The following is a 224,515-nucleotide window of genomic DNA, read 5'->3' as shown; positions in this document are numbered from 1 at the left end:
GGTCTCGATCCGCCGGCCGTCCTTGAGGATAGCGGCCGTCACGCCCCTCTCATCGTGCTCGACGCGAGCCAGTTCGCCCGTCAGCAGTTCGCCGCCGTGCTTCTGCATGTCGGCGACGATTGCCGAGACATAGCGGTAGGGGTCGGTGATGAAATGGTTCTGCGGCAGCAGCACCGCCTTGAGGATCGCGGGGTTGAGCAGCGGTTCGCGCTCGCGGAGTGCCGCCCCGGTCAGAACCTCGTATTTCAGGCCGTAGCGGTCCATCAATTCGAGATTGTCGCGGCCGTCCTGGAATGCCTTCTCGGTTTCGTAAAGCTGCAGGCAGGTCGCGTCGCTCAGCAGGTCCGGCGCAGCCATCTGGCCGAGCAGGTTCCGGATATCGCCAAGTGCGCGGGTGGCGAGGCTGGCGCCGGCGTCCTCGATTTCGCGGATGCGCCTCGGCCGGCCAGCGGCCAGGAAACGGAGGAACCACGGGAGCATCTTGATGGCATACAGCGGGTCCGCCGTTACCGGCGCCTGCGGATTCACCATCCAAAACGGCAGCTTCTTCCAGGTCGAAGGGCGTGAGGCGGCATCGAAGCCGTTGACCGCAATGCTCGCCATGTTGCCGAAGGACGTGCCACGACCGGGCTCACCTTTGTCGAGCAGGATCACCCTCTCGCCGCGTGCCGCAAGTTCCCGCGCAATGGCAACGCCGGCCAGCCCGGCGCCCACGACGATGATTGGATGCGTTGCCTGCATGTCTTATCCTGCTTTTCGCGCGGCCAGCGCCGGCATGAGATTCTTGAGCCGCCGCAGCTTGAGTTCTTCCGCACGGATCGCTTCGATTGCCGCGTCGCGATCAATCCTGACGAAACGCATGATGGCCCCCGACGGCGCCTGCGCCAGCTTCCACAGATCGGGCTCGATGACATGGGCGAATTTCGGATAGCCGCCGCAGGTATTGGCCTCCGCGAGTTGGATGACCGGCGCCCCGGAAGGCGGCACCTGGATCGTGCCCGGCATGATGCCATGCGACATGAGTTCGAGCTTGGAGGTCAGCGCGAGAGCGGGGCCTTCGAGCCGCATGCCCTGTCGGTTGTTGTCGGCCGAAACGGTGTAATCGGTGGAGAGGAAAATTTCCCGCGCCGCTTCGGTGAAGGCTTCGAACTCCGCGCCCGGCATCACCCGCAACGTCAGCGCTTCGCTCGAGGCCGAACCGCCCAGGCATTCGCGGAAATAGAAGGGATCGGCGCCATGGCCCGCTGGCTCCCTCTTCTCCCCAGCGGGGAGAAGGTGGCGCGAAGCGCCGGGTGAGGGGGTGACCGAAGCCCCCTCATCGCCTCGCATACGCTCGGCACTTCTCCCCGCTGGGGAGAAGAGGGAGCCAGTCGCCAGCGTATCGCCCCGCACCAGAGCACGGCCCTCATGGCCACCAAAGGTGCTCTTGAGATCGGTGGCGCGTGATCCGAGAACCTGGGGGAGATCAATGCCGCCGCCGAGCGCGACATAGGCGCGCGAACCTTCGGATGGCGGGTCGAGCCGGAGTTCGTCACCGACATTGGCCGTCTGCGCCCACCAGGGCGGGATCGGGCTGCCGTTCAGAGTGCCTGGGCAACTTGCGCCGGTCACTGAAAATTTAGCCGGCTCAATGAATTTCATCCGGAATGGGAAGATGGTGATTTCGATTGCCGCCGCGCCCTCATCATTGCCGAGTAGGAGATTGGCGATCCGGAGCGCGGGCCGATCCATTGCACCGCCGCGGCCTATGCCCTGGTCGAGGAAACCCGGTCGGCCGAGGTCCTGTACCGAATTCATCAGGCCCGATGTGAGGATTTCGATCATATCTGGCGCTCCGCGACGAAGCGTATCTGGTCGCCGGGCGCGAACAGCGCGGGACGGGCGCGGTTCGGGTCGAAGAGATCGAGCGGCGTTCGGCCGAGAATGTGCCAGCCGGACGGTGCGGTGATCGGCATGATGCCGGTCTGGCCGCCGCCGATGATGACGGAGCCCTTGGGCACGCCCTGGCGCGGATTGGCAAGACGCGGTGCGGCCAGCGTGGGATCGAGACCGGAGAGATAGACGAAGCCCGGCATCGCGCCGACGGCAGCGACGGAATAGAGCGGCGCCGTGTGGCGCTGGGTCACCTCATCAACGCTCAATGACTTGGCGGACGCGAAATCTTCGAGATCCACGCCATCCGCGCCGCCATAGAATACGGGCACATCGACGATGCGGCCTGTGCTATCGCCTCGTGCAGACGCTTCCCACAGGTCGCGCATCGCCATCTCGACCACATAAGCGTCGAGCATCAGGGGATCGAACACGACCATCAGGTTGTTCATCCCCGGCACCGTTTCGAGCACGCCATGCATGAACTTGAGATCGCGCGCCAGCCGCCAGACCTTCTTCTGCACGGAATCGTCGAACACCGCACCCGCCCCATCCAGCAGGATGGCGCCCGTGCCTTCATGCGATAGACGCAGCTCGGTTTCCCCATGCAACATGTCAGTTTCCATATGGACTCGATATCTGATATATCAGTTCAATGCGCTTGCAAAGACCATGCAAGTTTTTCTCCGGCGAATTGAAGAGCGGCCGAAAGCGGATTAGAGATTGGATCGAAACGAGGTGCAAGTGATGACGCTGACGGTCGATCTGAATTCCGACATGGGCGAGGGTTTTGGTCCTTGGAAAATGGGCGACGATGCGGCGATGCTCGATATCGTCACCTCCGCCAACATCGCCTGCGGCATGCATGCCGGCGACCCCGAGGTCATGGCGAAGACCTTCGGTGAGGCCAAGACTAGGGGCGTCGCGGTCGGGGCGCATCCGGGCTACCCGGATCTCTTCGGCTTCGGGCGCCGCAACATGCCATTCACGATGGGCGAGACCGAGCGGCTGATCGCCTACCAGATCGGCGCCGCCGAGGCGATGGCGGCGTATGCCGGCCATAAGCTGACGTTTGTCAAGCTGCATGGAGCGCTCGGCAATCTCGGTCAGCAGAACAGGGACGTCGCGATGGCCGCGTTGCGAGCGATCAAGGCCGTCAATCCGAAGCTGATCTGCCTGACGATCGCCTTGGGCGAAATGGATAGGCTCGCCGGCGAGATGGGACTGGAGAAGAAGTCCGAGATCTTCGCCGACCGCGCCTATACGGACGAGGGTTTTCTCGTCGATCGCAAGCTGCCCGGCGCGGTGCTGCACGACGCCAATGATATCGCCCGCCGTATCCTTGCCATGCTTGAACAGGGCGGGGTCCTCACGGCATCGGGCAAATTGCTGCCGACGCCCGTCGAATCGATCTGCGTTCATTCCGATACATCAGACGCGGTCGAGATCGCGCGCAAGCTCAGGGCCTCGCTCGAAGCGTCCGGCGTCACCGTCAAATCCTTCGCCGGAGCCTGAACGCATGGATCTGGCCCTGATCGAAAAGCTGATGCGGCTCCTGGAGGCCTCGGACCTGCAGGAACTCGACGTCAATGAAGGCGGCATGCGGATACGGCTCGCCAAGAAGCGCAGCGGCGGTGCAGTTCAGGAGGCCGAGCCGGTCGCGGCGATGCCGCAGCCGCCACGCGATGCGCCGGTCGACGAGCCGACCAGCCATCGCATCATCGCCGGCATGGCAGGCACCTTTTATCGCTCGCCATCGCCGGGTGCGCCGCCATTCGTGACCGAGGGCACGGAAATCCGCGACGGCCAGCAGCTTGCCATCATCGAGGCGATGAAGATGCTCAACCCGGTCGAGGCTGACACGGGCGGCGTGATCGCGCGCATTCTGCTCAAGGATGGCGATTCGGTATCACCGGGCACGGCGCTCTTCGAGGTCGAGCCGAAATGAACGAGGCCCTTCGCCAGACCGTCCTGGACCTGATGAACCGCCACGGCATCGGCGCGCTGGAATATGAGGGGCCGGATGGCAAGCTCATGCTCGATACGGAGCGGGCGGTCCAGGACCACCCCGAAATACTAGCCGACGCGGCTGGCGTGTTTCTTTGGTGGCATCCGGCGGAAAGGGTGGAGCCGACATGGCCGCGTCATGTCCGTCGGGGCGAGATCATCGGTTGGCTGAAAGTGGGGCCGTTGCTCAGGCCCGTCATAGCCAGTGAGGACGCTGTCGTGGCTGGTCCGGCGCTGCCGGACGGATCGTTAGCCGGCTACGGAGATCAGCTATTTTAGAAAGACCACGCCCGCTCTCCTCACAAAGGGGAGGGCAATACGTATGGAACTGTGGGCGGGGCAAGCGGCTTGCTCCCGCTTCTCCCCTTGGGGAGAAGGTGGCGCGTAGCGCCGGATGAGGGGTTGCGCGAAGCGCCATCGACAATTTGGGAACCCCTCATCGCCTCGCATGCGCTCGGCACTTCTCCCCAAGGGGAGAAGAGGGCGTCCGCGGCGACCGGCGGCATTCCATATGCGATTGCCTCCCCTTTGTGGGGAGGGCTCGGGGCGGGGCATTACTTAAATACCCGAACCCGTTTCCGAATCCGGCGCCGCCGCCTCCTCCCGCGCCTTGGCCTTCTTCGACGCCGCCCTGCTCCGCGTGATGCGCACCTTCTTGATGCGGCGGGGGTCGGCGTCGAGAACGTGGAATTCGAAGCCCGGCACGGCCTGGACGACTTCGCCGCGCGCCGGAATCCGGCCGAGTTCGGAGAAGATCAGGCCGCCCAGCGTATCGACTTCCTTGATCTGCTCGGCAATGTCGAAATCGGGGCCGATCGCGGCTGCGATCTCATCGAGGTCGACCCGGGCATCGGCGATGAACACGTCGTCGGCCTGGCGGGTGAACATCGCCTCTTCGTCGTCATGCTCGTCCTCGATGTCGCCGACCAGCATTTCGACGATGTCTTCGAGCGAGGCGAGGCCATCGGTGCCGCCATATTCGTCGATCACCAGCGCCATCTGGATGCGCTCGGCCTGCATCTTGACCATCAGTTCGGAGGCCAGCATCGAGGGCGGCACGAAGAGCACCGGGCGGAGAATGCCGGCTTCCGCGATCGTCGTGTCGGGATTGACGCGGGAGAGGTCGAAGGGCTTGCTCTTGCTCGCCCTGGGTGCCGCCGTGCCATCCGGCAGCGGCAGTGGCGTGGGCTTGGTCTGGGCGCGGCGCTTGTTGCGGCTTTCCTTGATCATGAATCCGAGCAGGTCGCGGATGTGGACCATGCCCTTGGGATCGTCGAGCGTCTCGTTATAGACAGGCATGCGCGAACGGCCGGTCTCGTGGAACAGCATCATCAGCTCGCCGATCTTGGTATCCTGGTCGATCGCCTCGATCTCCGCGCGCGGCACCATGACATCCTCGACGCGGACCTCGCGAAAGCGCAGGATATTGTTGAGCATCGCCCGCTCGACCGGCGAAAAGCCGATCGCGGCGCTCTCTTCGGTCGCGAGCACGTCAGCGAGATCCTCGCGGAAGCTCGACGCGTTCTGCGGCCTCAGGAGCCGTGCTACCTTTGCCCAGATCGATTGCCTGGGCGCGGTGGTACTGTCACCTTTGGAGGAATTGGTGCCATCCTCGGACGATTTGTGCGCCGATGGCTCTGTTGCCGCATCATGCGACCGTGTCGAATATTCGCTCATTGCCTCAACTGTCGTTGTGGTCATTCCCCGTAGGGATCGGCTAGGCCCATCTCCGCCAGAATGCGGGTCTCCATGCCTTCCATGACCGCCGCTTCCTCATCCGTCATATGATCGTAGCCGAACAGATGAAGGAAGCCATGCACCAGTAGATGGGTTAGATGATCATCAAATGGAATGCCAAGGTCAAGGGCCTCGCGGCGCAATGTTTCCTCGGCCATGATGATATCACCCAGCATCGGCCCCGGCTGACCGCCCGGTGCCAGAGGAAAAGCGGGAAAGGACAAGACGTTGGTCGGCTTGTCCTGGCCGCGCCAGGCCTCGTTGACCGTCCTTATATCGTCGTCACTTGTGAAGACCAGTGAAATCTCGATAGCGCCCTCGGGAAAGGGCTGTCCGGTGTTCGAAGCTAGGAAGCCTGCCGTGTGTTCGAGCACGCGGGCGGCAAAGCTATTGAGCGCATCCTCATCCGGCCAGCCGCCGGATTCGACGCTCAGCTGGATGTCCAGTCTCGTGGCAGTGTCAGACATCACACGTTCGCTTGGGTGGCGATCGTCTTCGCGGCACCATCGGCTTCATAGGCGCGCACGATGCGGGCGACCATCGGGTGGCGCACGACGTCGACATCCCTGAATTTGACGATCGAAACCCCCTCGACGCCATCAAGGATTTCCAGCGCCTCGACGAGCCCGGATTTGACGCCGCGCGGCAGGTCGATCTGGCTCGGGTCGCCGGTCACGATCATGCGGCCGTTCTCGCCCAGACGGGTCAGGAACATCTTCATCTGCATGGCCGTGGTGTTCTGCGCCTCGTCGAGAATGACGGCGGCGTTGGCCAGCGTACGGCCGCGCATGAAGGCCAGCGGCGCGATCTCGATCACCCCGGCGGTGATGGCGCGTTCGACCTTGTCGCCCGGCATCATGTCGTAGAGCGCGTCATAGAGCGGACGGAGATAGGGATCGACTTTCTCTTTCATGTCGCCGGGCAGGAAGCCCAGGCGCTCGCCGGCCTCGACGGCCGGACGCGACAGGATGATGCGATCGACAGCGCCGCGTTCGAGCAGCTGGGCGGCATGCGCCACCGCCAGATAGGTCTTGCCGGTACCGGCCGGGCCAATGCCGAAGACGAGTTCTGAGCGCTCCAGCGCCCGCATATAGACGTCCTGGTTGGGTGTGCGGGCGTGAATGGTTTTCTTGCGCGTGGAAATCTGGCCCATCGAGAGCTTGGCCTTTTTTTCAAGCGCGGGGAAGACGAGCTGGTCGTCGGCCGCCTGGGCCATGCGGATCGCGCCCTCGACGTCGGATGCCTCGATCGGGCTGCCCTTCTGCAGGCGGTCGTAGAGATAATCGAGCGTGCGGCGGGCAAGGTTGGTCGCCCCCAGTTCACCCGAGATCGCCACGGTGTTGCCGCGTGCCCGGGCGTCGATCTTGAGCCGATCTTCGATGAGTTTGAGATTCTGGTCGAACTGGCCGAACAGCTCACTCGCGAGGCGGTTGTTTTCGAAGGTTAGAACAAAGTGATTTGCGTCTGTCCTGCTGGGCTGGCGCTCTTTAGACATCAACTCGGGTCTGTTCAAACCGCCTTGCTCCTTTGTGTCGGCGGGCCGGCGCATCATGCCGTCTCGGCGTGAAGGCTGTTGGTGCCTGCCTTGGTGATTCGCACCTTTATAATGTCACCAATTTTGAGATTGTCATTGCTTTTCATTTCGATGATCACAGGCAAAAGCCAGGGCGACCGGCCCACCATCTGGCCCTCGAAACGGCCCGGTTTCTCGACCAGAACATCGAATGTGCGGTCCGCCATCGACTGCTGGAATGCGGTCTGCTGGCTGAACAGCAGGGCCTGCAGCCGTTCGAGCCGCTCGGCCTTGACCTCTTCCGGCACATGGTCGGGAAGATCGGCGCCGGGGGTGCCGGGACGGGGCGAATATTTGAACGAAAAGGCCTGTGCATAACCCACGGTCTCGACCAGCCGCATCGTGGCTTCGAAGTCTTCGTCGGTCTCGCCGGGAAAGCCGGTGATGAAATCGCCCGAAATCGCCATGTCGGGGCGGACGGAACGGATGCGTTCGATCAGCGCGATATATTCGGCGGCGGTGTGCTTGCGGTTCATCGCCTTGAGGATTCGGTCGGAACCGGCCTGCACCGGCAGGTGCAGATAGGGCATCAGCTTGGGCAAGTCGCGATGCGCCTCGATCAGCCTGTCGTCCATGTCGCGCGGATGACTGGTCGTGTAGCGCAGCCGTTCGATGCCGTCAATTTCGGCGAGATGATAGAGCAGTTCGCCGAGACCCCAGGCGGAGCCATCGGGGCCGTGACCGTGCCAGGCATTCACATTCTGGCCGAGCAAGGTGACTTCCTTGACGCCGGCATCGACCAGCCGGCGGGCTTCGGTCAGAATCTGGGTAAGCGGGCGCGAGACCTCGGAGCCGCGCGTATAAGGCACTACGCAGAAGGTACAGAACTTGTCGCAGCCTTCCTGCACGGTGAGGAAGGCGGTGACGCCGCGCGAGATGGTCTTCTCGCGATTGATCTGCGGCAGGTATTCGAACTTGTCCTCGACGGCATAGTCGGTCTCGACCACCTTCTCGCCACTCTTGGCGCGCTCGAGCGCTTCCGGCAGGCGGTGATAGGTGGTGGGACCGATCACCAGATCGACCACGGGTGCGCGGCGGATGATCTCGCTGCCTTCGGCCTGCGCCACGCAGCCGGCGACGCCGACCATCAGGTCGCGGCCGATCTTGGCGCGAGCGCGCTTCATCTTCTGCAGGCGCCCGAGTTGCGAATAGACCTTCTCGGCGGCCTTCTCGCGGATATGACAGGTGTTGATCAGCACCAGATCGGCGTCTTCGACCGTATCGGTCGGCATATAGCCGCTCTCACCCAGCGAATCCGTCATCCGCTGGCTGTCATAGACATTCATCTGGCAGCCATAGGTCTTGACGAAGACCTTCTTGCTGTTGGCAAGCGGCTGGAGATCCTTGTTGGGCACGTGTTCGTTCATGCCCGGCTCTTTAGAGCATCTTGGGGCTGAACTCAACGGCTGTAGGCAAGGTGCTCACCGCCCCCGCAGACTCTTTTCCAGCATGCCGCGCAACTGCTCCTGCACGAAGGCGCTGACATGCTTGCGGCTCGCCTCCCGCGTGACTTCCACCGTGTCACCGAAGCGGACCTCGACGTCGATTGCACCTGTTCTGAGCACGCCGAGCAGATGCGGCAGCAATTCGACATCGCCGGGCCAGGTCGCGACCGGGCGATGATAGTGGCCCATCGCCATGCCATGGATGCGTGTATAGGTCACCGCGACCGGCTGCACATGCACGATGCCGCCCGGCGCGTGCTGTGCCGCCGAAGTCGCCGCGGCAAACAGCGACGACTTGATCTCCTTGAGCCGGTTGCCGTCGGTGGTAGTGCCCTCAGGGAAAAGGACGACCGTCTCGCCGGCGTTGAGACGCGTGGCCATTTCGTCGGCCTGCTCGCGGGTCTGGCGGCGCTCCTCGCGTTTGATGAAGATCGAGCGCTGCAGCCGCGCCAGCGGCCCGAAGACCGGCCAGTCCCTGACCTCTGCCTTGGCGACGAAGGTTGCATCGACGACTGAGGCGACGACCAGGATGTCGAGCCAGGAGGAATGGTTGGCGGCAATCATCAGCGGCCGGCGCTGTTCAGGCCCGCCATGGACATGCACCTTGACGCCGATCGCCCAGAGTGCGGCCTTGTGCCAAAGACGCGGCAGGCGGCTACGCCAGGGCAGTTCCAGCCAGAGGAAGACAAGATGGATAGGCAGGAGGACGAGCGTGGTGATCAGGACGGCGGCAATGGCGAGGCCGATCCTGATCCAGGTGATCACGTCTCATCCTTGACGATGGGAATGCCGTAGAGTTCGAGCCGGTGATCGACCAGCCGGAAACCGTGCTCGCGGGCGATCTTTTCCTGCAGCGCCTCGATCTCGGCAGAATGGAACTCGATAACCTTGCCGCTCTTGAGGTCGATGAGGTGGTCGTGGTGCTCTTCCGGAACCGTTTCGTAGCGCGAGCGGCCCTCGCGGAAATCGTGCCGCTCGATAATGCCGGCATCCTCGAACAGTTTTACGGTGCGATAGACAGTGGCTATGGAAATCTTCGAATCGATCGCCGAAGAGCGGCGATGCAGTTCCTCGACGTCTGGATGGTCGGACGAATCCTGGAGAATCTGCGCGATAACGCGGCGCTGCTCGGTCATGCGGAGGCCGCGCTCGGCGCAAAGTTCAATCAGCGTGCGCGTTATATCCGCCATCGATGGCTCCCCGGGCGTCCAACTCAATGAGGCGCTCTAACGGAGATCAAGCCTCATGACAAGCGCCGTGGACTTCTGGCCCTCGCCCGCGGCGTAATAGCCCTTGCGTTCGGCCACCTTGCGGAAGCCGAGCTTGCGATAAAGGTTGAGCGCGGCGACGTTGCCGTCGTCCACTTCGAGGAACATGCTTTCGGCGCCGCGGTCGCGGGTCTCGCGAAGGGCTGCCAGCATCAGCCGCCAGCCCAGGCCCTGACGTGGATATTTGTTGGAGACGGCGACAGTGAGGATTTCCGCTTCGCCTGCCGCTTCGCGGGCAAGCACGAAACCGCCAAGTCCTGAAATGCCGTTATTCGGCCGCGCGGTATATCCAAAGACCGTGGACTGGCTCATCAGGGAATGGAATTCGCCGTCGCCCCAACCTTGATAGAAACGCTCGGCATGCAGCAGGGAAAGATCGTGGCAATCGTCGAAGCCGGCCGGGAAAATATCAAACTCGGCCTTTCGGGTGAAGAAGCTTTCGAGCAGCGAGACCGGGTTCATCGGAACGTCCATCAAAGTACTTTACTGCATACTGCCTTCGAAAGATTGAGAATTTTTGAACCTTTACGCAAATCACACATGCTTGATCGCAAAACCGACCTGCGGCTTGGCGCCGGCGCCACGGATATAGACCGGGCTTGCCTTTGTATCGTCGGGTAAACGCGCGCCGATCCGGCCGATGCGATCAAGCGGATAGGCATCGGCGTCATGGGCCACACCGTCGAGGGCGGCCGCGCCTGAGCCCGCCAGGATGCCGTCGAAGCGGGCGACGATGGCGCGGACATCATCATAGGTATAGGCCCCGGGCTCGGTCAGCGCCTCGCCATCGGGGGCAAAGACCTGGGCGAATATTTCGTCGCGTCTAGCATCGATCGAGGCAACGACCGGGGCGGGCGGGCCGATCTCCAGAACCTGCTCGGCGACGACCTCAAGCGTCGTGACGCCGACAGCGGGAATGCCGAGCGACAGCGCAAGACCGCGTGCCGCAGCCACACCCACCCGGATGCCGGTGAACGAGCCGGGGCCGACCGTCACCGCGATCCGTGTCATCTGCTGCAGTGTCATGCCGGCCTGGGTCAGCACTTCGTCGATCATCGGGATCAGCCGCTCGGCGTGGCCCTTGCCCAGCGTTTCGGAGATCGATGCGATCAACGCGTTCGAACCGGCATCATAAATGCCGGCCGCGCACACAGGCCCTGACGTGTCGATGACGAGGATCATGGGAAAATGAAACCGCCGTTAGACGGCTTCGACTTCCCGGACCTCGGGAATGAAGTGGTGCAACAGGTTCTGGACACCGTGCTTCAGCGTGGCGGTCGAGGACGGGCAGCCGGCGCAAGAGCCCTTCATGTTGAGGAACACGGTGCCGTCGCGATAGCCCTTGAAGGTGATATCGCCGCCGTCCTGCGCAACCGCCGGGCGGACGCGGGTTTCGAGCAGTTCCTTGATCGTCGCGACAAGCGTCTCGTCGCCCGGCTCGAAGAATTCGCCCTGGGCATCGATATCGTCCTGGTCGTGTGCGGAGCCCATGATCGGCGCACCCGACATGTAGTGTTCCATGATCGCGCCGAGGATGGCGGGCTTCAGATGCGCCCAATCGGCGCCGTCCTTGCTGACGGTCACGAAATCATAGCCGAAGAAGACGCCGGTCACGCCGCGAATGCCAAACAGTTGCTCGGCCAGCGGCGATGCAGCCGCGTCGTCCACATTGCGGAAATCGGCGGTGCCGTCTTCGAGCACGATCTTGCCCGGCAGGAACTTCAGGGTCTGCGGGTTCGGCGTGGCTTCGGTCTGAATGAACATCGGTCGCTCCAAGTGCTGCTCACGGGTCAAGGCCGGAGAACGTCAGGTTTGTACTTTAGAATTATTCCAATAAATATGCTCTTTGCGCGCATCGTGCAAGGCATATCATGCTCGTTGGCGGCAAAAACAAGTATGTTTTTGTCAGGAATAATCCCGGGGCAAGTCTCAGGCGAGCGCGTCGATTTCTTCCTCGGTCAGCGTATCGGGGACGATCGTGACCGGGATCGGGAAGGGCGTGCCGCGTCCGGCGACTGATGTCACCAGCGGGCCGGGACCCTCCTTGCCGCTCGAAGCTGCAAGCACCAGGATTGCGATATCGCGATCCTCCTCGATCAATTGCAGAATCTGGTCGGTCGCCTTGCCTTCGCGGATGATCAGTTCGGGCTCATGGCCGATCTTCTCGCGTACTTCCTGCGCGACCTTAGCCATGATGGCGTCGGCCTCCTCGCGCGCCTCGGCCCGCATGACCTCGGCGACCCCGATCCACTGGTTGAAATCGGCATCCGAGATCACATAGAGCAGCACCAGGCCGCCATTGGAATTCTTGGCGCGCATGCCGGCATAGCGCACCGCATGGGTGCTTTCGGGCGTCTCATCGATGACGGCGAGAAACTTGCGGCGGTGGCCTTCCAGCCGCGACTGACGTGTCGATACCATGTGACGGCTGCCTCCCAGGCCTCTTCAGATCGGCCGGCCCGGCTTGTGACCGAGCCAGCAATATTGGGCTGATCTTTAGCGCAGAAAGCCGATGATGTCTCTGACTTCGTTCATCACGACATCGGCCCGGGCCTGCGCCCTTTCGCCGCCCTTCTTGAGGATGGCGTCGATATGGCTGGTGTCGTCCATCAGCCGCCGCATCTCGCCGGTGATCGGCGAAAGGCTCGATATGGCGAGGTCGACCAGCGCCGGCTTGAAGACGGAAAACTGCTGGCCGCCGAACTCCGAGAGCACCTCGGTCTTGGTCTTGCCGGCGAGTGCGGCATAGATGCCGACGAGGTTGTCGGCTTCCGGCCGGCCCTTGAGGCCTTCGGTCTCCGACGGCAAGCCATCCGGATCGGTCTTGGCCTTGCGGATCTTCTTGGAGATCGCGTCCTCGTCGTCCATCAGGTTGATGCGCGAAAGATCCGACGGATCGGATTTCGACATTTTCTTGGTGCCGTCGCGGAGGCTCATGACGCGGGGCGCCGGGCCATCGATCAACGGCTCGACCATCGGGAAATAGGCATGCACCGGCTCGTTGCCGACGGTGATGTCGATGCCGCGGCCAACCCGTCTGATGCCGTCCTTGAAATCGAGATTGAACTTCATGGCGATATCGCGAGCAAGTTCCAGATGCTGCTTCTGGTCGTCGCCGACGGGAACATGGGTGGCGCGGTAGACGAGAATGTCGGCCGCCATCAGGCTGGGGTAGGCGAGCAGGCCAAGTGAGGCATTCTCGCGGTCCTTGCCGGCCTTGTCCTTGAACTGGGTCATGCGGTTCATCCAGCCGATGCGGGCGACGCAATTGAATATCCAGGCAAGCTCGGCATGCTGCGGCACGGCGGATTGGTTGAAGACGATGTGCTTTTCGGCATCGATGCCGGAGGCGATGAAGGCCGCTGCGATCGAGCGTATCTGACCCGGCAGGTCATCATGGACCAGCTGCGCGGTCAGCGAATGCAGGTCAACGACGCAATAGATGCAGTCCGAACCTTCCTGCAGCGCGACGAATTTCTTGATCGCGCCGAGATAGTTGCCGAGATGAAGATTGCCGGTCGGCTGCACGCCGGAGAATACGAGCTTGTTGAATTCACCCATGGATATGTTCCTCGGTTAGGCTTGTGGAGGGCCTCTGCTGCGCCGCGCGTCCCCTGGACGCGCAAGGAAGCAGCAGCACTTTCGAGTTAGCGGACAATATGATGCTTCGGCTCAGCCCGGAGCATCATATTGTCCGCGGGGCCAAAGGCCCATGTTGCTGACGCGCGGGCTTATGCACCGGGCGAACCGCACAATCAAGTAGCGCTGAACGGCGTTTGAAGTCCTCCGGAAAATGACTCCCGGGACGCCACAATGCGGCGCGCAAAAGCAATTCTCAAAAATGCCGCTTTTAGGATTTTTATGCCCTGCGATGGAACTTTTCGGCGGGCCCGCCAAGCGTTCAAAATAAAACAAGGAATTTGTATTGCGTAAGACCACCTCGCTTGCCCTTGCGGCCCTCATCGCGCTCAGCACCAATGCCACCGTCAATACCGATGCCATGGCCGGCCCGAAGACCCGCCAGACGATGAAGCTGAAACGGCACAAGGTGTCTTATGGCTATGCGCTGCAGCGGGTGAGCGTGAAGGCCGGCTGCTTTCCGGAACAGCTGAACATGGTGCTCGCCCATATCGCGCGAAAGACCGGCGGCCGCCCGATCGTCACATCAGGCCACCGCCACGGCGGCCGGCGCGGGTCGTATCATCGCAAATGCGAGGCGGCGGATATAAGGGTGCCGGGCGTGTCGGTGAGCCGCATCATCGCGGCGGCGAAGACCGCGCCGAACATCGGCGGCATCGGGACATATTGCAACGGGCTGGTGCATGTGGATGTCGGGCCGAAACGGCGCTGGCGGTATTGCTGACTTAAGACCCAAGGGCCCTAAGTCGCGCGCTGAATCATGTCCCAGCGATTGCCGAAGGGATCGCGGAACACAGCCACGGTGCCATAGACCTCATGCCGCGGCTCCTCCTCGAAGATCACGCCCTTCGCCAGATAGGCCTTGTGATCCCGCGCGAAATCATCGGTCGAGAGAAAGAAGCCTACCCGGCCGCCTGTCTGGTTGCCGATCGCGCTTGATTGTTCTTGGCCAACGGCCTTGGCGATGAGAATGCTCGCGCCATTGCCGCCCGGCGGGCGCACCACGACCCAGCGCTTTTCGTCGTCGAGGCCGTTGTCCTCGACCAGTGTGAAGCCGAGTGCACCGCAGTAAAAGGCAATCGCGGCGTCATACTCCGGCACGACAAGGGCGACGAGAAAGAGGGATTGGTTGGTCATGAGGTCAATCCTGTGGTGGCTGGTCTGCTGCCACCGCCGGCGTATCCGCCTTGCGCTTCATATTGCGCCGGAGCATGCCGAGGCTCGCCCCACCGATCGCAAAGGCAACGCCGAAATAGATGACCATGGCGAGACTGATCAACGCGAGCACGGTGAGCACTTCCTCGATCAAGCCGGATTTCGGCGAGATGTAGGGGGCGGCGTAGATCGAGGCATGTTCGAGCACCGCAGCCATCACGCCAGCCGCGATCACCAGCCGCACCAGCCGCCAGACGAAGGCGCGCTCGACTTCGAAATGGCCCCGACGGACGAGCGTCACGAACAGCAATGTCGTGGTGATCCAGCCCGAGACGACTTCCGCCGTGGCGATGCCGCGTTCGGCGAAGAAAGGGAAAAGCGAGAGCGCCAGTGCGCAATTGGCCGCGACCGAGACCATGGTGAAGCGCATCGGTGTCTTGGTGTCTTCACGGGCGAAGAAGCCGGGATTGAGCGCTTTGATCATCACGAAGCCCGGCAGGCCGAGGCCATAGATGGCGAGGATGCCGGCGACCGTGGCTGTCGTTGCCTGGTTGAACGCGCCATGCTCGTAGACCACGCGGATGATCTCGTCCGAAAGCACCCAGATCGCAGCTGCGGCGGGCAGCGTCAGGAATAGCGAAAATTCCAGCGAGCGGTTCTGGATGTTGGAGGCTTCGACATGGTGCCCGGCACGGAGTGCGCGCGACAGTTCCGGCAACAGCACGACGCCGACCGCGATGCCCACCACGCCGAGCGGCAGCTGGTAGATGCGGTCGGCATATTGCAGCGCCGAGATCGCGCCCTCCTTGGTCGAGGCGATCATCTGGCCGATGAGCTGGTTGATCTGCGTGATGCCGCCGGTGATCGCGGCCGGGAACGCCAGCACCAGCAGCCGCTTGACGTTCGGCGTCATGCGCGGCCGCTTGAAACCGATCGACATGCCGGCTGCCCGCACGCCGACGTAAAGCACAGCCATCTGCAACAGACCCGCGACCAACACGCCCCAGGAGAGATACCAGGCGGTCGCGAGCGGATCGGCGCCGGTATAAAGCCCGTAACCGAGGGCCGCGATCATCATGACGTTGAGGAAGATCGGAGCGACTGCTGCGGCGAAATAATGATGCAGCGAATTGAGCATGCCCGACAGCATTGCCGTCAGCGACATGCACATGAGATAGGGGAACATGACGATGGCGAGCTTGACGGTCACCTCGTATTTCTCGCTGCCGGCCTCGAAGCCCGGCGCGATGACGGTGCGTACGATCAGCGGCATGGCGAGTTCCATCACGATCGTGATCAGCAGCAGCACCGTGAACAGGACGCCGAAGACTTCCTCCGAGAAGCGCTTGGCCGCCTCCTTGCCGCCGCCCTCGATCTCCTTGGCGAATAGTGGCACGAAGGCGGCGTTGAAGGCGCCCTCGGCGAAAAGGCGCCGGAAGAGGTTCGGGAACCGGAACGCGGCGTAGAAGGCATCGGCCATCGGCCCGGTACCCAGTGCGGCGGCCATCAGCATTTCGCGCGCGAAGCCGAAGAACCGGCTGCCGAGCGTGGCGCCGCCGACCGTCATGAATTTCCTGACGAGGCTCATGTAGCGGCGCCCAACAAAGATTGAACTTTTGCGTGGAACGGCGATCGAAGATGAGAAAGACCCCGCCCCAACCCCTCCCCACAAGGGGGAGGGGCTAACCTGCGGCACCTCCCGTCCCTCGGCGGCACCATTCCCACATGTTGCAATTGTGCTGTCGGTGTGAGGCGGCGACCCGATGTAGCCCCTCCCCCTTGTGGGGAGGGGTTGGGGCGGGGTCTTGTTTGATTTTTCACGACTGCGGCACCGGCTTTTTCACCGCCACGCCCTTTGGCGTAAGCGGCGTGACGACGCCCGGCGCGACGCGCTTCACATCGGCGCCATCCTCGGCCATCACGGTCTTGAGATGGGTGGCGACCAGTGCCTGACGGTTCTCGTTGTTGAGCTTCTCGCCGGTGAGATCGGTGACGTAGAATGTGTCGATCACCTTCTCGCCGAAGGTGGTGATGCGCGCCGAGGCGATGTCGAGCGAGAGATCGGCCAGCATAGAGGTGATATCCGAGAGCAGGCCGGTCCGGTCGAGGCATTCGATCTCGATGACGGTGAAGCGGTTCGACAGCGAATTGGAGATTGTGACGCTGGGCACGATCGTGAAGGTCTTGTCCTTCTTCTTGTTCTTCGTGCGGGTGGCGATGACCTCGGGCAAGCGGCGTTTGCCGGAAAGCACGTCCTCGATCATCTTCGAGATCGTGCCGGCCCGGCGCAATTCGTCCTCGTCGTCCTTGAACTGGCGGCTGATATGGATCGTATCGAGCGCGCGGCCGAATGCGGTGGTGAAGATCTGCGCATTGGCGATGTTGGCGCCGGCGGCAGCACAGGCGCCTGCCATGATCGCCAGCAGTCGCGGGTGGTCGGGCGCCAGCACGGTGATCTCGGTGATCGCCTGGAACGCATCGGTGCGCACCATCGTGTTGAGCACCTTGCCCTGCTTGTCCGATTTCCGGACGAACGCGGTGTGACGCACCTGGTCCTCCAGTGGCACCGACAGCAGGTAGGGCTGGTAGTGCATGCGCACATAGGCCTTGCGTTCTTCCTCCGGCCAATCCGACAGCGCTTCCATGAGCTTTTCGCGCGCCAGATTGACGCGCTCGTTGCGGCTGACTTCCGAGAAGCCGCCGGCGAGAAGCAGTTCGGTCTCGTAATAGAGAATGCGGAGCAACTGGCCCTTCCAGCCGTTCCACACGCCCGGGCCGACCGCGCGGATGTCGCAGACCGTCAAGATCAAGAGCATCTTCAGGCGCTCAAGAGACTGGACCCGGCTTGAGAAGTCGGAGATCGTCTTCCAGTCGTTGAGGTCGCGCGTCTGCGCCGTCATCGACATGGCGAGGTGCTCCTCGATCAGCCAGGCGACCATTTCGGTCTGCTTCGGGTTGAGACCGAAACGCGGGCAGAGCTTGCGCGCGACGCGGGCGCCGGCGATCGAGTGATCCTCGGCGCGGCCCTTGGCGATGTCGTGCAGCAGCACCGCGACATAGAGCACGGTGCGATCCTCGATCGTCCTGATGAGGTTCGCAGACAGGGGCACATCCTCGATGTCATGGCCCTTCTCGATATTGGAGAGGACTTCGACCGAGCGGATCAGGTGCTCGTCCACCGTATAGTGGTGGTACATCGAGAACTGCATCATCGAGACGATGCGGCCGAATTCCGGAATGAAGCGGCCGAGCACGCCCGCCTCGTTCATCCGGCGAAGAATCAGCGCCGGATCGCGCCGCGACGTGAGGATGGCGATGAAGAGACGGTTTGCCTCCTCGTCGGCGCGCAGGTGGTCATTGATCAGATGCAGCGAGCGGGTAACGCTTTTCAGCGCATCCGGATGGAATTCCAGACCGTTGAGATCGGCGATGTGGAACAGGCGGACCAGATTGACCGGATCGCGCTTGAGCACATCGGGATTGGCGAGCGCCAGCCGGCCCTTGTCTTCGACGAAATCCTGCGTGCCGGCGATCTTGCGCTTGCGGGCGGTGAAGCGCGAGATGACACCGGACAGACCGGGCTGTTCCTTGACCTGCTCGTCCTCCAGCGCCGCGCAGAGAATGCGGGTGAGATCACCGACATTCTTGGCGACCAGGAAGTAGTGCTTCATGAAGCGCTCGACGGCGGAGAGGCCGGGCCGCGTCTGGTAGCCCAGCGCCTCGGCGACTTCGCTCTGATGATCGAAGGACAGGCGATCCTCGGCTTTCCCGGTCAGGAAATGCAGGTGGCAGCGCACCGCCCAGAGAAAATCCTCGGCCTTCTGGAAGGATGCATATTCGGATTTCGAGAGAACGCCCAGCCGGACCAGTTCCGCCGTGTCGCGTACGCGGTAGAAATATTTGGCGATCCAGAACAGCGTATGCAGATCCCGGATGCCGCCCTTGCCTTCCTTGACATTCGGTTCGACGAGATAGCGCGTATTGCCGGAACGATCGTGGCGCGTGTCGCGCTCGGCAAGCTTGGCGGCGATGAAATCGGCACCGGAGGCGCGCACGATTTCCTTGTCGAAACGGCTCGAAAGCTCCAGTTCGAGATTGGCATTGCCGCAGATGAAGCGCGTCTCGAGGATGGCGGTACGGATCGTCATGTCGCTCTTTGCGAGCTGGATGCATTCGTCGATCGTGCGGGTCGCGTGCCCCACCTTGAGCCCCAGGTCCCAGAGGATATAGAGGATGAACTCGATGACCTTCTGGCTGAGTGCCGTCTGCTTACCGGGAAGCAGGAAGAGCAGGTCGATGTCCGAACCGGGCGCCAGCGTCGCGCGGCCGTAGCCGCCGACTGCGGTTATCGCGATGATATCGTGCGGCGCGGGAAAGACGTGGCGAATCGCGAAATCGAACGTGTGGACGATGATCTGGTCTTCGAGCCACGAAATGCGTCGGGCGCATCCCATGCCGGAACCGTCCCGGTTAAGGATTTCACGCGCCCTCGCGCGGCCCTCCTGGCTGACACCCCTGAGATAGGCGAGCAACGCTGCCCGGCGGGCATCCTTGTCGGATTGATGCTCAACGGCGATCGCTTCCATTCCGGCTGCGAACGTCTCGACATCGAGTATATCAGGGTAGGTTTCGTCCGGCTTTTCCACCAGGGCCTTGGTCTGCTGCATGAAATAACAACCTCTCCGGCAACCCGCCGGAACGCCGGGTCTATAGCGCGAACGCAGGTCCGAATACAGGAAATAGTTTGAGTGGGGCTTAACTGGGGCGGGTCTTTGGCGGCAGCGTCCTTAATCACCCTCGCCGGTACATTTCTCCTGCCCGTTCTCGCCAATGCATTGCTCCAGTGCCAGCGAGTTGATCGGTGGCTCCTGCACCTCCGGCTTCGGCGCTTCCTTCACGGACGTGGTGCAATTGGAGAGCGCCGACGCGAGCAGCGCGACCGCGACGACTTTGGCCGCCATAGCAATATGAGGCCTCAAGCAAGGTCTCACCCGGTAGCTCACGCCCGCTTGGCTGTCAGCCCCGCCAACTCCTGCCCCAGATCGGCGATGCGGCCGACGGCCTCGACCAGCGTCTCATCCGGCACGGTCAGCGACAGGCGCAGGAAATCCTTCGCATTCTCGCCGAATGACCCGCCCGGCATCACCGCGACGTGCTTCTCACGCAGCAGCTTGCGGGCGAAAGCTTCGCCGTCGAGGCCGGTGGCCGCGACATCGAGCAGGATGAACATGCCGCCCTCCGGCATCAGCGGCTTGATGACATTGGAGCCGGCCAGGGTATCCGCTGCGAGCTTCGCCCGGCGGCCATAGTTTTCGCGCATGATGCGCGCCGTGTCGAAAGGCTGAGAAACCGCCATCGCCGTCATATCCGAGATGAAAGGCTGGACGCCGAACAACATGGTCTCGGAAACCGGCAGCAGGCGCTCGCAGAACTCGGCCGGGCCGGCCGCCCAGCCGGAGCGGAAGCCCGGCGCGGCGTGCGACTTGGAGATCGAGGCGACGGCAATCGTCCGCTCGGCGAATTCAGGGAAATCGAACGGCGAGTGGAAGTCCGAACCGAAGGTCAGTTCTTCGTAAACTTCATCGCAGAGGATCCAGAGGTCGTGCTTGCGGCAGACCTCACCGATCGCGATCACTTCTTCGCGGTTGAGCACTGCGCCCGAGGGATTGTGCGGGTTGTTGAGCAGCAGCACCCGGCTCTTCGGGGTGATTGCCTTTTCCAGGTCTTCGGCCTGCATGTGGAAGCGGTTTTCCGCGCGCAGCGGCACGGTCCTGATCGTCGCGCCCGTGCTGGCGACCACGCCTTCATACGTTGCGTAGAGCGGATCGCCGACCAGCACCTCGTCGCCGGCTTCGGCAAGACCCAGCATCACCGCGAACAGCGCGGTCTGGGTGCCGGGAAAGCAGAGGATGTTGCTTTCGGTCACGTCGGCGCGGCGCTTGCGATATTTCTCGACCAGTGCCGCGACCACCGGCCGCTCGCCGCGCCCGTCGGAATATTTATAGCGGCCGGCATACATGGCGCGCGCGGCCTCGTCGAGCAGCGCCCGATCCGGCGGCAGGTCGGGTTCGCCGATGGTCAGTTCGATGATCGGAATGCCGGAGGAGGCCATGGCGCGGGCCTGGATGTGCAGCGCCCATTTGCCGGAGCCCAGTCCTGAAAGCCTGTCGGTGATGGATGCATAGCGCATGGCGGTTCCTTTCCGGATTTTCTTCGTTTATTTCTTCTCAGTGAGCGAAATGCCGAGCAGCCGCTCGACGGATGAAAGCGCGACATGGGCGAGTTCGCCCTCGCCGAACATGTCGGCGGCCATCGAGCCTTCGAGCCAGAGCCCGTCCATCAACCCGTTGATGGCGATGGCGAGATAGCGTAGTTCCCCCGGCGCGAGCTTGCGGCCGGTCTCTTCGAGTGCGGCGCCGATATGCGCCTCGAGCTTGTCGCGAAATGCGAGGTAGCCTTCGCGATGGATGGCAGCCAGCGCTTCGTCTACCGTGATCTGCGAGATGAAGGTCGCCCAGAGCGACAGGTTGCGCGGATCGATGATCGGCGGCTTGAAATTCGCAATGACGAAAATCCTGAGCCGGCTGACCGCATCCGTGCCGAGTTCCTCGGCCGCGTCGCTGGCCGTCTCGAACATGGTGTTCATGATCGCCCGATAGGCAGCCTGGAACATCAGTTCCTTGCTGACGAAATAGTGGCGGATCAGGCCCGGCGTCACGCCGGCACGGTCGGCGATCTCGCGCACGGTCGCACCCTGGATCCCGGATTCGGCGATCGCATCCAGCGTCGCGGCGATCAGGTCCTGACGCCGCACCTCTACGCTTTCGTGATGGAAGGACCGCCGCGTCATGTCAGGCTGCCCTGAGCACGGGGCGGGTAAGGCAGGTCGGGCCGCCCTCGCAGGCGATGCAGAGCGCATCGGCCTCGAAGGTCTCGACCACGCAGCCCTCGGCTTCCATCGCAGCCTTGGTCAGCGGGAAGCCATCGACCATGATCACATGCTTGGGCGAGGTCGGCAGGACGTTGAGGTTGAGGCCATTCGAAGTGGCGAATTCCTCGGCCGGCGCGACGATCATGCGGATGCCGCGTTCCTTGAGCAGCAGGTAGAATGCGGCCGGCATCAGCGGCGCATGCACCAGCGCCAGATCGTCGGCTAGCGGCGAGATCACGCTCATCAGGTGCAGACAGGCTTCCTCGCCTTGCCATAGCGGCAGGTCGAAGCAGAGAACGGTAACGCCGAGCGGCTTAAGGATTTCCTGCATCTGTTCAATGCCGGCCTGGTTGGAGCGGACGCCACGGCCGATGGCCAGCGTCTTCGAATCGACCCAGACGCAATCACCGCCTTCGACCGTGCCCGGCGCCTTGATGCGGCCGAGTATCGGAATGCCGGCATCCTTGTAGGCATCCTCGTGCATCTTGCCCTCGGGCACCCGCAGCCGCTTGCCCATGCGCAATATGATCGCACCCTGGTCGGTCATCAGCGAGGGGTCGTGGGTGAACATCGAATCGGCCAGGCCGTCACCCGCATCTTCCATCCACTGGATGACCGCGCCGGACTTTTCCACAAGCGCCGCGAAGTTCGCATACTGCGCGATTGCCCTCTCGCCGTCGAAGGTCGGACCGTAATGCCATTCGGACGCATTGGCCTCAAGCAGGCTTTTGCCGGGGCGGCGCATCAGCACGCGGGCAAGCGGACTGGACATCGCCTGAGAACCGAAGGCGTTCATTATTTTCTCCATGAATGTGGTAACCGGCCGATTGCATCCGGTCCTTGTGACGGAAAGTGGATTATACACTTGAATAATTTAAGAACAAGTGATTTACTGATTTTTAACGCGACGAAAGAGGCCAGTGGCTTTCATCGTAAAAACATAAACTGGGGAACAAGAATGAACACGGATAGATCCAAAATCCGGTATTGGCGGTATTCATGAGTGAGTCGGCGGAAGCGATTCAAGTCGCTGATCTGCATAAAGAATTCGGCCCCCTGGAAGTCCTGAAGGGTGTGTCGCTGACAGCCCGGCAAGGCGATGTGATCGCGATCATCGGCGGTTCCGGTTCGGGCAAATCCACCTTCCTGCGCTGCATCAACATGCTGGAGCTTCCGAGCGCCGGCACGATCACTATTCATGGCGAGACGATCGACATGAAGAAGGATGGCCATGGCGGCTTGATGCCTGCCAACCGCAAGCAGGTTCAGCGCATCCGTTCGCAGCTTGCCATGGTGTTCCAGAACTTCAATCTCTGGCAGCACATGACCGTGATCCAGAACGTCGTCGAGGCGCCGATCCATGTGCTCGGCGTGCCGAAGGACCAGGCCATGGCGCGCGCGGAAACCATCCTCAAGCGGGTCGGGCTTTACGAGAAGCGCGATGTCTATCCCGGCTTCATGTCCGGCGGCCAGCAGCAACGCGCGGCAATTGCCCGGGCGCTCGCCGTGGAGCCGCTTGCCATGCTGTTCGACGAGCCGACCTCGGCACTCGATCCGGAACTGGTGGGCGAGGTTCTGGCCGTCATCGGTGATCTCGCCAAGGAAAAACGCACGATGATCCTCGTCACCCACGAGATGAAATTCGCGCGCAACGTGGCCAGCCACGTCGTCTATCTCCGGCAGGGCATCGTCGAAGAACAGGGACCGCCCGAACAACTGTTCGGCGACCCGCAGTCCGAGCATCTGAAACGCTTCATCAGCTCGGTCCACTAATCAACAAGCCAAACCAGAAACTGGGAGAACAGTATGAAAAACGGTTTGAAAATCGCAGCCCTCGCTCTCGCGATCGGCATCACGGGCGGTGCATCGGCCTATGCCGAACAGGTCAAGGTCGGTTTTGCCGCCGAGCCCTATCCGCCCTTCACCTCGCTCGACGCTTCGGGCAAGTGGGTCGGCTGGGAAGTGGAATTCGCCGAGGCGATCTGCAAGGAAGCCAAGCTCGATTGCGTGATCACCCCCGTTGCCTGGGACGGCATCATCCCGGCGCTGACCACCAAGAAGATCGACATGATCGTCGGCTCGATGTCGATCACCGAGGAACGCCTCAAGACGATCGACTTCTCCGACAAATATTATAACACCCCGACCGGCATCATCGGCCGCAAGGACGACAAGTTCGACGCGACGCCAGAGGGCCTGACGGGCAAGATTCTCGGCGTGCAGGTTTCGACCGTCCATCAGGATTATGCCAACAAGCATTTCGGTTCGACCGCTGCCGAGATCAAGGAGTATCAGACGCAGGACGAGGCAAATCAGGATCTCGCCGCCGGCCGCGTCGATGCTGTTCAGGCCGACGCCCTGGCGCTCGACGCGTTCATCAAGTCGGAAGCCGGCGCGTGCTGCGAACTCAAGGGCAACGTTGCCGAGGACGTCGCCGTTCTCGGTCCCGGCGTCGGCATCGGCCTGCGCAAGGAAGACGGCGCGCTCAAGGAAAAGCTGAATGCCGCAATCAAGGCGATCCGCGCCAACGGCAGCTATGACACGTTCTCGAAGAAGTATTTCGACTTCGACATCTATGGCGGCTGATGCCGGCTGATCCCGGCGCGCGGCATCGGTCGCGCGCCACCTTTTCCTCCAGGCGGCGACATCGTGCATGTATGAAGCCCTGACTTCTGTCTTGAATCTGGATTTTCTGGCCGGTTGGGGCCACACGCTCCTCGATGGCTTCATCAACTCGATGTATATCGCCTTCGGCGGCTATGCCCTCGGCATGGTGATCGGCTTGCTCGGCGCATCGGGCAAGCTCTATGGCGGGGTCGTCACCCGCGATCTGCTGGAAGTCTACACGACAGTTGTCCGCGCTGTGCCCGAACTGGTCCTCATTCTCATCCTCTATTATGCCGGCACCGAGGCGCTGAATGCCGTGCTGATCCGCATCGGCATCGGCCAGGTCGATATCAGCGGCCTTGTCGCCGGTATCGTGGTTATCGGCGTCTGTTTGGGTGCCTATCTGACGGAGGTCATACGCGGCGCGATCAAGGCGGTTCCGAATGGCGAGATAGAGGCGGGGCGCTCCTATGGCATGGGCCCCTTCCAGATCTTCCGCCGCATCATATTTCCCGCCATGCTGCCGCATGCCCTTCCCGGCCTCGGCAACTACTGGCTGACGACAACCAAGGACACAGCGCTGCTCGCGGTCGTCGGCTTCACCGAACTGACGCTGGCCACTCGGCAGGCGGCCGGCGGCACCAAGCACTACATGACCTTCTATCTCACTGCGGGTGCGATCTATCTCGCCGTGTCGATCGTGTCGGGCCTGATCATCAAGATCATCGAAGCGCGCTTCGGCCGCGGCATGGTGAGGCCGGCATGATGAGCGACACCACCACCGCCCACAGTCCAGCTGTTCCCATTGCGCCCAAGCGCATCAACTGGTTCATGCCGCATCGAGTCATAATGATGCTGATTGCCGCCGGGCTCGTCATCCTGGCTGCCACGACGATGCGCTGGGACTGGATTCCGCAGTATCAGAACCAATTACTGGTCGGTATAGGGCGGACGTTGGCACTACTGTTCTCGAGCGTCATCGTCGGCCTCCTCCTCGCCATTCCGCTGGGCTTGGCCCAGGTCACCGGGCCGAAGCCGCTAGGCTGGCTCGCGGCAAGTTTCTGCGGCATCATCCGCGGCACGCCGCTGCTGCTGCAGCTGTGGCTGCTTTACTACGGGCTCGGCTCGATCCTGGCGGCAAACCCTGATTTCCGGAAGGAATATCCCGAGATATTCTATTACATCAGGCAGGCCTGGCCCTACGGCTTCCTGGCGCTGATGCTCTCCTTCGCCGCCTATGAGGGCGAGGTGATGCGTGGCGCCTTCAAGGGCGTGCCGCGTGGCGAGCTCGAGGCTGCAAAATCCTATGGCATGGGACCTTGGACGATGTTCCGCCGCATCTGGCTGCCCCGCGCGCTCCACCGCGCCTTGCCCACCCTGACCGGCGATACGGTGCTGCAGTTGAAATCGACGCCGCTGGTAGCGACGATCACCGTCGTCGATGCCTATGGCGTGATTTCCAAGGTCAGGCAGGCGACCTACCTGACCTATGAACCGCTGCTGCTGCTGGCCTTGATCTACATGATCCTGACCGGCATCATGGTCGTCGCATTCCGCTATTTCGAGAACATGGTTCCGAGCAAGCGTTAGCGGCTGCTTCTCTTAAGTAAGACCCCGCCCCAAACCCCTCCCCACAAGGGGGAGGGACTTAACCCGTGGCACCGCTCTACCCAAATCAACGCTTGCAACAAGTGGAAGCGGTGCAAATTAAGGAAAGAGCGTGCGGCAAGCTAGCCCCTCCCCCTTGTGGGGAGGGGTTGGGGCGGGGTCTTTCTAATTTGAAACTCAGGCCTTCGCCACACCGGGCATCGGCTTCAGCGTGCTCATCAGTGCGCCATAGGGCAGCAGCAGCACGATCGCAAACAGCATCTTCACCGAGAGATCGCCGAGCGCCCAGGAGATCCAGCGTGGCGCATCCGCCGCCATGACGCCGAGGATTGGCGCGTGTTCGATCGCATAGGCGTCGTTTGGCCCGAACACAGAGAAGGCCGGCGCGAACGCGAAGGAGAAGAACATTGCGGTGTCGAGGATCGAGCCGAGCATGGAACCTGCGAGCGGCGCATGCCACCAGCTCTGCCTACGAAGCCGGTTGAACACCGAGATGTCGAGCATCTGGCCGAACAGAAAGGCAAGGCCCGACGCGATCGCAATACGCGGAAGAGAAAGGTACCAGGACAGCGCCACGCCCACGACGAAGCCGCACAGCACGACGAGGCGCGCATACTTGGGCCCGAACTGGCGGTTGGTAAGATCCGTCACCAGGAAGGCGAACGGAAAGGTGAGGGCTCCCCAGGTCAGGAGGTCGGCGAGGTTGATCGCGCCGAGCATGCCCTGCACCGGATACTGCACGAGGATATTGGAAGCGACGACGACAAGCGTCATCAGCATGATGTAGACGAGGGTATAGCGCTGGGTCAGCATTTTTTTATCCTGGGTGATGCCACCAGTTGGAGGAACGACGGGATGGGCGATGTGCCCACGTGAAAATGACAAAAGGCCTGAACGGTCGCCCGGTCAAGCCTTGGGTCGGAAAACCGGATGCCTGAAATCAGGCAGCGACCTTCTTTTCGATCTGGCGCTTCAAGAGGCGTGCGCGGATAGACAGTTCGCTGGCATCAGCCTTGGCGAGGAAGGCATCGAGGCCACCGCGGTGTTCAACCGAACGAAGGGCATGTGCCGAAACGCGCAGGCGGAAACGCTGGCCGAGCGCATCGGAAATCAGCGTCACCTGGCAGAGGTTCGGCAGATAGCGGCGCTTGGACTTGTTGTTCGCATGGCTGACATTGTTTCCAACCAGGACGCCCTTGCCGGTCAGTTCGCAAACACGGGACATGGTATCACCTATTCTCTTAATCTAGCCGGACAAACTGAAAACGGACCCGAAATTCGGGCCCGCGCGCCGCTGGCCTGTTTTTGAAGTTGCGGTTCCATAGTTGGAGCGGCCGGACCTGTCAAGACTATCCTTGGATTTCGAGGAATTTTCTGACAGGGCGGAGCGTTCCTGAGAGAGCCTTCCTATATGTCACGCAGAAAAAACACAAAGAATCCGTAAGTGCGGGTCATTCGTTGCAGGGCGTTATCATGGTCAGAGCTTTTGCCGCTACATTCCTGTCGTTTTGCACGGCTTTCGTGCCGTGGGCGGCAGGGGCGGAGCCGGTTCGGCATCGTGCGGATTTCGACATCCAGCTGGCTGGGCTGCCCTTCGCGCGCGCCAGCTTCAATTCCCGGCGCGATGACAATCTCTATGAGATCCAGGTCAATTTCGAGTCCGCCGGCGTCGGCGAGATGGTTTCGGATTTGACGGCCGAGCTCGTCTCGACGGGGGTGATCGGCGACAGCGGATTGCAGTCCCAGCGCTATTTTCTCCAGTATCGCAAGGGCAAGCGGCATCGGCTGTTCGAGACCGAATTTAGGGATGGCGATGTGGTGTCGACCCGCATCGAGCCCCAGCGCGACCGCTCGCGCCAGAAGAACTGGGTGCCGGTGATGCCGGAGGATCTGAAGGCCGTGACCGATCCCTTGGCGGGGCTCATTCAACCGGGCGGCAGCGATCCCTGCAAGCCGCTGATTCCGGTCTATGATGGCGAAACCAGGCTTGACCTGACCCTGGAGCCTCGACGCGAAGATACGTTCAAGACCGATGGCTTCGATGGCAAGGTCGTGGTCTGCGGCATGCAATACAAGCCGCTCGCGGGCTATCGCAAGGGCAGCGCCGAGGCCGAATTCCTGCGCCGCCTGAAGAGCATGGAAATCTGGTTTGCGAAGACGGAGCGGATGAATGTATATGCTCCGGTGTTTTTCTCCGTCCCGACAAGGTTTGGCACCCTCACCATGAAGGCCACGCATTTCGACGGATAATCCGGCTTCAAGGAGAGCTTTCCGGTGAATATGCGCGCGACCTCGATAGGCTTTTCCGCGATCCTGATGTGGTCGCTGCTGGCATTGTTAACAGCCGCCTCCGGCAAGATGCCGCCGTTCCAGCTCTCGGCGATCTGCTTCGCCATCGGGTCGCTGCCGGGGATCATCCTGTTCATCGCGCGACCCGAGCGGCTGAAACTGCTGAAGCAGCCGGTCGCGGCCTGGGCTACCGGCATTATCGGCCTGTTCGGCTATCATTTCCTCTATTTCACGGCACTCCGGAACGCGCCGCCGGCTGAGGCGGGCATGATCGCCTATCTCTGGCCGCTGTTCATCGTGCTGGGCTCCGCCATGCTGCCGGGCGAACGGCTGCGGGCCGTCCATATCATCGGCGCGCTGATCGGCTTTGCCGGCGCCGCACTGATTCTCTCCGGCCGCGTTGGCGGTTCCGAGCAGTTCACCGACACCCAGCGCTATATGGGTTATGCCGCAGCCTTTGCCTGCGCGATCACCTGGGCGAGCTATTCGCTGCTCAGCCGCCGATTCGGCAATGTGCCGACGGATGCGGTGACCGGTTTCTGCCTGGCGACATCAATCCTCTCGGCGATCAGCCATCTGTTCCTCGAGACGACAGTCTGGCCCACCGCATCGACCGAATGGCTGGCGATCCTGGGTCTCGGGATATTCCCGGTCGGTCTCGCCTTTTACGCCTGGGACTATGGTGTCAAGAAAGGTGACATCCAGCTGCTCGGCGTGGCGAGCTATGCTGCCCCGGTCCTGTCCACGCTTGCTTTGATCGCGGCCGGCTTTGCCGACGCCACATGGCAGGTTCTGCTCGCCTGCGTTCTGGTTCCGGGCGGCGCCCTGTTGGCTGTCTCCGGCACGGTTTTCAAGAAGAAGGCCGCATGACGGAACGGCCGATCTTTCGCTTCGCGCCCAGCCCGAATGGCGAACTGCATCTCGGCCATGCGCTCTCGGCGATCCTCAATTTCGACATGGCAAAAGAAGTGGGAGGCCGCTTCTTGCTGCGTATCGAGGACATCGACCCCGCCCGCTGCCGGCCGGAATATGAAGGGCAGATATATGACGACCTGCGCTGGCTGGGACTCGATTGGGAAGAGCCGGTTCGGCGTCAGTCAGAGCATGTTGCAGAGTATCAGGCGGCGCTCGATCAACTGAAATCACGGGGACTGGTCTATCCGGCCTTCCTCTCTCGCGCCGAAGTGAAGGCACATGTAGGGGATTACGAGCGGAATTGCGGTCGCTGGAAATACGATCCGGATGGTTCGCCGCATTATCCGACCGGCGAGCGGGATCTTGACCCGGTGGAGGCAGAGGCGCGGATCGCGCGCGGGGAGCGGCATATGTGGCGTTTGAATATGGAGAAGGCGCTGGCCCAGATTGGGAATGCCCCTCACCCTAACCCTCTTCCCGTAAGAACGGGGAGAGGGGACGCTGGAAACGTAAGCGGTGCCACAAGTCCCTTCTCCCCGTCGTTACGGGGAGAAGATGCCGGCAGGCAGATGAGGGGCAGCGCCAGAACCCTCACCTGGACCGAAACCAACACTGGCACCCCCCAATCCACCCCCGCCAACCCATCCGTCTGGGGCGATGTCGTGCTGTGCCGCTGGGACGCGCCCTCGAGCTACCATCTCTCTGTCGTGCTCGACGATGCCCTGCAGGGTGTGACCCACGTGGTGCGCGGCATGGACCTGTTCCACGCCACCCATGTCCACCGCCTGCTGCAGGTCCTGTTCGGCCTGCCGGCGCCCACCTACTACCATCATCCGCTGATCAAGGACGAATCAGGCCAGAAGCTCTCGAAAAGCATCGCCTCGACAGGTATCCGCACGCTGCGCGAGGCCGGCGAGACCCCGTCAGGGATCCGTCGCCGGCTCGGACTCCCGATCGCGTGAACCGCGCGCGATGAGGTCACGTACGCGGTATTTCAACAGCGCGGCATTGATCTCGGCGCCGAGAATGAAGATCACCCCGGTCATGTAGAGAAACACCAGCGCGATCATGATCGACGCCAGGCCCGCATAGGTCGCGGCATAATTGGCGAAGCTGCCGATATAGTAGCCGAAGATGAAGGCGCCGCCGATCCAGGCGAGGATGGTCAGCACGATGCCCGGAACGACATCGAGGAACCGCCTTCGCCCCGCCGGCAGGTATAGGTGGCAGACGAGGAGTGCGATAAGCACCGTCGCAAAGGCGCCCCAACTCGACCAGCTATCGACGACGATCAAGAGGTCCGTAGCCCACGGCACCCAGCGCCCGGCATATCTTAGCGCCAGCGGCGCGGCCACCAGGAAAATCGACAGCATGACCAGCGCCATCACCGCCGCCAGCACGTAGCCGAGACTGATTGGCCGGGTGATGTACCACGGCCTCGGCTCCACCACCCGGTAGGCGCGGTTAAGCGAGATGCGCAGCGCTTCCACGCCGTTGGAGGCGAAATAGAAGGCCGCCAGCACCGAGATGGTCAGCAGCCCGCCGCGCGGTATGGTCAATACCTGCGTCACCTCGCGCGCGATCGGATCGGCGATCGTCGCGGGCAGGTTGTCGAAGATCAGGTGGACGGCGGTTTCCGAAAACTGGTCGGCGCCGAGAAAGGTCGCCAGCGTCGTGCCGAAGATCAGGAATGGGAAGATCGCCAGCAGGATCGACAGCGCGACATGGCTCGCCATCGCCCAGCCGTCATCCTCGGTGAAGTGCCAGAATGCGTCGAAGCAGACTTTCCATATGATCCGGAGAAAAAGCGGCATTCCACCTCGCTGGGTCTGTTCATGCATTTAACGCGCTAGCGCGCGCTTTCGTTGAGGCCATTGCGCAGGCAATGCCGAATATGGGAAACAACCACCCAATTGTACAGGAAGCATCGGCAAATGGATCAAAAACCGGCGATCATCGTCACGGGCGCATCAACGGGCATCGGCGCTTACTCAGCCCGGGCGCTCAAACTCGATGGCTGGCGGGTGTTCGCCACCGTCCGGCGTGACGAGGACCGGACCACTCTCGAAGCTGAGGGCATCGAGACCTTTCTGATGGACTATACCGACTCCGCTTCCATCCATGCCCTGGTCGATGAGGTGCTCGCCCGCACTGGCGGCAGGCTCGACGCGCTCTACAACAACGGCGCCTATGGCCAGCCCGGCGCGGTCGAGGACCTCAGGACCGATGTGCTGAGGCTGCAATTCGAGACCAATGTCTTCGGCTGGCACGAGCTGACACGGCGGGTGATCCCGGTCATGCGCGCCCAGGGCCATGGCCGCATCGTCAATTGCTCGTCGATCCTCGGCCTGGTGCCGTTCCGCTGGCGCGGTGCCTATAATGCCTCGAAATTCGCGCTCGAGGGCCTGACCATCACCATGATGATGGAGCTTCGCGGCTCCGGCATCGAAGTGAGCCTGATCGAGCCCGGCCCGATCCGTTCCGAATTCATGGCCAATTGCCTCAAGGCGGTCGAGGCGCATATAGATCTCGAAAATACCGTCCACAAAGTCGAATACGCGCGCCAGCTCAAGCGCCTCCGCGGCGAATTGTCCGGGGCAAAGGGCAAGCTCGGACCGGAAGCGGTCTATGAAGTCCTCAAGCACGCCTTGACGTCGCCGAGGCCCAGGCCCCATTATATAGTCACGAAACCCGCAAAGCGCGGGGTGCTGCTCAAGCGGCTTCTGCCCTCCCGCCTGTTCTACAGGATCATGGGAAGCCTGGGCTGACTATAAGGACCACTGTCATGGGTACCGTAACCTACTTCCTCGCCATCGTGGTGATGTTCGCGGTCGTCGTCGTGCTGATACGCGGCCTGGTGAATATGCTGAAGGGCGGGTCCGGAAACACCTCGAACAAGCTCATGCAGACGCGTGTCATCCTCCAGGCCATCGCGGTTGCGCTCATCATGCTGACGCTCTGGCTGACCGGCGGAGGCCGGCCAGCCTGATAATATTGATGTCTCCCTGGGTGGCGCTGAACGCATGGTAAAGCTCAACAAGATCTACACCCGCACCGGCGACAACGGCACGACGGGCCTCGCCACCGGCCCGCGCCGCTCCAAGAGCGATCTCCGCATCGAATGTTTTGGCGCGGTTGACGAGACCAATGCGACATTGGGCCTCGCCATGCTGCATGTCGGCGCCCATCCGATGCTCGCTGAAATGCTGCCGCGCATCCAGAACGATCTTTTTGATCTTGGCGCCGATCTCGCGACACCGGATACCGGCGAGAAAATGGAGTGGGAACCGCTTCGCATCGTGGCGGCGCAGGCCGAACGCATCGAACACGAGATCGACCTCCTCAACGGCGCACTCAAGCCGCTCAATTCCTTCATCCTACCGGGTGGTTCGCCGTTATCGGCTTATCTCCATCTCGCCCGCACCGTTTCCCGCCGCGCAGAGCGCCTGATGGTGGCGCTGGGCGAACGCGAGGGCGAGATCGTCAGCCCCGAAGCGCTGAAATATGCCAACCGGCTTTCGGATTTCCTGTTCGTGGCCGCGCGGCATGCCAACCGCAAGGGCGAGGCGGATGTGCTGTGGGTGCCAGGGAAGAATAGGTAGCAGTCGTTATCCTCACACCGGCTTCATGAGAAAAAACATCACTGCCTGATACAAGAAAATATTCGCGTAAATGGCAATCACAGGGCCGCACCATAAGATATTCCAGCCTTTGCTCTTTATGAATTTGCAAATGGCAATTACTCCGACACCGTAATTAGCCCAGAATACGATAAAGCCAGCATACATCAAGGCTACGGCACCGCTCCATGCGGCGATCGATACGTAGTCGGAAGCCCAAAGATCGGCTGGCATCTCTGCTCCAACCGTTCCGCGCAGCATTATGCCAAAACGTGCGAGCCAAGCCGATATCCAGAAGAGGACGAGGTGGACTATCAAGGCCCCGATCGCGAACGGTGGAGTTACCTTCTTCGAAATAATCGGCAACAAAGTTCCCCCAAAATCGATAAGCAATCTGTCGTGTAAAGGTGACCAATTCGTCAATGTAGCGACAGCGTTTCGACAACAGCCTCGATCGCTGGCGACCTCTTGTGGGGAAGGGTTGGACAAGGCTACTAATACACGTAACTCGCCGCAGGGGAGATCAAGCCGCAGATGTTCGTGCCGCTCTATGACGTCAATGCGCTGAAACATATCCGCGTCCAGTATGTCACCATCTCCATCATCGTCATCAATGTCGCCATATGGCTGGTGACCGGCTTTGCCGCGACCGACGAGTTCTCGGGTCGTGCCTCGATGGGGCTGGGCTATATCCCGGCGCTGCTGTTCGACAACCGGCAGCTCGATCCCTCGCTCTATCTGATACCCGAGGACTATACCTACATCACCTATGCCTTCCTGCATGGTGATTTCTGGCATATCGCCACCAATATGCTGTTCCTCTGGGTCTTCGGCGACAATGTCGAGGACGCAATGGGACATGTGAAATTCCTGATCTTCTACCTGCTCTGTGCTGCCGCGGCCGCATGGTTCCATGGCTTTCTCGATCCGCATTCGACAGGCCCGCTGATCGGCGCATCAGGCGCGATTTCGGGCGTCGTCGCATCCTATTTCCTGCTTCATCCCAAGGTGCGGATATGGGTGCTGATCCTCTGGCGCATTCCGCTGCCGTTGCCGGCTTTTATCCCGCTGATTTTCTGGATCCTGCAGCAATTCTACATGCTGGTGGTGGACAACGAGGGCAATGTCTCCTGGGCGGCGCATGCCGGCGGCATTCTTTCCGGCCTGGTGCTGACGCCGGTCCTGAAGCGCTGGCGCGTGCCGCTGTTCGATCGCGCCATCGTCAGCCCCAAGGCTGTCGAGCACACAGAAAGTGATCCGGCGACGGTCGAGGCGCCGCAAAAAACTCCACCCCATTGGGGTCGTTAAAATCGATTGAAGCCGCTGCTGGCAATGTTGACCTCGACGGGGCCGCTCTATATTCCGGTTGCGACATCGCCAAATGCTGAATATTCACCGGCCGATGGCGAGAATGGCGCATGACTATGCCGCGCCTAGACAATCAGGAAAGGGCGTAAATAGCGCATTTTCCGCCGGACTCTTGTTAGGGAAGGACCTCCATGAAGATTCTCGTGACCGTGAAGCGGGTTGTTGACTACAACGTCAAGATCCGCGTGAAGCCCGATGGTTCGGGCGTCGAGCTTGCCAACGTGAAGATGTCGATGAATCCGTTCGACGAAATCTCGGTTGAGGAAGCGCTGCGCCTAAAGGAAGCGGGCAAGGCCGAGGAAGTCGTGGTGGTCTCCGTCGGTCCGGCGAAGGCCGAAGAGACGCTGCGTACCGCGCTCGCCATGGGTGCGGATCGCGCCATCCTGGTCGAGACCGACGAACTGGTCGAGCCTCTGGCCGTTGCCAAGATCGTCAAGGGCGTCGCCGAAGCCGAACAGCCCGGCCTCGTCATCGTCGGCAAGCAGGCGATCGATGACGATTCCAACCAGACCGGCCAGATGCTGTCGGCACTGCTCGGCTGGGCCCAGGCGACCTTCGCCTCCAAGGTCGAGATCAATGGCGACAATGCCAACATCACCCGCGAAGTCGATGGCGGTCTGCAGACCATCAACGTCAAGCTGCCGGCCGTGGTCACCTCGGATCTCCGCCTCAACGAGCCGCGTTACGCCTCGCTGCCCAACATCATGAAGGCCAAGAAGAAGCCGCTCGACAAGAAGACGCCCGCCGATTACGGCGTCGATGTCACGCCGCGCCTCAAGGTCGTCAAGACCGAGGAACCCTCGGGCCGCAAGTCCGGCGTCAAGGTCAAGTCGGTCGGCGAGCTGGTTGAAAAGCTCAAGTCCGCCGGCATCATCTGATCCACAACAAGCAAGATAAGGAACAATAACAATGACTATTCTTCTTGTTGCCGATCACGACAACGCTCATCTCTCCGACCAGACCAACAAGGCACTGACCGCCGCCAGCCAGATTGGTGGCGATGTCCACGTGCTGGTCGCGGGCAAGGGCGTCAAATCGGTCGCCGACCAGGCCGCCAAGCTCGCCGGCGTCTCCAAGGTCCTGCTCGCCGAAAGCGACGAATACGGCCATTTTCTGGCCGAGCCGCTGGCTGCGCTGATCGTTGCCATGGCTGCGGGCTATGACACGATCATCACCGCTGCGACCACTTCAGGCAAGAACGTCTTCCCGCGCGTCGCAGCCCTGCTCGACGTGCCGCAGATCTCCGAGATCACCGATGTCGTGTCGGCCGACACGTTCAAGCGCCCGATCTATGCCGGCAACGCCATCCAGACCGTGCAGTCGACCGAAGCCAAGAAGGTTATCACCGTCCGGACCGCGAGCTTCGCATCCGCTGCGGAAGGTGGCTCCGCCACCGTCCAGACGATCGCCGCCGAAGCCAATCCGGGCCTTTCGTCCCATGTCGGCGACGCGCTGTCGTCGTCGGATCGTCCCGAACTGACCTCGGCCAAGATCATCATCTCGGGCGGCCGTGCACTCGGTTCGGCCGAGAAGTTCAAGGAGTTCATCCTGCCGGTCGCCGACAAGCTCGGCGCCGCAGTCGGTGCTTCGCGCGCTGCCGTCGATGCGGGCTACGCTCCCAACGACTGGCAGGTCGGCCAGACCGGCAAGGTGGTCGCACCCGACCTCTATATCGCAGCCGGCATTTCGGGCGCGATCCAGCATCTCGCTGGCATGAAGGATTCCAAGGTCATCGTCGCGATCAACAAGGACGAGGAAGCCCCGATCTTCCAGGTCGCCGACTACGGCCTCGTCGCCGACCTCTTCGAGGCCCTGCCGGAACTCGAAAAGGCGCTTTGAGCCTGATCCGAAGACACACGGACCCCCCGGCAAGGCAGTCCGCCCCGGGGGTTTTGTTTTGCTTCGCCACGCGTCTTCACCATGCCGGATAAGTCATTTCGCAAATGCGAAAAAAGGCTGGAATTGGTCAGGGAAGGGAAGTATCAATAGCTGGGCTTGCGAAATGGCATGCGCGGCATCTATTATCCGGTACTTCAAGCAAAAAAGCACGCCGGGCGTTCGACGGGAAACATGATGGGCAGTGAAATCAAGACGGTTGGCATTATCGGTGCGGGCCAGATGGGCAACGGCATCGCCCAAGTGGCAGCCGCCGCCGGGTACCGCGTGCAGCTATACGACCTCTCGGCGGAGAGGATCGAGACCGCGCTCGCCACTGTCAATGGAAACCTGGCGCGCCAGGTCGCAAGCAGCAAGATCACGGAAGAAGAGCGCAAGGCCGCGCTCGCCCGTATCTCCGGCTCCTCCGACATCAACGACCTGGCTTCGGCCGACCTCGTCATCGAGGCCGCCACCGAGGAAGAGGCGACCAAGCGCAAGATCTATAACCAGGTCTGTCCTGTCCTGAAGCCCGAGGCGATCCTCGCCACCAACACCTCGTCGCTGTCCATCACGCGGCTGGCCTCGGCCACGGACCGGCCCGAGCGGTTCATGGGCATCCATTTCATGAATCCGGTGCCGGTGATGAAGCTGGTCGAGCTCGTGCGCGGCATCGCCACCGACGAGAAGACCTTCACCGCGGCCAAGGAATTCGTCGGTTCGCTGGAAAAGACGATCACCGTCGCCGAGGATTTCCCGGCCTTCATTGTCAACCGCATCCTGCTGCCGATGATCAACGAGGCGATCTATACGCTTTATGAAGGCGTGGGTTCTGTCGATGCGATCGACACCGCGATGAAGCTCGGCGCCAACCATCCGATGGGTCCGCTGCAACTGGCCGATTTCATCGGCCTCGACACCTGCCTGTCGATCATGCAGGTGCTGCATGACGGTCTCGCCGACTCGAAATACCGGCCGTGCCCGCTGCTGGTCAAATATGTCGAGGCCGGCTGGCTGGGTCGCAAATCCGGTCGCGGCTTCTACGATTATCGCGGTGCCGTCCCCGTTCCCACCCGCTGATCTCGGGATATCGAGATGCTTATCAACCCCTTTTTGACGCTTCGGCGTCGAGAGGGGTTTTCTGTTGTTGCGGCTGGCTGAAAAATCATACAATTTCCCTGCCGAGCATTCCGGGAGTGAGACCAGATGGCAAAGAGCGAGACATTCGGCACAGGCCGTAATGGGGAAACCGTGACCCGTGTTTTCCTGAACGGCGGTGGGCTGAGCGCCAAAGTGCTGACCTGGGGCGCGATCATCCAGGATCTCAGGCTCGAAGGCCATGCCGCGCCGCTTGTGCTCGGCCATGAGAACATGCCGAATTATCTCTACCATTCGCCCTATTTCGGCGCCACGCCCGGCCGTGGCTCGAACCGGATCGCCAATGGCCGCTTCACGATCGACGGCCACGAATACCAGCTCGAATGCAACGAGAAGGGTGTGACCCATCTCCATGGCGGCTCTGATGGTATCGCCAACCAGAACTGGGAGATCATCGACCTCGCAGACGATCGCGTGACGCTCAAGGTCGTCGATCCCTCGGGCCGCGCCGGTTATCCCGGAAACTGCACTGTTACCGCGACCTATCAGTTGAAGCCGGGCGGCGTGCTTTCCGCCGTCTATGAGAGCATCACGGATGCGCCGACGATCGCCAATATCTGCCAGCACAGCTATTTCTCACTAACCGACGGCCACGATACATCCGACCACGAGCTGATGATCGCAGCCGATAGCTACCTTCCCACCAATGCGCTGCAGATACCCGAAGGCGGCCCGAAATCCGTCGAGGGCGCGCCCTTCGATTTCCGTGTGATGAAGCCGATCATCCAGGAGGAGAATGGCCAGCGCGTGCTCTACGACCACAATTTCTGCCTGTCGGATGAACGTGTGGAAAAGCGTCATGTCGCGCATGCCAGGAGCCCGAAATCGGGCATAAACCTGCATGTCCACACGACCGAACCCGGTGTCCAATTCTACGCGGCCTTCAAAATGAATGTAGAGGTTCCGGGTTTGGATGGCCTAAGCTACCCACCAGGCGCGGGCTTCTGCCTGGAAACACAGATCTGGCCGGATGCCATCAACCAGCCCGGCTTCCCCAATGCCGTGCTCCGCCCCGGCGAGGTGTTGAGGCAGGAAACGAATTACGTGTTTTCGAAGAGTTGAGGCGGCGTGTTTGCCTAAGCGATGACGGCGGATTATATTGTTGGCAATCAGCCGATGCTGTAGAGGTCTCGCAATGAACGTCTCAGTCAAGGACGCCAAGGAACTACTGGAAGAACTGGTTCGCCGCGCGAAGGCTGGCGAGCATATCGTCGTGACCAGTAATGGCGAGAAAATCGCGGAAGTCGGTGCTGTGACAGATTCCAAGCCTAAGAAGAGCATTTTAGGCGCTTTGAAGGGCAAGACGTGGATGGCGGATGACTTTGACGAGCTTGGACCCGAATGGGATGAATATATGAAATGAGCGAGCGACGCTTTCTCGTCGATACGCATATCCTCATTTGGGCCATGGAAGGAGACGCCAAACTCCCGGGAAAATACCAGCAGATTGTTGCTGATGGATCGCTCATCTATGTGAGCATAGTGTCTCTCTGGGAAATCGCGATCAAGACATCGATTGGAAAGCTTGAAATTCAAGCTGATGTCATCGAGACTTTGCGGGAATATGACATTGAAATTCTGCCGATGACAGTTTCACATATAGAAGCCGTCCGCACCCTCCCGCACCACCACCGCGATCCGTTCGATCGCATGCTCATCGCCCAGGCGATGACCGAGGATTTGAGCCTGCTGACGGTCGATCGCCATTTCGCGCTTTACGGCGTCACGATAGCCTGAACTCGTCCGGGAAACCGTTCAATCGATCCTGCGCCCCTCGGCATCGAAGATATGCAGATGCTGGGGCGGGAAGGCGACCTGGATCTTTGGGCCAGCGGCGAGCATGGCGCGATCGAGCGTGAACAGCTTGAACGGCAGGCCGTGCAACGAGGCATGTACGATGATGCCGAAACCCGTCGGCTCCATGAGTTCGACACTTGCCGTCATCCCCCCTTCTTGGACGACCGTGACATGTTCGGGCCGCACGCCAAGCGTCACCTGCGCATTCGGTTCGATGCCGTTGTTGGTTCGCACCGGAAGAGCGGTGCCGTCCGCAAGCCGGATCGTCGCTTGCTCGCCCGAGAACACGCATTGCGCTTCGAGGAAATTCATCCCCGGCGAGCCGATGAAGCCGGCGACGAACAGATTGGCCGGCCGATCGTAGAGATCGAGCGGCGTGCCGACCTGCTGCACCACGCCGCCATGCATGGCGACGATCCGGTCGGCCAGTGTCATCGCTTCGATCTGGTCGTGGGTCACGTAGATCGATGTCGCCTTGAGGTCGGCATGCAGTTTTTTGATCTCGGCGCGCATCTGTTCGCGTAGTCGCGCGTCGAGATTGGATAGCGGTTCGTCGAACAGGAAGGCTTTTGGCTGTCGCACGATGGCGCGACCCATGGCGACGCGCTGGCGCTGGCCGCCGGACAGTGCCTTCGGCCGGCGCTCCAGCAACGGATCGAGCCCGAGCTTTGTGGAGGCGGCGGCAACGGCGGCAGCGATCTTTTCCTTCGCCTGTTTCCTCAGCCTCAAGCTGTAGCTCATGTTGTTTGCGACATTCATATGCGGATAAAGCGCGTAGGACTGGAACACCATCGCAATGTCGCGGTCCTTCGGCGCGAGATCGTTGACCCGACGGCCGTCGATGCTGATATCGCCGCCGCTGAGCTCTTCGAGCCCCGCGATAATCCTGAGCAGCGTCGACTTGCCGCAGCCCGAAGGCCCGACCAGCACGATGAATTCGCCGTCCCTGATATCGAGATCGACGCCGTGCAGGACATGCACTTTGCCGAAAGACTTCTGGACGTTCTGGATGTTGATGGAAGCCATGGGTTAACCTTTCACGGCGCCGGCCGTGAGGCCTTGGACGAGATAGCGCTGGATGAGCAGGAAGAAGAGGCCGGCCGGAATGAGCGCCATGACCCCCGCCGCCATCATCTGCCCGAAATCGACCGAGAATTTCGACACGAAGGTGAGCAGGCCGACAGGGAAGGTCGCGGCGTCGTTGCCGTTGATCAACATCAGGGCGAAGAGCAATTCACTCCACGCTGCCGTGAAGACGAAGCCCAGTGTCGCGGCGATGCCAGGCAGCGTCAGCGGCAGGATGATTTGGCGGAAGGCAACGAATTGCGTGGCGCCGTCGATCATTGCCGCCTCTTCGAGATCGCGCGGAATGCCGTCGAAGAAGGACTGCATCAGAAAGGTCGCGAAGGGCACGTTGAATGCGGTGTAGACGATGACGAGACCGGTCAGGCTGTTGGTCAGCCCGAGCGGCGACAGGATCTTGAAGATCGGCGCCACCAGCATGACCAGCGGGAACATCTGGGTCAGCAGCATCAGCGCCACGATCCAGTATTTGGCGCGGAAGGAGAAGCGGGACAGTGCATAGCCGGAGAGTGACGCGCAGACCGTCACGGCAACCGCCGTCGATGCCGAGACGATCAGGCTGTTCTTGAAGAAGGTCGGAAAAGCACTGTGCCGCAGCACGAAGGAATAATGCTCCCAGGTCATCTCGGACGGCCACATCCGCACGCCCTCGCTATAGAGCAGCTTGTTCGGCGTCACCGATACCTTGAGCAGCCAGAACAGCGGAAAAAGCGCGAAGACGATATAGACGAGGATCGCCAGTCGGTGCGCAATGGTAGGAATTATGCTGCCTGATCTCATGGTCTCAATCCTTCAACAGCATCTGGCGGAGCAGGATGATCAGCATCGAATAGGCGAGCAGCAGCACCAGCAGCACCAGCGCGATCGCCGAGGCATAGCCGAAATCGAGCGCCCGGAAGGCCTGGGTGAAAATATAGCTCGCGACGATCTGCGTCCGGTCGGCAGGACCACCGGATGTCATCACCACGATCAGGTCGGCGAAGTTCGAGACCCATACGGTGCGGAGGAGCACGGTGATGGCGATCGTCGGCGCCAGGAACGGCAGCGTGATCGAGCGGAACCGCTGGAACCAGCCGGCGCCATCGATCGAAGCCGCCTCGTAGAGGTCGCGCGGGATCGCCTGCAGTGCGGCCAGCAGCGTGATGGCGAAGAAGGGAATGCCCCACCAGACATTCGCGATGATCGGTCCCCACATCGCATAATGCGGGTCGGACAGGATATTGCCCGGCTCGTTCATCAGGCCCATCGCATAGAGCCAGTGCGGAATAGGCCCGATAACAGGATTGAACAGCCATGCCCAGTTGAGGCCGGCGAGAAAGCTCGGCACGGCCCAAGGCAGGAAGACCAGAGCCTGGACCACGCCCCGGCCATGAAACGGCTTGTCGAGCAGCAGCGCAAGGATCAGCCCGAAGATGAATTGCAGGAGGACGGAAGCGCCGGTCCACCAGAGCGTGTTCTTCAGAGCGCCATAGAATGAAGCGTCCTTGGACAGTGTCCGGAAATGATCGAGCCCTATAAAGCCGCCCGAGAAGGGATTGAGCAGCACGATATCGCGGAAGGCATAGGAAATGCCGATAACCAGCGGCACCAGCATGACCCCGGCGATCAGGATCAGTGACGGCGCGCTATAGAGATAGGGCGTCGAACCGTCGGCCAGGCGCTTCAGCCACGGCTTGCGGTCGCGGCGTTCGTCGATCATGTCGGCAGAAATTGTCATCAGCGAAGTGGTTCCGTCATTGATCTGTCTTTGCTGCGTTGTCGAATCGCCGTGGGCCTCGTCTAGGGGAACCCCTCATCCGGCCCTTCGGGCCACCTTCTCCCCAAGGGGAGAAGAGGTAACCAAGCCATTCCCGCTCGCCACGCGATCCGCTGGCTCCAAGGGTGACCCTCTCGTGGGGCGGTACGTCTTGCTTCCGCTTTTCCCCTTGGGGAGAAGGTGGTCGAAGGCCGGATGAGGGGTTCTCTCACATATTATGGCGGCGGCCGGCTACCCCAGCCGCCCGCCGCCGATCTCGCCCTGCTTACTTCTTGGCGAGATGTTTCTGCTGGGCCTTGGTCAGGTAATCGGCCCACTGGTCGGCGAGATCCTTCGGCGAGATTTCGCCAAGGAGAGCCTGCTGCGAGGTCTTGATCGCCAGCGAATCCTTGAAGAAGGCGAATTCTTCGAGGTAGGTCGGCATCACGGTCGGCACCGTGTTCGGATCGGCCAGTTCCTCGAACCAGCCCTTGAACTGGTCACCAGCATAGAAGGGATCCTTCTCGGCGGATTTGAGCGCCGGCAACGCGCCGACGCGCTTGTTCCACTCGATATTGCCTTCCGGGCCTTCGAGGGTGGCGATCAGCTTCCAGGAGAGATCCTTGTCCTTGGTGGTCGAGAACATCGACCAGCCCGCATAACCGATGGTCGGATAGGACTTGCCATCCGGGCCCTTCGGCAGCGGCATGACGCCGAAATCATCCTTGTTCATGCGTTCTGCAATGGCGATCAGCGCGTCCGGATCCTGATCGAGGAAGGCGCAGGTCCCGGAATAGAAGCCGGCGACGATCTCGTTGAAGCCCCAATTGATACTGTCCTTCGGCGCATAGCCCTTCTTGTATAGGTCGACCATCCACTCGAAACCCTTGACCCAGCCTTCGCTGTTCATGGTCGACGTGCCGTCTTCCTTGAAATAAGTGTTGTCGCCTGCCATCGAGGCAGCGAAGATCATCCAGCCGTTGAGACCACCCGGGCCGCCGCGCATGCAGTAGCCGTATTTGCCCGGCAGCTTGGAGATCGCCGCGGAAGCTGCGGTGAATTCCTCGAGTGTCTTCGGCGGCTCCTTCACGCCTGCCTCGGCGAGAAGCTTCTTGTTGTAGAACATCGCACGAAGATAGAAGCCGTATGGCAACATATAGGCCGTATCCTTGACGTCGCGGCCGAGGTCCAGCGCACGCGGGGTCAGGTCGCCGGTATGCTCCCACTTTTCGAGATAGGGCTCGAGGCTTTCGAGCATGCCGTTATTGGCATAGAGCGATAGCCAGGTATCCGGCATTTCCATCACGTCGGGCGTGTCGCCGGCGGAGACCATGGTGGCGAACTTCTGGAAGGCTTCGCCCCACGGCAGCGAGATGATCTCGACCTTGGTGCCGGGATTGGCCGTCTCGAACTTGGCGACGATCGATTTCAGCGTTTCGGTGCGCTCTGGGCTGGTGATCACTTCCACCAGTTTCAGCGTGGTGTCGGCAAGCGCCGTTCCCGCCATCATGGTGGCGAAGAGTGCCGCGGTAATCAGTCTTTTCATGTCCGTTTCTCCCAGTTTCGGTTCTTAGGTTTCACTAAGTCAGGTCGCGGCAGCCATTGCCGCCTCGATATCGCTCCATAGCGCCTCTGTTCCCTCGAGGCCGACATGGAGGCGTACGGACCGCGCATTGATGCCAAAGGCATGCGCGGAATTCGGCTGTGCCTTCTGCTGAAGCACGACCTCGCCCGGTACGATCAGGCTTTCATGTCCGCCCCAGCTGACACCCAGCTTGAAGAGCGAGAGGTGATCGGCGAAGGCACGGATATCGACGCCTTCGCGGAAAATGAAAGAGAACAGGCCCGAAGTGCCGTTCAATCCCGGCGGCAGGCGATTGGCGAGGCCCGGATGGCAGACCTGCTCGACCAGCGCATGATCCTGCAGCCGCCGTGCGATCTCCATGCCGGAGGCTTCGTGTGCTTTCATGCGGATCGGCAGAGTCCGCAGGCCGCGAATGAGCAGCCACGCATCGAACGGCGACATCTTGGCGCCGAGATAGGGATAGGCCTCGGCCTTGATGCGGCCGATCAACTCCTTCGAGCCCGCGACGACGCCCGAAACGACGTCGCTGTGGCCGCCGAGATATTTCGAGGCCGAATGTAGCACCAGATCGACACCCAGCTTGATCGGCTGCTGGAAGATCGGGCTTGCCCAGCTGTTGTCGATCATGGTGATCAGGCCGTGCCGCTTGGCGAGTGCCGCAAGCGCGCCGACATCATGGGCTTCCATCACCCAGCTTGTCGGGCTTTCCATGTAAAACAGCTTGGCACCGGGCAGTGCCCTGGCAACTTCTTCCTCGTCGCGGCCATCGACATAGGTCACTTCGACCTTGAGCTTCTTGAGAATGGTGCCGAACAGGCGGAAGGCATCGGGATAGACGTGGCGGACCGCAACGATGCGATCACCCGGCTCGACGAAGCTCAGAACCGTGGATGAAATCGCTGCCATGCCACTGGCAAAGCCGAGTGCATCCTCCGCGCTTTCGAGCTTGGCCAGCATCTCCTCGAACATCCGGACGGTCGGGTTCAGGCCGCGCGTATAGATCGGCCGCACCTTCTCGCCGCGATAGGAGGAAATCATGTCGTCGTAATCGGAGAAGGTGAAGAGCGACGTCTGGAAGATCGGCGGTACCACGGCCTCCGCATAGTTGCCCTCGTCATGCGCGACGGTGAGCGAGGCAAATTCGAACGGATCCAGCCCGTCATTCATTTCGACATTTCCTTGATATCTTCCTCGACCACGTCGAGAATCTTGAGCGTCTCGCGCCGCGCGGCCTCGGTATCCTGGGCGGCGATCGCGTTGAACAGCGTGCGGTGAAACGGGAACGAGCGTCTTGCGAAATCCACCCGGTCGAAGGGATGGGTCCAGAATCGCTCGAACGCACCACGCATCTGTTCCAGCAATTGCGCGAACAGCGGATTGTGGGTGGCGTCGTAAATGGCGAGATGGAAGGCTAGATCTTCGGGGCCGGACGTGCCCTTGGCGATATGCACCCGCTCCATCTCGTTGAGCTTTTCCTCGATCATGACGAGGTCCTGTGCCGTGCGCCGGCGCGCGGCGACCATGCCGGCCTCGCATTCGATGCCGCGCCGCACTTCCAGTGTCTGGAGCAGCACATCGCGCAGATGCGTCGCATTGAGTGACAACGGCATGTGGATCGTGGCGAGCGAAACGGGCTTGAGCAGGTAGGTGCCGCTGCCCTTGCGGGTTTCCATGACGCCGAGCGCCTGGAAATGACGGATGACCTCGCGGATGGTCGAGCGGCCGACGGCGAGCGCCGACATCAGTTCGCGCTCGGCCGGCAACCGGTCGCCGGCCTTCAGGCTGGCGCTGTCGATATAGGTGGCGAGCGCGTCGATGACCTGCGCCGCCCTGTCGAGCGGCGGCAATGGCACGAATTGCGGCCTGCCGTTTACATCTGCCGTCATCCGGCGATTTCCCCTGTCGACGCCGCTTCTTCAATCGAGCGGCTTTAAATTGGTCTGACATCTTAGCATTTCTCACGAATCGATCCTTGTCAACCAACTCGGGGAAAGAGTCGGGTATCCGCTCGCAACCGGGATGCGATTTCAGCAGGATCGGGATATTAGCCGCGTAAGATCAGGTGGTCTTTGTCGGCCCATTGATGCGCTGGTTGCGCAGCAATTGCTTCATGTTCTCGAAGCGCTGGCCGTGTTCGGCATCGCGGCGCAGACCGACGGCCGAACAGAGGATATCGACGACGACGAGGGCTGCGATACGCGAGATCGTCGGCGTGTAAATGTCGGTATTATCGAGCGTCTCGACCAGGATCGCCACGTCGCAATGATCGAGCAGCGGCGAGCGCGATCCGGAAACCGCGATCACCTTGGCGCCGCCGGCTTGCGCTTCCTTCGCCACTTCGATCATCGCGATCGTGTGGCCGGTATTGGAGAAGATCACCGCGACATCGCCGGGCCGCATCATCGAAGCAGTCATCAGTTGCTGGTGCGTGTCGGCCTGCGCGCCGCAGGGCACGCCGAACAGCGGAAACTTCTGCTGCGCATCGAGCGCCACGATGCCCGAGGCGCCGAGGCCAAAGAATTCTATGCTGCGGGCCTCGCTGAGCAGCGCGATCGCTTCGCCCAGCGCCTTGGTATCGAGATGGCTGCGCGCCCAGTCGAGGCTGGTCATCGTATAGCCGAAGATCTTCTCGACCAGTTCGGCCGTGCTGTCATCCTTCGAAAGCACCGAATGCGTCGCGGTCGTGCCGAGCGCCAGGCTGTGGGCGAGCCGGAGCTTGAATTCCTGGTAGCCGCTGCAGCCGATCGCCACGCAGAAACGGATCACCGTCGGCTCGCTGACATCGGAAAGTGCTGCCGCTTCCGCCAGCGCGGCGTTCAGGATACGACTCGGATCCTCGAGCACGCGGTTGGCAACCTTGCGCTCGGACTTGCGGAGATCAGGCAGCGCCTGCCGCACGATTTCGAGGATGTTCTGCCCGGTGCCGCGGCTGGATATCTCTTCAAATGCCATGTGAGATTTCCTGCCACCGTGGGCTACGCATCGTCAAGACGAAACTCGATGCCGTATCGGGCGCGATGAAGCGTGACGGGTGCTTGCTCCGCCGCGTTGTCGATCTCATCGGGCGTAATCGTGTTGAATGCGAACATCCCGTAGTGATGGGCGATCATCGCGCCGATGCCGCAGCGATCGCAAAGCGCAATCGCCTCGGCAAGCGTCATGTTTCCTGCGAAACCGGATGTTCTCAGTATCTCCGAGCGGCCATTCACCGGCAGCAATGCCAGATCGGGCGCAAAGGCCTTGATCTCCTTGTCCTGCCCATCGAATGAGATCGTATCGCCCGAGTGGAAGATTCTCACATTGCCGAAGCCCAGCCCGTAGCCGAGGAAGCGGTGTCTTCCATTGTCGTCCCGTTCCACGGTTTCGTGCGCGGCGCGCATGACATGGAGTTCGAGATTTCCGATCCTCTTGCGGTCGCCCGCATCGACCTCGATCAACCGGCCGGCATCGACACCGATCCGCTGCTGGGCAAGCTCGTGCGAGGCGGCGGGCACTACGAAATTCAGTCTGGGCAGACGGCTCGCCAGCAAATTCAGCGTCTCGCCATCCATATGATCGGTGTGATGATGCGTGCAGAAAACAAGATCGACCGGCCCGAGCTGATCCGCTGTCAGCGGTGCAGAGGCCATCCTCTGATGCGAAAAAGCAGTATCGCGATATTTGACGGCGAGCGAATCCGAGAGATAGGGATCGATGACGATACGTCGGCCATGTGCATCAATCACGAAGCCCGCCTGTCCGAGCCAGTGGAGCGACACACCATCGCCCGGACCCTTAGCTAGCTTGCCCGCCAACCGTTCGTCAAAGGGGATCGTCCGCAACGTCACCATGGCATCACGCCGTTAGCGCGTGTTGTTTCAGGCCGAGCGATTCCATCAGGTTGAAGACCGCCATCTCGGTCGCGCGGTTGACGCTCTCCTCGGTATAGCCGCCGATATGCGAACTCGCGATCACGTCAGGTCGCGAGGCAAGGCCGGGAAAGAGGGGCGGCTCAGGATCGAACACATCGACGCAATAGGTTTGCAATTGCTTGGCATCGAGCGCCTCGATCAGCGCCGCCTCATCCACCAGCGAGGCACGGGCGGTGTTGACCAGGATAAGGCCCGGCTTCACCGTCGCGAGCATATCGCGATCGACTAGCGCGCCGTCCCGGTTCGGCGGGCAATGCAGCGTCAGGATATCCGCCTCGCGGAAAATCTCCGCGTGCGTCGCCCAGCGGAAGCGCGCCGGATCGATGCCGAGATCGGGACGGGCGGGATCGAAGGCCATGACATGGGCGCCCATCGCCGCCGCCAGCCGCGCAACCGTCCCGCCGACCGCGCCGCAACCGATAATGCCGATCGTGCGGCCGAAGAACTCGATGCCGCGCCTGCGCGGCCAGCCGCCGGTCTTGAGGCCCTGGTCGGTGTAGGGCAGATGGCGCATGGCCGAGAAGATCATGGCGATGGCGAGTTCCGCCACGCCCCGCGCATTGGCGCCATCGGCGGTACGAACCGCGATGCCGCGCGATTTCAACTCGCTGAGCGGCAGGTTGTCGAGGCCGGTGCCGTTGCGGCTGACGACGCGAAGCCGGGACGCCGCAGCGATGACCTTTGGTGATACAGGCTCCACCCCGGCCAGCCAGCCCGTGATATCGGGCACCAGCCTCAGCAATTCCGCTTCGTCCGGCAATTTCCCCGGCGTCGCATAGACGATCTCGACGCCATGGCGGGCCATCTCCTCGACCGCCGGATGCGGCGCCTCGGTCAGCGAGCGCGGCGTGACGAGCACTTTGTGACCCATGGTTCAGCCTTTCGTCACGTCGAGCGCGATCTTCGAGATCGCGTCGAATCCCGGTCCGCTCGGCGGAATGTCGATATGGAAGACTTCAGCTATCACCTGCGTCCAGCCGTGAATGAAATAGACCCAGCCATCCTCGATCTGGAGATTTCTGGCCTTCTCCTGTGCGCGCGCCTGATCGAGAAAGATCAGTTCGCCGCGATAGTTGAGATCCCAGACGACACCGTTTTCGGGAAACACGACAGCATCCGTCAACGGCGAGCCAGGTGCGTCCTTGCCGAGGCCGGTGGCATTGATCACCACCGACCTCGCCTTCAACCCGGCCACGATCGCGTCGTTATCGGCAGCTTGTGGCGCCAGCACATAGTCGACCGGCACGGTCCTGCCCATCGCATCATGAATGCGCTTGATCTCGTCGATACGGTGCTGGCTACGATTGGAGACGACGATGCGCGACGGCCGGTCGCCTGCGCGACGCTTATGCATCATGTGCCATGTCAGCGCGATGGTCGAACCACCCGCGCCGATCGAGAAAAGCTCGGCGCCGATGCGCTCAAAATAGCCATCGGGAAGGAAGGCATCCATGGCAAGGCCCGACGAAATCGGGTCCTTGGCGTGGCAAACCAGCTTGCCGTCGCGCTTGGAAATGCAGCTCGTCTCGTCCATCAGCCGCGCATGCGGATCGATCTCGTCGAACATGTCCCTGCAGGCGTTGAACAGGTCGATCTTGTGGGTGGTCACCAGCGCACCGAGCGACATCGGATCGTCGCGGATGAAGGCGACGGCCTTGCGATAGGCCTCGGGCTCGGCATGCAAGGGGAAATCGATGCCCTTGATGTCAGCATCTTTCAACCCGAGATGATTGGCCCAGGCTGGAAACACCTTCATGATCGAGCTTTTGCCGGTCGTCACGCCGATGAAATAGAGCGTCGGCCGGGTCGCCTTGATATAATCGGTCATCGTGGTTCTCCCCCGTCCCGATCAATCGAGCTTGGTCATGATGCTGTCAACCAGCGCCTGCGGCCGGGGCGTATAGGCCTTGTTGCCGATCGCCTTCCAGCCGCCCTTGCCATCATCGACGATGCGGCTCTTCATGCCGCCGGCCTTGGCGATGATGTCGTAATCCTGGCCGGAATCGGCGGGATAGGCGAAGGTCATGACCAGCGGTTCATGGCCGACATTGACCGAGCGGTGGATCCAGAACGGCGGCACGTAGCACATCGTCTTCGGGCCGATCTCGACCGTGCGGATATCGCCCGCCGGGCTTTCGAGCAGCATGACGCCGAGCCCGCTTTCGCCGTAATACATTTCCGGCCGGTTCGGTCGCGCATGGATATGCCCGCGCGTCATGTAATATTCGTCGCCCACCTTGCCGGGCTCCATGCGGGTGACGCCGATGATGATGTCGCCCGCGTTTGCCGACGGCTTGTAGTCGGTGACTTCATAGGCGACCGCATCGCCGCGCTCGGCGAGAACGGCGGCGAATGCCTCGGCGTCCTCGTAGAGCCCATCGAGATCTCGATATGTTTTTACATAGCGATTGGTGGCGCCTTTCAGCTGTCCGGCTGCGATGTCGACATATCCGATGCCCGGCTCGAACAAAGCCATTGCTATTCTCCTGCAATTCGTTATCGGTAGTTATACTACATATTTGAGATTGATACGCAAGCGACCGAACGCACTAATCTGATCCGATTCGCCTGCTGCAGCGCAAAACGACTGCATTGCAACGCAATATGCGTCACTATTGTGCAAGCAAATCAAAAATGGGAGAAAATAATCGCTTGACGGCATTCCAGAAATGTATTTTAACTACAAAAAGGAGGCCGCATTGCTTCCACGTCATGGAAATCGGAGGAGAAACCCCATGAAAATTACCCTATCAGGATGCGTGCTGGCTGCCGTCATGAGTGTCGGTACGTTCGGTGCCGCACAGGCTGCCGATTGCAAGGTCGGCATTGCGATGTACACGCTCGGCGCTCCCTATTTCGCCGCTCAGGTTGCTGCCGCCGAAGACCAGGCCAAGAAAGCCGGTTGCGAAGTCACCAGCGCCGATGGCCAGAACGACATGGCCAAGCAGATCGCCGACGTCGAAGACATGGTCGCCAAGGGCGTCAACCTCTTGATCCTCAATCCGCGTGATCCGGAAGGCCTCGTGGCCGCTGCCGATGCCGCCTCCGCCGCCGGGGTCAAGGTCGTGGTGATGGATTCCTCGATCAACACGAAAGCCAACGTCGTCACCCAGGTCCGTTCGTCGAACGACCAGAACGGCTACCTTGTCGGCCAGTGGCTTGCCAAGACGATGCAGGGCAAGCCGATGAAGATTATTCTTCTCTCCGGCGACAAGGGCAATGAAGTCGGCCGCGATCGTCGCCTCGGCGTCTTCAAGGGCCTCGTCGAAGGCCAGTTGGTCAATGAAGGCAAGGTCAGCTTCGAAGTCGTCGGCCAGGGTTGGGGCGGTTGGGCCCATGAAGGCGGCCTCGCTGCCATGGAAGACCTGCTGACCGCGCATCCCGACGCCAACGTTGTGCTCGGTGAGAACGACTCCATGGTGCTCGGCGCGATGAAGGCGCTCGAAGCCCAGGGCAAGACCGACGTGCTGGCGCTCGCCGCCGCTGACGGCCAGAAGGAAGCGTACGCCCTGATCAAGGAAGGCAAGTACGGCGCGACCGGCCTCAACGATCCGGATCTCGTGGCCCGTACGGCCGTCGATATCGGCCTCAAGGCCGTGAAAGGCGAACTGCCGGACAACTTCCCGAAGCTCAACCTGACGACGCCTGACGTTATCACGAAGGACAATGTCGGCAAGTATTACCGCGCCGACGCTGTCTTTTGATACTTTCCTCCCGAGACGGCTGTTAAAGTCGTGAAGATGAGACGGCGGGGCCAACCTCCGTCGTCTCATTGCCTTCTGTCCGGAGAGTCGCAGTGACCGAACTCGTCAAACTCAAGTCCATCTCCAAGTCGTTTGGCGGCATCCATGCCCTGAAATCGGTGGATTTCGATGTCCGACCGGGCGAGGTCCATGCCCTGCTCGGCGAGAACGGTGCCGGAAAATCGACCCTGATGCGGGTCCTCGGCGGTGAGATGGCGCCTAGCCATGGCGAAGTCGTCATCGATGGCAAGCCGGTCGTCTTCCGCGATCCCCGGGATGCCCGGGCCCTCGGCATCGTCGTCATCCATCAGGAGCTGGCGCTGGCGCCCGACCTGACCGTGGCGGAGAATATCTTCCTGGGCGAACTGCCCGGCGTCATTTCCCATGCCAGCTTGCGCAAGCGGGCCAAGGAACTCATCGATCGGCTCGGCTTCAAGATCGATCCCGGCCGCATCGCCGGCACGCTCGCCGTCGCCCACCAGCAGGTGGTCGAGATCGCCAAGGCGCTGTCGCAGGATATCAAGATCATCGTCTTCGACGAGCCGACCGCCGTGCTCGCCGCGCAGGATGCGATGAAACTGCATGAGATCATTCGCAGTTTGCGGGATCGGGGCGTGGGCATCGTCTATATCTCGCACCGCCTCGACGAAGTCTTCGACATTGCCGACCGCATGACCGTGATGAAGGACGGGCAGACCGTCGGCACGGTTGCCACCGGCGACGTCAAGATCGACGACATCATCCGCATGATGGTCGGCCGGCCGATCGCGGCCATGTTCCCCGAACGCGGCAAGCGCGTCATCGGCGCGGAAATGCTCAAGGTCGAACACCTCAATGCCGGGCGCATGGTGCGCGATGTCAGCTTTTCCGTCCGATCGGGCGAGATCGTCGGTCTCGGCGGCCTGATCGGCTCGGGCCGTACGGAAGTCGCGCGCGTCATCTTCGGCGCCGATCCGCTGGAAAGCGGCACGATCACGCTCAGGGGCAAGGTGCTCAAGCCGAGATCGCCGAAGGACGCGGTCGAGGCCGGCATCGGCCTCGTCCCCGAGGATCGCAAGCAGCAGGGCGTCATCCTCGACAAGCCGATCCGCGTCAATGCCACCATGGCCAGGATGTCGTCGGTGGTGAACGCTTTCGGCTTCCTCAAGCGGGCCAAGGAACGCGCCGATGTCACCGCACTCGGCAAGAGCCTCAGGCTGAAAGCGTCGAGCGTCGATGCGCCGGTCTCCAGCCTCTCCGGCGGCAACCAGCAGAAGGTCGTGCTGGCCAAGTGGTTCCATGCCGATGGCGATGTCATCATTCTCGATGAGCCGACGCGCGGCGTCGATGTCGGCGCGAAGAGCGAGATCTACGCACTGGTCAACAAGCTCGCCGAGGATGGCAAAGCCGTGCTCGTGATCTCGTCGGAACACCAGGAACTGTTCGGTCTCTGCGACCGCGTGCTCGCCATGGGACAGGGCCAGATCCGGGGCGAACTGACGCCCGAGACATACAGCGAAGAAAACCTGCTGGGCCTGTCCATGACCGGCGGCGCACTAACAGCAAATCAGGGTAGCCAGGCATGACAAGCACGACAGACACCGCCAAGCAGCCGGAAGAAAAGATCAAGGTGGATTATCGTTCGATCATCCAGCGCTTCGGCACACTCGCAATCTTCCTGGTCCTGGTCGTGGTCGCGACCATGTGGTCGGAAAACTTCCTCAGCCGCGGCAATATCCTCAACGTGCTGCGCCAGGTCGCATCGAGCGCCGGCATCATGGCGGTCGGCATGCTGTTCGTCATCCTGACGCGTGGCATCGATCTCTCCGTCGGCTCGGTCATGGCGCTGGGCTCGGTGCTGACCGGATATTTCTGCGCTATTTCAGGCTACGGACCTGTGCCGACCATTCTGATGGTGCTTGCCTGTGGTGCGCTTTGCGGCCTGGTGACCGGAGGCTTCATCGCCTATCTGCGCCTGCCGTCCTTTGTCATGTCGCTGGCGATGATGGCGATCGCGCGTGGTCTGTCGTTGATCATCTCCGAGGGCCGGCCGATACCGCTCGATGAAGCGGGCGCTGCCTTCAGCCGCTTCGGCTCCGGCTTCCTGTTCGGCATCCCGCAGCCGGTGCTGCTGATGTTTGCCGTCTTCATCGTTGCGGGAGTGGTGCTCAATTTCACCCGCTTCGGCCGTATCATCACCGCGATCGGCTCGAATGAGGAAGCGGTGCGCCTCTCAGGTATCGCCGTGCCGCGCTATATCCTCGCCGTCTATATGATCTCCGGCGTGCTGGCCGCCGTCGCCGGCATAATTTCATCGAGCCGTACCGGTGTCGGCTCGGCACAGGTCGGCGTCGGTGCCGAACTCAATGTCATTGCTGCCGTCGTCATCGGTGGCGCGAGCCTCATGGGCGGCAAGGGCGGGGTGATCAACACATTGCTCGGCGCGCTGGTCATGGGCATCATTGCCAATATCATGAATCTCGCCGGCGTGCCGGGCTATCACCAGCAGGTTTACATGGGCGCCATCATCGTCGTTGCCATGCTGCTGCAATACTCGACCGGCTCGTTGAAGCGCTGAGGCCGGAGACGTAGATCCCATGACCTCCGCCCTCACGCTAGCCATCGATGTCGGCACGGGAAGCGTTCGCGCGGCGCTGGTCGATGGTGCGGGCAGGATCGTCACCATCGCCGCGCGCGAGCACGACCAGATCGTTCCGCGCTTCGGTTGGGCCGAACAGCGCCCGGCGGATTGGTGGACGGGCGTGGTGGCAACCATCCGCACCGTGCTGGCCGAAGTGCCTGATGCGAAGAGCCGCATTTCCGTCATCGTCGCCTGCGGTCAGATGCATGGAACCGTGCTGGTCGATGCCGATGGCCGCCTGACACGCGATACCGTGCCGCTGTGGAACGACAAGCGCACGATCGATCTCGTCCGCGATTTTGAACGGGACAATGCGCCCGTAACCTACCTCGCTGAAAGCGGCAATCCGCCGACGCCGGCCTGGCCCGGCTTCAAGCTCGCCTGGCTGCGCGATCACGATCCGGAGGCCTATGCGAGGGCCGCCCATGTCATCATGCCGAAGGATTACATCAATCTCCGGCTGACCGGCGAGATCGCGATGGACGAGGGCGATGCCTCCTGCTCCTTCCTGATGAATCCCGGCACGCGAGCCTGGTCGCCTGAAATGGTCAAGCGCCTCGGCCTTGATCCATCGAAACTTCTGTCGATCCGCAATCCGCTCGAAATCCTCGGGATCATCACCGAAGCTGCGGCAACCGAGACCGGGCTCGCCAGCGGCACGCCGGTGCTGGTGGGCGGCGCGGATTATCCCGTCGCGCTTCTCGGCTCCGGCACATCGCGGCCCGGCCTTGTCTCCGACGTCACCGGCACATCCTGCATCCTGACCCTGATCGCCCGCGCACCGCTGCTCGACCCCGACATCTCCAACGTCGCGACGGTCGAGGGCAATTGGGGTCCATTCGTCCTACTCGAAACCGGCGGTGATGCCATGCGCTGGGCACGCCGCGCGCTGCATGAAGGCAAGGAAAGCTACGACCAGCTTGTCGCCCGCGCCGATGATGCACCCGTGGGTTCCGATGGCCTGTTCTTCCTGCCCTTCCTGACCGGCGAACGGCTCGGCGCCCATCGCAATGCCCGCGCCCAGTTCTTCGGCCTCGGCGCGGCCCACGGCCTGAGCCACCTCAATCGCGCCATTCTCGAAGGCGTGGCCTTTGCCGGCGCCCGGCACTTGAAGATCATGGAGAACGCCACCGGCGAGAGGATCGAACGCGTCATCGCATCCGGCGGCGGCGCCAAGACCGAACTCTGGCTCCGCATCAAGGCCAGCATCTACGGCGTGCCGATCGTGGTGCCCGAGGAGCAGGAATGCGGCATCCTCGGCTGCGCGGCGATGGGTGCGGTTGCAACAGGCGCGATGTCGTCGCTCGATGACGCGATCTCGGCCTATGTCCGCTATGCCGACGAAATCCGGCCCGATCCGGCCTGGCAGGAACGCTACGGCATGATGCAGCCGATTTTCGACAAGCTCTATTTCAACAGCCAGTCGCTCTACGACGATCTCGACGCGCTGGCCGATAAACAATTGCAGGACGGGTGAGGAAAGAATGTATCTCGAATTGTTCAGCCTCAAGGGCAAGACGGCCGTCGTCACGGGTGCCGCGCGCGGCATCGGCTTCGCCACGGCCGATGCGCTCAGCGAAGCCGGCGCCAGGGTCATCATTACAGACATGAACGGCGAGGCGGCGGCGAAAGCAGCCGAAGAACTCCGCGCCAAGGGCCGCTCGGTCGATAGCGAAACGCTCGATGTCGCCGATCCGCGCGCCGTCGAGCGCGTGCATGCGGCGATCGTCGCCAAGCACGGTCGTGTCGATATCCTGATCAACAACGCCGGCATCGCCATTTCCAATCGTCCCGCCGAGACCATGGACGACCCGACTTGGCTCAAGGTCATCGACGTCAACCTCAACGGCCTGTTCTGGTGCTGTCGCACATTCGGCAAGGCGATGCTGGAACAGGGCGGCGGCAATATCGTCAATGTCGGCTCGATGTCGGCCGAGATCGTCAACCGGCCGCAGGAACAGGCGCAATACAATGCCTCCAAGGCCGGCGTGCATCACCTGACGCGCTCGCTCGCCGCCGAATGGGCGACGCGCAATGTCCGCGTCAATGCGGTGGCCCCGACCTATATCGAGACCGAACTGACCCGCTACGTCTATGACGACCCTGAAATGATGAAGCACTGGGTCGGCAATACGCCGATGAACCGGATGGGCCAGCCGCCGGAAGTCGCCGCGGTCATCCTGTTCCTCGCGTCCGACGCGTCGAGCCTGATGACCGGCTCCATCGTGACCGCCGACGGCGGCTACACAGTCTGGTAATGTGAGGAGGATTTGATGAAAGAAATATTGGATACATTCCGCAAGGATCTTTATGCCGGCCAGAAGGTGCTGGTCTCGGGCGCCACCAGCGGCATCGGCCTGGCAATTGCCCAGGGCTTTGCCGGCATGGGCGCGGAGGTCATCGCCACCGGCACATCACAGGCGAAGCTGGACAAGATCAAGAATGATCCGTCTCTCTCCGGCATCCGCTTCGAGCAACTCGATGTGCGTGACCGCGCTGCTATCGACAAGTTCGTGCCGGCGCTCGGCTCGCTCGCCGTGCTGGTCAATGCCGCCGGCATCGTCAAGCCGGATGAGGAGTTCAATGAGGACGCCTATCTCGAAGTGATCGACGTCAACATGAACAGCGCCATGCGGCTGGCCATGGCAGCGCATCCGCTGCTCAAGCAATCCAGGGGCGCGATCATCAACACGGCCTCGATGCTCTCCTATCTCGCCGACGACAGGGTGCCGGCCTATTGCGCCAGCAAGACCGGTATTGTCGGCCTGACGCGGGCTTTGGCGCACAAATTCGGCCCGGATGGCATCCGCGTCAACGCCATCGCGCCCGGCTATCACAAGACCGCAATGACCCAGGACCTGTGGTCGGTGCCGGAATATGCCGGCAAGATCGAACATCGCACGGCCCTCAAGCGCTGGGGCACGGTCGATGACCTCGTCGGAACCTGCCTGTTCCTGGCGTCTCCAGCCGCCCTCTATGTCACCGGCACCACGCTGCCCGTCGATGGCGGCTATGTGAACGGCGGCTGGTAAGCGCGAAACTGCGGCGGCACGGGCGAACTGCGCCCACCCGCCTACAAATGTGAAGTTCATACACGATGGTGCATAAAGGAGTGATCTCCATGGCTAGTGAAAACGCCGGTGGCCGGTCGTTCGGCGGACCGAACAAATACATCCAGCGCGCTGGCGAACTGACGCGGCTCGGCGAACACGTCTCCGGGCTTGGTGATAAGGCATTCCTGCTCGCCGATCCGTTCGTGCTCGATCAGTATGGCTCGACCCTGAAGGAAAGCATGGAGAAGGCGGGCATCGCCTACCAGCTCGAACGCTTCAATGGCGAATGCTCCCAAGGCGAAATCGATCGTGTCACCGCACTGGTGAAATCCTCGGGCGCCAGTGTCGTCGTCGGCATCGGCGGCGGCAAGACAGCCGACACCGCCAAGATGGCGGCCGTCGCAACCGGGGGCCGGATCGTCATCGTCCCGACCATCGCCTCCACCGATGCGCCCTGCAGCGCGATCGCCGTCCGTTACAGCGATGACGGCGTCTATCAGGAGGCGCATTTCCTCGGCCGCAATCCCGATATCGTTGTGGTCGATAGCGCAGTGATCGTCCGCGCGCCGGTGCGCTTTCTCGTGGCCGGCATCGGCGACGCGCTCTCGACCTGGTTCGAGGCCCGGTCCAACCTCGATTCCAATTCGAACAATCTGGTGCGACCCAACATGCTGCCGCCGGCCGCCGGCATTGCCATCGCGCGTGCCTGCCACGACGTGCTGATGCGCGATGCGCTGGCCGCCAAGCTCGCGGCTGAAAAGGGCGCGCTGATATCCGCCGTAGAAAATATCATCGAGGCCAACACGCTTCTCTCCGGCCTCGGCTTCGAAAATTGCGGCGTCTCTGCCGCCCATGGCATCCACGATGGCCTCACGGTGCTCGATGAGACCCATGGCTTCTTCCATGGCGAAAAGGTCGCGTTCGGTGTGCTCTGCCTGCTGATGCTCGAAGGCCGGCCGCTCGCCGAAATCAGCGAGATGACAGCCTTCTGCCGGGCGCTCGGGCTTCCCACCCGGCTTGCCGATCTCAACCTCGGCTCCGCCAGCCGGGCCGATATCGAGCGGGTTGCTGAAGCAGCCCTCGCCGAGGGTTCGCCGACTTGGAAGGTGGCGGTGCCCCTCTCCGTAGCCATCGTCCGCGACGCGATCATCGCCACCGACGCCTTCACCAGCAGCTTCAAGAGCTGAAGAATTTTCTTGCAAGACAGGACCACTCCCATGCGCGCAGCCGTCATGTATTCACCCGGCGACATCCGCCTCGAAGATATCCCGAAGCCCGAACTCAAGCCCGGCCACGTCATGCTCAGGGTCGCTGCCGTCGGCGTCTGCGGGTCCGATATTCCCCGCATGCTGATCAAGGGCGCCCACAAGATGCCAATCGTCTGCGGCCATGAATTCTCCGGCCACATCACCGAGATCGGCGAGGGCGTCGACGGCTTCTCGGTCGGCGAACTGATGGGCGTGCCGCCCATGCTGCCCTGCTACAAATGCGACCAGTGCATGACCGGCAATTTCTCCCGCTGCCGGGATTACGACTATTTCGGCTCGCGCCGGGATGGCGCCTATACAGAATTCGTCGCGGTCCCCGTCAGCAACCTGCTCCGCGCGCCTAAAGGTATGGACCCCCGCGCCACGGCGATGATCGACCCGGCCTCGATCGCGCTGCATGCCATCTGGAAAGCGCCGCCGACCGCCGGCCAGCGCGGCGCGGTCATCGGCTGCGGCCCGATCGGCCTCTTCGCCATCCAGTGGATGAAGCTTATGGGCTGCACGGAAGTCATCGCGATCGATATCTCCGAGGAAAAGCTCGCCCAGGCAAGGGAAGCCGGTGCTGACCAGACCTTCCTTGTCACCGATCAGATTCCGGCCGATCTCAAATGCGATATCATCGTCGAGGCGGCCGGGCACAATTCCTCTATCAATGTTGCCGCCAAGCTTGCAGCACCCGGCGGCCACGTCGTCTTCATTGGCATTCCGGTTGGCGATATCACGCTGGCGAACAAGACCTTCCAGCATTTCCTGCGCCAGGAAGTCTCGCTGCACGGCGCCTGGAACTCGTTCGGCGCGCCCTATCCCGGCAAGCAATGGACGGTGACGCTTGACAGCCTCGCGAGCGGCAGGCTCAAGTGGGAGTTCATGATCACCCATGAGCTTGGCTTGGAGGCGCTGCCGGGAATGTTCGAGAAAATCAAAGATAAGAGCGAATTCTTCTCGAAGATCATGTTCCGGCCGTAAGCCAAGGGAGTCGCATTCGCATGGCCAAACTCCTCGGTCTGGATTTCGGCACCGGCGGCATCCGGGTCGGCGTGTTCGATCTCGAAACGCGCCGAATGCTGGGTGAACGCGAGGAGCAGTACCAGACCGTCTATCCACGCCCCGGCTGGGCCGAGCAATCGCCGCTCGACTGGTGGGACGCGCTGGGTCGGGCCTGCCGCGCGTTGATGCGTGAACTCGGTTCGCCGGAGATCGCAGGCATCTGCGCCGCCACGACCGCATCGACCGTGGTAGCGTGCAAGCGCGACGGCGCGCCTTTGCGCCCCGCGCTGCTCTGGATGGATTGCCGCGCCGCAGACGAAGCCGAACGCAGCAGCCGGTCGAAGAACCCTGTCATGGATTATGTCGGCGGCGCCAATGCTTCGGAATGGCTCATCTCCAAGGCCATGTGGCTGGCCGGTCACGAGCCCGAGGTCTATGCGGACGCGGACATCATCTGCGAATGCCTCGACTATATCAATTTTATGCTGGCCGGCCGCTGGGTCGGCTCGCGCATGAATGCCACCTGTAAATGGAACTACGATTCCATCCGAAAGCGGTTTCCCTCGGAACTCTATGCCGAATTCGGCGTCGAGGGACTTGAGGCAAAGCTGCCGCCCGATATCTTCGCTGTTGGCGCGCCGGTCGAGACGATCAGCGCCATCGCCGCCGAACATCTCGGCCTCGCCAATCGCCCCGTCCTGTCGCAAGGCGGTGTCGACGCCCATATCGGCATGGTGGCGGCCGGAACCATGAAGCCCGGCGAGATGCTGATGATCGGCGGCACCTCCATCGTCCAGCTCTTCCAGCTTGACAGCCAACGGCCGATGGATGGATTCTGGGGCCCATATCCGCATGCGTTGGTCGATGATCACTGGCTGGTCGAAGCCGGCCAGGTCTCGGCCGGGTCGGTGCTGACCTGGTTCGAGAAGAACCTGTTCGAGCTCGACGCGGCAGGCAGTGCTGCGCTTCGGGAGAAAGCGGCCGCCATTCCCGTCGGCGGCACCGGCCTCGTCACGCTCGATTATTTCATGGGCAACCGCACGCCCTATCGCGAGCCGCTGCTGCGCGGCGCCGTCATCGGCCTTTCGCTCGGGCATGACAGGGCGAGCCTCTATCGCTCGGCGATCGAAAGCGTGGCGCTGGCTTCGGCCAATGTGCTGAAGCGCGTACGCGAACTGGAAGTCCCGGTCGAACGCATCGTCTCATCGGGCGGTTATGCCAAGAACCGGCTCTGGCTGCAGGCGACGGTCGATGCCATCGGCATGCCGGTTGAGCTGCCTCGCGAAGCCAATCTCACGATCATAGGCGCGGCGGCCGCAGCGGCAACCGGCGCCGGCCTCGTGCCCGATCTCTTCGCCGCGGCCGATGCCGTGCGGCAGGAAACGACCGTCATCGCGCCCGATCTCGCGGCGCATGAAATCTACAAGCAATTGCTCGGCGAATATCTTGAGGCTACAGAACTGCTCATGCCGCAATCGCGGCGGCTGGCGGCAAGCCAGCTCAGGGGGTAATTCGAATGAAACCCGACCGCATCGAGCGCGATATCCAGTTCCGCAACCTCTCCGCCGAGCAGCGCGAGCAACTGATGATCCAGGTCGCCAAGCGCTACTACCATCTCGACATGACGATGAGCGATCTTTCGACCGAGCTTGGCCTGACTCGCTGGCAGGCCAGCCGGCTGCTGACGGAAGCCAAGGAGACCGGCCTCGTCCGCATCGAGATCGTGCCCCACACGCCGCGCATGCCCGGTCTCGAAAGCCGGCTCGAACGCGCCTTCGGGCTGAAGGAAGCGGTCATCGTTCCCTCGAACTCGGATCAGGATGAAGGCCTTGTGCTCGATGCCGTCGCGCGCGGCGCGGGCCAATATCTCGCGGGCCTCGGCAAGATCCCGGCGATCGGCATTTCCTGGGGCCGGACCATGACCGCTGTCGCGCGCCGCCTGCCGCCCTATTGGAACGAGGGCGTCGAGGTCGTGCTCCTGAATGGCTCGATGAACGTCCGCTCGACCGGCCCGCAGACCAACAATGTCGCGGAACTCTTCGCCAGCGCCGGCCGGGGATCGGCAACGCTTTTGCCCGTGCCGGCCATCTTCGGTCACCCCGCCACCAAGGCCGCGCTCGAACAGGACCCGACCATATCGGCCGTGCTGGATTTTGCCGCAAGCGTGCCGGTCATCTGTTTCGGTATCGGCGCGATGGTGCCGGATTCGGTGCTGATCCAGTCCGGTTATGTGTCGCTGGAGGAGCACGAGCAACTCAGGTTGAAGGGTGCGGTGGGCGATATCCTCAGCCGCTATATCGATGCCGAAGGGCAGATCGTCGATCCGGAACTCGACGCCCGCACCATCGGCATCAGCCTTGAATCCTGCCGCACCCGGAGCCTGTCGATCGGTGTCGCGGCGGGGCTGGCAAAGCGAGATGCGATTCTCTCATGCCTGCGCGCTGGATATGTGAATGTCCTTATCACCGACGAGGTGACGGCACTCGCGCTGCTCGAACCGGCATCATGAACTGACCTCTGTCTCGAAGGGCAGCGCCTCGAAAATCACCATTGCATCTTCGCCCAACGCGCGGTCTTCACCGAGAACGGGCACGAGGCTGCGTATCAACCCATGTGTCTTCGCCGTCCCTTGTCCGCAGCGATGGCCGGGCCGCAGGTCGATCCCCTGAGAGGCCGCCAGCATCTCGCAGGCGATCAGCTGTCGCCAGAGATCGAGCATCTCGGCGCATTTCCGCACCGTGAGCGCCGATTGCGTCGCATGATCCTCGACACCCTCGGATACTGACACGAAGTCGAGCATGACGGGATTGGCCTTGTGGCGGATCTGCGCCATCAGCGCCGTCACCACCTTCTGCATCGGCACGAAGCCGGCCGAAGCGCCGCCGACCGGGGAGAGATAGCGCGGCAGGCCATTGCGCCCTGCGCCGGTGAGCTGGATGAAGCGCGCCGCACTCGCGGCCGCCGCTTGCGCTATCGCAAGGCTCAATGTCTCAAATGCGAGCGACAGCGCCGGCGTGTGGAAATTGCCGGTCGACAGCACGCGCTCCTCGTCAAGGATGACAAGCGGATTGTCGGCCGCCGAATTCAACTCGATCTCGACGATGCCGATGGCCCGTTCGAGCGCATCGGCCAGCGCCGCATGAATGGGCGCCACGCAGCGCAGGCTGAGCGGATCCTGGATCGCGACAGCGCTCTCGAACAGCGAAGAGCCCTGGAGTTGGTCGAGGAGGGCCGCCGCCTCGGTGCCCTGATGTGGTGCCGGTCGCGCCGCCTGGATCGCGGGTGTCAGGATCAGCGGATTGCCACCCAGTGCCTCGAAGCTCAGCGCTGCTGCTTGCCGCTGGGCGGCGAACAGGTCTCTTGCGTCATGAAGCGCCAACGCGCCTTCGCCGACGGACACGGCGGATGCGTTGATCAGCGAGATGCCGTCCTTCGGCTTCAGGCTGGCGGGGGCAAGCCCTGCTCGCTTCAGCGCATCGCTGGCGTCGAGAATCTGCCGCTCGAACTCAGCGCGGCCTTCGCCGATCAGGCAGCGCGCCATGGCCGACAGCATGACGAGATCGCCCGCGCCGATCGAGCCCATCGACGGCATTTGCGGATGGACATGGGCGTTGAGCATCGCGGCAAGCGCCCCGTATGTCTCCGGCGAGATGCCCGAGCCGCCGACGGAAAGCATGGCAAGTCGCGTGGCGATGACCGCCCGCGTCACATCCCTCGGCAGAACCGGCCCCACCGCCACGCCTCGACCCCGGACCAGGTGGCGCTGGAACGCCGCATGATCGCTTTCGACTGATGTTTTCAGGTTGGCGCCAAGGCCGGTATTCATGCCGTAGATCGGCTGTCCGGACGCCGCAGCGGCCTCAAGGATAACTCGCGCCTTCCGCAACCGGTCGAAGACTTCAGGCGCCGTCTCGACCACGGCATCGCCGCGCGCGATATTGACGAGATCCCCGACCGTCACGCCGCTGCCATTGAGCCGCACGGTGCTCATGCGAAGCGCAGCCTCTGGCCGATATTGGCGCTTCTCGCCTTTTCCAGGAGCGCATAACCGAGCGCGATATCGCTGAGCGACAGGCCGCGATGCCAGAACAGGATCGTCTCGTTGTCGCTCTGGCGGCCGGGTTTGAGACCAGCCACGATCTGCCCAAGCTCCGCATGCAGCGTCTGTTCCGAAAGTTTGCCGGCCTCGACATGGGCGCGCAGCGAGCCGAACTTGCCGCCCTTGCACTGGCCCCAGTCGTCCACCACCAATTTGCTCATGATGTCGGTCAGCGAGAGTTCGACAGCGCTCATCGTGCCGTATGGCACGACGAAAGCGCCGGGCTTGATCCATTCAGTCTTCAGCATCGGCGTCGGCTCGTCGAGGCGGGAGGCCTCGACGACGATATCGGCTCCCTCGACGCAATCGCGCCAGTTATCGACGACGGCGATCTTCTTGCCGAGATCGGCTGCAAGCTTGGCGCCGAAGGCATCCCGGCTTTCCGGCCGCCGCGAATGAACGCGGATCTCGTCGAAATCGAAGAGGTGGTCGAGCAGCCGCACATTCCAATAGGCCGTGCCGCGCGCGCCGATATGGCCGAGCACCTTGGAGGATTTCTTCGCCAGGTATTTCGCGCCGAGCGCGGTGATCGCGCCGGTCCGCATGTCGGTGATCACCGTCGCGTCGAGGATCGCCTTCGGCACGCCGGTGCGCGGATCGAACAGATTGAGCACCCCGAATTCCGAGGGATAGCCGTGCTTGTAGTTATCGACGAAATCGCCGACGATCTTGACGCCCGCGAGATTGAGCGGCGCCACATAGCCGCGCAGCACATTGAAATGGCCGTGGAAATCCGGGTTTGGTTCGAGATGCACGCGCGGCTCGATCACCGTCTCGCCCTTGCCCTGCGCACCGAGCGACGTCTCGATCGCGGCGAGGATTTCCGCGTCTGATATGGCGAGCGCCTCGATGTCGAAGGCGTTGAGATAATCGATATAGATCGGGTTCATGCGAGTCTTTCCTATCGCTTGGCCGGCGCGCCCACGCCGAGATTTTCGCGCAGCGTGCGGCCTTCATACTCGGTCCGGAACAGTCCACGCCGCTGGAGTTCAGGGATCACCATGGTCACGTAATCCTCGAGCTCGGACGGAAAGAGCGGCGCCATCACATTGAAACCATCCGCTGCGCCGGCGAGGAACCGCTCCTCCATCGCATCGGCGATCTGGGTCGGCGTGCCGAACACCTGCCAGTGTCCACGGGCACCGGCGAAATTGCGGGCGAGATCGCGGATCGACAGGTTTTCACGTTTTCCCAGATCGACGATCAATTGCTGGCGGCTCTGCATCGCCTGCGTCTGAGGGATGTCCGGCAGCGGCCCGTCGATCGGATAGGCGGAGAGATCGCCGATGCTGAGATAGCTCGCAAGCAGCGCCACGCCCACCGCATCCGGGATGAGTTCCTGCAGCGCCTGGTATTTCGCCCGCGCCTCGCTTTCGGTCGCCGCGACAATCGGTGAAATGCCGGGCAAAATCTTGATGTCGTCCGGCTGCCGCCCATGCCTGGCGAGCCGCTGCTTTACATCAGCGTAATAGGCCTGTGCCTCACCGATCGTCTGGGATGCGGCGAAGACGACATCGGCCGTCCGCGCCGCCAGCTCCTTGCCGACATCGGATGCGCCGGCCTGCACCATGATCGGTCGGCCCTGCGGCGAACGCGGGCTTTCGAGAATACCGTCCACGGTGAAATGCTTGCCCTTGTGCCGAACGGGGTGAAGCTTCGATGGATCGGCGAATTGCCCACCGGCCAGATACGCCCCATCCTCCACGCTGTCCCACAGCGCCAGCGCCGCATCGGCAAATTCCTCCGCCCGCTCGTAGCGTTCGGAATGCGGCCTCAGCCCGCTGCTGGCAAAATTCTCGGCTTCGAGTTCGCTCGCCGATGTCACCAGGTTCCACCCGGCCCGGCCGCCGCTCAGCTGATCGATCGAGGCGAAGGTGCGCGCCAAACCATAGGGCTCGTTATAGGTCGTCGATGCCGTGGCGACGAGGCCGATATGCGATGTGTTGACGGCCAGTGCCGCCAGCAGGCTGAGGGGCTCGAACATGGTCGAACGCGCCGCCTGGCTCGCCATGTCAGGGTTGCGCTCGCGAATCGCAGCCGCATCCTCGACGAACATCATGTCGAACTTGCCGCGCTCGGCAATGCGCGCGAGTTCGATGAAATGCTCGATGCTGGTGCCGGCCGGCGCATAGGCATCCGGATGCCGCCAGGACGAAATGTGATGCCCGCCCGCCATCAGGAAGGCGCCAAGCCTCATCTTGCGATCGCTCATGATGCGCGCTCCAGGATCGAGGGATGGGGCGTACGGGAGAGGCCGAGGCGCTCTCGGAGTGTGCCGCCCGTTGGTGTCCGGAGCAGGCCGCGCTTCTTCAGCTCAGGCAGTATGGTCTCAATGAATGCACCCAAGTCGGCGGCTATGGATGGCATGAGCACAAAGCCATCGATCCCGCGTTCCGCTTCTCGTTCGAAAATATCTGCAACGTCGGCCACCCCGCCGGTGAAGCCGGTGACGCTCTTGATAACGCGCACCTCGGCACGCTCACGCGCCACCTGGGCGATCGGCGCGCCATCAAGCACGAAAATCACATCCGCCAGATGCGCAACCGGCGAATTGCTGATCGCCGCCAACACCGGCTTGCCCTGTGGCGAGCGATTGACGTTCAGCGGCCCGCGAACCGAGAAGTTCGCGCCCTTGTGGTTCAGCACATGCATCTTCTCGGGCACAAAGAACCGTCCCGCCGCCTTGTCGTAGATAAAGCCATCCTCCTCCCAGCTATCCCAGAGCGCGCCGACCAGTTCGACATATTCCCGGTCGCGCGCCTCGTGTGTTCCTGCAACGATCGCCCAGCCGGCGCGGCCGTGGCTGATCCAGTCGAGCGAGGCGAAGCGGCGCGCCAGATTGTAGGGCTCGTGCTGGTGCGTCGCGGCGGTGGCGATCAGGCCGATGCTCCTGGTCTTCGTGGCGAGCGCAGAGGCCAGCATCGTCGGCTCGAACGGCGTCGCGAGCGGCGAAAGCGTATCGACCGGCCGCTCGCCCATACTATCGCCAAGCCAGACGAAATCGAAGCCAGCTTCTTCCGCCAGCGCTACCTGTTTCAGCAAGGCGTCGAAGCCAAGTGCCTCGCGGCTCGCACCCTGCCATGCCACAGGGTCATGCCCGAAGGGCGTCAGGGAAAGACAGAGATGGATCATCGGAAAACCTCCGGCTCACTTCGAAAAGATCGCGCTTCGCGTCAGTCGTCCAGTGGCAGCACCGGTCTCGTCGATCACCGCCAGTTCATCGCTATTGGCCGCGACCATCAGCGACAGCGCATCGCGCAAATTGACGCCGGCCTGTACAGTCGCAGCCGAATGCGACGAAACCCCGGCCTCCATCGCGTCGGCGACCGAAAATAGCCCCAGCCGCTTGATCGCCCGGTCGATGCCGACGAAATCGGCGACGAACTGGTCGACTGGACGCGACAGGATCGCGTCGGGCGTATCATATTGCACGATCTTGCCGGCGCGCATGATGGCGATGCGGTCGCCCAGCCTTATGGCCTCGTCGAGATCGTGGGTGACCAGCACGACGGTCTTCTTTACCCGGCTAAGGATCTGCTTGAATTCGTCCTGCAGCCGGGTCCGGGCGATCGGGTCGATGGCGCCGAAAGGCTCGTCCATCAACAGCACCGGCGGATCAGCCGCGAGTGCGCGGGCCACGCCGATGCGTTGGCGCTGGCCGCCCGAAAGCTGGCGTGGATAGCGGTTGAGGAATTCCTTCGGCTCCAGTCCGACGAGATGCAGCAGTTCCTCGTTACGCTTGGCGATCCTCGCCTTGTCCCAACCCAGCAGGTTGGGCACCGAAGCGATATTCTCGGCGATCGTCATATGCGGAAACAGTCCGACATTCTGGATGACGTAGCCGATATGCCGGCGCAGCTGCACGGGATCGCCCTTGGTGATCTCGGTTTCATTGACGAAGATCTTGCCGCTGGTCGGCTCGATAAGCCGGTTGATCATGCGCATGGTCGTGGTCTTGCCGCAGCCGGATGGGCCGATCAGAGCCACCGTCGAACCTTCGGGCACGACCATCGAGAGATCGTCGACCGAAGCAAAATCGGTGCCCTCGTAGCGCTTGGTCACGTTTTCCATACGGATCATGCGGCGGTTCTTTCTGCAAAGAGGATTTTCTCGGTGCGACCGAGGATGAATTCGGCCGAGAGCGCCAGAAGCGCGATGGGCACGGCGCCGACCAGCAACCGCGACATGTCCATGACGCTGATGCCGGTGGCGATGAAGTCGCCCAAGCCCCCGCCGCCGATGAAGGGCGCGAGCGTCGCACCCGCCAGCACCTGCACCGCCGCCGTCCGCGCGCCGGCGAACATGGCGGGTGCTGCGAGCGGAATGCGGATCCTGCGCAGCACCTCGCCCGTCGTCATGCCCATGCCGACCGCCGCCTCGATCGAATCGGGGTCGACGTCGCGCAGGCCGACATAGGCGTTGAGCAGGATCGGCGGCAGCGCCAGCACGGTCAGCGCCACGATCGAAGGCCAGAGCCCGATGCCGAGGAGCGGCAGCATGATGGCGAGGATCGCGAGACTCGGAACAGTGCGCAAGCCGTTGATCGTGTTGATCACGGCGAAAGCGAGGCCCTTGCGGTTGACGATCAGCACCGCCAGCGGCAGCGCAATGACGAGCGCAATCGCCAGCGAAATGCCCGACATGGTCAGGTGCTGGCCGAGCGCCCTGAGAAACGCAGTCTGGTTGTTGTAGATCCATTCGACGGCGGATGTCAGCATACCGGGCCCCTTACTGCCACCGGACCAGCAGCCGTTCGGCCCGGGTCAGCACAAGGTCGAAGAACACCGCCAGAAGTGCGGTCAGCAGGCCGCCGACCAGGATCTTCTCGGCATATTCCTGGTCGATGCCGATCAGGATGATCGTGCCCAGCCCGCCGCCATCGATGAAGGCGGCGATCGTGGCAATGCCGATCGTGGTGACCAGCGCAATCCGCGATCCCGACAGAATAAGTGGCATCGCCAGCGGCAATTCGATGCGGAACAGCCTCTGCCACTTGCTGTAGCCCATGCCGTCGGCAGCATCGAGCACATCGGGCGACACGCCGCGCAAGCCCGTCACGATGTTGCGCAGCAGGATCAGCAGGCAATAGGACGACAGGCCGACGATCGCCGGTTCCATGCCGAGCCCAAGGAATGGAATGAGCAACGCGAAAAGCGCCAGGCTCGGAATGACGAAAATGATGTTGGAGACGGTCAGCGCCACGGCATAGAGCCTCGGCCGGCGTGCACAGATGATGCCGAGAACCAGCGCGATTGCCAGCCCGATCAGCACCGAAGTCACCGATAGCAGAAGATGCTGCCACACGGCGAGCGCGATTTCGGGAATATGTTTGTGAGCCCAGCGCAATTGGCAAACATCCTGTTGGCACGGGAACATAACCGGCGAGGCTCGTGGAGCCTCGCCCGCATCTTATCGGTCGGATCGATCAGAAACGAAAGATCAGATGCCCTGTTGCTTCAGGAATTCGGCGGCGACGTCGGCCGGCTCTTCCTTGTCGCGCTCGACCTTGGCGTTCATCTCGCGCATGTTGTCGCTGGTCATCAAGGGGCTGACCTTATTGAGCACTTCCGCGATTTTCGGGTTCTTGGCGAGCGCATCCTGGCGGATGACCGGCACGAGGAAATAGGGAGGGAAGAGCGCCTTGTCGTCATCGAGGATCGTCAGCTTGTTCTCGGCGATCTGCCAGTCGGTGGTGAAGCCGTAAGAGACATCGAGATCCTTGTTCATCACCGCGCTATAGCGAATGCCGAGCTTGGCGAAGACCTTGAATTCCTTGAACTCGATGCCATAGACCTTCTTGAGGCCTGGCAGGCCGTCCTTGCGCTCGGAGAAACCGCCTTCGGCGCCGAATACCAGGTCCTTGGAGACCGGGCCGAGATCGGTCAGCGTCTTGAGCTTGTACTTCTCAGCCGTTTCCGGAAGCGTGATGATCGCATAGCCGTTGTTGATCTTGGTCGGCTCAAGCAGGGTCAGCTGCAGGTTCTTCTCGTAATAGTCCTTGACCTCACCATAGATCTTGTCGGCGGAACCCGACAGGTCGCCCTTGACGACGGCGGCCATCGCTGTGCCGGTATATTCCGGGTAGAAATCGATTTCGCCGGTGGTCAGCGCCGTCTGGGCAACCAGCGTGGCGCCGAGATTGAGATGGCGCTCGACTTCGATCCCGGCCTTTTCCAGCGCCTGCGCATAGATTTCGGCGGCGACGAACTGTTCGGTGAAGTTCTTACTGCCGATCTTGACGGCATCGGCAGCAAAGGCGGGAGCGGCGAGCGCCAGACCCAGGACGGTAGCGAAAACGGTGTTCAATTTCATTGGATGCCTCTCAACGTTAGATCCACGGATTTACTACAGCAGGAACATCGGGTGAGCGCGAATAAATCTACCAATTATGTAGATTATGGCGAAAAACAAAACTCCCGATGAGCCAGCATGGGTGAGGTCGTTTCCAAACTCACCATATCTGTGGGTCTATTGTCTAGACATATTCGTGTGACCGGTGTCGATCTCAAGTCTCTGCCATCCGCCGGCCGCCTTCAAGCGGGTCATGGCCTGCTCGCCTCGGCAATATACCGCGGTCAGGCGCTGGCGTCCGCTTCTCGATCTCCATCGGAGTATAGCCTGCCCCCATCAGCCGAGATGGGCCCGCAGCGCCGCCGAAATCTCGTCCAGCACGGTGGCATCCTCGATCGTCGCCGGCATTTTCCATTCCTCGCGGTCGGCGATCTTCTGCATCGTGCCGCGCAGGATTTTGCCAGAGCGCGTCTTCGGCAGCCTCTTGACGCAGATCGCCAGCTTGAAGGCGGCCACCGGCCCGATCTTCTCGCGTACCAGGCCCACGACCTCGCGGCTGACATCGGCGGTCTCGCGCGCGACGCCGGCCTTCAACACCACCAGCCCGACTGGCACCTGGCCCTTGAGATCGTCATGCACGCCGATGACAGCGCATTCCGCGACATCGGCATGGCTGGCTAGAACGTCCTCCATCTGGCCGGTAGAGAGGCGATGGCCGGCACAATTGATGATGTCGTCGGTCCGCGCCATGATGAAGACGTATCCGTCCTCATCGATAAACCCGCCATCTGCGGTCTTGTAGTAGCCCGGAAACTCATCAAGGCAGGCTTTCCGGAAGCGGTCGTCAGCGTTCCAGAAGGTTGCCAGACAGCCCGGAGGAAGCGGCAGCTTGACCACGATATTGCCGAGCTGGCCGCGTTCCACGGGATGGCCGGCATCGTCGAGGATTTCGACCTTGTAGCCCGGCATCGGCACCGACGAAGACCCGTGCTTCACGGGTAGAAGGCCAAGGCCGAGCGGATCGGCTGCAACCGGCCAGCCCGTCTCGGTCTGCCACCAGTGATCGATCACCGGCTTGCCGAGTATCCTTTCGGCCCATTTGAGGCTTTCGGTATCGGCGCGCTCGCCGGCGAGAAACAGTGCCCGTAGCGCGGCGAGATCGTAATTGCCGGCGAGCTTGCCCTCGGGATCCTCGCGCCGCATGGCACGGATCGCGGTGGGGGCGGTGAACATCGCTCTTACGCCATGTTCGCTGATTACCCGCCAGAAGGCTCCGGCATCCGGCGTGCCGACTGGTTTGCCCTCATAGAGGATCGTCGTGTTGCCGTTGAGAAGCGGGCCATAGACGATGTAGGAATGCCCGACCACCCAGCCGATGTCGGATGCCGCCCAATAGACCTCTCCCGGCGCCACGCCGAATATGTTCGGCATCGACCATGCGAGCGCGACCATATGCCCGCCATTGTCGCGCACCACGCCCTTCGGCTGGCCGGTCGTGCCCGACGTGTAGAGGATGTAAAGCGGGTCGGTTGCTTTCATCGGCACGCAGTGCACATGCGCGTTGCGGGCTTTTTGCTCTGCCACGGCGCTGGCGAAATCCACATCACGGCCATCGACGAGTTCGACGGGCCGGATCGCCCGCTGCAACATCAACACCCGCGAGGGCTTGGTCTTGGCCAGATCGATCGCGGCATCCACCAGCGGCTTGTAATCCACGATCCGCCCGGGCTCGATGCCGCAACTGGCCGTGACCATCAGCTTGGCGCTGGAATCGTCGATGCGGGTCGCGAGTTCCGCCGCTGCGAAACCGCCGAACACTACGGAATGAATCGCACCGATGCGGGCGCAGGCGAGCATGGTGAACACCGCCTCGGGCACCATCGGCATGTAGATGATCACCCGGTCGCCTTTCTCGACGCCTAGCGACTGCATGACTGCGGCAATCGCCTCGACTTCCCCAAGGGCCTGCGCATAGCTGTAGGACCGCTTGGTTCCGGTCATGGCGCTGTCGTAGATCAGTGCGGCCTGATCGGCCCGGCCGGCGGCGACGTGGCGATCGAGGCAGTTGTGGCAGGTATTGGTCACCGCATCCGGAAACCAGCGGCCGTAGACCCCGGCCGCGGGATCGAAAATCTGCTTCGGCGGCTCGAACCAGTCGATGGCTTCAGCCGCCTTGCGCCAGAAGCCCTCGGGATCGGCCTGCCAGTCTGCATAGGTCTCGAAATAGCGGCTCATCATCTTGTCCCTCCCAGGCGAAGCTGAAAATCACACACGTTCGATGGCAAGCGCAATACCCTGGCCGCCGCCAATGCACAGCGTGATCAGCGCCGTGCGTCCGGCGGTACGCTTCAGATAGTGCAGCGCCTTGATGGTCAGGATCGCACCGGTGGCGCCGACGGGATGGCCGAGCGCAATCGCCCCGCCATCCGGATTGGTCTTTTCAGGGTCGAATTCCAAGGCGCGGGACACGGCCAGCGCCTGCGCCGCAAAGGCCTCGTTGGATTCGACAACGTCGAAATCGCCGACGCGCAGGCCGGTCTTCTCCAGCAGCGCGCGGACGGCCGGGATCGGGCCGATCCCCATCTCGCCGGGTTCGACGCCGGCATGCGCGTAGCCGATGATGCGGGCGAGCGGCTTGAGGCCGTCGCGCTCCACCCGGCTTCCGCTTGCCAGCACAAGTGCAGCCGCGCCATCGTTGATGCCGGAAGCATTGCCTGCTGTGACCGAGCCATCCTTCTTGAACACGGTGCGCAGCTTGGCAAGTTCTTCGAGTGTCGTATCAGGCTTGTTGTGCTCGTCCGTATCGAAGCTGATCGTATTGCGACCCTTGCTGACCTCGACCGGCAGGATCTGCTCCTTGAAATGACCGGCTGCGATGGCCTTGGCTGCGCGCATCTGGCTCGAATAAGCGAACGCGTCCTGGTCCTCGCGGCTGATATTGTATTTCGCGGCGACATTCTCCGCCGTCACGCCCATGATGCCATTGCCGAACGGGTCGGTGAGAATGCCGGTCAGGACATCCACCACAGTGAAATCGCCCATCTTCTGGCCGAAGCGCGTCGGCTGCATATTGTGCGGCGACCGGCTCATCACCTCCGAACCGCCCGCCACGGCAATCTCCGCATCGCCCAGCATCACGCTTTGCGCCGCCGAGACGATCGCCTGCACGCCGCTGCCGCAGAGGCGATTGACATTCATCGCCGGCACCGATTTCGGAATGCCCGCATCGATCGCAGCCACGCGCGCCAGATAGGCATCGCGCGGCTCCGTGGGAATGACATTGCCGAACACAACATGCCCGACCTGATCGCCCGCGACCGATGCACGGCTGAGAGCCTCTGTCACCACCGCCGCGCCGAGTTTCGTCGGCGTCTCGCCGGCAAGCGCGCCGCCGAACGTACCGATCGCGGTGCGAACGCCCGAAAGGATGAAAACACTCTGTGTCATGGGTCGCCCCTCCAATATCTTGAAATGATCGCCCGGGCCGTCACGTGCCCGATTTGCGCGCGAAGAATGCCGCGATCTCTTTTTGAACCGCCTGGGACCGGCCTGCGATACCCTGCAAATCGCGCTCAAGTCCGAGCTGCTCGTCCATGCCGAAATCGGACGCGGCCGTCACCAGCCGCTTGGTCGCAGCCACCGCATCGGGGTCGAGGCCGGAGAGTTTCGTGGCAATCGTGATCGCCGCGTTCATCAGCAGGTCGTCGTCATGAACTTCCCAGACCAGCCCCCATTCTAGCGCCTTCGCGGCACTGATCCGGTCGCAGAGCAGCATCATCGGCATGGCGCGGGCGCGGCCGATGATCCGCGGCAGGAACAGCGTATTGCCCGCATCCGGCACCAGCGCGATATTGACGAAAGGCTCGTAGAAATACGCGGACTTTGCGACCAGCACGATATCGCCGGCAAGCGCCAGGCCGATCGCAGCACCCGCGCAGGGACCATTGACCGCCGTCACGATAGGCAGTCGGCTCTCCCGCATCGCCTTGATCAACGGATTGAAATGCGTCTCCAGCACATGGTCCAGTGCCGGCACTTCATTGGGCGTGATCTGCGCCAGATCATAGCCGGCGCCGAAGGCACGCCCGTTCCCTGTCAATATGACGGCACGGACATTCGCATCCGCCGATGCCTCCGCCAGCGCCGCGCGCAATTCGTCGGCCGTCTGGTCCCGGAACGCATTGAGGCGCGACGGCCGGTTGATCGTGATCGTCGCGATATGCCCGTTGATATCGAGCGTGACATCCTCATAATCAGCCATTGCGAAGTCTCCACTTGACCTGCGGCAGCCGGTCCGCCCCGAAGAATGGTTCGCCATCGACGAGGAAGAAAGGCGAGCCGATCACCTGGTCGGCGATGGCCTGATCGACGCGAGCGGCAAGCAGTTCCCGCCCACGCGGCGCGCTCATCGCCTCCTCAGCGGTCAGGCTATCGATTCCATGGCGTACTGCAATTTCGATGACATGATCCTTGTTAGCAATATCGCCGTCCTCCTGGAAGAACGACCGGAAAATGCCAAGGCCGAATTGTCGCGCCAATGCTTCATCCTGCTCCGCGATCGTCAGGTAAAGTCGCGTTGCCAGATGCGCCGATGCCGGCAACCGAGAGGGATGGCGGTAGGGCACGCCGAAATAGTCAGCCGAACGCCGCATGTCGGCGACGAGGTAATCCCGTTTTGCCGGCACATCCATCGGCGCCGATATACCGAGTTGCTTGAACACGGCCCATATCAGCACCGGCCGCCATTCGACCGTGCGGCCCGCCTCGCGGGCGATCTCCTCGATGCCATCGAGCGCGAAATACGCGTAGGGCGAGGCGAAATCCATGTAGAAGATGATCGGCGCGGCCATCGTTCCCGCCTCAGAACCGGAAGACGCCGTAGCCCGGATCCCCGAGCGGCGCGTTGAGCGATGCGGAGATCGCGACGCCCAACGCGTTGCGCGTATCGACCGGATCGATAATGCCATCGTCCCAGAGCTCCGACGTCGAATAATAGGACGACAGCTGTTCCTGGTAGGCCTTGCGGGTCGTCTCCCAGAGCTTGTCGATGTCCTCCCGGTTCACGGCGTCACCATTGCGCTTGAGCTGGTTGACCTTGATCTCGGCCAGCGTGTTGGCGGCCTGGTCGCCGCCCATCACGCCGATCTGGTGGTTGGGCCAGGTAAACAGCATCCGGCCATCGAAGGCGCGGCCGCACATGCCGTAATTGCCGGCGCCGAACGAGCCGTTGCACATCACCGTGAATTTCGGCACGCGGCTGCAGGATTGCGCCATGATCATCTTGGCGCCGTCCTTGGTGATGCCCTTGCGCTCGTATTCGCGGCCGATCATGTAGCCGGTGATGTTCTGCAGGAAGACGAGCGGCGTATTGTTCTGATTGCAGAGCTCGATGAAGTGCGCGCCCTTGAGCGAGGAATCGTTGAACAGCACGCCATTGTTGGCGAGTATGCCGACCTTGTAGCCCCAGATATTGGCATAGCCGCAGACAAGCGTGGTGCCATAGTTCGGCTGGTATTCATGGAACCGGCTGCCATCGACGATGCGGGCGATGATCTCGCGCATGTCGAACTGTTTCTTGATGTCGTCGGCGAGGATGCCGTAGATCTCCTGCGGATCGTAGGCCGGCTCCTCCGGCGTCTCGCGCTGGATGTTCCACTTCTCGGCCCGATCCCATTGGGACACGATCTCGCGGCCGATATGGATCGCTTCTTCCTCGGTCGCCGCGGGATAATCGACCGTGCCGGATACGCTCGTATGCATGTCGGCGCCGCCGAGTTCCTCGACCGTGACGTCCTCGCCGGTTGCGGCGCGCACCAGCGGCGGGCCGCCGAGAAACACGGCGCCGGTGCCGCGCACGATCACGCTGTAATCGGAGAGCGCCGGGATGTAGGCGCCGCCCGCCGTACAATGGCCGAAGACCAGCGCCAGTTGCTTGACGCCCATCTTCGACAGGATCGACTGGTTGCGGAAAATCCGCCCGGCCATGTACTTGTCCGGGAAGACCTCCGACTGCAATTGCAGGAAGCCGCCGCCAGAATCGCAGAGATGGATCACCGGCAGCCGGTTCTCGATGGCGATGTCCAGCGCGCGGACGATCTTCTTCGCCGTCAGCGGATACCAGGCGCCGCCCTTGATCGTCGAATCGTCGGCGCGGATCATCACCTCGCGGCCCGAAACGACGCCGATGCCCGCGATGCAGCTGGCCGATGGCGACTCGCCGTCATAAGCCATGTTGGCCGCAAGCGACGAGATCTCGAGAAATGGCGTGCCGGGGTCGAGCAGCTTCTCGATCCGCTGGCGCGGCGTCATCTTACCCTGTTTCTCAAGGCGGTCGAGATCGCGCTGCGGACGGCTGTGCCGCGCCTCTTCCTGCTTCCGCCTGAACTCGGCGACCAGCCCACGGTTATATTCGTCATTCCGGCGGAAGTCGGCGCTTGAGGTGCTGACGTTTGATTGAATGCGTCGCATGTTACTGCCCTTCTCCGGCCACGTCCTCGAAGCGGACGACAACCTCGTCCTTGTCGAAAGTTTCTCCCTCGGCGCGGAGGATCTCGGCGATCACACCATCTCGGGGCGCGGTCAGTGCCGTCTGCAATTTCATGCTCTCGATGGTCAGGATGGTTTCGCCACGCGTCACGCTGTCGCCGACGCTTTTCTGGATCGAAACCACCGATCCCGGCATTGGCGCGCGGATCTGGCTCTGGCTCGACCCGCCGCCCACAGCCTCCGAGCGCGGATCGACCAGCGTCACCTCGATCGTCCGGCCGTCGAAGCGGATGATCTGGCTCTTGGCGGTATGGGCGCGGGCGATGCGGAGCGGCTTGCCGCCGATCTCCAGCGTATGCCGGCCGCTATCGACGCTGCCGGGCTCGTTGACTTCGTGCTCGCGCCCATCGATGCGAATGACCAGATGCGGCCGCCGCCTGACGATCTCGACGATATGCCGTTCGCCTTCAAGATCGAGTTTGAAGGTCATTGTCAGTTTCTCCAGTAGCCGATTGAGGCATGCGGCTCGGGCAGACCGAAGGCGATGTCGCGGAATTCCTTGAAGCCGAGCGCCGCCGCGATCAGCGCCTTGTCGAGCTCCTCGGTGGTGAGCCTGGCCGTCGCGAGTTCGTCGGCATATTGCGGGATGAAGCCCGTATGTAGCTCGCCGGCCACGAATGCCGGATGGCCGATCACCCGGATCAGGTAGTCGGTGTTGGTCTTGACGCCGAGAATTTCCAGATCCTTCAGCGCCTCGATCGTGTTGGCGATTGCCGCGTTGCGATCGGCGCCATGCGCGACGAGCTTCGCCAGCATCGGATCGAAATCCGTCGTCACTTTCTGCCCGCTGTTGAGCGCGTTTTCGAAGCGCAGGTGCGGTCCCTCGGGCACGCCGAGATAATCGACCGAGCCGGTCTCCGGCATGAAATTGCTGTCCGGGTCCTCGGCGCAGATGCGGCATTCGATGGAATGCCCGTTGGCCCGCACCTGATCCTGTGTCACCGGCAGCCCGAAGCCGGCGGCGATCTCGATCTGTGCCTTGACCAGATCGAGCCCGGTGATCATCTCGGTCACGGGATGCTCGACCTGCAGGCGTGTGTTCATCTCGAGGAAGAAGAAGCGACCGTCGGCGCCGAGAATATATTCCACCGTGCCGGCATTCTTGTAGTTCGCGGCAGCTGCGAGGCGCACGGCAGAAGCGCAGATCTCGTCACGAAGGGCGGCCGGAAGGTTGGCCGCCGGCGCTTCCTCGATGATCTTCTGGAACCGCCGCTGCACCGAGCATTCGCGCTCCATCAGATGGATCGCGTTGCCCTTGCCATCGCCGAGCACCTGGACCTCGATATGCCTCGGCTTTTCGACATAGACTTCGGCATAGACGCGGCCGTCTTTGAAATAGCGCTGCGCCTCGCTTGCCGCGATGCGCGCGGCTTCCTTCAGTTGCGACGCCTCGCGCACGATGCTCATGCCTTTGCCGCCGCCGCCTGCCGCAGCCTTGATCAGCAGGGGGAAGCCGATTTTCTCGGCCGCCGCCGCGAAGGCATCGAGATCATCGGTCGGCATCACGGAGGGCGCCACCGGCACGCCGCGTTCCTCGGCGAAATTGCGGGCAGAAATCTTGTCGCCCATCAGGCTGATCGTACCCGCCGAAGGGCCGATGAAGGTTATGCCCGCATCGGCGACCGCCTGGGCAAAGCCGGCATTCTCCGAAAGGAAGCCATACCCGGGATGGATGGCATCGGCGCCGCAGCGAAGTGCCGCCGCGATGATCTGCGGCCCATCGAGATGTGCCGCGACAGGAGAGGCGCCTTCCAACTCTATCGCTTCGGATGCCAGCCGTACATGCTTCGCCCGCTTCTCCACCCGATGATGGATCGCGACCGAAGCAATGCCCAGTTCATCAAGCGTGCGGATGACGCGCACCGCGATCTCGCCGCGATTGGCGATGAGGATTTTCTTGAATGGCAAGGCCCGAGCAGTCATGCTGATACTTTCCGTCCGTTCCGCTGGCGACTGTCCTCAAGCAGGCGGGCCGGCACCGCGACCGGCATGTCCATGAGGATCTGGGCCAGCGCCTTGCCTTGCGGATCGTTGCGCAGCGATGCCACGCCGCCGCCGCCAAGCGCGTTTTCCAACACGAAATTGAAGCCGTTGAGGCCCGGCCACTCGAAGCGCGTGACCTTGCCGCGCAGGATGTGCTTGAAATACTGGGCCACGGCCTGTTCGGTGAGCGCGCGGCGGATCACGGGCACGAACTTCTCGTCTCGCGCGATGATGCCGATATTCGCCGTATCGCCCTTGTCGCCGCTGCGGCCATGGGCGATACGGATCAGCGGCACGTTCGCGACCGCTCCTGCGGGGATTTCGTGAGTCTGAACTGGATGTTCGGCAAGGGCCGCGCTGGCTTCTGCACCGGACTGATAGATTGCAATCACGTGCGTTTCATCAGCGAACAGGATGCGAGCTTCGACATCCGACTTGTCGGTCAGGAACGAGAACAGCCGGATCACCGGCTGCGGTTCCGGCCGCCCGCCGGCAAAACCGGTCAGCCCCTGCGCCATGGCCGTTGCTGCGGGATAGATTTCCCGGCCGAAAATCTGCAATGCGTCCTTCGAGCCATGCCGCACGGCGATGCGAAGAGTAACCTCGCGGGCGTCACCATGGGCGGCCTGCGCGCCATAGCTGAATTCACTGCCGATCACCTCGAAGGCGCTTTCGGTGAAATCCGCAAGGCCCGCCTCCTGCATCAGCCGCGACGAACGCTTCAGGATCGCCCGGCCCACCGCCTCGGCCTTGGCCACGGCCTCGCGGCCGGCGATCATCATGGTTGCGGCGGAGCGATAGCCGTCGGCATAGGTCGCGCAGACCTTGTACGTACTGGTCGGCGCGCGACCCTTGGCGCCCATCACGCGCACCCGGTCCGGACCGCTCGCTGTCAGCGTCACCATCGAGAAATCGCAGGTCACATCAGGCAGCAGGTAGCTCCGGGGATCTCCGACCTCGTAGACGATCTGTTCGGCCACGGTCTCGGGCGTCACCGCACCACCGGTCCCGGCGGGCTTGGTGATCTCGAACGTTCCGTCCGCACGGCATTCGGCGATCGGAAAACCCATCCGGTCCCAGTCTTCGGCGACGTCACGCCAGTCGGTGAGCACGCCGCCGGTGGTCTGCGCCCCGCATTCGATGATGTGGCCGGCAAGGCTGCCGGCAGCGAGCAGGTCGAAATCCTCTTGCCTCCAGCCGAATTCATGGATCAGCGGGCCGAGCACGACGGCCGAATCCACGCAGCGCCCGGTCAGCACGATATCGGCGCCGAGATCGAGCGCGCGGGCGATCGGGAAGGCGCCGAGATAGGCATTGACGCTAGTGAGTTTCCCCGGCATCGGCTCGCCGGAAAACATTTCCGTCACGCCACGCGCCTGGAACTCCCCGGCCCGATCGGTCAGGTCGTCGCCCAGCACCACTGCCACGCTGAGATCAACGCCCAATTCCTTGAACAACGCGACAAGCGCATCGCGGCAGGCCTCGGGATTGACGCCGCCGGCATTGGTCACCACGCGGATTTTCTTCGCCTTGATCTCCGCCGCGAGCGGCTTCATCACCATCGTGACGAAATCCGTCGCATAGCCGAGCTCCGGCTTCCTGGCCTTCATCCGGGTCAGGATCGACATGGTGATCTCGGCGAGATAATCCATGACGAGGTAATCGACGCCGGCTTTCACGAGTTGCTCGGGCCCCTCGGGACTGTCGCCCCAGAAGCCCGCGCCGCAACCGATCTTGACGATGCTCTTCAAGGCTCTACTCCGCCGTCCAGTTGGGTGCACGCTTTTCGTTGAAGGCCGCAAAACCTTCTTTCGCGTCTGCGGTGCGCGCCATGTTGACCAGCATGAACTGCGCATATTCGAGCGCGTGCGCCATGCTCATTTCCCTGACATTGCGAAGCCCCTGCTTGCCGAGCCGGATGCCGGTGGGCGATTTGCCGGTGACGCGATCGAGCAGCCAGTTGGTCTTGGCATCGAGTTCCGCGCCTGGCACCGCGTAATTGATGATGCCTGCCGCTTTGGCCTCCGCGCCCGTGATCGGCTCGCCGGTCAGGCAGAGTTCCATCAGCAGGCGGTTGGGCAGGTTGCGCAGCAGGAAGGGCAGGATCATCATCGGAAACAGGCCGACCTTGACCTCGGAAACGCCGAGCAGCGCATCCTCGCGCGCCACGACGAGATCGCAGGCGCAGAGCAGGCCGAAGCCGCCCGCAAGCGCATGGCCATTGATCCGCCCGATGATCGGCAGCGAGCACCGCTCCATCCGCGTCAGCAGGCCTGCCACATAATGTCTGGGATTGGCCGGATCGATGGTGAAAGGTGTCCCGTCGGCAGCCGGCTGCAGGTCGCCGCCGGCGCAGAATGCCTTTTCACCCGCGCCGGTCAGCACCACGGCGCGGATTTCGCGATTGGCTTCAGCGTCGTCCAGCGCCGATATGATCGCGGACGCCACGCTCTCGTTCAGCGCATTCCGCCGCTCTTCGCGGTCGATTATGATCGACAGGACGGCGCCGTTGCGCTCTGTTCTGACCGGAACCTTCAAGATGATCCTCCAGGACTATAGCCGAAAGCCTCGCTCCGGCTCGACTTTTCGTTTCGGGAGATAATGATTGCAATTCATCAAAGCTGTCAAGGCATGCGTTGAATTTCCATCGTCGGAAGATCAAGAGTTTTGATATTGCGGGAAATTCCTATGAAAACATTGATATTTTTTTAGTTTCTGGTTTCCGGTTTTCGATATTGACGAATTAGATGAAAACGGTTCATTATCGTTACGCAAGCCACCCGAAAGACCGCCAGCGGATTTCGGCGAGCACCGGAAGGCAGGGAGGAACCATGACTGCCAGTCTCAAGAACGATTTCGCCGCATCGGCGTTCGACCTGACGCCCGACCAGCAGGAGATACTGGACCAAGCCGACAAGTTCGCGCACGGCGAGCTCTATCCCCTCTCCGAGCGGATGGATAACGAGGAGTGGTGGCCGGAACATGCCTTTCCCAAGATCGGCGACGCCGGCTATTTCGGCGTCACGGTGCCCGAGGAATATGGCGGCGTCGGGCTCGACCTCGTCTCCGCCGGCCTCGTGCTGCAGGGTTTTTCACGCTGGAACCATGCGATGGCGCTCGCCGTCGTCGCACATGACAATCTCTGCGCCAACAATATCTACCGCAACGGCAACGAGGAGCAGCGGCGCAAATACCTGCCCGGCCTGTGCTCGGGCCGCAAGATCGGTGCGCTGGGCCTGACCGAGCCCGGCGCCGGCTCGGATGCGCTCGGCTCGATGCGTACCACAGCCCGGCGCGACGGCGACCACTATGTGCTGAACGGCTCGAAGATCTACATCACCAACGGTCCTGTCGCCGATGTCCTGCTGGTCTACGCCAAGACCGACAAGGACAGGGGCGCGCATGGAATTTCCGCCTTCATCGTCGAGAAGGATTATCCCGGCTTCAAGGTGGCGCAGAAGCTGATCAAGATGGGCTATCGCGGCAGCCAGACGGCCGAGCTGGTGTTCGAAGATTGCCGCGTGCCGGCCGAAAATCTTGTCGGCGGCGAGAATCGCGGTGTGTCCGTGGTCATGAGCGGTCTCGATCTCGAGCGTGCGATGATTTCGCCGCTCTGCCTCGGTATCGCTGAGCGCGCGCTGGAACTCTCGATCGATTACGCACAGACGCGCCAGCAGTTCGGCAAGCCTATCGGCTCGTTCCAGATGGTCCAATCCATGCTCGCCGAGATGTATGTGCTCGTCGAGACCATGCGCAGCTTCACCTATAAGACGCTTGCCGCCGCAGCACCGCTGGAGATCGGCGAGGGCGGGCGCGGCGATATCCACATGCTGACGGCGGCTTCGGTGATGTATGCCGCCAATTCCGTCAACGCGGTGCTCGACAAGGCGGTCCAGATCCATGGCGGATCGGGCTATATCTGGGAATCGGAGATCAACCGGCTGTTCCGCTCGACCAAGCTTCTGGAGATCGGCGCCGGCACGACGGAGGTCCGCAAGATGATCATTGCGGGCGAGCTCCTGAAAGGAATGAAGCGCAATGGCTGAGAAGGAATTCGGCCTAGACGACGATGCCCTCGCGATCCACCCCACCGTCTATGGCCCGGAGGCATTCAAGGGCAAGATAGTGCTCATATCGGGCGGCGCCGGGGGCATCGGTCGTGCGACCGCCTGGCTGCTCGGCCGCCTCGGCGCCCGGATCATCATTGCCGGCCGCAATGAAGCCAAGCTCGCTTCCGCTGTCGAGGCGATGACCGCGCGCGGGCTGGATGTCACCTCGCAGGTGGTCGAGATCAGGGAACCGGATAGCGTCGCGGCACTCTATGCGGCAATCGCCAAGTCCGGCGGCTTCGATATCCTGATCAACAGCGCGGGCGGACAGTTCCCGCAGGCCGCGATCGATTTCTCGGTCAAGGGCTGGAACACTGTCGTCAATACAAACCTCAACGGCACCTGGCACATGATGCAGGGCGCGGCACGGCATTGGCGCGACACCGGCCGGCCCGGCAGCATCGTCACCATTGTCGTCGTCACCGGCCACGGATTGCATGGCGTGGCGCATACGATTGCCGCGCGCGCCGGCGTCATCGGACTTTCCCGGGCGCTGGCTGTGGAATGGGCCCCGCATAACATTCGGGTCAACTGCATCGCGCCCGGCGTTATCGAAACGCCGGGCTGGAAAGTCTATGACGAAAAGGCGGTCGAGGCCTATCCGAAGTCCAACCCCATGATGCGCAACGGCACGACCTGGGACGTGGCCGAAGCCTGTGCCTATCTCGGCGGCCCGGCGGCGGCCTATGTCACCGGCGAAGTGGTGCATGTCGCGGGCGGCGCCCAATTGTGGGGTGAGACCTGGACGATCGACAAGCCGGATTACTTCAAGGTGTGACGCATCGGGGAACAAGATGAAAGCCATCCTCAGTCGTATCGCCGGTGGTCCGGAGACGCTCACGATCGAGGAGATCGATGAACCGGTTGCCGGTCCCGGCCAGATCGTGGTGTCGGTCGCGGCAGTCGGCGCCAACTTCCCGGATTCATTGATTATCTCCGATCGCTACCAGCATAAGCCGCAGCGCCCGTTCTCGCCCGGCGGCGAGATTTCGGGAGTGGTCTCGGCGGTCGGCGCTGGTGTCGAGGACTTCCAAGTCGGTGACCGTGTACTCGCAATGATCATCTGGGGCGGGCTTGCCGAGAAGGTGGCAGTCGATGCCTGGCGCTGCTCTGGGATACCCGATGCCATGCCTTTCGATGAGGCCGCAGCATTCATCCTGACTTATGGCACGTCCTATCACGCGCTGGTCGATCGTGCGCGATTGCAGCCGGGCGAGACCTTGCTGGTGCTCGGCGCCTCGGGGGGCGTCGGGCTGGCGGCGGTGGAGATCGGAAAAGCGCTTGGCGCGCGGGTCATCGCGGCAGCCTCGACGGACGAGAAGGTGGCGCTCGCGATTGAGCGCGGCGCGGCGGACGGCGTCGTCTACGGGTCAGATCCGGACGACCCGACGGAGCAAAGGGCGCTTGCGGCGAAATTCAAGACCGTCTGCGGCGAAGGTGGATTTGATGTGATCTACGATCCGGTCGGCGGCGGTTATTCGGAGCCTGCCCTGCGCAGCATCGCCTGGCTCGGCCGCTATCTCGTGGTCGGCTTTCCTGCCGGCATCGCCAAGATCCCGCTCAACCTGCCGCTTCTCAAAGGGTGCGATATACTTGGCGTCTTCTGGGGCTCGGCGATGGAACGCGATCCCGTACGGCATTGCACGGCGGTAGAGGAACTCTTCGCGCTTTATGCCGAGGGCAAGGTGCGGCCCACGATTTCGAAACACTACCCGTTCGAAGAAAGCGCGCAGGCCATCATCGACCTCGCCTCCCGCAAGGCGACCGGCAAGCTGGTGATAACCATTCCATGACGGACGCGCCCGCACTTCATGGCAATGATCAGCGGGCGAGCGAGCTCCAGAACGTCCAGCGCTTCTTCCACATCAATGTGAACTGCTCGAATTTCGATGCCTCGCTCGCCTTCTACCAAAGGCTGGGCTTCAAGGTCGTGCTGGAATTCGACGAGGAGATGACCTTTGGCGAGACGGGCCTCGGCCCCATCCTTCGCCTGCCGGATGATTGCGATGGACGCGCGGCACTTCTCGCCCTCGGCGACCAGCCGGGCGCCCTTCGCCTCGACCTGATCGAATGGAAAAACCCCATGGTGAACGATGGGCCAGCTCCGAATCTCGCGCGACAGGGTTTCGGCCGCATTTGCCTGAAAGTGCTCGACACGGACCGACTCCATCACGATCTGGTCGATGCTGGCCACATGCCCTACACGCCGCCGAGTCGGATCCAGCTTGCCGGTTCCGACATCAAGATATTTTGCGTCGATGACCCGGATGGCGTGGTCCTCGAATTCATGGAATTTATCAAGGATTAGCCGATGATCGCCCGCAATGAACCATTGCCCTCCCATGCCGAGACCGAAGCCTATCTCGCAAAGAATGGCTGGTCGATCATCCACATCTCCCCGTTCTCGGACGTCGTGGGGCCAGCCTGGAAGCGCGATGGCGAGCATCGCTTCGCCTTCGTCATGAAGGAGAAACACGACAATTCGCTCGGCCGTGCGCATGGCGGCATGATCATGAGCTTCTGCGACGATGGTCTGGGCGTGACCGCACGCGTGCCGCATCCGGGCAAGCATCTCCTGACCATAAGCTTCGAGTGCAAGTTCATCTCAGGCCCGAAGCTCGGCGAACTTGTGGAGCTTCAGTGCGAGATCGTCAAGGCGACGACCACGCTCTCCTTCGTTCGCGGCACCTGCATGGTCGGCAGCCGGATCGTCGCCGATGCCTCCGGCATCTGGAAGGCCGTCTCACGGCCGTGACCTTCGTCAGTGCACCGCCGCATACATGATCTTGTCCTCGGTCGCCTCCTCCGGCGCGAATTCCTCGACCACGCGGCCGGACCGGCAGACGAGGATCCGGTCCGAAATGTTGAGGATCTCCGGCAGGTAGGACGAGATCACCACGACCGCGAGGCCCTCGTCGGCGAGCTTGTTGATGAACTGGTGGATTTCCGCGATGGCGCCGACATCGACGCCGCGCGTCGGTTCGTCGAAGATGATGATCTTCGGCTTTTGCACCAGTGATTTCGAGATCACCACCTTCTGCTGGTTGCCGCCTGAGAGCTCGATGACGCGCGCGTTGCTGTTGATGGCGCGGATATTGAGCGTCTTCGTCCACTCGTCGGCAAGCGTCTTCATCTCCGTCATGCTGACCACGGCACCCTTGCTCTGGCCCGCCGCGAGCGAACCCATATGCAGGTTCTCGGCGATCGTCATGGTCTCGAAGAAACCCTCGATCTTGCGGTCCTCGGTGACATAGACGATGCCGTCCCGCACCGCCTGCCGCGGCACCCGGTAGCGCACTGCCTTGTCGCGCAGATGGATCTCGCCGCCATTGAAGAAATTGCGCTTCACCACGCCCGCGATGATCTTCGCCGTCTCCGTCCGGCCTGATCCGATCAGCCCGAACATGCCGGTGATCTGCCCGGAATAGATCGAGAACGAGGTGTTCCTGACAATGTTGCCCATAGACAGGTTCTGCACGCTCAGCACCTTGTCGCCCACCTCGCGTGCGCCGCTGCCGCTGTGCTTGCGGTAGAGCGCATTCGAAAGCGAGCGCCCGACCATCGCGCGGATGATCTTGTCGCGGTCGAAGGCGGAGGTTACGTCGCTCGCCACCAGTTCGCCATCGCGCAAGATGGTGATCCGGTCGGCGATGGCGAGCGCCTCCTCGATCGCATGCGAGATGAAGATGATCGACACGCCGCGCTGCTTCAGCCGGGCGATCAGCGCGAAGAAGTGGTGCTTCTCCTCGGGCGTCAGCGACGCCGTGGGCTCGTCGAAAATGATGACCCGGACATTCTTGCGCACCGCGCGCGCGATCTCGACCATCTGCTTGTGAGCGGCGCCGAGGCCGGAGACGATCGCGGTTGGGTTGACATTGAAATTCAGCGACTGGAGGAAGGTCTGCGCCGCGATATTGAGGCCGCGAATGCGGTTGAACAGCTTCTCGTCGCCGAGATAGAGGTTCTGCGCCACGGTCATCGAGGGCACCAGGCTGGTTTCCTGGAACACCATGGCGACGCCGCTGTCGAGCGCCTCGGACGGCGTGTTGAATGTCACCGGCTTGCCGTCGAACAGCATTTCACCCGATGTCGGCTGGGTCACGCCGCACATCATTTTCGTCAGCGTCGATTTGCCTGCGCCGTTCTCGCCGAGGAGAGCATGGACCTCGCCCGGCTGCAGGGTGAAGCTGACCCTGGTTACGGCGGGAACGCTGCGATATTCCTTGGTGACTTCGCGCATTTCGATCAAGTTCTGCATCAGTGCTCTCCCAATTGGTCGCGCGCGACGCTTCTGGCATGGGGATCGAGCAGCAGGATCGCATCGCCACCTTTGCTGGCGACGAGGAGGCCCGCCGGCGTTTCCGCGCATTGGGTCACCCCGTGGCGGGTCCCGTCGGCGCGGCTGTGATAGCCCATGGTTGGACGGAACTGCCTGTCGAGGCGAGCGACCAGCCCATAGGAGCGCGATGGCGCCCAGGGCTTCAGCATGCCGAAATGTTTTTGCGCGCCGCCCTGCAATGGTTCGAGGAAGGTGGCCGATGGCTTCAATGTCGGCGCCGCCCAGTATTCCGGCGGCACTTCCGTCATCATGCGGCGCAGGAATTCCGGCTCGCGCTGGATGAATTCGATGATCTGGTTGCGTGGCGCGAAGATCGCCAGCCAATAGCCGCCATCCGCGGCTGGCGTGATGCGGGCCGGATAGCCCGGCAGGTCGTCGAGAATCGGCGTGAAGGCCGAACCTTCGCCGACGATCACCAGCCGATTGCGCCAGCTTTCGGACGCCACCAGTTTCCCATCAGGCGTCACCACGATGCCATAGGGCCAGGCGAGCTTGTCAGCCACGCGCTTCGCCTCGCCGGTTTTCAGGTTAATGCGCTGCACGGTGCCCGTGGAACCGCGCTGCATCAGGTCGTGCTTCCATTCGTCGGCTGAACGGCTGGTCGAGCCCTGCGTGATTGCCAGCTCCGTCTCCGAGATGAAGGCCATCGCCGTGACGCAACGAATACGTGGCAGCTTGCCGGTCTCGCCAGACTCGATGCGGATTTCACCGTCTGCCAGGGCAACCGCAAGCGCGCCGTTCGGAGACAGCGAGATGGCGGTGATGTCGCTGGCATATTCGTGGGCGACAGTGGTTGTCTTGGCCAATACGTCGAGACTCAGCACCTGCCGTCCAGCGGCAATGAACGTCCTCTTGCCGTTCGTTGCGATGTCATCGGGCGCCGTGATGTCGAGGAGAACAGGCGCTTCCTCCAACAGCCGGTTCGGACGAAGCGCGCCATCCATCGGCGGCACGGTCACGGCGGCTTCGCCGGCGCCGCGGAAATTGTCCCAGGTTCGTTTCAACGCTCCAATCACGCCGGCGTCCCCCAATATTCCCTGAACGAGGTCCAGTTCGGGTCGGCGCCCGCGATTGCGATCCGGCCCACCCGGTTGTTGTAGATGCCCCCCAGATAAAGGTAGCCCTTATGCTCGCGGATCGACGTGATCATCGGATGGTTGTCTCCAGCACGGTCCCACAGCACGTCGAGGATGTTGCCTGATGCATCGAACTTGATCACGCAGCCGGTGTTCATGTTGGGATAGAGCCAGTCGTCGCGACCGACCTTCTGCACCATACGGCGGCGGAAGTCCGGCATGCGCAGCGCCAGATCGAAGACCGGCGAACGCATGCCGCAGAGCGCGCACCAGTAATTACCGTCCGATGAGCGGTTGATATTGTCGGGATAGCCCGGCAGGTTTTCGATGATCACTTCGCTCATGCCCTTCTTGGGGCCGTCGAAATACCAGCGGGTGATCCGGCAGCCCCAGGTCTCGGCGTAAAGCAGCGATTGCCCGTTCTTCTCGACGCAGATGCCGTTCGGAAGCTGCAGGCTCGGCAGGACGGTACGCGAGGAGTCATCTTTGGGATCGTAGCAGATGATGCGGCCGTTGCCGCGCGCTTCCAGCCCGTCGATCACCCAGTCGTACATTTCGTAGCGGATCGTCGCCTCGGAGAAGAACACCCGTCCATCCGGCGCGATATCGAGATCGTCGGCAAGGCGCAGGCGGGAATCGTCGATCACCGACAGGAATGTCCGGTTGGTCTCGTCGGAGAGCTTGGTCACTTCGCCGCTTGGCGAGATCCGGAACAGGCCCATGCCGCCGACGCAGGTGTGAAGATTACCCTCTCTGTCGAATGCCAGGCCGAGCGGATGGCCGCCGATATGCGCAAAGACTTCCGAACGCGTATAGTCGGGCGCAAACAGCCGCATGATATCGCCGTGCCGGCTGCCGCAATACATGTTGTCGTTCAGGTCGAACGTCATGTCCTCCGGGCCGTCGAGCACGCCGAGGCCGATCGCCTGCGCGCCGTGCAGCTTGTCGTTCAGCGCATAGTCCGAGCCGGAGCCCTCGGCCGTGGCCGGCAGCGGCGGCAACTTGAAATAGGTCGGCGAGACATAGGCGCGGGCGAGCAGCTTGTGGCGGTTCTTGAGCCAGCGCACATCGATGGCGACGGCGAGCAGCAATATGCCGCCGAGGATCAGCGAACTGGCGCCGCTGGTCAGGCCCATGCGGATAAGACTGTTCTGCACCAGCAGGATGATGACGGCGCCGAGCATCGCCTTGACCACCGAACCACGGCCGCCGCCCAGGCTGATGCCACCGAGCACAACCGCTGTCAGCATCGTCACTTCAAGCCCTTTTCCGACATCCGTTCCAGCGCTTGACAGCCGTGCCGCGTAAAAGGTCGATGACAACCCGGTCAGCACGCCCGACAGCACATAGGTGATGCAGACCGTGCGTTTGACCTTGATGCCCGCATTGTAGGCCGAGCGGCGCGAACCGCCCACCGCCATCACGTGCCAGCCGAATTTCATGCGCGTGAGAACGATATGACCGGCGATGGCGATGAATACCGCGACGAACAGGCTGGATGGGATGCCGAAAACACTGCCGATGGCCATGAATTCCCAGCTGGCCGAGGCGTTGAAACCGCTGCTGATGACCTGGCCGTAGTCCAGGAGACCCTGCTCCACGACGGCACGAACGATGATCAGCGTGACAAGCGTGGTCAGGAATGCGCGCATGCCGAGATAGCCGATCAGCAGGCCGTTGACGAGCCCGATCAAGCCGCCCAGCAGCATGATGGCAGGAATGCCGATCGCAAGATTGAGTTCCATCGAGTTGATCAGCATCAGCGCCGCAAGATTGCACAGTGCGAATGTCGAGCCGACGGAAAGATCGATGCCGCCCGCCATCATGACGAAGGTGATGCCGATGATTATGATGAGATACTCGCCGTAAATCTGGGCGATGTCGGACAGATTGGATCCGGCCAGCCATCCAGGCAGTTCAATGCTGAAGAACGTCAGCACCGCCGCAAGAAAGACGACCGGTATCAGGGTGTCGATCCAGGTCTTCGCAAGGATTTCGCCGACGACGTGATCGGGAACAAGCCGATAGCGCCAGCGTGTCCAGGTTTCCGAGGCCATGAATAAACTCCGAGGTCAATTAAGAAACGGCCAGCACACTCTCCGATGCTGGCCTGCTTTAAGCATTGCTCTCGTCAGCCGCCGCTGGCCTTCATCTCATCCAGCGACCAGCAGGACGTCGCTGTAAGGTTGTCCTTGGTGATGATTTTCAGCGGGGTATAGAGCGCGAAGGGGGCACTTCCCGGCGCCGGCTTGGTCTCGAGTAGGATTTTCACGGCAGCATTGAGATCCCGTGCCTGGCCTGGAACATCATACGAGATATAGACATCGAAGCCGCCGTTCTCGACATTCTTGCAAGCCGCGTCCCGAGTTCCGCCGCCCGATGACACGAAGTAGATCTGGTCCTGCATGTTGGCTTCCCGGATCGCTGCCGCGGTACCGGTGTCCTGGCCGTCCCATACGCCGAGAATTCCGCAGAGATCGGGATTCTGCTTGAGAATCGTCGACGTGATCGCCTTGGCCTTTGCCGGATCGAAGTCCGCCGACTGCTTGGCGACGATCTGGATTTCCGGATGCTGCGCGAAGACATCGTCGAATGCCATATTGCCGATGACGATCGTCGGCGTTGCTGCCTGGCCGGTCACGATGGCGATCTTGCCGTTCTTGCCGGAATCCTTGCCGCATGCCTTGACGACGGCCTCGGCCTGCTGACGGCCGAGGTCGTACCAGTCGGCGCCAACATAGGCATCGCCATTGGTGATCGACTTCAGATTGACCTGAATGACATTGATGCCTGCCTTCATCGCCTTCGGCACTAGGCGATTGTAGGCCTGCTGGTCGAGCGGATGGAGTATCAGCACATCGGGTTTGTCGGCGATGAAGCCGTTCACCGCCTGAACGCCGGCTTCGACGTTCCAGTTCGGGTCGCGGATGTCAACGGTGTAGCCAAGCGCCTTGGCCTGGTTCTGCATGCCGGCATTCCAGCCTTCGGTCAGGTCGAAACCCATCGATAGAGGCACGAAGGCGACGCGCTTGCCCTTGAGTGCTTCATAATAGGCCTTCGACTGGCCGTCGTCATAAGGGTCGGCCATGACAGGTGAAAGCGATGCTGCAAGCGTAATCGTAGCCGCGAATGCGGTCGTTAAAAGCTTTCTCATGAAAGTCCTCCACTCGTTGAGTTAGCATTGGTGTCATGGGTATCGATCGCTCAGATATCTCCATGTTGGGCAGTCTGTTCGTCACGCGGGTTGAGCAGCGTGTCCACGACGATCGCAGCCAGGAGAATCACGCTCTTCAGGATGTTCTGCATCGTGTAGGTCAGGTTCATGATCGTCATGCCGTTGAGAAGAATGCCGATCAGCAGCGTGCCCACCACGACATTGCGGATGCCGCCCTTTCCTCCCGAAAGACCGATACCGCCGAGCACCACGACGAGAATGACATCGTAGACCATGGTGGAGAGTGCCACGCGCGTGTTCATGCCCGACACCGCGGTGGCCATCACGATCCCGGCGATCAGCGCGATGACCGAGATCAGGACATATTGAACAACCATCATCGGCCGGGTCGGGATACCTGTGATCCGCGCCGTCAGAGGGTTGTCGCCCATGCCGTAAATGAAGCGACCGGGCTTGAGATAGCGCAGGAACAGGTAGGCAAGCAGGCCGATCACCGCGAAGACGATCACCGGCATCGGCACATCAAGCACCCGGCCGCTGCCAAGCAGAAACAACCAGCCGCTGACATCGTCGATATAAACCGCATCGATCGGCACGAGGATCGACTTGCCGAAACCATAGACCACGATGCCCATGGCAAGCGTCGCGAAGATCGCGGGAATTTCGACATAGGCGATCAGGATGCCATTGACGATGCCGACCAGCGCCGCAAAGCCGAGCGCCAGCAGGAAGGCGAGCGATATCGGCATGCCGTTGTTATAAAGCGTCAGCATCCAGGCGACCGACATGCCCATCGTCGAAACCATCGACAGGTCGATGCCGCGCCCGATGATCGCCAGCGCCATGCCGATGCCGAGAATGCCGAGGATCGATACATTCTGGACCAGCGAGAGCAGGTTGGAAGGCTGCCAGAAGCCGTTCAGCGTCACCGAGAAGATGACGAAAAGCACGACGGCGATGGCAAAGACGATCCGCTCCTGATTGAGCTGGTGAAGCATTCCAAGATCCTCCCGGCGAGCGGCTTTTCCTCCCGCCTCTCACAAATGAACTATATTCACTGTTCTCCAAAATTGTCAACGAACAAGCCGTTGAGCGATTGGACTTTTATTGCAGATTTCTCCCTGAAATCCCGTTCATTTTCACTGCATTAGCTCAGCGTGCGTCCACGATAACATAAATGAACGTCACTCATCAAAGGCGCTCATTTGTGGCGAGCCGATTCCCGTCAGAGCGGATAGCCCGCCAGAAGGTCATTCTCGATGCGTTCGATATATTCGGTCATGCCGTAACCCTCTCTGTCGTCCCAGGTGAACCGCGTGAAGCCCTCGGCGATCCGCGAAACGAGAATGTCGTCGCCGGCCTTCCTGCGGTTGCGAAGCGGCGCGAGATTGATGATTTCGGCGCCGATAACAGCCGTCCGCTTTGCCGTGCGGAGCCCGATCTTCACACGCGACGGATCGGCCCTGTCGGTCCAATCGGTCACCACATCCATGTCGACAATTTCCTCATAGGCGCCGTCGACCAGCAGTACGCCTTCGCGGCGCGATGAACCGTTGGCATCCGTGATCTTGAGCAGCATGAAGCCGTCGCCATTGGTGAAATTGCCGATGAACAGCCGGTAGCAATAAATTGCCTGCCAGTAGCGCGGCCCCCAGGAATGGTCGCGCCAGCCACGGCCGTCGATCTCCCAGCGCTCGGCGCCGACTTCGATAAAGCCTTTGGCGCGGCCGTGCTGGTTGAAATGGCCGAGCGAGAAATCGCGCCCATACATGGTCTCGACCTGATCGTTAGCCGGTTCGCCGCCACGGACCGGTGATTCCGCCACATGCACCCAGTGCGCATGGGCGGGCAGGCGCTGGCCGTTGGCAAACAGCGTCTGCGGATCGCGCAACTGGTCGGGATCCTCGGCAATGATCACGTCGCCGCGATAGGTCATGCCGACGCTTTTCAGGGGATCGACGACTTCATAGGTGATCCCGCCAGCCTCGAGCCTGTCGTTCTTCTCGATCCTCGGCCGCTGGAACTGGCAGGCGATGCGGCCATCGGGAAGGTAAAGGCAGACCGAGAGTTCGGCATGGCCCTCGTTCACCCGGTTGCCGAGCCGCATCCAGCCGCCGACGGGGGAGGCGGAGTTGAAGGCGTTGGTATAGACGCTTTCGTTGAAATTGACCGACTGGTCCGGCTGGTGCGGGAACTCGTGCTCCGGGCGCATGATGTACTTGTTCACGTCAAATCTCCCGCTCAGTCCGCCCGCACGATCACGCGCATCGTGCCGCGCTGGATCGTCTCATCCCGGTGATTGAGCACCTCGAACGCATAGGTCGCGAGGTTGCGGCCGGGCTTCGAGGTGGGGCGGACTTCTTCGACCACGACGCGGGAATGAATGGTGTCGCCGAGTTTTACCACGCCCATGAAATCCCAGTTGAGGTTGACCATGCCGATCACCCGCTCGCCGAAGATGCCGGTATGGGTCGAAAGCCCGATCGCCGCCGCCATCGTATGCGGGCCGTGCGCGATCCGCGTACCGTGCTGCGTGGTCTTGGCAAATGTCTCGTCGATATGGATTGGCGTGAAATCGCCCGTCAGGCCGGCGAAGATCGAGATATCGCCTTCCCCGATGGTGCGGGAGGCCGTGGTGACCGTCAATCCGGGTTCGATGGGCCGTGAAATGTTGGACATGGTCGATCCTGCCTTCAGAGGGTTTCGGAATGACGGGCGAGTTCGGCGCGCGCCAGTGCTTCGCGATGGACCTCGTCCGGTCCGTCACCGATCCGGAGGAACCGGGTTTCGGCGAAGGCTTCGGCGAGAAAGAAATCCTGGCTCAACCCGCCGCCGCCATGCGCCTGGATCGCCCGGTCGATGATCTGCCCGGTGGCGGTCGGCACCACGATCTTGGCCACAGCGATATCGTTGCGCGCCGCCTTGTTGCCGAAACGGTCCATCGCCCAGGCGGCCTTCAGCGTCACCAACCGCGCCTGTTCGAGTTCGCAGCGCGACTGGCCGATCACCTGGCGCAACCCGCCCATATCAGCCAGTTTCGAGCCGAAGGCCGTCCGTTTCAGCGCTCGCTGGCACATGATCTCGATCGCCCGTTCGGCGAGCCCGATGAAGCGCATGCAGTGGTGGATGCGGCCCGGCCCAAGCCGGCCCTGCGCGATCTCGAAGCCGCGGCCTTCGCCAAGCAGCATGTTTTCGGCCGGCACCCGCACATTCTCGAACACCACTTCGGCATGGCCGAGCGGCGGATGCTCGTAGCCATAGACACGGAGCGGCCGCTCGACCGTCACACCCGGCGTATCCATCGGCACCAGGATCATTGACTGCTGCTTGTGCTTGGCGGCGCTTGGATCGCTCTTGCCCATCACGATCGCGACCTTGCAGGCCGTATTCATCGCGCCGGTGATCCACCATTTCCGGCCGTTGATCACATAGTCGTCGCCGTCGCGGATGATCGCCGTCTCGATATTGGTGGCATCGGAGGAGGCCACACGCGGCTCGGTCATTGCAAAGCAGGAGCGGATCTCGCCCTCGAGCAGCGGCTTCAGCCAGCGTGCCTTCTGCGCCTCGGTGCCATACATGGAGAAGATCTCCATGTTGCCGACATCGGGCGCGTTGCAATTGAAGATCTCCGGCGCCGCCAGCGACCGGCCCAGTATTTCGCAGAGATGGGTATATTCGTAGTTGGAGAGGCCCTGGCCCTCCGGGCCGTGATTGTAGAACAGGTTCCACAGGCCTTCGGCTCTCGCCTTCTTCTTCAGTTCCGCCGTCAGCGGATGGGGTGTGAAGCGCATTTCGCTGCGTTTGTGCTCGTCGAGGATTTCACGCTCATTGGGATAGACACGCGCCTGCATGAAGGCCGTAAGCTTGTCCTTCAGTGCCGCTGTCTTGTCCGATAGTTCCGCAAACATAGTGTTTCTCCCCCACACGCTCAGCCGCGCTGACCGATCTTTTCACGCTTGACGACGATGCCCGCCTTCTCGCGGTCCCAGGTATCCGGGGTGATGCCTTCGGCCCGCAGCTTGACCTTCTCGATCTTCGCGGTTGGCGTGCGCGGCAGCGCCTCCACCACGCGGACGTATCGCGGCACCATGAAATGGGCCATGCGCGGCCGCAGGAACTCGATGAGCTCGACCGGATCGAACGCCTCGCCGGGCTTGATCGCGATGATCGCCATCACTTCGTCCTCGGCAATGTCGCTCTTGACCGGAATGGCGGCGGCCTCCCGCACGCAGGGGAAAGCCAGAACCTCCGATTCCACCTCGAAGGACGAGATGTTCTCGCCCCGGCGGCGGATCGCGTCTTTCAACCGGTCGACGAAGAAGAAGTCGCCCTCGGCATCTCTACGGAAGCCGTCGCCGGTGTGGAACCAGCCATTGCGCCATGCGGCGGCGGTCGCGATTGGGTCGCCGGCATAGCCATGGTTCATCGCCCATGGGCATTCGGTGCGCACGACGAGTTCGCCGACAGTGCCCACCGGCACTTCGCAGTCGTTCTCGTCGACCAGCCTGATCTCGACGCCGGGTCGCGGCCGGCCGGCGCTGCCGAGCGCCGTCGGGTTCGGCTGCGACACGATCGGCATAGAAATCTCGGTCATGTTGAAATGCGTATGGACTTCGGTGCCGAACCGCTCGTGGAAACGCGGCGCGGTCTCGTTTAATGGCACATAGGTGCAGGTCCTGAGCGGGTGGTTGCGATCATCGGGGCCGGACGGCTGCTTGAGCAGGAAGCCGCCCATCACGCCGAGCAGGATCACGGTGGTGATCTCGCGGCTCCTGATCGTCGGCCAGAAATCCTCGGTCGAGAACGAGTCGACCATGGCAATCGAGCCGCCATGTATCAGCATCGCCGTCACGGGCATCACGCCACCGGAATGGAACATCGGCAGGTTCACCATGTAGCGGTCGTCCTGTGACAGGAATGGCGCGCTTCCGGCCATCGAATAGAGATGCATGTAGGACGACATCACGCCCTTCGAAGGGCCAGTCGTGCCCGAGGTGAAGATGATCGACTGCATGTCCCAGGGCGCGATCGAATGCTCCAACTCCGGCGGCGCTTCGTTGTCCGAAATGAGTGCCTCCGGCCCATGAACGGCGATCCCGTCGATCTCGGTCGGATTTCCGCCGAGGATCACGGCCTCGCGCAAGGTCTTGCGATTGACATCGGCGAGCCGTGGAAAAAGATCGGCATGCGCCACCGCGAGCCGTGCTTCCGATAGCCCCACTACGTGCTCCAGCAACGTGCCGCGATAGGAAAGATTGATCGGCACGAAGACGGCGCCGAGATAATTCAGCCCGAACCACACCCTGAGGCAATCGGCGCTGTTGGGCAGCCACACCATCACGCGCTCGCCCTGTTTCACGCCCAGCGCCCGAAACGCGTTGGCGGTGCGGATCGTGATCAACCGCGCCTCGCGATAGGTCCATTCCTCGCCATCGGCGAAGGTGGCGAAGATCTTGTCGGGCTGCTCCCGCGCCCAGAAATCGAGCATGAATCGCTGGACGCATCTTTCCGGCGCAGGCATCCGCGGATCGAGATGGTGTTCCATGGCTTCCTCCTGCCCAATGGGCATAAACACGCTATGTCAGTCCGCCGCCTTGCCCTTGGCGATCTCCGCAAAAAGCGGTTTTTTTGTCAGTTTCATTTGTTCGGCCGCATCGTCATGCATGTACTTGCGCAGCACTAGCCGTGCGGCGATCGCGCCATCGGATTGCGCAGAGAATGCCCAGCCGACCAGGTCCGATATCTCGCCGTCGAGCCGGTCACGTTCGGCGATGAGGTCACGCGATGAACTGGGCGCGTCTTCGGCCACTTGCGACTTCGCCTTCGCCCCCTGCAGCAACTGCACCTGTTCAATGACCGCATGGCGCGCCTCGACCGCTTTCATCAAGGGTAATCTTTGCCATTCCAGCCGCGGTGCGATGTTGTTGAGCAGGTCGATCACCCCGATCGCCTGGCCGCGTGCATAATCGTCGGTGACATTGGGGATGACATCGATCCTAAGCGTCGCGATGATGCCTTCGACGAGACGGTCGAGCGAGTTGTTCATGCCGCCCGCTCCAGTGCCGTTTCGAGCTGCAGCAGCATGCGCGGCACCTGCGCGCCCATGCCGGCCATCCGCAGGTCATTGAACCCGCGCGCCTCATAGCAATGGGTGGCGCCGAGATGCATCACGGCAAGCTTGAACGTGCCGAACGCTTCCCAGTAGCGCACCGCCGCCGCATCGAGATGGATGCCGGTCAGCGCCTCGTAGCGCTCGTAGAGCTCTTCCCGGGTGAAGAGATGGCACATATAGGGCGACCGGCCCCGCCATGCCTGCAGGCAGATCCACCCGAGATCCTCCAGCGGGTCGCCGAGATGGACCAGTTCCCAGTCGAGGATCGCGGTGATGCGCCCCTCGTGCTCGAGGAAATTGCCGATCCGGTAATCGCCATGAACCACCGATATCCTCGACGCAACGGGCGCATTGTCCCGGAACCAGATTGCCGCCCATTCCAGCATCGGAAAGCGCCGCTCGGACCATTCATGCATGCGCCCGACCCAGTAATCGATCTGGGAATGGGCGGTTTTGGTCGTATCCGTCACGCCCTCGACAGCCATTTCAAGCTTCCGGCGCCAGTCGAAATTGTGCAGCGATGCCAGCGCGCCAAGGAATTGCTCGCCGACACTCACGCGCTCGTCGGCGCCGAAGGCTTCGCCCCCATCCATCGTCCAGGGAATCGGCACATCGCCGGGCACGAGATCGCAGATGAAGAACGGCGCACCGAACGTATCGCGCGCATCCGAGAACCAATGGATCCTTGGCACAGGCACGCCATGGTCCGTGAGATGCTGCAGCGTGATCGACTCCGGCGACGCCTTGTATGGCGAAAAGATGCCATTCGGTGGGCCGACGCGAAGAATGAGATTCTGGATCTTGTTCCCGATCGATAGTTCGAAGCCGTAGGTGACCCAGGAAAAGCCCACCGTGTAGCGACGCAGCGCTCCGACCTCGGCCTTCGCGTCCGCGTTCAGGCGCAGGAATTCGGTCAACCGGGCACGCACGCGCTCGACATCGAACGGGTCGAAGACCGGGACCTCGCAGTTGCCTTCGCCCTTGATCGAAGCCACGCTACCGGACATCACGCGGCCCTCGCCAAGGCGTCGCGATCCTCTGCGATTTCCCCACGGCATGACACGATGCCATAAGAGCCGGCGCCCGAGAGGCGCATGTCGGAACGATGCAATGACTCACTCCCATTCCGTCTCGGGTTCACCCCGAGACTCAAGATCGGTCCGGTCGCCCGGCGATCACTCCCACCCCCACGCTAGGACGAGTCAGAGCGCATGTAAAGAAAAAATGAATCATGAGTCATAATTCATTTTATTGACATCGACATGAGGCCCCGCTAGAGGTTCCTCATGTCAACGACCGCTGAAAACCGGGGCAAGCAGGAGAGCGTCCGCAGGCTCAATCGCGCCGAGAAGTCCGAGGCGACCCGCAATCGCCTGTTCACGGCAGCCATCGGTATTGTCGGCGAATTCGGCTACGCCGGCACATCCGTCGCCCGGATCACCGAGCGCGCCGGTGTCGCCCAGGGCACGTTCTACAACTATTTCGAATCCCGTCAGGATCTCCTCGACCAGCTCTTGCCGTCGATCAGCGTGACCCTGCTTGCCCACGTCAAGGAGAAGGTCGCCGAGGCCGAGGATTCCCCTGTTGCCCGCGAACGCGCGAGGATCACCGGCTTCTTCGAGTTCCTCGAACAGACGCCGCATCTCTTCAAGATCCTGCACGAAGGCGAAATCCAGGCGCCCGAAGGCTTCCGCCGGCATATCGCGCTGCAAACGGTGAGTTTCGAGCGGGCCATGGAGCACGAGTTCGACCAGGGTCATTTGCCCGACATCGCGCGGGACGAAATCCCGGCAATTTCGCAGATCCTGCTCGGCGCCCGCCAATGGCTCAGCACCCGGTTCTGCGTCAAGGACGGCGAGATTATCCAGCCGCCGCCCGAGGTCATCGACACCTATATGAACCTCACCATCCGGGGCATTTTTTCCGGAAAGTCAGCCTGAGACTAACTGTCCATTTTGCCGATCAGGTAGTCCAGCTTGGTCAGCACCTCTTTCATCGGCTCCGTTCGCTCCGGCTCGATGACAAGCCCCCGGTAGACCATGTCGGCGAGCTTGTCAGCCGTGTCGTTCTCATCGAAGTCGCCTTCATTGCGCAGGAAAGCCCAGGTTCGGTGCTCGATGCAGCCATAGATCAGGTCGCGAACGAAGGAAGGCGAGACATCGGTGCGGAACTCGCCGCGTTCGATCGCCTCCTTCACCACCTCGGTCACCCGGTGCGTATAGGATTGGTTGAGGTGAAAGAGCTTGGAATTCCGGTATTCGGGATCGAGCCTGAGTTCCTGCAGCACCAGCCGGGCGAGAGCGGGCTCGCGCTTGATCGACAGCAGGTGGTGATAGATGATGAAGCGCAGCTTGTTCCAGGTGCCCTTGATGCTCGCAAGCTGTTCATCATCCCTGAGCAGCGTCTCTTCGTACCAGTTCTCGACGACCCGGATCAGCAGGTCGCGCTTGTTCTGGAAGAAGCGGTAGATGCTGCCCTCGACGACGCCGGCCTTGAGCGCGATATCGGTGATCGAGGCGTCGGCATAGCCCTTTTCCGAAAACACTTGCCGGGCCGCAGCCATGATATCCTCGATGCGGCGCGTCGCGGGCAGCCGGTTGACCTGACGCCTGGCTCGTTTCTGGCCAGTCACCTCTAGTTTTGCCATTCGCCAAGCGCCCCAATCATTCCGCGGAAACCCGCCGCTTACGTCTGTCCATATTGAACAGTCAAGCGATGAGTTTCAACTGGCGCGCTTCATCGAGAGTTTTAAGCGGGCTTCGGTTTGCGGAGTGCTGCAAGACATGGTCACGGCGCCAGATCGTAATCCGGTCGTTGTAGCTTTAGCGAGACTGCGCGCCGAAGTGCCGGATCATGCGCTCGGCGTCGGGTGCCACGCCTGTGAAGAGTTCGAAGGCACCCACCGCCTGGAACACTGCCATGCCGCCGCCATTGAGAACGCGGCAACCCCGTTCGGCGGCCGCAGTGAGCAGTGCCGTTTCAAGTGGAAAATAGATGATCTCCGCGACCCAGAGGCTCGCTGACAGGAGATCGGGATCGAACGGCGCGCCTGGATGTGAAGCCATGCCGATCGGTGTCGCCTGCGCGATGCCCGACGCGCGTGCCAAAACCGCACCGAGGTCTTTGCCGGCTTCGAAAATGCAATCCGGATGCGCGGGGACCAACCGATTCACGACGGCCGACACGCGCGCAGGATCGACGTCGAATATCGAGAGCTTGGCTGTGCCCATGCGGGCCAGCGCATGCGCCACCGCAACCCCGGCACCGCCGGCGCCGATCAGCACGGCGTGGCTCAGGTCTGCATCCGGCAAACCTCGGCGGAAGCTCTGCTGAAAACCCCACCAGTCCGTGTTGTGACCCCTGCGCGTGCCGTTCTTGAAGGTGATCGTGTTGATCGATTGCAGTATGGCTGCGTCGTCCGAGAGTTCGTCCACATGGGCGATCGCCGCCTGCTTGCAGGGATGGGTGATGTTGAGGCCGGCAAAGCCTTGCGCTTCAGCCTTGGCGATCAGGGAGCCTAGTGCCTCCGGCCCGACACCGAGTAGGTCGAGGTCGATAAGGTCATAGCGATAATCAATGCCGTGCTGGCGGCCTTCCTCCATATGCAGCGCGGGCGTGCGGGACAGGCCGATGCCGCTCCCGATCAAGCCCGCGCGGACCACGCGCGTCATTGTTTTCGCAGATGACTGCAAAGCTCCACCCGGTTCCAGTCATTTGAATGGCGCCGGCAACATTATGTCCGCCGACGCTTTCAAAATGTACGAACTGGTTCGTAATGTCAATTGGCGGATGATTGGGCCTAGCTTAGCCAGATTTCAGATAGGATAGCACCATATCCGAAATGATCAGCCTGTGGCGCGCCTTGAGCGTGCCTTCCATCAGGTCGCGGCTGAAGATGGCGCCGAATGTGTGGCGGTTAGAGACGCGGAAGAAGCAGAGCGCCGAGATCATCTGGTGCAGGTCCACGGGATCGATGCGCCGCCGGAAGGCGCCGTCGCGATAGCCGCGTTCGAGGATACCGGACAGGATCGCGATGATCCCGGAATTGGCTTTCTGCAGCACATCGGTATTCTTCAAATGCTCGGCGCGATGGATATTCTCGATGCTGACGAGCTGGATGAAATCGGGATTGGCATCGTCGTGGTCGAAAGTCGAACCAACAAGCGTCCGCATCGCATCCTCGGGGGAGAGATCCTCGAGCTTGAGCCGCGTCTCCAGCGAGCGGATCTTCTGGTAGGCACGTTCGAGGACGGCTAGATAGAGGCCTTCCTTGCTGCCAAAATAGTAATAGATCATCCGCTTCGAGGTCTTGGTCCGCTCGGCGATCTGGTCGACGCGCGCGCCCGAGAAGCCGGAATTGACGAACTCCTCCGTCGCCACCGCGATGATGTTCTCCTTCGTACCATCGGGATCGTTCTTCCGCGCGACGCGTGTTTCGGCAGTCTGCATTTCCAGGACCTTTTCCCATCCGTTCCGTTTCAGGGCGTAAGCCAAATATCCGATATCGGCAAGTCAGCCCGCCGGCACGCCTTCCGGCCGGATATGGCGTTTCTGGGCGGCGATGCGGAAGATCGCATTCGGCGCGCCATAGCCGCGATAGCCGCGCCGCTCGACGATCTCGAAGAAGAAGCCTTCGCCATAGACCGGGCTGTAGAGCTGGAAATATTCGCCATGCTCGTCCCGATCGTAAAGAATATTGGCGGCGCGCAGGCGTTCGGCGAAGTCCGGCTCCAGCCCGAATCGAGCCTCGACATCATCGTAGTAATTGCGGGTAATCTGGAGCGGCGTGAAGCCGTTGGCCGTAAGGTTTTCCGCGGTCCGGAAGATGTCCGATGTCGAGAAGGCCACATGCTGGATCGAGGAACCGAAGCTTTCCGCGAGAAAATGGCCGGCAAGCGTCTTGCGATTCTCGGCGCCGTTGAGCGTCACGCGAAACGAGCCACTGCCGTTTTCGACCACCTGGCTGCGGACGATGCCGGAGGGATCGATGATATCGACAATGGGCGTCTTCCTGATATCGAGCAGCGAATTGTAGAACAGGACGGTCGTCAGCAGATCTTCGTAACTCACGGTTTGAGCGATGTGGTCGATATGTTCCAGCCCGGCGGATTTGACTGGAGCCTGATCTCCAACGGCCGAGAATTCCCGCGTCCAGACCGATGCGAGCGGGCCGCTGTCGTCGAGGAAATAGCAGATCCCGCCGCCGGGACCATGGATCGCTGGTATCGTCGTTTCGCCTGCGGGTACTGGCTGCATGAACCGCTCCGAACCAAGGGCCGTAGCGCGGTCAACGGCATCCGCCGCATTCTCGACCTCCAGTCCAAAGGCGTAGGCGGATGTGCCGTGAAGGTGGAAAGCCGCACTGGCAAAGCCTTTCTCTTCACTATTGACTACCAGTCTGATCGCGCCCTGCTGGTAGAGATCGACCTTCTTCGACGTGTGCCGGCCCACCCTGCGGAAGCCGAGCGTGTGGAGCATGCTGACAAGTTCCGGGCTTTCTGATTTATCGGCGGTGAATTCGACGAAGGCCACGCCCTTAACCGCCACTCGGTCGGGCATATCAGGAACGGTCAGCGCTGTGTCCGGTTCGGCGCGCTTGACCTGGTCGCCGAGATGAATGAGCGAGCGCCTGCCGTCGGCCGCAATCGCGCGGGTCGAACCGCCGCGGAACTGGTCGTTGAAGATTTCGAGCGAGAGGTAGCCATCGTAACCGGTGGCGGCGACCGCGCGCGTGAACCCGGTCACGTCAAGGTCACCCTCGCCCGGCATGTTGCGGAAATGGCGGCTCCAATAGAGCAGGTCCATGTCGATCAGCGGCGCGTCGGCGAGCTGGACGATGAAGATCTTCTCCTTGGGGATCGAGCGGATCGAATTGACCTCGATCTTGCGGGCGAGCGTGTGGAAACTGTCGAGAATCAGGCCGACATTGGGATGGTCGGCGCGGCGGACGATCTCCCAGGCATCCCGGTGATCGTTGATGTGCCGGCCCCAGGCAAGCGCCTCGTAGCCGACTCTCAAGCCACGTTTCGCCGCACGCTCGCCGAGTTCATGGAAATCCGCGGCGGCGCGGTCCAGCCCGCCGAGCGACACTGGCGAGACGTTGGAGCAGACGAGCACGAGATCTGCTCCCAGTTCCTGCATCACGTCGAACTTACGTTCGGCCCGGTCGAAGGTCCGCCCACGCAGCGGCTCGGGCATGCCCTCGAAATCGCGGAACGGCTGGAAGAGCGTGATCTCCAGGCCGTGGTCTCGCACCATGCGGCCGACATCGCGCGGCGAACTGTCGGAGGCGAGGAGGTCGTTCTCGAATATCTCCACGCCATCGAACCCGGCCTCCGCGATGGCACGCAACTTGGCGTCCAGTTCGCCGCTCATCGTCACGGTCGCGATCGAGGTTTTCATCCCATCCTCCTAATGCCGCAGGTGTCAACAGGGGCTCCTCCGAACCACCGTTGACATAAACGAACTATTTCGTACAATATTTTTCAGTCGCGGAGGAGCGATAATTTTGGCACCGTGAACCATGGTGCAAGGAGGAGGAAACATGACAATCGACCTGACCCGTCGTCATTTCGTCGGAGGCGCCATCGCCGCCTCTGTTTTGCCGCTGCCCGCATTCGCGCAGGACAAGCCCGTGCTCAAGTTTTCGGCCGTCTTTTCGGAGCAGGATATCCGCGCCGAGATGACCAAGATGTTCGGCAAGGAGATCGAGGGCTCGTTCAAGCTCGAGCCCTATTATGGCGGCAATCTTTTCAAACAGGGCACGGAACTCGTCGCACTCCAGCGCGGCAATTTGCAGATGGGCAACATCGCGCCGCAGGATTTTGCCAAGCAGATTCCGGAATGGTCGGTGCTGAGCTCGGCCTATCTGTTCCGCGATGCGGCCCATGTGCAGAAATTCTTCGCCAGCGACCTCGGCGCCGAATATAAAAAGATGGTCGAGGACCAGCTTTCCGTCCGTATTCTAGGCCCGACCTATTTCGGCGCTCGCCAGGTGGGCCTCAAGCCCGACAAGAAGATCACCACGCCGGCCGACATGGCGGGCATCAAGCTGCGCATGCCGGGTGGTGACGCCTGGCAATTCCTCGGCACCGCGCTCGGCGCCAACCCGACAGCGATGGCCTATGCCGAGGTCTATACCGGCCTGCAGACAGGTGCGATCGACGGCCAGGACAATCCGCTGCCCAACGTCAAGAACATGAAGTTCTACGAAGTCATGTCGCAGATCGTGCTCACCTCGCACCTGATCGGCTACGACCTTCTCACCGTATCGAGCAAGGTCTGGGGCGAGATGAGCGCGGAACAGCAGACCGCATTCCAGGCCGCCGCCGACAAGGCGATGACCTGGAGCCAGGACGAACACATCAAGCAGGAAGGCACGCTGATCGAGGAGTTCAAGAAGGCCGGCCTCAACATCTACGAACCCGATGTCGCCGCCTTCCGGACTTTCGCGCGCGAAAAATATGCCGGCTCCGAACTGTCCAAATCCTGGGCGCCCGGTATCATCGAGAAGGTCGAGGCTCTCTAGCCCCGAACTTTTCGACGCGAATGCGGCATCGGCGGATGCCGCATTCGCAAATCTGGAACGGGACGATCTTCATGAACTGGCTTACGAAATACGCGGCGCAAGGCGAGTGGCTGCGGCGGCGGGCGGAGAATGTTCTCGCCATGCTTCTCCTATTGATGTTCGCGGCCTTCATGCTGCAGATCGTCTTCCGTTATGTGCTCAAATGGCCGATCGGCTGGACCAATGAGATCAGTGTCGCGCTGTGGATCTGGATCGTGCTGTTCGGCGCCGCCTTCGTGGTGCGCGAAAGCGAGGAAATTCGCTTCGACCTGTTCTGGGCTGGTGCCGGCGACAGGGCGCGGCGGATCATGGTGCTGATCATGGCCGTCGCGCTGATTTCGATGTTCGCGCTCTCGCTGCCGGCGGTGGTCGATTACGTGATGTTCATGAAGGTCGAGAAGACCGCCTATCTCAAGATCCGCTTCGACTGGCTCTATTCGATCTATGTCGTCTTCGTCATCGCGATGATCGTCCGCTACATCTGGCTTGGCATCCAGGCGATCCGCGGCAAGGCGCCTGAGGCCTATGACCCCACAAAGGCGGGCTCCGGCGTATGAACCTTGCGAGCCCATTCTCCATCGCCATCATCCTGATGACGTTCCTGGCGCTGATCGGAATGCCGATCGGCCTTTCGATGATCTGCGGTTCGGTCCTTTACCTGTTCCTCACCGGTGCGGATATGGGCACGGTGGCGGAGCAACTGCTGAACGGGATGTACACCAACTACATCATTCTCGCCGTGCCGCTCTTCATCCTGGCGGCCGAGTTCATGAACATCGGCTCGATGACAGAGCGGCTCCTGACCTTCTGCAACGTGCTGGTCGGCCGGTTCCGTGGCGGGCTGGCGCAGGTCAATGTGGTTCAGAGCATCATCTTCGCGGGCATGTCCGGCTCGGCCATTGCCGATGCCGCAGGTTCGGGCCGGATGATGCAGAACATGATGACCCGCGACAATCGCTATACGCCGAGTTTCGCCGCGGCACTCACGGCGGTGACGTCGGTGATCGGCCCAATTATTCCGCCCTCGATACCCATGGTCCTCTATGCCTTGGTCTCAGATGCATCGATCGGCTACCTGTTTCTCGGTGGCATGATTCCTGGCCTGCTGATGGCCAGCCTGCAGATGATGCAGGTGGCGATCACCGCCCGCCGCAAGAATTTCCCGGTCGAGGATCCGGTGCCGCTCAGGCAAATTCCCCTGATCACCTGGCGGGCGTTCCCGTCGCTGATGATGCCCGTGCTGCTGCTCGGCTGCATCTATAGCGGCATCACCACGCCGACGGAGGCCGCCGCACTCGCCGCCGCCTATGCGCTGGTGATTTCGGTCGTACTCTATCGGTCGATCAATTTCAGGGATTTCTACGGCTCATTGCTCGTCAGCGCCAAGACGTCAGCCTCAATCGGCATGCTGATCGCCGGATCGCTGGTGTTCAACTACGTGGTGACGGTCGAGAACATCCCGGACAGCATTCGCGTGCTGCTGACCGGCTGGGAGATGACGCCGACGACATTCCTCATCCTCGTCAATGTCATCCTGCTGATCCTCGGCTGCATCCTCGAAGGCACCGCCATCCTGTTGATCATCGTGCCGGTCTTCATTCCGACCGCACAGGCGCTCGGCATCGACATGGTGCATTTCGGCGTCGTCGTGGTGGTCAACATCATGCTGGGCCTCGTCACGCCGCCCTATGGCCTGCTGCTCTTCATCATGACCAACATTTCGGGCGCCCCGGTGAAGGACATCATCCGCGATGCCGCGCCCTTCATCTTCTGGATGGTCGTGTGCCTCATCATCATCACCTTCGTACCGGAAACCGTCCTCTTCCTACCCCGCCTGCTGGGCTACCAGGGATAATGCCGATGACTGCTGACCTTAAGCCGCTCTACGTGCTCAACGGCCCCAACCTCAATCGGTTGGGCAAGCGAGAACCCGAAATCTACGGCAAGACCACGCTCGCCGAAGTCGAGGCGCTCTGCCGCGAAGCGGCGGGCGACTGGATGGTCGAATTCCGCCAGACCAACAGCGAAGAGCGGATGATCCAGTGGATCCACGAGGCGATCGACGAGGGCGCCGCCATCATCATCAACCCCGCCGGCTGGACCTTCACCTCCATCGCCATCCTCGATGCGCTCAAGATGTTTCCCGGCCCGATCATCGAATTCCACATTTCCAACGTCCACCGCCGCGAGGCGATCTATCACAAGTCCCTGGTCTCGATGACGGCCACGGCAGTGATGGCGGGGCTCGGCGCGGAGGGATACCGGATAGCGGTCGCCGCGGTCCGGGATCTGGTCCGCCGGGCACAGCGCTAAAGTTTGCACACGGTTCACCGATCGTGCCGCCGGCAGAGATTTGCTCTGTTCCATCGGCTGAATTGCTCCCATTGCCACCGGGCCAATTCAAGGGTGGTTATCAACGGCCTCCAGGCGCGAGCAGGGATTTTTACCCGGTGTGAACAAGGCATCGGCCTTGCCGAGCGAAGAAATAAAGAGTTCGATATCTTGCGCTCGTCCCAGGCGTATCGTCACTTCCTCTCGAATATTCTTCAGCAGTGCCGGATGGTTCTCACACAGCCACGAGACTTCCTTTTCCGCTTCACGCTTGAGCCCGGCTTCCCCATATATGGCAGCTGCTATCGCGTGATATATCGGGTTGCTGGGCGCGGTTGTCTTGCCGATCCACATGACGGCTTGTTCGAGGTCGTTGTCAAAATAGGAGCACAGAGCCAGCCCGCTCTCGTAATAACTGAACATGCCGGGGTTGCGGGCCCGGGCCTCCGCGATCAATGGGCAGCCCTTCGCCCAATCTCCCGAGACAGCAAGCCTGTACCCATATTCTCCAATAAGCTCGGTGTCGTTGGGATTTAGCTTGATTGCCTTTTCACCGACCACCTTGCCTGCCTCGTATTGCTTGGAGAAGAACAGAGCGAACATCTCGGCTTGCAGGCCGCGCGTGTTGTATGGGTCAAGCCGCACCGCATGCCTTGCAGTGTCGAGCGCTTGCTGAAGATCCTGTGGAGAAACGGCTGCATCATATGGCACGCGGAACCTGATATCCTCGAGATATGTCTGAGCCAACAGGGCCCACGCCGTTGCATATTCGGGATACCGCTTGACAGCCTTCTCCAGGCATTCCCTCACCTGCGGCAAAACGTGTCGTTCGACATTGGCCCTGTATGCATAATAGGAAAGCGTGCAGGAATAGGCGGCCCAATCGTCAGGTGGATTGGCAACAGCGCGCATTGCATCGGCCTGGAAGATGACGCCGTAACTCTGCACGAGCGTGGTGGCGACACTGCTGGCGATGAGAGACTGCGCGTGAACCAGCTCGGATGCCTTGAGCGTGCCGCCGAAGCTATCCGCCCAGAGTACGGAACCATCTTCCCGGTTTACGAACCGGATACGAAGCTGAAAGGTGTCGCCTGCAAGATCGACGCTCCCCGCAAGGACGAAACGGGGCGGCGGATCGGCTACGACACCGCCTTCCGTCGCCTGGAGGACAACGATTTCCTTGAACTTGGAAAGCTGTGCGACGATCTCCTGTGTGAGACCGTTGGCGATCGATGAAGAAGAGCCCGTTTTCGCCATATCTTCCAGGCGCATGACAAGGATGCGTGGAATCTCCGGAGATTTTGCTTGTTGGACGGGTGGCGAAGGAAGAAACAACCAGACGGCAAATACGATGACCGTAGCAACGCTCAGTCCGCCAATCAGTCCGCGCCAGAACGTCGCCGAGTCACTATCTGAGGGCGCGGCCGTCAGGTGCTCCGGGCCTGTCTGCGCTGGGGCGGGCGGCACTGCGGCGGCGCATTCAATATTCGAGAACTGTGGGACGTAGCTGCCTTTCGGGATGTTGATCCGTACCGGGTCCTCCCTGCCGCCTGTCAGGTAATACCGCTCGATTGCCCGCCGCAGGTGGCCGGCGGCGATCCGGACAATCGGGTCGTGCTGCGCGTCGAACGAAGCCTCGCGGCCGAACACCTCAACCGCAATCGAATAGGCCTTGATCCTGTCGCCGCGTCCCTGCAGGGCCTCTTCCACGATATAGGCCAGAAATCTGTGTTCTCGCTCGGTGGCCTCGAAATCGGGACTGGAGACAATCTTCTTCATCTGGGCCCGACATTCATCGGCGCCTACAATTGCTTCCGGCACGATTGCGGTAGCGTCTCTCATAGCACCCCCCGTGCCAGATTGCGGTGGTCGCAACTTCCCCGAAGCCGCGTCCCTGTCCGCTACCATCGTATACCTCATGATTGTATCTTAGCAACTGCTCAACGTGAATGCACAGCCATGACCTGGCAGGGATAGGTCGACGTCATGCAATCGCGGCCGACATCCAACACTTTGAAACCATGCGCAGAATCCACGTAAGTTACATGGTTTACGTATCGTCGTTGCGGCTCAACCTATAATCCTAAGTCAGAACTGGTGGGGCTGATGGCAACAGAGCGCGAACTGGGGATCAGGCAAGGCAAAGCTCTGCAGGCGGCGGCCAATCGGTTCCCGCGATCCGAGTTCACGATTCGAAGATTGCTCCGCTCCAATGATACTTTTCGCGAGCTTTGCGAGGAACTCGCCGACGCGGAAGCTGCACTGGCGAAGGTACCGGAAAGCGTAGCGGCGCTGCGGGAGGCGCGCGAGCGGGAATGGCGGGAACTGGTGCAGGAACTGGTCAGCGAGGTCGAGCAGGCACTCAAGAGGTTTGAGACCGGGCCCTGAGATTGATCCAATTTATGCCGAGTGGCGTCGGGGAAACCGGTCGCCTCGCGGCCCACATGGAGAGGACGACATCGTGACGACATTCACCAAGGATCGAATATCGACGGTGCGCAAGATCGGCGCCGGATGTATAATCGCGGGCGGCTTGTTTTTCGGATTGCCCGCTCAGGCCCAGGATGCGATCGAGCCCGAGGCGAACGCTATCCTCAAGGCGATGACCGAACACCTGAAGTCCATGAAGGAATTCAGCGTCGATTACGATACCGATCATGAGGTCGTCGGCGTCGATGGCCAGAAGCTGCAACTGAGCGCGACCGGCATGATCTCGCTGTCGCGGTCGGCGGGCTTCCTGATGACCCGGCAAGGACCCCTTGCCGACATGGAAGTCATCTTCGACGGCAAGACCATCACCCTCTTCGGCAAGGCACTGAATGTTTACGGCCAGCTCGACAGTCCGGGCCCAACGATCGACGAAGCTGTCGATGAGTTCCGGACGGCAACGGGTCTCGATGCGACCGGCGCGGATCTTCTCGCATCCGATCCCTATCCGGTGCTGACCGAAGGCGTGGTATCCGGACGCGTCGTCGGCGTCGGTTTCGTGGATGGCGTCGAATGCGACCACCTGGCGTTTCGCACCGATCTCGTCGATTGGCAGATCTGGATCAGCCATTCCGACAAGCCGCTTCCGGTCAAATACGTGATCACCACGAAATGGGTGACCGGCGCTCCGCAATACACATTGCGGCTGAGCGGCTGGACGACCGACAAGATCGATCCCAAGCTGTTTGCATTCACCCCGCCGGCGGACGCCAAGCGCCTTGAATCCATCGAAGCCGACGAGACGGGCGAGATCGTGCTGGAGACAAGCAAATGACCATCAAGCGACAGATTTTCAAATATGTCTCCGCCGCAGCCATCATCGCGGCCGTTCTCGTGACCGACAGCTGGATAGGCAGTCAATTTTCATCATCCGGTCTGATCTTCACCCAGGCCGAGGCGAACCGTGTCGTCGTCAGGCGCACCGCGGTCGTCCGTGGCCCGGTTGTCAGGCCCGTCGGTGTGGCGCGGCGCACCACAAGACGCGTGATCCGCCGCTCGACGATCTATGTTAACACGCTGCCCGGTGGATGCGCACGGACCACCGTCAGCGGCTACGCGGTGTGGGGATGCGGCGGCACTTATTACCAGTCCTACGGCGGCCGATATGCGGTGGTTTACATCGACTGATCCGGGGCCGCGGCCAACTGCCTCAACCGATTTTCTCAATCATTCCCGGCGCCTGGTGGGCGTCGGGCTTGGACAACGATGCTTAACTGGAAAGCGACATAGCCATGCTCGATAATCGCAAATTGCTTCTTGCCGCGACCGCCCTGGCCGCCATGCTGGCCGTCACGCCGGCCCTTGCCCAGACGCCCGGCTTCAACAACAAAATCCCCGACCAGATCATGACTCCCGACAAGGTCGAAACACGGCTTGGCACGCTCAATTTCGTGGATGGCGTGCCGACGCTCGAAACGACCAGGCTGGTCTACGACAATCTCGATTTCCTGCGCGGCGTCGAGGTCTTCCTCAACTTCGTCCCGGCCGCATCAATGGAAGCAATCCGGTTGGGCATTGCCGAGATCGGCGAAACCAAGGTCAACCAGGCCGTCATTTTCGACCAGTTGATGGATTCCAACCCGCTCTACCTGACTGCCAATACCGACACCGTCTACTGCTTCGCGGCGCTCGATCTCGATGCCGATGGGCCGACGGTTGTCGAAGTCCCGCCGGGCTCGGGACCGGGCACCGTCGATGATGCATTCTTCCGTTTCGTCATCGACATGGGCATTCCCGGGCCCGACCGGGGCAAGGGCGGCAAGTACCTGATCGTCCCGCCCGGCTACAAGGGCGAGCTGCCCAAGGACGTGAAGGACGGCGGCGAATATTTCGTCGCACATTCTCCATCCTATGGGAATATGGTGGTCCTGCGCGGCTTCCTCGTCGACGGCAAGCCGGATGCGGCTTCGAAGATGTTCCGCGAGGGCGTGAAGATCTATCCGCTGAGCCAGGCAGCCAATCCGCCTGCGATGGAGTTCATCAACAGCTCGAAGCTTGCCTACAATACGGTCCACGCCAATAATTTCGAATTCTTCAAGGAACTCGATCTGGTCATCCAGAAGGAACCGATCGACTTCATCGACCCCGAACTCCGCGGCCTGGCTGCCGCCATTGGCATCCGCAAGGGCAAGCCCTTCGCGCCCGATGAGCGGATGAAGGCGATCCTCACGGACTCCATCGCCGTCGCCAACGCGACTGCGCGAGCGATCGCATTCCGCAGCCGTGAGCCACGCTCGCCCATTTATCCTGGTAGCCAGTGGAGGACCGGTTTCATCGGCGACGATTACCAGTGGCTCGACGGGGATGGGATGTCCGGGCGCAATCTGGATGCGCGGACGAACTTCTTCTACATGGCCACCGTCAATACGCCGGCAATGGCGGCTAAGATCATCGGCAAGGGCTCGCAATACGCGATTAACTATGCCGACGCATCCGGCACGCCGCTCGACGGCGCGAAGAACTACAAGCTCAGCATACCCGCGAATGCTCCCGCGAAAGATTTCTGGTCGGTGGTGGTCTACGACCCGCAGACCCGCTCGGAACTCCAGACCTCTCAGCCCTTTCCCAGCAAGAACAGCAAGCGCGACAAGCTGATCGCCAATGCCGACGGCTCGGTCGATCTTTATTTCGGCCCCAAGGCGCCGGAGGGGAAGGAAGCCAACTGGACCCAGACCATTCCCGGCAAGGGATGGTTCGTCCTTCTCCGTCTCTACGGCCCGCTGGAACCGTGGTTCGACCAGACCTGGCGGCCGGGTGAATTCGAAGAGGTGAAGTGAGCAAGGCACTGTCGCCATTGCTGGCCGTGGCTGCAATTCCAGGTGCATTCACCCTCATCACGACCGACCGGCGGCGCATTTGACACAGCCGGTCGAAAACGCAACCTGCGGTCTTAATTGTTCGAGTGTTCATATTGGCCCTTGGTCCAATATGCCGTACGATGTCTTCGAACGACAATGAACGAATAGCTTACCATGGAGCGGGGCCATGAAAAATATTCTCATCACTCATTCGGTCGGGCTTGCGATGCTGGTGCTGGCATCCGGACCTGCCGGCCAGGCTCTCGCCCAGGAGGGCGACACCGACCTTGCCAAGAAGCTGAACAACCCGGTGGCCGCTATGATCAGCGTGCCGCTGCAGTTCAATTATGACCAGGGCTATGGTCCGGATAACGGCTACCGCGCCTACCTCAACATCCAGCCGGTGATCCCGATCTCCCTCACCGAAGACTGGAACGTCATTTCGCGCACCATCGTCCCTGTAATCCAGCAGAACGACATTGTCGGACCGTCAGGCACCCAGTTCGGCATGGGCGACATCACCCAGAGCTTCTTCTTCTCACCCTCCCAGCCCGGCCCGAGCGGCATCGTCTGGGGCGTCGGCCCGGTTTTCCTGCTGCCCACGGCTACAGACGATATGCTGGGTTCGGAAAAGTTCGGTATCGGTCCGACAGCCGTCGTTCTCAAGCAGATGGGCGGCTGGACGGTCGGTGGTCTCGGAAACCACATCTGGTCGGTGGCCGGCGACGATTCCCGGCCGGACATCAGCTCGACCTTCCTCCAGCCGTTCGTCTCCTACACGACCCCGACGGCCTGGACCTTCTCGCTCAACACCGAAAGCACCTATGACTGGGAGAACGACCAATGGTCTGTGCCGATCAATGCTGTGGTCTCCAAGCTTGTGAAGTTCGGTGACCAGCCGGTGAGCCTGTTCGCCGGTGTCCGCTATTGGGCGGAGGCTCCAGACGGAGGGCCCGATGGCATCGGCTTCCGGGCCGGGCTTACATTCCTGTTTCCAAAGTAAGCCAAGGTCGTCACCTGCAGGGACGACAGGCGCCTAAAGCAAGAAGGACTTCACAATGACTCGATATCACAAACTGAGTTTGGCGGCGGCGATCGCAATGATGCTCGGCTCGACCGCGCTTGCCGCGGATGTTTCGCCGCTTGTCATGCCGCAAACGGCGCCAGAGGACAGTACGGAGGATTGGTCTTTCGCCGCCTCGCCCTATTTCTGGGCTGCCGGCCTGTCGGGCAAGACCTCGCAATTCGGCCTGCCGACGATCAAGATCGATTCGAGCTTCAGCGACATATTCCAGAATCTCGACTTCTCCTTCATGGGGGCGGCCGAGCTGCGCCATGAGCGTTTCAGCGTCATCGGCGACTTCATGTATATCAAGCTCTCGGCCGACGCCGACACACCGTTCGGCCTGCTGACCAAGGAAGTCGACGTACAATCGGAAACCGTTACCGGATTGCTCGGCGTCGGTTATGCGGTGCTCGATAGCGACCGGGGCCATCTCGATGTCGTCGCCGGCATACGGGTGTGGTCCGTCGATACGACGATATCCCTCAATGGCGGTTTCCTCGACGGGCGCTCGACGAGCGACGGCGCGACCTGGGTCGATGGCATGGCCGGCTTTCGTGGCAAGTATGATCTGACCGAAGAATGGTTCATCTCCGGATGGGGTCTGGTCGGCACCGGCGGCGCCAATGTCGATTGGGATGTCGCCGCCAACATTGGCTACCAGTTCAACGACACGTTCTCGGCGGTGGCGGGCTACCGGGCGCTCGGCGTGAACTATCGCAACGACGGATTTGTCTTCGACACGGTCCAGCAGGGACCGATCCTCGGCATGACCGTGCGGTTTTGAGATGGGCAATCCGCTTGCAATCGGGCGGAAACCATAGATGCTGACGGGCAATCGGATGTGTCGCGCACGTTTGGCATAAGAGGCATAGCCTTGCTACGAGGGGACGGAGCATGAAGACCGGTCGGATATTACTGCGGCTTTTGCCGCTGGCGTCATTGCTCCCCTCTCTTCTGGTCGTGCTGTTCTGCGCCTTCATGGCACTGCCGGCACATGCCCAGACGCCCGCTACTCCTCCGGTCGATAAACTTCAGGCCCTGATGAAACTGATGGACGACCCCGATATCCGCAAATGGGTCGAAAGCGGGGGCAAGGCGGACGCAGCCGCTACCCCGGTGGTGGCGAAGGCCGATGGTGCGGAGGTTTGGGAAGGCCGTGCACGGAAGAAATTCCGCAGTGCAGAAGCGGGGTTCCCGATACTTCTATCCGAATATTCGGCAGCCTCTTCCCGCGTGGTCGCCGAGGCCGCGACGCGTGGCATGATGCCGGCCATCGTCTATCTGGCGCTCATACTGCTCGCAGCGGCCGTCGGCGAATGGGCGCTGCGCCGGTTGGTGCGTGCCCCCGAAGGCAGCACGCTGGTGAACACGATCATGCGAGAACTGGTCGCTGCCGGAGCCTTTGCCGCGATCACGGTGGCGCTCTTTTTCGTCGCCGACTGGCCGCCCTTGCTGAGAGCGGTGCTGCGTTCCTACCTGATCGCGGCGCTGCTGTTCCGGCTCGTCTTGGCGGTGGCCCGCATCCTGCGCGCCGCCGACAGCATATCTCCGACAATGTATCGCCGGACGCTTGCGTTCTTCGGCGTGCTTCTGTTCGGCATGGCGACGGCCCTGCTCACCGTGCCGATCGGCATCAATCCGGACGCAGCCCAGGCGCTGGCCTTTGTCGTTTCCATCACGATGATTGCCATTTTCATCGAGGCCGTATGGAAGCAGCCGGCGGGCAATCCATCCGTTCGGATAAAGGCATTGCAGACCGTGCTACTGGTCGTGCTATGGGTCGTTTGGGCGATGGGCCTCCATCTCCTGTGCTGGATCGGGCTGTTTGCGCTGTTCCTGCCGAAGGTGCTCAAGGCAATGGAGCATCTTGCCCGTGCCTTTACGACCGCGAACTGGCCGGACCAACCCACCGACAGCCTGAAGGCTGTGCTGATCATATATGGCGTCAGGACGCTCGTCATTTCCTTGGCCATCGGTTGGCTCGCCTATGTTTGGAACAGCAACCCTCTCAATGATACCAATCCCGGATCGATCAGCAACACCATCGTGGCGGGCTTTCTCAAGAGCGTCGTGGTGCTGCTGATCGCCGATTTCGGCTGGCGGGTCTGCAAGGCGCTGATCGAGCGGAAGCTCGCCTCGGTCAGCGACGAGGGGCCGCTGACACCCGAAGAGGCCGCACGCCGCGCAAGGATCAGAACGTTGCTGCCGATCTTCCGCAACGGCCTTGCCGCGGTGGTGCTCATCGTGACCGCGCTCACGGTGCTCGCCGAACTCGGCGTCGAGATCGGGCCGCTGATCGCCGGCGCCGGCATCTTCGGCGTTGCGATCGGCTTCGGATCGCAGACGCTTGTCAAGGACGTGATATCCGGCGTCTTCTACCTGATGGACGATGCCTTCCGGGTCGGCGAATATATCCAGAGCGGCAGCTATATGGGGACGGTGGAATCCTTCAGCCTCAGGTCGGTGCGGCTCCGCCATCATCGCGGGCCGGTCTTCACCGTGCCCTTCGGCGAACTCGGCGCGGTGCAGAACATGAGCCGCGACTGGGTGATCGACAAATTCCGCCTGCGGGTCACCTTCGATGCCGACATCGCCAAGGCCAAAAAATTGACGAAGGTGGTTGGCGCGGAACTGCTCGCGGACGAAGAGCTTGGTGCACTCATCATCGAGACCGTGAAGATGAAAGGCGTCGAGCAGATCAACGAATATGGCGTCGAACTCGGCTTTGCCTTCAGCACCAAGCCCGGCAGCCAGGCGATGGTCCGACGCCGGGCCTATGCGATGCTCCGCAAGACTTTCGCGGAAAACGGCATCAACTTCGCCCAGCCGACGGTGCAGGTCGGCGGTGACGACAAGCCCGAGGCGGCAGCCGCCGCGATGCTGAAACTGGCCGAACAGCGCAAGCAGGCGGAAGCTGCGGCAGGCGGAGGTGAAGGAACATGAAACCTCACCGCCATTTCGAGGAACCATATGGTCACCAAGGCGACATTCAATCCAGCGTAGTGACCGGCAGCAATGTATATTCGATCAGCAGTGAACCGAAGGGAGCGAGGTAACATGTTGTACAGATCCATGATCTCTGCGCTTATCCTGGCGGGCATGGCATCGGTTGCCTCCGCCGCCGATCTCGTCATCGCGATGCCGAATTGGCCATCGGGACAGGCGACGGCGAATATAATCAAGGTCGCGATCAAGGCGGAATTCAACCTCGATACCGAGGTCAAGGAAATGGGAGCGCTCAATTCCTTCGCCGGGATCGAGGCTGGCACGGTTGCGATCCACCCCGAGGTCTGGCGGCCCAACTACGACGACATCATCCGGCGCTATGTGACGGAGAAGAAGGTCGCGGTGCTGACCGGCCACTCGGTGTCGGCCTGGCAGGGGCTATGTGCGACCGATGCCGCGGAAAAGCTCGGCATCAAGTCGGTCGAGGATCTGGAAAATCCTGACAAATCCAGGGCGCTCGACACCGATGGCGACGGCAAGGGCGAGATCTGGATCGGGGCAACCGCGTGGCTGTCGACCGGTATCGAGCGCGTCCGGGCCAACAGCTACGGCTACGCGAGGGACGTCGCCCTTGTCGAAGCCGAGGAAGACGTCGCGATGGCGGCGGTCGATGCGGCCGACGCGACCGGCCAGCCCATGGTCTTCTATTGCTACAGCCCGCATCATCTCTTCAAGCTGCACAAGATAAGCCGCATCACCGAGCCGGCGTTCGATGCGGCGAAGTGGAAGATCGCCGATCCGGGCGATCCGCTCTGGATCTCCAAGTCGAGCGCGCCGGTCGCCTGGGATGCCGCCCGCTTTCATATCGCTTATGGAACGGCCTTCGCCAAGGCACACCCCGACATTGCGCGCTTCCTGGAAAAGATCGACCTCACGGAGGAAGAGGTGAGCCAGATGAGCTACGCTCTTCAGGTGGAACGGCAGGTACCGCTCGACTACGCCACCAAATGGGTCGAAGATCGGAAATCGCGTGTCGATGGGTGGGCAAAGCCATGAGCAAGGACAGCACGATGGCCACCCGCCGCACCTTCCTGCGCATGACGCTCGCGGCGACGGCCGGGCTTGCCCTCCCCACACCGGCAATGCCGGCCCAGCAGGCGATGGCGAAGACGCAGATCTACGATCCCAAGAAGCGCAAATGGGTCAATTACGATAGTCGCAAGGCACGCGAATATTACAGCCGCAACAAGCAGCAGCCTCCCGAGGCCTTCCGCATGCAGGCGGTCAAATTCCGCACTGCCGAAAAAGCTGGCACGATCATCATCGACGGCAACCAGCATTATCTCTATCTGGTGCAGCCCGGGGGCCAGGCGATCCGCTATGGCATCGGCGTCGGGCGGGACGGTTTTGGCTGGGCGGGTATCGTGCGCATCGGCCGCATGGCGGAATGGCCGACCTGGACGCCGCCCGCCGAGATGGTCGCGCGCGACGAGAAGGCGCGCAAATGGGCCGCCGGCATGCCGGGTGGTCCGGACAATCCGCTCGGCGCGCGGGCGCTTTATCTCTACGAAGGTGACGAGGATACGATCTACCGCATCCATGGTACGCCGGAGCCGTGGACGATCGGCCTCGACGTGTCCTCGGGATGCATCCGCATGCGCAACGACGACATTACCGATCTGCACGCCCGCATCGAGGTGGGCGCCAAGGTCATCGTGCTGATGCAGGGCGCGGCACTCTACAAGGGCGTATGAACGAAATCATCGGAGGACAGGAACATGCAGGCTATTCTCTCGAACGCCACGACACGACATCGGTTCATTCTGGCATTGGCTTGCCTTCTGCCGCTTGCCGCCTGCCAAAGCGCGCCGACGCCTGACGCCATGGCGCGCACCACGACCGAGGTCGCGCCGGCGGACCTGCAATTGCTCTGCGCCAGCGCTGCGGCGACCGCCGCCAAGGCCGATGCCGCCAAGACGCTGCCGATCAGCTCGAGCAGGGTCGACGACACGACCTATGCGGTCAAGGTCGATGCGGCGGGTGCGAAATACGATTGCACGGTCGGCGCCGACGGAACGGTCAAAACCGTGATGCCCGCGGCATGAGGAGCGCCGGGCAACAGGCGAACCCTGGACAGTTCAGACCGGAACGGCCTCACGAGGTGTTTGCGGTGATGAACAGTCTGCGCAATCCGCGCCTTGCCGCGATCTACCTTTCACTCGTCACTGCGAGTGGAACCGCGGAAGAAATCGAGGAGGCCCGCCGGTTGATAGCGGGCGCCTCGACCAGGAAGGATTGACGTGCCTGACGCCGTTGGCAACCGCTACCGGCGCGTCTTCACCAGCGACTTGAGGATTGGCAATTGGCACGACTTTCTGTTTTCCGCGGCCGACGGGCGAGCTTTACGCACCTCGCTGTATTGGCAACCCTGTTTGCGGCGCTGTCGGCGGTGTTGGCGGGATGCGGCGGCAATCCGAAGGGCGTTCTGACGCCGGTTGCCGATACGTCTCCCAATTCCAGCCATGTCGATATGCTGATCGCCACCACGCGCGCGCGATCGAAGAATACCGGGGAAATGTATACGGGTGAGCGGGCGCCGCTGGCCTCGTTTGCGGAGATCACCGTCTCCATACCTCCGGAGAAGGTGAGGAAGGTCGGCGAGGTTTCCTGGCCCAAGAAGCTTCCGTCCAATCCGCAAACCGACTTTGCGACCTTGAAGGCGGATGCGATCGATATCGAGGCGGCCAAGGTGTGGCTCAAGGCGTCGGTCGTCAAAAGCCCCGACCACAGCGTGCTTGTGTTCATCCACGGGTTCAACAACCGCTTCGAAGACTCCGTCTATCGCTTTGCGCAGATCATTCACGATTCCAACGTCAAGAGCGCACCCATTCTCGTGACGTGGCCGTCGAGAGGGAGCGTGCTCGCTTACGGTTACGACCGCGAGAGCACCAATTACACGCGGAATGCTCTCGAAAATCTGTTTCAATACCTGAAAGAGGATCCTGACGTTCATGAAGTGAACATCCTCGCCCATTCGATGGGAAACTGGCTGACGCTCGAAGCCTTGCGGCAGATGGCGATTCGCAACGACGGTCTCCCCGACAAGTTCAAGAATGTCATGCTTGCAGCCCCGGATGTCGATGTCGATGTGTTCCGGTCCCAGATTGCCGACATGGGAATGCCGCATCCACAATTCACGCTCTTCGTCTCGCGCGATGATCGCGCGCTGGCTGTCTCGCGGCGCGTCTGGGGCGATGTCGAGCGCCTGGGATCCATCGATCCGGAGCAGGCGCCGTACAAGCAGGAACTGGCGGACAACAAGATCAACGTGGTTGACCTCACGAAGATGAAGGCGATGGACAGCCTCCACCACGGCAAGTTCGCGGAGTCTCCGGAGATCGTCCAGCTCATCGGAACACGCATGTCCGATGGGCAGACGCTGACCGATAGCAGGGTCGGCGTCGGAGACAAGATCCTCGCAGGGACGACCAGGGCGGCCCTGGTGGCCGGAAGTACGACCGGCATAGTCCTGACCGCCCCGGTCGCCGTGCTCGATCCCGTGACGCGCGACAACTACTCCCATCACGTCAAAAGCCTCACGGGCGATGTAAAGGCGGTTCCGGACTGCAAGCCGGACACGCCGGCGCTGGATTGTAGGCCTGTTCAGTCCTCCAACCGGTAGAAAGCAACCATTAACGCTCGGCTTCGAAAGGTCTGGCAATTGCAGCGCGATTGGGAGACAATGAACGCTGAACGTTGGTGTTTATAGAATGAAGAAGTTCTTCGATCACCCACTGACCGTACGCGCAATCGCTGCGCTTATCTCCGCTTATATGTACTTCGTACTCGTGACGAGCCGCGTGCAGGTGGTAACCGTCGTACCCGCTCCATTGATCGCCGGGCCGGTTGTGCTCGCGAGTTGGCATCAACAGATTCCGATGCTGCCCATCATGAACCACCCCAATCCTTCCAAGCTGCTTGCTCTCGTCGCGGCCAGCCGGGCGGGCGCCCTCATTCGCAAAGTCGCCATCTGGTTTGGCATTGACGCCGTGGAAGGCTCACGCCGTCGCGGCGGTCTCGTCGGCGCGCGAACGCTCATCCGCGCGGCGCGTAGCGGCCATTCTCTTTACATAACGCCTGACGGCTCACGCGGGCCTGCGCGGATCGCCAAGGAAGGCGCGACCCAGATAGCCCGGCTTGCGCGCCTGCCGCTTATCCCCTGCGCGGCATGGCCGGTGCGCGGCAAGACTTTCAATACGTGGGACCGTTTCCGACTTCCCTATCCGTTTGGAACCATCCGCGTTGCCTATGGCGAACCGCTGCGGATGCTCACGCCGGCGGAGCTGGGTGATGCGTTGGACGCACTCACCGCTCATGTACAGGAAACAACCACGAATTCAAAAAGCTAAGGCCGGTCGCCTTGGATACTATCGCGGGAACAATCGTCCCGTCGTCACGTTAGCCCAATAGCACCACAGCATCTTCCGTAATCGTTCAACGGGAGGAATTCCAATGAAGAGGCTTTTGGTCAGCATACTTGCGGCTGTCATGGCGACCGCCAGCGTGGCCGTTGCGGAAGCGGACACGCGCGGCCGCAACAATGAGATCGGCCGCAATTTCAACGATCGTGGCGGTGAGTCCGAGTATCAGGACGGTTACTGGCGCTATGGCTATCGGGGCCACCGCCACTGGCGGCGGCACTATTGGCGCGGCGACCGTGTTTATGTCGGCGGCTATAGAAACGGCTGTTACCGCCTGAAGGTGAACAGATGGGGCGAGGTACGCTACAAGCTGCGCCGCGCCTGTCGTTGGTGAGATCGGCGAGGCGGCTTGGCAAGCCGCCAGCCCATCGACAATCCCGGCAAATCCACCAATCCACCACGTAAGTTACGTGGTTTACGTATCCCTGCAACCGCGCCACCGCTAGCATATCTCCAATAGATGGGGTCGATGACGACCGTGCGCGGGGCAGATGAAGGCGGCTTCCACAGGAGGAATCTGCGACCGGAACGTCCCGTGCGGGTTCAAGAATGGATAGCAATTGCAAGGCGGCGGCACGTGAGCCGAAACAGGAGGAACGAGAATGTTGAGGGGTAGATTTGTCTGGGCGGCGATCCTAATCGCCTTCGTGGCATGTAGCGGATTGGCAAGGGCTCAGACGCTGAGCTATGCCGACGCGGTCACCAAGCTCGCCGAAGACTGCGGCGCCGATATCAAGAAGCTCTGCAAGGGCCTCAACCTCGGCGGCGGCCGCATCGCAAGTTGCCTGCAGGAAAAGTCCGCCAAGGTCTCGCCCACCTGCAAAGGCACGATTGCGGTGGTCTTCAGTTCGATCGGCACACGCCAGCAGGCGCAGGCGTCCTACAAGAAGATCTGCAAGGGCGACATTGCGCGCCGCTGCAAAGGCATCAAGGGCGATGGCTATGTTCTCGCCTGCCTCAACAAGCCCAACAAACACATCAGCGATGAATGCGCTCAGACGATGACCGATGCAGGCTGGAGGTAAGACAATGAAACAATTCGGAGCAAAAATACTGGCGGCTGTACTCGCGATGACCCTGCTGCCCGGCCTCGCGGCTGCCCAGGAGGTCTCCCGAGAGCGGATCGTGACGGGGTTGAACAAGCTGACCGCGGCCGCCCCCATCATCGATGTCGAGGTACTCCGGCAGGAAGCCTTGAACAGCGGCGGCGCGGAAATGTCGGGCCTGCCCAACTGGAGCAAGATCGAAAAGCTGCCGCAGATGGTGGTCGAGATCGACTTCGAGAACAACTCTGTTGCGATCGAGCCCAGGTCCTACCGAACCCTCGGCATGATCGCCGACGCCCTGCATCATCCGAATCTCTGGGCCTACAAATTCCTGATCATCGGTCACTCCAGTTCGACTGGTGGCGAAAAGCGCAATCTGGAGCTGAGCGAGCAGCGGGCAGCGGCGATTCGGGAGGCACTTGCAACCACCTTCGCCATCGATCCAGGGCGGCTTTATGCTATCGGCGTCGGACAATCCTTCCCGATTCCAGGGTCTGATTCAAAAGCCGCCGCCAACAGGCGCGTCCAACTCATCAATCTCGGTATTTTCAGGAAGTAATCCGGATTTGCCATGAAGGCGGGCAGACTGGTCCGACCAAACTGGACATTCCGTTTCCGATACATGATAGTTGCAAAAGGGTCGGGTATTCCGGGGGGATGAGATGGATTTATCTGTTATTGATGTGGCCCTTGTCACCAAGCTTCTTCTTCTGCTGCTGATCGGCATGGGGCCGAAGATCGCCCTTGTGCCCTTCCTTGAAATGACGCAGAAATTCGACGGCCCGACCAAGGCCAAGATCGGCCGGCAGATGGTCCTGACGGCCACCGTCACGGCGCTTATCCTTCTTGCCACCGGTGCGCTTCTGATGCGTCTCTTGCACATCAGCGGGGGCGCGGTCGCGATTGCAGGCGGCATCGTGCTCACCCTGCTGGCGCTCAAGATGGCGGCTGGCCCGACCGAGAAGCATCATGACGACGATCTGGAAGTTCTGGTCGATCATGAGAAGATCGCGGTCTTTCCCCTCGCCATTCCCTATCTGCTCAATCCGGTCGGCATTACCGTGCTGCTTATTGCGTCCGATGAGATTGTCTCGGTTGCGAGCGCTGCACTCGTGGTAGCCCTTGTCCTTATCGTCGCCGCCTTCGACTATCTGGTATTCACCAACACCGAGGTGCTTGCAAAGCGCATGAGGCCCGCAAGCCTGATCATCTCGGAGGTCGTCTTCGGCATCCTCCTGACGGCTGTCGCGGTGACGCTGGTCGTCAATGGATTGGGCCGACTGGGCATCATATCCGCGACCGCCGCGCATTGAGGTCCCGCCCGTCCGGGTCCGGCCAGGCCTTCCGCCAGGCCGGACCAGCCAAGACCATAGTAGTCAAGTTATGGGGAGCCAACCGTGGCCGCCGACGACATCCAGACAGATCCCGCACCAGCTGCCAAGACCGGAAACCCGTTGCGCAAAGTCGCGCTGGTCATCGTCCTGCTGGCGCTGATCCTGTTCGTGCTCTCGGTGTTCATGGAACGCCGCACGCCATCTTCGACCCAGGCACAGGTCCAGGCCTATGTAGTCGGCATCGCGCCCGAGGTGACCGGCCGGGTGATCGAGGTCGGCGTGGATGACAATTCTCTCGTACAACCGGACCAGATCCTGTTCCGCATCGATCCGACGAAATACCGGATCGCCGTCGATGAAGCCAAGGCGAGGCTCGAATCCGTCGGCCAGTCGATCGGCGCTTCGGTCGCCAATGTCGATGCCGCCCAGGCGCGCGTCGTGGAGGCGCGCGGCATTCGCGACAACAAGCGCGATATCTACGGCCGGTCGGAAGTTCTGGTGAAGAAGAAGGTCTTCACCCAGGCGAAGCTGGACGACATCAAGGCGGAGCTGGACCAGGCCGAGGCGACAGTGGTCGCCGCGGAAGCCGATCTCGTCAGGACCCAAGAGGAATTGGGGCCGGCCGGCCAGGATAATCCCCGGCTCAAGGAAGCACTTGCCGCTCTCGAGCGTGCCGAGACCGACCTTCTCAGGACCACCGTCCGGGCGCCGTCCGAGGGCGTGGTCACCAATCTCCAGCTTTCCGTCGGCAAGGTTGTCAGCGCCGGCCAGTCGGCCATGACATTCATCGATATCGGGACAGTGTGGATTTCGGCCGCCTTCAAGGAAAACAGCCTGGAGAACACGGCGATCGGCAACAAGGCCGAAGTGCTTTTTGACGCGCTTCCGGGACAGCTCTTCACGGCGACGGTCGAAAGCGTCGGTCTCGGCGTTTCGCAATCCAATACCGATCCGAGCACCGGCCTTCCGACGATCCGGACCGACACGGGCTGGGTGCCCGAGGCGCAACGCTTTCCGGTTCGCCTGACGCTCGACAACGGCCGGCCAAAGGGCGTGCGCTATGGATCGCAGGCAACGGTCCTGATCTATACCGGCGACAATCCGGTGACCAATGCCTGGGGTGCGATGTGGATCCGCATCATGTCGGTCCTGACCTATGTCGGGTAAGGCAGATCAGCTGTCACCGGCACTGGCGCTGGCCAGGCAGCGGCGCAAGGGATGGCGCGTGGCGATCGCCGTCTCGATCGGGTTCACGTTTGCCGTGTGGATCGGCGCCATAATACCGTTTCTGGGGCCGCTTTTCGCAGCGCAATTCCTGCTGTCGAGCTCCAGGCCCCTGGGCTTCGGCCAGACACTGGGGGCGGCGATCCTGATTTTCGTCGCCGGCATGTTCTTCATGATGCTGACCACGCTCTTCGCCGATAGCCACATCACCTTCCTGTTTCTGCTCGGGCTGATCTACTTCCTGTGTTTCTTCATGCAGGCCCTCGGCAAGGGCGGAGCCGCCATATTTCTCATCCTGATCGTGGCGATCATCGTGCCGCTCATCGGTGTGCTGAATACCGAACTGGCAGGTTCCATCCTGTCGATCCTGACCACTGCGGTCGTCACCGGTACCGTTCTCATGTGGGTCGCGCATCTGCTCGTCCCCGAACCGGCCGGAGAGGCGCCAGGCGCTTTGGCGGCGCCCGTTTCGTCGCATCGTTATTGGAAAGCGTCGGCGAACACGGCAATCCTGCTGTCTGCCGTGACGGTCTGCATGATCAATGATCAGCTGGCGTCGGCGATGGTCATTCCGATCACCGTGGCGTCGATGCTCGGCCAGCTGGATATCGTCGCCAGCCGCGGCACGGCATTCGGGCTCATCATCGTCAATGTGCTGGGTGGCGTCATCGCCTCGGTCGCCTTTGCCATTCTGGACCTGCGGCCCAACCTGGCCTTCATGGCGGTCATCGTCTTGGTCGTCGCGCTGTTGCTTGGAGGTCGTGCCGCAGCGGAAACCAGGGAGGCGAAGGTATTTGCCGGCGCGCTCACCACCTTCCTGATCCTCTTCGGGCTGGGCGTTTCACCAATTCCGGGAAGTGCGGCCGAATCCTTCTCCACCCGGATCATCTATGTCACGGGGGCAATCATGTACGCCTTCCTGCTGGCCGCGCTGCTATGGCCGCGCGCAAGGCCGATGGAGCCCGCCGGCGCCGTTTGAATGACACTCGAAAACGGTGAAACCACGCGTCCGTCATACAGATTAAAACAGAGGCATCATAACGTTGAGGAATTTGGTGGAGCTAAGCGGGATCGAACCGCTGGCCTCTACATTGCGAATGTTGATGCCTGTGTTCCGGCGAGTTCCTGACTATAACCAAAAATGATTTATTATCAAGCTTTTGGTGGAGATTTGAGTTCTCCTGGCATGGTTTCGTTCCTTGCATTTCCCGCATTTCTGCTTACTATTTGCTTACTTTTTGGAGGGTAAGCAACGTGGAACCGATCAAACTGACAAAGAAGAGCATCGACCAAATCAACCCTCCAACAACGGACACCTTCTACTGGGACAGGGATCTGAAGGGGTTTGGCCTCAAAGCGTACAAATCCGGGAGGAAAACGTTCATTCTTCAGGCTCGCCTTAACGGCAACAGCAAACGATTCACGATTGGAGCATATGGGCAACCATGGTCACCGGATCAAGCGCGAGAGATTGTGCTGCAGATGCTAGCTGATGTTGCGAAGGGGGTAGATCCCGTTGCTAAGAAGACGAAGAGCGAGATAGCCACGGTCAGTGAACTCGCCGAGCATTACCTCAAGGATGCGATGGGGCACAAAAAGATATCGACTTGCGACGTCGAGAACGGTCTTATCAAGCGCCACATCTTGCCTCTCCTTGCAAAGCGCAAGGTTGCGGAACTGACCAAGAATGACCTGGAGCGGTTTCTACAAAACGTCGCAGATGGCAAAACTGCGGTAGATGAGAAGACCCGGCGGTACGGCCGGGCGATCGTCAAAGGTGGCAAGGGGACCGCCAATCGAACCATGGCACTCCTGTCATCAATGTTTACTTATGCAATTGGGAGAGGGGTCCGAACCGATAATCCCGCGAAGGGGATCAAGCTATTCAGGCTCAAAAAACATGATCGCTATCTGAATGCAGAAGAACTGGAGCGGCTGGGCGGAGCACTGCGGCAGGTGGAGGACGCTGGGCAAAGCCCATTCGCAGTTGCGGCCATTCGGTTCCTGCTGCTATCTGGTTGCCGCTGCGGCGAAGCTCTTACATTGCAATGGAGTTGGATCGATTTCGACCACAACATCGCCAAACTACCTGATAGCAAGACGGGGCAAAAAGTGCTCCTGCTGGGTTCGGGTGCAATTGATCTGCTAAAGACCTTGGCAAAGGTCGCTGGTTCGCCGCTTGTCTTTTCCTCTGCTGCTGGCGGCACAACACCCATCAGCATCCAAAAGGTATGGCGAAAAGTGCGCGAAACAGCCGGCCTCGACGGCCTGCGCCTCCATGACCTCCGACATAATTTCGCCAGCACCGCAGTTTCATCGGGGCAGAGCCTCTATATAGTTGGCAAGCTGCTCGGGCACTCACAGAGCCAAACGACGCAGCGTTACGCGCACCTCGCGCCAGATCCGGTGCGGCAGGCGGCTGATGACGTGTCGGCGGAGATTATCCGGAAGATCAGCGGATAACTTTAATAGGCAATAGTAGGTCTGGAGGAAGGGCCGCCAGCTTGCACTATTCCCCGTCACTGAAATCAGCTATCTGTCGAACATGGGGCACATCATAATGACGGCATCTGGGTTCGCAGCCTCCATCAGCGAGGACGCCGGCGAGCGCTCGGGCTTAGCGCTCAACAGAGAGCAGATCATTCGTCATTTGCGGGATGATAATCCGCTCAAAATGGAGCTTGCTGGCGAAAATCGCTTACTGAGGATAGGGAGTGTGGACTACGAAGATGCTGTTGGGGATATTCTTTACTCCCTTGGAGTGGCTGACGAACCCGGCATGCCCACCTTGGGAATGAGACTGGCGCACAAATTGGGCGCGGAATGGAAATCGTCTATTGGCGTGATGGAACTGCTGGAGGTGGAGGCCGTTGCAAACTATCACTTGCAACGGCGTACCAAGGTGAGCAGCCTTGATTGGAATGCATTGAATGCAGACCTCGAAAACGCGATTGGTCAACGTCGACATGCGATTATGGATGCGTTGCTGGAGGTAATGCCGATCCATTTGGCACATTCACCCTTTCTAGCGAGAGACCCGGAGATAGAAAACGTAGTTGTACTAAGCGCGCTTTTCGAATGCGAGGCTTTGCCGGTAGATGGGTCCGGCTTTATAGATCAGCGCTTCATAAACTATCTGTCGAGATCGCCAGAGGTCTTAAAAGAAATACATTGGCGCCAATTTGAGGGCCTCACCGCAGAGTGGTTTGCCCGAAGCGGATACTCGATTGAGCTTGGACCTGGAAGGAATGATGGCGGGGTTGATGTGCGCGCCTGGAACAGCGACGCGTCCGCCGGCACGCCGCCAGCGTTGATTGTGCAGTGCAAGCGAGAAAAGAACAAGGTGGGCAAGGTAGTTGTCAAGGCGCCCTGGGCTGATGTGCATGCTGAGCGTGCAGGCGCTGGACTAATAGTTACGACGAATGACATAAGTCCGGGAGCCGCCAACGTGATCAAAGCGAGAGCCTATCCGATTACTGCTGCGAACTACCACGAAGTCCGCCGATGGCTTCTAGAGATGCGAAAGCCGGCAGCGGGCGTAATCCTGTGATGAACCATGCCTTTCGGAATTGAAGTCGGCCGCAATAGCGAGCAAAGTCGAATGCGATCGAGACGGTGCGCAGGAATTAAGCTTGCGACTTCCGAAGCTTTAGACACTGGTGCCGCTCGAGCACGGCAAGTTGCAACGTAACATCCAAATCTGGTCATGCGCCTTCAAGCAGCATGAACCTTCGGCGATCCGTAGTCCTCTGGATAGCGCAACCTAGAGCAAGTCCTATGAATTCGGAATCGGAATTGGGATTCCCTTTCTCGATTGGCCGGATTTTCATCGCGATACTGGCAAACGACATCCTTCAGTTGGTCGAAAGTAGCTCGTCAGGCAGGCAAATTCGGCCCTTCAAAACTTCCGCGTACTCCTTGACCTCTCCGTGGCGGCTCAGATCTCTCGGCGATAGGACTTAACCGCTTCTTGTCGCGATCCAGGCGCGAAGCATTTTCTGGGAAATATACCTATCGTCTTATGTGAGATTTGTGGTTACCATGAAGATGCATGGAAGATGGGATTCCGAATGTTGCTTCCCAATCTTTCACGTGAAAATTACTCCACTACGAAAACCCTTTTGACGCGTGCCAGACGCAGAATAACCACCTCGATGAAGATGCGTTTCTTTACAGATGTCGGGCTCATATTGTTCGTACAACTTTTCGCAAAGTTGATAAATTTCATATACATTATCTACTTAGCAAGATACGTCGGAGCAGAAGACTTTGGCTATCTCAACCTCGTGCTGTCGGTGATCATCATATTCGACGCAGTGGGAGACATAGGGATGACCCGGTTCATGCTGCGCGAGGCGTCGATCGATATCGAACGAGGCCGGGCATTCGCTGCGGCCCTGCTGCCATTCAGGCTCTCACTGGCCGCGGCCGCCAACGCTCTCGTGATGTTGTTCTTCTGGACCTTCGATTTCCAGTCCATCGTACTTCAACTGGTTGCCGTGATTGCGTTCAGCCTTTACTTCACGGCGTTGGCCTCATTTCTGGAGGCGCTTCTTCAAAGCCGGAGCCATTTTTCCAACATTTCATTCGCTCATCTTTGTCTGGCTCTGGTGCAGGTCGGCACCGGTGCAGTGGTTATAGCAATGAAAGGCGACATACTCGTCATTGCCGTCACATTTGTCATCTCTAATATCGTCTACGCGGGGATCCTCTACCGAGGCGTCTGCCAGCTTGGCATCGTTGTGTGGCCGCGACGCGATCTGGCTGTCGTTTTGTCGGCTATACCGAAGGCCGCGCCTTATGCACTCATATTTTGTCTTTTCATAGTCTCATCGCGCATCGAACTAATCATGCTCGGCTGGTTCCATTCAGGGCAGGGCCTTGGCCTTTATAGCATCGCGGCACGCATGATGGATGCCGCCGCCGTTGCGCCGCTGGCAGTCGGCACGGTGCTTTCCCCGCGCTTCATACAGTTGCATGACAATCGACATTCGGAGTTGGCCGATCTCTATGCCTGGGTTTTCCGCATTGTCTTGGTGCTGTCCGTGCTCGGTGCGATCCTCGGCACGGAGCTCGGCGCGCCCATCATGACGTTTCTGTTGTCGCGCAGTTTCGCAGGCGTCGATGATCTCATTCTCATTCTTTTCGCCGTCTATCCATTTGCAGCGATCTATTACCTCAATCTCGCATTGCTTCTGGGCGCTGGCGAACAGCGCCCGACGGTGGTTCTGGTGATGTTGCTCGTCGGCATCCAGATCTTGTGCAGCCTGATGATCATTCCGCCGCTCGGTGCCGAAGGGGCTGCGCTAGCGTTCGGCCTTTCCATGGTGATCGCGGCGGTGGTATCAACCATCTTCGTTTACTGGAAATATGTGCGGAAGGCGGACCTCCTCTATGCCTCGTTTCCTGCGGTCGTCGCGGTTTTACCAACGGCCTGGCTGGTATTCCGCAACGGTCGCGAGATCGACATAGAACGGGATATCGCCGGTATTCTGCTCTACTGCGCTATCAGCCTGCTGTTGACGTGGAGATTCAAGCTTAGAATCCCGACTTGACCATAAACGTCACTTCCGTTGGCGGATCGACTGAGGCCGCCGACAGCGCGGCCTGGCGAACTGCCAAGAAGTTGACGACGAGGATCGCGAGCGCGGCGAACCCCGCGGAAAGCAAAACGACGGCCAGTACCCAGATCAACCGGCTTGGACCGAGGGGGCGAAGCGGTGCCGTCGGTGCGTCGATGATCTGGACACGCACAATCGTTTTGTGGGCAAGCATATTCTGCCGATCCTTAGCGACCTTGCGGTAAGTCTGGTAAGCCTCGGAGGCGATCTCGATGTTGCGCCGAATCCTATTGTTCGCCTGTTCGGCGCCCAGAAGCACAGCGAGGCGTGTTCGGGCGCCCTCAATCGTTTGCGTCAGAGCAGAGTTTTCGGCTGCCAACGCTGCTTTCGTCTCGGCGATCTGCTGTTCCAACTCCTTGACCACTCGGTGTTCCGGCGTGAAGGAAGCCGATGCCTTGGCGCGCTCTTCATTGAGCGAATAGAGCCGCGACCGAAGTTGGGTCAGTTGTTCGCCGACCGCCACATTATTCAGTTTGGCGCCATTGGCGAATGGGTTCGCGGTCGGCACATCCGAGCCTGCTTCCGTCTTGACCGAGGTAAGGCGATCGATCCGGTCGATCAGCATCTGTTTTTCGCGCGCGAGATCGGCGATGTCATATGTTCTCTCAAAGATGCGTGCGTCCGCTTCCGCCTTGTTCAGTGCTTCCGCCGCTTGTTTGACCTGATCGGTGAAGAGCGCGTACTCGCTGCGGGTTCCATCGAGTTTCTTCGATTTCTCCGTGTAAAGCTGCAGCAGCGTCCTGAGGACGAGCGGTGGAATGGTCGGGGTCCTCCAGCGCTGGGTGACAACGATGACCTGGGATTGGCGGACGGGAAAGACCCTTAAGCCCCGCCCAACGGCTTCAATAAGCGCATCGCGCTCGCTGATCTGTTGCACCAGACCGAGTGCAGCGAGCGCATGAGCAAGACCGTCACTTGCAGCGCCGAGCGTCTCGACCGCAAAACGGACGATGGGATTGTTGGGCGGGGACCCACGAAATCCCTCGGGGCCGATGCGATCGACGACTTCCGCGATCAGATCCTGCGAAGTCAGAAGCTCTATCTGAGACGTCACGGCTTCGACCGCCAGAACCTGTGGCCCGCTCGCCGGAGTTTCAGTTTTGGAGAGTGAAACTCCGAGACTCTCCAAGTTGACAAGCAGCTTGGCCGTGGATTCGTACGATGGGCGTTTTAGATAGACTGCAGCCAGTCCGCCGACGAAAACAACCACAAAAAAAATCGCATAGAGACGACGCCGCTGCTTGAGGATGAAAAGCAGATTCTGCATCGTGCGCATCGATCGACCCCGAGTTACTATGGTCTATAGCAAGTTAGATGTACGAAAACCCTAATACATTCTTCTAAAGATAGTGTTTCCTATTCAAAGCAGCCGTCCATCGGGTCCACTGGCTCTGATGGCTATTTCCCGCGGAATGAAGACCAAATCGACATTTCGTTCAAGCTTCGGATCGACCGAATGTTCCACTAGGCAACAACGCTCTGCATCCCAGGCAAAAGAACGGTAGGACAGCCTGGCAAAGATGCTCAGAAGATCGGCAACGTGGGCGTCCATCGCCCGGAGCCGCTCAGGATTGACCTCGCAGCAAACGATGGGTTTCACTTTACTGATGAAGTGCTGGCCCCCGCGAAGAACAGAAAGCTCGGCGCCCTCCACGTCCATTTTCACCAAGCTGACAAGCGGACACCCGTCCGACTGCCAAAACGCATCGAGCAACTTTATCGGAACGTCCACCACCTTTGCATCCTCCGCGTGCCGCGCAAGCGAACCGGAGCCGACATCCGAGGGCAAGTACATGCTGACCAACCCCTCGGAGTCCCCAAGCGCGAAGGGGTATGCTTCGATGGACGCTCCGGACAGTGCAGCATTGACTTTGAGACTACCCACATTTTCCGGAATCGGTTCGAAGGCGCAGACCCGACCGGCCCGCCCCGCTCTTTCTGCCATGCGCAGAGACCATAACCCCTGGTTGGCACCTATGTCGTAGCAGGTTGCGCCGGGTTCGACAAAACGGTCTATCGCAAATCGCACCGAGGGTTCGTAGGCTTCCCGAAAAAGGAAGATGCTTGCTCGGATTCCATGATCATCACGTCTCGCCTCAAGGCGCATGCGGCTATGATCGTGAATAGTCACCGTACGATGGCCGTTGAGGCTCCGTAGGATTTTCCATTGGGCCAGGCGCCAAAGAAGCACCGATGGCCCAATTGCAGGTGCCTGGGATGAAATCTCTCGCAGTTCGCGTCCATATCGCCTGAACTCAATCATCAGACCTCATCTTGCCCGAGGCTGCATTTGAAGGGCTAGGGTGAACCGACATCAAGCCCCTTCGAAAGTACGAGGCGTGGCATGCGGCGAAGATTCGATCTGCAAAAAAACGACGTTCGCAAAAAGCGGCAAGTGGCCGGTAAACAAGGCGACCAACGAGCGGATGAAGCATCAGGCCGATAATTTTTGCTCGAACGGGCCTGCTTTCATGCAGCTGAGCATTTGTGATCCTTCTAAAATTGTCAAGGCTGATTTCCGCTATTCTGCCGGCTGACTTTCCCAGGTCGATCATTCGCCCGAGCGAAGAAGACAGCGTCACGGGGTGGAAATGCTCACCTATCGCAACGGAGTTGTAACGCAGCTGGAATCCGATCTGAAAGAGTCGAAAGCCCCATTCGGAATCTTCGCAGAAGCGCAGCCGCTCATCGAGCAATTGGCCGGTACGCTCGATAAACGAGCGCTTGAGCGATACATTGCTGGTATAGAGATAGCCATAATCGAGACTCTGCCCGTGCACCATTGCCCCGTAGGCGAACTGGGTGCCATTCTGCTCGAGCCAGCGCATGAGCGGTGTGCAGTCCAACTCACTTGCCCACCTGATCTGGCCAAGGACTCCGACATCTTCCTGCGGATACAGCTCGCAGTGCCACAGCAGGTGCTGTTGCAAAAAATCCTTGGCTGGAAAAATGTCGTCGCCGACAAAAACGAGTATGTCCCCCCTCGCCTCCCGGATCGCGCTATTCCGCGCCGCCGAAGGCCCCCGGTTTCCTGGCAGCCGGCAGTAGATCAGATCGTACCCGAGCGTCGGCTGCAGACTGGAGACCATTGCCGCAGTGCCATCATTCGAACCATCATCCGCAACAACCACCTCAAATTCGCCTGTATCGATTGTTTGGTTCGAATAATAAGACAGTGTTCGTGAAAGTATATCCTGCCGGTTGTGCGTCGGCATTATGACAGTTATTTTCGGACCAGGCACACTCGCCTTTCTCAACAGTTCCATGCAAAACGCCTCAAACCACGCCCCAACCATACGATTTTCGCAGGCTGGCATCCACAAAATTAGCCTATTCTAAAAAATCAGTTGTGAAAAACGAAAACTAAAGGCATTGTAAAAAAATCTATTTTATTGGAGCGGCGTTGTAAATCTTTACTATGAACGGAAGCTTTTAATCTGCGTTTCGCGGATCACGGAACTTATATTAAGCGATTGAATATAGATTATTTTTCCATCGAAAGAGAAATTCACGGGACGATACACGACTACCAGAGAGCGTAATATGTCACCATTGAATGGCAACTACATCCTCTTGGGGTTCATCACGCTATTGTGTGATGTTATCTACATCCTCACCGCTCTCTTGGTCGCGGATACGCTAATTCCGCAAGCCTTTCCCAACGCGCGATCGGTGATGCCCTTGGTGCTTACGGTGCTTATCATCCTTTGCGCTGTCGTCTGGAGTTATGCGATGGGGCTTTATCGCGTCGAGCGCCTTGTGGCACGCGATATGATCTTGCCATTGTTGACGACATTCGTACTCGTGGCTCTGTGTGCAATGACGCTTGTATCGTTGTCGGGGTTTCGAGACACACTTCAGAACCGGTGGCTTACGGCGCTGCCCTTGGCCTTCTGCTTGATGTTCATCGGCCGCATCGCCTTCGCTCATCTGGCGCGGCTCGATTCCGCCTCGGCCGCCCACGCCATCGAGCGTCGGCAGATCGGGCTCGAGGCGCTGCGCCCGGATCGTCTCGGATCACCGTTCTGTCACGAACGCAGCCGGCTGAGCAATGGCGTGAAGCGTTGCATGGACATCGTGCTCAGCAGTATCCTGCTTGCATTTACCCTGCCGGTGACCCTTGCAACGATGCTCGCCATTGTCATTGAGGACGGACGTCCGATATTCTATCTCCAGGAGCGCGTAGGACGAAATGGCAAGACTTTTCTTCTCTACAAGTTTCGCAGCATGCGTCGTTCCGCCGAGGCCGATGGCGTGCCGCGTTGGGCTCAGCTGCACGATGATCGAGTGACCCGGGTCGGGCGCTTTCTGAGGCGCAGCCGCATCGACGAATTTCCGCAATTCTTCAACGTGTTGGCCGGCCACATGAGTCTGGTCGGTCCTCGTCCGGAGCGACCGGCGATCGCAGCGAACCTCGAAAAGGAGATCCCTAACTACTGGTATCGGTGCTTGGTCAAGCCTGGCATCACCGGTTGGGCCCAGATCAACTATCCCTACGGTGCTTCACTTCACGATGCGCAGGAAAAGACCAAGTACGATTTCTTCTATCTTCAGCATGGCAGCGTCGTACTGGATGCCAAAATATTGCTGCAAACCGTGCGTGTCATTCTGATCGGAGAGGGCGCGCGATAGACGCACGCTGAGAAGACAATGAGCCTGATCGAAAGCTTTGCCGGCGCGTCAGAGTTCAAAAAACGCCGAGGCCGACCACGATCCAAGCCAGGGCGGAGAGTCCGAGAATGAACGCAGCGCAACGACGGACTGTCCAGCGCTCACTCGGCGGCGGTCCCTCGAGAATATCGATCGCTGTTGGTCTCGTCAGCTTCATTCACAGGCTCCAAGCCGCCGACTGTGACGGCAAATCGTTAAGAAATGGTTAAGGCACAGCCAAAGGTCGATTTCTATCAACTAATAGAACAAGCGGCCGGGCAAACAAAAACAATCAGTCGATCATAGATACAAGATTCGCACGCCAAAGACGTATTTGTTGCCCGACCGCTGCTGTTGTCCACAACTAAAATGTCGCAGAAGCGAAAAAGGTCCATCGAAATGCATCACCACCTCGGCGATCAAGGTCGTTCCAGTTGAGAATTCTAGGTTTTGTGACGTTCTAGGATGCTTCTGCGGGCGTGCCGGACTTTAGGTCGCCTCCTGTCCGTGGCGCCCTGCGGTTCAGGACAAGGGCGAATGGAAAGAGCAATCCGACAAGAAGGCTGGTCGACGTGAAGTGGGTATAGGCGGTGATGGTGATTCCGTTGACCAGATAGGCGACGCCACCCACCCCTGCCGCAATGGAAAGGTCGCGGCCGAGCGGATCCGTTGAGCGTAGCGCGGTGGTGATCACCAGGCGAAAAAAGGCGAGGATGAGGGCGACGGCACTGACGAGACCCAAAACGCCCATTTCCGCCAGAAGCTGGAGATAGGTGCTCTCGGCGACGCGGACGTTTTCCACCGCATCTTCGCCGAACTCGGTGAATGGTCCGATCAGGTGTGTTCGGGCTGCCTCGATGTAATATTCCGGAAAATTGCCGATGCCGACGCCGCGAACGGGATGGTCGGTGAAGATCGCAAATGCCGTTTGCCAGAGCTTGAAGCGCAGCGTCACGTTGTCCATGTCGTTGAGCCGGTCGCTGATACCGGCGCCGAGAAACGGCCAGGCGACTGCGATTGTCAGAATGCCGGTCGCCAGCAGTGCTATGAGCGTAGGACGGAGATTGCGGTAAATCAGTCCGACCGTCACCGCACTGACGATAAGGGCGAGCACGGGACCGCGCGAAAATGTCAGCGCCACGCCAAGCACGCACATGCCGCCGCCGAATGCATAAAGAATCCTATGACCGAGATGGGTTGTCGTCGCAAGGCGCACGACGGAATAGGGGAAGATCATGCTCAGGCAGGTGGCGAATTCGATTGGCTGGGTAAAGACGCTGAAAGTGCGGTAGGCAAGGCCGGATCCTAGTTCGTCCGCAGTATGGTAGACCGCGTCGGTCTGACCGTCGTACATTTCCAGAAGCGGGTTGTAGCCGAGCAGGAACTCCAACAGCGCATAGCCGGCCGCAGCGGCCGCCCCGGCAAGCATATAGCGGAAGATGCGGTCGATATCCCGCGAATCGGACAGGCGGAACAAGCAGATCAACATCATCGCTCCGGGGATGATGAAGACTTTGATCCACATGTTTATGCCCTCTTCCGTCGTCCGGTCGTTGAACAGCGAGAACATTCCGACCGCTGCAAAGACCAAGAACAGCCGCATGAAGACCGGCTCCGAGGGGCCGGAAGCGCGTGAACGATCACCCATCAGCCACGCAACGATGGATGTCATGCCGAGAACAGCGAGGATCGCGATCCCGACGGGCAAGGGCGGAACTGGGCCGATGGCGGGCAGCCGCGCATACAACGGAAAGGCGATCTGAACGAAAGCGAAGACGCCCAGGACAATATGCGGAAAATGAAAGGACAGGAGCGTGAGGACCGCGCCCGCGACACCCGCCGTCACGGGCACGGGCGCCGCAAAGAATGCGAAGCCCAGCAGGCCGAGCGATGCACAGATGCCAGCAATCAGCAGAAAAGGGGATGAACCGCCGGCAAGCCAGCGCGGAAGCCGCCTGTCAGGCGCGACTGCAGTTGGCGCTTCCAAGCCTCGGTCGGCCATTGGGCGCAAGCTCCCTCACGTGAAAACCCAATCCAGGTGTCCCGCGTGGCGCCGACGGACCGCGGATCTACGGGATCAGACCTTCTCTCCATGCGCCGCGCGGTTCAGCAGGCGGCGGTTCTCAACGATGAATGACATGCCATGCCAGCCTATCGGAAGGTAGGGCAGGAAGGCAAAGTCCGTTTGCCCGTCGAGGAACTCCAGCATGGCGAGCCGTTCACCGGATACCGCATCGGCAGACGTGCAGAAATAGTCGTCGAAGGCGACGACCATCCCGTGGCGCAGTCGCGGGGCAAGGAATTGCAGGACCTGAACCGTCGAACTGTAGAGGTCACAGTCGATGTAGACGAGCGCAAGACGATCCGGGCGGTTCGGCGTCGAAAGCCCGGCCGGCTCCAGGGTGTCGCCGTAGAAGCCCGCGACGGCGGTGTAGTCGCTCTCCTTCATGCCGACGCTCGCACAAACGGATCTGAAATCCTTGAGGGACATGCTCATGTCGCCTTCCACCCACATCGGATGGGAGTCTGCCTGTCCAGCCTGCGGAGGCAGGCCCTGAAAGGAATCGAAGGCCCACAATCTCGCAGAATGCGCGCATTGCCGGGCAGCGGCATAGGCGAGCCTGAATGTCATGGCACCACAGCACCCGAATTCCGCGTAATCGCCTGGAATGCCGTTGAACTGCAGCCCCCGAAATGCCTTCTGGAAGAATTCGCGGCGGCCTTCGTGCTCGTAGTAGGCGCTATCCCTTCGCAATGCATGAATGGCGTTGGATCGGATTACCCTCAACTTGACCGGAACAAGCCGTTTCAACTCCTGAGGAAAATTCATGGGATGCACCATTCGCCGCCAAGTTAATCATCAAGAAGACGCGACACAAGTCTCTATTCTGGGATCCGTACTCAAATGCGCTTTGCGAAACTCAGAATAGAACGCTATCTGCAATAGAATTGATTGTCAAACGGAGTCAAAAAAACTATATTCAGCCAGCTGAATTACGCTGACTAATCATGAGCGGCACGCACCGGATTTGGTTTTGTGTTGTTGTGCCTACCAGAAATATTGTTCAAGCAATATACTTGCCGGCTAATCAAATATTCGAAATTCCTATAATATAAAGTTCTAAATTTTGGAATAACGGGGACCAAGCGTTGATGAGGCATGTTTTTGTTACTATGTTCGCCCTCCTTGTTGGCGCGCTTGCTGCGGTACAAGCCCGGCCGACAGAATTCGGCGTGGCCGGCGTCCCCAAATATATTGGCGAGTCGCGAGACTATGAAGCCATCTTCGCACAATTGCAGGCCGCCGGCGTCGATATCTTCTTTCCCGTCTTTCAATACCAGGAGGCTCCAGCAGCAGCCACGCTTGGCTTCGAGGTCGATTTCGTCCCGCCCTGCCAGCACGATTCAGCGGTCTTTGTCGCACTTCGACGGCACAAGATAAGACTGATCGTGCCGGGCGGACTTTTATACTCGCCAACCGGTACCCTGCCGGCGCCGGAGAACGATCCCCTGCGTGCGCTGATCGGATGCGCCGGGCGCGCAGGAATCTATGGTGTACTCAGCTTCGACGAGCCGGCCCTGAACGGCATCAACGTGAAGGCGTCGCGACGGCTCTATGAGCGGGTGAAGTTGGTCGATCCATCCCTTCCGGTGCTGATGGTGCAGTCGCCAATGGTCATCGAACCCGGCAGGCAGGACAGTGCCGAGGCCCGCGAGGCCTACATGTCGGAGGTACGGCGGCAGAGCGAGTTCGCTGACGTCGTCGGTTTCAGCATTTACCCGATCCCCCCGTTGATCGCAAAATTGGGAAGCCCGGGGCATGACGACCAGATCGTCGATCACCAGGAGGCAGTCGAGGGGTATATGGGTTGGCTTGACGCCAATCTGCCAGGCAAGCCGACAATGGCGGTTCTCCAGTCTTTTGCCTATAGCGATCAGTTCGAGCGCGACTACCTGACCCAGGTTGCCCCGCCTGACGTGATTGCCGCGGCGCGTAGTCCTAACCGCGACGAGCTGCAAACCATGGCGCAGATGAGCATCGACAGAGGTGCGAACCTGGTGATCTGGTATGGGGCGGCTTTCATTTCCGACGTGGACAGCGTGCTGTGGAGGGACATCCTAGCAGTGAGCAAACAGATGACCCGCTAGGTGCGGCTCGAAGTGCAGCGGATCGCGGCCGGCCGACGGTCGCGCAAACAAACGGACGGGAGAGTGGGTATGGTTCGTTCGATATTGCCTCGGAAGTTCCCGCGATCTCCTTCCGCGAGACGTATGCTTCTGCTTGCCGGGTTGGCTTACGCAGGGCTCACCCATGCGGCGCTGGCCGACCCCTACCGGCTCGCGGGCGGGGATCAGATACGCCTGATAGCCCCCGAAGCCAATTACCTCACCGGAATTTACAGGCTGGGCGATGACGGTGCCGCCGCTATACCCATCGGAGCGCCGGTCGACCTCGATGGGCTGACGGTGACGGAGGCCGAGGAGGCGATAAGGGCGACGCTGGCAAAAACGCTGGTCGAGCCGACGGTATCTGTCGAGCTCGCCGAGATGCGTCCGTTCTTCATCCTCGGCGACGTCAACAAAGCCGGCCCCTATCCCGGACAGTTTCGTCTCACCGTCATGAAGGCCGTGGCGATTGCCGGCGGCTTCAAGGGTCAGAGTGATACCTATGTGGCAACCGTGACCGGCATCCGTGCATCGGAAAGCCTGCATGTCGCCCGCCGGGAGCTTCTGGTCGCACGGATCGTTCATGCCCGGTTGCGGGCGGAGCTGGTTGATGCCGCGACCTTTGATCCGGGTTCGCTGGCGCCGACGGAAGGCGACGATCCCGAATTGCCTGATATTGTGAACAGGGAAAGGGAAATCTTCGAAGTTCGAAAAGACGGACTCAAGCGGGAGCTCGACCTCCTCGCCAAGGAGGCCATCATCCGTAAGGACGAGATCGCCGCCTTGACGGCGCGTATCGATGCGACCGCCGAACAGATGGAGTCCCTCAAGACTGAGATCGCAAACACCGAGGAGCTGGTGGAGAAGAAGCTGGAGCTGCGCCACAGAATTTTTCAACTCCGACGTGAGGAAAGCCAGGTCTTGAGCACCAACCTCCAGACGGCGGTGCTCCTCAACCAGGCCCGTCAGGCCAGGAACCAGCTCGAGATCCAGACCGTCAACATCACTCGCGACCGCAAGCTCGAAGTGCTCGATCAGATCCAAAAGGTGCGCGCGACGATCAGCCGCCTGAGCAATCAGCTTTCCGCTGACAGTGCCGTCATCCTCGAATCTGAAGATAGTACATCGATCCCGTTCGGCGAGCATGTGGCAACATCCTACCGCATCGTTCGCGAGGATGGCAGGGTGCTGGACGACATTCGCAACGAGACGGAAATCGTATTGCCGGGCGACGTCGTCGAGGTCAGGCGCCGCCTTGTCGGCGTAGCTCAGAATTGAATGCGAACCTCAATGAGATTTGCAGACGGGATTTAATGATGTCGATTGACCTGAAGAGGCAGTGGCCGGAGGCTCCCGACGTCGGGGAGAGCCCGAGGTCGGGAACGGCAGCGGTGCCGATTGCGCTCAGCCAGACCCACCGTCATCTGCTGACAATCGTTAACACGGAGCTGGCGCGTCGGGCGCTGGACGCGGGAAAGACAATACGGCTCCTCGACGTCGGCTGCGGCGACGGTCTGTTGCTCGTCTATCTTTCCGGCGCATTGCAGGCGTACTGGCCGGCGGTGCGTTTCGAGTTCTACGGCTTTGACGTGGGCGATCACGGCGTTCAGGCGCCGGGATTTATTGCTGCAGCGCTGGAGCGTCTTGAACGCGATGCGCCTTCGGGCCGCTGGCATGAGAGGCTGGCGCTTATTTCAGAGAGCGATGACTGGCCCTATTCCGACGGCTTCTTTGATGTCGTGGTTTCCAACCAGGTGCTCGAGCATGTCCGGAACCACAATTTGTTCTTCATGCAACTGACGCGGGTTTTGAGCCGGGGGGGCTTTTCCGCTCATATCTACCCATCCGGCCACCGCTGGGTCGAACCTCATACCAAGGTACCTTTCGCCCACTGGATTAAGGACTTCGATCTCCTGTCCCGCTGGCTCGCGGTCTGGAGCCGGATGGGTCTCTCAACCTATCACGGCTGGGCACGAGCGAGGCGCGAAGCCGGTCTTTCCGACGAAAGCTCCATCGACGCCTATGCGCGCTACCACGCCTACTTTCTCGTCTGCCTCACCAACTACAAAACCCAGCGCGAGATGCACGATCTTGTCAAGGCCAGCGGCCAACTGTCTTCCTTTCGCTACACGCTGAAATATTACACCGGAAAGCTGCGCAGCCTGCGGGGCAAAGAGATTGCGCCGGTCTATGGAGAACACTCCTCGTTCCGATCGCATATGGCCAGCCTCTGCCTGCGCTATGTATCCAGCGTGACCTTGATGACCCGCAAGGACGCCTGCTGGTTGGCGGGTGAGCGCGCATCGACCGATCGAGTGACTGCACCAGTGCGCCCAACCTAAGGAAAGGACTGCCATGCCGTCATCTTCCGAAGCCGTTCGACCGAAGCCAAAGCACGGCGTCGTCAATGCGATGAGCGTCGATGTGGAAGACTATTTTCATGCGGCCGCCCTTCATGCCGCCGCGCCCCGCGAACGATGGGCAAGCCTGGAATCGCGGGTCGAGAACAACACGCGGAGAACACTCGATCTTTTTGAAGAGGCTGGGGTGAAGGCCACGTTCTTTATTCTCGGTTGCGTGGCCGCACAGTTTCCTGGGCTAGTTCGCGCGATCGCCGATGGCGGTCACGAGATTGCCAGCCATGGATACCGGCATTTCCGCGTGCGCGAGCAGACGCCCACGGAATTTTCGCTTGACGTGCTGCAGACCAGACACTTGCTTGAGGATGTCAGCGGCAAGCCGGTGATCGGCTACCGGGCGGCCAATTTCTCCATCGATCAAACCACGTGGTGGGCGTTCGATGTGCTGGCCGATGCCGGCTACCGCTACAGTTCCAGCATAAACCCCGTGCCGCATGACCACTACGGCTGCCCTTCCGCACCGCGCGTGCCCTTTCGTCCGGGCGGAAGCGGGATCGTCGAATTGCCATTAACGACTTTGGAAATTGCTGGGCGACGGTTTCACGCTTCTGGCGGCGGTTACTTCCGGCTGCTGCCCTATCCGTTTTTCAACTGTGTTTTGCGCTACATCAACAACCACGAAAACCAGCCTGCGCATTTCTACTTTCACCCTTGGGAGATCGATCCCGGGCAACCACGGCTGGATGTGAAGGGCCGCTCGAAGTTCCGCCACTACGTGAATCTTTCCCTCATGGAGAAGAAGCTCCGGCGGCTACTGCGTGATTTCGCCTGGGCTCGAACGGATCAGGTCTACGCCCAACAGGTATTCTCTAATGCCTCCGGCGGGCGGTGCCCGGAATGGAATGCTTGATGAAACATGGGATTTTTGACTGCCGACGAAAGTTCGGCTTCGCTGGTTGGTGAAGATAAACTACGACGAGAGGACGACCATGGTGGGGCAGATGCTTTCCGCGACACGGATCGGACTAAAACGCATTCTGAAGTCCGCGCTGGGTCTACTTGGTCTATTGTTCGCCAGGAGCGAACCATGCGTGCGCGTGCTGTTTTATCACCGCGTCAATCCCTATCCGAAGGAATGTCTTGGCCCGGTTTCGCGGGAGATAACGGTGCATCCGGACGAATTTGCGTGGCAGATGGGTTATCTGGCTAAGCACGGCTACCGGGTTATAAATCTTACCGAATTCGAAGCGATCCGCATGAGCGGCCAGGTTCTGCGGCAGAATTGCGTTCTGATAACCTTCGATGACGGCTTCGAAGACAACCTGCTCTTTGCGGCACCAGTCCTACAGCAACATAGGTTCCCTGCCGTGGTCTTCGTCATCGCCGACTTTCTAGGCAAATGCAGCGCTGACGTCTGGCCCTACGCGGACAGTCCGCTCTACGGTCGCTTCCTGACGCATGAGCAAATTTCCGCATTGCTTGCCGCAGACATCCAGGTCGGTTCGCACAGCCTCGCCCATCCGCCGCTGACGAAGTTGGATGCGGACCGGTTGCTTCAGGAGATTTCCGGCTCCCGGCTCAGGCTCGAGGAACTGTTCGGCGTGCCGGTTCGCAGTTTCGCATATCCCGGTGGCGACTTCGACGTGCGCGTCGAGGAGGTCGTCGCTCGAGCGGGCTACGCAACAGCCTTCACGACGTCCACCGGCGCAACCGCACCTGCGGAACGCTCCACGGCGCTGAGCCGGACCGAGGTATCGGCAAGCGATAGCCGTTTCGTTTTCCGGATGAAGCTCGCCGGCGCGCTCGATTGGCTTTCCGTCAAGGACAGCGCTCCGATGCGTAAAGTGCTTTCTCTCTCAAGCCGCCTCTTGATGCCGCTTGCCAAGGGGGCGTCATGAGTATTGCCGCTGTGGAGACGCATCCTGCGAAAGTGCGGCGGCTGCGCGTCGCCCAGATCGTGACCCGCATGGACATCGGCGGCGTGCCGGACCATGTGATGACCCTTGTGCGTGGGTTGAGCCCCGACATGGATGTCACCGTTATCTGCAATACGATCGACGCGCAGCACGAGCGCGATCTCTCAGAGCTTGGTGTCCCATTCATCTGCGTCCGTATGGAGCGGCTGCTGTCGCTGATATCGGACTTGAGGGGTTTCCAGCAATTGCGGCGGATTTTGCGAGATGGACGGTTCGATATCGTCCACTCCCATATGTCGAAGGCGGCCCTCCTGGGTGGTATTGCCGCCGTCACCACCGGAATTCCGGTGACCATCAATACAGCGCACAATCTGGGGTTCCTGGCGTTGCCCAATCCGGCCGCGCGCCTCCTCTTCTGGGTCTACGACCGGCTGCTGTTCGCCTTGACCGCCGATGCCGTCATCACCGTGTCCGAGAGAGTCCGTGATGGCATCGTGCGTGGCGGGATTGTCGGGACAAGCAAGGTAGTCTCGATCCACAACGGCATCGATGTGGCAAAGTTTTCCGATGCAGCCGGCGCAGCCCGCGCTATTCGTTCTGAATTCGGCGTCGGCCCCGAGGACGTGCTCGTTGTCACTGTTGCACGGCTGGTGTGGTTCAAGGGCTTGCATGATCTGCTCGACGCAGCCGCGCTGGTCTTGGCGCAATTTGGCAATGTCCGGTTTCTGATCGCGGGTACGGGATCGCAGCGCGACGAACTGGCGGCAAGGGCGAGCGCCCTGGGGATCGGCGAACGGGTGATCTTTGCCGGCGAGCGGCGTGACGTTCCCAGCATCCTCGCCGCCGCCGACGTGTTCGCGCTGTCCTCCGTCTCGGAGGGACTGCCGATCTCCATCCTGGAGGCGATGGCAGCAGGCGTTGCCGTCGTTGCCACGGATGTGGGCGGCATTTCCGAACTCGTCGAGGAGGGTGTGAACGGATATCTCGTCCCGGCTCGCGATCCGCCTGCGTTTGCCGAGCGGCTCTGTCGGCTCGCGGGCGACGCTGCACTTCGCCGAAGCTTCGGCGCGAGTGGTCGCACGCGAGCACGACTCGAGTTTTCGCCTGAGCGGATGGTGATGCGCACCGCAGACCTATACGAAACATTGATCACTTCCAGGACGAGCCGGGAGCCGGTTCGTCGGAAAGGGAGAAATCATGCAGACAACGCATGACGTCTATCGACCGGGAAAGGATGATTCCGCCGTCATGCGGCTGCGCACGGCGGTCTGGGGGGCGGACCATCCCCATACCAATCCGGCGTTCTTCGAATGGCTGTTTCAGCGCAATCCGGCGGGCGCGGGTTCCGGCGCAGTGATCCGTCAGGACGACGATGTCGTTGCCTTTGCTGGTCTCAGTGCCCGGAAGTTGCTGGTCGGCGGCAAGACCTTTCGTGTTGCTCACGGTCTTGATCTGATGGTTGACCCCGGTCTGAGCGGCCTCCTTTCCGGCCGCTATGGTTTCAAGGTTTCCGACAACTGGGCCGGTTACGCGCGCGATGCTGGCTTCGCATTCGGTGTCAATTTTCCCAATTCCAACTCTTTCCGCCTACTGACGTCCGGGCGGCTGAAATGGACGGTGATGCTGAAACCCCGGCTCCGCGTCCAGCCGTTGCGGGGCTTCGCAATCCGTCCCGCTGTACTGGGACGGGTGCCGCTTTGGTTGCTAAATCTTCTGACGGGCACGCTGGCCCTCGGCCTTCGCGCGCCGCAGATCATCCATGGCAAGCCAGCGGGGCGTGTGGTCGCTGTGACCCGTGCCGAGGAACAACTGGACGATCTTTGGCAAAGTGCCGCTCACCACACAAAGACGTGTTTCGTGCGCGACAGGGCCTACATCCGCTGGCGCTATCTGGAGCATCCGGTCTATCGTTACGACCTTTTCGGCTTGAAGGTCGATGACCGGCTCGCCGGACTGATCGTGACGACCACGCGCGAGGTATTCGGCCTGAAAAGCATGCTGATCGTCGATGCCCTGGCGGATCGGGACGAACCCGCGATCCTGTCCGCCCTTGTGGCCCACGCCACGGCCAAGGCAAGGGCGGCCGGCATCGAGATGGGGTGCGCCCAGGCCTGCACCGGTGACCTTCTCGACCGCGCCCTGGCAAAGAGTGGATTTCTCGTTGTGCCGGAGCGGCTGAATCCGAAACTGTTTTTCATGGTCGGATTGCCGTTCACTCCAGACGCCGCGTCCATCCTTGCATCGCCCGGCTGGCATTTTACCTGGGGAGACATGGATGTCGTCTGAGACGCGAGTTCTGAGCGGGACTATGCCCGCACCGCTCATTCGCTCGGAGTACCGCGAACACTACCGCGGTGTTCTGCTGCGGCACTTACCCCCGAATTTGTCAGCTTTTTCGGCATTCTTTGCCAATACGAAGCGGCTCGAAACCATGGCCGGAATGCTGCAGCGGCACTTTCATGGGACTGGAAACGCCGTTCTGAATATCGGCTGCGGCCCCTTCGCTAGTGAGATCTTCGTTGCAGCCCTCCAGCATCAGGCAGTACATGCGCTGGATTACACGCCGGAATTCGCAGTGTTCTTCGATATCTTCCGGGACGAGGGGGTCCTGGAAGGCGTGTCCTTCGCGAATACCGATGTCATGATGGCCGATTTTCCACTGGCGCGGTTCAACCTCATCGTCATGCACGACCTTCTCTATGAGACGGCACTCGAGCTTGATACGCTGCTGGCTCGCCTTTTGCCACTGCTTGCGGCCGACGGATTGCTATACATCGACTTCATGAACGCTCATCTACACTGGTTGTGGATGCTGCTCGGAAAGGAGAAACAGTATCGGCGGTATCGACCGCGCGATGTTTGGGGTCTTCTCGACCGGCATGGACTGGCGGTCCTCGAACATCGTCCAGTTCTGCCGTCTGCGGGCGGCTTGACGGCGCTCTTTCACCGTCTGCTGCGAGCTTTCGGGACCAGCAACGCCATCGCCGTGGTTGCACGGTTGAAGTCGGGACACGGCTGATGGCGCGGGTATCGATAATCATCCCCAACTGGAACGGCGCCCACCTCCTGCCCGGTTGTCTCAACAGTCTGCGCCGCCAGACCTTTTCTGACTTCATCGTCTATGTCGTCGACAATGGTTCGGCGGACAACTCCCTTGATCTACTAGCTTCCAGCTATCCCGAAGTGAGCGTCCTTGCCCACACGAGCAATCTCGGTTTTTCCGCCGCCATCAACACAGGCATCGCGGCCGACGACAGCGTGTATGTCGTCGCCTTGAATAACGATACGGAGATCGACATCGACTGGCTCGCCGCTCTCGTGGATGCTATGGACCAGTATCCAGAAGCCGGACTGGCGACATCCAGAATCCTCGATTTCAAGGACCGCAACATCATCGATACGATCGGCGACGGCTACTCCCTGACCGGACTGTCATTCAAGATCGGCTCCCGTTGCAGGAACGAGGTCGTGGAAACCCAGCCGTTCGACGTTTTCGGCGCCTCGGCCTGCGCGGCCATCTATCGCCGGCGAATGATTGAAGAGATCGGCGTCTTCGACGTCGATTTTTTTGCCTACATGGAGGACGTGGATCTCAGCATCCGCGCGCGGCTTGCGGGCTATCGTTGCCTGTCCGTTCCAGACGCCGTGGTTTACCACATGGGAAGTGCCTCAACCGGCGGGACCGCAAGTGCATTTTCCGTCCGGTTGACCGTCAAGAACATCATCGCTGTCATCATCAAGGATGTTCCTTCGTCGCTGCTGCCCCGCGTTATCGCAACCGCCGCAGCCACGCAAGTCGGGGCGCTTTTCCAATGCCTGTTCCTCAAGCGCCATCCGTGGCTGCGGAAGAACCTCAAGGCCTACGGGCAGGGCTTGGTAGAGGCGTTGCGGCAGACGCCGCTCATGCTCAGAAAACGGCGCGAAGTGCAGCGTTACCGCCGCATATCAGCCTCTGACCTGAAGCGACTTGTTGCTCATAGCGAGGACTTGCGGCGGCGCTACGCCGCCACACATTTTCCGTCCCCTTCACCGTCATCGCGAAGCGATCCATGGAGCCCGACATGAAAGACATGCCGAGTGACCACGAAACGGTTCCGAGAAAGCTGCGTGTGCTCTTTATCGTACCGCATCCGATCGAAGGACCGTCCAGTCGGTTCCGCGTCTATCAGTTCCTTCCCTATCTGGAAGAAAACGGCGTGGAGGCCACGGTATCGCCGCTCCTGCCGTCTTCGCTCGCGCCCATCATCTACCAGAGTGGGAAGACGCTGCAAAAGATTCTCCTGACGGCGTTCGGCGGGTTGCGCCGGGTCTGGGACGTGTTACGAGCGCGCCGCTACGACGTCGTCTACATCCTGCGCGAGGCCTTTCCGTTCGGTCCGCCGATTCTGGAAAGGCTCATGGTCGCCGGTTCTGGCCGGATGATCTTCGATTATGACGATGCGATCTACGTTCCCTCCACCGCCTACGCGAACCCGCTAGACCGTTTTCGCGATTTCTCAAAAACGGAGAAACTGATCCGCATGGCGGATCATGTTGCGGCCGGAAGCCGCTATCTCGCAAGGTTCGCGGAACGCCACAATCAGGCCCCCGAACGGATATCGGTGATTCCGACGGTCGTCGATGCGGAGAATTTCCGGCCTTCGCACACCCACCGCGACGAAGCTCATTTCACCATAGGTTGGATTGGCACGCCCAGGGGTACGGCCTATCTGCGATCGCTGCGCGATGCCTTGAAAACGGTTGCACTACGATTGCCGCAAGCCCGCTTTGTGTTCGTGGGCGCCGAACCTTTCGATTGCGGCGATGTGCCGGTCGAGTTTCGCGCCTGGCGTCTTGATCGCGAAATCGCCGACATCCAGTCCTTCGATGTCGGGATCATGCCGATGTTCGACGACGAGGAAGCACGCGGAAAATGTGGGTTCAAACTTATTGCCTACATGAGCGCTGGGGTACCCGTGGTCTGTAGCCCAGTCGGTGCGAATGTCGATATCGTTGACGATGGCCGCTCCGGGTTCTTTGCCGAAACGCCGGAGCAGTGGTCGGATGCATTGATCAGGCTAGCCGAGAATGCAGACCTGCGTCGGACCTTTGCTGAAAATGGCCGCCGCCGGGTCGAAAGTGAGTTTTGCCTTGCGGTCGTCGCCCCTCGGCTTCTGAAGATCCTGCGAGACTGTAAGGGTGACGGAAACTTCGATGCGCCACTTCTTGTTTGAGGGTGTCCGGACCGTGCCCTGCGATCGGTGATAGTGAACAGCCGCACAATGTCTATGGACCTTCAACAAGGAGTGGCTCAGTATAGGTATCGCGAGCAGTGACGGCGACTACCGGTTGTTCGCGAAACACGGCAGGTATTACTGAGCGACGGACTACTTTGACTTTCAAGATCTGGAGCGGCCGAAAATTACGGGCGCCACCGGTTACCATGTTTGAGGAGCGGCCTCTCTGTGCTGCAGTCGAGCGATCAACTATTCAGCCCAGGAGGGGCCAAAGTGCTGTCATTCGATCGGAACTACCTGGCGAAAATACCGGGCGCGCGTCAGTTCGGGACGTTGTTTGCGCGTTATGCCGCCGCGCGAATGCGGCGCGCCGATCACCCAACCCCAAATCAGACGATGTTGATGGGGAGGGACCAACTTGCGGAGATTTTCCGCGCAATCGGCATCGACAAGGATTACTCGACGATGGATTTCAGAGGCATCGTGGAAGACGTTCAGGGATGGGAGAGCCGCCACAAGGTGTTCGAAGCCGTGTTCCGGGATGTCCGCCCAAACGTCGTTGTCGAGGTGGGCACATGGAAAGGCGCTTCGGTGCTGCATATGGATTCTCTCAGCCAGACACTTGGCTGCGGCACGTCTTTCGTTTGCGTCGATACGTGGCTTGGCTCGAACGACGCGCTCTGGATCGATACGGACTTCCGGAAAAGCTTGATGCTGCAGCACGGCTTCCCGACCATGTTCCGGCAATTCATCTACAACATCACCAGAACTGATGCGGCCGATCGCATCTTCCCGCTTCCCATGACTTCAACCTGCGGCGCCTATCTGCTCAAACGGCTCGGCCTCGTGGCCGACGCGATCTACATCGATGCGGGGCACGAAGAAGACGAAGTCGCCACCGATCTAGTTCTATATTATGATATTTTGCGCCCGGGCGGCGTGATGTTCGGGGACGACTATTCCAGCGATTGGCCGGGCTTGGTCCGCGCCGTCGACGCGTTCTGCCGTGATCGCGGCCTTGTGCTGACGTCCGGCGCGGGCAAATGGCGCTTTCAGCGCCCCCCTGAAGACTGATTATCCGCGATCCGTCGAACCAGGCTCAGGCTCAGGCTCAAATCACCAGGAAATCAGCGTTCGTCATGTCAATGCCGGCATCAAGGGTAGCGAAACGGACCGCGGCACTACCGCCGAAGCCGTCGGCATCGTAGCTCAGCGCTCCCGTGGCCGAATTGTAGATGATCCGGTCGTCGGCATCGGCTGCCTCCAAACCGATGTGAAAAGCAGATGACGCGAGTACGCCGACTGCATCCAGCGTGGTGAAGATCTCATTCTTCAGCTCGATCGTATCGCCAGGCACCGAGAAGTCGGTGATTTTGTCGGTGTTGCTCTCAGCATTGAGTGAAGTGTTGAAGACGAAACTGTCCGCGCCGCTGCCACCCGTCAGCGTGTCGTCGCCAAGGCCACCGATCAGCCGGTCGTTGCCGCCAACACCTTTGAGCTTGTCATTTCCGCCGCCGCCGCTCAGGCTGTCGGCGTTTCCGCCGCCGTCAATCGTGTCGCTACCCCAACTCCCGGTTATGATATTGGCAGCGCTGTTTCCGGTCAGCCATTGTCCGGTAAACCCGGTGCCGGTAAGGTTTTCAATCCTGCCGAGCACGTTGTCGCCGGCCAAGCTGTATTTTGCGAGTGCCGTGCGAACTTCGTCGATGCCGCGGCCGCCCGCTTCGTCAACGACGTCTTTCCAAGCGTCCACATAATAGGTGTCGTGGCTCGCGCCCCCGCGCATGATATCGCCGCCGCGGCCGCCGACCAGATCGTCGTTGCCGCCGCCGCCGGCAAGCAGATCCTGTCCGGCGCCTCCGGCGAGACGATCCGCCGCGACACTTCCCAGGAGTGTGTCATCGCCGCCGGTTCCGACGACGACCACCGTATCCGAGCCGCCTTGGGCCTCCGTCCAAGCGTCGGTCTCGGCAAGCAGATTTTGCCACATTTCGGAACTGGTATCCCGGACATGGCTCTGACCCCACCAGAACACGGCTTCGGCGCCTTCGGTCGCCGCCAGCATGTCGCGCATTTCCTGGGCGGTCGGCCCTCGGATCGCGGCGATCAGATCAGGATCCATCTGCGCGAGTGCTTCTGCGGAGTAGAGGTCCACCGGAGAAAATCCCTGCAGGACCATCGTGTGCAACTTTTCCGGAAGATTTTCTGTCAACCAGGTCATGTAGTCGCGGACCGCTTGCGCTGGCGGAACAAGTTCGCCGTTGCTGTACGGCGTCGCTGCGCCGACGGAGGCGCCGACGGTGTAGACGTCGAAACCGACGATATCGGCCCATCGCGCATGCTCGACGACGTCGGCGAGATACGCTTCGCGACCTTCCCGCGTCTGCATCACCGGATCTTCTTCGTCGATCGACCGGTGGACCTGGACAACCGGCAAGGTGGCGTCGATCGCCTTTATGTGCTCATACAACCGCTGGGAAATGGCAGGGTCCATGTCGCGAGAGGACGGCTCGTCCGGCCCATACACGCCATAGATAAGATCGCGCCCGGCCGCTTCGATAAGCGCGCGCAGAGGATCCAGTTCGGCTGACGGGAAAGCCTGACCGAGATCGTACAATTGTTCGGCATTGACGGCGAGCTTGATGCCATGGGCCCGCATTGCTTCGTAGACGCTTGGATCAGCGGTACCAAATGGAGGGGGAAGAAAGTCGGTCTCAAATCCGAGGCTCTGAGCGGTCGGAATTTCCTGATACTGGGTGAAGGGAAAGTAGACCTTGACCCCTGCGGCTTCGAGCTGGCTGAAAATCAGATCGTAGTTGCGGGTCTCCCCAAGTTCCACAGGAACACCGGCCATACCGACAATCATCGAACCTCCAATCGCCGATCCAAACGATGCGGCCTGTTCGTTCAATGACTACCACTCGTATTCGGGGACTACTGTCATTCCGGTAATTGACATATTAGAATTTTAGCTATCTTGAATATTGCGGGTGACGGACAAGCACCGCGGCGTCGCCGAACCCAGGGATTACCCCGGCAAATGGCGTTTTCAATGCCCCGCAGAAGACTGATCGTCCAGGATGGACCGAATCTAGGCCCAATTCAGCCTCAAGCCTCAAATCACCAGAAAGTCGGCATTTGTCATGGCGACGTCGGTATTGAGGGTTGCGAAGCGGACGGCAGTCGCGCCGCCGAAACCGTCGGCATCGTAGCTCAGCGCGCCCGTCGCCGGATCATAGATGATCCGGTCCGCGGCATTGGCCGCTGCGGTTCCGATGTGAAGGGCCGAAGAGGCGAGTGCGCCGGTGTCCAAACTGGCGAAGATCGCATTGTCCAGCTCGACCGTATCACCCGGCGCAGAAAAGTCGGTGATCGTATCGGTGTTGGTGTCGGCATTGAGTGAAGTGTTGAAGACGAAACTGTCCGCGCCGCTGCCACCCGTCAGCGTGTCGTTACCGAGCCCCCCGATCAGCCGGTCGTCGCCGCCGCCGCCGATCATGGTGTCGGCGCTTCCGCCTCCGTCGATCCTATCGTCGCCCCACCCCCCGGTGATGAAATTGACAGCACCATTTCCGGTCAGAGACTGTCCGGCCAGGCCGGTGCCGGTGAGCCTTTCAATCTTGCCAAGTACGCCGTCGTCGGCCAGACTGTATCTCGCCAGAGCCGTGCGGATTTCATCGACGCCGCGACCGCCGGCCTCATCGACGAGATCCTTCCGGCTGCCCACATAATAGGTGTCGTCGCTCGTGCCGCCGCGCATGATGTCCCTGCCGATGCCGCCGACCAGAATGTCGTCGCCGCGGCCGCCGGCCAACAAATCCTGTCCGGCGCCACCGGCGAGACGATCCGCCGTGGCACGCCCCTGGAGCCTATCGTCGCCGGCCGTTCCGACTACCACCGTCGTATTCGATCCGACATGCGCGTCGACCCAGGCATCGGTTTCGGAAAGCAGATTTTGCCACATCCCGGAACTGCTGTCTCTGATATGGCTTTGGCCCCACCAGAATACGGCTTCGGCGCCCTCGGTCGCCGCCAGCATGTCGCGCATTTCCAGCGCAGTCGGCCCACGGCTCGCGGCGATCAGGTCAGGATCCATCTGGGCGAGCGCTTCCGGGGAATAAAGATCCGCCGGAGAAAACGCCTGCAAAACCATCGTGTGCAGCTTTTCCGGAAGTTTCTCCGCCAGCCACGTCATGTAGTCGCGAACCGCTTGCGCCGGCGGAGCAAGCTGGCCGTTACTGTAGGGTGTCGTGGCCCCGACCGATGCGCCGTTGGTATAGACATCGAAACCGACGATATCGGCCCACCGCGCGTGTTCGAGGACGGTGGCGAGATACGCATCGCGACCCTCCGGCGTCTGCATCTCCGGATTTTCCTCATTGATCGATGCGTGGACCTGCATCACCGACAAGCTGCTGTCGATCGCCTTTATGTGCTCGTATAGGCGCCGGGAAACGGCAGGGTCTATTTCGCGAGCGGACGGCTCGTCCGGCCCATACACGCCATAGAGAAGATCACGCCCGGCCGCATCGATAAGCGCGCGCAGAGGATCCATCTCCGCGGGGGGAAAGGCCTGACTGAGATCGTAGAGTTGTTCGGCATTAACGGCGAGCTTGATCCCATGTGCCCGCATCGCCTCATAGACGCCGGGATCAGCTGTACCAAAAGGAGGAGGCAGAAAGTCGGTCTCAAATCCGAGGCTCTGGGGGAGCGGAATTTCCTGATACTGGGTGCAGGGAAAATAGACCTTTACCCCTGCGGCTTCGAGCTGGCTGAAAATCAGATCGTAGTTGCGGGTCTCACCAAGCGCCAGGGGAACCCCGGCCGTTCCGACAATCATCGCACCCCCAGTCGCCCATCAAAGATGCGGCCAATCCGTCCAATGGCTGTCACCTATACCCGGTGTCTCCTGTGCGAAGCTGACGGAGCACGCGCGTGCCGCCGCCAGCATGCCGCCGCGTTCTGGCGGCATGCTTCACCGCCTCGATTTTGTGCTAGTGAGTGCCAGCTTTGGCGAAAACCGAAGCCCGGGTCCAGGCCCGGCTTGGATGGTGGTAGGTCCTTTGAAAAGAATGGTGCCGCTGTTGCGATGTTGAAGTTGGCCGCGGTGTTCGGAGCCGACTTCAAGGAAATGGAGCGGATCGCGAGGGATATCGAAGCGACATTGAAAACCGTTCCCGGAACGTCGTCGGACTATCGGAACGCGTGACCGGCGGCTACCAGCTCGACTTCGTACCGGACCGGATCGCGCTCGTCAGGTACGGATTGAACGTCGGGGACGTGTAGGATGTCATCGGCATCGCACTCGGTTCCGAAACCGTTACATCGACGCGAGCGCTAGGGGTGGCGGTCCGCTACCGCGCGCCTACCGCAGCGACCCCCAGGGAGCCGATGATCGTCACGCTGTCGTTGCCCTTCGCGCTGGTCGGTAGCATCCGGCTCATGTGGTGGCTCGGATTCAACGAATCCGTCGCAATCGCCGTTGGCTTCATCGCGCTTCCGGGAATGGCGGCGGACGCGAGGGGTGATCATGCTGATCTATCTCGACCACGCGCTCGAGGAGCAACGTCTGCGGACGTGAAGGATGGCGCGTGAACCGCAGCGACCTCAACCGTGCGATCGTGGTTGGCGCGGTCGAGCGCGTCCGGCCGAAGATGATTCCTCGCCACCATGACGGGCCTTGTTCCCGTTCCTCTGGAGCACGGGCACCGGGTAGGAGATCGTGCAGCGGATCGCCGGAGCGCCTAACTGCAAGTTCGTTCGAGAAAGTAACTGCCCACAAAACCAACTCATGGCATTTGTCGCCAAATGCCATGAGTTTCTGGCGTCGGTTAGCGATTTCGGAAATGGACGGCCAATTCGACCGCCCACCTCTTACAGAAATCAGCCTTCAAGCTCCTGCCGGACCTGCCGACGCCACTGCGATACCGCTTCGCAGGTAAGATGTAGGTACAGGCGGCAGCTGTGGCCAATGATGTGGTGGCAGAACGAGTTGATGAGCAGATATACAGTGAAACGATGCTCGAAAGAATTTACAGGCAGATCGATGCCGCAGATTTTATCATTGCCGATCTTACAGGGCGCAATCCAAATGTCTTTTATGAGATAGGCTACGCTCACGCGAAACAAAAGCAGTGTATTCTACTAACTCAACATGCCGATGATATACCCTTTGACCTAAAGCACCATCGACACCTTGTCTACGAAGGGAAGATACAGAAGCTACGGGACTTAATTGATACGGAAATCAAATGGCAAAAAGAGCAGCTTGAAAAGAGGCGTTCGCATACCTTTTCTATCACTTTGAAGAGTGCGGACGCTTTGCTCAGCAAAAGCACCTGGGCGGCTAGCGCTGAGGTTGATTTCAAGATCGACCTGCACAATCACACTGACAGGCGATCCCCTGAGATAGAAGCTGTTTACATTCATACCGCAACGGGTTGGACGTTGACCCAAAACAAAGAGAATTGCCCGCAAGCTACGTCAAGTCTTGAGGACGCAATGCTAAGGCACTTCGTTAAATCGCCTGTAGTTCGCCTTTCGCCGGGGGGCTGGGCGCAGATTGTTGTCAAAGGCGTAAGAACAGTCTGGAACAAGTATTCCAGCACAGAAGAACTACAAGAGTCCTACGCGCTCAAAGGATTTCTTCCGGTAGAGATTGTAACCTCAGAAGGTAGCTTTGTTGAGAAATTGAACATAGCCATAGTGGCAGAAGAGTTCCCGTTCTAATTCGATGCAAGTCTGTCAAGTGGCGCGCATACTGCATAGATTGAACGGCGTGCTCATCAAGATGAAAATACAGATGCGCTCAAGCATACGAGGCCGCACGGATCTGGAATGTAGCGCTAGAAAACGCAACCACTGATACTTGAAATCGTACACTCTAGTTCATTGAACCTGTAGGGAACTACGCAAAAGGCCCCTTGGTTTCCCAAAGAGCCTTTGTAATCATTGCTTTGGCTGGTGGAGCTAAGCGGGATCGAACCGCTGGCCTCTACGTTGCGAACGTAGCGCTCTCCCAGCTGAGCTATAGCCCCACACGACCCGTAACGGTCACCAAATAGATAGCATGCGTCGTGGAAATTTCAATCGAAATGGCGGACAAATTTGCGTCGGCTTGTTTCGTGGGCCTGTGCGCGGACATTGCTTCGCCACGCAAATAAGCTATTCATGCGTCGTCCCAACCAGCCGAGGAGAAGGCATTGGCAGCCGCATTCGGAACATCGGGCCTGCGCGGGCCCGCTACGGATTTCACGGGAAGTGTCTGCACGGCCTATGTGACCGCCTTTCTCGAACGATGCGGCGAGGCATCGGCCCGAACCGCCTATGTCGGGGCCGATCTCCGCGATTCCAGCCCGCGTATAGCAGGCCAGTGCCTGGCGGCCGTCAAGGCGGCCGGATGGACGCCGGTCTGGGCCGGCAATGTGCCGACGCCGGCGCTCGCGGCCTATGCCATGGCCCGCTCGGCGCCGGCGATCATGATCACTGGAAGCCATATTCCCGAGACCTATAACGGCATCAAGTTCTACCGGCCGGATGGCGAATTTCTCAAGGAGGACGAGGCGCCGGTACGGATGCGTGCCGAAGCGATCCTCGCCGAAGGCCGCGATGTCGCGGCAATCGAGCCCGGCGCGCCGCTCGCCGATGTCGCCGAAAGTTATGTCCGCCGCTATGTCGATGCCTTCGGCCCGGATGCGCTGGCCGGTCTCAGGATCGGCATCGATCTCCATTCCGCCGTCGGCCGCGATCTGACCGCGAGCATTTTCGAGGGGCTTGGCGCGTCGTGCCATACGTTCCGCCGCGTCGAACGTTTCATCGCTGTCGATACCGAGGCGCTGGACCCCGACGATATCGCCCGCGCCCGGAAAATCATTTCCGAGCAGAAGCTCGACGCCGTGGTCTCCACCGATGGCGATGGCGACCGGCCGCTGGTCATCGACGAGACGGGCCGCCAGATCAATGGCGATGTGCTGGGTGTGCTGACATCCAGGCTGATCGGTGCCAGGACCGTGGTCACGCCGCTCTCCTCCACCAGCGCCATCGAGCAGTCTGGCTGGTTCGAAACGGTCGAGCGCACCCGCATCGGTTCGCCTTATGTCGTTGCGGCCATGGCTGCTGCGAATCTCCACCCGGTCGCGGGCTTCGAGGCCAATGGCGGCTTCCTGCTCGGCGACGATGTGGCGCTGGCCCGGGGCACGCTCACCGCGCTGCCGACCCGCGACGCCATCCTGCCTGCCGTCGCGTCTCTTGTGCTTGCGAGAAAAGAAGGCCTGACGCTTTCGGCACTAGCGGCGACGCTGCCGCCGCGCTTCATGAAGGCCGATCGCGTCAAGGACGTCGCCGCCGACAAGGCCAAGATATTCCTCGGCGAGGTCGAGATGTCGCGCAGCTTCCGCCGGAATTTCGACGCCCGCGTTGCCGACCCTACGGAAATCTCGACGCTCGATGGTGTCCGCATGGCATTCGCCAATGGCGATACGGTGCATTTCCGCCAGTCGGGCAATGCGCCCGAAATGCGGATCTATGTCGAGACCGGCTCGGTGGAAGCAACCGACACGCTGTTGGGCGAATTGATCGAAAAGCTGCAATCGGCCTTCTGACCGGATATGCGAGGGGGAATGGAATGATCGAGATCCGTGACGCGCAAGCCGGCGACCTCGCCGACTGGATGCCGCTCTGGCAGGGCTATCTGGAATTCTACGAGGTCGATATCGCACCCGATATCACCATGGCGACATGGGCGCGCATCCTCGATCCGATGAACCCGCTGACCTCACGGGTGGCGCTGGTGGGCGGCAACATGATCGGCTTTGCCAACCACCACACGCATCTGACGACGTGGGACACGCGCCCGACCTGCTATTTCGAGGATATGTTTGTCTCGCCCACCGCCCGTGGCCTCGGCGTCGGCCGGGCGTTGATCGACGATCTCGTCGCACGCGGCAAGGCGCGCGACTGGGTCTCGATCTACTGGATCACCGCCGAGAAGAACAAGACCGCGCAGAAGCTCTACGACACCTATGTCGGCAAGGACGAGTTCATCCGCTACTGCATCAATCTCTAGGACCGTCGCATCACCCAGCCCAGTGCTCCAGCGATGGCAATGGCGAGAAGCGGCCACTGCGCCCAGAATTCGCCGTGCCAGCTCAGGAGGTTGATAGTCACGATGGTGGCCGCGGCGATGATCGGCAGCGCCATGATCCTGGCCTGCCTGCTCAGGCTGCCCGACCAGATCAACGCGGCTGCAATGGCCATGCCCATCAGCGGCCACCGGGCCCAGAACTCGCCCTGCCAGGTCAGGAGGTTGATCACGAGGACGATCGCCGAAGCGACGCCGAGGAAACCCATGATCCTGTTGCCGAAGGGGATGCGCCTTGGCGGGGTTGGCTCGCGGGCAGCCCGTCCGAACTGCTCCTGCATCTGCGGCTGCGACGGTGCAGCCTCCGGCGGCTTCTGGTGGGCATGGCCGGTATCGCCGACGCGGACGGCATAGCTCGGGATCGCCTCGTTGATATTCTTGACCGAGAGGGGGCCGAGGAAATCGAAGGCGACGGCGACCTTGTTGCGCACCTGGTCGTAGACGGTGTTGGAAATCACGATGCCGCCGGGCTCGGCCTGGCTCTGCAGCCGTGCCGCGATATTGACGCCATCGCCGTAGATATCATTGTCCTGTTCGATGACATCGCCGAGATTGATGCCGATGCGGAACTGCATGCGGCGCTCGGCGGGATGGGGCTCGTTCCGGCCGGCAATATCGTTCTGGATATCGATCGCCGCGCGCAATGCCTCGACGACGCTGGGGAATTCCGCGATCAACCCGTCGCCCCAGGTGTTGACGACGCGGCCGCCATGCAGGCCGATCACCGCGCGCATCGAATCGCGATAGCGCTGCAGCGTTGCCAGCGTGCCTTCCTCGTCGACCCCCATCAGCCGGGAATAATCCTGAACGTCGGCCGACATGATGGTGGTAAGCTTGCGCCTGGTCTCGGTCTCGGTCATCGTCGCCCCTCGCGGCACCACAATCGCACGAAACGAATATGGTATAGGCTGCCGAGGAATGGAAGAAGGCGGCATCCAAGTTTTCCGCATCGATCCGGCACGCGGCGGCCTACCGCCATCATTTCTTCCCTTTTTCGAACCAGACAGGCGAAAATCAAATCCAGCCTCGGGAGACATGATCCGAATGAACCGCGTCCTTATCGCTCTTGCCGTCACCGTAATTGCCGGCACTGCCATTGCCGATCCCGTGCCGGTGACCAACACCACCAAGCGGCCCTACAAGGAAAGCAAGGTCTATTGCAATGACGGCGCGCTGAGCAAACCGTCGAGGGGCGAGAACATCGCCTGCTACAATCACGACGCCTGCTATTCCGACCCGCAGGGGAAAAAGCGTAAGGATTGCGATGAAGCCTATCTGCGCGACATGAAGCTTGCCGGCATGAACTCGACAATGGCCCTGATTCGCTTCAAGGCGGTGCGCAATTGGGGCGAGGCCTCGTGGGATCGGAGCCGCAAGAACGACGAGCAGCAGGCGACGAACAAGCAGTAGGCATCAAGCGCTCGGCTTGCCGCGCCAGGCCTTGACCTTGCGCTCGACCCAGTAGATCGCATTGACGGTCGGCCGGCGGAGGAATGTGACGTCCTGCGCCAGCAGCAGCAGGCCGAGCGGCACCATCCAGAAGCCGAGGATCGGCAGGAAGCCGACGCAGCCGAACAGCACCAGCAACACGCCCGAAACTAGTCGCACCCCGCGCAGTTCGGGCTTCCTGATCCAGCCGACGAAGCGCGCCATCCAGCCCGGCATCTTTGCCTGGTATCTCTCGACGATCCTGTCGAGGCGGTCGTGGTCGCGCGTCGTCATTGTCTCTCCATGCCGGATGGCCGATGGGCTATAGGTGGATATTGCGGCGCCGGACTTCCAGTTATGCGCCGATATCGTGTAACGCGGGTGGCCGGACTTTGGTTCTCGCCGCGCCGCAGCTGCTTCCATCCAACGCTTGCGATTTCAGTCGCGCTCCGCGCATTCGGTGCTATGCTCCCTCATTGCGCGCTTCGAAATCGAACTCTGCAAGCCGCATATTCGATAAATCAGCAGGAGGAACATCCCATGGCAAAAGGTCAGATTCGCGGCAACAAGGAAACGCGAAAACCCAAAAAGGACAAGAGCGTCGTCAAGACTGTCTCGACCGAGGGATCGCAGGTCAAGCTTGCCGGCAGCACGACGCCGATCGGCAAGAAGAAATAGCAATCTCGGGACTTCCCGGCGGCCCATCCGGGCATCCGGGAGGTCTTCACGGTCCTATGCCTGCTTCGGAGTGTTGAGAATCTTCAACGCGCGTTCCGCCGTCTTGACGTGCAGGCCGACCATTTTCCACGAAGCGAATACCGCCGGCGCGCCGCTGAACACGTGATAGATCGTCCATGTGCCGTTCGGCTCGACGCGGCGGCCGAAGCTGTAGCCGCCGGCTTCGCCGGAGACCGGCGTGTGTTTCTCCCTGTATTGCCGGGCGGCCTGTTCATAACCGGCGCTGGTGACCGGATCGGGCGCCTCGGCAGCCGGCTTGGCCCTCAGTGCCAGGCCGAGCGCATTTTCCGCGGTCACGCCCTGCTGGAACTGGCCGATCAGGAACTGGGCGCCGTCGCGGCGCTTCCTGCGATCATCTGGATCATCGCCATTGGCGAGGCCGGCGCGATCGAGGATGCGCTCAAGCATGGTCAGGTCGGTTTCAGTGAAATATTGTCTGAATTGGGAAGGCATGTCGTCTTCCTTTCGCTCTGGCCGCATGTTTTCGAGGTGCTGCTGGATAAGCTGTCAATACGACGATATTAGGTTTTCGCCTCGCTGAATACGTTCAATCCATGATTATCCGTCGATTGCAAAAATAAAAATGCAATTTACGACCGTGTGGACGAATTCCCGGCCCGGGAAATACTTTTCGTGATATTATCGATCAATCCAGAAAAACTTAAGATGGCAGGATTTCAGATGTCGATATCATTTCCAAATCGCAGCCGCAGCTATGACGATTCTGAAAGGCGCGTTCGATTCATGGGCTATGACGGCATGTTCGAGGTCAAGTTCTTCATCGGAATCGATACCCTCGCAAAGGCTCTCGCAGCAAAGCTTTCCAGCGAAAAGGAGGCTCTCTCCGCCTTCGACGATCTCCGCAAGAAAATCCTCGAAGCCGCCGAGCGGGTCTACGGCAAGAGCAAGCGCAACAACATGTTCATCCTGACCGCAGCCGATATTCACTGAGCGACAGTCCAGCCGGATTGGCGGCCTACCCTCCGATGACCTGCTCGACCATCGAGAGATGCAGCTGCGAGCCGGACCATGGATAATCGTCGAGGAGCGCTTCGTTCAGCACCACACCGAGGCCGGGCTCCTTCGACGGGATGACATGGCCATCCTGCCATTCGATCTTCTTCTCGAGCAACGTCTCGTGGAAACCGTCGAATTGCTTGATCGCCTCGATGATGAGGAAATTCGGCAGCGTCGTCGCAAGCTGGATATTGGCGGCGGCGACGATCGGGCCGCAATAGCAATGCGGCGCGACCTGGATGTGGAAGGCCTCTGCCATCGCGGCGATCTTCTTGGTCTCGAGAATGCCGCCGGAGCGGCCGAGATCGGGCTGCAGGATCGTCGCCGCGCGCATTTCGATGACGCGGGCGAATTCGAACTTGGTGGTCAGCCGCTCGCCGGTGGCGATGGGGATGGACGTGCCGCGCGCGACCTGGGCCATGACCTCGGGCATATCCGGCGGCACCGGCTCTTCGAACCACAGCGGATCGTATTTTTCCAGCGCCCGAGCCATGCGCAGCGCGCCCGAGGCGGTGAACTGGCCATGCGTGCCGAACAGGATGTCGGCCTTGGTGCCGACCGCCTCGCGCACGGCCTTCACCATTCGCTCCGAGAGGTCGATGTCGATCAGGCGCGGCTGGTGGCCGTCATAGATCGTATAGGGGCCGGCGGGGTCGAACTTGACCGCGTTGAAGCCTTCCTTGACATATTCGAGCGCCGTGGCGGCGGCCATTTCAGGGTCGTTATAGACGTTCTTGGTGCCGGCGAGATCGGCCGGCACGACGCTGCCGGATTTCGGATAGAGATAGGTGTAGGTGCGCAGCGCCTCATGCACCTGTCCGCCGAGCAGCTTGTAGACCGGCTTGCCCGCCTCCTTGCCGATAATATCCCAACAGGCGATTTCGAGCGCCGAGAAGCAGCCCATCATGGTGACATCCGGGCGCTGCGTGAAACCCGAGGAATAGCAGTTGCGGAAGAACGTCTCGATATCGTGCGGATCGCGGCCGACGAGATAGCGGGCAGCACAATCCTCGATCAGCTTCGCGGTCAGATGTGGATCGAAGGTCGCGTTATAAGCCTCGCCATAGCCGACCACATTGCCATCGGTCGTCAGCTTGACGAAGATGAAATAAGGTCCGCCGAAGCCCGCCTCGTTGGCCACGACCCAGGTCTTCACATCCTTGATCTTCATGAAATCCGTCTCCCTTGAAAGCGGCCTAGCTGTAGCCGATTTCATGATCGCGTGCACGCCGGGAACCGTCAGGAAGAAGGCGGAAACTGGTTACCTGGGGCATTCCAATAGGGCTTGTCCCGACCCTCTCGCCACGCGGCCTCGAACGCCTCGGCTTCGATTTCTTCAAGCCCTATGATCTCAGCATGTTGCATAAATGGCCCATCGACGACGGTGGGATGCCGTGGGCCGTATCGTGCCTCTATCTCGATACTATTCCTATCGCTGGAACCATTGGCAAAAATCTCGATCATCCGAAGCACATTGTCGGCTTCCACATCCACCTCGTAAAGAAACCAGATTGGCAAATCAGGCTTCATGTCTTCTTCCAACAGTCGGCATCGATAGTATCGGATCAAACTTCAACTCCTTGCGATCTGGCTCCGGTTCTGCTTCTTTTGGGTCGAGGGAGTTAAGCATGAATGACACATCCATCAAACTCGAAGACAGCTGGAAAGCGGCGCTGGCGAGCGAATTCTCGGCCCCCTATATGACAAGCCTCAAGGCATTCCTGCTCGAGGAGAAGAACCGCGGCAAGGTGATCTTTCCGCGCGGGCCGGAATATTTCCGGGCGCTCGATCTCACCCCGCTCGGCAAGGTGAAGGTGGTGATCCTCGGCCAGGATCCCTATCACGGCGACGGGCAGGCGCATGGCCTGTGCTTCTCGGTGCAGCCGGGCGTGCGCATTCCACCGTCGCTGGTCAATATCTACAAGGAAATGCAGGAGGATCTCGGCATTCCGCCGGCGCGCCACGGCCATCTCGAACATTGGGCCAAGCAGGGCGTGCTGCTGCTCAACAGCGTGCTGACGGTGGAACGCTCGCTCGCCGCCTCGCATCAGGGCAAGGGCTGGGAGCGGTTCACCGATGCCGTGATCGCCCGCGTCAACGAGCAGGAAAGCCCAGCGGTCTTCATGCTCTGGGGCTCCTACGCCCAGAAGAAAGCCGCCTTCGTCGATCCGCACAAGCACCTGATCCTCAAGGCGCCGCATCCGTCACCGCTCTCAGCGCATAACGGCTTCTTCGGGTCGCGGCATTTTTCCAAGGCCAACCGGTTTCTGGAGTCGAAGGGGCTGGCACCGATCGACTGGGAGTTGCCGGAGAAGGTTTAGGTTTCACCCCTCACCAACTTCGGCCAAGCATTCGACCTTTGGTCTCATGCGGCCTGCGTATCCTCTCCCGCAGGGGGAGAGGTAGGAGTGCCTCGCGCTCGGCCCCGAGTTTGGGTAAGGCGGTGCCACGGCTTTTACCTCTCCCCCTGCGGGAGAGGATAGCAAGTCCGCGTGAGCTCCAGCGAGCGCATGGACGCGCTTGGTGAGCGACTATCTTGCGTGTCAAGTTGCAATTTGCATTTCCATTCTCGCTTCTCGTGCTTTTGCGTTAAGGCGGACGAGGATTTTATGAGCCACGGCGATACGCGCGACCATTTTGGGCTTTCCCGCTTCGATCAACCTGCGATGGAAGGCAGCGAGGCTGTTGTCATATTTGCAGGCGATCCAGGAGATCACGTAGAGAATGGACCGAACCCGTTCACGACCGCCCCTGATATGACGCTGGCCTTTGCGCTTGCCGCTGTCGTCGGCCAATGGCGCCAGGCCGGCAAGCTTGGATACTGCCTTGTTGGAGATCAGGCCGATCTCGGGCAGTTCGGCCATCAGGATGGCGATCGTCCGGCCGGCCACGCCCTTGATCGAGGAGAAGGCCTCGGCCAACTTCGCCCAAAGCGGATCGTCGTCGATAACAGAGGCGATCTCGCCTTCGATGTGACGCGCCTGACGCTTGAGCAGGGATATGACCTCATCCAGGCTGGCCCGCGCCTCGGCATCGTCGCAGCTCGACAGTCGCTGCTTCTGGACAGTCAGGTCGCAGGTGATCTGCGACAGACGCGTCACCAGGGCCTTGAGATGCAGCTGATCCACATCGGGCGGATCGCCGGCTTGGACATCCTTCATCGCCGCGAAGCTCGCGATCACGGCCGCGTCGATGCGGTCGGTCTTCTCCAGAAGTCCCTTGGAGCGCGCATGGTAGCGCACCGCGGCGGCGTTGACGACGGCGCAGCCAATACCCGCCTGCCACAGCAGCAGATAGGCCATCCGCTCCTGCCCGCCGGTGGCCTCCATCACCACCAGTTCGACATCCTCTGCTCGGCACAACACGGCCAGCGCCGCGATCCCATCCGCGTCATTGGCAAAGCGCGCATAGGTGCCGCTCGACGCCACGAAGGCATCCAGCACATTCTTGGAAACATCCACTCCACAAATGTTCAACATCACGGTAACCTGCCTTGTTCGTGCGATCGGGTTCAACCGACTGTTCGGTCGTGCGTGACAACGGCGAAGATCCCAAGCTCACCAACGGTTGTAGCCAGAGGGGTAACGGGCGACTTCGCCGCGCCTCGGGTGGGGTGGCCATCTCACCCGAGGCTCAGTCGCAAGCATCGCACAATCCCAATGAAAGTGGATACAAGGGGTGCCTTAACGGCAGATCTAGTTTCTTCTAAACAAAATCAATCACTTATCTATTTCATAAGAAAACATTCTTCAATTTCTCGCCAAGAAGTGTGTTTTAGCCGGTTAATTTCGTTCAATATCAAACCCTTATGCCAAAAAATCCACACGCTCTGCGGCAGCCTTATAATCATTCCCGTTCTGCCCTCGGCTACCCCGCATGGCGATGCGGGCGAGGCGGAACCGGTGCCCGGTTTGGAGAAATGACGTAAGTCTCCATTCAGGGCGTCCGCGAGAAGGGGTCTCCCCCGGGTACCGCCGCAAGGTGAGTACGCGTGGCGTGCGTTGTACCGCACACAAGCCCGTCCCCCTGGAAATTTCAGGTCCGGGATCAGGATGGGTGCAGACGACCGAGTTCGCGGATGAAAAGACACCGAACGGGGCACGGATGCGTGTCTTACCGGCTGCCGAAAGGTAGCCATATAACTCGGCACGGAGACGTGCCCCGGCCGATCCTATTTGCCCAGAGCGAAGGGATTGGGGACGTGCATGGTCAAACCACGGGGCGGAACAGCTCGCGTGAATGCGGAGGTGTGTTTGGAGGGAAGATAGACATGAAATCGGTTTCGGCGGAGCAAGCTCGCCCCCCTCTGCCCTGCCGGGCATCTCCCCCTCTTGTGGGGAGATTGGCTAGAGGCGCCGGCCTCGCCAAAATCGAAGGTCGAGTGCTGAGCAACGGACGGTCAATTGAAGCCGAGAGCGTGCCCCATCCAATCTCCCCACCTGAGGGGGAGATGCCCGGCAGGGCAGAGGGGGGTATCGCACCCACCCACACCCCCAAATCACCCAAACCCCGCGAATTCCGGCCCCATTGCCCCGAACATTCTTTACACTTTTACCTGTCCGGGATATGCGGGCGCACATGAGCACTGAAAACCGCACGCCCCTGTCCCATATCCGCAATTTCTCGATCGTGGCGCATATCGATCACGGCAAGTCGACGCTGGCCGATCGCCTGATTCAGACCACCGGCGGCCTGGCCGATCGTGAAATGTCCGAGCAGGTGCTCGACAACATGGATATCGAGAAGGAGCGCGGCATCACCATCAAGGCGCAGACCGTGCGCCTGCATTATCTCGCCAACAATGGCGAGAAATATGTGCTGAACCTGATGGACACGCCGGGCCATGTCGACTTCGCCTATGAAGTCTCCCGCTCGCTCGCCGCCTGCGAGGGCTCGCTGCTGGTCGTCGATGCCTCCCAGGGCGTCGAAGCCCAGACGCTCGCCAATGTCTACCAGGCGCTCGATGCCAATCACGAGATCGTCACGGTCCTCAACAAGATCGACCTGCCGGCCGCCGAGCCCGATCGCATCAAGCAGCAGATCGAGGACGTGATCGGCCTCGATGCGTCGGACGCCGTAATGATCTCGGCCAAGACCGGCCTCGGCATTCCCGATGTGCTGGAGGCCATCGTCCACCGCCTGCCGCCGCCGAAATCCGGCGATGCCGATGCGCCGCTCAAGGCCATGCTGGTCGACAGCTGGTACGACACCTATCTCGGCGTCATGGTTCTGGTGCGCGTCATCGATGGCGTCTTGAAGAAGGGCCAGACCATCCGCATGATGGGCACCGATGCCAAATACAGCATCGAGCGTGTCGGCGTGCTGACTCCGAAAATGGTCGCCATCGATGAGCTCGGCCCCGGTGAGGTCGGCTTCATCACCGCCTCGATCAAGGAAGTGGCCGACACCCGCGTCGGCGACACGATAACCGAGGACAAGCGCCCCACCGCGCAGGCCCTGCCGGGCTTCAAGCCTGCCCAGCCGGTGGTGTTCTGCGGCCTGTTCCCGGTCGATGCCGCCGATTTCGAGGACCTGCGCGCCGCCATGGGCAAGCTGCGCCTCAACGACGCGTCCTTCTCGTTTGAAATGGAAAGCTCGGCGGCCCTCGGCTTCGGTTTCCGCTGCGGCTTCCTCGGCCTGCTGCATCTCGAAATCATCCAGGAGCGCCTGGAGCGCGAGTTCAATCTCGACCTGATCGCCACCGCGCCGAGCGTCATCTACAAGCTCTCGATGACCGACGGCAGCGAGCGCGAGTTGCACAATCCCGCCGACATGCCCGATGTCGTCAAGATCAAGGACATCCAGGAGCCGTGGATCCGCGCCACGATCATGACGCCGGACGATTACCTCGGCTCGGTGCTGAAGCTCTGCCAGGATCGCCGCGGCATCCAGGTCGAACTCACCTATGCCGGCGCCCGCGCCATGGTCACTTACGACCTGCCGCTCAACGAAGTCGTCTTCGATTTCTACGACCGGCTGAAGTCGATCTCCAAGGGCTATGCCTCCTTCGACTACCACCTGACCGACTATCAGGAAGGCAACCTCGTCAAGATGTCGATCATGGTCAATGGCGAGCCGGTCGATGCGCTTTCCATGCTCGTCCACCGCTCGGCGGCGGAAAAGCGCGGCCGCGACATGTGCGAGAAGCTCAAGGACCTGATCCCGCGCCACATGTTCAAGATCCCGATCCAGGCGGCCATCGGCGGCAACGTCATCGCCCGCGAGACGATCTCGGCCATGCGCAAGGACGTCACCGCCAAATGCTACGGCGGCGACGCCACCCGCAAGCGCAAGCTGCTCGACAAGCAGAAAGAGGGCAAGAAGCGCATGCGCCAGTTCGGCAAAGTGGACATCCCGCAGGAAGCGTTCATCGCGGCGTTGCGGATGAGTGACGAGTAGGGGCTTCGCTCCCGACAACGTATGCGTTATGATATCTCCCGAATGGAGATAGGCATGAATTCGAAAGCACAGAAATCTGCAAGGCAGGTCTCACTTCAGGAAGAATCGGCTGACGCTCAGAGGCTCAAGGCTGAGAAAGAACGCCGGTGGCGCGCCGAGCATGCCGAAGCGATCCGTGCCGAGAATGACTACATCGAAAAGCATGGCCTGCCGCTGGCGGGGTATCGACTTTTCTGATGGCGCGTTTCCATGTCTATCGCTCCAAACAGGGGGGCCTGCTGCTTCTCGATCTCCAGGCCGATCTTCTCGATATCCTGAAAACCAGGATCGTCGTGCCTCTTCTTCCAGTTGAGGACATGACTTGGACCATGGGCCAGCTCAATCCAAGATTTGAGATCGACGGTCATTCCTATGTCATGGCGACCCAACGCATGGCCGCCATCACCTTGTCCGAGTTCGGCGAGCCGGTAGCTGACTTGTCCTCGCAGCATGACAGAATTGTCGCCGCTACGGATTTCCTGTTTCAGGGATTTTAGTGGCGCTGGCGGAAACGCATAGATTTCACGCTAACTTCGATGCAAATGCCGCGAGCTAGCGCTCAGCCTTCCCCATCACCCTCGCCGGATTGCCCACCACCACCGCATTCTCGGCCACATCCCGCGTCACCACAGAACCCGCACCGACAATCGCCCGCGCCCCGATCGTCACGCCACCGAGAATGATCGCTCCACCGCCGATCCACACGTCCTCGCCGATCGTCACCGGCTCGGCGATCTCAAGACCGTCGAACCGCATCTTCGGATCCTTGGCATGCTCCGCGCAATAGATCTGCACGCCCGGTCCCAGCATCGTGCGGGCGCCGATGCGGACCGGCGCCGTATCGAGAATGGTGCAGCCCGCGTTGAAATAGACACCCTCTCCAAGCTCGATGTTCATGCCGTAGGCGCAGTGGAACGGCGCCTCGACGAAGACATCCCCGGTGGCCGATGCAAACAGCGCCCGGAGTTCCGGTGCCAGCGCGCCGCGTTCGTCTGGCGGCATCGTGTTGTGGCGGTGGACGGCGTTTCGCGCCTTTTGCCTCAGCGCCTCCAGTTCCGGATCGAGGCAGCAATACCACTCGCCATCAGCCATTTTCATTCTTTCGCTCGTCATGCCGCGCCGTCCTTCCGGTATCCGAAGCGAGAAATCCAACCGGATTGTCTCTCAAGTTGCAATGGCTTGCGGTCGGAACGTCTCTATACTACACATCTGGTATGGGCATGCCCGCTCCGGGCCAGCCCGCTCGCCACATGAAGGGGGGACTTACTATGCACAAGTTCAAAATCCTCGACGCCGCGAACGGTCAGTTCCGGGTGCAATTTCTCTACAATTCCGAAGTCATGGTCTGGTCGGAGAACTACGCCTCGAAGGCCAGCGCCAAGAACTGCATTGAATCGATCAAGAAGAACGCACCGGGCGCCTCGACCGTTGACCTGACCAAGGAAGAGACGGGTTCCGGCTACCGTTTCGAGCTCGTCGAGTCCAAGGATGGACAGACCTTCGTGCGCTTCAAGGCATCGAACGGCGAGACCATGGTGCGATCCGAGACCTATGCCAGCAAGGCCAGCGCCAAGAACTGCATCGATTCGGTCAAGACGAACGGCCCGGGCGCCGAAGTGTTCGACGAGACCGGCAAGACGGCCTGACAGACCGGACAGGCGGTCGCGTCTATCGCGTCGTTGAATTCTGACCTGACGGTCGCGCATCATCGACTTTGATGCGGGAAGAAGGAGTCGCGTCGTGAAGAAGCTGCTGCCGCCCGTTCTTTTTCTCCTGGCGATAATCGTCCTGATTGCTGCCAGATACCTCTGGCCTCAGTCGAACCTGATTCCGCCGCCCTGGCATTGGCTCGGACTGCTGCTCATTGTTGCAGGGCTTGTGGTGGGGATACCCGCGGCCAATCGTTTCCACAGAATCGGAACCAACATCAGGACATTCAACGAACCCGGCCAACTGGTCACGGAGGGTGCATTCCGCTATACGCGCAATCCCATGTATCTCGGTTTTTCGCTCATGCTGCTCGGGCTGGCGATCGTCTTTCCGGTGCTGACGTCCTTCATCGTGGTCATTGCGTTCGTCGTGATCACCGACCGCTGGTACATCCGGTTCGAGGAAGCGGCGATGGAGCGGAAATTCGGCGATGCCTATCGTGAATATAAGAGCCGGGTCAGACGTTGGCTGTGAAGCAATCGCACCGGAACAAACAATGGCCAGCAGCCACTCGCGCTACATCACCGGCAAGCCGATCACCGTAAAGGGACGGCTTATCATCTCCGGCTGCATATTGCTGGCGGCGCTGGTGCTCGGCTTTGCCATCAGTGTGGCACTCTACCAGTTCAATCGCGATCTCTTCCGCAAGTCCGACGCGCTCGGCTATGCGCTCTGCGGCGAGGGCCAGCATATCGACGATGTGCCGAGTGGCAGCAAGGGCACGCGGATGATCTGCCGCGACGCGGCGGGTACCGAGGTCAGCGCGCGGAACAACATGATCGCAGTCAACATGGCGCTGCCCTTCATCATCATGCTTGCGGCGCCGGGCATGCTGATGGCCTGGATACTCGATTTCCGGGAAGTGAAACGCCACTGAAAACGAAAAAGCCCGCACTTCCCTGGGCGCGGGCTCTCCATATCAGGAAACTCGATCTTATTCCGCGGCGCTGACGGCAGCGGCGCGCCGGCCGATCGTCAGCTGCGTCAGGATGAAGGCGAGTGCCGCGACCAGCGCGATGCCCGCCACCATCGGCAGTGCCGTGCCATCGAACACCGTGCTGACGATGACCATGGCGAAGGCGGCTGCCACGAAATGCAGCGTCCCCATCAGCGACGAGGCGGTACCGGCGATCTCGCCATGCTCCTCAAGCGCCAGCACCGCGCTGGTGGGGATGACGAGGCCGAGGAAGCCGTAGCCGATGAACAGGAACACCGCCATCACGGGCAGGCTGTCGAAGCCCGAGGCCATCACGGCAGCCATCACCACCATGGTCAGCGCGAAGGCCGTCACCGCGATCCTCATCACCCGTACGAGGCCGTAGCGGGCTCCGAAGAAACCCGTCAGCTGTGATACGGAAAAGAAGGACACGGCATTGATCGAGAATGCGATCGAATACTGCGCCGGTGTCAGCCCGTAATGCTCGATCAGCACGAAGGGCGAGTTGGCGAGATAGACGAGGAAGCTCGAAATCCCCAGGCCGCCGATGAAGGTCAGCGTCAGGAAGTTCTTGTCGCGCAGCAGCAATCCATAGGCGGAAAGCGCCGCCCCGATGCTGCTCTCACGTCGATGCTCGACCGGCCTTGTCTCCTTCATCTGCGTTGCGAGCAGAATGAGGCCGATGAAGGCCGCGACCGTCACCGCCCAGAACACGCCGCGCCAGCCGTAGAACTCGATGACGGCACTGCCCGAAAGCGGCGCCAGGATCGGCGAGATCGAGAAGACCAGCATCAGCAGCGACATCAGGCGCGCGGCCTCGACGCCCGTGTGCATGTCACGTACCACGGCACGGGGAATGACCATGCCGGCGGCACCACCGATGCCTTGCAAAAAGCGGAAGGCGATCAGGCTCTCGATATCCGTTGCCAATGCGCAGCCGACGCTGGCCGCGGCAAAGATGCCGATGCCGAGATAGAGCGGCAGCTTGCGCCCCCACATGTCGGAAAGCGGGCCATAGACCAGCTGCGACAGCGCGAAGGAGATGAAGAATGCCAGCAAGCTCAGTTGCGTAACAGCGGTATCCGAGCCGAGATCCTTGCCGATTGCCGGCAATGCTGGAAGATACATGTCGATCGCAAACGGGCCGATAGCGGATAGAAGACCGAGAATGATGGCGGGGCGATAAAAAGAAGCGCTCATGATTTTATCTTTCATAGTACGCGAAACGGACCAGCCGGATTGCCATCCGCCGCTTGCTTCCATTGATGAATGATATGGGGAAGGCGCGGCTTGGGAGGATCGCACCTTCGATAAACACCGTGTCCACAAATTTGGACACGCATGTAAAATTAGACACTATTGTCTAATTCGTCAAGGTGCATTATCTTTTAGTGATGAACAAAAATCTGGCAGTGGCGGAAACCCTGGAATCGATTGCTCCGCGCGGGCATCAGGCCAAGCGCCAATCTATCATCGGTGCCGCAGCAGACGTATTTTGCCGCGAAGGATTCGGCGGCGCCTGCATCGACGAGATCGCGGTCGAGGCGCGGGTGTCGCGCCAGACTGTCTATAATCACTACCGCGAAAAGGAGACGCTTTTCATGGCGGTGGTCGAGGATGTGCTGGCACGTGCCAATGCCGCCGTCTTTGCGCTGCTGTCGACGTTTCCCGAAAACGCCGACAATCTGGAAGAGGATCTCGCTGCGTTCCTCGTGCGGCTCAACAAGAACTGCGTCTGCAACAAGGACGGCCGCTTCCTGCGCAAGCTGGTGCAGACCGAGGGCGCCCGCTATCCGCATCTTTTCGAATCCTGGCGTCGCCAGGGCCCATTGAAGCTGACAAGCGCGCTCGCGGCACGCTTAGCGCGGCTCAGCGCCGGCGGCGCGCTCGAGATCGACGATTTCGACGTCGCGGCCCGGCAGCTCCTGGCGCTCGGCAATGCCGATCTGCAAATGCCGCTGCTGCTCGGCGAGACACCTGCCGAGGCGGAGCTTGAAAGTGCCGCCCGCAACGCGGTGCGGACATTCCTGCGCGCCTTTGGCGGTAGGAAGGTCAAAAAGCCTTCATTCGCCGAAGCGATCTGAATATCTATCGGGCTGCGCTGGCCTTTTCTTTCGCAACACGGTATCGCGCGGCACTTGCCGCCGGCCATTCCTGCCTCACATCATAATATTCCTCGAAGGCACGGGCGCCATCCGGCAGCACGACCCAGGGCAGTTTCGAGCGCGTATAGATATGAACGTCGGGCACGAAGTCATCCGGCGTGTCGAGAGTGACGATCCGCAGGAACCGCAGCCAGTTGCGCCCGCCATAATCGCTCCACATCGGCGATCGGCATTCGCTGCAACGATAGATGTCATGCGGATGACCGCTTTCCGTCGCCATGCGCACCGGTTCGGGTGACCTGCCGAGAAGCTCGATCCGATCAGCTTCGATCAGGCCGTTGATGGCAAAGGCGCCACCCGTCTGGCGCTGGCAATCGCGGCAATGACAGCAATGGATGAACATCGGCCGGCCATGCATCCGGTATCTGACGCCGCCGCAAAAGCATTGCCCATTCCATATATCCGGCATATCGCATCCCTCCGCTGCGGCTGCCGATCCTGACCGACGACAAGCGAAAAGAAAAGAGGGCGCGGAACCCGCACCCTCTCAAAATCTATGATCCGGAAATAAGGATCAGTTGTCGCTCGCCGCGAACTCGTTCCGTTCGCCGCCATCCGAATCCGATCCATCATCGCCACCAAGCGAAGCGGTCTCGGTTTCCAGAATGCGGCGAAGGGAGGCAGCGATCGCGACGATACGAGCGCGTTGCTCGGGGTTCGACACCTGCAGGGCAGCGGCATCGACCGCATTGGCCATGCTCTGGCGAGTTTCCGGCTGTACGCTCTGCGCTTCGTTGCCAATGGCAACGACGAGATCGGCAATCGCCTTGTCCTTGTCGGCCGGCGATCCGCCCATGGCGGCGATTTCCGCATTGACCAAAGCCACGCAGTTGCCGCCGCTGGCGCAGCCTGCTGCGACGCTGGCTGCGCTCGCAAATGCAATCGACGGAAGCACCGCGCAGGCAAAAGCCATTGCAACAACAGTACGTTTAAACATGGTAAATCCCCACAAAACCCTCATTACTAGAAAACGTAACACATTCTTTACCAAGCGACAATTGGATTCTTTCGCATCCGCGAAATATTGCTGGTTGAATGACAATACCATGCAGTTTACACCAAGAGCCGTACTTTTGCACAATAAAACGACGCATCCATAAAGGTGAGCATAACCGTTGCTTGCTTTTTCACCGCGCGTTTGTCGTTTCCTGTGCTGAATTGGGAAAGGCGCATTATTTTGAGCGTCCCCAAAAACGACAGATGTCTCAAATTTTAGCGATTGGTTTGAGGAGGCCTTAGCGGGTCATCGGTAGATTGGTGTCATCGGCGGAGAGAATATCCGGATAACAGGAGCCTCCGCCCCAACCAATCGGCACCAGGCCCGGCAACAAAGGGCAGGCCGGAAAACGGGGATGACTGAGATGTTTCGCAAGCTTATCGTCGCGGCTCTCGCGGCTCTGACATTCACCGCGGCAATCGTGCCCGAGGCCAATGCCTGGAACCTCGGCTCCCGCTCGCGCCACCAGCGCGCCGAGATGGCCGCCGCCCCGCTCGCCTTCCAGCTGTTCTGCCTCAAGAACCCGAGCGAATGCCGCAAGTCGCGCCGCTCGGTGGTCACCTACACGCCGAAGATCCGGGCGCTTCTCGTGTCGGTCAATGCCCAGGTCAACCGTTCGATCCGCCCGCGCCGCGAGCGTGGCGACACATGGTCGATCAATCCGGCCTACGGCGATTGCGACGACTATGCGATGACCAAGCGCCACAAGCTGATCCGCGCCGGCGTGCCGGCCTCGGCCTTGAAGATCGCGGTTGTCCGCACCCGCCGTGGCGAGGGCCATGCCATCCTGATCGTCAAGACCACGTCGGGTGAATTCGCGCTCGACAATATCCGCAAGTCGATCGTCCGCCGCTCGCAGACCGGCTACCGTTTCCAAAAGCTCGTGTGACCTCAAAGCGCGTGTGACCGGCCGGGGCCGCGCTTTCAAGCGGCCCTGACCCCCGGCACGGCGCCGGCCGGCGCGCTGCAGAGCCGCGCCAACCAATAGCCTCACCGCCCATCACCTCACCGTCGGTCTCCGCGTCCCCGGAGACCGGCTATCCTCCCCGGCGGCAACGCCGGGGCTTTTTGGTGTCTGCGGGTGAGGGCGTGCATTGCTCGGTATGGTAGCCGGGAATGCCTATAACCTGCAGTGAGCTTCGCCTGCTGCGGCTGCAATCGTCGCAAATGTAGTGAGGTCAACTTGCCAGAATGACGGAAATATCGCCCGTTCCGGTGATCTTGAGGGCGCCGAGTTTCCCCGTCGCATAGGCGCCGAGATCGATGTTTATCCGCTGTTGCGCCAGATCGGGCTGCTCGATCGGCGTATGTCCATGGATGACACGGTAGCCTGTGCCCGCGTCTGGCCAGATGAAATCCGGCGGCCGCGACCACAAAAGGACTTGCTCTCGCTGGTCGGCGAGCGGGAGAAGAGGATCGACGCCGGCGTGGACGAAGCAGTAGCCGGGCACGGTCAGCATCGAGGGCAGCGCACCGAGAAACTGAAGATGATCCTCAGGGATATGGCTCGCCAGCTGGCGGCCGAGACGGGCAGTATCACGGTCGAGGTCGTAAAGACCGTAGGAAGCCAGGGTTTCGCGTCCGCCGAAGTCGAGCCAGCCATTGTTGTAATTGGCGTTGATGAGGAAATCGAAGGCGATTTCCTCGTGGTTTCCCGCCAGGCAAACGCGTTTGAAGCCGCTGGGGGGTGCCGAGAGCAGATGATCCAGTACCATCGCCGACGATGGTCCCCGATCGATATAGTCGCCGAGACAGACGAGCCACTTTTCCCCGTCGATCCCGTCCGCATCGGCCGCGATCGCGCTTTCGAGCTGGCGGAGCAATTTGTGGCAGCCATGGATGTCGCCGATCGCATAGATCACATCGGGCATGTGGCTTTCATGCAGGCGCGGGCGGATCGGGGCTTTCCGGTCGGACTTCCTGCTTCCAAACAGGCGCGGCAGCAGGTCCCTCAGCATCAGCCTGCCTCCAGTCCCCGCCTGATCGAAACGGACTTGCCGACGGCGCCGGCGAGAAGCGCCACGTAGAACAGCGTCACGCCGTGCATTTCGAGGCTGAAATCGACCGATGAATGGATGGCCACCGCGACTGTCGCACCGATCGCCGCGATGATAAAGGCATCCGCCTTGGTGGACTTCAGATAGGTGCCCGCCAGCATCGCGAAGAAGTAGAGGACCAGGATCATCGGCAGCGTGCCGAAGATGAGGCCGTATTCCGACCACAGCGCCAGGTAGGATGAATGCGCCCGGTCCCAGACCAGGTCGAAATTGACCGGGCTCTGGTGGAAGAGCGGATAGGCATATTCGAACGTGCCGCCGCCGAAGCCGGTCCATGGCCGGGCCATGACCATCCCCCAGACCTGATCGTAGAGCTGCATGCGGACTTCCGTCGATTGCTCGACGGTCTGGAACCGCTCCATCAGCGACGTGCCATAGAGGTAGGCGATGGCGGTGGCGCCTGATATCAGCAGGCCAAGCGCTGCGACGGTGCCGAGCGGGCCGGTCGTACCCTCGGATCGCCTTGCATGAAACAGGCCGACCGCGACCGCCATGCCGGCAAAGGATGCGAACAGCCCCATGCGCGAACTGGTTGCGACGATCGCGATGACGATCACCAGCCAGCCCAGAAGCGGCAGGAGAAGCCCCTCGCGCGCGTTCAGCAGCATGAACAGACCCTGGCCGTTGTCCTTGGGCCGCTGGCGGAAGATGTCATAGAGCCTGACAATGCCGATCACGGAGCCGATGGCCAGGAAGGTCGCGAACGAATTGCGGTTGACGAAGCCGCCTGTCGCGAAGCCGATATAGGCCCATTTCTGCGTGAAGAGGATGGTGTCGCCGAACTGATAGCGCAGCAGCAGGCCATAGATCGCATGCGCCGCGGCGATCCAGAACAGGATTCTGAGAAAGCGGGCGGCGCGAATGGAATTGGCCGCGATCTGCAGCGCGAGATAACCGGTCAGCGCGATGTTGATCCAGCGCGCAAATCCAAGCAGCGTATCCTGCGGCGAGATGCTGATCGTCTCGGGTGGCAGTACGCCCTCCGGAAGATACAATATCGACGCGGGCAGCATCGAAGCCAGCGGCAAAGTCTGCAGGATAATATAGCCGCAGAATACGATGAGAAGCGCCGTGGGAAATTTCAGGTCGGAGACGGTGATCCTGGGATCGATGCCGTTCCAGAGCAGCATCGCGAAATAATAGACCGCCAGCAACGACAGCAGCATTGCATAGAGCGTCCAGGCCATCGGACGATTGCCACCCAGGATGAGCGGCAGCGTGATGAGCAGGAGGGAGAGCGCCCACATGGCGTGGGTGTTGAGCTTGTGGCGCAGGGTGCTCGCGGCATTCATGACAGAGCCTCGCGGTTCACGTTTGCAGGATGCCAGGCCGGCTTGCGAGCTTTGCGACTTGCATCGATCATTGCAACGACTCCTGGGCAGCCTTCTTCACCGACCACAGGAACCGCTGCTGGACATCGTTGGGCAGCGCCGAGACGACGGTGGTGATGCGTTCGCGGAAACCCGCGTCATTGACGTATCGGCTGGCGATCGTCTTGACGCCGCGATAGCTCTCTGCGAGCAGCGCGAGATCCAGTTCATTGGCCTTGCGGGTGGTCTCGTCCAGCCCGGCGTAATTGTCCTCGGCGAGCCGGACCCTGAGTTCGGTGATCCATTGTTCGCGGGGGCCGGTCCTTTGCGAACGCACCAGCGCCGTGTTCATGCCGGCGTGATCGTCCAGCGCCTCAGCCGCCGCGGCGGCAACCAGCCAGGCAAAGGAATTCGTCGGCATGGTCGCGGTGATCGCGTTGGCCTTCTCGAAACACTGAGTGGCGAAGCGGCGGATTTCCGGTGCGGGCCGCACGCGCGCCAGGCGTGAACCCAGCCCGTAATAACAGCTGCTGAGGATCTGCTTCTTGGAATAGGCCGAAAGTCCGAATTCGGCCTGGCCGGACGCGATGCGGTCGTATTCCTCGATGCTTCGCTCGGGCGACCGATCGAAGATCGTGGCCTCCCGGGCCACCGAATAGGCGCCGAAGCAGACTCCGGCAAGAGACAGCGCAAGCGCCGTCAGCGTGGCAAGACGTGTCATGTAAAATCCCGGTCTGTGCGCATGCGCGATTACTACCCGATACTCCGCGCGTTTGTCGTCGCAGGCTTTCGTTAGCGATGTCTGTTTCTTGCCCCTGCGAGGCATTAGCAACATCTTGAAAAAAAGTCGATAACCGCAGGCGCCGGACCGCCTGAATTTCGTCAAGGATAGTTACCGCCGCAGGGGAAACCCATTCCGCAGCCGCGACCATTTTGCCGCGCTGGCATATGGCCTCGCGGCAAACGATCCGCTATGGTCCCGCCGCAATTGGAAGCTGGTGGAGTTTGACGATGACGAGCGCGCGCACGAATGCCGAGGGAGGCATGGAAACGTCCTATGGTTTCCAGCGCGTCGGCGAGGGCGAGAAGCAGGAAAAGGTCAACGAGGTCTTCCACAAGGTCGCCAGGCGCTACGACATCATGAACGACCTGATGTCGGCGGGGCTGCACCGGATCTGGAAGAGTGCGATGATCGCAGCCCTCAATCCGCGCAAGGACGCGAACTACCATCTGCTCGACGTGGCGGGCGGCACCGGTGACATCGCTTTCCGGGCGATCGAGGCATCCAACCGCCTGGCCCGCGCCACCGTGCTCGACATCAACGGTTCGATGCTGGGCGTCGGCGCCGAGCGCGCCGAAAAGAACGGCATGCGGAATAACCTGACCTTCGTCGAGGCCAATGCCGAGGAACTTCCGTTCGAGGCCGGCACATTCGACGCCTATACGATCGCCTTCGGCATCCGTAACGTGCCGCGCATCGACGTGGCACTCACCGAAGCCTATCGCGTGCTGAAGCGCGGTGGCCGGTTGCTGGTGCTCGAGTTCTCCGATGTCGACCTGCCGCTGCTCGACCGCGTCTATGATGCCTGGTCGTTCAATGCGATCCCCAGGATCGGCAAGGTCGTGACCGGCGAAGCAGAACCCTATCAGTATCTGGTCGAATCGATCCGCAAGTTCCCCAACCAGCAGAATTTCGCCGAGATGATCCGGCGCGCAGGATTCTCCCGCGTGACCTTCACCAATTATACCGGCGGCATCGCTGCGCTGCACTCGGGTTGGAAAATCTGACCTTGAGTACGATTGGAGCCTATTTTCGCCTGATGAAGCTCGGCTGGGTGCTGGCGCGCGAGGGCGTCGTGTCCGCGCTGCCTTCGGAAAACCTGCCCCCCGTTGCCCGGTTCGGCCAGTCGCTCGCCGGCATCGTCGCGCGCCGCCGTGCGAAGTCGGCCGCACAGTCCGACAATCTGGCGCGCGCGGTCGAGCGGCTCGGACCGTCCTATGTCAAGATCGGCCAGTTCCTGGCAACGCGCCCCGATGTGGTCGGCAATGCGTTTGCCGCCGATCTCGCGCAGCTGCAGGACCGGATGCAAACCTTTCCCCGGGCACAGGCCATCGCCCAGATCGAGGTCTCGCTCGGCAGGCCGATCGACCAGCTCTACGCCCATTTCGGCGAGCCGATCGCTGCGGCCTCGATTGCCCAGGTGCATCCCGCCGATATCGTCAAGGACGGTGTGACCACAAGGGTTGCGGTCAAGGTGATCCGGCCGGGCGTGCGCGAGCGCTTTGCCAAGGACCTCGAGACCAATTACGTGGTGGCCCGTTTTCAGGAACGATTCTATCCGCCGTCGCGGCGTCTCAGGCCGGTGGAGGTTACCAGGACGCTCGAACAGACCACCAAGGTGGAGATGGACCTCAGGCTCGAGGCGGCAGCGCTTTCCGAGCTCGCGCAGAATTCCAAGGACGATCCCGGCTTCCGCGTGCCGCGCGTCGATTGGGAGCGCACCGGCCGCGACGTCGTCACCATGGAATGGGTCGACGGCATCAAGATGTCGGATGTGGCGGGCCTTCGCGCCGCGGGCTTCGATCTTGACAGGCTCGCCGAAGCGCTGATGCAGTCCTTCCTCAGGCATACGCTGCGCGATGGCTTCTTCCATGCCGACATGCACCAGGGTAACCTGTTCGTCGATCCCGACGGCATCATCGTCGCGGTCGACATGGGCATCGTCGGCCGGCTGGGTAAGAAGGAACGCCGCTTCCTCGCCGAGATTCTCTACGGCTTCATCACCGGCGATTACCGCCGGGTTGCCGATGTCCATTTCGAAGCCGGCTACGTGCCGAGCCATCACGATCATGCCTCGTTCGCCCAGGCGATCCGGGCGATCGGCGAGCCGATCCACGGACAGCCGGCCGATACGATCTCGATGGCGAAACTGCTCACGCTGCTCTTCGAAGTGACCGAACTCTTCGACATGGAAACGCGGCCGGAACTGATCATGCTGCAGAAGACGATGGTCGTAGTCGAGGGCGTCTCGCGCTCGCTCAATCCGCGCTTCAACATGTGGAAGGCATCCGAGCCCGTCGTCGGCAAGTGGATCCGCGACAATCTCGGGCCGAAGCGTCTGGCCGTGGACCTCAGGGATGGGCTGAAGGCCGCGCTCAGGCTGGCGGAAGCAGCACCCCTGATCGCCGAGAAGGCCGAGAAGCTGGCGCAGAACATCACCGATATGAGCGAGAATGGGTTGCGGTTCGACGCGGCGACGGCTGAGGCGATCGGCAAATCAGAGGCGCGGCATTCCAGATCTGGACGCATTGCCCTCTGGATCATTGCCGCCGCTCTGGTTTATATCGCCTGGAAACTATCCCACCTCTGATCGGCGGGGCGCCCTGTCCGGATCAAAATTGACGACGCATTCCGAGGGGAAACGAACATGTCCAGCATCGCCATGCTTATCGGCCGCATCCTGCTGTCGGTGATCTTCATCCAGGCCGCGATATCGAAGCTCATGGATATCTCCGGCACGATCGCCTATTTCCAGGGGCTCGGCCTGCTGCTGCCTTCGGTGACGATCTGGCCGGTTATCCTTGTCGAACTCGTGGGCGGGCTGATGATCCTGACGGGCCTTTACACCCGCATCGCGGCGACGGTCCTGGCGCTCTTCTGCATCGCGACCGCTTTCATCGGACATTCGGACTGGTCCAATATTGTCGAATTCCAGGCATTCATGAAGGACATCGCGATCGCCGGCGGACTGTTCTATGTCGCAGCCGCCGGCGCCGGTATCATCTCGCTCGATACACGGCGCGGGGTCTGAGTATCGACTATATTCCTCGGCCGGATTGCTTCACGCGGTCGCGGATCGTGGTCATCATGATCGACAGCGACAGGTTGGGCGCTTCATTGGCGCGTGTGGTCAGGCCCACGGCGCCGCGCGTCTCGGACATATCGACCTCCAGCCTCGCCATCCGCCCGGCCTCGATCTCCGAAGCGACGACGCCGCCCGAGATGAGCCAGATCGCATCGTAGCGCTGGACATAGGCCCGGCCGAAACTGTCGGACACCGTTTCGACGACATTGGTGAGTTCGGCGATGCCGTTCGTGACCAGGAAGCGATCGACGAAGGGCCGGATCACCGAACCCGCAGTCGGCATCAGCACCGTGTAGTTTCCGATCTCGCTGAGCGAGAAGTTCCTCCTCGAGAGCAGCGGATGACTGCTGCGGACCGCGAAAATCACCTCCTCCGTATAGAGCGGCTCGAAATGCAGCCCGGTCATCCGCTCCGGCGCGGACAGCCGCCCGACCACCAGATCGAGGTCACCGACCCTCAGCGCATCGAGCAGCCAGCGGTTCTCGCCGGTGACGATCGTAGCCATGCTGCCGGTTCTTGCCTTCAGGAATTCCGCCACCGCCTCCGGCATGAGGCTGACGGACGCGGTCGGCAGGGCGCCGATCCGCAACGGCGGGCCTAGCGAATGCTTTGCTTGCACGATCGAATCCACGCCGCGCTGCACAGCGGCGATGCTTTCACCCGCATGCTTGAGAAACACTTCGCCGAAATGACTGATCCTGATGCCGCGCCCTTCCTTTTCGAAGAGATCGACGCCAAGATAGTCCTCGAGCTCGCGGATGGTTCGGGTCACGGCCGGCTGGGTGACGGAAAGCACATCAGCGGCCTTGCCCACGCTCTTCTGGCGGGCCACTTCGATGAATGTCTGAAGATGGCGGAACTTGATTCTGCTATCCATGATTCATTCCAGGATTGTTATGGTTTGGGTTGAAAATATCATTATACCAAACAATATTCACTGAGTAATTCTGTTCCACATAAGGGAGGCTAGGATGGCATTCGCCAACATCAACGGCACGGTACTGCACCACGAATATCTGACCGAGGACGAGAACGCGCCGGTCCTCATCCTGATCAATTCGCTCGGCACCGATTTCCGCATCTGGCTGCCCCTGCTTGATGAGTTGAATTCGGAATGGTCGATCCTGCTGTACGACAAGCGCGGCCATGGCTTGTCCGAAGTCGGCAAGCTTCCCTATTCGATCGACGACCATGCCGACGACCTGATCGGGCTGTGCCGCCATCTCGGCATCAGAAAAGCGACCATCTATGGCCTTTCGGTCGGTGGGCTGATCGCGCAGAGCGTCTATCTCAAGAAGCCGGAACTGGTGAAGAAGATCGTCCTCTCCAACACATCCCACAAGATCGGAACGGCGGAGATGTGGGCGGACCGCATCGCTGCTGTCGAGGAACATGGCATCGAATCACTCGCCGATAGCGTGATGGAACGCTGGTTCACCAAGGATTTTCATCAGCGCCGCAGAACCGACCTCACCGGCTATCGCAACATGCTGGTCCGGCAGGATCGCGCCGGCTATGCCGCGACCTGCGGCGCGATCCGCGACGCCGATTTCACGGCCTCGGTTTCACAGATCAAGGTGCCCGTGCTCTGTATCGTCGGCGACCAGGACGGCTCGACGCCGCCCGATCTGGTGCGCGCGACGGCTGATATGATCCCCAACGCCCGCTTCGAGATTATCGAGGGCTGCGGCCATATTCCCTGCGTCGAGCAACCTGCGGCGCTCGCCGACATACTGGACGATTTCATCAACGCCTGAGAGTGACCGCCATGCCAGCCAGCACCGCTTCCGATCGCTATATCCAGGGCATGGCCACGCGCCGCGCGGTGTTGGGCGATCGTCATGTCGACAAGGCCGAGCAGACCAAGACAGCTTTCGACGAGCCGTTTCAGGAACTGATCACTGAGGCCGCCTGGGGTCATGTCTGGTCGCGGCCGGATTTTACTTTGCGCGAGCGCTCGATCGTGACGATCGCGCTACTGGCGGCACTCGGCCAGGACGAGGAGGTGGCGATGCATGTGCGCGCAACGGCGAATACCGGTGCGACGCCGGAGGATCTTCGCGAAGTCATGCTGCATGTGGCAATCTATGCCGGCGTGCCGGTCGCCAACCACGCGATCAAGATCATCAAGACGACGCTGGCAGACATGAAGGAGCAATCCACTTGAAGAACACACCGCCCGAAACCGGCGCCTTCTTCGCCCGCGACCGCGAATGGCATCCGCCGGCCTTCACGCCGATCTACAAGACCTCGGTGGCGCGCTCGCCGCAGCGGGCGCTGCTATCATTCGACAGCACCAAGACCGAGATCACCGGCCCGGCCTTCGGCCACAACATGCTCGGGCAACTCGATAACGACCTGATCCTGAACTATGCCAAGCCCGGCGAGATGGCAATCGGCCAGCGCATCCTTGTCCATGGACGGGTGATGGACGAGCGCGGCCGTGGCGTCGGTGGTACGCTGGTCGAATTCTGGCAGGCCAATGCCGGCGGACGCTATCGCCACAAGAAAGAACTTTATACAGCGCCGCTGGACCCCAATTTCGGCGGCGTCGGCCGGACGATCACCGACGGCGATGGCTACTACTGGCTGAAGACCATCAAGCCGGGTCCCTATCCCTGGCCGAACGGCCCCAACGACTGGCGGCCGGCCCATATCCATTTCTCTGTATTCGGCCATGGCTTTGCCCAGCGGCTGATCACGCAGATGTATTTCGAGGGCGATCCGCTGATCTGGCGCTGTCCGATCGTCCGCACGATTCCCGACAAGGCGGCGGTCGAGCAGCTCATCGCGCCGCTCGACATGAATGCGACGATCCCGATGGACATGCGCGCCTACAAGTTCGACATCGTGCTTCGCGGCCGCCGCTCGACGCTGTTCGAGAACAAGCTGGAGGGCAACTGACATGGTTCAGAGCCTGAATTATCTCAAGGAAACGCCCTCCCAGACCGCCGGTCCCTATGTGCATATCGGCTGCACGCCGAACTTCTGCGATATCCAGGGCGTTTTTCCAACCGATCTCGGCTGCGGCTCGCTGGTCAACGAAAAGACGCGCGGCGAACGCATCACCATCCGTGGCCGGGTCATCGATGGTACCGGGACACCCTTGCGCGATGCGATGGTGGAGATCTGGCAGGCGGACAGCGAAGGGCTCTACAACAGCCCGGCGGAAACGCGCGGACAAGCCGATCCCGACTTCATCGGCTGGGGGCGCTGCCCGTCCGACATGACGACGGGCGAATTCGTTTTCCACACGATCAAGCCCGGCAGGGCGCCATTCCGTGAGAACGATCCGCGCCCGATGGCGCCGCATGTCCTGTTCTGGATCGTCGCGCGCGGCATCAATATCGGCCTGCAGACGCGGATGTACTTCTCCGACGAGGAGGCCGCCAATGCCGAGGACCCGATGCTCACGCGCATCGAGCACCGCGTGCGTGTGCCGACCCTGATCGGCCGGCGCGAGGGTGACGTTGTGACCTTCGACATCCATTTGCAGGGTGACAAGGAAACCATCTTCTTCGATATGTGAGCGCCGAGCGCTTTAGAAAATGCCGCCCGCTGGGCGAGGAAAGGTTTGATATGTCCGACGCTTTTATCTGCGCCTATATCCGCACACCCATCGGCCGCTTCGGCGGCTCCCTGTCTGCCGTTCGCGCCGATGACCTGGGCGCGATTCCGCTCAAGTCTCTCATGGCAGCCAACTCCTCGATGGACTTCGAGGCCGTGGATGAAGTGATCTTCGGCTGCGCCAACCAGGCCGGCGAGGATAACCGCAATGTCGCGCGCATGTCGCTGCTGCTGGCTGGCGTGCCGGTCAATGTGCCGGGCACGACGATGAATCGCCTCTGCGGCTCGGGTATGGATGCCGTGATCACCGCAGCCCGTGCGATCAAGGCGGGCGAGGCGGAACTGATCATCGCCGGCGGCGTCGAAAGCATGAGCCGCGCGCCCTTCGTCATGCCCAAGGCCGACACGGCCTTTTCGCGCAATGCCGAGATTTACGACACGACCATCGGCTGGCGCTTCATCAACCCTTTGATGAAGAAACAGTACGGCGTCGATTCGATGCCGGAGACGGGCGAAAACGTCGCCGACGAATACAAGGTCTCCCGCGAGGACCAGGATGCCTTCGCCGTCCGCTCGCAGGCCAAGGCTGCCGCCGCGCAGGCCAATGGCCGGCTGGCGAAGGAGATCACGCCGGTCACCATTCCGAGCCGCAAGGGCGATCCTGTTGTGGTCGAAAAGGACGAGCATCCGCGTGCCACCAACATGGAAGCGCTCGCCAAGCTGAGGCCGATCGTCCGCGCTGACGGCACCGTCACCGCAGGCAACGCCTCGGGCGTTAACGATGGTGCGGCGGCGCTGATCGTCGCTTCGGAAGCCGCCGCAAAAAAGCATGGCCTGACCCCGATCGCCCGGATCCTCGGCGGCGCAACCGCCGGCGTACCACCGCGCATCATGGGTATCGGCCCGGCACCCGCCACCCAGAAACTGCTCGTCCGGTTGGGCCTGAAGCAGGAGCAACTCGATGTCTTCGAACTCAACGAAGCCTTCGCCAGCCAGGGCCTCGCAACGCTGCGTCTGCTCGGCATTGCCGACGACGATCCCCGCGTCAATCGCAACGGCGGCGCCATCGCACTCGGGCATCCGCTCGGCATGTCCGGCGCGCGTATTGCGGGCACGGCCGCGCTGGAACTCACTGAGACGGGCGGACGTTACGCCGTTGCGACCATGTGCATCGGTGTCGGGCAGGGCATTGCGGTCGCGCTCGAACGCGTGTGATACTGGGGTCCACGAAATGGCGGGGCCGATGACTGGATTTCTTGATTTGCTGCTCAAGGACGAGGCGCTGGAAGCGCTGATCGGGACTGATGCCGATATCACGGCGATGATCAGCGTCGAACTGGCGCTGGCCAGGGCGACCTGCGCATGCGGCTTGATCGGCGAAGACGCAGCGAAAGCCATCGCGACTGCCGGCCATGGCTTCAGGCCCGACCTTGCGAAGCTCAGCGAAGCGGCGCTGAAGGACGGTGTCGTCGTCCCCGAACTCGTCAGGCAGCTGAGGGCCAGTATCGGCGCGCCGCATGATGTATCGGTTCATTTCGGCGCGACCAGCCAGGACATCATCGATACCGCGCTGGCCGTGAAGCTCATCGCCGTCTTCGAACTCTTCGATGCCAGGCTCAAGGCATTGCTGAAATCGCTCGATCATATCGCGGCGACATCAGGCGACAACCCCCTGACGGGCCGAACGCGCATGCAGGCGGCAATTCCGATCAGGGTCTCTGACCGCCTCGCCGTATGGCATGGTCTGGTCGAGCGTGCACATATCGCGCTTGGCGAGGTCCGCTCGCACAATCTCATCGTCTCGCTTGCCGGGCCCGCCGGAACATCCGAGAAATTTGGCGACAGGATAGGTGACGTCCGTCATGCCATGGCGGCACTGCTCCATCTCGGCGTGCCGGATTACGTGCCGCATGCCGCCCGCGACCGGATCGCGGCGCTCGGCAACTGGCTGAGCCAGGTCACCGGCGCGCTCGGGAAGATCGGCCAGGACATCGCACTGATGGCGCAGAACGAAATCGCCGAGATTGCACTCTCCGGCGCCGGCGGCTCATCCGCCATGGCCCACAAGCAGAACCCGGTGCGGGCCGAGGTGCTGGTCACGCTCGCCCGCTACAATGCCGTCCAGGTCTCCGGCCTGCATCAGTCGCTGGTGCACGAGCAGGAGCGCTCGGGCAGCGCATGGACGCTCGAATGGATGATCCTGCCGGGGATGCTGAACGCAACGGGCACGGCGCTGATCCATGCAGAGGCATTGCTGGGATCGGTGAGTCGGATGGGTTCGGCTGGCTGAGAGTCAGTGTCTTCGCTTCATTTTGTTCGACACATAGCGCACATTGCGCCAATACGTATCACGCATCGAACAAGCCTTGCCGTCCGTGCTCCATTCATGCTATTCGTGATCGACCCATCATGCATATCGATATGATGTGAGCTATGGATAGAGCAAATGCCGGCAACAAGAAAGACCAGCTACGCCCGCTATACGCTTGCAGCGGCCAAGCTGCTCGGAGAGTTGATCCAGCTTGAGCGCAAATCCCGGCGGATGACGGCGCAGGAACTGGCCGAGCGGCTTGGCGTCGCGCGCGGGACCGTGCTCAGACTGGAGCTTGGCGATCCCAAGGTCGAGCTCGGCATCGCCTTCGAGGCCTGCACCATCCTCGGCATCCATTTGTTCGAACAGCAGGATCTAGGCGGGCTTGCATCGCGCGCGGATGACGTCGGCAAGCAATTGGCACTTCTGCCCAAATACGCCCGGCCAACAAAGCAGGCGACAGTCGATGATGACTTCTAGAGCAGGCCAGCCACCGGAGGCCTATGTCTGGACGTGGCTTCCCAATACGACGCAACCGGTCGTCGCAGGCAGGCTCGTGCCGATCGAGGAGGAAATCTGCTTCATCTATGGCCGCTCGTATCGGGAAAACCCCGAGGCGATACCGCTCTATCTGCCCGAACTGCCGCTCGGATCGGACCTGATCCGCCCAATGCACGGGCTCGCCATGCCGAGCGCGATCCGCGATGCTTCACCCGATGCATGGGGACGCCGCGTCATCCTCAACCGCGCATCCGGGCAGAAGGGCGACGCTCTCGATGAGCTTGAGCTGGACGAACTCACCTTTCTCCTGGAATCCGGATCGGATCGCGTCGGCGCACTCGATTTCCAGACCTCGGCCACACATTACGTGGCCCGTGGCGGCGCGCATGCTTCGCTCGGCGAACTCCTGGCGTCGGCCGAACGGGTGGAGCGCAATCTGCCGCTGAGCGTGGAACTTGACCAAGCCCTTCATCACGGCAGTTCCATCGGCGGAGCGAGACCCAAGGCGCTCATCGATGATGGGCCGCGAAAGTACATCGCGAAATTCTCGAGCAACAGCGATATCTACAGCGTCGTGAAAGGCGAATATATCGCGATGCGTCTGGCGGCACTCGCTGGGCTGAACGTACCATCGGTGCGGTTGGTGCAGGCATCTGGCAAGGACGTCCTGCTTGTCGAGCGTTTCGACCGCGTCAACGTTGCCGGCACATGGCGGCGCAGGGCGATGGTGTCGGGCCTGACCATGCTCGAACTGGACGAGATGCAGGCGCGCTATGCGAGCTACCAGGACCTGGCCGAAATCGTGCGGATACGCTTCACACGGGTTTCCGAAACGCTGCGCGAGCTCTTTGCCCGAATCAGCTTCAACATCCTCGTCGGCAATCTCGATGATCATGCGCGAAATCATGCGGCTTTTTGGGATGGCTTGTCCTTATCGCTGACCCCGGCTTACGATGTCTGCCCGCAGCCGCGCTCCGGGCAGGAAGCGAGCCAGGCCATGCTGATTTCCGGTCAGAACCGGGCGAGCCAGATCGCCAGCTGTCTTGCCGCGGCGCCGCATTTCCATGTCGATAGTCATCAGGCGATCGAGATCGTCGCGGGCCAGATCCGCGTGATCGGCGAGAACTGGCGCCCCCTATGCGCCGAGGCTGATCTCGGCGAGGTCGACCGCGCCCTGTTCTGGGGGCGGCAATTTCTCAACCCTTATGCCTTCTATAATCTCGAAGGTGCCGCTGCGGCATTGTCTGACCAGGCGACCGTGTATCGTGCAGAGAATGCCTAACCCAGCCGCGTGATGTGATTGTCCCAGGCAAGCTCTGACTTCGCCGCGCCGAATTCGCCATTCTCGGTCGAGCGCACGAAGAGCTTTTCCTCCCGCGCCAGGCCGCAGACACCGACGATTCGTTCCTCATAGACCAGCTTGCCGGTCTCTGTTTCGAAAGCCGCCCATTGCCCGCCTTGCGGCGATGAGATTGCCACCAGCCCGGCATCGCGGTTGACGGTGACCGAGCCCACATAGTTGTCGAACCCCTTGAGCACCGGCTCGGTTATATCGATGAAGCGCACGTCCTCACCACGGCGGAAGCTTCCGAGCAGTTGCGGGTGGCGGTTACGCGCGCCTTCGAACTGGCAGCCGAACCAGACCCGGCCCTTGGCGTCCATGTCCATATGGCGTGTCGAAAGCTGGCGGATATCGTCGGGCATATCGTGCTTTTCGACCAGCCGCCCATCGGCAAGATCGACGATGACCAGCGACGGCTCCATATGGTCGATATTGAGCTTGGCGCGGCCGGTATCGGGGTGCTGCTTGATGCCACCATTGGCGATCGCCAGATAGCGCCCGCCCTCCATCAGCTGGATATCATGCGTATCCATCCCATGCGCCGGGAATTCACCGATCTTCCGGTAGCCCGAGCGCACATCGTAGAGCCCGATCATGCCGGCATAGTTATCGAAGTCGTTCTCCGAGACATAGAGCAACTTGCCGTCGGTCGAGAACACGCCATGGCCGAAGAAATGCCGGTCTTCGGCTGCTTCGATCAGCTTCACCGGCTTGCCCGTCTGTGTGTCGAACACCAGCGCGAATGTGCCCGGGCGCCGCGCGAAGGCCACGGCGCGGGGTGAGGTGGCATCGAAGCACACGTCATGGCCGCGATCGGGCAGTGCGATGCGGTTGATTTCCTGGCCCTGTTCGGTCAGCAGCGCCACGCCATAGCGCTCGTCCTTGCCCATGAAGGCAGCGGCGAACACCGCGTCCGTTTTCGCCAACGCATCGGCCTGTCGCGGCAGCAGCGAGGCGGCAAAGCCGGCGCCTGCCGCCTTCAGGAACCCGCGCTTGCTGAGCAAGGGCGCGATCATCTCAGTCGCCATCCGCAAACGAGAAGCCGGCCCCGAGACCCACCGCGCCGCCGACATCGCTGTCGATGCGCGTCATCGCATCCTTGAGATTGAATTCGATGAAGTCGAGCTTGTCGAGATATTTGCCGTCCTTGAGGCGCTCTGCCGTCGGCTGGTCGAGCCTCTTCAGGGCTGCGAGCGCCGCGTTGAAATCGAAACCTACCGACTCGGACAGCGAATGCAGGTCGGAATCGAGCAGTAGCGCCATGTCGGTCACTTTCCAGAAGCCGGCGAGGCCGTCCACATTGGCCGCCAGCGCCGTCATCGTCAGGCCGGATCGCCAATAGACCGCCAGCTTCGGCGACACCTTGGCGTCACGGCCCTTGTAGAAATGCTTGATGCGCTGGTCACGCACCATCTCCAGCCCATGTACTGCAACGCCGATCAGCGCCGAGACGGCCTCCTTGCCGTCGCGATAGATGGGATTGTCGGCGGATGGGTTCTTCCAGTCCTTCGCGATCCCATCCGACGCATCCCAGGCCGCCTGGAGTTCACCAGCAATAGACTCGACATTGCCCGCAATCGCCAGCCCGTAGCGGCACCGGAAGGAATCCTTCTCGGAAACGATCGCTTCCGGATAGGTGCCGTAGAACAGGAACTCGAAGGCGCCGAGACCCTGGATCGCAACGCTGCGGTCCTTCAGCTTCGTGGCATCGGTCACGGTATCGTCCGGATTGGCGAGCAGCGCCTGCACCTGCTTCAGCCCGGTCGACTTGCGGTCGGGATAGAACAGGATGCGCTCGAGCCGGTTCTGCTGCATCACCGGCCCTTCGCGCAGGAACTCGATATGGCCCCAGCTCGCGACCGTCTCGGCAAAACGGGCCTGCACGGCCATCAGGCCGTCATCGGTCGGTGCGGCGCAGAACTTGCTGGTCTCGGAGACGAGCGCGGCCGCCCTCTGATGGAAATCCTTGTAGGCGGGCCTGATGTAACCATCGACCGCATTTGCCATGACCTGCCTCGCCTTGGCGTCATCGAGAGCGGAGGCCGGCTGCGCGAAAAGGGAGAGCGAGAGCAACGCTGCAAGCCAGACGAATGATTTCATCTAAAGCGACTCCAGAAAGGCGATCAGCTTTTCGCGGTCGGCCCGCGAGAGTTTCGCATAATTGTCCCGGGCCTTCACCGCTTCGCCGCCATGCCAGAGAATGGCTTCCTCAAGCGTGCGCGCCCGGCCATCGTGCAGAAAGAAACCCTTGCCCGTCACGGTGCCCGTCAGCCCAATACCCCAGAGCGGCGCCGTGCGCCACTCCCTTCCTGTCGCACCCCCGACGATCTGCCCGTCGGCGAGGCCGTCGCCCAGGTCGTGCAGCATGAGGTCCGAATAGGGCCAGATCAGCTGGAAGCGGAATTCCTTGAATGCCGCATCCTTCGCCGTGACGAATTTCGGCGTGTGGCAGGAAATGCAGCCCGAGGCATAGAACAGTTCCTTGCCCTTGAGCACGTCGGGGGAACCGGATTTCCGCCGCGCCGGCACCGCGAGATGCCGCGAATAATGCGTGACGAGTTCGAGGATCGGATCGGGCGCCTCGCTCTTGCCGAGACGTTCCTGCTCTCCGGTCGCCAGCGCCAGACAGTCCACCTGAGCGCTGGTGCAATCGCCATGCGGCCGGTCGACCGCCGATGTCGAGATGCCGATATCGCCGGCAAAGGCATGCGCCACCTGGTCGCCGATCACGGCCGTCTCCGCCTTCCAGCCGAAACGGCCGATGCGCGTCTTCCCGTCGAGGCCGCCAACGATGTTGAGCCTACCGGATATGCCATCCTTGTCGGCATCATCGGGGTCGGCGTGAGCGCGAAGCTGCTCTTCGGGAATGGCCTCGATCAGCCCCAGCCCGATCATCTGCGGCGCGATGCGGGGCGAGAGCGTCGTGGTCTTGTCGAGTGGGCCATAACGCAGATCGGTCGCGGCATAGTCCGGCTTGCGAAGCGTCACGACGCTGCCATCGGGAAAGGTGAAGGGGAGGTCGGAATGGGTGACCTTCATCTGTCCCTCGGCCTTGATGCCTGCAATAGCCTTGTCTTGTAATTGCGTGCCGTAGACCGGATCGGCAAAGTTCGGCGCCATCGCCTCGGCAAGAAACGCCCGCTCTTCATCCGTCGTGGCCGGCCGCGCCAGCCGCAGGAACATCGTACCGGGATTCTTGCCGTCCGGCGGCGTGCCGCGGCCGTCTTCCTTGTGACACTGCTCGCAGGAACGCGCATTGTAGAACGGCCCGAGTCCATCCGACGCCTGGGTTGAGGATGGTGCGGCCACCCACAGCTTGCGGAACAGCGCGTTGCCGAGGCGGAAATCCATCCGCCTCGCCTCGGGAAGGTTGGTGGAGAAATGCGAGAAGGCGAGACGGTCGGGTTCTTCGATCGACGTCGCGGCACCCGCCTGCAGTGCCTCGAACTTCTCGGCCTGCGAGAAATCCGTCGTCGGCTTCAGCACCGCCTCGGCCCGCGCCGCCTCAGCAGCGGTCAATTCGCTGCTGCCTGTCGCCAGGGCGAAAGCGCCATAGAGCGCCGGCGCCAATGCCAGCGCCGGCAGGGCCATCAGCCATTGTCTCGTCATTGCCGTTCAGGAGGGCGGGTCATGCCCGCCTCCTGCCTGTCTTATTGGAACACGGCTTCAGGTTTATCGAGGCTGTCGGAACCTTCAAGTTCAATCTTGCCGAGGTTGAGCGCAGAAATGGCACGCTCGATGGACTTGGTCTGGTCGACGAGGCCGTCGATCGCGGCCTGCACCACGGCATTGCCGTCCTTGTTGCCGTCGCCGATCATCTGGTCATAGGCCTCGATCGTCTCGCCGCGCTTGGCCATGGCATGCATGGCGTCGAGCGTCTTGTTGAGCTTGCCGGTCAGTTCGGCATCGACTGCCGCATCCTTTTCCTTCACGAGTTCGGAGAGCGAGGGGCCCTCCATCGTCGTGCCGTCGACGCGGGTGTATTTGCCGGTATAGACGCCGTCGATGCCGATCGCATCGTTGAGATGCGAGTTGAAAGTGTTGTCGGCGAAGCAATCGTGCTCTTCCTCGGGATCGTGCAGCAGCAGGCCGAGCTTCATGCGCTCGCCGGCCAGTTCGCCGTAGGAGAGCGAACCCATGCCGGTCAGCATGGCCGAGAGGCCCTTGGTCGGATCGGTGGTCACGGCCTTTGCAGCATCGCCGTCCGGCGCCCACTGCTTGACCATGAATTCGAGGTCGGAGACCAGAAGCGTCGAGGCGGCCTTGAGGTAGGCCGCGCGGCGGTCGCAATTGCCGTTGGTGCAATTCTTGAGGTCGTAATCCGTGTAGGACCGGTTGCCGGCGCCCGGGCCGGTGCCATTGAGGTCCTGACCCCAGAGCAGGAATTCGATCGCGTGATAGCCAGTCGCGACGTTGGACTCGGTTTCGTTGGCTTCCTGCAGCGTGCCCGACAGCAGTTCCGGCGTGATCTTCGTCGCGTCGACTTCCTTGCCGCCGATCGAGAACTTCGGATTGGCGATGACGTTGAGCGTGTACTGCTCATTCTCGTCGCTCTCGGTGCCGTAGGACTTGTCGACATAGTCGATCAGGCCTTCGTCGAGCGGCCAGGCATTCACCTTGCCTTCCCAATCGTCGACGATGGCATTGCCGAAGCGGTAGGCTTCGGTCTGCTGGTAGGGAACGCGGGCCTTGATCCAGGCATCCTTGGCCGCCTTCTGGGTCTCTTCCGACGGCGCGGCAAGGAAGGCATCGATCGCGGCATCCAGTTCCTTGGCGGTGATCAGCGCATCCTCATACTTGGCATGGCCCAGTTCGGCATAATGCTTGACCACGGCGGCGGGATCGGTCGCGGCGCCGGCGGCGGTCGCGATCAGCGATGCGCCTGCCAGGAATGCAAATGCGGCCGATCGTATCAAGGTCCTGGACATGAATTCTCCCTCACCGTTCTGGAATGATGAGGGGTCTTCGCGCAAAAACATACCTGTGTCAAACAGTATAGTTTACAACGAATCCAAACTGCCGGGGCCTTGAATTAGGCATTCTTCCGCATCATCGCGAAGAAGAAGCCGTCGGTGTCGGTCAGCGCGGGAGACAGGGTCACGGTCATGCCGTCATGCGAGAGCGGTGCGACGCCGGTGGCGCCGAACAGTGTCTGCCAGCCCTCCAGCGCCGAAACCAATTCGAAACTGGGATCGCTGGCGATGAAATTCGCCACCTGCTTCTGGTTCTCGTCGGGAAGCACCGAGCAGGTGACATAGCAGAGCATTCCGCCGGGCCGCACGTAAGGCGCCGCGGACTCCAGCACCTGGCGCTGCTGGCCGATGCGCTCGTCGAGATTCTTCTGCGTCAGCCGCCATTTGGTATCGGGGCGGCGCCGCCATGTGCCGGTTCCTGTGCAGGGCGCATCGATCAGCACCCGGTCGCATTTGCCGACGAGATGGGCGAGATCCTTCTCGCGCTCATGGACCTGCACATTGCGGGTGCCAGCGCGGCGCAGCCGTTCGATGATCGGCGCAAGCCGCTTGCGGTCGGCGTCGAAAGCGTGGATCTGGCCCTTGTTGTGCATGATCGCCGAAAGCGCCAGCGTCTTGCCGCCGCCGCCCGCGCAATAGTCGAGAATCTGTTCGCTGTCTTTCGCCATGACGAGATCGGCGACGATCTGCGAGCCCTCGTCCTGCACCTCGAACCAGCCTTTGGCGAAGGAAAGCTCGGCTGTCACATTCGGCAGTCGCGACGGACCTTCGCCGGAGGGAATACGGATGCCTTCGCGGGCGATGGGGGAGGGGACCGCGTGGGCTTCTTCGAGCGCCGGCACGACCTTGTCGCGGGTGGCGCGCAGCGTATTGGCGCGCAGATCGAGCGACGGACGGAGCGCCAGCGCCTGGGCTTCTCTCAGCCAGTTGTCACCAAAGTTCTCCTCGAACAGCGGCACGACCCATTCGGGAATGTCGCCCTGGATATGGGCTGGCGCGTCGGAGAGATTGCGGGATTGGAATGCGGCGAGGCTGGCGGGATCGAGCGGCTCGGGCGCGAACTTGTCGCCGTCGAGTTCTGTAGCGAGTTTTTCGGGAGAGACGCCCCACTGGCGGAACATCACCGAATGGGCGATTGCCGAAGGGCTTGCGCTATCCATGAGCCAGGCATGGGAGAGCTTCATGCGCAGCGCGTCGTAGACGATATTGCCCACGGCCGCCCTGTCGCCGGAGCCCGCGAAACGCCGCGACAGGCCCCAGTCCTTGAGCGCGTCGGCCACCGGCCGGCGACGGGTTTCGATATCGTTGAGGACCTCTATGGCCCCCGCAAGGCGACCGCCCAAACGCATGCTTTTCTCCAATTGTGCTTTCGGGTCGTAACCGCGATTGCGGGGAAGAGCAAGCATTTGGGCGATGGTAGCCGGTCTTAACGGCTGACAGTCTCGTAACAGATCTTGGCATGGCCGGAGCTGATCATGCCGATCTGGCTGGCAGCCGCCTTGGAAAGGTCGAGTATGCGTCCCCTGATGAATGGACCGCGATCGTTGATACGCACGATGACGCTCTTGCCGTTACGGGGATTGGTGACTTTCAGCTTTGTGCCAAAACGCATGGAACGATGTGCCGCCGTAAGCCTTTTAGGGTTCATGCGCTCGCCGGATGCAGTCCGGGAATGAAGAGCGTACCAGGAAGCGCCGCCACAACCGTTTTTGGCAAATGCTGCGTCCGTGGAGAGTGCCGTCGTCGCGATGATTGTCGCGGCGAACGCCGCCGTGTGGATTATTTTTTTCAATTTAGAACTTTTCCCGTCCCGTTTCATGTGTGAAATCGGCTTTGACGGGTAAAAAATGGCAAAAAAGTGCCTCGATTGATCACGCAATATTAAAGAATGAAATATTTAATTGGTGATCACGGGTGAATCTGCGCAATGCCTAACGCAACCAGAAGTTATTTATACCTTGAAAACAGACATTAAGCAGCAACGTTTGCGGATGGCATTGTATTCGCGCAACACTCACAGAATTCGCGAAGAATCTCGCCGTTAAGCATATTTTAAGCGGTGGATTCCGTAAGATTTTTGCCGACGATCGATGGTGGATATGCTTTGAGGCCGATATTCAGAACGACCGCCAGGCATTTTCGTTCCACATCTGGGTCAGGGACTCGCGATAATCGGGATAAAGAAACTCGAAGCCCAGCGCCGTTGCCTTGGCATTCGACACCCGCTTGCTCTCGCCATAGAAGGAGCGCGCCATGGGGCTGAGTTCGGCGGTCTCGAAGGCGACGTCCGGCGGCACCGGCACGCCCATCAGCCGGGCGGCATATTCCACGACATCCTGCGCGGGCGCGGGCTCCTCGTCGGTGACATTATATATGCCGCCATAGTTCAGCGAGATCAGATACTGGGTGAAGCGGCCGATATCCTCGACCCGGATGCGGTTGAAGACCTGGCCTTCCTTGATCAGCCGCCGAGCGGTGCCGTTTTCCAGGTTGAGGAACTGATTGCGGCCGGGGCCGTAAATGCCAGAGAGCCGCAGGATAGCCACGGGCACGCCGATCTTTTCGCCCGCCTCCAGCCATTCCTTCTCCGCGATCACCCGCTCGCGCGAGCGCTCGGAGACCGGTTCGAGGTCGGCATCCTCATCCACCCAGCCGCCCTGGCGGTCGCCATAGACGCCGATGGTCGAGAGATAGCCGATCCATTGAAGATTTGGCGCAAGCGCCTTGAGATCGTCGAAGCGCTTCAGGAAGGCGTCGCCGTCCTCATCGGGAGAGATCGACTGCACGAGATGGGTGGCAGCGGCGAAGGCATCCGCCAGTTCGGGCGAGATCTCTGTACCGTCAAATACCAACGGCTTGGCGCCGGCGCGCTCGACCTCGGCGAATTTCGCCGCCGAGCGGGTCGTGCCGAAAACCTCGTCGAAGGATGGCCCACAGATCCGCGCAATCGACTTGCCGGAATAGCCCGCGCCCAGGATCAGGAGCTTCATCACACATTCTCCGCTTGCTGCAATTCCGCCAGCACATTTTCGTCGGTCTCTTCCGACAACAAATGACGCGAAGTTTCAAGCCCTCCGAGACGCGAGAGTGCCCACACCGCCATCGCCCGGACATCCGGCGAGGTGTCGCCCAGCAAGTGGCGACAGTGTTCGATCAATGCTGGATCACCGGAATTTCCGGCCGCAACGAGGCAATTGCGGATGAAGCGATTGCGCCCGATGCGCTTGACCGGCGAGCCGGAGAAAAAGGCTCGAAAGGCCGGATCGTCGAGCGCCAGCAGTTCGGCCAAGGGTGGAGCGGCAAGGTCAGCCCGCGCCTTGAGCTTCATCTCGTGTCCGGCGACCGCGAACTTGTTCCACGGACAGGCCGCCAGGCAATCGTCGCAGCCATAGATGCGGTTACCGATCAGCGGCCGGAATTCGGCCGCGATTTGCCCCTTGTGCTCTATCGTCAGGTAAGAAATGCAGCGCCGCGCGTCGATCTGGTAGGGCGCCGGGAACGCGTTCGTCGGACAGGCATCGAGACAGGCCCGACACGAGCCGCAATGGTCGACCTCCGGCGCATCGGGGGTCAGTTCGGCATCGGTGAATATACTGCCGAGGAACAGCCACGAGCCGAATTCCCGGCTCAGCAGATTGGTATGCTTGCCCTGCCAGCCCAATCCCGCCTTCGCGGCAAGCGGCTTCTCCATCACCGGCGCGGTATCGACGAATACCTTGATCTCCGCGCCGCTGCGAGCGGCGAAGCGTCCGCCGATTTCCTTCAGCTTGCCCTTGATCACATCATGGTAGTCGCGGTTGCGGGCATAGACGGAGATGTTGCCCACGTTTTTCCGCTGCAAATCTTCGCGCGGGTCGTGATCCGGTCCGTAGTTCATGCCCAGCATGATGACCGATTTCGCCTCCGGCCATAGCCCCTTCGGCGACGCGCGGCGCTCGCGGGTTTCCTCCAGCCAGGCCATGGTGCCGTGATGGCCGGCATCGACGAAGGCGGAGAGGTTCGCGCCCAGCGTCTCGTCGGTATCGGCAGTGGTGATCCGGCAGATATCGAAGCCGGTTTCGCGCGCCAGTGCCTTGGCGTAGTCCGAGAGTTTCTTCGGGTCTTTAGAAATCGAGGTCGGCATAGTGCGATACCGGCGTGACGCCGCGCACCCGGTCGTTGAGCAGCGGCCGGAAGCTCGGGCGCGATTTGAGCCTCTGGTACCATTCCTTGACCTGCGGCCACTCGTTCCAGTCGATCTCGCCGAGATAATCCAGCACCGAGATCGTCGCCGCACCGGCGAGATCGGCATAGGACAGCCGCTCGCCCGCAAGCCATGTGCGTGAGCCCGCAAGCCATGCGAGATAGCGCATGTGCTGGCGGATATTGTTGCGCGAGGTGCGCAGAATCTTCGAATCGGGCGCGCCACCGCCATGGTCGGGCGTCATCTGCAGCTTGTAGACACGCTCCCGCACCAGGGGCCGCGTCACGTCCTGCTCGGCCTTGAACAGGAACCACTCGGTCAAGCGGCGGATTTCCGCGCGCTGGAACGGGTCTTCGGCGAGCAATCTGCGGTCCCGCTTCAAAACGCCGCTGGTCTCGTCCATGAACTCGGAGATGATCGTCGCCCCACAGAGCGTCCGCATATTGTCGTCGAGATAGACCGGCAGCGTGCCGGCCGGATTCAACGCTATGAAATCCCTGCGCTTTTCCCACGGCTGTTCCTCGATCAGTTCCGCCTGGAAGCCGTATTCCGCGAAGATCAGGCGCACGAAGCGCGATGCGGTCGACATGGGATGGTGATAAAGAACAGGCATATTCGTCCCGGCTGGATTAGCGAATTTCATTCAATGGCGGCTGGTCAGCCGGACTGTCAAGGCTGTATAGGGGTTTTTAACCTTGCCAGCCCATCCCAACTTATCTCATCTAAAACCCTGCATCATTCTTAATTTTCCCTGAGGTCCCTATGAGTGAGCCGAATATTTTCAGCGCCCTGATCCTTGGTCTTATTGAAGGGCTCACCGAATTCATCCCGGTTTCGTCCACTGCGCATGTTCAACTGGCCAGCCATTTCCTGAAATTCGAATCGCCCAGCAACGCTTTCACCATCCTGGTACAACTCGGCGCGATCCTCGCTATCCTGCTCGTCTATTTCAAAAGACTGCTGGATGTGGCGTTGACGCTCAGATCGAGCGAGCGGTCACGATATTTCGTGCTGTCGATCCTCCTGGCGTTCCTGCCCGCCGTCGTGGTCGGGGTGTTTGCCGAAAGCTACATCAATGAGCTTCTCGAGAGACCCGCGATCATGTGCTACGTGCTGATCATCGGCGGCATCGTGCTCCTGGCGGTCGATCGCCTCCGCCTCCAGCCGCGCCATTTCGATGCCATGGCCTATCCGCTGCCCTTGGCGCTGAGAATCGGCATCTGCCAGTGCGTCGCGATGATACCCGGCACGTCCCGTTCCGGCGCGACGATCGTCGGCGCGCTGCTGATGGGAGCCGACAAACGTTCGGCGGCGGAGTTTTCGTTCTTCCTCGCCATGCCGACGATGGTCGGCGCCTTCGTCTACAAGCTTTACAAGGTTCGCAACGATTTGAGCGTCGATGACACGACGGCAATCGTCGTCGGCTTCCTCGCAGCTTTTGTGTCAGGCCTGTTCGTGGTACGCTCGCTGCTCGCCTTCGTTTCGCGCCGGGGCTACGCGCCTTTCGCCTATTGGCGGATCATCGTCGGGGCTCTGGGTCTGCTCGGCCTCTTTTATCTCGGTTGAGCCGGAAATCAGAGCAAGAAAAAGGGCCGCGAACGGCCCTTTTTCATTCAAACTCTGATTGGTCTTACTTGGCGGTGTTTTCCGCGCAGACACCGTAAGCCGGCGAGCACTTGGCCTGGTCAGCCGCGACTGTGCGCGGTGCGATGAACGAGCCGGCAAGAATGACAAGCGCCGCAGACGCAAAAAACAGTGCGATCGATTTGCCCATTTAGTTCCCCTGAAATGACTGAAAGCTACCCAATCTGCCTACTGATCCGGCAGTCTCTTGGCTCGGTTTCTAGTCAGCGAAATTTGCATTAGCAATAAAACATGCATGCTGAAGACGGCGTTAACGCCGCATTGCTTTTTTCATGCGTCTTTTCTGCAACTTCGGAACGAGCGTTACAGATTTCGAGTGGGAGAATGCGTTCGGAGCTAGCGCGTTCATCAAGCGTCGGCGTAGGGGGACGAGGGTTTCCCAGACGGCCGACAAACCCTCCGCCGTCATGCTCGGGCCTGTCCCGAGAATCCGGTACGTGCAAGAGTGACGCTACGTCAATGGCTTATGGCACGCACACCAGATCCTCGGCACAAGGCCGAGGATGACGTCGCGGGGGCCGGGCGATATCGTCGCCAGAAAATTCGCGTGTCGCTTCGAGCCCCACCAATGAGAAACAATCTGTTCAGGCCGCCTTGTCAGGCTGCGTAAACTGGCCCTCCGGCCGGTAGCGTATGAGATAGCTCGGCAGGATCGCATCGGCGAGCGTCGGCTTGATGCCGAGGCCTTCGAGCGTGCGGCCTTCTGCCTTCGCAGCATCGGAAACCACATTGTCGGTCTTGAGCAATGTCACCTGGTCGGCGGTGATCATCGGCGTCACGAACGGGATCAACGAATTGATCGAGCCCATTATCGAGGCGACGAAGAACGGCAGCGGCACCAGCGTCTTCTCGCGACAGGTGATGCGCAGGATGTCCTCGATGATCGCGCGAAAACTCTTCACCTCGGCGCCGCCGAGTTCATAGATCTTGCCGCCTTCGACCCTGCCGTCGACGGAACGCGCGACAGCCTCGGCAACATCGTCGACATAGACCGGCTGGAACTTGGTGTGGCCACCGCCAACCAGCGGCAGCGCTGGTGCGATGCGGGCCATATCGGCGAACTTGTTGTAGAAGCCGTCTTCTGGGCCGAACATGACGGATGGCCGGTAGATCACGGCATCCGGCAGCAGGGCCAGGATCGCCTTTTCGGCCTTCGCCTTGGTGCGGGCATAGGCCGAGGGCGAATCGATATCGGCGCCGATCGCAGAAATATGCGTGAGCTTGACACCCGCATTGCGACAGGCCTCCGCAATGGCACGCGCGCCGAAATCCTGAACCGCGTCGAAACCGTTGCGGCCGGCTTCATGCAGCACGCCAACGCAGTTGATCACATGATCGGAGCCGCGCACGGCGGCATCGACGGAATTGCGGTAGCGCAGATTGGCCTGCACAGCGACGATCTGGCCGATATTGCCGAGCGGCTGGAGATGAAATGCGAGATCCGGCCGGCGGACGGCCACGCGGATGCGGTAGCCGCGCTTGGCGAGCACCCGCACGATATGACGCCCAAGGAAACCCGACCCTCCGAATATGGTCACAAGTTTCGGCACGTTGGACAGCGTCATTTCCATCTCCTGAACAGCGGGAACTGCAAGTTTACTACCGCATTCGGCATGCGAATAGAAGCGGCTAAATCCCTTCGACGATCACCATTTCGGCGTCTGCGACCTCTTGCCGTATCGCCGCCGCGATCTGGTACTCGGGCGAGTGATAGCAATCATGCGCCGCCTCGAGCGAAGGAAACTCGATCACCACGTTGCGGGCCCGGACCTGGCCTTCCAGCCGCTCATAATTGCCGCCGCGGGCAAGGAACACAGCGCCATATTTCTCGAATGCAGGCTTGGCAGCGGTCACATAGTCCTTGTAGCGTTCGGAGTCGCGAACATCGACGCGGGCGATCCAATATCCCTTGGCCATGAATTCCTCCTGAGAACTATGATTTTGTCAAAATCTAAAGCGCCGTTTCCATTTCGGCAAGTATCGCGCGCGCTGCTTCGCGTGGGTCCGAAGCCTTGACGATCGGCCGACCCACCACGAGATGGCTCGAACCCGCCCGGATGGCTTCGGCTGGTGTCATCACCCGCTTCTGATCGCCGGGATCCGAACCCGTTGGACGGATGCCGGGGGTCACCACCGCCATATCGGCACCGACGATGCGGCGCACGGCATTCGCCTCCTCGGCCGAACAGACGATGCCGCCCATGCCGGCGCGGCGGGCCTGTTCGGCACGGCGCAGCACCAGCGTATGCGGATCGTACTCGTATCCCGCCTCGATCAGGTCGGTCTCGTCCATGGACGTCAGGACCGTCACGCCGAGCAGGCAAAGACCGGAGCCGCGCGCGGCCTCGACCGCCGCCCGCATCGCCTTGGGATAGGCATGCAGCGTCAGCATCGTCATGCCCATCTTGGCGATGTTCTCGACGCCCGACGCGACCGTGTTGTCGATATCGAGCAGTTTCATGTCGAGGAAGATTTTCTTGCCCTCGCGAGCAAGGTCGCGGGCGAACTCCAGGCCGCCGGCAAAGACCAGCTGGTAGCCGATCTTGTAGTAATCGACGCTATGGCCGAGCTTTTTGACGATCTGTTCGGCCTCACCGATATTCGGTACATCGAGCCCGACGATCAGATGGTCCCTGGCTGCCATAGTGCTTGCCCCTTGCCTTGGAATCGGTTGCGGAGCAGTCGCATGGTCGCCACTGCTCCGCAAGGCAAAAGAGCTCGAAATCACCGGAAAATGATCACTTCCAGGGTGCGCCCGCGACCATCTTCACGCTGGCATTGAGGCGGTTCCAGACATTGATCAGCGAGATCGACACGATCAGCGCCGCGAGTTCCTTCTCGGGATAGTGGCGGGTCGCGTCTTCCCAGATGTCGTCCGGCACCGGATCGGCCTTGTCGGCAAGCCGCGTCACCGATTCCGTGAGCGCCAGCGCGGCACGTTCGGCATCGGTGAAGTAAGGCGTGTCGCGCCACGCGGCAACGGAGAAGATGCGCTCGTCGCTCTCGCCCTTTTTCTTCAGTTCCGCCGCATGCATGTTGACGCAGACGCTGCAGCCGTTGATCTGGCTGGCACGCAACTCGACAAGCTTGCGGGTCACTTCAGGTACCAGTTCCTCGGTCGACTTGCTGAGCGCATAGAGCGCCTGCAGGGCTTGGGGGAGGATGAGGGCGGGGTTGTTCATTCTGGCTTGCATGATATTTCTCCTCGAAATCAAGGCGTTGCGTTCGACGACTTCCCCTGGGACATGATCTCTGTCACATCGGCGGGATCTCGTTCGTCATCCATCTGACGCAACGCGAACGGGGAATGTGACCGATGGACGAAGAAAAATTTCTCGCCGAGCAATTCAAGGCTAACCGCAGCCACCTCAAGAGCGTCGCCTATCGGATGCTGGGATCGATGAGCGAGGCCGAGGATGCGGTGCAGGAAACCTGGCTCCGGCTGTCTCGCGCCGAAGCGTCGGACATCCGCAACATGGGCGGCTGGCTGACGACAGTAATCTCGCGGGTCGCGCTTGATATGCTTCGTGCGCGAAAAAGCCGCCGCGAGGATCCATTGGGCCCCACCGTCGCCGAGCCCACCGTCAGCCAGACCGATCCCGGCGGTTTCGAGCATGAGGCGATGATGGCCGATTCGGTCGGCCTCGCCATGCTGGTCGTGCTGCAGCAACTGACGCCCGCCGAGCGCATCGCATTCGTGTTGCATGATATGTTCGACCTGCCCTTCGACGAGATCGCCCCGATCGTCGACCGAACGCCGGACGCCGCCCGCCAGCTCGCCAGCCGCGCGCGGCGCCGCGTGCAGGGCAAGCCGAGCCCCGATGAAGCCCAGTTGGCTGGCAATCGCTCCATCGTAGCGGCGTTTCTCACCGCCTCGCGCACCGGCGACCTCAGCGGCCTGCTTGCCGTTCTGGCGCCTGACGTGGTTCTGCGCGCCGATACGGCCGCAATGCAGCTCGGCGCGATGGCTCCGGAAATCCGTGGCGCGGAAAGCGTCGCCAGTCACTTCTCCGGCCGCGCCCGCAGCGCGCAGGTGGGCCTCATCGACGACGCAGTGGGCGTCATCGTCGCGCCGGAAGGCAACCTGCTGCTGGTGCTGGAAGTGGTCATCCGCGACGGCCGGATCGTGGAGATCAGTTCGGTGGCTGACAAGGACACGCTGGCGGGGATGGAGATGACCGTGCTGCAGTGAGTGAGTTTTGCGCTTCTGAAAATGAAGAAAGACCCCGCCCCAAACCCCTCCCCACAAGGGGGAGGGGCCTAGCGTGCCGCACCGTCTCGCCCCACTCGACGTCGAGCAAACAGCCTTGTCCTGGGAACATAACTACGCACGAAACGAGGGGCTGAGCGGATGCCACGAGTTGGCCCCTCCCCCTTGTGGGGAGGGGTGCGGGGCGGGGTCTTTCTTAAAGCCCAGCTAAGCGCTGCCCGGCCCCTGCCAAGTTTCCATCGCCACCCACCCTGTCAGCAATTGTCGATCGCTAAGCCGGAACGCATAGAGATTGCCACCACCGCCGCCCGTCTGGTCGTGGCTGCGCGTAATCGGCATGCGGCCGATGTGGCAGCGCAGCAGCGTGCCCACCCCGCCATGGCCGACGAAAGCAATCGGGACTGCGGGATCGTGATCGGTGAGCGCTGTCTCGACCATCGCGACGATGCGGGCCTGCGCCTCCACTGCCCGTTCCCAGCCGTGAAAGCTCTTGTCCGGATGCGCAAAGAACCAGTCGGCGGCCTTTTCGAATTCCGGTGGCGGGAGAAAGCCCGTCGCGGAGCGGTCGTTTTCGTGTCCACGTTCGTCAATTTCAATAGAGATGCCCGCCGCCCTGGCCAGAATCTCAGCCGTTTCGATGGCCTTGGTCTCGTCGCTCGAAACAATCCGGCCGAGTGTCTTCACCCACGGCATCGCGGCCGCCGCCATAGCGCGCTCACGGCCGACATCGCTCAGTCCCCACTTGGGAACCGGCACATCGGGATCGATCCTGACCTGCGGATGGGTGATGTAGAGGCCGAGCATCGGGGGAGCTAGTGCAGCTTCTTGTAATGCCAGATCTGCGCCGGCGGGATGTTGCGCATGATGAAGTCGAAATGCTTGATCGTGTAGCTATCCGGCCGCGCGACGACAGGCGAGACCGGGCCGTACGAGAACTGCACGACAGGTCGCCCGACGGGAACGAGCTTGAGCAAGTCCTCGATCAGCTTGACGCGCTGGTGCATGGGAAAATTGAGCAGTGGGATGCCCGAGATCACGCAATCGAACTTCTGGCCACGATAATCCTGCAGCGTCTCGGCGAGCGAGAAGGCATCGCCATTGACGAAATTGACGCCGGGATACTTGCCGCGCAGATGGCGCACGAAATCGCCGGAATATTCCACCGACACGATGTTCTCGGGCTTTACGCCCTTGTCGAGGATCGCCTTGGTGATCACGCCGGTACCCGGCCCGAGTTCGAGAACAGGCAGGCCGGAGCCGGTATCGATGATGCTCGCCATCCGGTTGGCCATCCGCGCCGAGGTCGGCATGATGGCGCCGACTGTCTTGGGTGTGGAGATGACGCCTTTGAGGAAACGGATCTCGTCGTCGAACTTTTCGGCGAAACGGCTTTTTATGCGCTGCATATTCCGGCTTTCCCCTTCTTCTCGTTGCGGCTACTCCAACAGCTAAAAAACGGTAAAAGCAAGGCTCTTATTCGCCGGATTGTGTAAAGTTTTATTGCGGTTAACACCGCCGAACCTTACACACGCATCGGCATCAGCACATAGAGCGCATCGACGCTCGACGAATCCAGGATGATCGTCGGCGAACCGGGATCGGCAAGCTTGAAGACGGCGTCCTCGCCGGTCAGCTGGCTTGTGATGTCGAGCAGGTAGCGGGCGTTGAAGCCGATTTCCAGAGGATCGCCCTCATAGGAGACAGCGAGTTCTTCCGTGGCGCTGCCGGAATCCGGGTTGTTCACCGTCAGCACCATCTGGCCGTCGGTGAGCGCGATCTTCACCGCGCGGCCGCGCTCGGAGGAAATGGTCGAGACGCGGTCGACGGCGCTGGCGAAGGTCGAGCAGTCGACGCGCATTTCCTTGTCGTTGCCTGCCGGAATAACCCGCTGGTAATCCGGAAACGTGCCGTCGATGAGCTTGGATGTCAGCACGATCTCGCCGAAAGACAGGCGGATCTTGGAATCCGAGACCTCGAACTTCACCTCCGAATCCGGGTTTTCGATCAGCTTCTGGATTTCGCCGACGGTCTTGCGCGGAATGATGATACCAGGCATGCCCTCGGAGCCCGACGGTGCCTCGATCTCGGACCGGGCGAGGCGGTGACCGTCGGTGGCGACTGCGCGCAGCTTCAGCGCCCCATCGGCTTCGACGGTGTGGAAGTAGATGCCGTTGAGGTAGTAGCGGGTCTCCTCGGTGGAGATCGCGAACTGCGTGCGCTCGATCAGCATCTTGAGATCGGCGGCCTTGATCTGGAACGAGTGGCTGAACGTACCGGCGGTCAGATCCGGAAAATCGCCTTCCGGCAGGCATTGCAACGAGAATTTCGAGCGGCCGGACATGACGGTCATCGTCGTGCCCTCTGTATTGACGGCAAGCGCCACTTCCGAACCGTCCGACAGCTTGCGCACGATCTCGTAGAGCAGATGTGCGGGCACCGTGGTCGAGCCGGCCTTCTCGGTCATGGCGGGCGCGGCTTCGGTGATCTCGAGATCGAGGTCGGTCGCCTTCATCTGCAGGCTCGAACCTTCGGCCTTGAGCAGCACGTTCGAAAGGATCGGGATCGTGTTGCGCCGTTCCACCACGCGATGCACGTGGCCGAGGGATTTGAGAAGATTGGAACGCTCGAGAGTGATACGCATGATGCCTGCCGTTTTGTGTTCTTGCCGGATGAACCGGATTCCGTCCCTGATTGGACGGGCAAAATGGCAGAAATACCGCGTCCTGTGCAAGGGGTTATGGGCATTGGCTATGATTAATTCATAGTTGCGCACGTAATCCCCAACGCGCATAAAGCCGGAAATGCCGAATTCCTGGAGTCCCCCTTGGCCGAGAACGAAACCGATGATCTACCGGGAGCCGGGACCTACCGCATCAGGACGCTCGAAATTCCCGCCCGGCCGCTGGAGCCGGCGCTCTATCTCGTCTCCACCCCGATCGGCAATCTCGGCGACATAACGTTGCGGGCGCTCGAAACGCTGGCCGGCGCCGATGTCGTCGCGGCGGAGGATACGCGGGTGACGCGGGTGTTGCTCGATCGCTTCGCGATCGGCAAACGGCCCTACGCCTATCACGAATACAACGCCAACGAGGTCGGACCGAAGCTGATCGCAGCGCTCGCACAGGGCAAATCAGTGGCGATCGTCTCCGATGCCGGTACGCCCCTTGTTTCCGACCCGGGCTACCGGCTGGTGAAGGAAGCGCTGGCCGCGGGTTTTAGAGTTATCCCCGTGCCCGGTCCTTCGTCGGTCGTCACAGCACTGTCCGCATCGGGCCTGCCGAACGACAGCTTCTTCTTCGCCGGCTTCCTGCCGCAGAAGGAAAAATCCCGCCGCGACCGCCTGGGCGAGGTCAAGGATGTTCCCGGCACGCTCATCTTCTTCGAATCCCCACACCGCCTGCCATCGAGCCTTGCCGACATGGCCGCCGTGCTCGGCGCTCGTGACGCTGCCGTCTGCCGCGAACTGACCAAGACCTTCGAAGAGTTCCGCCGGGGTACGCTTGCCGAACTGGCCGCCCATTATGAAGCCAATGACAATGTAAAGGGCGAGATCGTCATCTGCGTTGCACCGCCCGCCGAGAAACAGGCGCCGGAGGGCGAAGACCTCGATACGCTCCTCAGGACACTCCTTGAGGAGATGCCGGTGTCACGCGCGGCGACCCACGCTGCCCAGCAGACCGGCCTGCCCCGCAAGGACCTCTATTCCAGGCTGCTGGAGCTGAAAGGCTGAACCATGGCCCCACGCAGCGCGGAGGATCGAAAGAAGGCTCTGCGGCGCGGCCATGCCTCCGAATATCTCGCCGCCCTCTCCCTCATGCTGCGCGGCTACCGCATCGTCGCCATGCGCTACCGGGTCAAGTCAGGCGAGATCGATATCATCGCGCGCAAGGGTGATGTCATAGGCTTCATCGAGGTCAAGGCGCGGGCGACCACCGACGCCTCGGTCTTCGCCGTTGATGGATGGACTCAGAACCGTATTCGCAACGCCTCCATGTCCTGGCTCTCGTCACAGAAGGATGCGGGCCGACTGTCATATTCCTATGACATTGTCGCCGTCCGGCCCTGGCGCTGGCCCGTCCATCTCAGAGATGCGTTCTGAAAAACGCCTGCGCCCTGTAGACATCGTGGACTGTCAAGAAGCTGCAATCAAACTGTTACGTACCCGTCACGGACGAGGACTAGTGGACGTTCCCGAAACCAAGGCCCGACGGCCTCAAAGGTGGGAAGGGAAGAACCATGATCCGGAAACTCTCGTTTGCCGCATTGGCATTCGCATTCACGACGACGTCCTCGCTCGCCGCAACCAACATCACGTGGTGGCACGGCATGGGCGGCCGCAATGGCGAAGTCATCAACGAAGTGGCGCAGAAGTTCAACGCCGCCCAGACCGAGTGCGTGCTGAACCCCGTCTCCAAGGGCACGTATGAGGAAGCGCTGGCTGCCGGTATCGCCGCCTTCCGTTCGGGCGAGCAGCCGAACATCCTGCAGGTATTCGACGCTGGTGCCGCCACCATCATCAATGCCAAGGGCGCAGTCATCCCCGCCGAGGACCTGATCACCAAGGCCGGCTACACGTTCGACCGCAATGCCTTCATCGAAGGCGTCCGCTATTTCTACGCCGATTCCGAGGGCAAGTTCGTCGGCATGCCGTTCAATTCCTCGGCACCGATCATGTATATCAATGACGAGGCACTCAAAAAGGCTGGCGTCACCGCCCCGAAGACCTGGGAAGAGTTCGAGCAGATCGCGCCGAAGCTCAAGCAGGCCGGCTTTATCCCGCTCGTCCAGGCGCAGCTGACCTGGCAGTTCACCGAGAACTTCTTCTCGCGCAACAACATCCAGTTCGCTTCCAACAACAATGGCTACGACAGCATCGTCGACACCAAGATGCACATGACCGACCCGAACCTCGTCATGATGTTCGAAAAGCTCAAGGCCTGGTCCGATGAAGGCTATTTCGCCTATTACGGCGCCGGCTGGTCCGACAACCAGAAGCCCTTCGAAGAAAACAAGGTCGCTCTGTGGATCGGCTCGTCCGGTTCGTTCGGCGGCCTGAAGAAGACCGCCCAGATGCCGTTCTCGGCGACTTTCCTGCCCTATTGGGGTGGCATCAAGGGTGCGGGCACCTCGTCCTTCATCGGTGGCGCGGCACTCTTCGCGATGTCCGGCAAGCCGGATGCCGAGAACAAATGCGTGGCGGACTTCTTCCAGTTCCTGACCTCGCCTGAGATCCAGAAGTTCTACCACCAGGCCACCGGATATGTCGCCATCACCAAGGCGGCTTACGAGCTGACCAAGAAGGAAGGCTTCTACAAGGAGAACCCGGTCGCCGAAGTCGGCATCCAGCAGCTGTCGCTGCCGTCGGGCGAATGGTCCAAGGGTTACCGCCTCGGCTTCTACCCGCAGATCCGCGCCGTGATGGAACGCGAATATGGCCGCATCTTCTCGGGCGAAACCACGATCAAGGAAGCCATGGAAACGATCGAGAAGGAAGGCAACGAGCTTCTCGCCCGTTTCGCCAAGACATCAGGCTGATTTAGCCTCAAGGTTGCCCCTCACCCTAACCCTCTCCCCGCTTGCGGGGAGAGGGGACGTTGGAGGCGCCGACGGTGCCCCAACTCCCTTCTCCCCCTGGGGAGAAGGTGGCCCGAAGGGTCGGATGAGGGGTTCTCTCTGGGTAGTGCAAGCGGCTGAGAACCCCTCATCGCCTCGCTATGCTCGGCACTTCTCCCCAAGGGGAGAAGCGGGAACAGGTGGCACCGCCAGCATTCCGTGAACGATCGCTCCCCGCTAGAGGAGCGTTCCCTATGCGAAAGTCCCTCATGAAGCGCGTGCAGTTCTCGTCGCCCATTCTGCCCTATCTGTTGCTGGCGCCGCAGCTCGCCGTGATCTTCGTCTTCTTCTACTGGCCGTCGGTGCAGGCGGTGCAATCGTCCTTCTATATCGAAGACCCGTTCGGCTTCGGCTCCACCTTCGTCGGCTTCGCCAACTACTCGGATGCGATATTCTCGTCGCAGTATCTGAAGATCGCCGAATTCACGACCGTCTTCACCGCGCTGGTGACCTTCTTCGCGCTGTCGATCGGCCTGCTGCTCGCGATCAAGGCCGATGCCGTGATCCGCGGCGCGTCCGCCTACAAAACGCTGCTGATTTCGGTCTATGCCATCGCCCCGCCGGTCGCCGGCCTGATCGGCATGATGTTCTTCGACCAGCATATCGGCCCCTTCGTCAAGATCGCGGGATATCTTGGCTGGGATATGAAGGTCGGGCTCAATTACTTCGACACGGCCTTCGCCATGGTCTTCGTCTCGGTGTGGAAGCAGATCCCGTATAATTTCATCTTCTTTCTCTCAGGCCTGCAGGGCATTCCTGTCTCGGTGCGTGAGGCGGCCTTGATCGATTGCCGCAATGGGCTGAAGCGCTTCTTTACTGTCATCCTGCCGCTGCTCGCGCCGACAGCCTTCTTCCTGCTGGTGATCAACGTCACCTATTCGCTGTTCGACACCTTCGCCGTCATCGACGTGATGGTGAAGGACAAGGCCGCCAACAACCCGATCACGCTGGTCTACAAGGTCTATCTCGATGGCTTCCGGGGCAATGATATCGGCGGCTCCTCGGCGCAATCGGTGATTCTGATGATCGTCGTCTTCGTGCTCACCGTTCTCCAGTTCCGCTTCATCGAGCGGCGCGTCCATTACAATTGAGAGGGCGGAGCCATGTACAAGACCAAGCCTCTCGACCACCTGATCCTGATCCTTGGCTGCCTGCTGATGGTAACGCCCGTGGTCGTCGCCTTCATGACCTCGACGCATGAGGCGACGGAAATCCATTCCAAGGGCCTGATGCTCTCCTGGGGCAACCATTTCAACGAGACCTATACCAAGGTGCTGACCCAGAAGGGCGGCTTTACCGGCGAAGTCACCGGCGCCCGCATGCTGCTCAATTCCTTCATCCTCGGCGTCGGCTTCGCGCTCGGCAAGATCGTGCTCTCGATGCTCGCGGCCTATGCGATCGTCTATTTCCGCTTCCGGATGGCGACCTTTTCCTTCTGGGTGATCTTCACCACGCTGCTGCTGCCGCTCGAGGTGCGCATCGTGCCGTCCTACCAGGTGATGTCGAACCTGCACCTGCTCAACAGCTATACCGGCCTCATCGTGCCGCTGCTCGCCTCGGCGACGGGCACATTCTACTTCCGCCAGTTCTTCATGTCGGTGCCCGACGAGTTGCTGGAGGCGGCGCGCATCGATGGCGCCGGGCCGTTCCGCTTCTTCATTGATATCCTGCTGCCGATCTCGCGCACCATGATCGCCGCGATCTTCATCATCATGTTCGTCTATGGCTGGAACCAATATCTCTGGCCGATGCTGATGACCACGGACGAGAGCTTCTACACGCTGATGCGCGGCATCAAATCGATCCTGCAGGTGTGGATCGGTTCGCAGATCCCCGATTACAACGAGGCCTTCGCGCTTGCCGTGCTCGCCATGCTGCCGCCAGTCATGCTCGTCGTGATCTTCCAGCGCTGGTTCATCAAGGGCCTCACCGAGAGCGACAAGTAGCAATTTATCCAGAGGGATGTCGACATGGCACGCATTGAAATCAACCAGGTCTCCAAGGTCTATTCCAACGGTATGACCGCCGTGAACAGCGTCTCCGTCGATGTCGCCGATGGCGAGTTCATCGTGCTGGTCGGACCCTCCGGCTGCGGGAAATCCACGCTGCTGCGCATGGTCGCGGGCCTTGAGGATATCTCGAAGGGCGAGGTGAGGATCGGCGAGAAGGTGGTCAACAAGACCGATCCCGCCGACCGCGACATCGCCATGGTGTTCCAGAACTACGCGCTCTACCCGCATATGACCGTCTACGACAATCTCGCCTACGGCCTCAAGAATCGCGGCACGCCAAAGACCGAGATCGCATCCCGCGTGGCGGAAGCCGCCAGGATGCTGGAGCTCGAACCCTATCTGGAGCGCAAGCCGCGCGCACTCTCCGGCGGCCAGCGCCAGCGTGTCGCCATGGGTCGCGCCATCGTCCGCAAGCCCGCCGCCTTCCTGTTCGACGAGCCGCTCTCCAATCTCGACGCCAAGCTCCGCGTCTCGATGCGCGGCGAAATCCGCAAGCTGCAGCGCCGGCTCGGCACGACCTCGATCTATGTCACCCACGACCAGCTCGAAGCCATGACGCTCGCTGATCGCCTCGTCGTGCTCAATGCCGGCCAGATCGAGCAGATCGGCAGCCCGCTCGATATCTATCACAAGCCGGCCTCGACCTTCGTCGCCGGCTTCATCGGTTCGCCGGCGATGAACCTGCTGAACGCCACGCGTGTCGACGGCAGCTGGAAGGTCGGCGATCAGGCGATCGCGGTGGCTGGCGCGAACGGAGACGCAACCGTCACCCTCGGCATGCGGGCGGAGAATCTCACGATCGCCGCCCCTGGCGCCGGTGGCTTCACCATGAAGCTCGACTATGTCGAGGAACTGGGCGCCCAGCGCCTGCTGCACGGCATGATCGACGGCCAGCCACTGGTCGTCGCCACCGCGCTCGAAGATGATTTCAACTGCGAGATCAACCTCGCGATCGACTCAGCTGATGTACATTACTTCGTGACCGCCACCGGCAAGCGCATTGAAAGAGCAACGGCCAACGCCTGACGGGCTTGCCTTGATCGGTGTCGCGTCCTACATCATGCAGACTTCACGCATTCAGGGGTTTGAATATGGCGCGGATCACCAATGTCGCCGTCCAGATGGACCATGTGTCCTCCATCAATATCGCGGGCGACTCGACCTTCGCCATGAGCCTCGAGGCGCAATCGCGCGGCTACAAGCTGTTCCACTACACGCCCAACCAGCTCTCGATGCGCGACGGCACGATCTACGCGACCGCCGAGCCGATGGAACTGCGCGACGTCAAGGGCGACCACTTCACGCTTGGCGCGCCGGAAAAGATCGACCTCTCGACCATGGATGTCGTGCTGCTCCGCCAGGACCCGCCCTTCGACATGGCCTATATCACGGCAACCCACTTGCTCGAACGCATTCATCCGAAGACGCTTGTTGTCAACGATCCGGCCTGGGTGCGCAATTCGCCCGAGAAGATATTCGTCACCGAATTCGCCGACCTGATGCCGAAGACGCTGATCACCCGCGACCCCAAGGAAATCGCCGATTTCCGCGCAGAGATGGGCGACATTATCCTCAAGCCGCTCTACGGCAATGGCGGCGCCGGTGTCTTCCATTCCACCCGCGACGACCGCAATCTCTCCTCGCTGATGGAAATGTTCGCCCAGATGTTCCGCGAGCCCTTCATCGCGCAGGAATACCTGCCGGCGGTGCGTGCCGGCGACAAGCGCATCCTGCTCGTCGATGGCGAGCCTGTCGGCGCGATCAACCGTGTGCCGGCCGAGAACGACGCCCGCTCCAACATGCATGCCGGCGGCCGGCCGGAACATACCGAACTCACCGCCCGCGAACGCGAAATCTGCACCCGCATCGGTCCTGCGCTGCGGGAACGGGGCTTCATCTTCGTCGGCATCGACGTGATCGGCGATTACATGACCGAGATCAACGTCACCTCGCCGACCGGCATTCGCGAAGTCAAGCGCTTCAGCGGCGTCGATGTCGCGGCACTGATGTGGGACGCCATCGAGCGCAAGCGCGCCTGACGCTCGTCCCACACGCCCGACGGGTTGCAGGTTGAGCTGGTTTGTTCTCATCGCACAACCAGATACAACCGATTTGCATCCATGCCGCGATTTTGTTCGTAAATTGTTCTTGTTTTATTCCATAATCCATGCTTGATTGCAATCGTTAACTGCTAAAACGTGTATTTCAGCAGGCTTGGCGGGAAATTCAGGGGCATCGGCGATGGTGGCAAGGGTCTCGACGGTTGCATTCCAGGGTATCGAAGGCGCGCCTGTCGATGTGCAGGTGATGATCGGCCCGGGCAAGGTCAACATGCATATTGTCGGACTTGGCGACAAGGCCGTGGCCGAGAGCCGCGAGCGGGTCCAGGCCGCACTCCACGCGTCCGGGCTGACGCTGCCGCCGAAGAAAGTCACCGTCAATCTCGCACCCGCCGATCTGCCGAAGGAAGGCAGCCATTACGACCTGCCGATCGCGCTGGCACTGATGGCGACGCTCGGCGCCATTCCAGCCGACGCGCTGGCCGATTATGTGGTGATCGGCGAACTCAATCTCGACGGCACGATCGCGCCGGTGGCCGGTGCGCTTCCTGCCGCCATCAGCGCCAACGCCATGGGCAAGGGCCTGATCTGTCCGCATGACAGCGGCCCGGAAGCGGCTTGGGCGGGTGCCGGCATGGATATCCTGGCGCCGCGCAGTCTGATCGGCCTCGCCAATCATTTTCGCGGCACCCAGGTGCTGAGCAGGCCGGAGCCGGCGATCCGCCAGAGCCCCGCCAATCTCCCCGATCTCGCCGACATCAAGGGACAGGAAAGCGCCAAGCGCGCGCTGGAAGTGGCTGCCGCCGGCGGGCATAATTTGCTGATGATTGGGCCGCCCGGTTCGGGCAAGTCGATGCTGGCGCAGCGGCTGCCTTCCATCCTGCCGCCGCTGGGTGCCGCCGAACTCCTGGAAGTCTCGATGATCCATTCCATCGCCGGGCAACTCTCAGGCGGCAAGCTGTCGGATCGCAGGCCATTCCGCGCACCGCATCATTCCGCGACCATGGCCGCTCTTGTCGGCGGTGGGCTGCGGGCCAGGCCGGGCGAGGCATCGCTCTCCCACAATGGTGTGCTCTTCCTCGATGAACTGCCCGAATTCCATCCAGCCACGCTCGATGCGCTTCGCCAGCCACTCGAAACGGGCGAATGCGTCATAGCGCGCGCCAACCACCATGTCAGCTACCCCGCCAATATCCAGCTCGTCGCGGCGATGAATCCTTGCAAATGCGGCATGGCCGGCGAGCCGGGGCACACCTGCGCACGCGGTCCGCGCTGCGTCAGCGATTATCAGTCGCGGCTGTCCGGTCCGCTTCTCGACCGCATCGATATCCGGATCGAAGTGCCGGCGGTGACTGCCGGCGATCTGATCCGCCCGACCGCCGCCGAGACGAGTGCCGTGATCGCCCGGCGGGTGGCTCGGGCACGGGAATTGCAGCTGGATCGCTTCATCGCGCTGGGTGAGCCCAAAGTGAGTTGCAACGCGCGCTGCTCGACCGCGCTGATCGAGAAGATCGCCGAACCGGACGCCGGCGGGCTGCAGCTTCTGCGGGACGCGGCCGACAAGATGAAATTCTCCGCGCGCGGCTATCACCGCATTCTCAAGGTCGCGCGAACACTCGCTGACCTGGATGAGGCGGCTCGTGTGGGGCGCATTCATCTGGCCGAGGCGATCTCATACAGGATCGCAGGCGAGCGGCTGCAGAGCGCGGCTTAGCGAAAACAGGAAAGGGCCGGTTGCTCGGCCCTCTCTGATTTCGACAATGATGTGGAATCTCAGCTTCCGAGCCCCTCGAACAGCGCGGTCGAGAGATAGCGCTCGGCGAAGGAGGGGATGATCACGACGATGTTCTTGCCGGCATTTTCCTCGCGCAGGCCGAGTACGATCGCGGCGGTGAGTGCGGCACCCGAGGAAATGCCGACCGGTACGCCTTCGAGCCTGGCGACGAGGCGGGCGTTGGCGAAGGCGTCGTCATTGGTGACGGTTATGACTTCGTCGTAAACGGACTTATCGAGGATTGCGGGAGCGAAGCCGGCGCCGATCCCTTGGATCTTGTGCGGGCCGGGATTGCCGCCGGAAAGGATTGGGGAATCGGCGGGCTCGACGGCGATGACCTTGAGGCCCGGCTTCCTTGCCTTCAGCACCTGGCCGGCGCCGGTGATCGTACCACCGGTGCCGATGCCGGAGACAAGAAAATCAACCGTGCCGTTGGTGTCGTTCCAGATCTCCTCGGCCGTGGTCTTGCGGTGGATTTCGGGATTGGCCGGATTTTCGAACTGCTGCGGAATGATCGCATCGGGGATCGATGCGGCCAGTTCCTCGGCCTTGGCGATGGCGCCCTTCATGCCCTTGGCGCCTTCGGTCAGCACCAGTTCGGCGCCAAGCAGCGCCAGCATCTTGCGGCGTTCGATCGACATGGTCTCTGGCATGGTGAGGATCAGCTTGTAGCCCTTGGCGGCGGCGGCGAAGGCAAGCGCGATGCCGGTATTGCCGGAGGTCGGCTCGATGAGGGTGGATTTTCCGGGGGTGATCTTGCCCTGGGCCTCGAGCGACTCGATCATCGCCACCCCGATGCGGTCCTTGACCGAGGCGATCGGATTGAAGAATTCCAGCTTGGCGAGAAGGTTGGCCTTCACGCCCTTTTCCCTGGCCAACTTGTCGAGTCGGACGATGGGTGTGTCGCCGATCGTTTCGGTGATCGAATTGTAGATCCGGCCGCGACCAGGCTTCTTGGCATCTGACATGTTGCTCTCCCAGGTTTGTCTGGGGAGAAACTAGGCGCTTGGGTTTCGTCTTTCCAGACAGATTCGCGCGAGGAGAGCGCAATTTCGGAAATAAACCTCCCGCATTGCCAGCAGCCAAGCAATATTCTCCATTGAATTTATCGAATGGCGATATAACCCGCGGTTCCGGCAAGGAAGGTGGCGGAGGTGCGGTTGAGCCGCTTGAGTGCGACCGGCCGGCGGAAGAACTCGCGCGCCTTGGCGGCGAGCACGATATAGGGAATGGTCCCCGCCATCAGCACCACGGTCGTGACGGCAAGCAGTTCGAAATAGTCCGTTACCGTGATGGATGCGATATCGATGAGTGTAGGCACCAGTGCCAGATAAAAGACCATCGCCTTGGGATTGCCGAGCGTGACCAGCAACCCGGATACCAACGACTGGAAAATGCTCCGCCTCGGGCCGATCTCAGTATCGGTCTTCAACATGCCTGATGTCCAGATCTTGTAGGCGAGATAGGCGAGATAGGCCGCGCCGGCATATTTGATGATCATGAACACGGTGCTGAATGCTTGCGCCACAACCGCCAGCCCCAGCACCACGGCGGTAAGGAAGACCAGGTCGCCGAGCATGATGCCGATCGCCATCGCCAGGCTCTCGCGAAAACTGCTTCCCAATGCGCGGGCCACGAGCGCGGTGATCCCGGGCCCGGGAATGAGCACGACCACGAACAGGGCGAATGCATAGGCGGCGATGGTGGCGAGGGTCATTGCAGAAAGTCCGTGTTGGTTTACGCTTTAATACACAAGCCGGAAACGATGGTCAAATTACGTTATAATAGCGGAAAATATTCAATATAACCGCTAAAATTCCGCCAATGGCGAAAGCATGAATGGCTCCAATTTGAAAAGAGCGTCCGTGTCACCGGTGACCATCAGGTCGCAGGAGCCTTCGTAACGCCCGGTCTCTCCGGTCCAGCCCAGTCGATCGGTGGGCACGTAAACGGCCGCGCGCTCGGCACGCGTTTGCACGGCGGCGATGACTTGGGCAAGCAATGGAATTTCGCGGCTGGCGATGTCGAGAAGATGGAAGGTCCCGGCCTCCTCTCGCCAGGCGATGATCGCATCATGATCCGGCATATGAGACAGTCGGATCGACGGATCGAAACAGGCGTTGAGCAGGAATTCCTCGATATGCCCGATAACGGCGAAGCGTTCCGAGACCGGCATTCGGTCCACGAGCACGGATCGTATCAGCGCCACATCCGCATCGTTCTCGATGGAGAGTTGCCGGCATGGCAGGGCCGTCGCGCCGGCCGGCATGGGGCCACGGAACATATGCTGCTCGATGACGCGGAACCCATAGGGTTCATAAAGGCCGGGCTTGTCGGTGAGGAGCATTCCGAGCTCGAAGCCTTCGGCTTTGGCCCAGGCGAAGGCCCGCTGCATCAGGTCGCGATAGAGCCCTCGGCCGCGATATTCCGGCCGCACCGCGCCGGATTGGTAGCCCACCGCGCGCACCCGCCGGCCATCGATGATGAGTGGCGTCGAAAACGCGCTGAAATTCGCGACGCAGCGGCCCGTTTCGTCGAAATAGCCGAAGGGCATTGAGGTCGGGCCCGGCCCGCCCAGGCGGTCGAGCTGTCCGATATCGATTTCGAACGTATCGAAAAGCAGATCCACAAGCGCCTGGAATGCCGCCCGGTCTCCGAAATAATCGGAGCGGAATTGCAACCCGCCCTTCATGTCAGAAGAGCGGGCGCATGAAGCTGCGCTCGTAGCTCACGATGCAGCGCGTCTTCTCGGCGAAATCGAATGCGGCCTGGCATTCCGGGTCGGCCGCCATCTTCTGGCGATAGATCTCGTATTCGGCAAGCGACGGAAAGCTGAACAGCGCCAGCGCAATGTTACTGGCGCCCTCGCTCGGCAGGAAATAGCCGTGATGCGTGCCGCCGAGCCGCGTCACCAGCGGTATCCAGAGCTTCGCGTAGTGCTCGAACTCGGTGAGTTTGTAGGGGTCGATGACATAGCGAAGATAGCACGTGACCACGGAACGCTCCCCCTTATGGTGCCGTCGGCGCGCGTTTGAAAATTCCCAGCTTGAGCCCGAAATTCATGCCCGCGACCGCCGCGAAGATCAGCGCCATGCCGATTATCTGCACTGGCTGGAGTAGATGGCCGAAGGCCAGCCTGTCAACCATGATCGAAGCCACCGGATAGATGAAGGACAGTGCGCCGGTGAGATGGACCGGTAGCCTCTGGATCGCGCCATAGAGCAGGATATACATCAGCCCGGTGTGGACAAAACCCATCGTGGCCAGCAGCGACCAGCTCTCACCATCCTTGGGCAGATTGAGGAAGTCTGCGAAGGGCGCCAGCATCACCACGCCGGTCAGGACATGCACGAGCGCCACGAGATGCGGCGGCACGCCCTTGAGCCACTTGGCGGCGAAGGCAGCCAGCGCGTAGAAGAAGGCGGCGCCGAGCGCCAGCAGGATGCCGATCGCGTAGCTCCCGCCTGTCGCTCCGCCACCCGGCTTGGCCTGCACGATCAGCATCATGCCGCCGAACGCGAGTGCCAGCCAGGCGAGCTTCTCGACCGTGACCTTCTCGCCGAGAAACAGTGCGCCCAGCCCCAACAGCATGAAGGGCTGGGTGTTATAGACGGTCGTCGCGATCGAGATCGAGGACAGGGGATAGGCGGCAAACAGCAGCAGCCAGTTCGACACGATGGCCACGCCGCCGAGCACGGCGATCAGCAATTGCCGGCGGGTAATGATGCCGGGCCTGAGGTAGCCGAGCGCGCCGCAGATGGCTATCAGCGCCACGGCACCGAAAGCGCAGCGCCAGAAGACGACATTTTCGACCGGCTGCCCGGACACCAGCACGAACCAGCCGATCGTGCCCGATATCAGCATCGCCGCCGTCATTTCGATTGTCCCGCGCCTTATGTCGTTCTGCATTGCCTTGCTCCTCAGGTTACGAGGAGGATATTGCGCGGATGTTGTTCTTTATATAGTTTGGCGAAGGATCATCTGCCGTCGCGCCTAATAATGAAAAGCAGAGAGAGTAAAATGCCTAACGATACGCTCGATGCCATCGACCAGCGCATCCTCGAAGCCCTCAGCCGCAATTCCCGCATGCCGCTCAAGGAACTGGCAGAGATCGCCGGGCTGTCCTCGCCAAGTGCGGCCGAACGTGTGCGGCGGTTGGAGGATCGCGGGGTGATTTCCGGCTTCACCGTCAGTCTCGGTCTGGCAGCCCTCGGCTATCCCTTGCAGGCCATCGTCCGCGTCCGGCCGCTGCCGGGCCAGCTTCACATCGTCGAACGGCTGATCCAGGAAACGCCCGAATTCATCGAATGCGACAAGGTCACGGGCGACGATTGCTTCATCGCCCGGCTGGTCGTGCGCTCGATGGGCGAACTTGATGGTATCCTCGACAAGATCGCCGAACGGGCGGAAACCAACACGTCGATGGTCAAGGCGTCACCGGTGGAGCGGCGCCTGCCGCCGTTCAAGGGCTGAGATTGGCGTTCAGCGCCCGGATCCGCGCGCGGCGATAGGCATCGGGAATGGAGAGCGCCCAGATGAACAGGCCCCCCGCATGGCGCCCGATGAATGAAATCTCCGGCGTGGTCGTCGCATAGGTGAGCGCACCGAACAGGACGACGAAGAAGGCGAAGGCCAGACCACGCCGCGGCTCGCCGGCGGCCACATGCCCGGCGCCCGGCAGGATCACCGCCAGCGCCAATACGAGATAGGGGTTCATCACTTTCTGCATCGGCCCAATTCTAAGCTGCTTCCGTAACCGGCGCCAGCACGGATTCCGGCAGCACCTCGGCCAGCGCGCTCGCCATCGCGATCGCCGTATTGATGTCCTCAGCGGGCACCGAAGCGATAGCGAAGCGGGATTGCCGCAGAAAGAGATGCGCCGCACGTTCGCCCTGGGCGGCCTGGCGCATGATGCGCACGCCATTCGGGCTGATCACCGCTTCCTTGACCTGTGGATCGGCAAACAGGCCGCTGAAATGGCCGAGCACCCGTGCCGTCTGCCACGGCGTGGCGGTGCCGTCGCCGCGCATCAGCATCGATGTTCCGGTCTTCGGCGGCGCCATCCATTCCCGCATGTCGTGGACGAGCGAATAATATTCGCCTCCGGTGGGGCGTGCCAAGGCGCCGATCAAGGGTCGTCGATACGTGCCGCTGTCGTAGATCGTCACCCTGAGCCAGAGCTGCGGCAGCCGCCGGGTGATCATGCTGTCGCCGATCAGTTCGATCTTCACCTGCCTGCCATCGGCGATCCTGCCGGTAGCCACCGGAAACTGGTCCGGTCCGATCATGATCGAGGCGTCAGAGAGCAGGCTTACCGCTTCATCGAGAAGCCGATGGCGTGAAGCCATGGCGTCCCGGTGCTCCCTGATCCCTCGGACGGCGAGCCATGCGCACGCCGCCATCGACAGAATCAACAGGGCGACGCTGGTGCTCATCCCGTCAATATCCCTGCGGCTTCGGCCAGGGCATGGTGAACTGGTCGCCACGCTTTACATATTGGTAACGCCGGAAGTGGAACCAGAGCGACGCGACGACGTAGAACCCGACCATGGTGATGAGCTGGGTTCCGTAACCCAAGAACACCGCGAAGTAAGCCGAGGCGCAGAGGATCAGCAGCACGATCGTCGGCAGCGGATGCATCGGGTGCACATAGCCGCGCTTGATCGAGCCGAGCGGCCATTTGTTGCGGAACATCACCATGTTGAAGGTCATGAACGTATAGCCGAGCAGGCCCGACAGGATCGAGAAGGTGACGACCTGATCGAGCGGCGCGCCCAGCGCGAAGATCAGCGCGATCGGCACGAGGAAGACGATCGAGCGATACGGCGTGCGATAGATCGGATGGACCGCGCCGAACCAGATCGGCAGGTAGCGGTCGCGGCCCATCGAGAACCATGCCCGCGATGCATCGTTGATGCAGCCGTTGGCCGATGCGAGCGTCGAGAAGATCGTGCCGATGAACAGCAGCACCATCAAGCCGCTGCTGCCGGTGACGCGCGCGGCATCGAAGAGCGGCGTGCCGGCCTGGCCGAGATATTCCCAGGGGATCAGGCCCGAGCAGACATACCAGGTCATGGTCGCCGCGATCAGCAGCGTCATGATGCCGGCCATCGTGCCGTAGGGTAGCGAGCGGGCAGGGGAGCGAACTTCTTCCGCGGCCTGGCAGGTGCCCTCGATGCCGAGATAATACCACAGCCCGAAGTGAAGGGATGCGATGATGCCCATCCAGCCATAGGGCAGCGGATCGCTGGTGACCGCCGAAAAATCGAGCGGAACAGTCGAAACGCCCATCTGCACGACGACGAACAGGATGATGATCGCCAGGAAGGCGATGCCGGTAATCACGAGATTGAAATTCAGTGTCGCCAGCACGCCGCGATAGTTCAGCCACGCCAGGAACATGATGGAGAGGATGATGAAGGGCTGCTGGTTGAGACCTGAATGGCCCTGCAATCCGGCGACCGTATCGAGCAGGAAGCCGATGGTGATCGCATTGCCGGCCTCGAGCATCGTATAGGCCATAACAAGGAACAGGCCGACATTGAAGGCCATCAACGGCCCGACGATGTGCTTGGCCTGGGCGTATTGCCCGCCGGCCGCGGCGACCGTCGAGGTCACTTCGGAGTCGATCATCGCGACGCAGGTATAAAGCAGTCCGGCCACCCAGCAGGCGACCAGGCCCGCGATCATGCCGCCTTTGCCGATCGAGAAGTTCCAGCCCATATATTCGCCGACAAGAACGATGCCGACGCCGAGCGCCCAGATGTGGGCGGGGCCGAGAACGCGGAGCAGTTGAAGCCGCTGCGGCTGGCCGGTGGTTGAATTCGCATCTGCCATCGAAGCCCCCTCAGATCACGTGACGTTCGGCTGCGGCCTCGATCTCGCCTTCGCGCGACGAGGTCAGCAGGTCGTTGTCGTAGGTCGTATCGATGCGCACCATGTCGTAGAGCATCAGCGCGCCGAAGATGAAGGAAAGCGCCCATGCCGCGTATTCCAGGATTGTCCAGATATCCATGCCGCGCCCCTATTTCTTGTTGCCGAAACGCTCTTCGATGACTTCGCGATATTCCCGATCGGAGAGCCGGACGACGAGAACGAAGTAACCGATGACGAGCACGGCCATGGTGATCAGCGCGGTCCAGCTGAAGGAATAATCGAAACGCGCCGTGATCATGTCGTTGGCTGCGGCCGGATCGGTAATACCGAGCGCCGCCCATTGCAGCTGTTCGGTGGCATTCTGGCCGAGCGCCTCCCAGGTCGGGTTGGCGATCGGCGCGGGCGTCTTGGCGGCGCCGGCGAGCCCGAGATAAAGCGGAACGTAGAGCGCTCCGACCGTCAGCACGAGCAGCGTGATGACGTCGAAGACCTGGGCGCCAAGACTTTGTTTGGGCGGTTGATATGCCATTGGTGTGTCCCCCTTAGCGCCGGCGTGCACGCATCTCGTCGAGATGCTTCAGGTCGAGGCCGTAAATGAAGTGCTTGTCGTCGGAATAGTGGCGCAGCATGGCGACGATGGCCGCCGTGTTGAAGATCAGCACCAGCGCGCAGGCCACGGAAAGAATGATCCGGATGCCTGGTACGGCGATGAACGGCCAGATGGTGAACAATGCGAAAAGCATGGTGCACCACAGCACAACGATGAAAATGATGAGACCCAAACGGTCGCGCGCATGCATCCTATCGATACGCTGCGTCAGCAGTGCATCGACGCTCTCCTCAGCCGTCGTCATAAGTCCTCCCATGCCCGCGAGGGCAGAAACACATTTGCCTCCCAGGCAAATTTCTTTCGCGTAAGGAATACGACCGGACGATAGCGCTGTCAACAATCGTATGCGTTGAAATGACGCATCCTGCACAGGATTTGTGCAGGCAGCCCATGGATTGGGCGACCATAAAGGTTTGAGACAGATAATTACGTGCCTGAGATTCGAGCGCCTGCACCCTCGGCAGGCGCCGTCTCTGGCGACCGCTCGCCGGTCAGTTGCGCGGCTTTGCCGAAAGTGCGAGCCGGAGAAGCTCGCCCATGCGGTCGTGCTGGATGCCGTGATCGACCCGCGCTGCCCTATGCACCACGACTACATCGTGATCGGGCAGCACGATGATCATCTGTCCGCCAAGGCCGCTGGCATAATAAATCGGCACATCCGCATGCAGCATGTCGCAGGGCGCGTTCGCTTCGGCGGTCCACCAGAGATAGCCGTAGCCGCGGCCGCCACCAAGATCGGAATGCGGCCTCAGGCTTTCGCCCAGCCAATCGTCCGGCACGATGCGTTCATCGCCCCACATCCCGTGCCGCAGGCACATGAGACCCACCCGCGCCAGATCGCGCGCGGAAAATCGCATCTTGTAGACCGGGTGGCGGGATTCCGGCCCGTGTTCGTAGCGCAGGTCGGACAACACGAAATCCTGCATGCCGAGCGGCCGTGCGATCCGCGAGGCAAAGGCCGCAAACAGGCTCTCACGCGTCTGCAGTTCGAAGATCGTGCCGAGCACATTGAAATCCCAGTTGTTATAGAACGAGAAGCTTCCGGGCGGATACCTGCCACGCGCTGGGCGGCCTTGCGCGATATCGTAGACCGAGGGGTGATAGACGCCCGAGCGCGAGGCGAGCAGATCGCGCACGGTCGCGGTCTTTTCGATATCCGTCAGTGGACTATGGTCATCCACGCCGAGGGCGCCGAGCGATGCATCGAGGTCGATCTGGCCCTCGCTCGCATAGATGCCATAGAGAAGACCGATCAGGCTCTTGCGAACCGAGGCCACGCTGGATTTGTGGGTGATATCACCCCAGGTGAAGGCAACTTCGCCGCCCTCGACGATCATGAACGAGGTTGAGCCGCCCTTCGAAAGTTCCTCGGCAAGCACGGATAGACGTTTCGGCGACCATTGGCGGGAAGCGGACAATTCCTGCCAGGCGTCCATTGCCTATTGCAGCCCGGTCGAGCCGAAGCCGCCGGCGCCGCGATCCGTGACGCCGGCCAGCGCGCGTTCCTCGACGATCCCCTGCACCACCGGCGCGACCACCAGTTGGGCGATCCGCATGCCGCGCTCGACCTTGAACCGCTCCTCGCCGAAGTTGATCAGCAGCACATGCACCTCGCCGCGAAAATCGCTGTCGATGGTGCCGGGCGAATTGAGGCAGGTGATGCCGTTCTTGAATGCAAGGCCGGAGCGGGGCCGCACCTGGATCTCGTAGCCCGGCGGAATCTCGAAGATGAAGCCGGTGGGAATGAGTGCGCGATTGCCGAGCTTCAGGATGACGGGCTTGTCCTCGGGCACGGCGGCGCGGATATCCATGCCGGCGGCGCCCAGCGTTTCGTAGGCGGGCAAGGGCAGCCCGTCGCCATGGGGCAGGCGGACGAGACCGATGACGGGTGGCGGCGTGATGATCTGGCTCATGGCAAGCTTTCTCGCTCGTAGGGCGGACGGGGTCAATTGCATTTGCCGGGCCGAATGGCTAGATAGCCGCCATTCAACAGGATTTTGATTGATGACGGACCAATTGGCCGAGGCGATCTCCCGCCGCCGCACCTTTGCTATTATCGCGCATCCGGACGCGGGCAAGACGACGCTGACCGAAAAGCTGCTGCTGTTCGGCGGCGCGATCCAGCTCGCCGGCGAGGTGAAGGCCAAGAAGGACCGCATCCAGACCCGCTCGGACTGGATGAAGATCGAGCGCGAACGCGGCATCTCGGTCGTCACCTCTGTGATGACCTTCGAATATGACGGCAATGTCTTCAACATCCTCGACACACCCGGTCACGAAGACTTCGCCGACGACACCTACCGCACGCTGACGGCGGTGGATGCCGCGATCATGGTCATCGACGCCGCCAAGGGCATCGAGCCGCGCACGCTGAAATTGTTTGAAGTTTGCCGGCTGAGAAATATCCCGATCATCACCTTCATCAACAAGCTGGACCGCGAGAGCCGCGATCCGTTCGAGATTCTCGACGAAGTCGAGGAGAAGCTGGCGCTGGACACGGCACCCATCACCTGGCCAATCGGCCGCTCGAAGAGCTTCTGCGGCAGCTACCACCTGGCGACGGATGAGGTGCGCGGCTCCGATACGGAGGCTCATACCAAGAAGGTCAATGGCCCCGAAGCCGTCGCCAGTCGTTTGCCGCAGAACGAGCAGGGGGCCTTCATCGATGAGGTCCTGCTCGCGCGCGAAGCCTGCAAGCCTTTCGACGAGGAGAGCTTCCTGGAAGGTCATATGACGCCGGTCTTCTGGGGGTCGGCGCTGAGGAATTTCGGCGTCCGCGACCTCATCAACGCGCTTGGCGAGATTGCGCCGCCGCCGCGCGACCAGGTCGCCGATGTCAGGACCGTGCACGCCACCGAGGACAAGATGACGGCCTTCGTCTTCAAGATCCAGGCCAATATGGACCCCAACCACCGCGACCGCATCGCCTTCGCGCGCATCTGCTCCGGCAAGCTCGAACGCGGCATGAAGGCGCGGCTCGCGCGTACCGGCAAGCAATTGGGCCTCACCGCGCCGCAATTCTTCTTCGCCTCGCAGCGCCAATTGGCCGATACGGCCTATGCCGGTGATGTCGTGGGCATCCCCAATCACGGCACGCTCAGGATCGGCGATACGTTGACCGAAGGTGAGCAATTGGTCTTCCAGGGCGTGCCGAACTTCGCGCCCGAAATCCTGCGCCGCGTGCGGCTCGAAGATGCGATGAAGGCCAAGAAGCTGCGCGAGGCACTGCAACAGATGGCCGAGGAAGG

233 protein-coding genes, 1 tRNA gene and 1 pseudogene (2 of these 235 cut by a window edge) are annotated in these 224,515 nt (G+C 61.1%); 114 read left to right on the top strand and 121 right to left on the bottom strand.

Annotated features, from left to right (window positions below; translation table 11 throughout):
• The 3 genes in view from ACSQ26_RS23115 to pxpB are tightly spaced (at most 3 nt apart) and all read right to left on the bottom strand, a layout consistent with a single transcriptional unit that may run on beyond the window.
• Positions 1-741 carry the 5' portion of an NAD(P)/FAD-dependent oxidoreductase gene (locus tag ACSQ26_RS23115; protein ID WP_436013059.1) on the bottom strand. It extends 513 nt beyond the left edge of the window, so 741 of the gene's 1,254 nt are visible here — the first part of the coding sequence; it begins with the start codon at positions 739-741; the stop codon falls past the left edge of the window.
• A gap of 3 nt (positions 742-744) precedes the next feature.
• The gene (locus ACSQ26_RS23110) at positions 745-1,824 is read right to left on the bottom strand and encodes a biotin-dependent carboxyltransferase family protein (RefSeq protein ID WP_436013057.1); all 1,080 of its coding nucleotides are present in this window, start codon (positions 1,822-1,824) and stop codon (positions 745-747) included.
• Positions 1,821-2,486, bottom strand: coding sequence for a 5-oxoprolinase subunit PxpB (gene pxpB, locus ACSQ26_RS23105; protein ID WP_436013055.1), 666 nt, complete (start codon positions 2,484-2,486; stop codon positions 1,821-1,823). Before pxpB ends, ACSQ26_RS23110 begins: the two co-directional genes overlap by 4 nt.
• A gap of 133 nt (positions 2,487-2,619) precedes the next feature.
• Between pxpB and ACSQ26_RS23100 the strand changes: the two genes are divergently transcribed.
• Genes ACSQ26_RS23100 through ACSQ26_RS23090 form a run of 3 tightly spaced genes read left to right on the top strand, consistent with a single transcriptional unit; the run spans position 2,620 to position 4,158 of the window.
• On the top strand, positions 2,620-3,387 hold the full coding sequence (locus ACSQ26_RS23100; protein WP_436013053.1) for a LamB/YcsF family protein: 768 nt from the start codon (positions 2,620-2,622) through the stop codon (positions 3,385-3,387).
• 4 nt (positions 3,388-3,391) lie between these two features.
• Positions 3,392-3,820 carry an acetyl-CoA carboxylase biotin carboxyl carrier protein gene (locus tag ACSQ26_RS23095; protein ID WP_436013051.1) on the top strand — a complete coding sequence of 143 codons (429 nt, stop codon included), beginning with the start codon at positions 3,392-3,394 and terminating at the stop codon, positions 3,818-3,820.
• On the top strand, positions 3,817-4,158 hold the full coding sequence (locus ACSQ26_RS23090) for a hypothetical protein (protein ID WP_436013049.1): 342 nt from the start codon (positions 3,817-3,819) through the stop codon (positions 4,156-4,158). The genes ACSQ26_RS23095 and ACSQ26_RS23090 overlap by 4 nt, the downstream gene beginning before the upstream one ends.
• Before the next feature lie 279 nt (positions 4,159-4,437).
• Here the strand turns inward: ACSQ26_RS23090 and ACSQ26_RS23085 are convergent, their stop codons facing one another.
• The 11 genes from ACSQ26_RS23085 to trpS form a co-directional block, all read right to left on the bottom strand.
• Positions 4,438-5,556 (bottom strand): hemolysin family protein, encoded by a 1,119-nt coding sequence (locus ACSQ26_RS23085; protein ID WP_436015429.1) that lies wholly within the window; start codon positions 5,554-5,556, stop codon positions 4,438-4,440.
• A gap of 20 nt (positions 5,557-5,576) precedes the next feature.
• On the bottom strand, positions 5,577-6,083 hold the full coding sequence (gene ybeY, locus ACSQ26_RS23080) for an rRNA maturation RNase YbeY (RefSeq protein ID WP_436013047.1): 507 nt from the start codon (positions 6,081-6,083) through the stop codon (positions 5,577-5,579).
• The gene (locus tag ACSQ26_RS23075; protein ID WP_436015427.1) at positions 6,083-7,111 is read right to left on the bottom strand and encodes a PhoH family protein; all 1,029 of its coding nucleotides are present in this window, start codon (positions 7,109-7,111) and stop codon (positions 6,083-6,085) included. The genes ybeY and ACSQ26_RS23075 overlap by 1 nt, the downstream gene beginning before the upstream one ends.
• A 53-nt stretch (positions 7,112-7,164) precedes the next feature.
• The gene (miaB, locus tag ACSQ26_RS23070; protein WP_436013045.1) at positions 7,165-8,556 is read right to left on the bottom strand and encodes a tRNA (N6-isopentenyl adenosine(37)-C2)-methylthiotransferase MiaB; all 1,392 of its coding nucleotides are present in this window, start codon (positions 8,554-8,556) and stop codon (positions 7,165-7,167) included.
• Positions 8,557-8,610: 54 nt separating this feature from the next.
• Positions 8,611-9,399: a lysophospholipid acyltransferase family protein gene (locus ACSQ26_RS23065; RefSeq protein ID WP_436013043.1), complete on the bottom strand. Its 789-nt coding sequence runs from the start codon at positions 9,397-9,399 to the stop codon at positions 8,611-8,613.
• Positions 9,396-9,824 (bottom strand): Fur family transcriptional regulator, encoded by a 429-nt coding sequence (locus tag ACSQ26_RS23060; RefSeq protein WP_436013041.1) that lies wholly within the window; start codon positions 9,822-9,824, stop codon positions 9,396-9,398. Before ACSQ26_RS23060 ends, ACSQ26_RS23065 begins: the two co-directional genes overlap by 4 nt.
• Positions 9,825-9,860: 36 nt before the next feature.
• Entirely contained in the window at positions 9,861-10,364 is a 504-nt protein-coding gene (locus tag ACSQ26_RS23055; RefSeq protein ID WP_436013039.1) for a GNAT family N-acetyltransferase, read from the bottom strand.
• Positions 10,365-10,436: 72 nt separating this feature from the next.
• Positions 10,437-11,084, bottom strand: a complete 648-nt coding sequence (tsaB, locus tag ACSQ26_RS23050) for a tRNA (adenosine(37)-N6)-threonylcarbamoyltransferase complex dimerization subunit type 1 TsaB (RefSeq protein WP_436013037.1) — start codon at positions 11,082-11,084, stop codon at positions 10,437-10,439.
• Positions 11,085-11,102: 18 nt separating this feature from the next.
• Entirely contained in the window at positions 11,103-11,666 is a 564-nt protein-coding gene (locus ACSQ26_RS23045) for a NifU family protein (protein ID WP_258159541.1), read from the bottom strand.
• A 165-nt stretch (positions 11,667-11,831) separates the two neighbouring features.
• The gene (locus tag ACSQ26_RS23040) at positions 11,832-12,323 is read right to left on the bottom strand and encodes a universal stress protein (RefSeq protein WP_436013035.1); all 492 of its coding nucleotides are present in this window, start codon (positions 12,321-12,323) and stop codon (positions 11,832-11,834) included.
• Between the two features lie 75 nt (positions 12,324-12,398).
• Positions 12,399-13,463: a tryptophan--tRNA ligase gene (gene trpS, locus ACSQ26_RS23035; protein WP_436013033.1), complete on the bottom strand. Its 1,065-nt coding sequence runs from the start codon at positions 13,461-13,463 to the stop codon at positions 12,399-12,401.
• Between the two features lie 439 nt (positions 13,464-13,902).
• Here trpS and ACSQ26_RS23030 point away from each other — a divergent pair, with 439 nt between their 5' ends.
• Positions 13,903-14,265 carry a YcbK family protein gene (locus ACSQ26_RS23030; RefSeq protein ID WP_374990061.1) on the top strand — a complete coding sequence of 121 codons (363 nt, stop codon included), beginning with the start codon at positions 13,903-13,905 and terminating at the stop codon, positions 14,263-14,265.
• 17 nt (positions 14,266-14,282) lie between these two features.
• Here the strand turns inward: ACSQ26_RS23030 and ACSQ26_RS23025 are convergent, their stop codons facing one another.
• From ACSQ26_RS23025 to ACSQ26_RS22995, 7 genes are all read right to left on the bottom strand, one after another.
• On the bottom strand, positions 14,283-14,678 hold the full coding sequence (locus ACSQ26_RS23025; RefSeq protein ID WP_436013031.1) for a VOC family protein: 396 nt from the start codon (positions 14,676-14,678) through the stop codon (positions 14,283-14,285).
• 4 nt (positions 14,679-14,682) lie between these two features.
• A complete protein-coding gene (murJ, locus tag ACSQ26_RS23020; RefSeq protein ID WP_436013029.1) occupies positions 14,683-16,284 on the bottom strand; it encodes a murein biosynthesis integral membrane protein MurJ in 1,602 nt (533 codons plus the stop codon).
• Between the two features lie 229 nt (positions 16,285-16,513).
• Positions 16,514-19,363 (bottom strand): [protein-PII] uridylyltransferase, encoded by a 2,850-nt coding sequence (locus ACSQ26_RS23015; protein WP_436013027.1) that lies wholly within the window; start codon positions 19,361-19,363, stop codon positions 16,514-16,516.
• Between the two features lie 120 nt (positions 19,364-19,483).
• Positions 19,484-19,657 carry a hypothetical protein gene (locus ACSQ26_RS23010; protein ID WP_436013025.1) on the bottom strand — a complete coding sequence of 58 codons (174 nt, stop codon included), beginning with the start codon at positions 19,655-19,657 and terminating at the stop codon, positions 19,484-19,486.
• Between the two features lie 38 nt (positions 19,658-19,695).
• Positions 19,696-20,886 carry a pyridoxal phosphate-dependent aminotransferase gene (locus ACSQ26_RS23005; protein WP_436013023.1) on the bottom strand — a complete coding sequence of 397 codons (1,191 nt, stop codon included), beginning with the start codon at positions 20,884-20,886 and terminating at the stop codon, positions 19,696-19,698.
• A gap of 27 nt (positions 20,887-20,913) precedes the next feature.
• A complete protein-coding gene (locus ACSQ26_RS23000; protein WP_436013021.1) occupies positions 20,914-21,546 on the bottom strand; it encodes a TetR family transcriptional regulator C-terminal domain-containing protein in 633 nt (210 codons plus the stop codon).
• A gap of 1 nt (position 21,547) precedes the next feature.
• Entirely contained in the window at positions 21,548-22,423 is an 876-nt protein-coding gene (locus tag ACSQ26_RS22995; RefSeq protein ID WP_436013019.1) for a dimethylarginine dimethylaminohydrolase family protein, read from the bottom strand.
• Positions 22,424-22,626: 203 nt separating this feature from the next.
• Between ACSQ26_RS22995 and ACSQ26_RS22990 the strand changes: the two genes are divergently transcribed.
• The 4 genes from ACSQ26_RS22990 (at position 22,627) to ACSQ26_RS22975 (ending at position 25,824) form a co-directional block, all read left to right on the top strand.
• Entirely contained in the window at positions 22,627-23,400 is a 774-nt protein-coding gene (locus ACSQ26_RS22990; RefSeq protein WP_436013017.1) for an ABC transporter ATP-binding protein, read from the top strand.
• Positions 23,401-23,433: 33 nt separating this feature from the next.
• Positions 23,434-24,213, top strand: a complete 780-nt coding sequence (locus tag ACSQ26_RS22985; protein ID WP_436013015.1) for a transporter substrate-binding domain-containing protein — start codon at positions 23,434-23,436, stop codon at positions 24,211-24,213.
• A gap of 67 nt (positions 24,214-24,280) precedes the next feature.
• Positions 24,281-25,000 carry an ABC transporter permease gene (locus ACSQ26_RS22980; RefSeq protein WP_436013013.1) on the top strand — a complete coding sequence of 240 codons (720 nt, stop codon included), beginning with the start codon at positions 24,281-24,283 and terminating at the stop codon, positions 24,998-25,000.
• Positions 24,997-25,824, top strand: coding sequence for an ABC transporter permease subunit (locus tag ACSQ26_RS22975; RefSeq protein WP_436013011.1), 828 nt, complete (start codon positions 24,997-24,999; stop codon positions 25,822-25,824). The genes ACSQ26_RS22980 and ACSQ26_RS22975 overlap by 4 nt, the downstream gene beginning before the upstream one ends.
• 195 nt (positions 25,825-26,019) lie before the next feature.
• Here ACSQ26_RS22975 and ACSQ26_RS22970 read toward each other — a convergent pair whose 3' ends face one another.
• Complete coding sequence (locus tag ACSQ26_RS22970) at positions 26,020-26,655, bottom strand: VUT family protein (protein ID WP_436013009.1); 636 nt, start codon at positions 26,653-26,655, stop codon at positions 26,020-26,022.
• Between the two features lie 127 nt (positions 26,656-26,782).
• Positions 26,783-27,067: a 50S ribosomal protein L28 gene (gene rpmB, locus ACSQ26_RS22965; RefSeq protein ID WP_436013007.1), complete on the bottom strand. Its 285-nt coding sequence runs from the start codon at positions 27,065-27,067 to the stop codon at positions 26,783-26,785.
• Between the two features lie 248 nt (positions 27,068-27,315).
• On the opposite strand from rpmB, the gene ACSQ26_RS22960 reads away from it, so the two are divergent.
• The 3 genes from ACSQ26_RS22960 to ACSQ26_RS22950 are packed head-to-tail and all read left to right on the top strand — an operon-like array spanning position 27,316 to position 30,008.
• The gene (locus ACSQ26_RS22960; RefSeq protein ID WP_436013005.1) at positions 27,316-28,092 is read left to right on the top strand and encodes a DUF3108 domain-containing protein; all 777 of its coding nucleotides are present in this window, start codon (positions 27,316-27,318) and stop codon (positions 28,090-28,092) included.
• 24 nt (positions 28,093-28,116) lie between these two features.
• The gene (yddG, locus tag ACSQ26_RS22955) at positions 28,117-29,001 is read left to right on the top strand and encodes an aromatic amino acid exporter YddG (protein ID WP_436013003.1); all 885 of its coding nucleotides are present in this window, start codon (positions 28,117-28,119) and stop codon (positions 28,999-29,001) included.
• The gene (locus ACSQ26_RS22950) at positions 28,998-30,008 is read left to right on the top strand and encodes a glutamyl-Q tRNA(Asp) synthetase (protein WP_436013001.1); all 1,011 of its coding nucleotides are present in this window, start codon (positions 28,998-29,000) and stop codon (positions 30,006-30,008) included. Before yddG ends, ACSQ26_RS22950 begins: the two co-directional genes overlap by 4 nt.
• On the opposite strand, the gene ACSQ26_RS22945 is transcribed toward ACSQ26_RS22950, so the two are convergent.
• The gene (locus tag ACSQ26_RS22945; RefSeq protein WP_436012999.1) at positions 29,970-30,860 is read right to left on the bottom strand and encodes a YihY/virulence factor BrkB family protein; all 891 of its coding nucleotides are present in this window, start codon (positions 30,858-30,860) and stop codon (positions 29,970-29,972) included. The genes ACSQ26_RS22950 and ACSQ26_RS22945 overlap by 39 nt on opposite strands.
• Positions 30,861-30,980: 120 nt before the next feature.
• On the opposite strand from ACSQ26_RS22945, the gene ACSQ26_RS22940 reads away from it, so the two are divergent.
• Genes ACSQ26_RS22940 through ACSQ26_RS22930 form a run of 3 tightly spaced genes read left to right on the top strand, consistent with a single transcriptional unit; the run spans position 30,981 to position 32,648 of the window.
• Entirely contained in the window at positions 30,981-31,814 is an 834-nt protein-coding gene (locus tag ACSQ26_RS22940; RefSeq protein ID WP_436012997.1) for an SDR family oxidoreductase, read from the top strand.
• Between the two features lie 17 nt (positions 31,815-31,831).
• Positions 31,832-32,035, top strand: a complete 204-nt coding sequence (locus tag ACSQ26_RS22935) for a twin transmembrane helix small protein (RefSeq protein ID WP_436012995.1) — start codon at positions 31,832-31,834, stop codon at positions 32,033-32,035.
• Between the two features lie 34 nt (positions 32,036-32,069).
• Positions 32,070-32,648, top strand: coding sequence for a cob(I)yrinic acid a,c-diamide adenosyltransferase (locus ACSQ26_RS22930; protein ID WP_436012993.1), 579 nt, complete (start codon positions 32,070-32,072; stop codon positions 32,646-32,648).
• Between the two features lie 12 nt (positions 32,649-32,660).
• Here the strand turns inward: ACSQ26_RS22930 and ACSQ26_RS22925 are convergent, their stop codons facing one another.
• Positions 32,661-33,032: a hypothetical protein gene (locus ACSQ26_RS22925; protein ID WP_436012991.1), complete on the bottom strand. Its 372-nt coding sequence runs from the start codon at positions 33,030-33,032 to the stop codon at positions 32,661-32,663.
• A gap of 168 nt (positions 33,033-33,200) precedes the next feature.
• Between ACSQ26_RS22925 and ACSQ26_RS22920 the strand changes: the two genes are divergently transcribed.
• The 7 genes from ACSQ26_RS22920 to ACSQ26_RS22890 all read left to right on the top strand — a co-directional run bounded on the left by ACSQ26_RS22920 (position 33,201) and on the right by ACSQ26_RS22890 (position 38,804).
• Positions 33,201-33,974, top strand: coding sequence for a rhomboid family intramembrane serine protease (locus tag ACSQ26_RS22920; protein WP_436012989.1), 774 nt, complete (start codon positions 33,201-33,203; stop codon positions 33,972-33,974).
• Between the two features lie 191 nt (positions 33,975-34,165).
• Positions 34,166-34,912: an electron transfer flavoprotein subunit beta/FixA family protein gene (locus tag ACSQ26_RS22915; RefSeq protein ID WP_436012987.1), complete on the top strand. Its 747-nt coding sequence runs from the start codon at positions 34,166-34,168 to the stop codon at positions 34,910-34,912.
• A gap of 31 nt (positions 34,913-34,943) precedes the next feature.
• Positions 34,944-35,873, top strand: coding sequence for an electron transfer flavoprotein subunit alpha/FixB family protein (locus ACSQ26_RS22910; RefSeq protein WP_436012985.1), 930 nt, complete (start codon positions 34,944-34,946; stop codon positions 35,871-35,873).
• Between the two features lie 231 nt (positions 35,874-36,104).
• On the top strand, positions 36,105-36,989 hold the full coding sequence (locus ACSQ26_RS22905; protein WP_436012983.1) for a 3-hydroxybutyryl-CoA dehydrogenase: 885 nt from the start codon (positions 36,105-36,107) through the stop codon (positions 36,987-36,989).
• A gap of 126 nt (positions 36,990-37,115) precedes the next feature.
• Complete coding sequence (locus tag ACSQ26_RS22900) at positions 37,116-38,129, top strand: aldose epimerase family protein (protein WP_436012981.1); 1,014 nt, start codon at positions 37,116-37,118, stop codon at positions 38,127-38,129.
• 73 nt (positions 38,130-38,202) lie between these two features.
• Complete coding sequence (locus tag ACSQ26_RS22895) at positions 38,203-38,430, top strand: type II toxin-antitoxin system Phd/YefM family antitoxin (protein WP_436012979.1); 228 nt, start codon at positions 38,203-38,205, stop codon at positions 38,428-38,430.
• Positions 38,427-38,804 carry a type II toxin-antitoxin system VapC family toxin gene (locus ACSQ26_RS22890; protein WP_436012977.1) on the top strand — a complete coding sequence of 126 codons (378 nt, stop codon included), beginning with the start codon at positions 38,427-38,429 and terminating at the stop codon, positions 38,802-38,804. Before ACSQ26_RS22895 ends, ACSQ26_RS22890 begins: the two co-directional genes overlap by 4 nt.
• A gap of 18 nt (positions 38,805-38,822) precedes the next feature.
• Here the strand turns inward: ACSQ26_RS22890 and ACSQ26_RS22885 are convergent, their stop codons facing one another.
• The 11 genes from ACSQ26_RS22885 to ACSQ26_RS22835 all read right to left on the bottom strand — a co-directional run bounded on the left by ACSQ26_RS22885 (position 38,823) and on the right by ACSQ26_RS22835 (position 49,654).
• Positions 38,823-39,890, bottom strand: a complete 1,068-nt coding sequence (locus tag ACSQ26_RS22885) for an ABC transporter ATP-binding protein (protein WP_436012975.1) — start codon at positions 39,888-39,890, stop codon at positions 38,823-38,825.
• A gap of 3 nt (positions 39,891-39,893) precedes the next feature.
• Positions 39,894-40,727, bottom strand: a complete 834-nt coding sequence (locus tag ACSQ26_RS22880; protein ID WP_436012973.1) for a carbohydrate ABC transporter permease — start codon at positions 40,725-40,727, stop codon at positions 39,894-39,896.
• 4 nt (positions 40,728-40,731) lie between these two features.
• Positions 40,732-41,664, bottom strand: a complete 933-nt coding sequence (locus ACSQ26_RS22875) for a carbohydrate ABC transporter permease (protein ID WP_436012971.1) — start codon at positions 41,662-41,664, stop codon at positions 40,732-40,734.
• 304 nt (positions 41,665-41,968) lie between these two features.
• On the bottom strand, positions 41,969-43,228 hold the full coding sequence (locus ACSQ26_RS22870; protein WP_436012969.1) for an ABC transporter substrate-binding protein: 1,260 nt from the start codon (positions 43,226-43,228) through the stop codon (positions 41,969-41,971).
• A 39-nt stretch (positions 43,229-43,267) separates the two neighbouring features.
• Entirely contained in the window at positions 43,268-44,434 is a 1,167-nt protein-coding gene (locus ACSQ26_RS22865; RefSeq protein WP_436012967.1) for a PLP-dependent transferase, read from the bottom strand.
• Positions 44,431-45,153, bottom strand: a complete 723-nt coding sequence (locus tag ACSQ26_RS22860) for a FadR/GntR family transcriptional regulator (protein WP_436012965.1) — start codon at positions 45,151-45,153, stop codon at positions 44,431-44,433. The genes ACSQ26_RS22865 and ACSQ26_RS22860 overlap by 4 nt, the downstream gene beginning before the upstream one ends.
• 172 nt (positions 45,154-45,325) lie before the next feature.
• Positions 45,326-46,219 (bottom strand): SIS domain-containing protein, encoded by an 894-nt coding sequence (locus tag ACSQ26_RS22855; protein WP_436012963.1) that lies wholly within the window; start codon positions 46,217-46,219, stop codon positions 45,326-45,328.
• 23 nt (positions 46,220-46,242) lie between these two features.
• Positions 46,243-47,097, bottom strand: coding sequence for an MBL fold metallo-hydrolase (locus ACSQ26_RS22850; protein ID WP_436012961.1), 855 nt, complete (start codon positions 47,095-47,097; stop codon positions 46,243-46,245).
• 4 nt (positions 47,098-47,101) lie between these two features.
• On the bottom strand, positions 47,102-48,049 hold the full coding sequence (locus tag ACSQ26_RS22845; RefSeq protein WP_436012959.1) for an NAD(P)-dependent oxidoreductase: 948 nt from the start codon (positions 48,047-48,049) through the stop codon (positions 47,102-47,104).
• 3 nt (positions 48,050-48,052) lie between these two features.
• On the bottom strand, positions 48,053-49,006 hold the full coding sequence (locus ACSQ26_RS22840) for a shikimate dehydrogenase family protein (protein ID WP_436012957.1): 954 nt from the start codon (positions 49,004-49,006) through the stop codon (positions 48,053-48,055).
• A gap of 21 nt (positions 49,007-49,027) precedes the next feature.
• Entirely contained in the window at positions 49,028-49,654 is a 627-nt protein-coding gene (locus ACSQ26_RS22835) for a glucose-6-phosphate isomerase (RefSeq protein WP_436012955.1), read from the bottom strand.
• 259 nt (positions 49,655-49,913) lie between these two features.
• Here ACSQ26_RS22835 and ACSQ26_RS22830 point away from each other — a divergent pair, with 259 nt between their 5' ends.
• From ACSQ26_RS22830 to ACSQ26_RS22785, 10 genes are all read left to right on the top strand, one after another.
• The gene (locus ACSQ26_RS22830) at positions 49,914-50,882 is read left to right on the top strand and encodes a sugar ABC transporter substrate-binding protein (RefSeq protein WP_436012953.1); all 969 of its coding nucleotides are present in this window, start codon (positions 49,914-49,916) and stop codon (positions 50,880-50,882) included.
• A 92-nt stretch (positions 50,883-50,974) separates the two neighbouring features.
• Positions 50,975-52,486: a sugar ABC transporter ATP-binding protein gene (locus ACSQ26_RS22825; protein ID WP_436012951.1), complete on the top strand. Its 1,512-nt coding sequence runs from the start codon at positions 50,975-50,977 to the stop codon at positions 52,484-52,486.
• On the top strand, positions 52,483-53,478 hold the full coding sequence (locus ACSQ26_RS22820; protein ID WP_436012949.1) for an ABC transporter permease: 996 nt from the start codon (positions 52,483-52,485) through the stop codon (positions 53,476-53,478). Before ACSQ26_RS22825 ends, ACSQ26_RS22820 begins: the two co-directional genes overlap by 4 nt.
• 19 nt (positions 53,479-53,497) lie before the next feature.
• The gene (locus ACSQ26_RS22815) at positions 53,498-55,018 is read left to right on the top strand and encodes a xylulokinase (RefSeq protein ID WP_436012947.1); all 1,521 of its coding nucleotides are present in this window, start codon (positions 53,498-53,500) and stop codon (positions 55,016-55,018) included.
• Between the two features lie 7 nt (positions 55,019-55,025).
• The gene (locus tag ACSQ26_RS22810) at positions 55,026-55,799 is read left to right on the top strand and encodes an SDR family NAD(P)-dependent oxidoreductase (protein WP_436012945.1); all 774 of its coding nucleotides are present in this window, start codon (positions 55,026-55,028) and stop codon (positions 55,797-55,799) included.
• A gap of 15 nt (positions 55,800-55,814) precedes the next feature.
• Entirely contained in the window at positions 55,815-56,573 is a 759-nt protein-coding gene (locus ACSQ26_RS22805) for an SDR family NAD(P)-dependent oxidoreductase (RefSeq protein WP_436012943.1), read from the top strand.
• Positions 56,574-56,662: 89 nt separating this feature from the next.
• Positions 56,663-57,781: a glycerol dehydrogenase gene (locus ACSQ26_RS22800; RefSeq protein WP_436012941.1), complete on the top strand. Its 1,119-nt coding sequence runs from the start codon at positions 56,663-56,665 to the stop codon at positions 57,779-57,781.
• A 30-nt stretch (positions 57,782-57,811) separates the two neighbouring features.
• Positions 57,812-58,828 carry a galactitol-1-phosphate 5-dehydrogenase gene (locus ACSQ26_RS22795; protein ID WP_436012939.1) on the top strand — a complete coding sequence of 339 codons (1,017 nt, stop codon included), beginning with the start codon at positions 57,812-57,814 and terminating at the stop codon, positions 58,826-58,828.
• A gap of 20 nt (positions 58,829-58,848) precedes the next feature.
• On the top strand, positions 58,849-60,360 hold the full coding sequence (locus ACSQ26_RS22790) for an FGGY-family carbohydrate kinase (protein WP_436012937.1): 1,512 nt from the start codon (positions 58,849-58,851) through the stop codon (positions 60,358-60,360).
• Between the two features lie 5 nt (positions 60,361-60,365).
• Positions 60,366-61,358, top strand: coding sequence for a sugar-binding transcriptional regulator (locus tag ACSQ26_RS22785; RefSeq protein WP_436012935.1), 993 nt, complete (start codon positions 60,366-60,368; stop codon positions 61,356-61,358).
• Here ACSQ26_RS22785 and ACSQ26_RS22780 read toward each other — a convergent pair.
• The 17 genes from ACSQ26_RS22780 to ACSQ26_RS22700 form a co-directional block, all read right to left on the bottom strand.
• Positions 61,353-62,840, bottom strand: a complete 1,488-nt coding sequence (locus ACSQ26_RS22780; protein ID WP_436012933.1) for an HAL/PAL/TAL family ammonia-lyase — start codon at positions 62,838-62,840, stop codon at positions 61,353-61,355. The two genes, ACSQ26_RS22785 and ACSQ26_RS22780, sit on opposite strands and share 6 nt — an antisense overlap.
• The gene (locus tag ACSQ26_RS22775; RefSeq protein ID WP_436012931.1) at positions 62,837-63,838 is read right to left on the bottom strand and encodes an ornithine cyclodeaminase family protein; all 1,002 of its coding nucleotides are present in this window, start codon (positions 63,836-63,838) and stop codon (positions 62,837-62,839) included. Before ACSQ26_RS22775 ends, ACSQ26_RS22780 begins: the two co-directional genes overlap by 4 nt.
• An 11-nt stretch (positions 63,839-63,849) precedes the next feature.
• A complete protein-coding gene (locus ACSQ26_RS22770) occupies positions 63,850-65,160 on the bottom strand; it encodes an LLM class flavin-dependent oxidoreductase (protein ID WP_436012929.1) in 1,311 nt (436 codons plus the stop codon).
• Positions 65,157-66,080, bottom strand: a complete 924-nt coding sequence (locus ACSQ26_RS22765) for an LLM class flavin-dependent oxidoreductase (protein ID WP_436012927.1) — start codon at positions 66,078-66,080, stop codon at positions 65,157-65,159. The genes ACSQ26_RS22770 and ACSQ26_RS22765 overlap by 4 nt, the downstream gene beginning before the upstream one ends.
• Positions 66,081-66,095: 15 nt before the next feature.
• A complete protein-coding gene (locus ACSQ26_RS22760; RefSeq protein WP_436012925.1) occupies positions 66,096-67,028 on the bottom strand; it encodes an ABC transporter ATP-binding protein in 933 nt (310 codons plus the stop codon).
• Entirely contained in the window at positions 67,025-67,666 is a 642-nt protein-coding gene (locus ACSQ26_RS22755) for an ABC transporter permease (RefSeq protein ID WP_436012923.1), read from the bottom strand. The genes ACSQ26_RS22760 and ACSQ26_RS22755 overlap by 4 nt, the downstream gene beginning before the upstream one ends.
• A gap of 10 nt (positions 67,667-67,676) precedes the next feature.
• Positions 67,677-68,294, bottom strand: a complete 618-nt coding sequence (locus ACSQ26_RS22750; protein ID WP_258159596.1) for an ABC transporter permease — start codon at positions 68,292-68,294, stop codon at positions 67,677-67,679.
• A gap of 93 nt (positions 68,295-68,387) precedes the next feature.
• Positions 68,388-69,260 (bottom strand): glycine betaine ABC transporter substrate-binding protein, encoded by an 873-nt coding sequence (locus tag ACSQ26_RS22745; protein ID WP_436012920.1) that lies wholly within the window; start codon positions 69,258-69,260, stop codon positions 68,388-68,390.
• 315 nt (positions 69,261-69,575) lie between these two features.
• Complete coding sequence (locus ACSQ26_RS22740; RefSeq protein ID WP_436012918.1) at positions 69,576-71,477, bottom strand: AMP-binding protein; 1,902 nt, start codon at positions 71,475-71,477, stop codon at positions 69,576-69,578.
• A gap of 27 nt (positions 71,478-71,504) precedes the next feature.
• Positions 71,505-72,686, bottom strand: coding sequence for an acetyl-CoA C-acyltransferase family protein (locus ACSQ26_RS22735; RefSeq protein ID WP_436012916.1), 1,182 nt, complete (start codon positions 72,684-72,686; stop codon positions 71,505-71,507).
• Positions 72,687-72,726: 40 nt separating this feature from the next.
• Positions 72,727-73,500, bottom strand: a complete 774-nt coding sequence (locus ACSQ26_RS22730) for an enoyl-CoA hydratase-related protein (protein ID WP_436012915.1) — start codon at positions 73,498-73,500, stop codon at positions 72,727-72,729.
• Positions 73,493-74,089, bottom strand: a complete 597-nt coding sequence (locus ACSQ26_RS22725; RefSeq protein ID WP_436012913.1) for a 2-hydroxychromene-2-carboxylate isomerase — start codon at positions 74,087-74,089, stop codon at positions 73,493-73,495. Before ACSQ26_RS22725 ends, ACSQ26_RS22730 begins: the two co-directional genes overlap by 8 nt.
• 10 nt (positions 74,090-74,099) lie before the next feature.
• Positions 74,100-75,707 carry an acyl-CoA carboxylase subunit beta gene (locus tag ACSQ26_RS22720; RefSeq protein WP_436012911.1) on the bottom strand — a complete coding sequence of 536 codons (1,608 nt, stop codon included), beginning with the start codon at positions 75,705-75,707 and terminating at the stop codon, positions 74,100-74,102.
• A 1-nt stretch (position 75,708) separates the two neighbouring features.
• Positions 75,709-76,215: a biotin/lipoyl-containing protein gene (locus ACSQ26_RS22715; RefSeq protein WP_436012909.1), complete on the bottom strand. Its 507-nt coding sequence runs from the start codon at positions 76,213-76,215 to the stop codon at positions 75,709-75,711.
• Positions 76,216-76,217: 2 nt separating this feature from the next.
• A complete protein-coding gene (locus tag ACSQ26_RS22710) occupies positions 76,218-77,708 on the bottom strand; it encodes an acetyl-CoA carboxylase biotin carboxylase subunit (RefSeq protein WP_436012907.1) in 1,491 nt (496 codons plus the stop codon).
• Positions 77,705-79,519 (bottom strand): acyclic terpene utilization AtuA family protein, encoded by a 1,815-nt coding sequence (locus ACSQ26_RS22705; protein ID WP_436012905.1) that lies wholly within the window; start codon positions 79,517-79,519, stop codon positions 77,705-77,707. The genes ACSQ26_RS22710 and ACSQ26_RS22705 overlap by 4 nt, the downstream gene beginning before the upstream one ends.
• Positions 79,520-79,523: 4 nt before the next feature.
• Positions 79,524-80,306, bottom strand: coding sequence for an enoyl-CoA hydratase-related protein (locus ACSQ26_RS22700; protein WP_436012903.1), 783 nt, complete (start codon positions 80,304-80,306; stop codon positions 79,524-79,526).
• Positions 80,307-80,599: 293 nt separating this feature from the next.
• Between ACSQ26_RS22700 and ACSQ26_RS22695 the strand changes: the two genes are divergently transcribed.
• Genes ACSQ26_RS22695 through ACSQ26_RS22675 form a run of 5 tightly spaced genes read left to right on the top strand, consistent with a single transcriptional unit; the run spans position 80,600 to position 84,632 of the window.
• Positions 80,600-81,814 (top strand): acyl-CoA dehydrogenase family protein, encoded by a 1,215-nt coding sequence (locus ACSQ26_RS22695; protein ID WP_436012901.1) that lies wholly within the window; start codon positions 80,600-80,602, stop codon positions 81,812-81,814.
• Positions 81,807-82,655 (top strand): SDR family oxidoreductase, encoded by an 849-nt coding sequence (locus ACSQ26_RS22690; protein WP_436012899.1) that lies wholly within the window; start codon positions 81,807-81,809, stop codon positions 82,653-82,655. Before ACSQ26_RS22695 ends, ACSQ26_RS22690 begins: the two co-directional genes overlap by 8 nt.
• 16 nt (positions 82,656-82,671) lie before the next feature.
• Positions 82,672-83,670, top strand: a complete 999-nt coding sequence (locus ACSQ26_RS22685) for an NADPH:quinone oxidoreductase family protein (protein ID WP_436012897.1) — start codon at positions 82,672-82,674, stop codon at positions 83,668-83,670.
• Positions 83,667-84,185: a VOC family protein gene (locus ACSQ26_RS22680; protein WP_436012895.1), complete on the top strand. Its 519-nt coding sequence runs from the start codon at positions 83,667-83,669 to the stop codon at positions 84,183-84,185. The genes ACSQ26_RS22685 and ACSQ26_RS22680 overlap by 4 nt, the downstream gene beginning before the upstream one ends.
• A 3-nt stretch (positions 84,186-84,188) precedes the next feature.
• Positions 84,189-84,632, top strand: a complete 444-nt coding sequence (locus ACSQ26_RS22675; RefSeq protein WP_436012893.1) for a PaaI family thioesterase — start codon at positions 84,189-84,191, stop codon at positions 84,630-84,632.
• A gap of 6 nt (positions 84,633-84,638) precedes the next feature.
• Here the strand turns inward: ACSQ26_RS22675 and ACSQ26_RS22670 are convergent, their stop codons facing one another.
• From ACSQ26_RS22670 to ACSQ26_RS22620, 11 genes are all read right to left on the bottom strand, one after another.
• The gene (locus tag ACSQ26_RS22670; RefSeq protein WP_436012891.1) at positions 84,639-86,135 is read right to left on the bottom strand and encodes a sugar ABC transporter ATP-binding protein; all 1,497 of its coding nucleotides are present in this window, start codon (positions 86,133-86,135) and stop codon (positions 84,639-84,641) included.
• Entirely contained in the window at positions 86,135-87,232 is a 1,098-nt protein-coding gene (locus ACSQ26_RS22665) for a hypothetical protein (protein ID WP_436012889.1), read from the bottom strand. The genes ACSQ26_RS22670 and ACSQ26_RS22665 overlap by 1 nt, the downstream gene beginning before the upstream one ends.
• Positions 87,229-89,349, bottom strand: coding sequence for an ABC transporter permease (locus ACSQ26_RS22660; RefSeq protein WP_436012887.1), 2,121 nt, complete (start codon positions 89,347-89,349; stop codon positions 87,229-87,231). Before ACSQ26_RS22660 ends, ACSQ26_RS22665 begins: the two co-directional genes overlap by 4 nt.
• 74 nt (positions 89,350-89,423) lie before the next feature.
• On the bottom strand, positions 89,424-90,446 hold the full coding sequence (locus ACSQ26_RS22655) for a sugar ABC transporter substrate-binding protein (RefSeq protein ID WP_436012885.1): 1,023 nt from the start codon (positions 90,444-90,446) through the stop codon (positions 89,424-89,426).
• Between the two features lie 50 nt (positions 90,447-90,496).
• Complete coding sequence (locus ACSQ26_RS22650) at positions 90,497-91,465, bottom strand: ABC transporter permease (RefSeq protein ID WP_436012883.1); 969 nt, start codon at positions 91,463-91,465, stop codon at positions 90,497-90,499.
• Between the two features lie 227 nt (positions 91,466-91,692).
• Positions 91,693-92,694, bottom strand: a complete 1,002-nt coding sequence (locus tag ACSQ26_RS22645) for a DUF7064 domain-containing protein (protein ID WP_436012881.1) — start codon at positions 92,692-92,694, stop codon at positions 91,693-91,695.
• Between the two features lie 14 nt (positions 92,695-92,708).
• Positions 92,709-93,146: a MaoC/PaaZ C-terminal domain-containing protein gene (locus ACSQ26_RS22640; protein ID WP_258159628.1), complete on the bottom strand. Its 438-nt coding sequence runs from the start codon at positions 93,144-93,146 to the stop codon at positions 92,709-92,711.
• Positions 93,147-93,160: 14 nt separating this feature from the next.
• Entirely contained in the window at positions 93,161-94,375 is a 1,215-nt protein-coding gene (locus ACSQ26_RS22635; RefSeq protein ID WP_436012879.1) for an acyl-CoA dehydrogenase family protein, read from the bottom strand.
• Positions 94,376-94,395: 20 nt separating this feature from the next.
• On the bottom strand, positions 94,396-96,012 hold the full coding sequence (locus tag ACSQ26_RS22630) for an AMP-binding protein (protein ID WP_436012877.1): 1,617 nt from the start codon (positions 96,010-96,012) through the stop codon (positions 94,396-94,398).
• Positions 96,013-96,048: 36 nt separating this feature from the next.
• A complete protein-coding gene (locus ACSQ26_RS22625; protein ID WP_436012875.1) occupies positions 96,049-96,513 on the bottom strand; it encodes a hypothetical protein in 465 nt (154 codons plus the stop codon).
• The gene (locus tag ACSQ26_RS22620; protein WP_436012873.1) at positions 96,510-97,586 is read right to left on the bottom strand and encodes a phosphotransferase family protein; all 1,077 of its coding nucleotides are present in this window, start codon (positions 97,584-97,586) and stop codon (positions 96,510-96,512) included. The genes ACSQ26_RS22625 and ACSQ26_RS22620 overlap by 4 nt, the downstream gene beginning before the upstream one ends.
• Before the next feature lie 279 nt (positions 97,587-97,865).
• Here ACSQ26_RS22620 and ACSQ26_RS22615 point away from each other — a divergent pair, with 279 nt between their 5' ends.
• A complete protein-coding gene (locus ACSQ26_RS22615; protein ID WP_436012871.1) occupies positions 97,866-98,519 on the top strand; it encodes a TetR/AcrR family transcriptional regulator in 654 nt (217 codons plus the stop codon).
• Positions 98,520-98,521: 2 nt separating this feature from the next.
• Here ACSQ26_RS22615 and ACSQ26_RS22610 read toward each other — a convergent pair whose 3' ends face one another.
• The 4 genes from ACSQ26_RS22610 to ACSQ26_RS22595 all read right to left on the bottom strand — a co-directional run bounded on the left by ACSQ26_RS22610 (position 98,522) and on the right by ACSQ26_RS22595 (position 102,981).
• Positions 98,522-99,226, bottom strand: a complete 705-nt coding sequence (locus tag ACSQ26_RS22610; RefSeq protein WP_436012869.1) for a TetR/AcrR family transcriptional regulator — start codon at positions 99,224-99,226, stop codon at positions 98,522-98,524.
• Positions 99,227-99,401: 175 nt separating this feature from the next.
• Positions 99,402-100,250: a shikimate dehydrogenase gene (locus ACSQ26_RS22605; protein WP_436012867.1), complete on the bottom strand. Its 849-nt coding sequence runs from the start codon at positions 100,248-100,250 to the stop codon at positions 99,402-99,404.
• A gap of 133 nt (positions 100,251-100,383) precedes the next feature.
• Positions 100,384-101,028 (bottom strand): TetR/AcrR family transcriptional regulator, encoded by a 645-nt coding sequence (locus ACSQ26_RS22600; RefSeq protein ID WP_436012865.1) that lies wholly within the window; start codon positions 101,026-101,028, stop codon positions 100,384-100,386.
• 63 nt (positions 101,029-101,091) lie between these two features.
• Positions 101,092-102,981: a bifunctional sugar phosphate isomerase/epimerase/4-hydroxyphenylpyruvate dioxygenase family protein gene (locus ACSQ26_RS22595; RefSeq protein WP_436012863.1), complete on the bottom strand. Its 1,890-nt coding sequence runs from the start codon at positions 102,979-102,981 to the stop codon at positions 101,092-101,094.
• 142 nt (positions 102,982-103,123) lie between these two features.
• On the opposite strand from ACSQ26_RS22595, the gene dctP reads away from it, so the two are divergent.
• From dctP to ACSQ26_RS22575, 4 genes are all read left to right on the top strand, one after another.
• Positions 103,124-104,107, top strand: coding sequence for a TRAP transporter substrate-binding protein DctP (gene dctP / locus ACSQ26_RS22590; RefSeq protein ID WP_436012861.1), 984 nt, complete (start codon positions 103,124-103,126; stop codon positions 104,105-104,107).
• Between the two features lie 71 nt (positions 104,108-104,178).
• Positions 104,179-104,703: a TRAP transporter small permease gene (locus tag ACSQ26_RS22585; protein ID WP_436012859.1), complete on the top strand. Its 525-nt coding sequence runs from the start codon at positions 104,179-104,181 to the stop codon at positions 104,701-104,703.
• Positions 104,700-106,001, top strand: a complete 1,302-nt coding sequence (locus tag ACSQ26_RS22580; protein ID WP_436012857.1) for a TRAP transporter large permease — start codon at positions 104,700-104,702, stop codon at positions 105,999-106,001. Before ACSQ26_RS22585 ends, ACSQ26_RS22580 begins: the two co-directional genes overlap by 4 nt.
• Before the next feature lie 5 nt (positions 106,002-106,006).
• Positions 106,007-106,459 (top strand): type II 3-dehydroquinate dehydratase, encoded by a 453-nt coding sequence (locus ACSQ26_RS22575; RefSeq protein ID WP_436012855.1) that lies wholly within the window; start codon positions 106,007-106,009, stop codon positions 106,457-106,459.
• Positions 106,460-106,546: 87 nt separating this feature from the next.
• Here ACSQ26_RS22575 and ACSQ26_RS22570 read toward each other — a convergent pair whose 3' ends face one another.
• Positions 106,547-108,319, bottom strand: coding sequence for a hypothetical protein (locus tag ACSQ26_RS22570; protein ID WP_436012853.1), 1,773 nt, complete (start codon positions 108,317-108,319; stop codon positions 106,547-106,549).
• A gap of 264 nt (positions 108,320-108,583) precedes the next feature.
• Between ACSQ26_RS22570 and ACSQ26_RS22565 the strand changes: the two genes are divergently transcribed.
• From ACSQ26_RS22565 to ACSQ26_RS22460, 22 genes are all read left to right on the top strand, one after another.
• Positions 108,584-108,865, top strand: coding sequence for a hypothetical protein (locus ACSQ26_RS22565; RefSeq protein WP_436012851.1), 282 nt, complete (start codon positions 108,584-108,586; stop codon positions 108,863-108,865).
• Between the two features lie 73 nt (positions 108,866-108,938).
• The gene (locus ACSQ26_RS22560) at positions 108,939-109,739 is read left to right on the top strand and encodes a DUF2092 domain-containing protein (protein WP_436012849.1); all 801 of its coding nucleotides are present in this window, start codon (positions 108,939-108,941) and stop codon (positions 109,737-109,739) included.
• On the top strand, positions 109,736-110,092 hold the full coding sequence (locus ACSQ26_RS22555) for a hypothetical protein (protein WP_436012847.1): 357 nt from the start codon (positions 109,736-109,738) through the stop codon (positions 110,090-110,092). The genes ACSQ26_RS22560 and ACSQ26_RS22555 overlap by 4 nt, the downstream gene beginning before the upstream one ends.
• 104 nt (positions 110,093-110,196) lie before the next feature.
• Positions 110,197-111,741, top strand: coding sequence for a DUF1254 domain-containing protein (locus ACSQ26_RS22550; protein ID WP_436012845.1), 1,545 nt, complete (start codon positions 110,197-110,199; stop codon positions 111,739-111,741).
• A gap of 247 nt (positions 111,742-111,988) precedes the next feature.
• Positions 111,989-112,765: a transporter gene (locus ACSQ26_RS22545; protein WP_436015424.1), complete on the top strand. Its 777-nt coding sequence runs from the start codon at positions 111,989-111,991 to the stop codon at positions 112,763-112,765.
• A 55-nt stretch (positions 112,766-112,820) separates the two neighbouring features.
• Positions 112,821-113,612 carry a hypothetical protein gene (locus ACSQ26_RS22540; protein WP_436012843.1) on the top strand — a complete coding sequence of 264 codons (792 nt, stop codon included), beginning with the start codon at positions 112,821-112,823 and terminating at the stop codon, positions 113,610-113,612.
• 110 nt (positions 113,613-113,722) lie between these two features.
• The gene (locus ACSQ26_RS22535) at positions 113,723-115,771 is read left to right on the top strand and encodes a mechanosensitive ion channel family protein (protein ID WP_436012841.1); all 2,049 of its coding nucleotides are present in this window, start codon (positions 113,723-113,725) and stop codon (positions 115,769-115,771) included.
• Positions 115,772-115,885: 114 nt separating this feature from the next.
• Positions 115,886-116,830 carry an ABC transporter substrate-binding protein gene (locus ACSQ26_RS22530; RefSeq protein ID WP_436012839.1) on the top strand — a complete coding sequence of 315 codons (945 nt, stop codon included), beginning with the start codon at positions 115,886-115,888 and terminating at the stop codon, positions 116,828-116,830.
• A gap of 41 nt (positions 116,831-116,871) precedes the next feature.
• The gene (locus tag ACSQ26_RS22525; RefSeq protein WP_436015422.1) at positions 116,872-117,528 is read left to right on the top strand and encodes a L,D-transpeptidase; all 657 of its coding nucleotides are present in this window, start codon (positions 116,872-116,874) and stop codon (positions 117,526-117,528) included.
• A 24-nt stretch (positions 117,529-117,552) separates the two neighbouring features.
• Complete coding sequence (locus tag ACSQ26_RS22520) at positions 117,553-117,879, top strand: hypothetical protein (protein ID WP_436012837.1); 327 nt, start codon at positions 117,553-117,555, stop codon at positions 117,877-117,879.
• Between the two features lie 68 nt (positions 117,880-117,947).
• The gene (locus ACSQ26_RS22515) at positions 117,948-118,073 is read left to right on the top strand and encodes a hypothetical protein (RefSeq protein WP_436012835.1); all 126 of its coding nucleotides are present in this window, start codon (positions 117,948-117,950) and stop codon (positions 118,071-118,073) included.
• Positions 118,074-118,193: 120 nt separating this feature from the next.
• Entirely contained in the window at positions 118,194-119,456 is a 1,263-nt protein-coding gene (locus ACSQ26_RS22510; protein WP_436015420.1) for an alpha/beta hydrolase, read from the top strand.
• Positions 119,457-119,544: 88 nt separating this feature from the next.
• A complete protein-coding gene (locus tag ACSQ26_RS22505) occupies positions 119,545-120,183 on the top strand; it encodes a lysophospholipid acyltransferase family protein (RefSeq protein ID WP_436012833.1) in 639 nt (212 codons plus the stop codon).
• A 103-nt stretch (positions 120,184-120,286) separates the two neighbouring features.
• Positions 120,287-120,589 carry a hypothetical protein gene (locus ACSQ26_RS22500; RefSeq protein WP_436012831.1) on the top strand — a complete coding sequence of 101 codons (303 nt, stop codon included), beginning with the start codon at positions 120,287-120,289 and terminating at the stop codon, positions 120,587-120,589.
• A 268-nt stretch (positions 120,590-120,857) separates the two neighbouring features.
• The gene (locus ACSQ26_RS22495) at positions 120,858-121,280 is read left to right on the top strand and encodes a hypothetical protein (RefSeq protein ID WP_436012829.1); all 423 of its coding nucleotides are present in this window, start codon (positions 120,858-120,860) and stop codon (positions 121,278-121,280) included.
• A gap of 46 nt (positions 121,281-121,326) precedes the next feature.
• Positions 121,327-121,860 (top strand): OmpA family protein, encoded by a 534-nt coding sequence (locus tag ACSQ26_RS22490; protein WP_436012827.1) that lies wholly within the window; start codon positions 121,327-121,329, stop codon positions 121,858-121,860.
• 103 nt (positions 121,861-121,963) lie between these two features.
• Positions 121,964-122,614, top strand: coding sequence for a MarC family protein (locus tag ACSQ26_RS22485; RefSeq protein ID WP_436012825.1), 651 nt, complete (start codon positions 121,964-121,966; stop codon positions 122,612-122,614).
• 84 nt (positions 122,615-122,698) lie between these two features.
• On the top strand, positions 122,699-123,802 hold the full coding sequence (locus tag ACSQ26_RS22480) for an HlyD family secretion protein (protein ID WP_436012823.1): 1,104 nt from the start codon (positions 122,699-122,701) through the stop codon (positions 123,800-123,802).
• A complete protein-coding gene (locus tag ACSQ26_RS22475) occupies positions 123,792-124,838 on the top strand; it encodes a DUF2955 domain-containing protein (protein WP_436012821.1) in 1,047 nt (348 codons plus the stop codon). The genes ACSQ26_RS22480 and ACSQ26_RS22475 overlap by 11 nt, the downstream gene beginning before the upstream one ends.
• Positions 124,839-125,113: 275 nt before the next feature.
• The gene (locus ACSQ26_RS22470) at positions 125,114-126,322 is read left to right on the top strand and encodes a tyrosine-type recombinase/integrase (protein WP_436012819.1); all 1,209 of its coding nucleotides are present in this window, start codon (positions 125,114-125,116) and stop codon (positions 126,320-126,322) included.
• Positions 126,323-126,419: 97 nt separating this feature from the next.
• Complete coding sequence (locus tag ACSQ26_RS22465) at positions 126,420-127,409, top strand: restriction endonuclease (RefSeq protein ID WP_436012817.1); 990 nt, start codon at positions 126,420-126,422, stop codon at positions 127,407-127,409.
• A 520-nt stretch (positions 127,410-127,929) separates the two neighbouring features.
• On the top strand, positions 127,930-129,414 hold the full coding sequence (locus tag ACSQ26_RS22460; protein WP_436012815.1) for an oligosaccharide flippase family protein: 1,485 nt from the start codon (positions 127,930-127,932) through the stop codon (positions 129,412-129,414).
• On the opposite strand, the gene ACSQ26_RS22455 is transcribed toward ACSQ26_RS22460, so the two are convergent.
• From ACSQ26_RS22455 to ACSQ26_RS22445, 3 genes are all read right to left on the bottom strand, one after another.
• Positions 129,398-130,756, bottom strand: a complete 1,359-nt coding sequence (locus tag ACSQ26_RS22455) for a GumC family protein (protein ID WP_436012813.1) — start codon at positions 130,754-130,756, stop codon at positions 129,398-129,400. The genes ACSQ26_RS22460 and ACSQ26_RS22455 overlap by 17 nt on opposite strands.
• Before the next feature lie 84 nt (positions 130,757-130,840).
• Entirely contained in the window at positions 130,841-131,743 is a 903-nt protein-coding gene (locus ACSQ26_RS22450) for an FkbM family methyltransferase (protein ID WP_436012811.1), read from the bottom strand.
• Positions 131,736-132,746, bottom strand: a complete 1,011-nt coding sequence (locus ACSQ26_RS22445; RefSeq protein WP_436012809.1) for a glycosyltransferase family 2 protein — start codon at positions 132,744-132,746, stop codon at positions 131,736-131,738. Before ACSQ26_RS22445 ends, ACSQ26_RS22450 begins: the two co-directional genes overlap by 8 nt.
• 277 nt (positions 132,747-133,023) lie before the next feature.
• Here ACSQ26_RS22445 and ACSQ26_RS22440 point away from each other — a divergent pair, with 277 nt between their 5' ends.
• On the top strand, positions 133,024-134,112 hold the full coding sequence (locus tag ACSQ26_RS22440; protein WP_436012807.1) for a sugar transferase: 1,089 nt from the start codon (positions 133,024-133,026) through the stop codon (positions 134,110-134,112).
• Positions 134,113-134,590: 478 nt separating this feature from the next.
• On the opposite strand, the gene ACSQ26_RS22435 is transcribed toward ACSQ26_RS22440, so the two are convergent.
• Together ACSQ26_RS22435 and ACSQ26_RS22430 are read right to left on the bottom strand one after the other, a co-directional pair.
• The gene (locus tag ACSQ26_RS22435; RefSeq protein ID WP_436012805.1) at positions 134,591-136,132 is read right to left on the bottom strand and encodes an O-antigen ligase family protein; all 1,542 of its coding nucleotides are present in this window, start codon (positions 136,130-136,132) and stop codon (positions 134,591-134,593) included.
• A gap of 75 nt (positions 136,133-136,207) precedes the next feature.
• Positions 136,208-136,960, bottom strand: coding sequence for a TylF/MycF/NovP-related O-methyltransferase (locus tag ACSQ26_RS22430; RefSeq protein ID WP_436012803.1), 753 nt, complete (start codon positions 136,958-136,960; stop codon positions 136,208-136,210).
• A gap of 323 nt (positions 136,961-137,283) precedes the next feature.
• Here ACSQ26_RS22430 and ACSQ26_RS22425 point away from each other — a divergent pair, with 323 nt between their 5' ends.
• From ACSQ26_RS22425 to ACSQ26_RS22375, 11 genes are all read left to right on the top strand, one after another.
• The gene (locus ACSQ26_RS22425) at positions 137,284-138,279 is read left to right on the top strand and encodes a hypothetical protein (protein ID WP_436012801.1); all 996 of its coding nucleotides are present in this window, start codon (positions 137,284-137,286) and stop codon (positions 138,277-138,279) included.
• Positions 138,280-139,575 carry a polysaccharide biosynthesis/export family protein gene (locus tag ACSQ26_RS22420; protein WP_436012799.1) on the top strand — a complete coding sequence of 432 codons (1,296 nt, stop codon included), beginning with the start codon at positions 138,280-138,282 and terminating at the stop codon, positions 139,573-139,575.
• Between the two features lie 38 nt (positions 139,576-139,613).
• A complete protein-coding gene (locus tag ACSQ26_RS22415) occupies positions 139,614-140,639 on the top strand; it encodes a class I SAM-dependent methyltransferase (protein ID WP_436012797.1) in 1,026 nt (341 codons plus the stop codon).
• Positions 140,640-140,652: 13 nt separating this feature from the next.
• Positions 140,653-141,567, top strand: a complete 915-nt coding sequence (locus tag ACSQ26_RS22410; protein ID WP_436012795.1) for an XrtA system polysaccharide deacetylase — start codon at positions 140,653-140,655, stop codon at positions 141,565-141,567.
• Between the two features lie 181 nt (positions 141,568-141,748).
• Positions 141,749-142,555: a polysaccharide deacetylase family protein gene (locus ACSQ26_RS22405; RefSeq protein WP_436012793.1), complete on the top strand. Its 807-nt coding sequence runs from the start codon at positions 141,749-141,751 to the stop codon at positions 142,553-142,555.
• A 32-nt stretch (positions 142,556-142,587) separates the two neighbouring features.
• Positions 142,588-143,787: a glycosyltransferase gene (locus tag ACSQ26_RS22400; protein ID WP_436012791.1), complete on the top strand. Its 1,200-nt coding sequence runs from the start codon at positions 142,588-142,590 to the stop codon at positions 143,785-143,787.
• On the top strand, positions 143,771-144,859 hold the full coding sequence (locus ACSQ26_RS22395) for a hypothetical protein (RefSeq protein ID WP_436012789.1): 1,089 nt from the start codon (positions 143,771-143,773) through the stop codon (positions 144,857-144,859). The genes ACSQ26_RS22400 and ACSQ26_RS22395 overlap by 17 nt, the downstream gene beginning before the upstream one ends.
• A complete protein-coding gene (locus ACSQ26_RS22390; RefSeq protein WP_436012787.1) occupies positions 144,849-145,592 on the top strand; it encodes a hypothetical protein in 744 nt (247 codons plus the stop codon). Before ACSQ26_RS22395 ends, ACSQ26_RS22390 begins: the two co-directional genes overlap by 11 nt.
• On the top strand, positions 145,592-146,638 hold the full coding sequence (locus tag ACSQ26_RS22385; RefSeq protein WP_436012785.1) for a glycosyltransferase family 2 protein: 1,047 nt from the start codon (positions 145,592-145,594) through the stop codon (positions 146,636-146,638). Before ACSQ26_RS22390 ends, ACSQ26_RS22385 begins: the two co-directional genes overlap by 1 nt.
• Positions 146,635-147,786: a glycosyltransferase family 4 protein gene (locus tag ACSQ26_RS22380; RefSeq protein ID WP_436012783.1), complete on the top strand. Its 1,152-nt coding sequence runs from the start codon at positions 146,635-146,637 to the stop codon at positions 147,784-147,786. Before ACSQ26_RS22385 ends, ACSQ26_RS22380 begins: the two co-directional genes overlap by 4 nt.
• Before the next feature lie 231 nt (positions 147,787-148,017).
• Positions 148,018-148,863 carry a class I SAM-dependent methyltransferase gene (locus tag ACSQ26_RS22375; RefSeq protein ID WP_436012781.1) on the top strand — a complete coding sequence of 282 codons (846 nt, stop codon included), beginning with the start codon at positions 148,018-148,020 and terminating at the stop codon, positions 148,861-148,863.
• Positions 148,864-148,900: 37 nt separating this feature from the next.
• On the opposite strand, the gene ACSQ26_RS22370 is transcribed toward ACSQ26_RS22375, so the two are convergent.
• Together ACSQ26_RS22370 and ACSQ26_RS22365 are read right to left on the bottom strand one after the other, a co-directional pair.
• Complete coding sequence (locus tag ACSQ26_RS22370; protein ID WP_436012779.1) at positions 148,901-150,700, bottom strand: calcium-binding protein; 1,800 nt, start codon at positions 150,698-150,700, stop codon at positions 148,901-148,903.
• Positions 150,701-150,904: 204 nt separating this feature from the next.
• Complete coding sequence (locus ACSQ26_RS22365; RefSeq protein ID WP_436012777.1) at positions 150,905-152,629, bottom strand: calcium-binding protein; 1,725 nt, start codon at positions 152,627-152,629, stop codon at positions 150,905-150,907.
• A 267-nt stretch (positions 152,630-152,896) separates the two neighbouring features.
• On the opposite strand from ACSQ26_RS22365, the pseudogene ACSQ26_RS22360 reads away from it, so the two are divergent.
• Positions 152,897-153,502, top strand: a pseudogene (locus ACSQ26_RS22360) (efflux RND transporter permease subunit); the annotation flags it as partial.
• 251 nt (positions 153,503-153,753) lie between these two features.
• A complete protein-coding gene (locus tag ACSQ26_RS22355) occupies positions 153,754-154,518 on the top strand; it encodes a hypothetical protein (protein WP_436012775.1) in 765 nt (254 codons plus the stop codon).
• A 232-nt stretch (positions 154,519-154,750) separates the two neighbouring features.
• Here the strand turns inward: ACSQ26_RS22355 and ACSQ26_RS22350 are convergent.
• Positions 154,751-154,826: transfer RNA gene (locus ACSQ26_RS22350), tRNA-Ala, on the bottom strand.
• A gap of 165 nt (positions 154,827-154,991) precedes the next feature.
• Between ACSQ26_RS22350 and ACSQ26_RS22345 the strand changes: the two genes are divergently transcribed.
• Together ACSQ26_RS22345 and ACSQ26_RS22340 are read left to right on the top strand one after the other, a co-directional pair.
• A complete protein-coding gene (locus tag ACSQ26_RS22345; RefSeq protein ID WP_436012773.1) occupies positions 154,992-156,389 on the top strand; it encodes a phosphomannomutase in 1,398 nt (465 codons plus the stop codon).
• A gap of 23 nt (positions 156,390-156,412) precedes the next feature.
• A complete protein-coding gene (locus tag ACSQ26_RS22340) occupies positions 156,413-156,853 on the top strand; it encodes an N-acetyltransferase family protein (RefSeq protein ID WP_436012771.1) in 441 nt (146 codons plus the stop codon).
• Here ACSQ26_RS22340 and ACSQ26_RS22335 read toward each other — a convergent pair.
• Positions 156,850-157,788 (bottom strand): adenylate/guanylate cyclase domain-containing protein, encoded by a 939-nt coding sequence (locus ACSQ26_RS22335; RefSeq protein WP_436012769.1) that lies wholly within the window; start codon positions 157,786-157,788, stop codon positions 156,850-156,852. The two genes, ACSQ26_RS22340 and ACSQ26_RS22335, sit on opposite strands and share 4 nt — an antisense overlap.
• Positions 157,789-157,972: 184 nt before the next feature.
• Between ACSQ26_RS22335 and ACSQ26_RS22330 the strand changes: the two genes are divergently transcribed.
• Positions 157,973-158,338 carry a hypothetical protein gene (locus ACSQ26_RS22330; protein ID WP_436012767.1) on the top strand — a complete coding sequence of 122 codons (366 nt, stop codon included), beginning with the start codon at positions 157,973-157,975 and terminating at the stop codon, positions 158,336-158,338.
• Between the two features lie 3 nt (positions 158,339-158,341).
• Here the strand turns inward: ACSQ26_RS22330 and ACSQ26_RS22325 are convergent, their stop codons facing one another.
• Complete coding sequence (locus ACSQ26_RS22325) at positions 158,342-158,650, bottom strand: hypothetical protein (protein ID WP_436012765.1); 309 nt, start codon at positions 158,648-158,650, stop codon at positions 158,342-158,344.
• 246 nt (positions 158,651-158,896) lie between these two features.
• On the opposite strand from ACSQ26_RS22325, the gene ACSQ26_RS22320 reads away from it, so the two are divergent.
• Complete coding sequence (locus tag ACSQ26_RS22320) at positions 158,897-159,034, top strand: hypothetical protein (RefSeq protein WP_258159673.1); 138 nt, start codon at positions 158,897-158,899, stop codon at positions 159,032-159,034.
• 54 nt (positions 159,035-159,088) lie between these two features.
• Here ACSQ26_RS22320 and ACSQ26_RS22315 read toward each other — a convergent pair whose 3' ends face one another.
• On the bottom strand, positions 159,089-159,547 hold the full coding sequence (locus ACSQ26_RS22315) for a hypothetical protein (protein ID WP_436012763.1): 459 nt from the start codon (positions 159,545-159,547) through the stop codon (positions 159,089-159,091).
• 228 nt (positions 159,548-159,775) lie between these two features.
• Here ACSQ26_RS22315 and ACSQ26_RS22310 point away from each other — a divergent pair, with 228 nt between their 5' ends.
• Positions 159,776-160,045, top strand: coding sequence for a DUF1488 domain-containing protein (locus ACSQ26_RS22310; protein WP_258159676.1), 270 nt, complete (start codon positions 159,776-159,778; stop codon positions 160,043-160,045).
• A gap of 25 nt (positions 160,046-160,070) precedes the next feature.
• On the opposite strand, the gene ACSQ26_RS22305 is transcribed toward ACSQ26_RS22310, so the two are convergent.
• Together ACSQ26_RS22305 and ACSQ26_RS22300 are read right to left on the bottom strand one after the other, a co-directional pair.
• On the bottom strand, positions 160,071-161,282 hold the full coding sequence (locus ACSQ26_RS22305) for a mandelate racemase/muconate lactonizing enzyme family protein (protein WP_436012761.1): 1,212 nt from the start codon (positions 161,280-161,282) through the stop codon (positions 160,071-160,073).
• 68 nt (positions 161,283-161,350) lie between these two features.
• Positions 161,351-161,641: a hypothetical protein gene (locus tag ACSQ26_RS22300; protein WP_436012759.1), complete on the bottom strand. Its 291-nt coding sequence runs from the start codon at positions 161,639-161,641 to the stop codon at positions 161,351-161,353.
• A gap of 98 nt (positions 161,642-161,739) precedes the next feature.
• On the opposite strand from ACSQ26_RS22300, the gene ung reads away from it, so the two are divergent.
• Positions 161,740-162,432 (top strand): uracil-DNA glycosylase, encoded by a 693-nt coding sequence (ung, locus tag ACSQ26_RS22295; RefSeq protein ID WP_436012757.1) that lies wholly within the window; start codon positions 161,740-161,742, stop codon positions 162,430-162,432.
• Between the two features lie 222 nt (positions 162,433-162,654).
• On the opposite strand, the gene ACSQ26_RS22290 is transcribed toward ung, so the two are convergent.
• Positions 162,655-163,590 carry an IS110 family transposase gene (locus ACSQ26_RS22290; RefSeq protein ID WP_436010505.1) on the bottom strand — a complete coding sequence of 312 codons (936 nt, stop codon included), beginning with the start codon at positions 163,588-163,590 and terminating at the stop codon, positions 162,655-162,657.
• A gap of 1,087 nt (positions 163,591-164,677) precedes the next feature.
• Here ACSQ26_RS22290 and lepA point away from each other — a divergent pair.
• The 3 genes from lepA to ACSQ26_RS22275 are packed head-to-tail and all read left to right on the top strand — an operon-like array spanning position 164,678 to position 167,046.
• Positions 164,678-166,510: a translation elongation factor 4 gene (lepA, locus tag ACSQ26_RS22285; protein WP_436012755.1), complete on the top strand. Its 1,833-nt coding sequence runs from the start codon at positions 164,678-164,680 to the stop codon at positions 166,508-166,510.
• 54 nt (positions 166,511-166,564) lie between these two features.
• On the top strand, positions 166,565-166,747 hold the full coding sequence (locus tag ACSQ26_RS22280; protein WP_436012753.1) for a type II toxin-antitoxin system CcdA family antitoxin: 183 nt from the start codon (positions 166,565-166,567) through the stop codon (positions 166,745-166,747).
• Complete coding sequence (locus tag ACSQ26_RS22275; protein ID WP_436012751.1) at positions 166,747-167,046, top strand: CcdB family protein; 300 nt, start codon at positions 166,747-166,749, stop codon at positions 167,044-167,046. The genes ACSQ26_RS22280 and ACSQ26_RS22275 overlap by 1 nt, the downstream gene beginning before the upstream one ends.
• A gap of 55 nt (positions 167,047-167,101) precedes the next feature.
• On the opposite strand, the gene ACSQ26_RS22270 is transcribed toward ACSQ26_RS22275, so the two are convergent.
• On the bottom strand, positions 167,102-167,662 hold the full coding sequence (locus ACSQ26_RS22270; protein WP_436012749.1) for a sugar O-acetyltransferase: 561 nt from the start codon (positions 167,660-167,662) through the stop codon (positions 167,102-167,104).
• 155 nt (positions 167,663-167,817) lie between these two features.
• Here ACSQ26_RS22270 and ACSQ26_RS22265 point away from each other — a divergent pair, with 155 nt between their 5' ends.
• From ACSQ26_RS22265 to ACSQ26_RS22255, 3 genes are all read left to right on the top strand, one after another.
• A complete protein-coding gene (locus ACSQ26_RS22265; protein WP_436012747.1) occupies positions 167,818-168,195 on the top strand; it encodes a YegP family protein in 378 nt (125 codons plus the stop codon).
• 94 nt (positions 168,196-168,289) lie between these two features.
• Positions 168,290-168,733, top strand: coding sequence for a methyltransferase family protein (locus tag ACSQ26_RS22260; RefSeq protein ID WP_436012745.1), 444 nt, complete (start codon positions 168,290-168,292; stop codon positions 168,731-168,733).
• A gap of 22 nt (positions 168,734-168,755) precedes the next feature.
• Positions 168,756-169,136, top strand: a complete 381-nt coding sequence (locus ACSQ26_RS22255) for a hypothetical protein (protein WP_436012743.1) — start codon at positions 168,756-168,758, stop codon at positions 169,134-169,136.
• 57 nt (positions 169,137-169,193) lie between these two features.
• Here ACSQ26_RS22255 and ACSQ26_RS22250 read toward each other — a convergent pair whose 3' ends face one another.
• Complete coding sequence (locus ACSQ26_RS22250; protein ID WP_436012741.1) at positions 169,194-170,396, bottom strand: multidrug effflux MFS transporter; 1,203 nt, start codon at positions 170,394-170,396, stop codon at positions 169,194-169,196.
• Between the two features lie 194 nt (positions 170,397-170,590).
• Between ACSQ26_RS22250 and ACSQ26_RS22245 the strand changes: the two genes are divergently transcribed.
• The gene (locus ACSQ26_RS22245) at positions 170,591-171,280 is read left to right on the top strand and encodes a TetR/AcrR family transcriptional regulator (RefSeq protein ID WP_436012739.1); all 690 of its coding nucleotides are present in this window, start codon (positions 170,591-170,593) and stop codon (positions 171,278-171,280) included.
• Positions 171,281-171,284: 4 nt separating this feature from the next.
• On the opposite strand, the gene ACSQ26_RS22240 is transcribed toward ACSQ26_RS22245, so the two are convergent.
• Positions 171,285-171,770, bottom strand: a complete 486-nt coding sequence (locus ACSQ26_RS22240; RefSeq protein ID WP_436012737.1) for a GFA family protein — start codon at positions 171,768-171,770, stop codon at positions 171,285-171,287.
• Between the two features lie 105 nt (positions 171,771-171,875).
• A complete protein-coding gene (locus ACSQ26_RS22235; RefSeq protein ID WP_436012735.1) occupies positions 171,876-172,409 on the bottom strand; it encodes a hypothetical protein in 534 nt (177 codons plus the stop codon).
• 304 nt (positions 172,410-172,713) lie between these two features.
• Here ACSQ26_RS22235 and ACSQ26_RS22230 point away from each other — a divergent pair, with 304 nt between their 5' ends.
• Positions 172,714-173,247 carry a transglutaminase-like cysteine peptidase gene (locus ACSQ26_RS22230; RefSeq protein ID WP_436012734.1) on the top strand — a complete coding sequence of 178 codons (534 nt, stop codon included), beginning with the start codon at positions 172,714-172,716 and terminating at the stop codon, positions 173,245-173,247.
• 289 nt (positions 173,248-173,536) lie between these two features.
• Here ACSQ26_RS22230 and ACSQ26_RS22225 read toward each other — a convergent pair whose 3' ends face one another.
• The 3 genes from ACSQ26_RS22225 to ACSQ26_RS22215 form a co-directional block, all read right to left on the bottom strand.
• On the bottom strand, positions 173,537-174,316 hold the full coding sequence (locus tag ACSQ26_RS22225; protein ID WP_436012732.1) for a metallophosphoesterase family protein: 780 nt from the start codon (positions 174,314-174,316) through the stop codon (positions 173,537-173,539).
• On the bottom strand, positions 174,316-175,707 hold the full coding sequence (locus ACSQ26_RS22220; RefSeq protein WP_436012730.1) for an O-antigen ligase family protein: 1,392 nt from the start codon (positions 175,705-175,707) through the stop codon (positions 174,316-174,318). Before ACSQ26_RS22220 ends, ACSQ26_RS22225 begins: the two co-directional genes overlap by 1 nt.
• A 67-nt stretch (positions 175,708-175,774) precedes the next feature.
• Positions 175,775-176,446 carry a hypothetical protein gene (locus tag ACSQ26_RS22215; RefSeq protein WP_436012728.1) on the bottom strand — a complete coding sequence of 224 codons (672 nt, stop codon included), beginning with the start codon at positions 176,444-176,446 and terminating at the stop codon, positions 175,775-175,777.
• A 290-nt stretch (positions 176,447-176,736) separates the two neighbouring features.
• On the opposite strand from ACSQ26_RS22215, the gene ubiE reads away from it, so the two are divergent.
• From ubiE to ACSQ26_RS22200, 3 genes are read left to right on the top strand one after another with little or no spacing between them, the layout of a single operon-like run.
• Positions 176,737-177,513 carry a bifunctional demethylmenaquinone methyltransferase/2-methoxy-6-polyprenyl-1,4-benzoquinol methylase UbiE gene (ubiE, locus tag ACSQ26_RS22210; RefSeq protein ID WP_436012726.1) on the top strand — a complete coding sequence of 259 codons (777 nt, stop codon included), beginning with the start codon at positions 176,737-176,739 and terminating at the stop codon, positions 177,511-177,513.
• Between the two features lie 2 nt (positions 177,514-177,515).
• The gene (gene ubiB, locus ACSQ26_RS22205) at positions 177,516-179,096 is read left to right on the top strand and encodes a 2-polyprenylphenol 6-hydroxylase (RefSeq protein WP_436012724.1); all 1,581 of its coding nucleotides are present in this window, start codon (positions 177,516-177,518) and stop codon (positions 179,094-179,096) included.
• A 57-nt stretch (positions 179,097-179,153) separates the two neighbouring features.
• Positions 179,154-179,537 (top strand): DoxX family protein, encoded by a 384-nt coding sequence (locus ACSQ26_RS22200; protein ID WP_436012722.1) that lies wholly within the window; start codon positions 179,154-179,156, stop codon positions 179,535-179,537.
• Between the two features lie 7 nt (positions 179,538-179,544).
• Here ACSQ26_RS22200 and pcaQ read toward each other — a convergent pair whose 3' ends face one another.
• A complete protein-coding gene (pcaQ, locus tag ACSQ26_RS22195) occupies positions 179,545-180,471 on the bottom strand; it encodes a pca operon transcription factor PcaQ (RefSeq protein WP_436015418.1) in 927 nt (308 codons plus the stop codon).
• A 91-nt stretch (positions 180,472-180,562) separates the two neighbouring features.
• Here pcaQ and pcaD point away from each other — a divergent pair, with 91 nt between their 5' ends.
• The 8 genes from pcaD (at position 180,563) to ACSQ26_RS22155 (ending at position 187,252) form a co-directional block, all read left to right on the top strand.
• Positions 180,563-181,348, top strand: a complete 786-nt coding sequence (gene pcaD / locus ACSQ26_RS22190; protein WP_436012720.1) for a 3-oxoadipate enol-lactonase — start codon at positions 180,563-180,565, stop codon at positions 181,346-181,348.
• An 11-nt stretch (positions 181,349-181,359) separates the two neighbouring features.
• A complete protein-coding gene (gene pcaC, locus ACSQ26_RS22185) occupies positions 181,360-181,758 on the top strand; it encodes a 4-carboxymuconolactone decarboxylase (RefSeq protein WP_436012718.1) in 399 nt (132 codons plus the stop codon).
• Entirely contained in the window at positions 181,755-182,495 is a 741-nt protein-coding gene (gene pcaH / locus ACSQ26_RS22180) for a protocatechuate 3,4-dioxygenase subunit beta (RefSeq protein ID WP_436012716.1), read from the top strand. Before pcaC ends, pcaH begins: the two co-directional genes overlap by 4 nt.
• 1 nt (position 182,496) lies before the next feature.
• Entirely contained in the window at positions 182,497-183,120 is a 624-nt protein-coding gene (pcaG, locus tag ACSQ26_RS22175) for a protocatechuate 3,4-dioxygenase subunit alpha (protein ID WP_436012714.1), read from the top strand.
• Between the two features lie 50 nt (positions 183,121-183,170).
• A complete protein-coding gene (gene pcaF, locus ACSQ26_RS22170; RefSeq protein ID WP_436012712.1) occupies positions 183,171-184,373 on the top strand; it encodes a 3-oxoadipyl-CoA thiolase in 1,203 nt (400 codons plus the stop codon).
• 28 nt (positions 184,374-184,401) lie between these two features.
• Positions 184,402-185,448: a 3-carboxy-cis,cis-muconate cycloisomerase gene (locus ACSQ26_RS22165; protein ID WP_436012710.1), complete on the top strand. Its 1,047-nt coding sequence runs from the start codon at positions 184,402-184,404 to the stop codon at positions 185,446-185,448.
• Positions 185,449-185,604: 156 nt separating this feature from the next.
• Positions 185,605-185,949: a helix-turn-helix transcriptional regulator gene (locus ACSQ26_RS22160; protein ID WP_436012708.1), complete on the top strand. Its 345-nt coding sequence runs from the start codon at positions 185,605-185,607 to the stop codon at positions 185,947-185,949.
• The gene (locus ACSQ26_RS22155) at positions 185,939-187,252 is read left to right on the top strand and encodes a type II toxin-antitoxin system HipA family toxin (protein WP_436015416.1); all 1,314 of its coding nucleotides are present in this window, start codon (positions 185,939-185,941) and stop codon (positions 187,250-187,252) included. Before ACSQ26_RS22160 ends, ACSQ26_RS22155 begins: the two co-directional genes overlap by 11 nt.
• On the opposite strand, the gene ACSQ26_RS22150 is transcribed toward ACSQ26_RS22155, so the two are convergent.
• The 9 genes from ACSQ26_RS22150 to ACSQ26_RS22110 all read right to left on the bottom strand — a co-directional run bounded on the left by ACSQ26_RS22150 (position 187,249) and on the right by ACSQ26_RS22110 (position 197,081).
• On the bottom strand, positions 187,249-188,328 hold the full coding sequence (locus tag ACSQ26_RS22150) for a DUF1513 domain-containing protein (protein WP_436012706.1): 1,080 nt from the start codon (positions 188,326-188,328) through the stop codon (positions 187,249-187,251). The genes ACSQ26_RS22155 and ACSQ26_RS22150 overlap by 4 nt on opposite strands.
• Position 188,329: 1 nt before the next feature.
• Positions 188,330-189,412 carry an imelysin family protein gene (locus ACSQ26_RS22145; RefSeq protein ID WP_436012704.1) on the bottom strand — a complete coding sequence of 361 codons (1,083 nt, stop codon included), beginning with the start codon at positions 189,410-189,412 and terminating at the stop codon, positions 188,330-188,332.
• Positions 189,413-190,921 carry a di-heme oxidoredictase family protein gene (locus tag ACSQ26_RS22140; protein ID WP_436012702.1) on the bottom strand — a complete coding sequence of 503 codons (1,509 nt, stop codon included), beginning with the start codon at positions 190,919-190,921 and terminating at the stop codon, positions 189,413-189,415.
• 41 nt (positions 190,922-190,962) lie between these two features.
• On the bottom strand, positions 190,963-192,240 hold the full coding sequence (locus ACSQ26_RS22135) for an imelysin family protein (RefSeq protein ID WP_436012700.1): 1,278 nt from the start codon (positions 192,238-192,240) through the stop codon (positions 190,963-190,965).
• Positions 192,241-192,344: 104 nt separating this feature from the next.
• On the bottom strand, positions 192,345-193,634 hold the full coding sequence (locus ACSQ26_RS22130) for an RsmB/NOP family class I SAM-dependent RNA methyltransferase (protein ID WP_436012698.1): 1,290 nt from the start codon (positions 193,632-193,634) through the stop codon (positions 192,345-192,347).
• Positions 193,635-193,711: 77 nt separating this feature from the next.
• Positions 193,712-194,077, bottom strand: coding sequence for a septal ring lytic transglycosylase RlpA family protein (locus ACSQ26_RS22125; protein ID WP_436012696.1), 366 nt, complete (start codon positions 194,075-194,077; stop codon positions 193,712-193,714).
• A 325-nt stretch (positions 194,078-194,402) separates the two neighbouring features.
• Positions 194,403-195,275: an SDR family oxidoreductase gene (locus ACSQ26_RS22120; protein ID WP_436012694.1), complete on the bottom strand. Its 873-nt coding sequence runs from the start codon at positions 195,273-195,275 to the stop codon at positions 194,403-194,405.
• Complete coding sequence (queG, locus tag ACSQ26_RS22115; RefSeq protein WP_436012692.1) at positions 195,275-196,408, bottom strand: tRNA epoxyqueuosine(34) reductase QueG; 1,134 nt, start codon at positions 196,406-196,408, stop codon at positions 195,275-195,277. The genes ACSQ26_RS22120 and queG overlap by 1 nt, the downstream gene beginning before the upstream one ends.
• Positions 196,389-197,081: a glutathione S-transferase family protein gene (locus tag ACSQ26_RS22110; protein ID WP_436012690.1), complete on the bottom strand. Its 693-nt coding sequence runs from the start codon at positions 197,079-197,081 to the stop codon at positions 196,389-196,391. The genes queG and ACSQ26_RS22110 overlap by 20 nt, the downstream gene beginning before the upstream one ends.
• 149 nt (positions 197,082-197,230) lie before the next feature.
• Here ACSQ26_RS22110 and ACSQ26_RS22105 point away from each other — a divergent pair, with 149 nt between their 5' ends.
• The gene (locus ACSQ26_RS22105) at positions 197,231-198,034 is read left to right on the top strand and encodes an undecaprenyl-diphosphate phosphatase (RefSeq protein WP_436012688.1); all 804 of its coding nucleotides are present in this window, start codon (positions 197,231-197,233) and stop codon (positions 198,032-198,034) included.
• A gap of 64 nt (positions 198,035-198,098) precedes the next feature.
• On the opposite strand, the gene ACSQ26_RS22100 is transcribed toward ACSQ26_RS22105, so the two are convergent.
• The 5 genes from ACSQ26_RS22100 to ACSQ26_RS22080 all read right to left on the bottom strand — a co-directional run bounded on the left by ACSQ26_RS22100 (position 198,099) and on the right by ACSQ26_RS22080 (position 201,306).
• A complete protein-coding gene (locus tag ACSQ26_RS22100) occupies positions 198,099-198,242 on the bottom strand; it encodes a hypothetical protein (RefSeq protein ID WP_436012686.1) in 144 nt (47 codons plus the stop codon).
• A 454-nt stretch (positions 198,243-198,696) separates the two neighbouring features.
• On the bottom strand, positions 198,697-199,677 hold the full coding sequence (locus ACSQ26_RS22095) for a complex I NDUFA9 subunit family protein (RefSeq protein WP_436012684.1): 981 nt from the start codon (positions 199,675-199,677) through the stop codon (positions 198,697-198,699).
• A 64-nt stretch (positions 199,678-199,741) separates the two neighbouring features.
• Entirely contained in the window at positions 199,742-200,029 is a 288-nt protein-coding gene (locus ACSQ26_RS22090; protein ID WP_436012682.1) for a DUF1330 domain-containing protein, read from the bottom strand.
• A 34-nt stretch (positions 200,030-200,063) separates the two neighbouring features.
• Entirely contained in the window at positions 200,064-200,756 is a 693-nt protein-coding gene (pyrF, locus tag ACSQ26_RS22085; protein ID WP_436012680.1) for an orotidine-5'-phosphate decarboxylase, read from the bottom strand.
• A gap of 94 nt (positions 200,757-200,850) precedes the next feature.
• Positions 200,851-201,306, bottom strand: a complete 456-nt coding sequence (locus ACSQ26_RS22080) for a carboxymuconolactone decarboxylase family protein (protein ID WP_436012678.1) — start codon at positions 201,304-201,306, stop codon at positions 200,851-200,853.
• 122 nt (positions 201,307-201,428) lie between these two features.
• On the opposite strand from ACSQ26_RS22080, the gene ACSQ26_RS22075 reads away from it, so the two are divergent.
• Complete coding sequence (locus tag ACSQ26_RS22075; protein ID WP_436012676.1) at positions 201,429-202,304, top strand: sigma-70 family RNA polymerase sigma factor; 876 nt, start codon at positions 201,429-201,431, stop codon at positions 202,302-202,304.
• 225 nt (positions 202,305-202,529) lie between these two features.
• Here the strand turns inward: ACSQ26_RS22075 and ACSQ26_RS22070 are convergent, their stop codons facing one another.
• From ACSQ26_RS22070 to dnaN, 3 genes are all read right to left on the bottom strand, one after another.
• Entirely contained in the window at positions 202,530-203,126 is a 597-nt protein-coding gene (locus tag ACSQ26_RS22070) for a histidine phosphatase family protein (protein ID WP_436012674.1), read from the bottom strand.
• An 8-nt stretch (positions 203,127-203,134) separates the two neighbouring features.
• Entirely contained in the window at positions 203,135-203,728 is a 594-nt protein-coding gene (gene pmtA, locus ACSQ26_RS22065; RefSeq protein WP_436012672.1) for a phospholipid N-methyltransferase PmtA, read from the bottom strand.
• Positions 203,729-203,844: 116 nt separating this feature from the next.
• Positions 203,845-204,963 carry a DNA polymerase III subunit beta gene (gene dnaN / locus ACSQ26_RS22060; protein WP_258159721.1) on the bottom strand — a complete coding sequence of 373 codons (1,119 nt, stop codon included), beginning with the start codon at positions 204,961-204,963 and terminating at the stop codon, positions 203,845-203,847.
• A gap of 183 nt (positions 204,964-205,146) precedes the next feature.
• Between dnaN and rsmI the strand changes: the two genes are divergently transcribed.
• From rsmI to ACSQ26_RS22020, 8 genes are all read left to right on the top strand, one after another.
• The gene (gene rsmI / locus ACSQ26_RS22055; RefSeq protein ID WP_436012669.1) at positions 205,147-206,052 is read left to right on the top strand and encodes a 16S rRNA (cytidine(1402)-2'-O)-methyltransferase; all 906 of its coding nucleotides are present in this window, start codon (positions 205,147-205,149) and stop codon (positions 206,050-206,052) included.
• Positions 206,053-206,055: 3 nt separating this feature from the next.
• A complete protein-coding gene (locus tag ACSQ26_RS22050) occupies positions 206,056-206,421 on the top strand; it encodes a YraN family protein (RefSeq protein ID WP_436012667.1) in 366 nt (121 codons plus the stop codon).
• A gap of 137 nt (positions 206,422-206,558) precedes the next feature.
• Positions 206,559-207,857, top strand: a complete 1,299-nt coding sequence (locus ACSQ26_RS22045) for an extracellular solute-binding protein (RefSeq protein ID WP_436012666.1) — start codon at positions 206,559-206,561, stop codon at positions 207,855-207,857.
• Between the two features lie 287 nt (positions 207,858-208,144).
• Entirely contained in the window at positions 208,145-209,026 is an 882-nt protein-coding gene (locus ACSQ26_RS22040; protein WP_436015414.1) for an ABC transporter permease subunit, read from the top strand.
• Positions 209,027-209,038: 12 nt separating this feature from the next.
• Complete coding sequence (gene ugpE / locus ACSQ26_RS22035) at positions 209,039-209,881, top strand: sn-glycerol-3-phosphate ABC transporter permease UgpE (protein WP_436012664.1); 843 nt, start codon at positions 209,039-209,041, stop codon at positions 209,879-209,881.
• A 24-nt stretch (positions 209,882-209,905) separates the two neighbouring features.
• Positions 209,906-210,973, top strand: coding sequence for a sn-glycerol-3-phosphate ABC transporter ATP-binding protein UgpC (ugpC, locus tag ACSQ26_RS22030; RefSeq protein WP_436012662.1), 1,068 nt, complete (start codon positions 209,906-209,908; stop codon positions 210,971-210,973).
• Between the two features lie 65 nt (positions 210,974-211,038).
• Positions 211,039-211,986, top strand: coding sequence for a glutathione synthase (gshB, locus tag ACSQ26_RS22025; RefSeq protein ID WP_436012660.1), 948 nt, complete (start codon positions 211,039-211,041; stop codon positions 211,984-211,986).
• A 202-nt stretch (positions 211,987-212,188) separates the two neighbouring features.
• Positions 212,189-213,721 (top strand): YifB family Mg chelatase-like AAA ATPase, encoded by a 1,533-nt coding sequence (locus tag ACSQ26_RS22020; protein ID WP_436012658.1) that lies wholly within the window; start codon positions 212,189-212,191, stop codon positions 213,719-213,721.
• A 59-nt stretch (positions 213,722-213,780) separates the two neighbouring features.
• On the opposite strand, the gene cysK is transcribed toward ACSQ26_RS22020, so the two are convergent.
• From cysK to ACSQ26_RS21995, 5 genes are all read right to left on the bottom strand, one after another.
• Positions 213,781-214,749: a cysteine synthase A gene (gene cysK, locus ACSQ26_RS22015; RefSeq protein WP_436012656.1), complete on the bottom strand. Its 969-nt coding sequence runs from the start codon at positions 214,747-214,749 to the stop codon at positions 213,781-213,783.
• Positions 214,750-214,886: 137 nt separating this feature from the next.
• Positions 214,887-215,498, bottom strand: coding sequence for a LysE family translocator (locus ACSQ26_RS22010; RefSeq protein ID WP_436012654.1), 612 nt, complete (start codon positions 215,496-215,498; stop codon positions 214,887-214,889).
• Between the two features lie 93 nt (positions 215,499-215,591).
• Positions 215,592-216,461 carry a GNAT family N-acetyltransferase gene (locus ACSQ26_RS22005; protein ID WP_436012652.1) on the bottom strand — a complete coding sequence of 290 codons (870 nt, stop codon included), beginning with the start codon at positions 216,459-216,461 and terminating at the stop codon, positions 215,592-215,594.
• Positions 216,462-216,474: 13 nt separating this feature from the next.
• On the bottom strand, positions 216,475-216,777 hold the full coding sequence (locus ACSQ26_RS22000; RefSeq protein WP_436012650.1) for an NIPSNAP family protein: 303 nt from the start codon (positions 216,775-216,777) through the stop codon (positions 216,475-216,477).
• 13 nt (positions 216,778-216,790) lie between these two features.
• Complete coding sequence (locus ACSQ26_RS21995; RefSeq protein WP_436012648.1) at positions 216,791-217,690, bottom strand: DMT family transporter; 900 nt, start codon at positions 217,688-217,690, stop codon at positions 216,791-216,793.
• Between the two features lie 111 nt (positions 217,691-217,801).
• On the opposite strand from ACSQ26_RS21995, the gene ACSQ26_RS21990 reads away from it, so the two are divergent.
• Positions 217,802-218,254: an Lrp/AsnC family transcriptional regulator gene (locus ACSQ26_RS21990; RefSeq protein ID WP_436012646.1), complete on the top strand. Its 453-nt coding sequence runs from the start codon at positions 217,802-217,804 to the stop codon at positions 218,252-218,254.
• Here the strand turns inward: ACSQ26_RS21990 and ACSQ26_RS21985 are convergent.
• From ACSQ26_RS21985 to dut, 8 genes are all read right to left on the bottom strand, one after another.
• A complete protein-coding gene (locus tag ACSQ26_RS21985) occupies positions 218,244-218,510 on the bottom strand; it encodes a hypothetical protein (protein WP_436012644.1) in 267 nt (88 codons plus the stop codon). The genes ACSQ26_RS21990 and ACSQ26_RS21985 overlap by 11 nt on opposite strands.
• A 10-nt stretch (positions 218,511-218,520) precedes the next feature.
• Positions 218,521-219,216, bottom strand: a complete 696-nt coding sequence (locus ACSQ26_RS21980; protein WP_436012642.1) for a hypothetical protein — start codon at positions 219,214-219,216, stop codon at positions 218,521-218,523.
• 4 nt (positions 219,217-219,220) lie between these two features.
• Positions 219,221-220,618, bottom strand: coding sequence for an APC family permease (locus ACSQ26_RS21975; RefSeq protein ID WP_436012640.1), 1,398 nt, complete (start codon positions 220,616-220,618; stop codon positions 219,221-219,223).
• A gap of 10 nt (positions 220,619-220,628) precedes the next feature.
• Positions 220,629-220,796: a hypothetical protein gene (locus ACSQ26_RS21970; RefSeq protein ID WP_436015522.1), complete on the bottom strand. Its 168-nt coding sequence runs from the start codon at positions 220,794-220,796 to the stop codon at positions 220,629-220,631.
• 9 nt (positions 220,797-220,805) lie between these two features.
• Positions 220,806-221,186 (bottom strand): hypothetical protein, encoded by a 381-nt coding sequence (locus ACSQ26_RS21965; protein ID WP_436012638.1) that lies wholly within the window; start codon positions 221,184-221,186, stop codon positions 220,806-220,808.
• A gap of 13 nt (positions 221,187-221,199) precedes the next feature.
• Complete coding sequence (locus ACSQ26_RS21960) at positions 221,200-221,511, bottom strand: hypothetical protein (protein WP_436012636.1); 312 nt, start codon at positions 221,509-221,511, stop codon at positions 221,200-221,202.
• Between the two features lie 247 nt (positions 221,512-221,758).
• On the bottom strand, positions 221,759-222,703 hold the full coding sequence (locus ACSQ26_RS21955) for a serine hydrolase domain-containing protein (protein WP_436012634.1): 945 nt from the start codon (positions 222,701-222,703) through the stop codon (positions 221,759-221,761).
• A gap of 3 nt (positions 222,704-222,706) precedes the next feature.
• The gene (dut, locus tag ACSQ26_RS21950) at positions 222,707-223,180 is read right to left on the bottom strand and encodes a dUTP diphosphatase (protein WP_436012632.1); all 474 of its coding nucleotides are present in this window, start codon (positions 223,178-223,180) and stop codon (positions 222,707-222,709) included.
• Positions 223,181-223,271: 91 nt separating this feature from the next.
• Here dut and ACSQ26_RS21945 point away from each other — a divergent pair, with 91 nt between their 5' ends.
• Positions 223,272-224,515, top strand: partial view of a peptide chain release factor 3 gene (locus ACSQ26_RS21945; protein WP_258159783.1) — the 5' portion only. The gene runs 340 nt beyond the window's last position; 1,244 of the gene's 1,584 nt are visible here — the first part of the coding sequence; the start codon lies at positions 223,272-223,274; its stop codon lies beyond the right edge, outside the window.

Source organism: Rhizobium sp. LjRoot254, from assembly GCF_964254105.1.
Lineage (GTDB): Bacteria > Pseudomonadota > Alphaproteobacteria > Rhizobiales > Rhizobiaceae > Rhizobium_E.
The sequence above is the reverse complement of the archived record's forward strand: the minus strand, read 5'-3'. Positions and strand labels throughout refer to the sequence as shown.

Coding starts and splice junctions, on each gene's coding strand:
- ACSQ26_RS22545 (WP_436015424.1), top strand. CDS start 111,989: ATGCTGGTGCTGGCATCCGGACCTGCCGGCCAGGCTCTCGCCCAGGAG.
- ACSQ26_RS22145 (WP_436012704.1), bottom strand. CDS start 189,412: ATGAAATCATTCGTCTGGCTTGCAGCGTTGCTCTCGCTCTCCCTTTTC.
- ACSQ26_RS22550 (WP_436012845.1), top strand. CDS start 110,197: ATGCTCGATAATCGCAAATTGCTTCTTGCCGCGACCGCCCTGGCCGCC.
- ACSQ26_RS22790 (WP_436012937.1), top strand. CDS start 58,849: ATGGCCAAACTCCTCGGTCTGGATTTCGGCACCGGCGGCATCCGGGTC.
- ACSQ26_RS22100 (WP_436012686.1), bottom strand. CDS start 198,242: ATGGGCAAATCGATCGCACTGTTTTTTGCGTCTGCGGCGCTTGTCATT.
- ACSQ26_RS22320 (WP_258159673.1), top strand. CDS start 158,897: ATGGCAAAAGGTCAGATTCGCGGCAACAAGGAAACGCGAAAACCCAAA.
- ACSQ26_RS23085 (WP_436015429.1), bottom strand. CDS start 5,556: ATGAGCGAATATTCGACACGGTCGCATGATGCGGCAACAGAGCCATCG.
- ACSQ26_RS21990 (WP_436012646.1), top strand. CDS start 217,802: ATGCCTAACGATACGCTCGATGCCATCGACCAGCGCATCCTCGAAGCC.
- ACSQ26_RS22775 (WP_436012931.1), bottom strand. CDS start 63,838: ATGAACCCGATCTATATCGATTATCTCAACGCCTTCGACATCGAGGCG.
- pcaG (WP_436012714.1), top strand. CDS start 182,497: ATGGTTCAGAGCCTGAATTATCTCAAGGAAACGCCCTCCCAGACCGCC.
- ACSQ26_RS22760 (WP_436012925.1), bottom strand. CDS start 67,028: ATGATCCGTATGGAAAACGTGACCAAGCGCTACGAGGGCACCGATTTT.
- ACSQ26_RS21995 (WP_436012648.1), bottom strand. CDS start 217,690: ATGCAGAACGACATAAGGCGCGGGACAATCGAAATGACGGCGGCGATG.
- ACSQ26_RS22605 (WP_436012867.1), bottom strand. CDS start 100,250: ATGACGCGCGTGGTCCGCGCGGGCTTGATCGGGAGCGGCATCGGCCTG.
- ACSQ26_RS21965 (WP_436012638.1), bottom strand. CDS start 221,186: ATGGCATATCAACCGCCCAAACAAAGTCTTGGCGCCCAGGTCTTCGAC.
- ACSQ26_RS22310 (WP_258159676.1), top strand. CDS start 159,776: ATGTCGATATCATTTCCAAATCGCAGCCGCAGCTATGACGATTCTGAA.
- ACSQ26_RS22660 (WP_436012887.1), bottom strand. CDS start 89,349: ATGGCCTCGGAAACCTGGACACGCTGGCGCTATCGGCTTGTTCCCGAT.
- ACSQ26_RS22870 (WP_436012969.1), bottom strand. CDS start 43,228: ATGAAAAGACTGATTACCGCGGCACTCTTCGCCACCATGATGGCGGGA.
- ACSQ26_RS23025 (WP_436013031.1), bottom strand. CDS start 14,678: ATGACCAACCAATCCCTCTTTCTCGTCGCCCTTGTCGTGCCGGAGTAT.
- ACSQ26_RS22690 (WP_436012899.1), top strand. CDS start 81,807: ATGGCTGAGAAGGAATTCGGCCTAGACGACGATGCCCTCGCGATCCAC.
- miaB (WP_436013045.1), bottom strand. CDS start 8,556: ATGAACGAACACGTGCCCAACAAGGATCTCCAGCCGCTTGCCAACAGC.
- ACSQ26_RS22815 (WP_436012947.1), top strand. CDS start 53,498: ATGACCTCCGCCCTCACGCTAGCCATCGATGTCGGCACGGGAAGCGTT.
- ACSQ26_RS22365 (WP_436012777.1), bottom strand. CDS start 152,629: ATGATTGTCGGAACGGCCGGGGTTCCCCTGGCGCTTGGTGAGACCCGC.
- ACSQ26_RS22395 (WP_436012789.1), top strand. CDS start 143,771: ATGCAGACAACGCATGACGTCTATCGACCGGGAAAGGATGATTCCGCC.
- ACSQ26_RS22685 (WP_436012897.1), top strand. CDS start 82,672: ATGAAAGCCATCCTCAGTCGTATCGCCGGTGGTCCGGAGACGCTCACG.
- ACSQ26_RS22020 (WP_436012658.1), top strand. CDS start 212,189: ATGGTGGCAAGGGTCTCGACGGTTGCATTCCAGGGTATCGAAGGCGCG.
- ACSQ26_RS22990 (WP_436013017.1), top strand. CDS start 22,627: ATGAGTGAGTCGGCGGAAGCGATTCAAGTCGCTGATCTGCATAAAGAA.
- ACSQ26_RS21985 (WP_436012644.1), bottom strand. CDS start 218,510: ATGCAGAAAGTGATGAACCCCTATCTCGTATTGGCGCTGGCGGTGATC.
- ACSQ26_RS22800 (WP_436012941.1), top strand. CDS start 56,663: ATGGCTAGTGAAAACGCCGGTGGCCGGTCGTTCGGCGGACCGAACAAA.
- ACSQ26_RS22995 (WP_436013019.1), bottom strand. CDS start 22,423: ATGAACGCCTTCGGTTCTCAGGCGATGTCCAGTCCGCTTGCCCGCGTG.
- ACSQ26_RS22900 (WP_436012981.1), top strand. CDS start 37,116: ATGGCAAAGAGCGAGACATTCGGCACAGGCCGTAATGGGGAAACCGTG.
- ACSQ26_RS22440 (WP_436012807.1), top strand. CDS start 133,024: ATGTCACCATTGAATGGCAACTACATCCTCTTGGGGTTCATCACGCTA.
- ACSQ26_RS22335 (WP_436012769.1), bottom strand. CDS start 157,788: ATGACCGAGACCGAGACCAGGCGCAAGCTTACCACCATCATGTCGGCC.
- ACSQ26_RS22390 (WP_436012787.1), top strand. CDS start 144,849: ATGTCGTCTGAGACGCGAGTTCTGAGCGGGACTATGCCCGCACCGCTC.
- ACSQ26_RS22755 (WP_436012923.1), bottom strand. CDS start 67,666: ATGCTGACATCCGCCGTCGAATGGATCTACAACAACCAGACTGCGTTT.
- ACSQ26_RS22535 (WP_436012841.1), top strand. CDS start 113,723: ATGAAGACCGGTCGGATATTACTGCGGCTTTTGCCGCTGGCGTCATTG.
- ACSQ26_RS22245 (WP_436012739.1), top strand. CDS start 170,591: ATGAACAAAAATCTGGCAGTGGCGGAAACCCTGGAATCGATTGCTCCG.
- ACSQ26_RS23100 (WP_436013053.1), top strand. CDS start 2,620: ATGACGCTGACGGTCGATCTGAATTCCGACATGGGCGAGGGTTTTGGT.
- ACSQ26_RS22070 (WP_436012674.1), bottom strand. CDS start 203,126: ATGCTCGGCCTCTACATCACCCATCCGCAGGTCAGGATCGATCCCGAT.
- ACSQ26_RS23040 (WP_436013035.1), bottom strand. CDS start 12,323: ATGGTATCGACACGTCAGTCGCGGCTGGAAGGCCACCGCCGCAAGTTT.
- ACSQ26_RS22835 (WP_436012955.1), bottom strand. CDS start 49,654: ATGGCTTTGTTCGAGCCGGGCATCGGATATGTCGACATCGCAGCCGGA.
- ACSQ26_RS22740 (WP_436012918.1), bottom strand. CDS start 71,477: ATGATGAGCCGCTATTTCGAGACCTATGCAGACTGGCAGGCCGATCCC.
- ACSQ26_RS22890 (WP_436012977.1), top strand. CDS start 38,427: ATGAGCGAGCGACGCTTTCTCGTCGATACGCATATCCTCATTTGGGCC.
- ACSQ26_RS23005 (WP_436013023.1), bottom strand. CDS start 20,886: ATGCGCTATGCATCCATCACCGACAGGCTTTCAGGACTGGGCTCCGGC.
- ACSQ26_RS22620 (WP_436012873.1), bottom strand. CDS start 97,586: ATGTCCGGTAGCGTGGCTTCGATCAAGGGCGAAGGCAACTGCGAGGTC.
- ACSQ26_RS22105 (WP_436012688.1), top strand. CDS start 197,231: ATGAGTGAGCCGAATATTTTCAGCGCCCTGATCCTTGGTCTTATTGAA.
- ACSQ26_RS22640 (WP_258159628.1), bottom strand. CDS start 93,146: ATGTCCAACATTTCACGGCCCATCGAACCCGGATTGACGGTCACCACG.
- ACSQ26_RS22160 (WP_436012708.1), top strand. CDS start 185,605: ATGCCGGCAACAAGAAAGACCAGCTACGCCCGCTATACGCTTGCAGCG.
- ACSQ26_RS22615 (WP_436012871.1), top strand. CDS start 97,866: ATGTCAACGACCGCTGAAAACCGGGGCAAGCAGGAGAGCGTCCGCAGG.
- ACSQ26_RS22435 (WP_436012805.1), bottom strand. CDS start 136,132: ATGGCCGACCGAGGCTTGGAAGCGCCAACTGCAGTCGCGCCTGACAGG.
- ACSQ26_RS22785 (WP_436012935.1), top strand. CDS start 60,366: ATGAAACCCGACCGCATCGAGCGCGATATCCAGTTCCGCAACCTCTCC.
- ACSQ26_RS23030 (WP_374990061.1), top strand. CDS start 13,903: ATGGCCGGCCCGAAGACCCGCCAGACGATGAAGCTGAAACGGCACAAG.
- ACSQ26_RS22475 (WP_436012821.1), top strand. CDS start 123,792: ATGTCGGGTAAGGCAGATCAGCTGTCACCGGCACTGGCGCTGGCCAGG.
- ACSQ26_RS22575 (WP_436012855.1), top strand. CDS start 106,007: ATGACTGCTGACCTTAAGCCGCTCTACGTGCTCAACGGCCCCAACCTC.
- ACSQ26_RS22050 (WP_436012667.1), top strand. CDS start 206,056: ATGGCCCCACGCAGCGCGGAGGATCGAAAGAAGGCTCTGCGGCGCGGC.
- ACSQ26_RS22280 (WP_436012753.1), top strand. CDS start 166,565: ATGAATTCGAAAGCACAGAAATCTGCAAGGCAGGTCTCACTTCAGGAA.
- ACSQ26_RS22555 (WP_436012847.1), top strand. CDS start 109,736: ATGACCATCAAGCGACAGATTTTCAAATATGTCTCCGCCGCAGCCATC.
- ACSQ26_RS22220 (WP_436012730.1), bottom strand. CDS start 175,707: ATGAATGCCGCGAGCACCCTGCGCCACAAGCTCAACACCCACGCCATG.
- ACSQ26_RS22410 (WP_436012795.1), top strand. CDS start 140,653: ATGCCGTCATCTTCCGAAGCCGTTCGACCGAAGCCAAAGCACGGCGTC.
- ACSQ26_RS22810 (WP_436012945.1), top strand. CDS start 55,026: ATGTATCTCGAATTGTTCAGCCTCAAGGGCAAGACGGCCGTCGTCACG.
- ACSQ26_RS22905 (WP_436012983.1), top strand. CDS start 36,105: ATGATGGGCAGTGAAATCAAGACGGTTGGCATTATCGGTGCGGGCCAG.
- ACSQ26_RS22780 (WP_436012933.1), bottom strand. CDS start 62,840: ATGAGCACCGTGCGGCTCAATGGCAGCGGCGTGACGGTCGGGGATCTC.
- ACSQ26_RS22975 (WP_436013011.1), top strand. CDS start 24,997: ATGATGAGCGACACCACCACCGCCCACAGTCCAGCTGTTCCCATTGCG.
- ACSQ26_RS22325 (WP_436012765.1), bottom strand. CDS start 158,650: ATGACGACGCGCGACCACGACCGCCTCGACAGGATCGTCGAGAGATAC.
- ACSQ26_RS22715 (WP_436012909.1), bottom strand. CDS start 76,215: ATGACCTTCAAACTCGATCTTGAAGGCGAACGGCATATCGTCGAGATC.
- ACSQ26_RS22585 (WP_436012859.1), top strand. CDS start 104,179: ATGAACTGGCTTACGAAATACGCGGCGCAAGGCGAGTGGCTGCGGCGG.
- ACSQ26_RS22970 (WP_436013009.1), bottom strand. CDS start 26,655: ATGCTGACCCAGCGCTATACCCTCGTCTACATCATGCTGATGACGCTT.
- ACSQ26_RS22525 (WP_436015422.1), top strand. CDS start 116,872: ATGACGCTCGCGGCGACGGCCGGGCTTGCCCTCCCCACACCGGCAATG.
- ACSQ26_RS22745 (WP_436012920.1), bottom strand. CDS start 69,260: ATGAAATTGAACACCGTTTTCGCTACCGTCCTGGGTCTGGCGCTCGCC.
- ACSQ26_RS22445 (WP_436012809.1), bottom strand. CDS start 132,746: ATGGAACTGTTGAGAAAGGCGAGTGTGCCTGGTCCGAAAATAACTGTC.
- ACSQ26_RS22710 (WP_436012907.1), bottom strand. CDS start 77,708: ATGACTGCTCGGGCCTTGCCATTCAAGAAAATCCTCATCGCCAATCGC.
- pmtA (WP_436012672.1), bottom strand. CDS start 203,728: ATGCAGCGCATAAAAAGCCGTTTCGCCGAAAAGTTCGACGACGAGATC.
- ACSQ26_RS22865 (WP_436012967.1), bottom strand. CDS start 44,434: ATGAATGACGGGCTGGATCCGTTCGAATTTGCCTCGCTCACCGTCGCG.
- ACSQ26_RS21975 (WP_436012640.1), bottom strand. CDS start 220,618: ATGGCAGATGCGAATTCAACCACCGGCCAGCCGCAGCGGCTTCAACTG.
- pcaF (WP_436012712.1), top strand. CDS start 183,171: ATGTCCGACGCTTTTATCTGCGCCTATATCCGCACACCCATCGGCCGC.
- ACSQ26_RS22330 (WP_436012767.1), top strand. CDS start 157,973: ATGAACCGCGTCCTTATCGCTCTTGCCGTCACCGTAATTGCCGGCACT.
- ACSQ26_RS22505 (WP_436012833.1), top strand. CDS start 119,545: ATGAAGAAGTTCTTCGATCACCCACTGACCGTACGCGCAATCGCTGCG.
- ACSQ26_RS22580 (WP_436012857.1), top strand. CDS start 104,700: ATGAACCTTGCGAGCCCATTCTCCATCGCCATCATCCTGATGACGTTC.
- gshB (WP_436012660.1), top strand. CDS start 211,039: ATGGCGCGGATCACCAATGTCGCCGTCCAGATGGACCATGTGTCCTCC.
- ACSQ26_RS22910 (WP_436012985.1), top strand. CDS start 34,944: ATGACTATTCTTCTTGTTGCCGATCACGACAACGCTCATCTCTCCGAC.
- ACSQ26_RS22720 (WP_436012911.1), bottom strand. CDS start 75,707: ATGCGACGCATTCAATCAAACGTCAGCACCTCAAGCGCCGACTTCCGC.
- ACSQ26_RS22095 (WP_436012684.1), bottom strand. CDS start 199,677: ATGACGCTGTCCAACGTGCCGAAACTTGTGACCATATTCGGAGGGTCG.
- ACSQ26_RS22490 (WP_436012827.1), top strand. CDS start 121,327: ATGACCCTGCTGCCCGGCCTCGCGGCTGCCCAGGAGGTCTCCCGAGAG.
- ACSQ26_RS22215 (WP_436012728.1), bottom strand. CDS start 176,446: ATGACACGTCTTGCCACGCTGACGGCGCTTGCGCTGTCTCTTGCCGGA.
- ACSQ26_RS23060 (WP_436013041.1), bottom strand. CDS start 9,824: ATGGCGGATATAACGCGCACGCTGATTGAACTTTGCGCCGAGCGCGGC.
- ACSQ26_RS22875 (WP_436012971.1), bottom strand. CDS start 41,664: ATGACAATTTCTGCCGACATGATCGACGAACGCCGCGACCGCAAGCCG.
- ACSQ26_RS22770 (WP_436012929.1), bottom strand. CDS start 65,160: ATGAGCGATCGCAAGATGAGGCTTGGCGCCTTCCTGATGGCGGGCGGG.
- ACSQ26_RS23010 (WP_436013025.1), bottom strand. CDS start 19,657: ATGGCGGCCAAAGTCGTCGCGGTCGCGCTGCTCGCGTCGGCGCTCTCC.
- ACSQ26_RS22010 (WP_436012654.1), bottom strand. CDS start 215,498: ATGACCCTCGCCACCATCGCCGCCTATGCATTCGCCCTGTTCGTGGTC.
- ACSQ26_RS22450 (WP_436012811.1), bottom strand. CDS start 131,743: ATGATTGAGTTCAGGCGATATGGACGCGAACTGCGAGAGATTTCATCC.
- ACSQ26_RS22730 (WP_436012915.1), bottom strand. CDS start 73,500: ATGGCTGATTATGAGGATGTCACGCTCGATATCAACGGGCATATCGCG.
- ACSQ26_RS22895 (WP_436012979.1), top strand. CDS start 38,203: ATGAACGTCTCAGTCAAGGACGCCAAGGAACTACTGGAAGAACTGGTT.
- ACSQ26_RS22455 (WP_436012813.1), bottom strand. CDS start 130,756: ATGCGCACGATGCAGAATCTGCTTTTCATCCTCAAGCAGCGGCGTCGT.
- ACSQ26_RS22885 (WP_436012975.1), bottom strand. CDS start 39,890: ATGGCTTCCATCAACATCCAGAACGTCCAGAAGTCTTTCGGCAAAGTG.
- ugpC (WP_436012662.1), top strand. CDS start 209,906: ATGGCACGCATTGAAATCAACCAGGTCTCCAAGGTCTATTCCAACGGT.
- ACSQ26_RS22515 (WP_436012835.1), top strand. CDS start 117,948: ATGAACAGTCTGCGCAATCCGCGCCTTGCCGCGATCTACCTTTCACTC.
- dut (WP_436012632.1), bottom strand. CDS start 223,180: ATGAGCCAGATCATCACGCCGCCACCCGTCATCGGTCTCGTCCGCCTG.
- ACSQ26_RS22840 (WP_436012957.1), bottom strand. CDS start 49,006: ATGACCGATTATATCAAGGCGACCCGGCCGACGCTCTATTTCATCGGC.
- ACSQ26_RS22980 (WP_436013013.1), top strand. CDS start 24,281: ATGTATGAAGCCCTGACTTCTGTCTTGAATCTGGATTTTCTGGCCGGT.
- ACSQ26_RS22225 (WP_436012732.1), bottom strand. CDS start 174,316: ATGCTGAGGGACCTGCTGCCGCGCCTGTTTGGAAGCAGGAAGTCCGAC.
- ACSQ26_RS22985 (WP_436013015.1), top strand. CDS start 23,434: ATGAAAAACGGTTTGAAAATCGCAGCCCTCGCTCTCGCGATCGGCATC.
- ACSQ26_RS22340 (WP_436012771.1), top strand. CDS start 156,413: ATGATCGAGATCCGTGACGCGCAAGCCGGCGACCTCGCCGACTGGATG.
- dctP (WP_436012861.1), top strand. CDS start 103,124: ATGACAATCGACCTGACCCGTCGTCATTTCGTCGGAGGCGCCATCGCC.
- ACSQ26_RS22150 (WP_436012706.1), bottom strand. CDS start 188,328: ATGATCGCGCCCTTGCTCAGCAAGCGCGGGTTCCTGAAGGCGGCAGGC.
- ACSQ26_RS22315 (WP_436012763.1), bottom strand. CDS start 159,547: ATGCCTTCCCAATTCAGACAATATTTCACTGAAACCGACCTGACCATG.
- ACSQ26_RS23055 (WP_436013039.1), bottom strand. CDS start 10,364: ATGAACCCGGTCTCGCTGCTCGAAAGCTTCTTCACCCGAAAGGCCGAG.
- ACSQ26_RS22920 (WP_436012989.1), top strand. CDS start 33,201: ATGTTCGTGCCGCTCTATGACGTCAATGCGCTGAAACATATCCGCGTC.
- dnaN (WP_258159721.1), bottom strand. CDS start 204,963: ATGCGTATCACTCTCGAGCGTTCCAATCTTCTCAAATCCCTCGGCCAC.
- ACSQ26_RS22120 (WP_436012694.1), bottom strand. CDS start 195,275: ATGAAGCTCCTGATCCTGGGCGCGGGCTATTCCGGCAAGTCGATTGCG.
- ACSQ26_RS22520 (WP_436012837.1), top strand. CDS start 117,553: ATGCAGGCTATTCTCTCGAACGCCACGACACGACATCGGTTCATTCTG.
- ACSQ26_RS22600 (WP_436012865.1), bottom strand. CDS start 101,028: ATGCAGACTGCCGAAACACGCGTCGCGCGGAAGAACGATCCCGATGGT.
- rpmB (WP_436013007.1), bottom strand. CDS start 27,067: ATGTCCCGTGTTTGCGAACTGACCGGCAAGGGCGTCCTGGTTGGAAAC.
- ACSQ26_RS22305 (WP_436012761.1), bottom strand. CDS start 161,282: ATGAAGATCAAGGATGTGAAGACCTGGGTCGTGGCCAACGAGGCGGGC.
- ACSQ26_RS21960 (WP_436012636.1), bottom strand. CDS start 221,511: ATGACGACGGCTGAGGAGAGCGTCGATGCACTGCTGACGCAGCGTATC.
- ACSQ26_RS22765 (WP_436012927.1), bottom strand. CDS start 66,080: ATGATCCATCTCTGTCTTTCCCTGACGCCCTTCGGGCATGACCCTGTG.
- ACSQ26_RS21970 (WP_436015522.1), bottom strand. CDS start 220,796: ATGGATATCTGGACAATCCTGGAATACGCGGCATGGGCGCTTTCCTTC.
- ACSQ26_RS22880 (WP_436012973.1), bottom strand. CDS start 40,727: ATGAGATCAGGCAGCATAATTCCTACCATTGCGCACCGACTGGCGATC.
- ACSQ26_RS23110 (WP_436013057.1), bottom strand. CDS start 1,824: ATGATCGAAATCCTCACATCGGGCCTGATGAATTCGGTACAGGACCTC.
- ACSQ26_RS22630 (WP_436012877.1), bottom strand. CDS start 96,012: ATGGAACACCATCTCGATCCGCGGATGCCTGCGCCGGAAAGATGCGTC.
- ACSQ26_RS22465 (WP_436012817.1), top strand. CDS start 126,420: ATGACGGCATCTGGGTTCGCAGCCTCCATCAGCGAGGACGCCGGCGAG.
- lepA (WP_436012755.1), top strand. CDS start 164,678: ATGCGGGCGCACATGAGCACTGAAAACCGCACGCCCCTGTCCCATATC.
- ACSQ26_RS22635 (WP_436012879.1), bottom strand. CDS start 94,375: ATGTTTGCGGAACTATCGGACAAGACAGCGGCACTGAAGGACAAGCTT.
- pyrF (WP_436012680.1), bottom strand. CDS start 200,756: ATGGCAGCCAGGGACCATCTGATCGTCGGGCTCGATGTACCGAATATC.
- ACSQ26_RS22045 (WP_436012666.1), top strand. CDS start 206,559: ATGATCCGGAAACTCTCGTTTGCCGCATTGGCATTCGCATTCACGACG.
- ACSQ26_RS22165 (WP_436012710.1), top strand. CDS start 184,402: ATGACTGGATTTCTTGATTTGCTGCTCAAGGACGAGGCGCTGGAAGCG.
- ACSQ26_RS22570 (WP_436012853.1), bottom strand. CDS start 108,319: ATGAGAGACGCTACCGCAATCGTGCCGGAAGCAATTGTAGGCGCCGAT.
- ACSQ26_RS22110 (WP_436012690.1), bottom strand. CDS start 197,081: ATGCCTGTTCTTTATCACCATCCCATGTCGACCGCATCGCGCTTCGTG.
- ACSQ26_RS22130 (WP_436012698.1), bottom strand. CDS start 193,634: ATGCGTTTGGGCGGTCGCCTTGCGGGGGCCATAGAGGTCCTCAACGAT.
- ACSQ26_RS22230 (WP_436012734.1), top strand. CDS start 172,714: ATGACTGAGATGTTTCGCAAGCTTATCGTCGCGGCTCTCGCGGCTCTG.
- ACSQ26_RS22845 (WP_436012959.1), bottom strand. CDS start 48,049: ATGGGTCACAAAGTGCTCGTCACGCCGCGCTCGCTGACCGAGGCGCCG.
- ACSQ26_RS22595 (WP_436012863.1), bottom strand. CDS start 102,981: ATGAAAACCTCGATCGCGACCGTGACGATGAGCGGCGAACTGGACGCC.
- ACSQ26_RS22080 (WP_436012678.1), bottom strand. CDS start 201,306: ATGCAAGCCAGAATGAACAACCCCGCCCTCATCCTCCCCCAAGCCCTG.
- ACSQ26_RS22935 (WP_436012995.1), top strand. CDS start 31,832: ATGGGTACCGTAACCTACTTCCTCGCCATCGTGGTGATGTTCGCGGTC.
- ACSQ26_RS22040 (WP_436015414.1), top strand. CDS start 208,145: ATGAAGCGCGTGCAGTTCTCGTCGCCCATTCTGCCCTATCTGTTGCTG.
- ACSQ26_RS22610 (WP_436012869.1), bottom strand. CDS start 99,226: ATGGCAAAACTAGAGGTGACTGGCCAGAAACGAGCCAGGCGTCAGGTC.
- ACSQ26_RS22675 (WP_436012893.1), top strand. CDS start 84,189: ATGATCGCCCGCAATGAACCATTGCCCTCCCATGCCGAGACCGAAGCC.
- ACSQ26_RS22805 (WP_436012943.1), top strand. CDS start 55,815: ATGAAAGAAATATTGGATACATTCCGCAAGGATCTTTATGCCGGCCAG.
- ACSQ26_RS22140 (WP_436012702.1), bottom strand. CDS start 190,921: ATGACGAGACAATGGCTGATGGCCCTGCCGGCGCTGGCATTGGCGCCG.
- tsaB (WP_436013037.1), bottom strand. CDS start 11,084: ATGATCCTCGTCATCGACACGTCAGGGCCTGTGTGCGCGGCCGGCATT.
- ACSQ26_RS22265 (WP_436012747.1), top strand. CDS start 167,818: ATGCACAAGTTCAAAATCCTCGACGCCGCGAACGGTCAGTTCCGGGTG.
- ACSQ26_RS23075 (WP_436015427.1), bottom strand. CDS start 7,111: ATGTCTAAAGAGCGCCAGCCCAGCAGGACAGACGCAAATCACTTTGTT.
- ACSQ26_RS22725 (WP_436012913.1), bottom strand. CDS start 74,089: ATGGCCGCGCCGATCATCTTCTACATGGATTTCGCCTCGCCCTACGCG.
- ACSQ26_RS22650 (WP_436012883.1), bottom strand. CDS start 91,465: ATGCTTCACCAGCTCAATCAGGAGCGGATCGTCTTTGCCATCGCCGTC.
- ybeY (WP_436013047.1), bottom strand. CDS start 6,083: ATGTCTGACACTGCCACGAGACTGGACATCCAGCTGAGCGTCGAATCC.
- ACSQ26_RS22495 (WP_436012829.1), top strand. CDS start 120,858: ATGTTGAGGGGTAGATTTGTCTGGGCGGCGATCCTAATCGCCTTCGTG.
- ACSQ26_RS22670 (WP_436012891.1), bottom strand. CDS start 86,135: ATGCAGAACTTGATCGAAATGCGCGAAGTCACCAAGGAATATCGCAGC.
- ACSQ26_RS21955 (WP_436012634.1), bottom strand. CDS start 222,703: ATGGACGCCTGGCAGGAATTGTCCGCTTCCCGCCAATGGTCGCCGAAA.
- ACSQ26_RS22135 (WP_436012700.1), bottom strand. CDS start 192,240: ATGTCCAGGACCTTGATACGATCGGCCGCATTTGCATTCCTGGCAGGC.
- ACSQ26_RS22425 (WP_436012801.1), top strand. CDS start 137,284: ATGAGGCATGTTTTTGTTACTATGTTCGCCCTCCTTGTTGGCGCGCTT.
- ACSQ26_RS22940 (WP_436012997.1), top strand. CDS start 30,981: ATGGATCAAAAACCGGCGATCATCGTCACGGGCGCATCAACGGGCATC.
- ACSQ26_RS22695 (WP_436012901.1), top strand. CDS start 80,600: ATGACTGCCAGTCTCAAGAACGATTTCGCCGCATCGGCGTTCGACCTG.
- ugpE (WP_436012664.1), top strand. CDS start 209,039: ATGTACAAGACCAAGCCTCTCGACCACCTGATCCTGATCCTTGGCTGC.
- ACSQ26_RS22250 (WP_436012741.1), bottom strand. CDS start 170,396: ATGAGCGCTTCTTTTTATCGCCCCGCCATCATTCTCGGTCTTCTATCC.
- ACSQ26_RS22415 (WP_436012797.1), top strand. CDS start 139,614: ATGTCGATTGACCTGAAGAGGCAGTGGCCGGAGGCTCCCGACGTCGGG.
- queG (WP_436012692.1), bottom strand. CDS start 196,408: ATGCCGACCTCGATTTCTAAAGACCCGAAGAAACTCTCGGACTACGCC.
- ACSQ26_RS22385 (WP_436012785.1), top strand. CDS start 145,592: ATGGCGCGGGTATCGATAATCATCCCCAACTGGAACGGCGCCCACCTC.
- ACSQ26_RS22500 (WP_436012831.1), top strand. CDS start 120,287: ATGAAGAGGCTTTTGGTCAGCATACTTGCGGCTGTCATGGCGACCGCC.
- ACSQ26_RS22680 (WP_436012895.1), top strand. CDS start 83,667: ATGACGGACGCGCCCGCACTTCATGGCAATGATCAGCGGGCGAGCGAG.
- ACSQ26_RS23090 (WP_436013049.1), top strand. CDS start 3,817: ATGAACGAGGCCCTTCGCCAGACCGTCCTGGACCTGATGAACCGCCAC.
- ACSQ26_RS22960 (WP_436013005.1), top strand. CDS start 27,316: ATGGTCAGAGCTTTTGCCGCTACATTCCTGTCGTTTTGCACGGCTTTC.
- ACSQ26_RS22430 (WP_436012803.1), bottom strand. CDS start 136,960: ATGAATTTTCCTCAGGAGTTGAAACGGCTTGTTCCGGTCAAGTTGAGG.
- ACSQ26_RS21980 (WP_436012642.1), bottom strand. CDS start 219,216: ATGAGCACCAGCGTCGCCCTGTTGATTCTGTCGATGGCGGCGTGCGCA.
- ACSQ26_RS22235 (WP_436012735.1), bottom strand. CDS start 172,409: ATGGTATTGTCATTCAACCAGCAATATTTCGCGGATGCGAAAGAATCC.
- ACSQ26_RS23045 (WP_258159541.1), bottom strand. CDS start 11,666: ATGTTCATTCAGACCGAAGCCACGCCGAACCCGCAGACCCTGAAGTTC.
- pxpB (WP_436013055.1), bottom strand. CDS start 2,486: ATGTTGCATGGGGAAACCGAGCTGCGTCTATCGCATGAAGGCACGGGC.
- ACSQ26_RS22860 (WP_436012965.1), bottom strand. CDS start 45,153: ATGACGGCAGATGTAAACGGCAGGCCGCAATTCGTGCCATTGCCGCCG.
- ACSQ26_RS22075 (WP_436012676.1), top strand. CDS start 201,429: ATGGACGAAGAAAAATTTCTCGCCGAGCAATTCAAGGCTAACCGCAGC.
- ACSQ26_RS22850 (WP_436012961.1), bottom strand. CDS start 47,097: ATGGTGACGTTGCGGACGATCCCCTTTGACGAACGGTTGGCGGGCAAG.
- ACSQ26_RS22625 (WP_436012875.1), bottom strand. CDS start 96,513: ATGAACAACTCGCTCGACCGTCTCGTCGAAGGCATCATCGCGACGCTT.
- cysK (WP_436012656.1), bottom strand. CDS start 214,749: ATGTCAGATGCCAAGAAGCCTGGTCGCGGCCGGATCTACAATTCGATC.
- ACSQ26_RS22930 (WP_436012993.1), top strand. CDS start 32,070: ATGGTAAAGCTCAACAAGATCTACACCCGCACCGGCGACAACGGCACG.
- ACSQ26_RS22565 (WP_436012851.1), top strand. CDS start 108,584: ATGGCAACAGAGCGCGAACTGGGGATCAGGCAAGGCAAAGCTCTGCAG.
- pcaD (WP_436012720.1), top strand. CDS start 180,563: ATGGCATTCGCCAACATCAACGGCACGGTACTGCACCACGAATATCTG.
- ACSQ26_RS22855 (WP_436012963.1), bottom strand. CDS start 46,219: ATGGCATTTGAAGAGATATCCAGCCGCGGCACCGGGCAGAACATCCTC.
- ACSQ26_RS22270 (WP_436012749.1), bottom strand. CDS start 167,662: ATGACGAGCGAAAGAATGAAAATGGCTGATGGCGAGTGGTATTGCTGC.
- ACSQ26_RS22200 (WP_436012722.1), top strand. CDS start 179,154: ATGTCCAGCATCGCCATGCTTATCGGCCGCATCCTGCTGTCGGTGATC.
- ubiE (WP_436012726.1), top strand. CDS start 176,737: ATGACGAGCGCGCGCACGAATGCCGAGGGAGGCATGGAAACGTCCTAT.
- ACSQ26_RS22275 (WP_436012751.1), top strand. CDS start 166,747: ATGGCGCGTTTCCATGTCTATCGCTCCAAACAGGGGGGCCTGCTGCTT.
- ACSQ26_RS22255 (WP_436012743.1), top strand. CDS start 168,756: ATGGCCAGCAGCCACTCGCGCTACATCACCGGCAAGCCGATCACCGTA.
- pcaC (WP_436012718.1), top strand. CDS start 181,360: ATGCCAGCCAGCACCGCTTCCGATCGCTATATCCAGGGCATGGCCACG.
- ACSQ26_RS22240 (WP_436012737.1), bottom strand. CDS start 171,770: ATGCCGGATATATGGAATGGGCAATGCTTTTGCGGCGGCGTCAGATAC.
- ACSQ26_RS23000 (WP_436013021.1), bottom strand. CDS start 21,546: ATGACGCGGCGGTCCTTCCATCACGAAAGCGTAGAGGTGCGGCGTCAG.
- ACSQ26_RS22915 (WP_436012987.1), top strand. CDS start 34,166: ATGAAGATTCTCGTGACCGTGAAGCGGGTTGTTGACTACAACGTCAAG.
- ACSQ26_RS22950 (WP_436013001.1), top strand. CDS start 28,998: ATGACGGAACGGCCGATCTTTCGCTTCGCGCCCAGCCCGAATGGCGAA.
- ACSQ26_RS22380 (WP_436012783.1), top strand. CDS start 146,635: ATGAAAGACATGCCGAGTGACCACGAAACGGTTCCGAGAAAGCTGCGT.
- ACSQ26_RS22090 (WP_436012682.1), bottom strand. CDS start 200,029: ATGGCCAAGGGATATTGGATCGCCCGCGTCGATGTTCGCGACTCCGAA.
- ACSQ26_RS22830 (WP_436012953.1), top strand. CDS start 49,914: ATGAAAATTACCCTATCAGGATGCGTGCTGGCTGCCGTCATGAGTGTC.
- ACSQ26_RS22945 (WP_436012999.1), bottom strand. CDS start 30,860: ATGCCGCTTTTTCTCCGGATCATATGGAAAGTCTGCTTCGACGCATTC.
- murJ (WP_436013029.1), bottom strand. CDS start 16,284: ATGAGCCTCGTCAGGAAATTCATGACGGTCGGCGGCGCCACGCTCGGC.
- ACSQ26_RS22795 (WP_436012939.1), top strand. CDS start 57,812: ATGCGCGCAGCCGTCATGTATTCACCCGGCGACATCCGCCTCGAAGAT.
- ACSQ26_RS22735 (WP_436012916.1), bottom strand. CDS start 72,686: ATGACACAGAGTGTTTTCATCCTTTCGGGCGTTCGCACCGCGATCGGT.
- ACSQ26_RS22485 (WP_436012825.1), top strand. CDS start 121,964: ATGGATTTATCTGTTATTGATGTGGCCCTTGTCACCAAGCTTCTTCTT.
- ACSQ26_RS23095 (WP_436013051.1), top strand. CDS start 3,392: ATGGATCTGGCCCTGATCGAAAAGCTGATGCGGCTCCTGGAGGCCTCG.
- ACSQ26_RS22290 (WP_436010505.1), bottom strand. CDS start 163,590: ATGTTGAACATTTGTGGAGTGGATGTTTCCAAGAATGTGCTGGATGCC.
- ACSQ26_RS22540 (WP_436012843.1), top strand. CDS start 112,821: ATGACTCGATATCACAAACTGAGTTTGGCGGCGGCGATCGCAATGATG.
- ACSQ26_RS22655 (WP_436012885.1), bottom strand. CDS start 90,446: ATGAGAAAGCTTTTAACGACCGCATTCGCGGCTACGATTACGCTTGCA.
- ACSQ26_RS23015 (WP_436013027.1), bottom strand. CDS start 19,363: ATGCAGCAGACCAAGGCCCTGGTGGAAAAGCCGGACGAAACCTACCCT.
- ACSQ26_RS22300 (WP_436012759.1), bottom strand. CDS start 161,641: ATGAAGCCTGATTTGCCAATCTGGTTTCTTTACGAGGTGGATGTGGAA.
- ACSQ26_RS22460 (WP_436012815.1), top strand. CDS start 127,930: ATGTTGCTTCCCAATCTTTCACGTGAAAATTACTCCACTACGAAAACC.
- ung (WP_436012757.1), top strand. CDS start 161,740: ATGAATGACACATCCATCAAACTCGAAGACAGCTGGAAAGCGGCGCTG.
- trpS (WP_436013033.1), bottom strand. CDS start 13,463: ATGGGTGAATTCAACAAGCTCGTATTCTCCGGCGTGCAGCCGACCGGC.
- ACSQ26_RS22820 (WP_436012949.1), top strand. CDS start 52,483: ATGACAAGCACGACAGACACCGCCAAGCAGCCGGAAGAAAAGATCAAG.
- ACSQ26_RS22155 (WP_436015416.1), top strand. CDS start 185,939: ATGACTTCTAGAGCAGGCCAGCCACCGGAGGCCTATGTCTGGACGTGG.
- ACSQ26_RS22530 (WP_436012839.1), top strand. CDS start 115,886: ATGTTGTACAGATCCATGATCTCTGCGCTTATCCTGGCGGGCATGGCA.